This is a genomic window from Rhizobium phaseoli, assembly GCF_001664385.1.
Classification (GTDB): domain Bacteria; phylum Pseudomonadota; class Alphaproteobacteria; order Rhizobiales; family Rhizobiaceae; genus Rhizobium; species Rhizobium phaseoli.
The window spans coordinates 3,391,715-3,617,388 of sequence record NZ_CP013532.1 but is presented as its reverse complement, the minus strand read 5'-3'; the positions used below and the strand labels follow the sequence as shown (position 1 = coordinate 3,617,388).

213 protein-coding genes and 2 pseudogenes (2 of these 215 running past the window's edge) are annotated in these 225,674 nt (G+C 60.7%); 112 read left to right on the top strand and 103 right to left on the bottom strand.

The genetic code is table 11. The features are described 5' to 3' along the window. Both AMC88_RS17445 and AMC88_RS17440 read right to left on the bottom strand, forming a co-directional pair. Positions 1-822 carry the 5' portion of a carbohydrate ABC transporter permease gene (locus AMC88_RS17445; RefSeq protein ID WP_012485027.1) on the bottom strand. Its footprint begins 63 nt before the window's first position, so 822 of the gene's 885 nt are visible here — the first part of the coding sequence; its start codon is at positions 820-822; the stop codon falls past the left edge of the window. 80 nt (positions 823-902) lie between these two features. Continuing rightward, positions 903-2,141, bottom strand: coding sequence for an extracellular solute-binding protein (locus AMC88_RS17440; protein WP_012485026.1), 1,239 nt, complete (start codon positions 2,139-2,141; stop codon positions 903-905). A 227-nt stretch (positions 2,142-2,368) separates the two neighbouring features. Here AMC88_RS17440 and AMC88_RS17435 point away from each other — a divergent pair, with 227 nt between their 5' ends. The 5 genes from AMC88_RS17435 to AMC88_RS17415 all read left to right on the top strand — a co-directional run bounded on the left by AMC88_RS17435 (position 2,369) and on the right by AMC88_RS17415 (position 8,353). Then, a complete protein-coding gene (locus AMC88_RS17435) occupies positions 2,369-3,574 on the top strand; it encodes an ROK family transcriptional regulator (RefSeq protein ID WP_012485025.1) in 1,206 nt (401 codons plus the stop codon). A gap of 364 nt (positions 3,575-3,938) precedes the next feature. Further along, positions 3,939-5,294, top strand: coding sequence for an extracellular solute-binding protein (locus tag AMC88_RS17430; RefSeq protein ID WP_012485024.1), 1,356 nt, complete (start codon positions 3,939-3,941; stop codon positions 5,292-5,294). 127 nt (positions 5,295-5,421) lie between these two features. Then, positions 5,422-6,306 carry a carbohydrate ABC transporter permease gene (locus tag AMC88_RS17425; RefSeq protein WP_012485023.1) on the top strand — a complete coding sequence of 295 codons (885 nt, stop codon included), beginning with the start codon at positions 5,422-5,424 and terminating at the stop codon, positions 6,304-6,306. Between the two features lie 10 nt (positions 6,307-6,316). After that, the gene (locus AMC88_RS17420) at positions 6,317-7,231 is read left to right on the top strand and encodes an ABC transporter permease subunit (protein ID WP_064804608.1); all 915 of its coding nucleotides are present in this window, start codon (positions 6,317-6,319) and stop codon (positions 7,229-7,231) included. Between the two features lie 12 nt (positions 7,232-7,243). Beyond that, the gene (locus AMC88_RS17415; RefSeq protein WP_012485021.1) at positions 7,244-8,353 is read left to right on the top strand and encodes a sn-glycerol-3-phosphate import ATP-binding protein UgpC; all 1,110 of its coding nucleotides are present in this window, start codon (positions 7,244-7,246) and stop codon (positions 8,351-8,353) included. 16 nt (positions 8,354-8,369) lie between these two features. On the opposite strand, the gene AMC88_RS17410 is transcribed toward AMC88_RS17415, so the two are convergent. After that, on the bottom strand, positions 8,370-8,843 hold the full coding sequence (locus AMC88_RS17410) for a cupin domain-containing protein (RefSeq protein WP_012485020.1): 474 nt from the start codon (positions 8,841-8,843) through the stop codon (positions 8,370-8,372). Between the two features lie 92 nt (positions 8,844-8,935). Here AMC88_RS17410 and AMC88_RS17405 point away from each other — a divergent pair, with 92 nt between their 5' ends. Then, a complete protein-coding gene (locus tag AMC88_RS17405) occupies positions 8,936-9,472 on the top strand; it encodes a carboxymuconolactone decarboxylase family protein (protein WP_012485019.1) in 537 nt (178 codons plus the stop codon). Here AMC88_RS17405 and AMC88_RS17400 read toward each other — a convergent pair. Then, the gene (locus AMC88_RS17400; RefSeq protein WP_012485018.1) at positions 9,469-10,239 is read right to left on the bottom strand and encodes a TIM barrel protein; all 771 of its coding nucleotides are present in this window, start codon (positions 10,237-10,239) and stop codon (positions 9,469-9,471) included. The two genes, AMC88_RS17405 and AMC88_RS17400, sit on opposite strands and share 4 nt — an antisense overlap. A gap of 128 nt (positions 10,240-10,367) precedes the next feature. Between AMC88_RS17400 and AMC88_RS17395 the strand changes: the two genes are divergently transcribed. Together AMC88_RS17395 and AMC88_RS17390 are read left to right on the top strand one after the other, a co-directional pair. Next, entirely contained in the window at positions 10,368-11,156 is a 789-nt protein-coding gene (locus AMC88_RS17395; protein WP_012485017.1) for an SDR family NAD(P)-dependent oxidoreductase, read from the top strand. A gap of 196 nt (positions 11,157-11,352) precedes the next feature. Further along, a complete protein-coding gene (locus AMC88_RS17390) occupies positions 11,353-11,817 on the top strand; it encodes an RrF2 family transcriptional regulator (protein ID WP_012485016.1) in 465 nt (154 codons plus the stop codon). Positions 11,818-11,870: 53 nt separating this feature from the next. Here the strand turns inward: AMC88_RS17390 and AMC88_RS17385 are convergent, their stop codons facing one another. Further along, positions 11,871-12,995, bottom strand: coding sequence for a monooxygenase (locus AMC88_RS17385; RefSeq protein WP_012485015.1), 1,125 nt, complete (start codon positions 12,993-12,995; stop codon positions 11,871-11,873). Positions 12,996-13,161: 166 nt separating this feature from the next. On the opposite strand from AMC88_RS17385, the gene AMC88_RS17380 reads away from it, so the two are divergent. Then, positions 13,162-13,938: a metallophosphoesterase gene (locus AMC88_RS17380; RefSeq protein WP_170960041.1), complete on the top strand. Its 777-nt coding sequence runs from the start codon at positions 13,162-13,164 to the stop codon at positions 13,936-13,938. A 36-nt stretch (positions 13,939-13,974) separates the two neighbouring features. Here the strand turns inward: AMC88_RS17380 and AMC88_RS17375 are convergent, their stop codons facing one another. The 3 genes from AMC88_RS17375 to AMC88_RS17365 form a co-directional block, all read right to left on the bottom strand. Beyond that, entirely contained in the window at positions 13,975-17,160 is a 3,186-nt protein-coding gene (locus tag AMC88_RS17375; protein WP_064825561.1) for an efflux RND transporter permease subunit, read from the bottom strand. After that, positions 17,157-18,335, bottom strand: coding sequence for an efflux RND transporter periplasmic adaptor subunit (locus AMC88_RS17370; protein WP_064825560.1), 1,179 nt, complete (start codon positions 18,333-18,335; stop codon positions 17,157-17,159). Before AMC88_RS17370 ends, AMC88_RS17375 begins: the two co-directional genes overlap by 4 nt. A 257-nt stretch (positions 18,336-18,592) precedes the next feature. After that, positions 18,593-20,134, bottom strand: a complete 1,542-nt coding sequence (locus AMC88_RS17365) for a cation:proton antiporter (RefSeq protein WP_064825559.1) — start codon at positions 20,132-20,134, stop codon at positions 18,593-18,595. Positions 20,135-20,369: 235 nt separating this feature from the next. On the opposite strand from AMC88_RS17365, the gene AMC88_RS17360 reads away from it, so the two are divergent. From AMC88_RS17360 to AMC88_RS17350, 3 genes are read left to right on the top strand one after another with little or no spacing between them, the layout of a single operon-like run. Continuing rightward, positions 20,370-20,834, top strand: coding sequence for a MarR family winged helix-turn-helix transcriptional regulator (locus AMC88_RS17360; RefSeq protein WP_064822625.1), 465 nt, complete (start codon positions 20,370-20,372; stop codon positions 20,832-20,834). Continuing rightward, positions 20,827-22,047 (top strand): HlyD family secretion protein, encoded by a 1,221-nt coding sequence (locus AMC88_RS17355; RefSeq protein ID WP_064825558.1) that lies wholly within the window; start codon positions 20,827-20,829, stop codon positions 22,045-22,047. The genes AMC88_RS17360 and AMC88_RS17355 overlap by 8 nt, the downstream gene beginning before the upstream one ends. Further along, positions 22,040-23,581 (top strand): DHA2 family efflux MFS transporter permease subunit, encoded by a 1,542-nt coding sequence (locus tag AMC88_RS17350; RefSeq protein ID WP_064825557.1) that lies wholly within the window; start codon positions 22,040-22,042, stop codon positions 23,579-23,581. The genes AMC88_RS17355 and AMC88_RS17350 overlap by 8 nt, the downstream gene beginning before the upstream one ends. Positions 23,582-23,619: 38 nt before the next feature. On the opposite strand, the gene AMC88_RS17345 is transcribed toward AMC88_RS17350, so the two are convergent. Genes AMC88_RS17345 through AMC88_RS17335 form a run of 3 tightly spaced genes read right to left on the bottom strand, consistent with a single transcriptional unit; the run spans position 23,620 to position 25,551 of the window. Beyond that, entirely contained in the window at positions 23,620-24,237 is a 618-nt protein-coding gene (locus AMC88_RS17345; RefSeq protein WP_081277737.1) for a DNA-3-methyladenine glycosylase, read from the bottom strand. Positions 24,238-24,287: 50 nt separating this feature from the next. Further along, positions 24,288-24,602 carry a hypothetical protein gene (locus tag AMC88_RS17340; protein ID WP_064822621.1) on the bottom strand — a complete coding sequence of 105 codons (315 nt, stop codon included), beginning with the start codon at positions 24,600-24,602 and terminating at the stop codon, positions 24,288-24,290. A gap of 40 nt (positions 24,603-24,642) precedes the next feature. Further along, on the bottom strand, positions 24,643-25,551 hold the full coding sequence (locus tag AMC88_RS17335) for a LysR family transcriptional regulator (protein WP_064822620.1): 909 nt from the start codon (positions 25,549-25,551) through the stop codon (positions 24,643-24,645). A 118-nt stretch (positions 25,552-25,669) separates the two neighbouring features. On the opposite strand from AMC88_RS17335, the gene AMC88_RS17330 reads away from it, so the two are divergent. Further along, positions 25,670-26,413, top strand: a complete 744-nt coding sequence (locus tag AMC88_RS17330) for an SDR family oxidoreductase (RefSeq protein ID WP_012485005.1) — start codon at positions 25,670-25,672, stop codon at positions 26,411-26,413. Between the two features lie 228 nt (positions 26,414-26,641). Here the strand turns inward: AMC88_RS17330 and AMC88_RS17325 are convergent, their stop codons facing one another. After that, positions 26,642-27,553 (bottom strand): LysR family transcriptional regulator, encoded by a 912-nt coding sequence (locus AMC88_RS17325; RefSeq protein WP_037141039.1) that lies wholly within the window; start codon positions 27,551-27,553, stop codon positions 26,642-26,644. A 164-nt stretch (positions 27,554-27,717) separates the two neighbouring features. Between AMC88_RS17325 and AMC88_RS17320 the strand changes: the two genes are divergently transcribed. From AMC88_RS17320 to AMC88_RS17295, 6 genes are all read left to right on the top strand, one after another. Further along, positions 27,718-28,533, top strand: coding sequence for an alpha/beta hydrolase fold domain-containing protein (locus AMC88_RS17320; RefSeq protein ID WP_037141037.1), 816 nt, complete (start codon positions 27,718-27,720; stop codon positions 28,531-28,533). 46 nt (positions 28,534-28,579) lie between these two features. Beyond that, positions 28,580-29,770, top strand: a complete 1,191-nt coding sequence (locus AMC88_RS17315; protein WP_004675748.1) for an efflux RND transporter periplasmic adaptor subunit — start codon at positions 28,580-28,582, stop codon at positions 29,768-29,770. 134 nt (positions 29,771-29,904) lie between these two features. Continuing rightward, entirely contained in the window at positions 29,905-33,105 is a 3,201-nt protein-coding gene (locus tag AMC88_RS17310; RefSeq protein WP_064825556.1) for an efflux RND transporter permease subunit, read from the top strand. A gap of 291 nt (positions 33,106-33,396) precedes the next feature. Then, complete coding sequence (locus tag AMC88_RS17305; RefSeq protein ID WP_064825555.1) at positions 33,397-35,181, top strand: IlvD/Edd family dehydratase; 1,785 nt, start codon at positions 33,397-33,399, stop codon at positions 35,179-35,181. A 131-nt stretch (positions 35,182-35,312) separates the two neighbouring features. Then, positions 35,313-37,130 (top strand): putative bifunctional diguanylate cyclase/phosphodiesterase, encoded by a 1,818-nt coding sequence (locus AMC88_RS17300; protein ID WP_064825554.1) that lies wholly within the window; start codon positions 35,313-35,315, stop codon positions 37,128-37,130. Between the two features lie 259 nt (positions 37,131-37,389). Continuing rightward, positions 37,390-38,238 carry a GNAT family N-acetyltransferase gene (locus AMC88_RS17295; RefSeq protein WP_064825553.1) on the top strand — a complete coding sequence of 283 codons (849 nt, stop codon included), beginning with the start codon at positions 37,390-37,392 and terminating at the stop codon, positions 38,236-38,238. Between the two features lie 5 nt (positions 38,239-38,243). On the opposite strand, the gene AMC88_RS17290 is transcribed toward AMC88_RS17295, so the two are convergent. Beyond that, positions 38,244-39,161 (bottom strand): DMT family transporter, encoded by a 918-nt coding sequence (locus AMC88_RS17290; RefSeq protein ID WP_064825552.1) that lies wholly within the window; start codon positions 39,159-39,161, stop codon positions 38,244-38,246. 190 nt (positions 39,162-39,351) lie between these two features. On the opposite strand from AMC88_RS17290, the gene AMC88_RS17285 reads away from it, so the two are divergent. Beyond that, positions 39,352-40,650 (top strand): adenylosuccinate synthase, encoded by a 1,299-nt coding sequence (locus tag AMC88_RS17285; protein ID WP_012484998.1) that lies wholly within the window; start codon positions 39,352-39,354, stop codon positions 40,648-40,650. 61 nt (positions 40,651-40,711) lie between these two features. Continuing rightward, complete coding sequence (locus AMC88_RS17280) at positions 40,712-43,231, top strand: hypothetical protein (RefSeq protein ID WP_064825551.1); 2,520 nt, start codon at positions 40,712-40,714, stop codon at positions 43,229-43,231. A 145-nt stretch (positions 43,232-43,376) separates the two neighbouring features. On the opposite strand, the gene rpoH is transcribed toward AMC88_RS17280, so the two are convergent. Both rpoH and AMC88_RS17270 read right to left on the bottom strand, forming a co-directional pair. Then, entirely contained in the window at positions 43,377-44,285 is a 909-nt protein-coding gene (gene rpoH / locus AMC88_RS17275; RefSeq protein ID WP_012484996.1) for an RNA polymerase sigma factor RpoH, read from the bottom strand. Between the two features lie 191 nt (positions 44,286-44,476). Beyond that, complete coding sequence (locus AMC88_RS17270) at positions 44,477-45,502, bottom strand: RluA family pseudouridine synthase (protein ID WP_064825550.1); 1,026 nt, start codon at positions 45,500-45,502, stop codon at positions 44,477-44,479. A gap of 41 nt (positions 45,503-45,543) precedes the next feature. On the opposite strand from AMC88_RS17270, the gene AMC88_RS17265 reads away from it, so the two are divergent. Continuing rightward, complete coding sequence (locus tag AMC88_RS17265) at positions 45,544-45,927, top strand: hypothetical protein (RefSeq protein WP_004675735.1); 384 nt, start codon at positions 45,544-45,546, stop codon at positions 45,925-45,927. A 7-nt stretch (positions 45,928-45,934) separates the two neighbouring features. Next, the gene (locus AMC88_RS17260) at positions 45,935-46,759 is read left to right on the top strand and encodes a TrmH family RNA methyltransferase (RefSeq protein WP_012484994.1); all 825 of its coding nucleotides are present in this window, start codon (positions 45,935-45,937) and stop codon (positions 46,757-46,759) included. A gap of 106 nt (positions 46,760-46,865) precedes the next feature. Here AMC88_RS17260 and AMC88_RS17255 read toward each other — a convergent pair whose 3' ends face one another. Next, a complete protein-coding gene (locus AMC88_RS17255) occupies positions 46,866-48,026 on the bottom strand; it encodes a coiled-coil domain-containing protein (protein ID WP_041683931.1) in 1,161 nt (386 codons plus the stop codon). A gap of 217 nt (positions 48,027-48,243) precedes the next feature. After that, positions 48,244-48,831, bottom strand: coding sequence for a DUF1134 domain-containing protein (locus tag AMC88_RS17250; RefSeq protein ID WP_004675728.1), 588 nt, complete (start codon positions 48,829-48,831; stop codon positions 48,244-48,246). Positions 48,832-49,024: 193 nt separating this feature from the next. On the opposite strand from AMC88_RS17250, the gene chpT reads away from it, so the two are divergent. Together chpT and AMC88_RS17240 are read left to right on the top strand one after the other, a co-directional pair. Beyond that, positions 49,025-49,672 carry a histidine phosphotransferase ChpT gene (chpT, locus tag AMC88_RS17245; protein ID WP_010025174.1) on the top strand — a complete coding sequence of 216 codons (648 nt, stop codon included), beginning with the start codon at positions 49,025-49,027 and terminating at the stop codon, positions 49,670-49,672. A 118-nt stretch (positions 49,673-49,790) separates the two neighbouring features. Continuing rightward, positions 49,791-50,153: a response regulator gene (locus tag AMC88_RS17240; protein WP_010025173.1), complete on the top strand. Its 363-nt coding sequence runs from the start codon at positions 49,791-49,793 to the stop codon at positions 50,151-50,153. A gap of 221 nt (positions 50,154-50,374) precedes the next feature. Here AMC88_RS17240 and ctrA read toward each other — a convergent pair whose 3' ends face one another. Next, the gene (gene ctrA, locus AMC88_RS17235; RefSeq protein WP_007533606.1) at positions 50,375-51,076 is read right to left on the bottom strand and encodes a response regulator transcription factor CtrA; all 702 of its coding nucleotides are present in this window, start codon (positions 51,074-51,076) and stop codon (positions 50,375-50,377) included. Between the two features lie 435 nt (positions 51,077-51,511). On the opposite strand from ctrA, the gene AMC88_RS17230 reads away from it, so the two are divergent. Beyond that, positions 51,512-51,862 carry a hypothetical protein gene (locus AMC88_RS17230; RefSeq protein WP_009991379.1) on the top strand — a complete coding sequence of 117 codons (351 nt, stop codon included), beginning with the start codon at positions 51,512-51,514 and terminating at the stop codon, positions 51,860-51,862. A 215-nt stretch (positions 51,863-52,077) separates the two neighbouring features. Here the strand turns inward: AMC88_RS17230 and AMC88_RS17225 are convergent, their stop codons facing one another. Continuing rightward, complete coding sequence (locus AMC88_RS17225; protein WP_041683755.1) at positions 52,078-52,356, bottom strand: GNAT family N-acetyltransferase; 279 nt, start codon at positions 52,354-52,356, stop codon at positions 52,078-52,080. A gap of 140 nt (positions 52,357-52,496) precedes the next feature. Here AMC88_RS17225 and AMC88_RS17220 point away from each other — a divergent pair, with 140 nt between their 5' ends. Beyond that, entirely contained in the window at positions 52,497-52,964 is a 468-nt protein-coding gene (locus AMC88_RS17220; RefSeq protein WP_041683930.1) for a paraquat-inducible protein A, read from the top strand. A 19-nt stretch (positions 52,965-52,983) separates the two neighbouring features. Here AMC88_RS17220 and sciP read toward each other — a convergent pair whose 3' ends face one another. The 3 genes from sciP to cysQ form a co-directional block, all read right to left on the bottom strand. Then, entirely contained in the window at positions 52,984-53,259 is a 276-nt protein-coding gene (gene sciP / locus AMC88_RS17215; protein ID WP_007533628.1) for a CtrA inhibitor SciP, read from the bottom strand. A gap of 974 nt (positions 53,260-54,233) precedes the next feature. Next, positions 54,234-54,959, bottom strand: coding sequence for a sugar transferase (locus tag AMC88_RS17205; RefSeq protein WP_010018803.1), 726 nt, complete (start codon positions 54,957-54,959; stop codon positions 54,234-54,236). Positions 54,960-55,549: 590 nt separating this feature from the next. Continuing rightward, positions 55,550-56,347: a 3'(2'),5'-bisphosphate nucleotidase CysQ gene (gene cysQ / locus AMC88_RS17200; RefSeq protein ID WP_012484988.1), complete on the bottom strand. Its 798-nt coding sequence runs from the start codon at positions 56,345-56,347 to the stop codon at positions 55,550-55,552. Between the two features lie 535 nt (positions 56,348-56,882). On the opposite strand from cysQ, the gene AMC88_RS17195 reads away from it, so the two are divergent. From AMC88_RS17195 to AMC88_RS17170, 6 genes are all read left to right on the top strand, one after another. Next, complete coding sequence (locus tag AMC88_RS17195) at positions 56,883-57,785, top strand: branched-chain amino acid ABC transporter permease (RefSeq protein ID WP_012484986.1); 903 nt, start codon at positions 56,883-56,885, stop codon at positions 57,783-57,785. A gap of 4 nt (positions 57,786-57,789) precedes the next feature. Next, the gene (gene livM / locus AMC88_RS17190) at positions 57,790-59,181 is read left to right on the top strand and encodes a high-affinity branched-chain amino acid ABC transporter permease LivM (protein ID WP_004675681.1); all 1,392 of its coding nucleotides are present in this window, start codon (positions 57,790-57,792) and stop codon (positions 59,179-59,181) included. Then, positions 59,181-60,056 carry an ABC transporter ATP-binding protein gene (locus tag AMC88_RS17185; protein WP_012484985.1) on the top strand — a complete coding sequence of 292 codons (876 nt, stop codon included), beginning with the start codon at positions 59,181-59,183 and terminating at the stop codon, positions 60,054-60,056. Before livM ends, AMC88_RS17185 begins: the two co-directional genes overlap by 1 nt. Further along, positions 60,056-60,799, top strand: a complete 744-nt coding sequence (locus AMC88_RS17180; RefSeq protein WP_012484984.1) for an ABC transporter ATP-binding protein — start codon at positions 60,056-60,058, stop codon at positions 60,797-60,799. Before AMC88_RS17185 ends, AMC88_RS17180 begins: the two co-directional genes overlap by 1 nt. A 19-nt stretch (positions 60,800-60,818) precedes the next feature. After that, the gene (locus AMC88_RS17175; RefSeq protein WP_004675675.1) at positions 60,819-61,172 is read left to right on the top strand and encodes a DUF6867 family protein; all 354 of its coding nucleotides are present in this window, start codon (positions 60,819-60,821) and stop codon (positions 61,170-61,172) included. Between the two features lie 120 nt (positions 61,173-61,292). Then, positions 61,293-62,414, top strand: a complete 1,122-nt coding sequence (locus AMC88_RS17170; protein WP_004675671.1) for a branched-chain amino acid ABC transporter substrate-binding protein — start codon at positions 61,293-61,295, stop codon at positions 62,412-62,414. 298 nt (positions 62,415-62,712) lie between these two features. On the opposite strand, the gene AMC88_RS17165 is transcribed toward AMC88_RS17170, so the two are convergent. After that, the gene (locus AMC88_RS17165) at positions 62,713-63,630 is read right to left on the bottom strand and encodes a response regulator transcription factor (protein WP_064825548.1); all 918 of its coding nucleotides are present in this window, start codon (positions 63,628-63,630) and stop codon (positions 62,713-62,715) included. After that, positions 63,623-67,006: a hybrid sensor histidine kinase/response regulator gene (locus tag AMC88_RS17160; RefSeq protein ID WP_012484982.1), complete on the bottom strand. Its 3,384-nt coding sequence runs from the start codon at positions 67,004-67,006 to the stop codon at positions 63,623-63,625. The genes AMC88_RS17165 and AMC88_RS17160 overlap by 8 nt, the downstream gene beginning before the upstream one ends. Positions 67,007-67,184: 178 nt before the next feature. Here AMC88_RS17160 and AMC88_RS17155 point away from each other — a divergent pair, with 178 nt between their 5' ends. From AMC88_RS17155 to ureG, 19 genes are all read left to right on the top strand, one after another. Then, entirely contained in the window at positions 67,185-69,089 is a 1,905-nt protein-coding gene (locus AMC88_RS17155) for an acid phosphatase (protein WP_064825546.1), read from the top strand. 190 nt (positions 69,090-69,279) lie between these two features. Beyond that, a complete protein-coding gene (gene urtA / locus AMC88_RS17150; protein ID WP_012484980.1) occupies positions 69,280-70,572 on the top strand; it encodes an urea ABC transporter substrate-binding protein in 1,293 nt (430 codons plus the stop codon). A 109-nt stretch (positions 70,573-70,681) separates the two neighbouring features. Beyond that, positions 70,682-72,307, top strand: a complete 1,626-nt coding sequence (urtB, locus tag AMC88_RS17145) for an urea ABC transporter permease subunit UrtB (protein WP_012484979.1) — start codon at positions 70,682-70,684, stop codon at positions 72,305-72,307. After that, entirely contained in the window at positions 72,304-73,467 is a 1,164-nt protein-coding gene (urtC, locus tag AMC88_RS17140) for an urea ABC transporter permease subunit UrtC (protein ID WP_012484978.1), read from the top strand. The genes urtB and urtC overlap by 4 nt, the downstream gene beginning before the upstream one ends. A gap of 5 nt (positions 73,468-73,472) precedes the next feature. Then, complete coding sequence (gene urtD, locus AMC88_RS17135) at positions 73,473-74,228, top strand: urea ABC transporter ATP-binding protein UrtD (protein ID WP_012484977.1); 756 nt, start codon at positions 73,473-73,475, stop codon at positions 74,226-74,228. Between the two features lie 76 nt (positions 74,229-74,304). Next, the gene (locus AMC88_RS17130; protein ID WP_012484976.1) at positions 74,305-74,823 is read left to right on the top strand and encodes a hypothetical protein; all 519 of its coding nucleotides are present in this window, start codon (positions 74,305-74,307) and stop codon (positions 74,821-74,823) included. A gap of 18 nt (positions 74,824-74,841) precedes the next feature. Beyond that, complete coding sequence (gene urtE / locus AMC88_RS17125; RefSeq protein ID WP_012484975.1) at positions 74,842-75,537, top strand: urea ABC transporter ATP-binding subunit UrtE; 696 nt, start codon at positions 74,842-74,844, stop codon at positions 75,535-75,537. A gap of 150 nt (positions 75,538-75,687) precedes the next feature. Further along, positions 75,688-76,509, top strand: a complete 822-nt coding sequence (locus AMC88_RS17120; RefSeq protein ID WP_016733929.1) for an urease accessory protein UreD — start codon at positions 75,688-75,690, stop codon at positions 76,507-76,509. Positions 76,510-76,537: 28 nt separating this feature from the next. Continuing rightward, on the top strand, positions 76,538-76,840 hold the full coding sequence (locus AMC88_RS17115; protein ID WP_003561955.1) for an urease subunit gamma: 303 nt from the start codon (positions 76,538-76,540) through the stop codon (positions 76,838-76,840). Between the two features lie 9 nt (positions 76,841-76,849). Beyond that, positions 76,850-77,101, top strand: coding sequence for a DUF1272 domain-containing protein (locus AMC88_RS17110; protein WP_012484973.1), 252 nt, complete (start codon positions 76,850-76,852; stop codon positions 77,099-77,101). Positions 77,102-77,111: 10 nt separating this feature from the next. Then, positions 77,112-77,417, top strand: coding sequence for an urease subunit beta (locus AMC88_RS17105; RefSeq protein ID WP_012484972.1), 306 nt, complete (start codon positions 77,112-77,114; stop codon positions 77,415-77,417). Positions 77,418-77,428: 11 nt separating this feature from the next. Next, complete coding sequence (locus AMC88_RS17100; protein WP_012484971.1) at positions 77,429-77,836, top strand: lysozyme inhibitor LprI family protein; 408 nt, start codon at positions 77,429-77,431, stop codon at positions 77,834-77,836. A 16-nt stretch (positions 77,837-77,852) separates the two neighbouring features. After that, entirely contained in the window at positions 77,853-78,491 is a 639-nt protein-coding gene (locus AMC88_RS17095) for a Urease operon accessory protein (RefSeq protein ID WP_170960042.1), read from the top strand. A gap of 101 nt (positions 78,492-78,592) precedes the next feature. Beyond that, positions 78,593-80,305 carry an urease subunit alpha gene (gene ureC, locus AMC88_RS17090; protein WP_012484969.1) on the top strand — a complete coding sequence of 571 codons (1,713 nt, stop codon included), beginning with the start codon at positions 78,593-78,595 and terminating at the stop codon, positions 80,303-80,305. 32 nt (positions 80,306-80,337) lie between these two features. Next, positions 80,338-81,009 carry a TIGR02117 family protein gene (locus AMC88_RS17085; RefSeq protein WP_012484968.1) on the top strand — a complete coding sequence of 224 codons (672 nt, stop codon included), beginning with the start codon at positions 80,338-80,340 and terminating at the stop codon, positions 81,007-81,009. 326 nt (positions 81,010-81,335) lie between these two features. After that, on the top strand, positions 81,336-82,196 hold the full coding sequence (locus AMC88_RS17080) for a GGDEF domain-containing protein (RefSeq protein WP_041683753.1): 861 nt from the start codon (positions 81,336-81,338) through the stop codon (positions 82,194-82,196). Positions 82,197-82,279: 83 nt separating this feature from the next. Then, complete coding sequence (ureE, locus tag AMC88_RS17075) at positions 82,280-82,888, top strand: urease accessory protein UreE (protein ID WP_012484966.1); 609 nt, start codon at positions 82,280-82,282, stop codon at positions 82,886-82,888. A gap of 6 nt (positions 82,889-82,894) precedes the next feature. After that, a complete protein-coding gene (locus AMC88_RS17070) occupies positions 82,895-83,566 on the top strand; it encodes an urease accessory protein UreF (RefSeq protein WP_012484965.1) in 672 nt (223 codons plus the stop codon). Positions 83,567-83,655: 89 nt separating this feature from the next. Beyond that, positions 83,656-84,267 carry an urease accessory protein UreG gene (gene ureG, locus AMC88_RS17065; protein WP_012484964.1) on the top strand — a complete coding sequence of 204 codons (612 nt, stop codon included), beginning with the start codon at positions 83,656-83,658 and terminating at the stop codon, positions 84,265-84,267. 106 nt (positions 84,268-84,373) lie between these two features. On the opposite strand, the gene AMC88_RS17060 is transcribed toward ureG, so the two are convergent. The 6 genes from AMC88_RS17060 to AMC88_RS17035 form a co-directional block, all read right to left on the bottom strand. Further along, positions 84,374-87,703: an efflux RND transporter permease subunit gene (locus AMC88_RS17060; protein WP_012484963.1), complete on the bottom strand. Its 3,330-nt coding sequence runs from the start codon at positions 87,701-87,703 to the stop codon at positions 84,374-84,376. A gap of 12 nt (positions 87,704-87,715) precedes the next feature. Further along, entirely contained in the window at positions 87,716-88,906 is a 1,191-nt protein-coding gene (locus AMC88_RS17055) for an efflux RND transporter periplasmic adaptor subunit (RefSeq protein ID WP_012484962.1), read from the bottom strand. Between the two features lie 395 nt (positions 88,907-89,301). Continuing rightward, on the bottom strand, positions 89,302-90,273 hold the full coding sequence (locus AMC88_RS17050) for an ABC transporter substrate-binding protein (protein WP_004673998.1): 972 nt from the start codon (positions 90,271-90,273) through the stop codon (positions 89,302-89,304). 59 nt (positions 90,274-90,332) lie between these two features. After that, entirely contained in the window at positions 90,333-91,460 is a 1,128-nt protein-coding gene (locus tag AMC88_RS17045) for an ABC transporter permease (RefSeq protein ID WP_012484961.1), read from the bottom strand. Further along, positions 91,457-92,386, bottom strand: a complete 930-nt coding sequence (locus AMC88_RS17040) for an ABC transporter permease (RefSeq protein ID WP_012484960.1) — start codon at positions 92,384-92,386, stop codon at positions 91,457-91,459. Before AMC88_RS17040 ends, AMC88_RS17045 begins: the two co-directional genes overlap by 4 nt. Before the next feature lie 51 nt (positions 92,387-92,437). Further along, positions 92,438-93,223: an ABC transporter ATP-binding protein gene (locus AMC88_RS17035; RefSeq protein WP_004673032.1), complete on the bottom strand. Its 786-nt coding sequence runs from the start codon at positions 93,221-93,223 to the stop codon at positions 92,438-92,440. Between the two features lie 94 nt (positions 93,224-93,317). On the opposite strand from AMC88_RS17035, the gene AMC88_RS17030 reads away from it, so the two are divergent. Continuing rightward, complete coding sequence (locus tag AMC88_RS17030; RefSeq protein WP_010004408.1) at positions 93,318-93,731, top strand: cupin domain-containing protein; 414 nt, start codon at positions 93,318-93,320, stop codon at positions 93,729-93,731. Between the two features lie 57 nt (positions 93,732-93,788). Here AMC88_RS17030 and hydA read toward each other — a convergent pair whose 3' ends face one another. From hydA to AMC88_RS17015, 3 genes are read right to left on the bottom strand one after another with little or no spacing between them, the layout of a single operon-like run. Then, positions 93,789-95,243, bottom strand: coding sequence for a dihydropyrimidinase (hydA, locus tag AMC88_RS17025; RefSeq protein WP_012484959.1), 1,455 nt, complete (start codon positions 95,241-95,243; stop codon positions 93,789-93,791). Further along, positions 95,240-95,830 carry an endonuclease domain-containing protein gene (locus AMC88_RS17020; RefSeq protein ID WP_064825545.1) on the bottom strand — a complete coding sequence of 197 codons (591 nt, stop codon included), beginning with the start codon at positions 95,828-95,830 and terminating at the stop codon, positions 95,240-95,242. The genes hydA and AMC88_RS17020 overlap by 4 nt, the downstream gene beginning before the upstream one ends. After that, complete coding sequence (locus AMC88_RS17015; protein ID WP_041683752.1) at positions 95,830-97,083, bottom strand: Zn-dependent hydrolase; 1,254 nt, start codon at positions 97,081-97,083, stop codon at positions 95,830-95,832. Before AMC88_RS17015 ends, AMC88_RS17020 begins: the two co-directional genes overlap by 1 nt. A gap of 301 nt (positions 97,084-97,384) precedes the next feature. On the opposite strand from AMC88_RS17015, the gene AMC88_RS17010 reads away from it, so the two are divergent. After that, positions 97,385-98,035 (top strand): TetR family transcriptional regulator C-terminal domain-containing protein, encoded by a 651-nt coding sequence (locus AMC88_RS17010; protein ID WP_004673044.1) that lies wholly within the window; start codon positions 97,385-97,387, stop codon positions 98,033-98,035. 3 nt (positions 98,036-98,038) lie between these two features. Here the strand turns inward: AMC88_RS17010 and AMC88_RS17005 are convergent, their stop codons facing one another. The 3 genes from AMC88_RS17005 to AMC88_RS16995 form a co-directional block, all read right to left on the bottom strand. Further along, positions 98,039-100,603: an HWE histidine kinase domain-containing protein gene (locus AMC88_RS17005; RefSeq protein WP_064825544.1), complete on the bottom strand. Its 2,565-nt coding sequence runs from the start codon at positions 100,601-100,603 to the stop codon at positions 98,039-98,041. Further along, a complete protein-coding gene (locus tag AMC88_RS17000) occupies positions 100,600-101,136 on the bottom strand; it encodes a biliverdin-producing heme oxygenase (protein WP_049772076.1) in 537 nt (178 codons plus the stop codon). The genes AMC88_RS17005 and AMC88_RS17000 overlap by 4 nt, the downstream gene beginning before the upstream one ends. Before the next feature lie 173 nt (positions 101,137-101,309). After that, complete coding sequence (locus AMC88_RS16995) at positions 101,310-102,209, bottom strand: LysR family transcriptional regulator (RefSeq protein WP_004673049.1); 900 nt, start codon at positions 102,207-102,209, stop codon at positions 101,310-101,312. Positions 102,210-102,311: 102 nt separating this feature from the next. Here AMC88_RS16995 and AMC88_RS16990 point away from each other — a divergent pair, with 102 nt between their 5' ends. Beyond that, positions 102,312-103,334, top strand: coding sequence for a zinc-dependent alcohol dehydrogenase family protein (locus tag AMC88_RS16990; RefSeq protein WP_012484954.1), 1,023 nt, complete (start codon positions 102,312-102,314; stop codon positions 103,332-103,334). 39 nt (positions 103,335-103,373) lie between these two features. On the opposite strand, the gene AMC88_RS16985 is transcribed toward AMC88_RS16990, so the two are convergent. Further along, positions 103,374-103,784: a rhodanese-like domain-containing protein gene (locus AMC88_RS16985; protein ID WP_012484953.1), complete on the bottom strand. Its 411-nt coding sequence runs from the start codon at positions 103,782-103,784 to the stop codon at positions 103,374-103,376. Between the two features lie 71 nt (positions 103,785-103,855). Between AMC88_RS16985 and ftrA the strand changes: the two genes are divergently transcribed. After that, a complete protein-coding gene (gene ftrA, locus AMC88_RS16980) occupies positions 103,856-104,857 on the top strand; it encodes a transcriptional regulator FtrA (protein ID WP_041683751.1) in 1,002 nt (333 codons plus the stop codon). Positions 104,858-104,917: 60 nt separating this feature from the next. Here the strand turns inward: ftrA and AMC88_RS32130 are convergent, their stop codons facing one another. The 5 genes from AMC88_RS32130 to AMC88_RS16960 all read right to left on the bottom strand — a co-directional run bounded on the left by AMC88_RS32130 (position 104,918) and on the right by AMC88_RS16960 (position 110,320). Continuing rightward, a complete protein-coding gene (locus AMC88_RS32130; RefSeq protein WP_012484951.1) occupies positions 104,918-105,166 on the bottom strand; it encodes an SEC-C metal-binding domain-containing protein in 249 nt (82 codons plus the stop codon). 71 nt (positions 105,167-105,237) lie between these two features. Continuing rightward, a complete protein-coding gene (gene preA / locus AMC88_RS16975) occupies positions 105,238-106,551 on the bottom strand; it encodes an NAD-dependent dihydropyrimidine dehydrogenase subunit PreA (protein ID WP_012484950.1) in 1,314 nt (437 codons plus the stop codon). A gap of 14 nt (positions 106,552-106,565) precedes the next feature. Further along, positions 106,566-107,927: an NAD(P)-dependent oxidoreductase gene (locus AMC88_RS16970; protein ID WP_012484949.1), complete on the bottom strand. Its 1,362-nt coding sequence runs from the start codon at positions 107,925-107,927 to the stop codon at positions 106,566-106,568. A 410-nt stretch (positions 107,928-108,337) separates the two neighbouring features. Further along, positions 108,338-109,333, bottom strand: a complete 996-nt coding sequence (locus tag AMC88_RS16965; protein ID WP_041683750.1) for a sensor histidine kinase — start codon at positions 109,331-109,333, stop codon at positions 108,338-108,340. A 192-nt stretch (positions 109,334-109,525) separates the two neighbouring features. Then, positions 109,526-110,320, bottom strand: coding sequence for a response regulator (locus tag AMC88_RS16960; protein WP_004677120.1), 795 nt, complete (start codon positions 110,318-110,320; stop codon positions 109,526-109,528). 256 nt (positions 110,321-110,576) lie between these two features. Here AMC88_RS16960 and AMC88_RS16955 point away from each other — a divergent pair, with 256 nt between their 5' ends. Then, entirely contained in the window at positions 110,577-110,783 is a 207-nt protein-coding gene (locus AMC88_RS16955; protein ID WP_012484947.1) for a NepR family anti-sigma factor, read from the top strand. Positions 110,784-110,793: 10 nt separating this feature from the next. Continuing rightward, entirely contained in the window at positions 110,794-111,351 is a 558-nt protein-coding gene (locus AMC88_RS16950) for an RNA polymerase sigma factor (protein ID WP_004677121.1), read from the top strand. Between the two features lie 331 nt (positions 111,352-111,682). Here AMC88_RS16950 and AMC88_RS16945 read toward each other — a convergent pair whose 3' ends face one another. The 7 genes from AMC88_RS16945 to hemP all read right to left on the bottom strand — a co-directional run bounded on the left by AMC88_RS16945 (position 111,683) and on the right by hemP (position 116,707). Then, positions 111,683-112,081, bottom strand: a complete 399-nt coding sequence (locus AMC88_RS16945; RefSeq protein WP_012484946.1) for a hypothetical protein — start codon at positions 112,079-112,081, stop codon at positions 111,683-111,685. A 9-nt stretch (positions 112,082-112,090) separates the two neighbouring features. Then, positions 112,091-112,435 carry a DUF883 family protein gene (locus AMC88_RS16940; RefSeq protein WP_012484945.1) on the bottom strand — a complete coding sequence of 115 codons (345 nt, stop codon included), beginning with the start codon at positions 112,433-112,435 and terminating at the stop codon, positions 112,091-112,093. Positions 112,436-112,584: 149 nt separating this feature from the next. Next, complete coding sequence (locus AMC88_RS16935) at positions 112,585-113,379, bottom strand: heme ABC transporter ATP-binding protein (RefSeq protein WP_012484944.1); 795 nt, start codon at positions 113,377-113,379, stop codon at positions 112,585-112,587. 22 nt (positions 113,380-113,401) lie between these two features. Continuing rightward, entirely contained in the window at positions 113,402-114,511 is a 1,110-nt protein-coding gene (locus AMC88_RS16930) for a FecCD family ABC transporter permease (protein ID WP_012484943.1), read from the bottom strand. 2 nt (positions 114,512-114,513) lie between these two features. Further along, the gene (locus AMC88_RS16925; protein ID WP_012484942.1) at positions 114,514-115,443 is read right to left on the bottom strand and encodes a heme/hemin ABC transporter substrate-binding protein; all 930 of its coding nucleotides are present in this window, start codon (positions 115,441-115,443) and stop codon (positions 114,514-114,516) included. Between the two features lie 11 nt (positions 115,444-115,454). Continuing rightward, the gene (locus AMC88_RS16920) at positions 115,455-116,504 is read right to left on the bottom strand and encodes a hemin-degrading factor (RefSeq protein ID WP_010023265.1); all 1,050 of its coding nucleotides are present in this window, start codon (positions 116,502-116,504) and stop codon (positions 115,455-115,457) included. A gap of 20 nt (positions 116,505-116,524) precedes the next feature. Next, positions 116,525-116,707, bottom strand: a complete 183-nt coding sequence (gene hemP, locus AMC88_RS16915) for a hemin uptake protein HemP (RefSeq protein ID WP_010023267.1) — start codon at positions 116,705-116,707, stop codon at positions 116,525-116,527. 176 nt (positions 116,708-116,883) lie between these two features. Here hemP and AMC88_RS16910 point away from each other — a divergent pair, with 176 nt between their 5' ends. The 5 genes from AMC88_RS16910 to hmuQ all read left to right on the top strand — a co-directional run bounded on the left by AMC88_RS16910 (position 116,884) and on the right by hmuQ (position 119,799). Next, a complete protein-coding gene (locus AMC88_RS16910) occupies positions 116,884-117,309 on the top strand; it encodes a hypothetical protein (RefSeq protein ID WP_012484941.1) in 426 nt (141 codons plus the stop codon). A gap of 57 nt (positions 117,310-117,366) precedes the next feature. Next, entirely contained in the window at positions 117,367-118,689 is a 1,323-nt protein-coding gene (locus AMC88_RS16905) for a TonB C-terminal domain-containing protein (RefSeq protein WP_064825543.1), read from the top strand. Between the two features lie 109 nt (positions 118,690-118,798). Beyond that, complete coding sequence (locus tag AMC88_RS16900) at positions 118,799-119,206, top strand: DUF2325 domain-containing protein (protein WP_012484939.1); 408 nt, start codon at positions 118,799-118,801, stop codon at positions 119,204-119,206. Then, on the top strand, positions 119,203-119,475 hold the full coding sequence (locus tag AMC88_RS16895; RefSeq protein ID WP_012484938.1) for a hypothetical protein: 273 nt from the start codon (positions 119,203-119,205) through the stop codon (positions 119,473-119,475). The genes AMC88_RS16900 and AMC88_RS16895 overlap by 4 nt, the downstream gene beginning before the upstream one ends. A 9-nt stretch (positions 119,476-119,484) precedes the next feature. After that, positions 119,485-119,799 (top strand): heme-degrading protein HmuQ, encoded by a 315-nt coding sequence (gene hmuQ, locus AMC88_RS16890; protein WP_012484937.1) that lies wholly within the window; start codon positions 119,485-119,487, stop codon positions 119,797-119,799. A 266-nt stretch (positions 119,800-120,065) separates the two neighbouring features. Here hmuQ and AMC88_RS16885 read toward each other — a convergent pair whose 3' ends face one another. Further along, a complete protein-coding gene (locus tag AMC88_RS16885; protein ID WP_010018856.1) occupies positions 120,066-120,437 on the bottom strand; it encodes a DUF423 domain-containing protein in 372 nt (123 codons plus the stop codon). Continuing rightward, positions 120,434-120,841 (bottom strand): group II truncated hemoglobin, encoded by a 408-nt coding sequence (locus AMC88_RS16880; RefSeq protein WP_012484936.1) that lies wholly within the window; start codon positions 120,839-120,841, stop codon positions 120,434-120,436. Before AMC88_RS16880 ends, AMC88_RS16885 begins: the two co-directional genes overlap by 4 nt. Before the next feature lie 167 nt (positions 120,842-121,008). Between AMC88_RS16880 and AMC88_RS16875 the strand changes: the two genes are divergently transcribed. The 5 genes from AMC88_RS16875 to AMC88_RS16855 all read left to right on the top strand — a co-directional run bounded on the left by AMC88_RS16875 (position 121,009) and on the right by AMC88_RS16855 (position 124,542). Continuing rightward, positions 121,009-121,572 (top strand): TetR/AcrR family transcriptional regulator, encoded by a 564-nt coding sequence (locus tag AMC88_RS16875; RefSeq protein WP_041683929.1) that lies wholly within the window; start codon positions 121,009-121,011, stop codon positions 121,570-121,572. A 19-nt stretch (positions 121,573-121,591) separates the two neighbouring features. Next, the gene (locus tag AMC88_RS16870; RefSeq protein WP_012484934.1) at positions 121,592-121,933 is read left to right on the top strand and encodes a DMT family transporter; all 342 of its coding nucleotides are present in this window, start codon (positions 121,592-121,594) and stop codon (positions 121,931-121,933) included. A 194-nt stretch (positions 121,934-122,127) separates the two neighbouring features. Next, positions 122,128-122,913 (top strand): ThuA domain-containing protein, encoded by a 786-nt coding sequence (locus AMC88_RS16865; protein WP_064822578.1) that lies wholly within the window; start codon positions 122,128-122,130, stop codon positions 122,911-122,913. Between the two features lie 9 nt (positions 122,914-122,922). Then, positions 122,923-123,966, top strand: a complete 1,044-nt coding sequence (locus tag AMC88_RS16860) for a Gfo/Idh/MocA family protein (RefSeq protein ID WP_016733875.1) — start codon at positions 122,923-122,925, stop codon at positions 123,964-123,966. Between the two features lie 138 nt (positions 123,967-124,104). Further along, complete coding sequence (locus AMC88_RS16855) at positions 124,105-124,542, top strand: EamA family transporter (protein WP_010017461.1); 438 nt, start codon at positions 124,105-124,107, stop codon at positions 124,540-124,542. 119 nt (positions 124,543-124,661) lie between these two features. Here the strand turns inward: AMC88_RS16855 and AMC88_RS16850 are convergent, their stop codons facing one another. The 6 genes from AMC88_RS16850 to AMC88_RS16825 form a co-directional block, all read right to left on the bottom strand. Further along, positions 124,662-125,057, bottom strand: coding sequence for a DUF1236 domain-containing protein (locus tag AMC88_RS16850; RefSeq protein WP_012484931.1), 396 nt, complete (start codon positions 125,055-125,057; stop codon positions 124,662-124,664). A gap of 118 nt (positions 125,058-125,175) precedes the next feature. Further along, entirely contained in the window at positions 125,176-126,288 is a 1,113-nt protein-coding gene (locus AMC88_RS16845; RefSeq protein WP_012484930.1) for an ABC transporter permease, read from the bottom strand. A 1-nt stretch (position 126,289) separates the two neighbouring features. After that, complete coding sequence (locus AMC88_RS16840) at positions 126,290-127,417, bottom strand: ABC transporter permease (protein WP_012484929.1); 1,128 nt, start codon at positions 127,415-127,417, stop codon at positions 126,290-126,292. Then, positions 127,414-129,159 (bottom strand): ATP-binding cassette domain-containing protein, encoded by a 1,746-nt coding sequence (locus tag AMC88_RS16835; RefSeq protein WP_012484928.1) that lies wholly within the window; start codon positions 129,157-129,159, stop codon positions 127,414-127,416. The genes AMC88_RS16840 and AMC88_RS16835 overlap by 4 nt, the downstream gene beginning before the upstream one ends. Beyond that, positions 129,156-130,169 carry a secretion protein HlyD gene (gene hlyD / locus AMC88_RS16830; RefSeq protein WP_012484927.1) on the bottom strand — a complete coding sequence of 338 codons (1,014 nt, stop codon included), beginning with the start codon at positions 130,167-130,169 and terminating at the stop codon, positions 129,156-129,158. The genes AMC88_RS16835 and hlyD overlap by 4 nt, the downstream gene beginning before the upstream one ends. Further along, positions 130,166-130,867 carry a CerR family C-terminal domain-containing protein gene (locus AMC88_RS16825; RefSeq protein WP_012484926.1) on the bottom strand — a complete coding sequence of 234 codons (702 nt, stop codon included), beginning with the start codon at positions 130,865-130,867 and terminating at the stop codon, positions 130,166-130,168. The genes hlyD and AMC88_RS16825 overlap by 4 nt, the downstream gene beginning before the upstream one ends. Positions 130,868-131,642: 775 nt before the next feature. Here AMC88_RS16825 and AMC88_RS16820 point away from each other — a divergent pair. Beyond that, a complete protein-coding gene (locus tag AMC88_RS16820; protein WP_029531476.1) occupies positions 131,643-131,957 on the top strand; it encodes a hypothetical protein in 315 nt (104 codons plus the stop codon). A 30-nt stretch (positions 131,958-131,987) separates the two neighbouring features. Here AMC88_RS16820 and AMC88_RS16815 read toward each other — a convergent pair whose 3' ends face one another. Next, positions 131,988-133,004, bottom strand: coding sequence for an NAD-dependent epimerase/dehydratase family protein (locus tag AMC88_RS16815; RefSeq protein ID WP_012484923.1), 1,017 nt, complete (start codon positions 133,002-133,004; stop codon positions 131,988-131,990). Between the two features lie 271 nt (positions 133,005-133,275). On the opposite strand from AMC88_RS16815, the gene AMC88_RS16810 reads away from it, so the two are divergent. Continuing rightward, entirely contained in the window at positions 133,276-134,226 is a 951-nt protein-coding gene (locus AMC88_RS16810; protein WP_064825542.1) for an endonuclease/exonuclease/phosphatase family protein, read from the top strand. 12 nt (positions 134,227-134,238) lie between these two features. Here the strand turns inward: AMC88_RS16810 and AMC88_RS16805 are convergent, their stop codons facing one another. The 3 genes from AMC88_RS16805 to AMC88_RS16795 form a co-directional block, all read right to left on the bottom strand. After that, positions 134,239-134,544, bottom strand: a complete 306-nt coding sequence (locus AMC88_RS16805) for a hypothetical protein (RefSeq protein WP_012484921.1) — start codon at positions 134,542-134,544, stop codon at positions 134,239-134,241. Between the two features lie 133 nt (positions 134,545-134,677). Further along, complete coding sequence (locus tag AMC88_RS16800; protein ID WP_004676401.1) at positions 134,678-136,105, bottom strand: mannose-1-phosphate guanylyltransferase/mannose-6-phosphate isomerase; 1,428 nt, start codon at positions 136,103-136,105, stop codon at positions 134,678-134,680. A gap of 39 nt (positions 136,106-136,144) precedes the next feature. Then, positions 136,145-137,572: a phosphomannomutase gene (locus tag AMC88_RS16795; protein WP_012484920.1), complete on the bottom strand. Its 1,428-nt coding sequence runs from the start codon at positions 137,570-137,572 to the stop codon at positions 136,145-136,147. 229 nt (positions 137,573-137,801) lie between these two features. On the opposite strand from AMC88_RS16795, the gene ung reads away from it, so the two are divergent. The 3 genes from ung to AMC88_RS16780 all read left to right on the top strand — a co-directional run bounded on the left by ung (position 137,802) and on the right by AMC88_RS16780 (position 140,187). Continuing rightward, positions 137,802-138,503, top strand: a complete 702-nt coding sequence (gene ung / locus AMC88_RS16790; RefSeq protein WP_012484919.1) for a uracil-DNA glycosylase — start codon at positions 137,802-137,804, stop codon at positions 138,501-138,503. A gap of 135 nt (positions 138,504-138,638) precedes the next feature. Further along, on the top strand, positions 138,639-139,571 hold the full coding sequence (locus tag AMC88_RS16785; RefSeq protein WP_012484918.1) for a VOC family protein: 933 nt from the start codon (positions 138,639-138,641) through the stop codon (positions 139,569-139,571). A 10-nt stretch (positions 139,572-139,581) separates the two neighbouring features. Continuing rightward, the gene (locus tag AMC88_RS16780; protein ID WP_004676395.1) at positions 139,582-140,187 is read left to right on the top strand and encodes an alpha/beta hydrolase; all 606 of its coding nucleotides are present in this window, start codon (positions 139,582-139,584) and stop codon (positions 140,185-140,187) included. A gap of 318 nt (positions 140,188-140,505) precedes the next feature. Here AMC88_RS16780 and AMC88_RS16775 read toward each other — a convergent pair whose 3' ends face one another. Then, entirely contained in the window at positions 140,506-140,748 is a 243-nt protein-coding gene (locus AMC88_RS16775; protein ID WP_012484916.1) for a KTSC domain-containing protein, read from the bottom strand. 294 nt (positions 140,749-141,042) lie between these two features. Here AMC88_RS16775 and AMC88_RS16765 point away from each other — a divergent pair, with 294 nt between their 5' ends. Both AMC88_RS16765 and AMC88_RS16760 read left to right on the top strand, forming a co-directional pair. Beyond that, positions 141,043-141,408, top strand: a complete 366-nt coding sequence (locus tag AMC88_RS16765; protein WP_010012047.1) for a hypothetical protein — start codon at positions 141,043-141,045, stop codon at positions 141,406-141,408. A gap of 72 nt (positions 141,409-141,480) precedes the next feature. Next, the gene (locus AMC88_RS16760) at positions 141,481-142,272 is read left to right on the top strand and encodes a metallophosphoesterase (protein WP_012484913.1); all 792 of its coding nucleotides are present in this window, start codon (positions 141,481-141,483) and stop codon (positions 142,270-142,272) included. A 173-nt stretch (positions 142,273-142,445) separates the two neighbouring features. On the opposite strand, the gene AMC88_RS16755 is transcribed toward AMC88_RS16760, so the two are convergent. Both AMC88_RS16755 and AMC88_RS16750 read right to left on the bottom strand, forming a co-directional pair. After that, entirely contained in the window at positions 142,446-143,774 is a 1,329-nt protein-coding gene (locus tag AMC88_RS16755; protein ID WP_041683749.1) for a UDP-glucose dehydrogenase family protein, read from the bottom strand. Between the two features lie 322 nt (positions 143,775-144,096). Beyond that, positions 144,097-144,696, bottom strand: a complete 600-nt coding sequence (locus tag AMC88_RS16750) for a transglutaminase-like cysteine peptidase (RefSeq protein ID WP_010013488.1) — start codon at positions 144,694-144,696, stop codon at positions 144,097-144,099. Positions 144,697-144,999: 303 nt separating this feature from the next. Between AMC88_RS16750 and AMC88_RS16745 the strand changes: the two genes are divergently transcribed. The 5 genes from AMC88_RS16745 to AMC88_RS16725 all read left to right on the top strand — a co-directional run bounded on the left by AMC88_RS16745 (position 145,000) and on the right by AMC88_RS16725 (position 151,741). Next, entirely contained in the window at positions 145,000-146,427 is a 1,428-nt protein-coding gene (locus AMC88_RS16745) for an O-antigen ligase family protein (protein ID WP_012484910.1), read from the top strand. Between the two features lie 285 nt (positions 146,428-146,712). Beyond that, complete coding sequence (locus tag AMC88_RS16740; protein WP_012484909.1) at positions 146,713-147,924, top strand: polysaccharide biosynthesis/export family protein; 1,212 nt, start codon at positions 146,713-146,715, stop codon at positions 147,922-147,924. Between the two features lie 80 nt (positions 147,925-148,004). Further along, positions 148,005-148,712 (top strand): hypothetical protein, encoded by a 708-nt coding sequence (locus AMC88_RS16735; protein ID WP_012484908.1) that lies wholly within the window; start codon positions 148,005-148,007, stop codon positions 148,710-148,712. Positions 148,713-148,763: 51 nt separating this feature from the next. Next, a complete protein-coding gene (locus AMC88_RS16730) occupies positions 148,764-151,037 on the top strand; it encodes a polysaccharide biosynthesis tyrosine autokinase (protein ID WP_064825541.1) in 2,274 nt (757 codons plus the stop codon). After that, positions 151,037-151,741, top strand: coding sequence for a hypothetical protein (locus tag AMC88_RS16725; RefSeq protein WP_012484906.1), 705 nt, complete (start codon positions 151,037-151,039; stop codon positions 151,739-151,741). The genes AMC88_RS16730 and AMC88_RS16725 overlap by 1 nt, the downstream gene beginning before the upstream one ends. 188 nt (positions 151,742-151,929) lie before the next feature. Here AMC88_RS16725 and rapA2 read toward each other — a convergent pair whose 3' ends face one another. Next, complete coding sequence (gene rapA2, locus AMC88_RS16720) at positions 151,930-152,634, bottom strand: calcium-binding lectin RapA2 (RefSeq protein ID WP_012484905.1); 705 nt, start codon at positions 152,632-152,634, stop codon at positions 151,930-151,932. Between the two features lie 674 nt (positions 152,635-153,308). On the opposite strand from rapA2, the gene AMC88_RS16715 reads away from it, so the two are divergent. From AMC88_RS16715 to AMC88_RS16700, 4 genes are all read left to right on the top strand, one after another. Then, the gene (locus tag AMC88_RS16715; protein ID WP_012484904.1) at positions 153,309-154,865 is read left to right on the top strand and encodes a right-handed parallel beta-helix repeat-containing protein; all 1,557 of its coding nucleotides are present in this window, start codon (positions 153,309-153,311) and stop codon (positions 154,863-154,865) included. Between the two features lie 478 nt (positions 154,866-155,343). Beyond that, on the top strand, positions 155,344-157,107 hold the full coding sequence (locus AMC88_RS16710) for a type I secretion system permease/ATPase (protein ID WP_012484903.1): 1,764 nt from the start codon (positions 155,344-155,346) through the stop codon (positions 157,105-157,107). A gap of 14 nt (positions 157,108-157,121) precedes the next feature. Further along, a complete protein-coding gene (locus tag AMC88_RS16705; RefSeq protein WP_016733854.1) occupies positions 157,122-158,462 on the top strand; it encodes an HlyD family type I secretion periplasmic adaptor subunit in 1,341 nt (446 codons plus the stop codon). 133 nt (positions 158,463-158,595) lie between these two features. Continuing rightward, a complete protein-coding gene (locus AMC88_RS16700; RefSeq protein WP_064825540.1) occupies positions 158,596-159,291 on the top strand; it encodes an SGNH/GDSL hydrolase family protein in 696 nt (231 codons plus the stop codon). 19 nt (positions 159,292-159,310) lie between these two features. Here the strand turns inward: AMC88_RS16700 and AMC88_RS16695 are convergent, their stop codons facing one another. The 15 genes from AMC88_RS16695 to AMC88_RS16625 form a co-directional block, all read right to left on the bottom strand. Beyond that, a complete protein-coding gene (locus AMC88_RS16695) occupies positions 159,311-159,787 on the bottom strand; it encodes a glycosyltransferase (protein WP_064825539.1) in 477 nt (158 codons plus the stop codon). Continuing rightward, positions 159,784-160,242: a glycosyltransferase family protein gene (locus AMC88_RS16690; RefSeq protein ID WP_016733851.1), complete on the bottom strand. Its 459-nt coding sequence runs from the start codon at positions 160,240-160,242 to the stop codon at positions 159,784-159,786. The genes AMC88_RS16695 and AMC88_RS16690 overlap by 4 nt, the downstream gene beginning before the upstream one ends. A 109-nt stretch (positions 160,243-160,351) precedes the next feature. Then, on the bottom strand, positions 160,352-161,731 hold the full coding sequence (locus AMC88_RS16685) for an O-antigen ligase family protein (protein ID WP_064825538.1): 1,380 nt from the start codon (positions 161,729-161,731) through the stop codon (positions 160,352-160,354). A 24-nt stretch (positions 161,732-161,755) separates the two neighbouring features. Then, on the bottom strand, positions 161,756-162,739 hold the full coding sequence (locus AMC88_RS16680; protein WP_012484897.1) for a glycosyltransferase family A protein: 984 nt from the start codon (positions 162,737-162,739) through the stop codon (positions 161,756-161,758). Then, complete coding sequence (locus AMC88_RS16675; RefSeq protein ID WP_064825537.1) at positions 162,736-163,620, bottom strand: glycosyltransferase family 2 protein; 885 nt, start codon at positions 163,618-163,620, stop codon at positions 162,736-162,738. The genes AMC88_RS16680 and AMC88_RS16675 overlap by 4 nt, the downstream gene beginning before the upstream one ends. A 125-nt stretch (positions 163,621-163,745) precedes the next feature. Beyond that, entirely contained in the window at positions 163,746-164,690 is a 945-nt protein-coding gene (locus tag AMC88_RS16670; protein ID WP_064825536.1) for a glycosyltransferase family 2 protein, read from the bottom strand. A 38-nt stretch (positions 164,691-164,728) separates the two neighbouring features. Next, positions 164,729-166,249 (bottom strand): lipopolysaccharide biosynthesis protein, encoded by a 1,521-nt coding sequence (locus AMC88_RS16665; protein WP_016733848.1) that lies wholly within the window; start codon positions 166,247-166,249, stop codon positions 164,729-164,731. Next, positions 166,246-167,592 carry a polysaccharide pyruvyl transferase family protein gene (locus AMC88_RS16660; RefSeq protein ID WP_064825535.1) on the bottom strand — a complete coding sequence of 449 codons (1,347 nt, stop codon included), beginning with the start codon at positions 167,590-167,592 and terminating at the stop codon, positions 166,246-166,248. Before AMC88_RS16660 ends, AMC88_RS16665 begins: the two co-directional genes overlap by 4 nt. Before the next feature lie 9 nt (positions 167,593-167,601). After that, positions 167,602-168,843 (bottom strand): glycosyltransferase, encoded by a 1,242-nt coding sequence (locus tag AMC88_RS16655; RefSeq protein WP_081277751.1) that lies wholly within the window; start codon positions 168,841-168,843, stop codon positions 167,602-167,604. A gap of 99 nt (positions 168,844-168,942) precedes the next feature. After that, on the bottom strand, positions 168,943-169,896 hold the full coding sequence (locus AMC88_RS16650; RefSeq protein WP_225880683.1) for a glycosyltransferase family 2 protein: 954 nt from the start codon (positions 169,894-169,896) through the stop codon (positions 168,943-168,945). Next, on the bottom strand, positions 169,896-170,408 hold the full coding sequence (locus AMC88_RS16645; RefSeq protein ID WP_010033693.1) for an acyltransferase: 513 nt from the start codon (positions 170,406-170,408) through the stop codon (positions 169,896-169,898). The genes AMC88_RS16650 and AMC88_RS16645 overlap by 1 nt, the downstream gene beginning before the upstream one ends. Beyond that, entirely contained in the window at positions 170,408-171,559 is a 1,152-nt protein-coding gene (locus tag AMC88_RS16640) for a glycosyltransferase (protein WP_004676330.1), read from the bottom strand. Before AMC88_RS16640 ends, AMC88_RS16645 begins: the two co-directional genes overlap by 1 nt. A gap of 31 nt (positions 171,560-171,590) precedes the next feature. After that, positions 171,591-172,664, bottom strand: coding sequence for an endo-1,4-beta-xylanase (locus tag AMC88_RS16635; protein WP_064825532.1), 1,074 nt, complete (start codon positions 172,662-172,664; stop codon positions 171,591-171,593). A gap of 267 nt (positions 172,665-172,931) precedes the next feature. Further along, a complete protein-coding gene (locus tag AMC88_RS33680) occupies positions 172,932-173,114 on the bottom strand; it encodes a hypothetical protein (RefSeq protein ID WP_064825531.1) in 183 nt (60 codons plus the stop codon). Positions 173,115-173,158: 44 nt separating this feature from the next. After that, complete coding sequence (locus tag AMC88_RS16625) at positions 173,159-174,007, bottom strand: DUF6030 family protein (protein ID WP_064825530.1); 849 nt, start codon at positions 174,005-174,007, stop codon at positions 173,159-173,161. Between the two features lie 416 nt (positions 174,008-174,423). Here AMC88_RS16625 and AMC88_RS16620 point away from each other — a divergent pair, with 416 nt between their 5' ends. From AMC88_RS16620 to AMC88_RS16585, 8 genes are all read left to right on the top strand, one after another. Continuing rightward, the gene (locus AMC88_RS16620; protein WP_012484885.1) at positions 174,424-175,056 is read left to right on the top strand and encodes a class I SAM-dependent methyltransferase; all 633 of its coding nucleotides are present in this window, start codon (positions 174,424-174,426) and stop codon (positions 175,054-175,056) included. A 209-nt stretch (positions 175,057-175,265) separates the two neighbouring features. Then, complete coding sequence (locus AMC88_RS16615) at positions 175,266-175,691, top strand: helix-turn-helix domain-containing protein (RefSeq protein ID WP_010025368.1); 426 nt, start codon at positions 175,266-175,268, stop codon at positions 175,689-175,691. Positions 175,692-175,700: 9 nt separating this feature from the next. Further along, positions 175,701-177,545 carry a hypothetical protein gene (locus AMC88_RS16610; RefSeq protein WP_064829998.1) on the top strand — a complete coding sequence of 615 codons (1,845 nt, stop codon included), beginning with the start codon at positions 175,701-175,703 and terminating at the stop codon, positions 177,543-177,545. 20 nt (positions 177,546-177,565) lie between these two features. After that, entirely contained in the window at positions 177,566-177,778 is a 213-nt protein-coding gene (locus AMC88_RS16605; protein ID WP_009999342.1) for a hypothetical protein, read from the top strand. A gap of 42 nt (positions 177,779-177,820) precedes the next feature. Next, positions 177,821-178,996: a YcaO-like family protein gene (locus tag AMC88_RS16600; RefSeq protein ID WP_041683745.1), complete on the top strand. Its 1,176-nt coding sequence runs from the start codon at positions 177,821-177,823 to the stop codon at positions 178,994-178,996. Next, positions 178,993-179,700: a TfuA-like protein gene (locus tag AMC88_RS16595; protein WP_064825529.1), complete on the top strand. Its 708-nt coding sequence runs from the start codon at positions 178,993-178,995 to the stop codon at positions 179,698-179,700. The genes AMC88_RS16600 and AMC88_RS16595 overlap by 4 nt, the downstream gene beginning before the upstream one ends. Before the next feature lie 102 nt (positions 179,701-179,802). Then, on the top strand, positions 179,803-180,051 hold the full coding sequence (locus AMC88_RS16590) for a hypothetical protein (RefSeq protein WP_037116551.1): 249 nt from the start codon (positions 179,803-179,805) through the stop codon (positions 180,049-180,051). Positions 180,052-180,217: 166 nt separating this feature from the next. Further along, entirely contained in the window at positions 180,218-180,706 is a 489-nt protein-coding gene (locus AMC88_RS16585) for a hypothetical protein (RefSeq protein ID WP_041683744.1), read from the top strand. Between the two features lie 534 nt (positions 180,707-181,240). On the opposite strand, the gene AMC88_RS16580 is transcribed toward AMC88_RS16585, so the two are convergent. The 8 genes from AMC88_RS16580 to ampC all read right to left on the bottom strand — a co-directional run bounded on the left by AMC88_RS16580 (position 181,241) and on the right by ampC (position 193,311). Further along, on the bottom strand, positions 181,241-181,447 hold the full coding sequence (locus AMC88_RS16580; RefSeq protein ID WP_004676311.1) for a hypothetical protein: 207 nt from the start codon (positions 181,445-181,447) through the stop codon (positions 181,241-181,243). Positions 181,448-182,635: 1,188 nt separating this feature from the next. Next, positions 182,636-183,745, bottom strand: coding sequence for a glycosyltransferase family 2 protein (locus AMC88_RS16575; RefSeq protein WP_012484879.1), 1,110 nt, complete (start codon positions 183,743-183,745; stop codon positions 182,636-182,638). A 5-nt stretch (positions 183,746-183,750) separates the two neighbouring features. Further along, on the bottom strand, positions 183,751-185,502 hold the full coding sequence (locus tag AMC88_RS16570) for an ABC transporter ATP-binding protein (protein WP_012484878.1): 1,752 nt from the start codon (positions 185,500-185,502) through the stop codon (positions 183,751-183,753). Beyond that, positions 185,495-186,565, bottom strand: coding sequence for a glycosyltransferase family 2 protein (locus tag AMC88_RS16565; protein WP_184328497.1), 1,071 nt, complete (start codon positions 186,563-186,565; stop codon positions 185,495-185,497). Before AMC88_RS16565 ends, AMC88_RS16570 begins: the two co-directional genes overlap by 8 nt. 5 nt (positions 186,566-186,570) lie before the next feature. Then, the gene (locus tag AMC88_RS16560) at positions 186,571-189,570 is read right to left on the bottom strand and encodes a trifunctional glycosyltransferase/class I SAM-dependent methyltransferase/polysaccharide deacetylase (RefSeq protein ID WP_064825527.1); all 3,000 of its coding nucleotides are present in this window, start codon (positions 189,568-189,570) and stop codon (positions 186,571-186,573) included. Continuing rightward, positions 189,564-190,742 (bottom strand): glycosyltransferase family 2 protein, encoded by a 1,179-nt coding sequence (locus AMC88_RS16555; protein ID WP_012484875.1) that lies wholly within the window; start codon positions 190,740-190,742, stop codon positions 189,564-189,566. The genes AMC88_RS16560 and AMC88_RS16555 overlap by 7 nt, the downstream gene beginning before the upstream one ends. Before the next feature lie 84 nt (positions 190,743-190,826). Then, the gene (locus tag AMC88_RS16550; RefSeq protein WP_011426430.1) at positions 190,827-191,780 is read right to left on the bottom strand and encodes an NAD-dependent epimerase/dehydratase family protein; all 954 of its coding nucleotides are present in this window, start codon (positions 191,778-191,780) and stop codon (positions 190,827-190,829) included. A gap of 370 nt (positions 191,781-192,150) precedes the next feature. Continuing rightward, positions 192,151-193,311, bottom strand: a complete 1,161-nt coding sequence (ampC, locus tag AMC88_RS16545; protein WP_064825526.1) for a class C beta-lactamase — start codon at positions 193,309-193,311, stop codon at positions 192,151-192,153. A 123-nt stretch (positions 193,312-193,434) separates the two neighbouring features. On the opposite strand from ampC, the gene AMC88_RS16540 reads away from it, so the two are divergent. Next, entirely contained in the window at positions 193,435-194,304 is an 870-nt protein-coding gene (locus AMC88_RS16540; RefSeq protein WP_064825525.1) for a LysR family transcriptional regulator, read from the top strand. Between the two features lie 37 nt (positions 194,305-194,341). On the opposite strand, the gene AMC88_RS16535 is transcribed toward AMC88_RS16540, so the two are convergent. Continuing rightward, positions 194,342-195,334 carry a sugar-binding protein gene (locus AMC88_RS16535; protein WP_016733826.1) on the bottom strand — a complete coding sequence of 331 codons (993 nt, stop codon included), beginning with the start codon at positions 195,332-195,334 and terminating at the stop codon, positions 194,342-194,344. A 43-nt stretch (positions 195,335-195,377) separates the two neighbouring features. Further along, positions 195,378-196,358 carry an NAD-dependent epimerase/dehydratase family protein gene (locus tag AMC88_RS16530; protein WP_064825524.1) on the bottom strand — a complete coding sequence of 327 codons (981 nt, stop codon included), beginning with the start codon at positions 196,356-196,358 and terminating at the stop codon, positions 195,378-195,380. 78 nt (positions 196,359-196,436) lie between these two features. On the opposite strand from AMC88_RS16530, the gene AMC88_RS16525 reads away from it, so the two are divergent. Both AMC88_RS16525 and AMC88_RS16520 read left to right on the top strand, forming a co-directional pair. Further along, entirely contained in the window at positions 196,437-197,357 is a 921-nt protein-coding gene (locus AMC88_RS16525; protein WP_064825523.1) for an ATP-binding cassette domain-containing protein, read from the top strand. Between the two features lie 40 nt (positions 197,358-197,397). Next, on the top strand, positions 197,398-198,396 hold the full coding sequence (locus AMC88_RS16520; protein WP_064825522.1) for an ABC transporter permease: 999 nt from the start codon (positions 197,398-197,400) through the stop codon (positions 198,394-198,396). Between the two features lie 148 nt (positions 198,397-198,544). On the opposite strand, the gene AMC88_RS16515 is transcribed toward AMC88_RS16520, so the two are convergent. Beyond that, positions 198,545-198,868: a hypothetical protein gene (locus tag AMC88_RS16515; protein ID WP_064825521.1), complete on the bottom strand. Its 324-nt coding sequence runs from the start codon at positions 198,866-198,868 to the stop codon at positions 198,545-198,547. Between the two features lie 177 nt (positions 198,869-199,045). Between AMC88_RS16515 and AMC88_RS34520 the strand changes: the two genes are divergently transcribed. Continuing rightward, the gene (locus AMC88_RS34520) at positions 199,046-199,168 is read left to right on the top strand and encodes a hypothetical protein (protein ID WP_016733822.1); all 123 of its coding nucleotides are present in this window, start codon (positions 199,046-199,048) and stop codon (positions 199,166-199,168) included. Positions 199,169-199,236: 68 nt separating this feature from the next. Here AMC88_RS34520 and AMC88_RS16510 read toward each other — a convergent pair whose 3' ends face one another. After that, positions 199,237-199,563 (bottom strand): GYD domain-containing protein, encoded by a 327-nt coding sequence (locus AMC88_RS16510; RefSeq protein ID WP_010020924.1) that lies wholly within the window; start codon positions 199,561-199,563, stop codon positions 199,237-199,239. 271 nt (positions 199,564-199,834) lie between these two features. Here AMC88_RS16510 and AMC88_RS16505 point away from each other — a divergent pair, with 271 nt between their 5' ends. Beyond that, on the top strand, positions 199,835-200,323 hold the full coding sequence (locus tag AMC88_RS16505; protein ID WP_225880684.1) for a YegJ family protein: 489 nt from the start codon (positions 199,835-199,837) through the stop codon (positions 200,321-200,323). Between the two features lie 294 nt (positions 200,324-200,617). Here the strand turns inward: AMC88_RS16505 and AMC88_RS16500 are convergent, their stop codons facing one another. Next, entirely contained in the window at positions 200,618-202,027 is a 1,410-nt protein-coding gene (locus AMC88_RS16500) for a peptidoglycan L,D-endopeptidase MepK (protein WP_064825520.1), read from the bottom strand. Between the two features lie 301 nt (positions 202,028-202,328). Here AMC88_RS16500 and AMC88_RS16495 point away from each other — a divergent pair, with 301 nt between their 5' ends. Then, positions 202,329-203,231 (top strand): GNAT family N-acetyltransferase, encoded by a 903-nt coding sequence (locus AMC88_RS16495; protein WP_012484865.1) that lies wholly within the window; start codon positions 202,329-202,331, stop codon positions 203,229-203,231. A gap of 44 nt (positions 203,232-203,275) precedes the next feature. Here the strand turns inward: AMC88_RS16495 and AMC88_RS16490 are convergent, their stop codons facing one another. Further along, positions 203,276-205,258 carry an acyltransferase family protein gene (locus AMC88_RS16490; protein WP_041683738.1) on the bottom strand — a complete coding sequence of 661 codons (1,983 nt, stop codon included), beginning with the start codon at positions 205,256-205,258 and terminating at the stop codon, positions 203,276-203,278. A 631-nt stretch (positions 205,259-205,889) separates the two neighbouring features. Beyond that, entirely contained in the window at positions 205,890-206,570 is a 681-nt protein-coding gene (locus tag AMC88_RS16485; RefSeq protein ID WP_012484862.1) for an SOS response-associated peptidase, read from the bottom strand. Between the two features lie 145 nt (positions 206,571-206,715). Between AMC88_RS16485 and AMC88_RS34085 the strand changes: the two are divergent. From AMC88_RS34085 to AMC88_RS16465, 4 genes and pseudogenes are all read left to right on the top strand, one after another. Continuing rightward, positions 206,716-206,802 (top strand): annotated as a pseudogene (locus tag AMC88_RS34085) (histidine kinase); the annotation flags it as partial. 383 nt (positions 206,803-207,185) lie between these two features. After that, complete coding sequence (locus tag AMC88_RS16475) at positions 207,186-208,280, top strand: glycosyltransferase family 4 protein (protein ID WP_012484860.1); 1,095 nt, start codon at positions 207,186-207,188, stop codon at positions 208,278-208,280. 7 nt (positions 208,281-208,287) lie between these two features. Continuing rightward, a complete protein-coding gene (locus AMC88_RS16470) occupies positions 208,288-210,501 on the top strand; it encodes an amylo-alpha-1,6-glucosidase (RefSeq protein ID WP_012484859.1) in 2,214 nt (737 codons plus the stop codon). Positions 210,502-210,989: 488 nt separating this feature from the next. Then, positions 210,990-211,739: a Crp/Fnr family transcriptional regulator gene (locus AMC88_RS16465; RefSeq protein ID WP_012484857.1), complete on the top strand. Its 750-nt coding sequence runs from the start codon at positions 210,990-210,992 to the stop codon at positions 211,737-211,739. 178 nt (positions 211,740-211,917) lie between these two features. On the opposite strand, the gene AMC88_RS16460 is transcribed toward AMC88_RS16465, so the two are convergent. Further along, positions 211,918-212,985 (bottom strand): cyclic nucleotide-binding domain-containing protein, encoded by a 1,068-nt coding sequence (locus tag AMC88_RS16460; RefSeq protein ID WP_064825519.1) that lies wholly within the window; start codon positions 212,983-212,985, stop codon positions 211,918-211,920. Positions 212,986-213,672: 687 nt separating this feature from the next. Between AMC88_RS16460 and AMC88_RS33675 the strand changes: the two genes are divergently transcribed. Together AMC88_RS33675 and AMC88_RS33670 are read left to right on the top strand one after the other, a co-directional pair. Continuing rightward, positions 213,673-214,110: a hypothetical protein gene (locus tag AMC88_RS33675; RefSeq protein WP_157050089.1), complete on the top strand. Its 438-nt coding sequence runs from the start codon at positions 213,673-213,675 to the stop codon at positions 214,108-214,110. Between the two features lie 134 nt (positions 214,111-214,244). After that, on the top strand, positions 214,245-214,571 hold the full coding sequence (locus AMC88_RS33670) for a pyridoxamine 5'-phosphate oxidase family protein (RefSeq protein ID WP_012484853.1): 327 nt from the start codon (positions 214,245-214,247) through the stop codon (positions 214,569-214,571). On the opposite strand, the pseudogene AMC88_RS34080 reads toward AMC88_RS33670, so the two are convergent. The 5 genes and pseudogenes from AMC88_RS34080 to AMC88_RS16430 all read right to left on the bottom strand — a co-directional run. Beyond that, positions 214,514-214,711: pseudogene (locus AMC88_RS34080) on the bottom strand (rhodanese-like domain-containing protein); the annotation flags it as partial. The gene AMC88_RS33670 and the pseudogene AMC88_RS34080 sit on opposite strands and share 58 nt — an antisense overlap. Before the next feature lie 110 nt (positions 214,712-214,821). Then, the gene (locus tag AMC88_RS16445) at positions 214,822-215,553 is read right to left on the bottom strand and encodes a HoxN/HupN/NixA family nickel/cobalt transporter (protein ID WP_081277735.1); all 732 of its coding nucleotides are present in this window, start codon (positions 215,551-215,553) and stop codon (positions 214,822-214,824) included. After that, complete coding sequence (locus AMC88_RS16440; RefSeq protein ID WP_012484851.1) at positions 215,553-215,990, bottom strand: YqaA family protein; 438 nt, start codon at positions 215,988-215,990, stop codon at positions 215,553-215,555. The genes AMC88_RS16445 and AMC88_RS16440 overlap by 1 nt, the downstream gene beginning before the upstream one ends. 4 nt (positions 215,991-215,994) lie before the next feature. Continuing rightward, entirely contained in the window at positions 215,995-216,273 is a 279-nt protein-coding gene (locus AMC88_RS16435) for a metal-sensing transcriptional repressor (RefSeq protein ID WP_086004640.1), read from the bottom strand. A 70-nt stretch (positions 216,274-216,343) separates the two neighbouring features. Further along, complete coding sequence (locus tag AMC88_RS16430) at positions 216,344-217,690, bottom strand: cation diffusion facilitator family transporter (protein ID WP_064825518.1); 1,347 nt, start codon at positions 217,688-217,690, stop codon at positions 216,344-216,346. A gap of 127 nt (positions 217,691-217,817) precedes the next feature. On the opposite strand from AMC88_RS16430, the gene AMC88_RS33175 reads away from it, so the two are divergent. The 3 genes from AMC88_RS33175 to AMC88_RS16415 are packed head-to-tail and all read left to right on the top strand — an operon-like array spanning position 217,818 to position 219,599. Next, a complete protein-coding gene (locus AMC88_RS33175; protein ID WP_141397923.1) occupies positions 217,818-218,153 on the top strand; it encodes a hypothetical protein in 336 nt (111 codons plus the stop codon). A gap of 58 nt (positions 218,154-218,211) precedes the next feature. Beyond that, on the top strand, positions 218,212-218,940 hold the full coding sequence (locus tag AMC88_RS16420) for a HupE/UreJ family protein (RefSeq protein ID WP_012484847.1): 729 nt from the start codon (positions 218,212-218,214) through the stop codon (positions 218,938-218,940). A 17-nt stretch (positions 218,941-218,957) separates the two neighbouring features. Further along, a complete protein-coding gene (locus AMC88_RS16415) occupies positions 218,958-219,599 on the top strand; it encodes a hypothetical protein (protein WP_012484846.1) in 642 nt (213 codons plus the stop codon). Positions 219,600-219,722: 123 nt separating this feature from the next. Here AMC88_RS16415 and AMC88_RS16410 read toward each other — a convergent pair whose 3' ends face one another. Both AMC88_RS16410 and AMC88_RS16405 read right to left on the bottom strand, forming a co-directional pair. Then, positions 219,723-220,298: a peroxidase-related enzyme gene (locus AMC88_RS16410; RefSeq protein ID WP_064829997.1), complete on the bottom strand. Its 576-nt coding sequence runs from the start codon at positions 220,296-220,298 to the stop codon at positions 219,723-219,725. Beyond that, on the bottom strand, positions 220,295-220,777 hold the full coding sequence (locus AMC88_RS16405; RefSeq protein ID WP_012484844.1) for a CMD domain-containing protein: 483 nt from the start codon (positions 220,775-220,777) through the stop codon (positions 220,295-220,297). Before AMC88_RS16405 ends, AMC88_RS16410 begins: the two co-directional genes overlap by 4 nt. Before the next feature lie 167 nt (positions 220,778-220,944). On the opposite strand from AMC88_RS16405, the gene AMC88_RS16400 reads away from it, so the two are divergent. The 5 genes in view from AMC88_RS16400 to AMC88_RS16380 are tightly spaced (at most 57 nt apart) and all read left to right on the top strand, a layout consistent with a single transcriptional unit that may run on beyond the window. Then, a complete protein-coding gene (locus tag AMC88_RS16400) occupies positions 220,945-221,934 on the top strand; it encodes a LysR family transcriptional regulator (protein WP_012484843.1) in 990 nt (329 codons plus the stop codon). Further along, the gene (locus tag AMC88_RS16395) at positions 221,931-223,406 is read left to right on the top strand and encodes an NAD(P)-binding domain-containing protein (RefSeq protein ID WP_012484842.1); all 1,476 of its coding nucleotides are present in this window, start codon (positions 221,931-221,933) and stop codon (positions 223,404-223,406) included. Before AMC88_RS16400 ends, AMC88_RS16395 begins: the two co-directional genes overlap by 4 nt. 8 nt (positions 223,407-223,414) lie before the next feature. Next, complete coding sequence (locus AMC88_RS16390; protein WP_012484841.1) at positions 223,415-224,155, top strand: amino acid ABC transporter ATP-binding protein; 741 nt, start codon at positions 223,415-223,417, stop codon at positions 224,153-224,155. Between the two features lie 15 nt (positions 224,156-224,170). Next, positions 224,171-224,989 (top strand): amino acid ABC transporter substrate-binding protein, encoded by an 819-nt coding sequence (locus AMC88_RS16385; protein WP_012484840.1) that lies wholly within the window; start codon positions 224,171-224,173, stop codon positions 224,987-224,989. Positions 224,990-225,046: 57 nt separating this feature from the next. After that, a protein-coding gene (locus tag AMC88_RS16380) for an amino acid ABC transporter permease (protein ID WP_012484839.1) crosses the window boundary here: on the top strand, positions 225,047-225,674 show its 5' portion. 80 nt of this gene lie beyond the right edge of the window; 628 of the gene's 708 nt are visible here — the first part of the coding sequence; it begins with the start codon at positions 225,047-225,049; its stop codon lies beyond the right edge, outside the window.

The window sequence follows — 225,674 nt, the reverse complement described above, 5'->3', positions numbered from 1 at the left end:
CAGCAGCGTGACGATCAAGGCCAGCGACGCGCCCGAGCCCGCCCGCTGGAACGAGAAGGCTTCCTGATAGACGAGGATCGACAGCGTGCGGGTGCTGTTGGCCGGGCCGCCGCGGGTCATGACCCAGATGATGTCGAACACCTTGAAGGCTTCGATCGTGCGTAGCACGAGCGCCACCATCAGCGGGCCGGCGAGATAGGGAAGAATGACGAAGCGGAAGCGGGCGAAGGGGCCGGCGCCGTCGACCAGCGAGGCGGCGGTAATGTCGCGCGGCACGGCCTGGAGTGCGGCAAGCGCGATCAGTGCCACCAGCGGGAAGTTCTTCCAGCAGTCGGCGACGATGAGGGCGGCGAGCGCCGTGCCCGGCTCGCCGAGCCATGAGCGATAGGCATCGATGAGGCCGAGCTGCGTCAGCGCGGCGTTGAGCGCACCGTATTCCGGATTATAGATCAGCCGCCAGAGCGTGGCGTTGACGACGGTCGGCAGCGCCCAGGGCAGGATCATCAGGGCGCGCAGCGCCGTTCGGCCGCGGAATTGCTGGTTCAGCAGGAGGGCGGCAAGCACGCCGATCACCATTTCGGCGGCGACCGAGACGATCGCGAACCAGGCGGTGGTAACGAGCGTGCGCTGGAAATTCGAGCCGGAGAGCATCTTCACGTAATTGTCGATGCCGACGAAATTGCCCGCGGTGCCGACGAGCTTGGCATCTGTGAAGGAGAGGCCGACCGTATCGACCAGCGGCCAGCCGATGACCGAGATCATGACCACGAGAAGCGGCAGCATCAACAGCCACGCGCGCGTTGTCAGCCATGTGCCCGACATCGAGGCGACCCTTTTTCATTCATAGGTTATTGGAATCGAGCCGGGCGACGACAGGGCGCCGCCCGGGGTTTATGCCGGACTCAGAGGCCGCTGTTTTCGGCGGCCGACTTCAGCGCATCCTCAGGCGTCGACTGGCCAAGTAGCGATTCCTGGATCGCCTGCTGCAGCGCCGTCGAAAGCTCCTGATATTTCGGCGTCGTCGGGCGCGGATACATGGCGGCAAGGCCGACCTTGGCGGCCGAGATCAGTTCTTCCTGCCCCTTGGTAACGGCCGGGTCAGCGTAGGAGGAGGCCCAGATCGGCAGGCTGAGCTTGGCGTAGGCGTTCTGTGTCGCCTGTGAGGTCATGAAGGTGATGTACTTCCAGGCCTCGTCGGGATGCTGGCTGGCGGAAGTGATGCCGAGGCCCATCGAGCCGTTGACGGCCGAAGCCTCGCTCTTGCCGGCGACACCCGGCGCCGGCACGACGCCGACCTTGCCCGCGACCTTGCTGTCCTTCGGGTCGTTGGCCATGTTGTACATGTAGGTCCAGTTGAGCGCGAAGGCGGCATCACCGTTTTCGAAGACTTTGCGGACGTCCTCTTCCAGGAATTCCTTGGAATTCGGATTGGTCAGGCCTGACGTATAGCTCGAGACCATGTATTTCAGCGCGTCGAGGCCGCCACCGCTCTGGAAGGCAGGTTTGCCGTCCTTCAGGAAATCGCCGCCATAGGCACTGACGAGGGTGGTGTAATCGCAGATCGCCGCTTCGGCCTGCGACCAGCTCCAGGCGATCGGCGTTGCCAGCAGACCCTTGTCCTTGATCGCTTTTGCCTGCTCGGTCAGCTCGTCCCAGGTTTTCGGCGGCGCCTTGATGCCGGCCTTTTCGAGGATCTCCTTGTTGTAGAACAGGTATTTGGTGTCGAGGATCCACGGCATGCCGTAATATTTGCCGTCATATTGCACAGTGGTCCAGGCACCCGGCAGCACGCCCTTCTTCATCTCCTCGGTGATGCGGGAGGAGACGTCGACCAGCACCTTGTTGGTGGCGTATTCGGCCGGCCAGATGACGTCGAAGAGGACGACGTCATAGCCGCCGCCGGAACCCTGCGCCAGCACTGTCTTGTCGTGCAGCCCCTCATAGGGAACGAATTCGAGATTGACCTTGATGTCAGGGTTTGCCTTGGCGAAGGCGTCGGTCATGGCGCGCACATCGGCCTCGCTGTAAGCGGCCTGCGCCATGAACAGCGCGTTGAGCGTCGTTTCGGCGAAAGCATGCGGGGCAAGGGATGCGCCGATCAAGGCCGCACCCAAAAGCGTCTTGTTCAAAGATTTCAGCATTGCAGCCTCCAGTTTTTGACATTTACGCATGCCGAGGGCGGATTTTCCGCCATCGGTTTTCGAGAAGGCACGCGTGAAACAAAACGTGCCGGTTGGTCATCTCGGAGCGTCGTTGGAGGCCCTGTGCGGCTTCCTGCGTTCCCTGGAACTCTTCGGTTCCTTATTAAGTCAATTGTCTTGACTTATTACTTCTTCAACATTCTACTGGAGTCAAGAGGTAATTGCACATGAATGACACCAGGCCCATCAGGGCCAAGAGCGGCACCAATCACGAGGGCACCAGCGCGCATAACCGGCGCGTGATGATCGATGCCTTGAGGATCAACGGTGCGCTCTCGCGCGCCGATCTGGCGCGGGCGACGCGGCTGACCAAGCAGACTGTGTCGAATATCATCGAGGAACTCGAGCGCGACGGTCTGGTCAGTTCGCAGGAGGCGGTGCGAAAGGGGAGGGGCCAGCCCTCGACGCCGTATCGGCTCGTTCCCGAGGGCGCCTTTGCGATCGGCCTGCAGATCGACCGGCACGTGACGCGGGCGGTCGCCGTCGATCTCGTCGGCAGCGTTCTCGTGCGCGCCGAGGCCGTTCTGCCGCCGGGAGGCCCGTCGAGAGGAACGAAGGTCATTCTCGATCTCGTCGCCAGTGTACGGTTAAAGCTCGCCGGGATCGTTCGGCAATCCGAGAAGCGGCTGGTCGGCCTCGGCGTCGCGATGCCAGGTCCCTTCGGGATCGACGGCAGCGGCGACGATCCGTGGATGATGGAGGCTTGGCAGAAGTTTCCGCTGCTGGACACGCTGACCGCCGGCACCGGGCTCGATGTCGGTCTGCAGAACGATGCGGCAGCGGCCGCGACTGCGGAGCGTATGGTGGGGGCCGCGCATGGCCTCGACCATGCCGTCTGCCTGTTCGTCGGTTACGGCATTGGCGCCGGTCTCATCCTGAACGGCGAACTCTATCGCGGCGCCAACGGCAATGCCGGCGAGATCGGCATGGCACTGCTCTTTGCCGATGGCAAATCGACCCCGCTCGAACACCGCGCCTCGCTCGCCTCGCTCTACCAATATCTCTCGGCCGATCCCGCCGATCCCGATCTGCATGCACACATCAATGACCTCGCCTCGGGGGGCGATCCAGGCATCGACACCTGGATCGAAACGGCGGCTGCTGACCTGCGCTGGAGCATCCATCTGATCGAAACGATCTTCGATCCGCAGACGGTGATTCTCTGCGGCAGCGCGCCCGAGGCATTGGTCAACAGGTTGATTGCGGCCATTGGCCCGCTGCTGCCCTCGATCGCCGAACGCCGCGGCCGGACGCTGCCGCGGCTGCAGTCCGGCATGGCCGATCCTTGGTCGGTAGCGCTCGGGGCGGCCGCTGGACCAATCGGTCGGGCATTCGATCCGCATTTTGCTGCAATTTTGAAGGATTCCCGCTGATTTCGAGCCTGAAACCGGGCGTTGCACAGCAGTGCAGCGGCAGAAAAGTGGCGCTCTTTGTAAGTTTCAAGCGACCATTGCCAGCGAATAAAGAGGAGCGATCGAAGTATAGTAAAATATTGAAAATCATTGAAATTTATAGGAATTCTGGTATAGATATAATTATTCGGCAGTGCGCTGGGGTGGTTGGCGAGGCTTCTCTCAATATAGCCTTCAGCCGTGGCAAATAACATCCGCATGAAGGTTTCGTGACAGTACGATTTCGGTTGTTTCATGTCATGGAATATTCATTGGCCGCGGCAATTTGGACCAGCTAATAGGGCGTGCGCTGAAAGTGCGCGTCTCTTTTACGTTCGAGGTTCTCATGCAAGCCAAGCTTCTCGGCGCCGTTGGCGCCCTTCTCGCTACAGCGTTTCTTGCTGGTCCCGCTGCCGCCGCCGATAAGACCAAGATCGACTTCTGGTTCGGCAATTCCGGTGACATCGCAAAGCGGGTCCAGGAACAGTGCGATCGCTTCAACCAGTCGCAGGGCGACTATGAAGTCGTCTGCACCAGCCAGGGCAGCTACGATGCTTCCCTGCAGAATACGATTGCCGCTTTCCGCGCCGGCAAGCAGCCTACCATCGCTCAGGTCTCCGACGCCGGAACCCTCGACATCATGCTCTCCGGCGCCTTCTATCCGGCTAACCAGCTGATGACCGACATGGGCTACACGGTCGACTGGAAAGATTACTTCTCCGGCATCGCAAACTATTATGCGACGTCCAAGGGCGAGATGTATTCCTTCCCCTTCAACTCGTCGACCGCGCTGCTCTATTGGAACAAGGATGCCTTCGCCAAGATCGGCAAGGACCATGCTCCCGCCACCTGGCAGGAAGCCGGTGAAGATTTCAAGGCTCTGAAGGACGCCGGCTACGCCTGCCCGCTCGCCTTCGATATCTCCAACAATGAAGTCTGGCAGTACGTCGAGCAGTTCGAAGCCGTCAACGGCGAAGCGATCGCGACGAAGAAGAACGGCTTTGAAGGCCTCGATGCCGAGCTGGTGTTCAACAAGAACCCGCTCCTCGTCAGCTACATCAAGGACCTCAAGTCCTGGTACGACAACAAGCTCGCCGTCATCAAGAACAAGGCCGTCGGCCAGACCTTCGTGGAAGCCTTCGCTGCCGGCGATTGCCAGGTCATCCTGACGTCGGTTGGCGACCACGGCAATATCGGCCGCACCGCCAAGCAGGGCATGAACTGGGGCGTTTCGATGCTTCCGACTTACGGCAATGCAACCCGTCACAGCTCCTTTGTCGGCGGCGCTTCGCTCTGGGTTCTGAAGGGCCACACCGACGCCGAATACAAGGCTGCTGCCGCCTTCTTCAACTTTATCGCCAAGCCGGAGGAAGCTCTGACCTGGTCGACCGTCACCGGCTACATCCCGGTTCGTAACTCCGGCTTCGAATATCTGAAGAAGCAGGGCTTCTACGACAAGGCTCCCTATGCCGGCCGCGAACTCGCCATCCAGAGCCTGACCGCATCGCCGGCGGGCGACACAGCTCCGCACGGCATCCGCCTCGGCGGCCTGCTGCAGGTTCGCACCGAAATCGCCAACGGCCTGCAGGCGATCTTCGTCAACAATGCCGACGTTCAGGCTTCGCTCGACGGTGCTGCCGATCGCGGCAACCAGCTGCTGCGCCGCTTCCAGCAGACTTACAAGAACGTTCAGCTTCCCTGACCGTCCGATATGAGCCGCACCCGGCCGCCTTGCGCGCGCCGGGTGCGTCTTTGTAAGCTCTCTTAATCGGTCGCGGATGCAAAGCTGCTGCCCGCGCCTAAACAAACTCGGGCGAAAACGACCACTCATGGAAAAGCGCGTCACTTTCTCCTCCACGACGATCGGACTGCTCTTCGCCTTTCCGATGCTGCTGCTGATTTTCGTCTTCTTCTATTGGCCGAGTGCGCAGGCGCTCTATTGGGCGTTCACGCTCGAGCAGCCATGGGGCGGCGGCAATGCCTGGGTCGGTTTCGACAATTTCAAGCAACTGCTCAGCGATCCCATCTATTGGGAGTCGATCACCCGCAGCATGATCTTCGGCTTCAGCTCGACGGCTATCGCCATGGGGATGGCGCTCATCCTGGCGCTGTTGACGGACCGTGAACTGCGCGGCCACAAAATCTACCGGTCGGTCTTTATCTGGCCTTACGCGATTGCCGCGCCCGCTCTCGGTCTCGCCTTCCGCTTCATCCTGGCGCCGGAAGCCGGTCTTCTCTCCGTCATCAATCATGTCTGGCCCGGCCTCTGGAACCCGGCACTCGACGGCAAGGACGCGATGATCGCCGTTATCATCGCCTTTTCCTGGAAATATATCGGCTATAATTTCATCTTCTTCCTTTCGGCCCTTCAGGGCATTCCCCGCTCGCTGATCGAGGCCGCGGCCATGGACGGTTCCGGGCCGCTGCGTCGCATGTGGGACCTGCAATTGCCGCTGTTGACGCCGACATTGTTCTTCCTGCTCGTCATCAACATCACCGAAAGCTTCCAGGATTCCTTCGGCATCGTCGACGTCATGACCCAGGGCGGACCGGCGCGGGCGACCGAGCTCATGGTCTACAAGATCTATTTCGACGGTTTCAGGGGGCTCGATTATTCGGGTGCGGCCGCCCAGTCGATCATCCTGATGGCGCTCGTCGTCCTTCTCACCATCTTCCAGTTCCGCTTCATCGAGCGGCGCGTGCACTACAAGTGAGGTCGCGGACATGATCGAACGCACGCCGATATTCAACTTCATCTGCTACACGATACTCGCGCTCGGCATGGTGATCGCGCTTCTGCCTTTTGTCATTGTCATCATCGCATCGACGCTCGATCTGGAGACGGTCAACCGGGTGCCGCTGCCGCTGACCCCGGGTTCGCATTTCTGGGAAAATGCACAGGCTGCCTGGATCCGCGCCGATCTCGGCAACAAGCTGATCCACAGTATCATCTTCGCGACCGCAGTCGGCGCCGGCAAGGTCATCCTTTCGGCCATGGCCGCCTTTTCGATCGTCTACTTCCGCTTCCGCGGCCGGCATCTGATCTTCTGGATCATCTTCATCACGCTGATGCTGCCGCTGGAAGTCCGCATCGTGCCGACCTATTCGATCGCGGCGAATGCATTGCAGCCGTTTCAGACGATCCTCGACCTTACTGGAATCACCGCGCTCGTCGCCTGGGTCTCCGGCATCCAGATCAAGCTCGAATGGGGGCTGTTGAATTCCTATACCGGCCTCGTGGCGCCGCTCGTCGCGACCGCGACCGGCACTTTCCTTTACCGCCAGTTCTATCTGACCGTTCCGGACGAGCTTGCCGAGGCGACGAAGATGGATGGCGCCGGCGCCGTCCGCTTCTTCATCGACATACTGCTGCCGCTGTCGCGCTCGAACATGATCGCGCTGTTCACGATCATGTTCGTCTGGGCCTGGAACCAGTATCTCTGGCCGCTGCTGGTCACCACCGATCCGAATTTCGGCATCGCGGTGACGCAGTTGAAGACCCTTATTCCGTCCGAATTCGGCCTGCCCGACTGGAACGTCGCCATGGCCGGGACACTTATCATCATGTCGCCGCCTCTGTTGCTCGTCATCCTGATGCAGCGCTGGTTCGTGCGCGGCCTTATCTCCACCGAGAAGTGAAGGAGCAGTCCTGTGGCACCGATCTCAATCCGTGATGTGAAGAAGAGCTACGGCAAGCATCCCGTCGTTCACGGCGTCGACCTGGAGATCCAATCCGGCGAATTCATCGTCATCCTCGGCCCATCCGGCTGCGGCAAGTCCACGCTCCTGCGCATGATCGCCGGCCTCGAGGAAATCACCGGCGGCGAAATCGCCATTGACGGACGCGTCGTCAACCAGATGGAGCCGCGCGAGCGTGGCTGCGCCATGGTGTTCCAGAACTACGCGCTCTATCCGCATATGACCGTCGCCGAGAATATCGGCTATGCCTTGAAGGTTGCGGGCGTTGCGAAGGCGGAGCGCAATCGGCGCATCGCCGAGGTCGCCAAGGCGCTCAGCCTCGAACCTTTCCTCGACCGCCGCCCGGCCGCGCTTTCCGGCGGCCAGCGCCAGCGCGTCGCCATGGGGCGTGCGATGATCCGCGAGCCGAAGGTGTTCCTCTTCGACGAACCCTTGTCGAACCTGGACGCGAAGCTGCGCATCGCCATGCGCGCGGAAATCCGCCGCCTGCACCGCCGCCTCGGCGCAACCTCGATCTTCGTCACGCATGACCAGACCGAGGCGATGACGCTGGCCGACCGGCTGGTGGTGATGAACGGCGGCAGGGTGGAGCAGGTCGGTACACCGGAAGAGGTCTATCATCATCCGGTCTCGCGTTTCGTCGCGGGCTTCGTCGGCACGCCGGCGATGAACCTGCTCGAAGGCACGATCAACGACGAGGGCGTCTTCGTCTACGACCAGAGCCGCAAGATCGCGCTGCCGCGCGAACGCGCCGCGAGCCTGAAAGGCAAACGCGTCGTGCTCGGCATTCGCGCCGAGGCCGCCCGGCTGGTGGCGCCGGATGCGCCCGGCGCATTGGTCGCAACGGCCGATTTCATCGAAGAACTTGGCGCAAGCCGCGTCGTTCATGCCGATTTCGACGGACTGCCGTTCGCCGTAGCGCTGACCGAGGCCGTAACGGTGAAATCGGGCGATCCGATCGGCATCGCGATCGATCACAATGCGATCCACCTCTATGCCGCCGATACCGGGCGGCTCATCGAGAACCCCGCCATGAGCGGCGCCGGCGCGGTTCACGCCTGACCGGCGTATGGCGGCATCAGCGATGGATCGGGTCGATCCAGGGAACGTCTTCCGGCTTTTCGACCGGCTCGATATCGAGATTGACGACGACGGGCTCCTGGCCTGAGCGGACGAGCACGCATTCCAGCGTCTCGTCGCGGCTGGCATTGATCTCCTGGTGCGGCACGTAGGGCGGGACATAGATGAAATCGCCGGGGCCGGCCTCGGCGATATATTCCAGATGCTCGCCCCAGCGCATGCGGGCCTTGCCCTTGACGACGTAGATGATGCTTTCGAGATCGCCGTGATGATGGGTGCCGGTCTTGGCGTTGGCATGGATCGTCACGGTGCCCGCCCAGATCTTCTCGGCGCCCGCGCGCGCATTGTTGATCGCCGTCGCGCGATTCATGCCCGGCGTCTGCGCAGTGTTGGGATCGAGCGAATTGCCGGGGATGACCTTGACGCCATGTTCCCGCCAGTCGATGTGGTGATGCTCGTGATCGTCGCTCATGCCTTGCCTCCACCTTCGATGCAGACAATCTAGGCAGGCGCGGCGCGACGGCCAAGCGGATTTATCTTCGCGCATCAGAAAGAGGGCACCCGATGAGCCACCTGCCACAGATCGATTACGATACGGCCTCGGAAGAGATTCGGGCAGCGCATGACGAAGAAGTCAGGCTGCGCGGGCGGATGACCAACATGAAGCGGACGCTCCTGCATTCGCCGGTCGCCCATCGCATCTATGCCGAATGGTTCACGCTGCGGGCCGAGCTCGATCCAATCATCAGCGATCGCGAGATCTGGATCTTCTCGCATGCGATCTCGAAGGCGGCGAAATCGAAGATCGCCATCACCTTCTTTCGCCGGGCGCTGATCAACAAGGGATTCGATCCCGACGCGCTGGAGCTTTCCCAGACGGAGGCGCTGCTCGACGCCTTCGGCAGGGCGATTGTCGCCGATTCTAACGCCGTTCCGGGCGAGCTCTGGGCGCAGCTGAAGACGCGCTATGAGACAAAGGTGCTCGTCGATCTCGTCGCCTTCGCCGGCATCATGCTGGCGACCGCCGTCTTCAACAATGTCGTCGAAGTCGATTTCGACCCCGAGCTTGAAGCCTTTGCCGAAGGCGCAAACTTGAGCTAGCCGTCCAGCGAAGCAATCGCCGCCCTGACCGCGTCGGCGCCTGGTCTGATCGGACGGTATTCGAGGCCGACGGCGCCGTCGTAACCGTTGGCGAAGATCCAGTTGAGGCGGTGCGAGAGATCGATGCCGCCGGAGCCCGGCTCGTTGCGGCCGGGATGATCGGCGACATGGACGTGGAAGACACGGTCGAGACGGTCCTTCAGCACGTCTTCGGTGCGTTCGCCCATCACGGCGGAATGATAGATGTCGTAGACGATGCCGATCTCCGGGCGGGCGACGTCATCGACGATATCGAGGCCCTCGCGGGTGGAATCAAGGAAATAGCCGATATGGTCGATGCGGGTGTTGAGCGGCTCGACGCCTAGGCGCACGCCACTGCCTTTGAGGATATCGGCGCCGACTTTCAGCGTTTCGGTGAGCGCCCGGCGCTGTTCTTCGCGGCTGAAGCCCGCGAGGTCGTCACCCGCCTGAGCGATCAGCACCGGTGCGCCGAGGCGTCTGGCGACAGCGACGGATTCGGCAAGACCGGCCAGCCAAGCCTGCCGGTTCGCGGCGTCGGTCAGCGCAATCATCGGCTCGGCGACGAGGCTGGTGACCTCAAGGTCGGTTTCATCAAGCGCGGCCTCGACTGCGTCGAGATCCTTGTCGGTCCAGCGCCAGAATTCGACCGCCGTCAGGCCGCCGGTATGGGTACGGCGGATGCGATCCGGGATACTGTCGCCTTCTTCGGCAAACAGCCATTCTATGCAGGCTGAATAACGTCGCATGAAATTTCCTCCAATGTGCGGGCGCAGGCTGCGACAGATCGGAGCCTGCCGCAAGGCTTGACGCCCGAAATCATTGGCGAAACACTCGGCACATCGTGCCGGACCGCCGGCGGTTTCAGGAGGAAGATATGGATTTAGGATTGAAGGGAAAGATCGGCGTCATAACCGGCGCGTCGGTCGGCATCGGGCTGGCGATCGCAGAGGGGCTGGCGGCCGAGGGCACCAACCTGGTGCTTGCGGCGCGCGGCGGTGAGCGATTGGAGGCCGAGGCTGCCCGCATCGGCGAGAAATACGGCGTCAGCGCCACCGCCGTCGCCGCCGACGTGGCGACGGTTGCGGGAACGGAGGCGATCATTGCTGCGGCTGCGGAGAAGGGCGGCGCCGATATTCTCATCAACAATGCCGGCACCGGCTCGAACGAGACGGTGATGGAGGCCCCTGACGAGAAGTGGCAGGCCTATTGGGATCTGCATGTAATGGCCGCCGTGCGGCTGGCGCGCGGGATCGCGCCGCAGATGAAGCGACGCGGCGGCGGTGTCATCCTGCACAATGCCTCGATCTGCGCCATCCAGCCGCTCTGGTACGAGCCGATCTACAATGTCAGCAAATCGGCGCTGATGATGTTTTCGAAGACGCTCTCGACCGAGCTCATCCCGGACAATATTCGCGTCAACTGCGTCAATGCCGGCCTGATCCTGACGCCGGACTGGATCAAGACCGCCAAGCAGCTGACCGCGGAAAACGGCGGGAACTGGGAAGGCTATCTGCAGAGCGTCGCCAATGAGCATGCTGCTTCCAAACGGTTCGGCACGCCGGAAGAATTGGCGAACGTCTTCGTCTTCCTGAGTTCGGAACGGGCGAGCTACTGCATCGGATCGACTTATTTCGTCGATGGCGGTATGCTCAAGACAATCTGACGGCACAGCGCGGGCGATCGCGAGCGAGCGGCGCAATCGAGGAATGTCTCGATTGCCGCCACCGCTGCCGGCAGGACTGCAGATGTTGCCAATATAAGCTATAAATAATAGCTATTTTGTTGTATCTTCACGCTTTCGACGCTATTTGCCTGCTATTGGCGGGATAAATGTTGCGTTTTCGACAGGGCAATAGACAATGCTGACGAAAAAGGGAAAATACGGCCTGAAGGCGCTGGTCGATCTGGCGCGGCTGCCGCCGGGCGAGACTGCCTTCATCAACGACGTTGCCGCCCGCAACAATATTCCGAAAAAATTCCTCGATACGATCCTCTTGGAATTGCGCAATGTCGGCATTCTGCGTTCGAAAAAAGGACCCGGCGGCGGTTATTCCCTCTCGCGGCCGGCCTCCGAAATCCGCATCGGCCATGTCATCCGCACGCTCGACGGGCCGCTGGCGCCGATCCGCTGCGCCAGCCGCACGGCCTATGAGGCCTGCGACGACTGCGCCGATCCGGAAACCTGTCAGGTGCGGCGTTCGATGACCGATGTTCGGGACGCGATCGCCGCCATTCTCGACAATATGACCCTCGAACAATTCGTCGCAGCCGGCGGCCATGTCGAGGGCGCGACGGAAGATTTTCCGATCTCTGCTGCCAGCTGACATCGCTTCGTTCCATATCGTTCCGCATGACGGCGGCGCGCTGCCGCAATCTGTCAGTTTTCGGTTTTCTGCGAGATATACTCGCCCACGCTGCGCAGCAGTCCCTCTCGCGGCAGCGACAGCGCGTGAACGCGGGCATTGCGCCAATGGCGGTCGAGATTGAGCCCGATACCGGCTGATGCCTGCCCCGCGAGTTCGAATAGGGCGCTGGCGATGTTGAGCGCGGTTTCGCCGGCAATGGTCGCGGCCGCCGAAGCGGAAAATTGCGCGTCCGCTATTGCGGCTTCAACCGGGTTGACCTGGGCAAAGTCGAGTTTTCGGCCAGCCCGTTCCAAGGCCGCCGCCGTCGCTTCGATGCCGATGGCATGGCCGCCGAGGGCAGAGAGCACGGCGGCGTGATCGCCGATCGCTGCCATCAGGTCGGCCCACGCTGCGCGCGCTATACCGAGGCTTACGCCGGCCTTGAGCAGCAGGCGGAGCGACATGCCGGTCGAATATCCAAGCGAAGACGCCGGCGCGATTACATCGGCGTTGACACGGAGTGTGTCGGCAATGATCGTTGCCGATCCATTGGTGCGCTGGCCGAAGCCGTCCCAATCATCGACCACCTTCAGGTCTTCATCGCTGCCGGTGAGGTAGATCGTTACCGTGCGGTTGGGCGGAAGTGTTAGGGTAGCGGCAATCCAGTCGGCATAGAGGATGCCGGCCGCCTGCCGAGTGCGACCGCTGAGGCGATAGCCCAGGCCTTCCTCCGTTAGCTCGCAGCCTTCGGCGAAAGTGGCGAGCGCGAAGCGGTCGCCGAGCAGCACCCGGGCAAACAGCGAGGCCTTCAGATCCTCGCCGGCCTGAATGCGGAGCGTTTCCAGTGCGGAAAAATGATTTTCCAGAGTCTCGCCGATCGAGGCATCGGTCTCGGCAATGATCGCAACGATTTCGGCCAGCAGGGCATTCGGCACGTCGAGCCCTTCATGCTCGGGCGGAACGGTGATGGCCGTCAGTCCCGATATCGACAGCGCGTCGAGCTCGGCAAACGGCAGAATGCGGTTGATATCGCGTTCGCTCGCCTCGCGCCGGAATGCGGCGGCGAGGTTACGGGCTGTCGATATTGCCGCCTCCTCGCTTTCGATGCGATGCGCTGGTGGTCTCAGGCGGTCACGAAATTGCGATACGGTTCCCATCGATCACCCTTTCCTCGACGGACACCAGCAGTGAGGGATTTCGCTCCGGATGATAAGAACGGTTTTTCTAGAAAAAACCGATGCCTCGAATTTTCTCACCAACTTGATCGCCTCGGCCTTCACGCTACTTATGGTTAACCGGGGGCTTCCTTGATTGGGAAACATGATGAGCGACTCTCTTGCTCGCCGCAGCGAGGTTTCGAAAATGGCGCGCCAGCCGAGACCGCGTCTGACAATGGATATTGCCGATATCCCAACCTATGCCATCGGCGATATTCACGGCCGGTGCGATCTGCTCGTGCAGGCCGAGCAGGCGATCCTGCGGGATGCGGCACGGCTTCCAGGGCGCAAGCTGATCGTGATGCTCGGCGACTATATCGACCGCGGCCCGGAATCGGCGCAGGTCATCAACCACCTGATGGAGCCGCCGCCGGAAGGATTCGATCGGATCTGCCTTACCGGCAACCACGAGATGGCCATGCTCGATTATATCGACGGCTGGCTTTCCTTTGACGACTGGATGCGGATCGGGGCGGCGCAATCGTTGAAATCCTATGGGCTGGATCCGGAGCATCTGCCGCTGGTTTTCCCCTCGGGCGCGCAGCTCGACGCCTTCCTCCGTCATTCGCTGCCGCACACGCATATCGATTTCATGCGGGCGATGCCGATCATGCTGGACACGCCGAACGTCTTGTTCGTCCATGCCGGCATCGATCCGGTGCGGCCGCTTGCAGCACAGACGGACGAGGATCTGGTGCTCATTCGCCACCGTTTTCTCGACAGCCGGGTGCCGCTGCCGAAACTCATCGTGCATGGTCATACCCCGAACGACGAACCGGACATCCGGCCGCGGCGGCTCAATCTCGACACGCGCGCCTTTCGCAGCGGCAAACTCACCGTCGCTCGCCTGTGGCGGGGGCAGGTGCATCTGTTTTCCACCTAACAACCCGTCACCGGGAAGGTTGCGCCATCGCGTTAATCAGACCGTCTCCCTTTCGGTCGGGACGGCCTCGACCGGCCTTTCAACTGAGCGGTTGCGACGCCAGCCGCGCAGCACGACGTAGAAAACCGGCGTCAGGAACAGACCGAAGAATGTAACGCCCAGCATGCCCGAGAAGACCGCGGTGCCGAGCGATTGCCGCATTTCGGCGCCGGGGCCGGTGGCGATGGCAAGCGGCAGAACACCGAAGATGAAGGCAAAAGCCGTCATCAGGATCGGGCGAAGGCGAAGGTGGCTGGCCTCGATGGCGGCGTCGACCGGCGACTTGCCTTCGTCTTCCGCTTGTCTCGCGAACTCGACGATCAGGATGGCGTTCTTGGCCGCCAGACCGATCAGGACGATCAGGCCGATCTGCGTCAGGACATTGTTGTCCATGCCGCGGAGCGAAACGCCGATCAGCGCCGCCAGCACCGCCAGCGGAACGATGAGGATGATCGCGAGCGGCAGCATCCAGCTTTCATATTGGGCCGCCAGCGCCAGGAAGACGAAGATCACCGAAAGCGCGAAGATATAGACGGCCGTATTGCCGGTGTGAGTTTCCTGATAGGCGAGTTCGGTCCATTCGAAGGTTGTGCCCGGCGGCAGGATCTTGGCCGCCAGTTCTTCCATCTTCTTGATGGCGTCGCCCGTCGACGTGCCCGGCGTCGGATTGCCTTGGAGCGGCACCGACACATACATGTTGTAGCGCTGGACGAGCGCCGGGCCGCTGGAGTCCTGAATGTCCATCAGGGTTCCGAGAGGCACCAGCGCCCCCGTCGCCGAGCGCACCTTCAAGGAGAGAATATCTTCCTTGTCCATGCGGTACTGCCGGTCGGCCTGGGCGCGAACCTGGTAGACGCGACCAAACGCATTGAAATCATTGACATAGGCGACGCCGAGATTGATCGAAAGCGCATTGAAGATGTTGGGGATCGGCACATTGAGGAAGCGCGCCTTGTCGCGGTCGATTGACAGGAAGTATTGCGGGCTTGCATCGGAGAATGTCGTAAAGACCCCGGTCAGCCCTTCCGTCGTGGCCGCCGCCCCCATCATCTGGCGGGCAAGGCCGAGCACGCGTGTCATGTCTGCGTTCTCAAGATCGGAAATCTGCATCTTGAAGCCGCCGGAATTGCCGACGCCGCGCACGGAAGGCGGCGGAATGGCAATGATGAAGGCCTCCTGAATGCTTTGCAGCTTCATATAAAGCTCGCCGATGATCTTGTTGGCGTTCTCACCGCCTTCCTCGCGTTCGGCGAAGGATTTGAACGGCACGAATACGACGCCGGCATTGGAGGCATTGGTAAACGTCGCGCCGCTGAATCCGGCGAACTGCACGGCATTGCCGACGCCAGGCACGGTGCGGGCGACGTCGCCGACCTGTTTGACAACGGCGTCGGTGCGGGCGAGAGAAGCGCCGTCGGGAAGCTGCACGACAACGATGGCATAACCCTGGTCCATGGTCGGGATGAAGCCCGAGGGAACGCGCGTGCCGATGTACCAGGTTGCACCGAGCAGGCCGGCGAAGGCGAGCATCGAGCAGGTCAACCCTATCCAGCTGCTGACCAGATGCCTGACGACCCATGAATAGCCGGAGCTCATCCTATCGAAGCCGCGGTTGAAACCGTCAGCGAGACCCCTTCCGAGCCGGGTTGCGATATTCGGGCGTTTGGTATCGTGGTCGTGAGGTTTCAGCAATATGCCGGCAAGGGCGGGCGAGAGGGTCAGGGAATTCAAGGCCGATATCGCCGTGGTGACGGAGATCGTCACCGCGAACTGCCGGTAGAATTGGCCGGATATGCCGGGAATGAAGGCCGTCGGCACGAAGACGGCGATCAGCACGAGCGAGATCGCCACAACGGCGGTGCCGACTTCGTCCATCGTGACGTGAGAGGCCTGCTTGGCCGTCATGCCGCGCGCCAGGTTGCGTTCGACGTTTTCGACCACCACGATCGCATCGTCGACGACGATACCGATTGCCAGCACGAGGCCGAAGAGGGTCAGCATGTTGAGCGAAAAGCCGAAGGCCAGCAGAATTGCGAAGGTGCCGATCAGCGACACGGGAATGGCGACGATCGGGATGATCGCCGTTCGCCAGGATTGCAGGAAGACGAGCACCACGATTGCCACGAGAATGGCTGCCTCTGCGATGGTTCTATAGACCTCATTGATCGAATCCGAGATGAATTCGGTCGTGTCGTAGACAATGCGATATTCCAATCCCGGCGGGAAATTCTGCGAAATGTCCTTCATCAAGGTCTGGACCTGATGCGCCGTGTCGAGAGCATTGGTTCCCGGTCTGGCGAAAATGCCGAGCGCAACCGCGGGGTCGTTGTTGAGATAGCTGTTGGTGACGTAATCCTGTGCGCCGAGTTCGATACGGGCGACATCCTGCAACTGCACCAGCCGGCCCGCTCCCGTGGATTTGACGATGACATAGCGGAATTCGCGCACGTCGGAGAAGCGTCCGTCGGTTCGCACCGTATATTCGAAGGCGTTCTTGCCCGTCACCGGCGGCGCGCCGATCTTGCCGCCGGAGACCTGGACGTTTTGATCTCTCAATGCGGAAACGACGTCGTCCGATGTCATGCCGTAGGCGGAGAGCTTTTCCGGATCGAGCCAGATGCGCATCGAATACTGCCGTTCGCCGAAAATCTGAACATCGCCGACGCCATCAAGGCGCACGAGCACATCACGGATGCGGTTGCGGGCGTAGTTCGAGACGTAGAGCTGGTCGTAGCGGTGCGACGGCGACAGCAGGTGCACCACCATCATCAGGTCGGGCGAACTCTTGTCGGTGGTGACGCCGAGCCGCTGGACTTCCTCGGGAAGGCGGGGGAGCGCGATGGAAACACGATTTTGAACGAGCACCTGCACCTTGTCGAGATCGGTGCCGAGCTTGAAGGTGATCGTCAGCGACATGGCGCCGTCGGCGCTGGAATAGGAAGACATGTAAAGCATGTCTTCGACGCCGTTGATCTGCTGTTCGAGCGGCGTCGAAACCGTGTCGGCGATGGTCTGCGGGTCGGCGCCCGGATAGGAGGTGCGCACGACGATGGTCGGCGGCGCGATCTCCGGATATTGGGAGACCGGCAATTGCGTATAGGCAATGCCGCCGACGACGAGAAAAAGTATCGAGATGACGGCCGCAAAGATCGGCCGGTCCACGAAGAAGTGCGCAAATCTCATTGTCCGTTCTCCGCGCTGGCGGCTTCCGGCGCAGTGTCCTGCCGCTCCTGCGGCAGTTCGCTCATCTGAGGCGTGATCTTCGAACCCGGCCGGGCGCGCATCAGGCCGTTGACGATAATCGTCTCCGTGCCGTCGAGGCCCTCACGGATCACACGGTAGCCGTAGAGCCGCGGTCCGGGCCGCACGGGCTTTGTCGAAACCTTGCCATCGTCGGCGACGACATAGACGACGCGCTCATTCTGGTCCGAACCGATCGCTTCGTCGGGGACGAGAATGGCCTTGTAGGTGTTGGAGGCTGCGACCTGCACCCGCCCGAACAGGCCCGGCTGCAGGACGAGATCGGGATTTGCAAGGCGGGCGCGGATGCGAATGGTGCCGCTTTCATTATCGACACGGTTCTCGGCGAAATCGAGTTTTCCCTTGAAGGGTTTGGCAGTGGGATCAGAGATCGTGACGGAGACATCCACGCCGCCGCCGCCCAGTTGGAGGTCCGTGCCCATCTTGCGCGCGGTGTCGGCGAAATTCAGCAGGCGGCGCTCGTCGACGTCGAAATAGAAATCGATCGGATCGAGGGAAACGATGGTGGTGAGCACCGTCTGGTCAGCCTGCACGAGATTGCCGGTCGAGATCAGGCGGCGGTCGATACGGCCGCTGAGCGGTGCCTTGATCTCGGTATATTCGAGGTCGAGCGCTGCGCGATCGGCGGCGGCCTGAGCGCCGCGGACATTGGCCTGGGCGGAATCAAATTCGCGGCGGCGATCGTCCAGCGTCTGTGCGGACTGGCTGCCGCTCGAAGCAAGCGACTGGGCGCGCTTGTACTGAGCGTCGGCGAAGACCAGGGTGGACTGCGAAGCCTCCAGCGCGGCCTTTGCTTGGTTGAGCGCGGTTATGAACGGCCGCTGGTCGATGACGAAGAGCAGGTCGCCCTGCTTGACCAGGGCGCCATCCTCAAAATGGACTTCCTGCAGATAGCCGCCGACACGTGAGCGCACGGAGACTTCGTCGACCGGCTGGAAACGTCCGATGAACTCGTCGCTGTCGATGACGTCGCGGACAACAGGTTTTGCGACGGTGACGGGAGGAGGGGCGGCCGGAGCGCCCTGCGCCATCGCGGCCAGGGGCATCAACACTGCGATGGAGCCAAACGCCAATATCCGTCGAAGCACGTCCGTCATAACGGTCCCTCCAAGCTCGGCGGCCGATCGACTGCCGCCCAATCCAAAATGAAGTGATGCTATTCGTGTCTTGTTTTGGAACGAAGGCTGCTGCCCTCGTGATTTCTCCCGGCGTCCAATCCCTGGGAAGGAAAGCCGGCATGCGATGCACGTCGGAAAAATCGTCACTGCGGAACTGGATATAAACGGCAGCGGCGAAAAATAGCAAACGCCAATTATCCCCTTTCTCGCAACCACGAAGACTTCACGAGACCCTGTCAACTCTCGACGATCTCGTCGCGACCGGGCGGCAGAACGGCAAGCTCGGCCCAGTCGAGCTCCTGCTCGAGAATGTGGAAGACATCGTCGTCGATCTCGTCGCTGCGGCGCATCGCGGCCAGTTTGCGGCGTTTCGCAACGATGACGCGGCGGCGCTGCTTATCAAGCTTGCTGACTTCGCGCGGGTGTTTGCCGTCCGCGGCGATCTCGCGCTCGGAGGTATAGACGTCGCGCAAGATGCGAGTGGATTTGTCCAGGCCGTGAAGCTCGGCGAGCGCCGCATCGATCAGTGCGATGCGTGTTCGGGTGAGGTCGCGGTCCAGCGACGTATCCGGATCGAAATTCAGGAAGCGGATCAGCGGCCCGAGCGTCAGCCCCTGGACGACGAGGGTGCCGAGGACGACGGCAAGCGCGCTAAGCAGGATGATGTCGCGATCGGGGAAGTCGATCGGCAAGGCGAGCGCCGTCGCCAATGTGACGAGACCGCGCATGCCGCACCAGCCGGCAATGAGACTTGTGGCGAAAGAGGGGGCGGCCTGTCTCGTAGAGCCGCGTGCAGCCAGGACGGTGACCACGCGGTTGTAGAGGAGCACCCAGGCCAGGCGGACGGCGATGACGGTGACGAAGACCGCGGTGGCCAGGATGATTGCGAAATTCAGGCGGCCCGGTTCGAGATCGAGAACGATCTGGCGGACCTGCAGACCCATCAGCAGGAAGGCGAGCACGTTGAGCAGGAAGACGGCGGCTTCCCAGACAGAATAGGAATGAATGCGGTGGCGGGCCGTCTGGCGCTCGGGCATGTAGCGGGCAATCACCATCGCATAGGCGACAATCGCCAGGATGGCCGATAGATGCAGCCGTTCGGCGATGACCCATGTGCCGAAGGTGGCGACGAATTCGAGCAGGGTGCCGCCGAGCGTGCCGGCGAGCTTCAGGCCGACGACCATGTAGAGACGGCCGAGGAGATAGCCGAGGATAATGCCGCCCGGTACCGCCAGCGTGAGTTCGGCCAGGACGCCGGTGAAGAAGGCGGGATTTGCGACGGCGGCAACGGCGGCGCTGAAAATCAACAGCGCCACGGCATCGTTCAGCAAGCTCTCGCCTTTCAGGATCACATAGGTCTGGCGCGGTAGGTCGAAGCGGTCGAGCATGGCGGTCGCGGCGGCCGCGTCCGGCGGCGCGACGATAGCGCCAAGTGCTATGGCTGCGGCAAGCGGCAGGCCGGCGATCGTCACGCCGACGGCGGCGACGGCTGCGGCCGTCAGGATTACGGCGATGCCGGCGAGCGAGACGAGCGGCAGCCAGTTGCGCTTTAATGTCCGCGGCGGCAGATCATAGGCGGCGTCAAAAAGCACGGGCGCGATCAACAGCGCCAAGGCGAGTTGCGGATCGATTGCGACATTGGGAGCCCAGGGAACAGCGGCGACGATGATGCCGGCGATCGCCAGCATGGTCGGATAGGGGATGCGGAATTTCCTGGAGAATTGCAGGAAGACGATCGCCACCAGCAGCAGCGTCAACATGCTTTCGAAGAACGCCATTCGAGCTCTCCTGTGCACCTCCTGTAGAGGCAATCCTTCCGCGAAATTAGGGCTGAGGCGTGCCATGGCCACTGTCCGGTGCGTGACGGACCGCAAGAGGGTTCAGGCTCCAACGCGGGCTGCGGCATTTTGGCCGCGATTGCGGAATTTACCTTTCCCGCTCTTGTGCGCTGCACATGCTCAATATATCTACCCACATCATAAGTATGCTTATAAATAGCCGGCATAGGTTTTCATGAACGCCACGCCCACACTCGGTTTCCTTCTCCACGACGTCGCACGGCTGCTGCGCAAGCGGTTCGAGCAGCGCGCGAAGTGCCTTGGACTGACGCGGTCGCAATGGCAGACGCTTGCCTACCTCTCGAACAATGAGGGTATCCATCAGAGCGGCCTGGCCGAAATCCTCGAAATCGAGCCGATCACGCTGGTGCGCATCCTCGACAAGCTTGCCGAGCGCGGGCTGATCGAGCGCCGGCAGCACCCGACCGACCGGCGCATCTGGCTGCTGTACATGCGCGAGGAGGCGCATCCGTTGCTCGCCGAAATGCGCGAGCTCGGCGATGTGACCCGCGGGGAGGCACTAGAAGGCGTTTCGGCGGAGCAGCGCGAGCAGCTCTACCAGATCCTGTCCGCAATGAAGACGAACCTGGTGCAGGCTTGCCGGACACCAGTTGAACAAAATGAGATGAACGATGGCTGATCAACCCACCCTCCGCGTCGTTGCCGACGCCAATGCCAAGACATCCGAAGAAAACAAGGTCAAACAGCAGAAAACGGTAGCCGAAGCGCCTTCATCCAATTCAGCGCCGGCTGCCGCCGTGGCTGCGCCTGGCGGCAACAAGGTCCGCCGCCGGCGCAGTCTTACGCGCCCGGTCCTCTTCGCCCTGCTGCCGGTGGCGCTCGGCGTCGGCGGTTACTATTACGTCAATGGCGGCCAGGTGATGTCGACCGACAACGCCTATATCCAGGCCGATATGGTCGGGGTCACCACCGATGTCTCGGGCATCGTCGATCAGATCAATGTGCATGAGAATGAAGCTGTCAAGGCGGGGCAGGTGCTCTTCAGCTTGAGGGCAGATTCCTTCAAGATCGCGCTCGATGGGGCCAAGGCGCAGCTCGGCGTGCAACGCAACCAGATCATGAATCTCAAAGCCAGCTACCAGCAGTCGCTCGCCGAGATCACCCAAGCACAGGCCGATCTGCCCTATTATCAGGATCAGTTCGACCGGCAGCAGAGCCTCGTCAACAACGGCAGCGCCACGCAGTCGGCCTATGACGAGGCCAAACACAATCTGGAGGCTGCCCGGCAGAAGGTGACCGTTGCCAAGGCGGAAGCCGCAACGACGCTTGCTCAGCTCGGCGGCTCGGCCGACCAGCCGATCGAGGAGAACCCGCTTTACCTGCAGGCCAAATCGAATGTCGACAACGCCCAGCGCGAGCTCGACCACAGCGTCGTCAAGGCGCCATTCGACGGCATCGTCACCAATGTCAACGCGCTGCAGGTGGGCTCCTATCTGCAGGCCTCGCAGCAGGCCTTCTCGCTTGTCGCCACGGATCACCTGTGGATCGCCGCCAGCCCGAAGGAAACCGAGCTCACCTACGTCAAATCAGGGCAGATGGCCGAGATCTACGTCGACACCTATCCCGGGGTGACGTGGAAGGGCAAGGTCGAGAGCATCAGCCCGGCTTCCGGCTCCAGCTTCGCGCTGCTGCCGGCGCAGAACACCACCGGCAACTGGGTGAAGGTCGTCCAACGCATACCGATGCGGGTCACCATCGAGGATGTGCAAGGCAAGCCGCCGCTTCGCGTCGGCATGAGCACGGTGGTCGATGTCGATACCGGCCACGCCCGTGGCCTGCCTGACTTCGTCAACAAGCTTCTGGGGCGGACTCAGGGCAAGGATCATGAGTAACGCCTCCGCATCCTCGACGAGCCCGGTCGCCAATCGTGGCGCGATCACCGCCTGCGTCGTCCTCGCGGTCATCATGCAAGCGTTGGACACAACAATCGCCAATGTGGCGCTGCCCTATATCCAGGGGAGCGTGTCGGCCTCCGCCGACCAGATCAACTGGGTGCTGACCTCATACATCGTCGCAGCAGCGATCATGACGCCGCCCTCGGGCTTCCTCGCGGCCAAGTTCGGCCGCAAGCGCGTGCTGCTTGTCGCGATTGCCGGTTTCGTCGGCGCTTCCGTACTTTGCGGCCTGGCGCAGTCGCTGAACCAGATCGTCGCCTTCCGCCTGTTGCAGGGGCTGTTCGGCGCATCGCTGGTGCCACTTTCCCAGGGCATTCTCCTCGATATTTATACGGTCGAGGAGCGCGGCTCGGCCATGGCCCTCTTTGGCGTCTCGGTCATGGTCGGGCCGGTTCTCGGGCCTGTTATCGGCGGCTGGCTGACCGACAATATCAGCTGGCGCTGGGTGTTCTACATCAACGTGCCGATCGGCGCGCTCGCCTTTGCCGGCATCGTCGTCTTCGTTTCGGAAACGAAGAGAGATGCGCTCGCCAAGCTCGACTGGTTCGGCTTCGGGATGATGAGCCTGTTCATCGCCTCACTGCAACTTTTCCTCGACCGCGGCGAGCAGCTCGACTGGTTCTCCTCCGGCGAGATCGTGCTTGAATCGATCATCTGCGCCGCTGCCTTCTATCTGCTTCTGGTGCACACACTGACGGCGGAGAAATCCTTCGTCAATCCGAAGCTGTTCCTGGATCAGAACTTCACAATCAGCATGATCTTCATCTTTGTGATCGGCATCACCTATCTCGCCTCGCTGGCACTGATGACGCCCTATCTGCAGACACTGATGGGCTATCCCGTGATCACCGCCGGCATCGTCATGGGGCCGCGCGGGCTCGGCACCATGCTCTGCATGTTCATCGTCGGGCGGCTAATCGGCAAGATCGATACGCGCTGGCTGCTGGTGCTGGGGCTCGGCCTCACCGCCTGGGCGATGTATGACATGACCGGCTGGACGCCTGACGTCTCACAGTGGACGATCGTCTCCGTCGGTTTCATCCAGGGTGCCGGACTCGGCTTCCTGTTCGTGCCGCTAACGACGATCGCCTTCGCCACGCTGCCCGCCCATATGCGCGGCGACGGCACCGGCCTCTACAATCTGTCGCGCAACATCGGTTCTTCCGTGGGCATCTCGATCGTCTCGGCGCTGATCGTCGAGAACACGCAGAGCAATCACGAATCGATCGCAGCCTATGTAACGCCGTTCAACCACGCCTTCAACGCGGTGGCGGCGCAGGGGCTCAGCCCGCTGACGGCAGCCGGGCGTGCCTCACTCAACGAGATCATCACGCTGCAATCGACGATCATCGCCTATATGGACGATTTCAAGCTGTTGATGCTGATGTCGCTCGCGGTCGTTCCGCTTGTGTTGCTGCTGCGCAAGCCAAAGGCGGCGCCCGCCGTCGATCATAGCGCGGTGATGGAATAGGCTCTCGAAAACCGCTGCAAAGGGTTACCGGTAATTGCTCAGCGAAACGGCTTGCTGAGATAACGCGATCCCTGGATGCCGAAGCGCCATGGCACCTCGGCATTTTTGGTGATGCCGATTCGCTTTCCCGAAACGATCGGAACCGGCGCGGAGGGCGTCAGCGCATAGGGCGGGCGGTCGAGCAGCCTGTCGTTGATCTCGATGTCGATGCCGAGCGCCTGGCAGAGTTTACCGGGGCCGCTGCAGAGCGCCGTCAGCGCATCGGTGCCGCGCCGCTCCATCATCAAAGGGATTTCGGTCTCCGGCTCGAGCGCCCGGATCAGCACGGCCGATCCCGGATGGCAAACGAAGTTCAAGCACCAGTACATACCGTAAATGCGGTAGATATAGACAGTACCGGGCCGGCCGAACATGGCGCCGTTGCGCTTGGTCGGCCCACGGAAGCTGTGCGAAGCCTCGTCATCGGGGAAATAGGCTTCCGTCTCGGTGATACGGCCGCCGGCGCCATTGACGGTTAGGTGGCAGCCGAGCAGAGCGCGGGCAACAGTGATCGCGTCGCGCTCGAAAAACGCCTTGAGGCTTTCGCCGGCGAGCGCATCGGCGCCGATCGCGCCGGCTTTCGTTCCACCATCGGTCATGGCCGACGCAGATAACATTCGACGTGGCTGCCGTCATCCCAAAACCGCTCGCAGTGGAGGGGCGGGCATCAGTGACCGGCATTCGGATCGCGCATCGGGATCGAGGAGACCGTCACCGACACCGGATCGCTAGCCGGGAAGGAATCTTCCAGGCCCTCTTCCAGTTCTTCTTCAAGCAGGGCGGGATCCTTGCTGCGCGCGCCGTCGCCATGGGCGGGTTCGATCGCTGTCGCAAGCAGGGCTCTGGCGCGGGAGACCGCATTTTCCGAGGTCAATTCGGGCGTGCTGCGCAGCGTTACGGCAATGCTGTTTTCGCCGTCGCCGCCGAATTCGACGACGAAGCCGTCTTCCGTCTGGTAGACAGTGATGTCGCTGAGTGCCATAGCCTTCCCCCCAAACGCGCTTACATTAGCAAGGCGCGTTTTAATGATGCCCGCTTTCCGGATTTTGTCGAGCGAAGACCTTCACCAGCCAGTCGATGAAGACGCGCACGCGCGGTGAAAGCTGGCGGTTGCGGGGATAGAGCAGGGATACCGGCGTCGGGGTCAGGGGGAAATTCTCGAGCACGTGAACCAGCCTTCCCTCGGCGAGATCGTTTTCCGCGTGATAACGCGGGATCTGGATCAGGCCGAGGCCCATCCTTGCTGCGGAAATATAGCTTTCGGCGGCGTTGACGGCGACGGCCGCGGGAAGGGTGATATTGCGCACCGCGCCGTCGACGATGAATTCGAGCGGCAGCAGAGTCCCTGTGCTGCTGGAGCGGAAGCCGACCATGCGGTGGCCGGTCAGCCGGTCCGGATGCTGCGGCAGGCCGTGGGCGGCGATGTAGGCGGGGGAGGCGAGGGTGATCTCGTCGAGCATGGCGAGACGGCGGGCGACCATGTCGCTATCCCCAGGCGTACCGACGCGCACCACGCAGTCGATGCCTTCGCGCACCAGATCGACCAGCCGATCGCCTTCGCTCATATGAAATTCGATCTCCGGATAGGCATCGAGAAAGGACGGCAGGCTCGGCAGCACGAAGTGACGCGCGAGCGTGCCATGCACATCGACGCGCAGCAGCCCCTTCGGTCTGACTCCGGCAAAAGCCCCTTCGGCATCCTCGATGTCGGCGAGGATCGACAGGCAGCGCTGGTAATAGGCCTCGCCGTCGAGCGTCGGGCTGACATGGCGCGTGGTGCGCTGGAGCAGGCGTACGCCGAGGCGGGCCTCGAGCTGCTTGACCGCATCGGTGACGGTCGAGCGCGGCAGGCCGGTATCTTCGGCGGCGAGGGTGAAACTGCGACGCTCGATGACGCGGCAGAACACACGCATGGCATCGAACCGGTCCATCTGTTTGTTCGCTCTTCCCGGATAATGATGCCGAAGAATGCACGATTATCCGCTCCAACAAAAGGCGCATCTTCTTTCCATCGAAAACGCGCTGCGGCGCAGATGAAGGAGAAGAACAATGACTTCCAACCAAAGCAGCAAGGTCGCACTGGTTACCGGCGCTTCCCGCGGTATCGGCGCGGCGGTTGCCAAGCGCCTCGCAAGAGACGGTTTTACCGTCGTCATCAACTATTCCGGCAATGCCGCGCCGGCCGAGGACCTCGCCCGGGAGATCGAGCAGGCCGGTGGCGAGGCGCTGACCGCGAAAGCCGATGTCAGCGATGCGGACGCCGTGCGCCGCATGTTCGATGCCGCGGAAGCCGCCTTCGGCGGCGTCGACGTGCTCGTCAACAATGCCGGTATCATGATGCTCTCCTCGCTCGCCGAGGCCGACGACGAAACCTTCGACCGCCAGATCCGCGTCAACCTCAAGGGCACCTTCAACACGCTGAGGGAGGCCGCCAGGCGTTTGCGCGACGGCGGCCGGGTCATCAACTTCTCGACCTCGATCGTCGGGCTGAAGCTTGAGACCTATGGCGTCTACGCCGCGACCAAGGCGGCCGTCGAAACGCTGACGGCGATCATGGCCAAGGAAATGCGCGGCCGCAACATCACTGTCAATGCGATTGCGCCCGGTCCTGTCGCCACCGATCTTTTCCTCAACGGCAAATCGGAGGAACTCGTCGCCCGCATGGCGAAGATGAACCCGCTGGAGCGCCTCGGCACGCCCGAGGACATCGCGTCGGCGGTCGCCTTCCTCGCCGGCCCGGACGGCGGCTGGGTCAATGGCCAAACGCTGCGCGCCAATGGCGGTATGGTCTGACGACGGCGACGTCATCGCGATTATGTGAACAGTGCTTGTGGGTTTTCCCTCTTACAATCTTATGGAGAGTGCTTATAACTGCTTTATCGCGAGAGAGTGGAGTTCCCTGACGCTCTCTTCCGAACCTCCAGAGCCTGCCGCGTCGTTCTGCGGCGCGACAGGCCCGATGTTCAAATATTGCGGCCCGTCGAAGGTTCCCCTCCTTCCGGGCCGTATCTGTTTTGCCGGTCAATAGTCGTTCAGCCTGGCCTCGACCAGAAGCTTCACGAGCCAGTCGACGAAGACGCGGACCTTGTTGCTGAGGTGGCGGTTCGGCGGATAGACGACATAGAGCGGGATGGGATCGCGGCGCCATTCCGGCAGCACGCGGACGAGTTCGCCCCGCCGCATCGGTTCGCGCGCCATGAAGGTCGGCACCTGCGCGACGCCGAGCCCCGTCAGTGCCGCGGTCAGATAGGTGCGGCTGTCGTTGACGGAGGCGATGTAGCGCGGGTTGGTCTCGATCGTCTCGTTGTCCCTGCGGAATTCGAAGGGTAGCGTGCGGTTGTTCTGAGCGCGGAAATAATTGACCGAGTAGTGTGCGGCCTCCAGATCCTCAGGGCGTTCGGGCATGCCGAATTTCTGGATGTAGCTCGGCGAAGCACAGGTGACGAGTTCCATTTCCGAAACGCGCCGGGCGATCAGCGACTGGTCGGCGGGCGTGCCGGCCCGCAGCGCGCAATCGACATTTTCGACCAGATAATCAACCGTGCGGTCGCTGACGCCGAGGTCCAGACGGATATCGGGATAACGCTGATAAAAGTCGCACAGCGCCGGGACGACGATCGCGTCAGCAAAGGCGCCGCTCATCTCGACGCGCAGCCGCCCGCTCGGCAGGCTCTGCGAATTGGACAGGCTGCCGTCGAGTTCCTCCAGTTCGGAGATAAGCTGGGCGGCGCGTTCGTAATAAAGCGCGCCATCCGTGGTCACCATCACCCGGCGCGTGGTACGGTTCAGAAGCTTGGTGCGCAGATGCGCCTCCAGGCCCTGGATAAGATTGGTCACCGTCGCCTTGGGCATGGCGAGCATGTCGGCGGCGCGGGTGAAATTGCCCGTCTCCACCACGCGGATGAAGACACGCATTGCCGAAAGCTGATCCATCGGTTTCAAGTCCGCAGTTTGCGTTGCACCATTATTCGAGAATCGGAACAGTGTAATCGCGATATCGCTCCTTATTCCCTCTTCTGAATAACAATATCTTTTTTAGACAAAATGCAAGCGACAGGCGTTGTCTGTTTGTCGCAACGCGCACAGAGGCCGCAGCCATGACGGTGGAATGGAAAGATATGATGCTGGACAAGGTGGCAATCGGCCCCGTTTCCGCACGCATCTACCAGGGCGCCGATTACGGCAAGGGGCCGCCGATCGTGCTTTATCTGCATGGCGGCGCGTTTCAAGATCAGGAGACAAATGTCGATCGGCCGGTGGCGATCAGCCTCGCCAAGGCTGGCGCCATCGTCGCCGCCGTCGATTACAGCAGTCTGTCCGGCAATCTGTTTCCGAAAGTGCTGGAAGTTTCCTTTTCCGTTTTCACCTATCTCGCCAACAAGCGCGCAGCCGGTCTTGGTGACCGCAAGTCGCTGCTGTTCGTTGCCGGTGAGGAGGCAGGCGGCAACGTCGCTGCCGGAGTGGCGCTGAAGGCGCGTGACCAGCTGCCCGACGCGCTCGACGGTCAGGTGCTGATCTCGCCGCTGCTCGATCCCTTCATGGGCACCTCTTCGATCCGCAAGGCGGAAGCCATCGGCATGCGCCAGCGCTGGACAGAAGGCTGGAGTCACTACTTAAGCGGTGGCGGCTGCCACCCTTACGCAGCACCTTGCCTCTGTTCGCGTCTTTCAGGCGTCGCCCCGGCGCTGATCTTTACCGCCGAGGACGATCCTCTGCACGACGAAACAATTGGTTACGGCGCCCGCCTGAAAAAGGCAGGTGTCGGTGTGCGCCAGCATGTCCTTCCCGCCGGGACGGGCTGGCCCTCGATTTATGGTGGGAAATCCGGGGAAACGCCCGATTGGCAGGAACACGTCAGCCGCCATTTCGGAAGTTTCCTTCAGGACGTGAGCGTCCAACCGCAATTGCATTGAAGAAGATCTGATATTTCGGCGGCTTGAGGCCGCAAGGAGAGTACTGATGACGTCCAGAAGCAAGCGCTGGGCCCTGGTGGGCGCCGGCATAGGCCTTATTGCGTCGGTTTCCGGCGCTGCATTGTTTTTCGAATTGCCGATGAGCACGACCGCCACGGCCGCGTCCGCGCCGGCGCAGCCTCCCGCCGTGCCGGTGACAGTTGCCGTCGTCGCGGCGCGCGACGTGACGGCCTGGGAGAGTTTCTCCGGCCGCCTCGAAGCCGTCGACCGCGTCCAGGTTCGCTCCCGCGTCGCCGGTGCTATCCTGTCTGTGGCGTTCCGCGAAGGGGCGCTGGTCAAGCAGGGCGATCTGCTCTTCACCATCGATCCCGCTCCCTATCAGGCGAGCGTGGCGCAGGCGCAGGGCCAGGTCGCTTCGGCCGAAGCCAAGGTCAGCCTGGCGCAGACCGAACTCGATCGCGGCCGCAGGCTTTCCGACAACCGCACCATCTCCCAGAGCGATCTCGATCAGCGCCAAAGCGCGCTGGCCGAGGCGCAGGCAGGATTGCGTTCGGCGCAGGCGGCATTGCAGTCGGCCCAGCTCGATCTCGACTATACCGAGGTGCGGGCGCCGGTGTCCGGCCGTATCGGCAAGATCGAGGTGACCGCTGGCAATCTGGTTGCGGCCGGCTCGGCTTCGCCGGCGCTGACGACGCTCGTTTCGGTCGATCCGATCTATGCGAGCTTCAATGCCAGCGAAGAGATGGTGACGCGCGCCCTTGCCCAGCTGCCGCAGACCGACAGCGCTCTGCCGCCGGTCGAACAGATCCCGGTCGAGGTCGGCACGCTGGCCGACAGCGGCACACCGATCAAGGGCAAGCTGCAACTGATCGACAATGAGGTCGACGCATCAAGCGGCACGATCGGCGTGCGCGCCGTCTTCGACAATCCGGGCGGGCGTCTGATCCCCGGGCAGTTCGTGCGGGTGCGCATGGGCCAGCCGAAGGCCGAGAACAAGATCGTCATCAGTGACCGTGCCGTCGGCACCGACCAGGACAAGAAGTTCGTCTTCGTCGTCGACGGCGAGAACAAGGTGGCCTACCGGCAGGTACAGCTCGGCACGCTGTCAGACGGTCAGCGGGTGGTCGAAAGCGGCCTGAATGCCGGCGAGAAGATCGTCGTCAACGGTCTGCAGCGTATCCGTCCGGGCGCCGTCGTCATCCCGCAGATGGAAGAGAAGGTCGCGACCGCTCAGTAAGACTGCGCCCTCCCCGGGGCAAGCGATGCCTCGCCCGGGGAGGGTCTATGCCCGAAATGATATGACCTGCCGGTGGCTCCCAAGCTGCCGGACAGGGATTTTGCATCCATGTTCACCCCGGAGAGGGCTTTGATATGAACATCTCCAGATTCTTTGTCGACCGCCCGGTTTTTGCCGGCGTTCTTTCGGTCCTCATTGTTGTTGCCGGCCTGATCGGCCTCAGGGCGCTGCCGATTTCCGAATATCCTGAAGTCGTGCCGCCATCGGTTGTCGTGCGCGCCACCTATCCCGGCGCCAACCCGAGCGTCATCGCCGAAACGGTGGCGACACCGCTCGAAGAGCAGATCAACGGCGTCGAGGGCATGCTCTACATGTCGAGCCAGGCGACGTCGGACGGCGTGCTCAACGTCACCGTCACCTTCAAGCTCGGCACTGATCCCGACAAGGCGCAGCAGCTCGTGCAGAACCGCGTCAGCCAGGCCGAACCGCGCCTGCCGGCGGAAGTGCGCGCACTGGGCATTACGACGGTCAAAAGCTCGCCCGACTTCATCATGGTCGTCAATCTCGTCTCGGACGGCGATAGTCACGACATCACTTATCTGCGCAACTACGCGACCCTCAACGTCAAGGATCGGCTCGCCCGCATTCCGGGCGTTGGCCAGGTGCAGGTTTTCGGCGCCGGCGACTATTCGATGCGCGTCTGGATCGATCCGCAGAAGGCGGCCGAGCACGATCTCGCCGCCAGCGATATCAGCAATGCCATCAGTTCGCAGAACGTCCAGGCCGCCGCCGGCATCATCGGCGCGTCGCCCAGCCAGCCGGGCGTCGATCTGCAGCTCAACGTGAATGCGCAAGGGCGCCTGCGCACGCCCGAAGAGTTCGGCAACATCATCGTGAAGACGGGCGCCAGCGGCGAGATCACCCGCCTTCGCGATGTCGCCCGCATCGAGCTCGGGGCGGCCGACTATACGCTGCGCTCGCTGCTCGACGGCAAGCCGGCCGTTGCCGTCGCCGTTCTTCAGGCGCCCGGTTCGAACGCCATCGAGATCGCCGACAATGTGCGCGCGACCATGGACCAGCTGCAGCTCGCCATGCCCGAGGGCGTCAAATACGAGATCGTCTACGATACGACGAAGTTCGTGCGCGCCTCGATCGAGAAGGTCATCGATACCCTGCTCGAAGCCATCGCGCTCGTTGTCCTCGTCGTCATCCTGTTCCTGCAGACATGGCGCGCGTCGATCATTCCGCTGATCGCGGTTCCGGTCTCGATCATCGGCACCTTTGCGGTCATGTATGTCTTCGGCTTCTCGATCAACGCGCTCAGCCTGTTCGGACTGGTGTTGGCGATCGGTATCGTCGTCGACGACGCGATCGTCGTGGTCGAAAATGTCGAGCGCAATATCGAGCACGGCCTGTCGCCGCGGGCGGCGACCTACAAGGCGATGAAGGAGGTCTCCGGTCCGATCGTCGCGATCGCCCTGGTTCTCGTCGCGGTCTTCGTGCCGCTCGCCTTCATCTCCGGCCTGTCCGGTCAGTTCTATCGCCAGTTCGCGCTGACGATCGCGATCTCGACCGTCATCTCGGCCTTCAACTCGCTCACCCTGTCCCCAGCGCTCGCTGCCCTTCTCCTGAAGGGTCACCACGCGCCGAAGGACTGGCTGACGCGGTTCATGGATGCCATCTTCGGCTGGTTCTTCCGCGGCTTCAACCGTGTCTTCGGCGCCGGCTCGAATGCCTATGGCAAGGGCGTCGGCGGCCTGGTGTCGCGCAAGAGCATCGTCATGGTGGTCTACCTGGCGCTGGTCGGCGCGACCTACAGCATGTTCACCACCGTTCCGGGTGGCTTCGTGCCCTCGCAGGACAAGCAGTATCTGATCGGCTTTGCCCAGCTGCCGGATGCCGCAAGCCTCGACCGTACAGAAGACGTCATCAAACGGATGACCGATATTGCGCTCGCCCAGCCGGGCGTTGCCAATGCCATCGCCTTCCCGGGCCTGTCGATCAACGGCTTCACCAATTCCTCGAACGCGGGCATTGTCTTCGTGACGCTGAAGGACTTCGAGGAGCGCAAGACGCCGGATCTCTCGGGCGGCGCCATCGCCATGGCGCTGAACCAGAAATTCGGCGCCATCCAGGACGCCTTCATCGCCATGTTCCCGCCGCCGCCGGTCAACGGTCTCGGCACGACGGGCGGTTTCAAGCTGCAGATCGAGGATCGCGCCGGTCTCGGCAACCAGGCGCTCGACGAGGCGACCAAGGCCGTGCTTGCCAAGGCCTATCAGACGCCTGAACTTGCCGGGCTGTTCTCCAGCTTCCAGATCAACGTGCCGCAGCTCTATGCCGATCTGGACCGTGCGAAGGCCGAGCAGCTCGGAGTTTCCGTCACCGATGTCTTCCAGACGCTGCAGATCTATCTCGGTTCCCTCTATGTGAACGACTTCAACGCCTTCGGCCGCACCTACAGCGTCCGTGTGCAGGCCGATGCCAAATTCCGCGCCCAGCCGGAAGATATCGGCCAGTTGAAGGTCCGTTCGGCATCGGGCGAGATGATCCCGCTTTCGGCCCTGTTGAAGGTCGAACCGAGCACCGGTCCGGAGCGCGCCAACCGTTACAACGGCTTCCTCGCCGCCGATATCAACGGCGGTCCGGCGCCGGGCTTCTCGTCCGGCCAGGCGCAAGCGGCAATCGAGAAGATCCTTCGCGAGACCCTGCCCTCGGGCATCGACTTCGAGTGGACGGATCTGACCTACCAGCAGATCCTCGCCGGCAATTCGAGCGTGGTCGTTTTCCCGCTGGCGCTGCTGCTCGTCTTCCTGGTGCTGGCCGCCCAGTATGAGAGCCTGACGCTCCCGCTTGCAATCATCATGATCGTGCCGATGGGTGTGCTGGCGGCGTTGACGGGCGTCTGGCTCACCGGTGGGGACAACAACATCTTCACCCAGATCGGTCTCGTGGTGCTTGTCGGACTTTCGGCGAAGAATGCGATCCTCATCGTCGAATTCGCCCGCGAACTGGAGTTCGAAGGCAGGACGCCGCGGGAAGCGGCGGTCGAGGCCAGCCGCCTTCGTCTTCGGCCGATCCTCATGACCTCCATGGCCTTCATCATGGGCGTCGTGCCGCTCGTCGTCTCCACCGGCGCCGGCTCGGAAATGCGCGCCGCCATGGGTGTCGCGGTCTTCTCGGGCATGATCGGCGTGACCTTCTTCGGCATCTTCATGACGCCGGTGTTCTACGTGCTGCTGCGCCGAATGACGGGCAACCGCCCGCTGGTCCAGCACAAGCCGGACGAGCACAAGGAGGAAGAGGCCGAGGTCATCCGGCTCGCGGCCGAATAAACGGAATTCAACCTTCCTTTGTCGAGTAAATCGGGCGGGAACTTCGGTTCTCGCCCGTATCGCTTTTCGGCCATCCGACAAAAATGCGTTACGTGCATCAAAACGGTTGCAACCATGGACGAGGGGACTATCAAAGACGGATAACAGCTGGGAGGATCGGCGCGAGCCTTACCTCTGCCATCTGGATAGGCAACGCCGGCAAGGCCGGAGCGCTTGCGGGAGATGGTGGGACGGGCTGAAGCCTTCGCTTCTCGACTTCGAGGAGAAGTATGGCCGATCGGGAGGATGGTAATGACGGACAGCCGCACTAGGAAACGCCGCCTACGTTCGCAGGATTGGTTCGACAATCCCGACCATATCGATATGGCAGCGCTCTACCTCGAGCGTTTCATGAATTACGGCATCACGCCGGAAGAATTGCGCTCCGGCAAGCCGATCATCGGGATTGCCCAGAGCGGCAGCGATCTTACACCCTGCAATCGGGTGCATATCGAACTCGCCAAGCGGGTGCGCGACGGCATTCGCGATGCCGGCGGCATTCCGATCGAATTTCCGACACATCCGATCTTTGAGAACTGCAAGCGCCCGACGGCTGCGCTCGACCGCAATCTCGCCTATCTCGGTCTCGTCGAGATCCTCTACGGCTACCCGCTTGATGGCGTGGTGCTGACCACCGGCTGCGACAAGACCACGCCTTCGGCGATCATGGCGGCGTCGACGGTCGATATTCCGGCCATCGTGCTCTCCGGCGGGCCGATGCTCGACGGCTGGCACGAGGGGGAACTGGCGGGCTCCGGCACGGTGATCTGGCGGATGCGGCGGAAATATGCAGCAGGCGAGATCGATCGCGAGGAATTCCTGCAGGCGGCCCTCGATTCGGCTCCATCCGTCGGCCATTGCAATACCATGGGCACTGCTTCGACGATGAATGCGCTCGCCGAAGCGCTCGGTCTGTCGCTCACCGGATGCGGCGCTATTCCGGCTGCTTATCGCGAGCGCGGCCAGATGGCCTACCGCACCGGACGGCGCGCCGTCGAGATCGTGTTCGAGGACCTGAAGCCGTCGGATATCCTGACACGCGCGGCTTTCCTCAATGCCATCCGTACCAATTCGGCGATCGGCGGCTCGACCAATGCCCAGCCGCATCTAGCGGCGATGGCCAAACATGCCGGCGTCGAGCTCTATCCCGATGACTGGCAGGTGCATGGCTTCGATATCCCGCTGCTGGCCAATGTCCAACCGGCCGGCGCCTTTCTCGGCGAGCGTTATCACCGCGCCGGCGGCACGCCGGCGATCATGTGGGAGCTGCTGCAGGCCGGAAAACTCGACGGCGACTGTCGCACGGTGACGGGCAGGACGATGGCCGAGAACCTAAATGGCCGGGAGGCGAGCGACCGCGAGGTCATCCGCCCATTCGATGCGCCGCTGAAGGAGCGGGCGGGTTTCCTCGTTCTCAAGGGCAATCTCTTCGACTTCGCCATCATGAAGATGAGCGTGGTGTCAGAGGATTTTCGCCAGCGCTATCTCCAGGAGCCGGGGCGAGAAGGCGTCTTTGAGGGCAAGGCGGTCGTCTTCGACGGGTCGGAAGATTATCATCGTCGCATCAATGATCCCGCACTCGGCATCGACGAGAATACCATCCTGGTGATCCGCGGTGCCGGGCCGCTCGGCTGGCCAGGCTCGGCCGAGGTCGTCAATATGCAACCGCCGGACCATCTTCTGAAACGTGGCATCCGCAGCCTGCCGACGATCGGCGACGGCCGTCAATCGGGTACGGCGGACAGCCCCTCGATCCTCAACGCTTCGCCGGAGAGCGCTGCCGGCGGCGGCCTTGCCTGGCTTCGTAGCGGCGACACGATCCGCATCGACTTCAACCACGGGCGCTGCGACATGCTGGTGGATGGCGCCGAGATCGAGCGGCGCAAAGACGAGGGCATTCCGCCCGTGCCGGCAGATGCGACGCCGTGGCAACAAATCTACCGTCGTTCCGTCACGCAACTGGCGGACGGCGCCGTTCTGGAAGGGGCGGCGGAATTCCGCCAGATCGCGAAAAAACCACTGAGACATAATCATTGATCCCGAAGCCGCAGCAGATCGCAAGTCCGTTGATCCAAAAGGGGAAAGCCGTAACGAAGATTTCACCTCGTCATTTGTTCGTTCTATAAGACAAGGCTTCCTTAATGTCGGCTGAAGACCATATTGCAATTATGCAAGCTTCTAAGGCTGAGGCCGTGTTGCCAGAAAATAAAGCCACACGATCCGAACAAGAGTTTCAGGATCTTCTGCGCCGGCTCGAACTCGCTCTCGACGCATCCCGGATCGGTGTCTGGGAGCACAGCATCGCCAAGGACGGGATCTTGTGGGACGCACAGATGCACCGCCTCTACGCGACCGGCGAAACATGTCGGCAAGTGCCGGCATGGTTCTGGTCGGATGCGATCCATCCCGACGATCGCGAACGGGCTGAACGTGATTTCGAGCAGGCCATCGCCGCGCGCGGCGCCTATGACTCGCAATTCCGGATCGTGTTGCCGAGCGGCGAAATCCGGCATCTTCGTTCGCGGGCGCATTTTTATGTGGATGCGGAGGGGGCGCCCTCCTTCATCGGCGCCGAGTGGGATGTGACGGCCGACGTGCAGCTCAACGCCGAGCTTGCACGACAGAAGATGATGGCAGAGGCGAGGGCGCTGGCGCTTGAGGAAAGCAATGCGCGTATCGAGCAGGTCGCCGATCACGATTATCTCACCGGCTTGCCGAACCGGCGCCTTCTCGACAAGCGGCTGGCGGAGCTGCCGGCGGACAGGAGCGTCGCGACGCTTGGCGTGCTGCATCTCGATATCGACCAGTTCAAACAGATCAACGACAGCCACGGCCATGCGGCCGGCGACGCCGTGCTCAAGGCCGCAGCCCTTCGCATCGCCGCCGCCATTCCCGCAAACGGCATGGTCGCCCGCGTCGGCGGTGACGAGTTCGTCGTCGTGCTGGTCAATTTCACCGATCTCGCCGAGCTGAAACGGATCACGGAGGATGTTCAGCGGCGGCTGAGGAAAAAGATCCGCTTCGGCCACGAGATGCTGCAATCCGGGGCTTCGATTGGCGTATCGTGGAGCGGTGATCGGCGGGCGCGCAACCTGCTGGCCGAATCCGACCTGGCGCTCTACCAAGCCAAGCAGCTTGGGCGAAACCGCATCGAATTCTTCACGCGGCAACTGCAGGAGGATCTGCGAGCCAAGCGTCGACTGGTCGAAGAGCTGAAGCTCGGGCTGGAGCGCGGCGAGATCATTCCCTATTATCAAGTGCAACTCTGCGCCACAACGCGTCAGGTTATAGGTTTCGAAGCTTTGGCGCGCTGGAAACATCCGGACAAGGGTGTGCTCGCCCCCGGCGTATTTCTGAAGATTGCCGACGAACACGGGCTTGCGGCGGAGATCGATGCAGCGGTCTTGAAACGTGTTCTCGAGGACCGGCAGATCTGGCAGTTGCGTGGCCTTGCGGTTCCGCGCATCGCCGTCAACATTTCGGCGTCGCGGCTTGCCGATCCGGCGCTGCTCGGCAAGCTGAAAAAACTCGACATTCCGCCCGGCGCAATTGTCTTCGAGCTAGTCGAGACGATTTTCCTCGACGACAGCGACGAGACCCTGCTCGATCATATTGATGATATCAAACAACTGGGCATCGACATCGAAATCGACGATTTCGGGTCGGGTCACGCCTCGCTCATCGGTCTCGTCAAGCTGCGGCCGAAGCGGCTGAAAATCGACCGGCAACTCGTTGCCGAGGTTGTCAGCTCGGATGAGCAGCGGCGCGTGGTCGGTTCGATCGTCGAAATTGCCAAGGCGCTCGATGTCGAGGTGATCGCCGAGGGCATTGAGACCGAGGCGCATGCCACGGTGCTGGCGCAACTCGGCTGCGATGGCCTGCAGGGCTATGCGTTTGGCTATCCCGTGCCGGCAATAGAGACGGACCGGCTGTTCTCGTCGGCGGCGGGCGGGGCCGGAAAACACAAGGCAGCGATAGGCGGCTAATGTCAGTGGAATTGCGTGCTGTTTACCGGCTGGACGACAATTGAGCGTCAAGTAATTTTCTTGAGCTTGCAACGGCATTGTTTCATGGTAATGCGGAAATGAAGCTTTCTGCATTGCAACGAAAATGATTATACGCGTCGTCAAGACCATCAGTGCGGCTTCTCCATCATTCGCGGCTGCGATCGGGGGAGCGGTGACCTGACAATTGCTTCGCCGTTGGCGGGATGGACTTGCGGAACATTCAATCTGGGAAGATCGCATGAATTCGGAATTTGCCGTTCGTTCGATGCGGCCCGGCGAATTGGAGCTCGTGCTCGAATGGGCGCGTCAGGAGGGATGGAATCCCGGCCTCGACGATTCGCTGGCATTCCTCGAAGCGGATCCGTCGGGATTCTTCGTCGGCGCCATCGGCGAAGTCCCCGTCGGCTCGATTTCGGTCGTCAAATATGGCGACAGCTTTGCCTTTCTCGGTCTCTACATCGTCCACCCCGATTTCCGCGGCAAAGGGTACGGCAAGGCGATCTGGGAAGCGGGGATTGCCACCGCGGAAGGCCGGACGATCGGTCTCGACGGCGTCGCCGCGCAGCAGCAGAACTACCGCAGGGCCGGCTTCGAACCCGCTTACCTCACCATTCGCTATGGCGGCGTCGCCAGCGGGCTGCCGGCCTCGGCGCTCGTTGCGCATCCGGTGCTGGATTCGCGCCTGGAAGGGCTGCTGCGCTATGATTCGGCGATCTTTCCGCAGCCTCGGGAAGCCTTCCTTGCCGCCTGGTGCACCGGCCGCAAGGGACGGCGCACTGCTGTCGTACGCAAGAGCCACAAAATCCGCGGCTACGGCACGATCCGCCGCTGCTACGAGGGCTACAAGATCGGCCCGCTCTTTGCCAATGATGCCGATAGCGCCGCCGCGCTGCTTGCCGAACTGGTTCCGGAGGCGAAAGGCGCAACGGTCTTCATCGATATTCCCGCAGAAAACCGCGAGGCGCTGGCACTTGCCGAAGGCATGGGTCTTCAGCCGGTGTTCGAGACCATGCGGATGTATCGCGGGGCGGCCCCGGCGATCCCACTGAAACATGTCTTCGGCGTGACGACGCTGGAGCTTGGATAGATCGTCTAATCCACCGGCGAGGCGGGCACCGTTGGAGCCGACGCTTTCGGACGGCCTATTTCGGCGATGGCGATGCCGCCGAGCGTCAGGGCCAGCGAGACCATGTGGAAGGACTGCAGCGTCTCGCCGACCAAGGCGACGGAGAGCAGGGTTCCGAATACCGGCACGAGATTGATGAACAGGCCGGCCCGGTTGGCGCCGATTGCCTCGACGCCCTTGATGTAGAGAATCTGCGCCAGCAGCGAGGGGAAGATTGCCGTGTAGAGAGTGATGCTCCAGCCGGCCTGATCGGGCCATTGCGCCGCGTCCCGGCCTGCCTCCCAGAGGAGGAGCGGTAGCGATGTCAGCATGGCGGCAAAGGCCGGGAAGGCCATCAGCGTTCGCCAGTCGACCCGCGGTTTCCAACGCAGGAAGATCGTGTAGAGCGAATAGGCGACGATGGCGATCAGCATCAGCCCGTCGCCCCGGTTGAGCTGCAGCTGCAGCAGCGTGGCGAGGTCGCCATGGGCGGCGGTCAGCGCCACGCCCACCAGCGTGATTGCAAAGCCGAAGCATTGCGCCAACGAAATGCCGGTGCGGAAAAAGACGAAATTGAGCAGGAAGATCAGCATGGGAATGCCGGCCTGCTCGATGGCGACATTGATCGCCGTCGTATACTGCACCGCCGAGTAAAGCATGGCGTTGAAGAGGGTGTAGCCGATCGCCCCGTAGCAAAGCAGCAGCGGCAGATTTTTCCTGGCGATCGGCCAGTCCTTCTTGAGTTGCGGCACCGAGATCAGGGCGATCAGCGCAACGGCAAGAAACCAGCGCAGGAAGGTGAGCATCATCGGGCTGATATGGCCGACCGCGAGTTTGCCGGCGACGGAGTTGCCGCCCCAACAGAGGGTGGCGATGACGAGGCAAATATAGGCCGTGGCTTGCAAGAGCGTTTGTTCCTCGTCTTTTGATCAACAAGCGGCGTTTTCCCAGGGGAAATAGCCTGCCGACTGCTGATTTGTCACGTAAAAAGCCCAATCGTCTGTGACAACAGGGTCGCTTTCCCAAAAACAAAGCTTTATAGATGCGCGGGTTTGAGCAGGTGCGCGGTTCCGCGCCGGTAACAGGAAGAGTTGGATGACGAACGTAGTCGTGGTCGGTTCGCAATGGGGTGACGAAGGCAAGGGCAAGATTGTCGACTGGCTTTCGGAGCGCGCGGATATCGTCGTGCGCTATCAGGGCGGCCACAATGCCGGTCATACGCTCGTCATCGACGGCACGAGCTACAAGCTTTCGCTGCTGCCGTCCGGCGTCGTGCGCCCCGGCAAGATGGCGGTGATCGGCAACGGCGTCGTCGTCGATCCGCACGCGCTGATCGCCGAGATCGAAAAGCTCGCCGGCCAGGGTGTGACGATCACCCCCGACAATCTGCGCGTGGCCGACAACGCGACGCTCATCCTGTCGCTGCACCGCGAGCTGGACGCGATGCGCGAGGACGCGGCATCCAACAGCGGCACCAAGATCGGAACGACGCGCCGCGGCATCGGTCCGGCCTACGAAGACAAGGTCGGCCGCCGCGCGATCCGTGTGATGGATCTGGCCGATCTCGACAGCCTCCCCGGCAAAGTCGATCGGATCCTCACGCATCACAATGCACTTCGCCGCGGCCTCGGCGTCGCCGAAGTCAGCCACCAGACCATCATGGACGAACTGACCTCGGTCGCCGAACGGGTGCTGCCGTTCCGCGATACGGTCTGGCTTTTCCTCGACAAGGAGCGCCGCAGGGGTGCCCGCATCCTCTTCGAAGGTGCACAGGGCAGCCTGCTCGATATCGATCACGGCACCTATCCTTTCGTCACCTCCTCGAACACTGTGGCTGGTCAGGCGGCGGCCGGTTCCGGCATGGGGCCGGGTTCACTGGGTTATATCCTCGGCATCACCAAGGCCTATACGACCCGTGTCGGCGAAGGCCCGTTCCCGACGGAACTGAAGGATGAGATCGGAGAGTTTCTCGGCCAAAAGGGTCATGAGTTCGGCGTCGTGACGGGGCGCAAACGCCGCTGCGGCTGGTTCGACGCCGCGCTGGTTCGCCAGTCGGTCGCCACCAACGGCATCACCGGCATCGCGCTCACCAAGCTCGATGTGCTCGACGGCCTCGAGGAACTGAAGATCTGCGTCGGCTATATGCTCGACGGCGAACAGATTGATCATCTTCCCGCAAGCCAGGGAGCGCAAGCTAGGGTCGAACCGATCTATATCACGCTCGAGGGCTGGAAGGAATCGACCGTCGGCGCCCGCAGTTGGGCAGATCTTCCGGCGCAGGCGATCAAATATGTTCGCCAGGTCGAAGAGCTGATCGGGGCGCCTGTCGCGCTCCTGTCCACCAGCCCGGAGCGGGACGACACGATACTTGTGACCGATCCGTTTGAGGATTAAGGTCACCGGTCACTGCGGAGGATAGGTTCGGGAGAGTACCGGACTTCTTGAGAAAGTACTGATGGCGGATTTTATTGCAGTTATTCGGCGAGCCGTCGATGGCCTGGCCGAAAATACCCCCGAGATGCGGGTAAAGGTCTACGAACGTGCTCGCGGCGCAGTGCAGCGGCAGCTCGAGAACATGAAGCCGCGTCCGCCGGAAGCCATGCTGCAACGCCAGCTCGAAAAGCTCGAGGCCGCCATCCGCGAAGTGGAGGGGGAACACTCAGAGGCGCTGTCGGTCGATGAGGCGGCTGTGGCCATCGCCGCGCCCGAGCCCGTCGAGGAACACGCGGCACACGGTGAAAGCGAACCGGCGCCCGGGCCGCAGCCGGCCGTCGACGAGCCGGTCGATCAAGCCGATGCGAAACCGCCGGCGGCCGAGGTCGTCGATGAGCCCGATCGCGTCGAACCCGCCGCACCGCAGGGAGCTGCGGAAGAGGTCGTGGCCGAGGATGTCGAGCCTGCCGAACCGCAGCCTGCAGAGCCCGCGCTCGTTGAAATACCAGTTTCCACCGAGACGGAAGCGCCTCCTGAGCCATACTGGCACCCCTCCCATGAGGAGGAGGCGCCGGCCGAGGAGTGGCATGCCGGCGAGGTGCGTGAGGTCGCTGCCGAAGAGGTGGTGTCTGAACATGGCGGCTTCGAACCGTCGCCTGCCGGGCATGGCTACGAGCAAGCCGACGAAGAACGCGCCGACGACCAGCATCCGGCGGAAGCCGAGGAGGTCGCGGCCGAACCGGCGACCGTTGAAAGCCACGAACCGGAGGACGAGGCGGCCTATGAGCCCATCGAATCGTTTCAGCCGGTCACGCGGGGCATAGAGCATGCGTCGAACCGGCTGGTCGAGCCGGTCGCCGATTTCAATCGCGCGCAGGAATTCGTCGAACACAGCCAGGAGGCGCCGCTGCAGGCGGATGCGGCTGCGCATTTCGATCCGGTCTGGACAGAGCCGGCTGCCGAAGCACCGGCTCCGGCGCCGAAGGATGCCGAGACCGAATGGGCGGAGGAGGAACTCCGGCAATATTCGGAAACTGCTCCGGTCGCCGCCGACACCTCGGCGCGCGCCTTCGAAGAGGTGATATCGAGCCTCGAGAAGATTGCACCGGCGGCCGTCATGCCGGCTGCCAAGGAAAGTTTCTCCTGGGAGACGGCCGCCTTCGACGATCTGCCGCCGATCGAGGCCGGCAGCAACAAGAAGACACCGGTTTCCTCGCATTTCGACGACGTCGACATCTTTGCTGAAGTGCATGATGGCAAGGCTGCCCCCGCCGCCGCGCCGGGCGAGGCATGGCGCGAAGCCAAGGCACTGCGTGGTTATGACCGCCGCGGTTCGGTCGCCGCTGACGATGACGACGCCAATCCGGCGATGGATATCGACCAGATTGTCGCCGCCAAGCTGCAGGGCAAGAATTTCCGCATGGAACCGAAGCGGCGGCGTTTCGGCATCGGCACGATAATCACCCTCATCTTCGCGCTCATCCTGATCGGCGGCGGCGCCTATGCCGGCTGGATGAACAGAGAGGCGCTGGTTGCAATGGTCGACGGGCTTGTCAGCTCTGCGCCGTCGCAGGCCACGAAGAACGAGGCGGCCATGACGCCGGCGAACTCCGAAACGCCAGCTTCGCCGAGCACGCCGCCGCCAGCCCAGCCAGCTACGCCTGAAGCGCAGAATACGCCAGCGGCACCAGCACCAGCACCGGCACCGGCACAGCCGAACCAGCAAGTGGCATCATTGAACAATGACGGCGCGGCGGCCAATTCCAAATTCACCCAGCGACTGCTTTCCGATGGGACCGAAGTCGACAGCGGCCCGGCGGCCGTGCCGGGAACGCCGACGGCCGAAGGGAAATCAGTGGCCGAGCAGAATGTCGCGGCTGCGGATACGCCGGCTCCCAGCGCGCAAGGCGATGCGGCCCGGCCGGAAACGCTGACGCCGAACGGTCCTGCGGCATCGCCGCAGCAGACCGCCCCGGTTGGCTCGTCGGAAAAGATGTTCCTTTACGAGGAGCGTATCGGTCAGAGCTCGCCGACAGCGATCGAGGGGACGGTCGTCTGGAGCGTCCAGCACGAGGCCGGCCAGGGTGGCCGGCAGGAGGCGACAGTCCAGGGCAATATCACCGTTCCCGAGCGCAATCTCTCGGCTCTCGTCACCTTCAAGCGCAACTCCGATCCGTCGCTGCCCGCAAGCCATCTTGTCGAGATCGTCTTCTCGGTGCCGCCCAATTTTGAAGGCGGCAGCATCGACAGCGTCCAGCGCATTTCGATGAAGCGCACGGAGCAAGATCGCGGCGACGCGCTGATTGCGGTTCCGGCCAAGATCACCGACGATTTCCACATGATCGCGCTTAATGATTATCCCGATGCGCGCAAGGCCAATCTCGACCTGATGTCGACCCGCAACTGGATCGATATCCCGATCACCTACCGCAACGGCCGCCGCGCGCTGCTGACGATGGACAAGGGCGGCACGGGAACGGATGCCTTCAATACCGCGATCAAGGAATGGACCGCGCTTGGGGATATCTCGACCAGCCAGTGAGGTGGTTATGGGCAAGGGAGTTCCTTGCCCTCGCTCGCGCTCCCCTTCATCCGGTCACCCGCTTCCTTTCTGTGCATCCACCTCAGACACAAAAACGCCATCTCCCGCGTAAGGAGATGGCGTTCCAATTCTTAGATTGACCTTATCAGGCCGTGGCTTCGACGACGCGGACGGCTTTGGCGCGTTCCAGGGCTTCCTTGCGGACAGCGTCCTGCACCTTCTCGAAGGCGCGAACTTCGATCTGGCGGACGCGTTCGCGGCTGATGTCGAACTCGGCCGAAAGGTCTTCCAGGGTCACCGGCTCCTCGGCGAGGCGGCGGGCCTCGAAGATGCGGCGCTCGCGTTCGTTCAGCACGCTCATCGCTTTGCTCAGCATGCGCCGCCGGGTTTCGAGCTCGTCCTGCTCGATCAGCACGTCTTCCTGGCTGTCGTGATCATCCACAAGCCAGTCCTGCCACTGACCGCTGTCGCCTTCGGCCGCCTTGATCGGCGCGTTCAGCGAGGCGTCGCCGGAGAGGCGGCGGTTCATCGAAATGACTTCCTCCTCCGAGACGTTCAGCTTGGTGGCGATTTCCGATACGTGTTCCGGCTTCAGGTCGCCATCGTCGATCGCCTGAATGCGGCCTTTCAGCCGACGCAGGTTGAAGAACAGACGCTTCTGGTTTGCGGTCGTACCCATCTTCACCAGCGACCACGACCGCAGGATATATTCCTGAATCGAGGCCTTGATCCACCACATGGCATAGGTGGCGAGGCGGAAGCCGCGCTCCGGATCGAATTTCTTGACAGCCTGCATCAGGCCGACATTGCCTTCGGAGACGACTTCGCCGATCGGCAGGCCGTAGCCGCGATAACCCATGGCGATCTTCGCGACGAGGCGCAGATGGCTGGTGACGAGCTTATGGGCGGCGTCGCGGTCGCCGTGTTCGGCATAACGCTTGGCCAGCATATATTCCTGCTGCGGCTCGAGCATCGGAAATTTGCGGATTTCGTCGAGATAACGATTGAGGCCGGCTTCGCCGGCGGTAATGGACGGCAAGGTATTTCGGGCCATAGTGCACCCTCCTAAAGTGAATTCCGGTTCCCGATGAAAACGCGTCCCCGCGTCGAAAAGGCAAACCGGGACGTGCGGCTTTCTACCCGAGCCCGCACTAAGTCCATATACACATAAGTATGGCGAAACGGCGGTTCAAGGCGCCGCTCACGCAGGTGTGAGACGGGGGAGGCGGAGTTCCGCGGTCCCCCCTAACTCCGCAATGCCTCGACAAGTTCCATCATGTCGTCCGGCAGCGGTACCTCGAAATGCATGAGTTCGCCGCTGCGTGGATGCTCGAACTGCAGCATGAAGGCATGCAGCGCCTGGCGGTCGAACCTGTTGACCACCTTACGGATATCTTCAGGCAACAGATTGGCCTTGGTCCTGAAGCCGGCTCCATAGACCGTGTCGCCGAGCAGCGGGTGGCCGATATGGGCCATGTGCACACGGATCTGATGGGTGCGGCCGGTTTCGAGGCGGCACTCGACCAGCGAGGCGAGCGCCGTCGCGTCCGGGGTTTCGTGAAAGCGCTCGATCACCTCATAGTGGGTGATGGCCTCGTCGGCGTCTTGGCTGTCGGGGCGCTTGACGGCGCGGCGGGTGCGATCGCCGGTGGCGCGGCCGAGCGGCGCGTCGACCGTGCCTGTCAGCGACCGGGGCCGGCCCCAGACGATTGCCCGATAGGCCCGCTCCAGCGGCATGGTGCGGCCATGGTCGGCAAACTGGAGTGAGAGGTGGCGATGGGCAACGTCGTTCTTGGCGACGACCATGACGCCTGTCGTGTCCTTGTCGAGACGGTGGACGATGCCGGGGCGGCGCACGCCACCGATGCCGGAGAGTGTTGCGCCACAATGATGGATCAGCGCATTGACCAGCGTTCCCGTCCAGTTGCCGGAGCCGGGGTGGACGACCAGGCCGGCCGGTTTCGATATGACGATAAGGTCATCGTCCTCATAGAGGATATCGAGCGGAATATCCTCGCCCTGCGGCGTCGGGTCTTCCGGCTCGGGCAGGGTGATCTCGAAACTGTCGCCGGCGCGCACCTTGCGCTGTGGATCGGTGATGAGCTGGCCGCGCATAGAAACCTGGCCGTCCTTGATGAGGACCTTGATCCGGCTGCGGGAAAACTCCTCGCCGAGCTGCGCCGTCAGCCAGGCGTCGAGCCGGCCTTCGGCGGTTTCATCGGCTGTCAGGACTTTTCTAATGCCGGCTGCTTGTTTAAAGGGGTCGCTCAAGACGCTTCTTCTCCGACGTATTTTTAGAACGGGACGCACAGATGACAGCAATCGAGCCAGACGACCAGGAAGAGAAGCCCCTTGATCCGGCGATGGAAAGTGTCCGGCGCAAGATGGTCCGCCTGCAGATCGTTTCCGGCGCCATCATGTTCGTGAGCCTTATGGCGGTCTTCGGCGCGGTTGTCTACAAGACGATGCGCGAGCCGAAGGAGACGGCTCCCACTGCCGCCGCCTCCGGTGTGCCCGCGGATGCGCCGCTTGCGGCGACCGTTTCCCTGCCGCTGGGTTTCAAGGTGCAGTCGACCTCATTCTCGGCGGGACAGATCCTGTTTTACGGCGAGACCGTCGAGGGCAAGGGCAAGGCGCTGATCTTCGATCTCCGGACCGGCCGCACGGTCGCTGACCTGACCGTCACGGGCAATTGAGGCCGGCATGGCCGCTCCCCCGATCGCCATCGCGAATGCCGACGATCCGCGCGTCGCGGAATTCCGCGACATCCGAGAGCGCGATCTGACCGGGCGGGAAAAGCGCTTCATCGCCGAGGGGACCGTCGTGCTTAGAATGCTCGCCGAGGCGCATGCGGAAGGCCGTGGCTTTCGTGCCGAAAAGATCCTGCTGCTGCGCAACCGCGTCGCGGGCATCCAGCCGATCCTGGACCGCTTTCCGGCCGACGTGCCGGTCTATGTCGCCGAGGCTGACGCACTCGCCGGCATCGTCGGTTTTCACCTGCATCGCGGCGTACTCGCGCTTGGCCGGCGGGAGGAGCGTGACGGGGCAGCACTCGTTGACGCCCTGCCGGAGAGGGCGCTGGTCCTCGTCGGCTGCGGCATTTCCAATCACGACAATGCCGGCTCGATGTTCCGCAACGCCGCCGCCTTCCGGGCAGACGCCGTCCTGCTCGACGAAACTTCCTGTGACCCTCTTTATCGCAAAGCCCTGCGTGTCTCCGTCGGATCGGTGCTGCGCGTTCCACACCGGCGTGGCGGCAAGGCACTGGATCTGCTCCTGGCGCTTGCCGAACGGGGCTTTGCCATCTGGACGCTTTCACCGCATGGGAAAACGGACATTCGCGCCATTCCGGCTGCCGCACGCATGGCACTCGTCGTCGGCACGGAGGGGGAGGGCTTGCCGGAGGCGCTGCTTGCCCGCTTTCATAGCGCGCGCATCCCGCAATCGGACGAGCTCGATAGCCTTAACGCGGCGACGGCGACGGGAATCGCCTTGTTTTCGATGGCCTCGGCCATGGGACGGATCTGACCCTAAAGCACGTCGCGATCTTTCAGATTCGTTCCCTGCGCTTTAGGTCTTTATTCTCTCGCATGAAGTTATCGCAAAGCCGCCGCCCGCTTTTGCGCGACATACTTTAACGCACCGGATTGGCGATGATGGCGGCCGCCCTGTCGGCAAGGCTGACGCGGTCGTTCGGGTTCTTGGTCCCGGCATCCGGCAGCAGCGTGCGGATCGGCGAGGAGGGGCCTTCGTTGAGTGCGGTCAGCGCCACCATATTGGCGGCGATCGAGGCGATCTCTTCGCGGATCGCACCATCACGTCCGGGGACGGACTTTGCCTTCTGCAGACGCTCGGCAAGGGCGGCGCTGCGCTTGCGGGCATCCTCGCCCATCTCAGCCGTCAGCGCGGCGGTATCGAGCATGGGCGCGATTGTGTCTTCAGCTGTCAGTTCCGCCGGCAGGTCCGCCGCCATTTTGGCCAGGCCGGCCTCGCGCAGCACCCGGTTGATCTTGCGGATCTCGGCATTGGCGGCTTTCAACTGGTCCTTCAGCTTGGCGACTTCCTGCTGACGGCGGGCGAGCAGGGTTTCCTTCTCTGCGGCGGAAGCGCTCTCACGCGCGGCCTTATCTTCCAGACGGATTACCATATGCTGCTGCTGCGTCAGTTTCTGCTCGGCATCCTTGGCCCGCTTCTGCAGCAGGGCGACATCCTGGCGTAATGTGTCGCGTTCGTCACGCAGCGCGTTGGCGCGGAATTTCAGGCTTTCCGCCTCCGTGTCGCGCGCGGCCAGGTCGATCCTCAGGCTATCGGTTTGTTCGCTGAGCTTGCTCAGCCGCGTCCGCATTGCCGCCAGTTCGCTCTCCTTGTTGGCAGCGGATTGTTCGGCAATATGCAGATTGGTCTTCAACTGACTGATATAGTTCTCGTCCTTACGCAGGCGCGAGCGCTGCTCGGCCGCCTCGACATGCATCTCGCCGATCTGGGCCTGCAAGTCAGCGATATCGGCGGCAAGCCTGCCGGCATCGATGGCAAGGGCATCGTGGCGCAGCTGAAGCGAGAGGGATTTTTCGCGTTCACGCAGAAGATCCTGGGTGGTGCGCGCGTTTTCGGCGGCATACAGGGCACGCACCATGTCTTTCTGGGCGCGGACCTCTTGCGGGCTGAGCGGCATCGTCGCTTTCAGCCGGTTTTCGGTATACCAGACGATGCGGCGGTGTACGGCCGGCGAAATCAGAAAGACGAGGAAGGACGCGGTCAGGAAGCCCAGTCCGAACAAGAGAGCGTATTCGATCACGGCGGGGCCATCGATTCGACGTTGATACTAAAACAGGATTTCAGCCCAGTCGGCCTAAGATCTAAATCCCGTTCTCCGTTGGCCGGAACGTGACATCCGAAAACCGATTGCGCGTTCGGCGTCCTATTCCGGGTCATCCCTGAAGATTAAGCATGCATGGCGCATCGGGACAAGGCCGCCGATGCGGGTGGCGGCAGTTTCCCACGGTCCTGCGGCTTCAGAATGGGTTCCAGGTCGGTGCCTGGGTGATCTTGAGATAACCGACATTGACGCCAAGTCGGGCGCCGACGCCGGTGCGGATCGGCACGACCAGCACGTCGTTGTTCTTCAGCACCGTCATGCCGAAGCCGGCAATCACATAGGCCGAGCCGCTGACGCCGCCGAAACGGGCATAGATGCCATCGATGGAGGGCAGATCGTAGACCAGCATCATGACGCGCGAGCCCTGCCCGCCGTAGTCGATGCCGAGCGAGGGGCCCTGCCAGTAGAGCGGATGCTCGCCGGCATTCTTGGTGTTCAGCTGGCCTTCGCCATAGGTGAGACCGGCGATGAAGGCGCCGCCGCCTTCCTGTCCGAGAATATAACCGTTCGGCAGGCCGTATTTCTGGAAGGCGCTTTCCACCACCTTGGCAAGACCGCCGCTGGCGGAGCCGAAGAAGGAGTGGCCGGTATCGATGATTTCCTGCATCGTATACTGACCGTTGTTCTGAGCGGCGGCCGGCCCGGCGACCATCATCGAGGAGAAGACGAGGGCCGAGAGCAACCTGCAGAAGCCGATGAATCTGTGCGGAAATCGAGGGCGCATGGTGTCATCCGTTCGTCGTTGGTCGGGAGCGGACAACCGCTCGCGTCAATTGCTGCATTTTGCGCCGATGATCTTAACAATCGGTTTACCAAATATGGTGTCATTATGGCACCGAATACGATCGCAAACTTCGCGCAATTTAGATGACGCATATTACGGGCGCGATGAGATTGCCGCCCTTCAGGAGACGATGATGTCCAAGAACCCGAACCTTACTCTGTCCGGCCCGGATCTGGCCGCGCTCCTCTGCAGCCGCGTTTGCCACGACGTCATCTCGCCCGTCGGTGCGATCAACAACGGTCTGGAACTTCTCGATGAAGGCGGCGCCGATTCCGATGCGATGGACCTGATCCGCACCAGCGCGCTCAATGCTTCCGTCCGGCTGAAATTCGCGCGCCTCGCCTTTGGCGCCTCCGGTTCGGTCGGTGCCTCGATCGATACCGGCGAGGCCGAGCGCGCCGCCAAGGATTTTGCGCTGGCAGAGAAGAAAACCGAGGTGATCTGGAACGGACCGCGCGCCATCGTTGCCAAGAACCGGGTCAAGCTGCTGCTCAATCTCTTCCTCGTCGCCTATTCCTCGATTCCACGCGGCGGCGTGCTCGAGGTGACGCTCGAAAATCCCGAATTCGACGCCAAGTTCACGCTGACGGCCAAGGGCAAGATGATGCGCTTGCCGCCGAAATTCGTCGAGATATCGACCGGCACGATCGAAGAGGCAATCGACGCCCACTCGATACAGCCTTACTACACCGTGCTGCTGGCTGAAGAGTGCGGAATGACGCTCGATCACAGCGCAAGCCCGGACGAATTGGTGTTCAAGGCGGTGGTTGCCGCTGACTGAATTCGCTCCGCGAGAGGCGTGTTCAGCCATCCGGTAACGATTCCTTAGCCTGATGGACCTATTCTCTAAGGTTGTAAGAGGCCCACCGTTGCGACGAATGCGGGGAAAAGGAGCGACCATGCAAAGGTTCATGATCACCGATAATTCGGACATCGTCCGCAAGGTCGGCAAGCGCATTCTCTCCGAACTCGACTTTCTCGTCAGCGAGGCTTCCACTGCCAGCGAGGCGCTGCAGCGCTGCCAGGCGGAACTGCCCGAATATCTAATCGTCGATTCCGGCATGGAAGGCGCGCTCGACCTCATTGCCGCCATCCGCGCCATGGACGGGGGCAAGGACGTCAAAATCTATTACTGCGTCATCGAAGCGGATCTGAAGAAACTGATGGCCGGCAAACGGGCCGGCGCCACGGATTTCCTGCTCAAACCCTTCGATCGCAAGATACTGACCGCCGTTTTCGGGAACCGCGCGATCGCTGCCTGACGGCAGGCGCATTCCGCCGACATCACCCAATCCCGGAGCGTTCCGCCAAAAAGTGCGGACGCCGGTTGACGCTGCGATTTCGCTTCCCTCACCGAGAGGACGAACTTCAGGTCGAGCAAGGTCTCAGGCCCTTTCATTCACGTTGCCAGCCCAAAACGAAAAATCCCGCCGAAAGGGCGGGATTTCGTCATCCGATAAGGGGGATCGGAAGATTCGGAAGCTCAGGCGGTTTCCGCATATTCGGTGCCGTCCGGCTCGCGGAGAACGTAACCACGGCCCCAGACGGTCTCGATGTAGTTGGCGCCGCCGGCGGCGTTGGCGAGTTTCTTGCGCAGCTTGCAGATGAAGACGTCGATGATCTTCAGTTCCGGCTCGTCCATGCCACCGTAAAGATGGTTGAGGAACATTTCCTTGGTCAGCGTGGTGCCCTTGCGCAGCGAAAGCAACTCCAGCATCTGATATTCCTTGCCCGTCAAGTGGACACGCTGGCCGCCGACTTCGACGGTCTTGGCATCGAGATTGACGATCAGTTCGCCGGTCATGATCACCGACTGGGCATGGCCCTTGGAGCGGCGGACGATGGCGTGGATGCGGGCGACGAGCTCGTCCTTGTGGAACGGCTTGGTCATGTAGTCGTCGGCGCCGAAGCCAAGGCCGCGAACCTTGTCTTCGATACCGGCCATACCCGACAGAATGAGAATTGGTGTCTTGACCTTCGACAGCCGGAGAGTGCGGAGCACTTCATATCCGGACATGTCGGGCAGGTTCAGATCGAGAAGGATGATATCATAATCATACAGCTTGCCCAGATCGACGCCTTCTTCACCGAGATCGGTGGTATAAACATTAAAACTCTCTGATTTCAGCATCAACTCGATGCTCTGCGCCGTAGCGCTGTCGTCCTCGATGAGAAGTACCCGCATAATTATCCCCTTTACCGCCGCCGAAAGGTGGTCTGGCCCCTACACGCTACCGAACAAGCTACGTGATTTGGAAGCTGCCACGAAATGGTTAACAAATTCTGATTCACTCTGGCAAGGAGTATCGAATTTATTAAATAATTTTTCCATTTCTCTGTTTTCCAATAGGAATCTCAAAAAGGCTTTCCTCAATTTTAACATTAGGAAACAGCGCTAAGTGATTCATCCGACTCGCCAATGAAAAGGTTCGAACTTCATGCCGCGGCATTTACCGACCCTTAAATCATCGGGCCTATCATTAACGATGCCCGTAAACGAAAGGTTACCAGCGGTAGGTTTTTGTTAATATCGCAGGAAATTTTTCAGCAAACCGTGTCAAAGCGGCGCGCAGGGCGGTTTCAAGTTGAGCCGGGGTCTCGCATCACGGGAGTAATGCGTATGAAGTCGCGAGAAAGTCTCGTTCGCCTGAAAGAGTTTCAGGTGAACGAAAAACGACGTCAATTGCAGCAGTTGCAGATGATGATGTCCGAATTCGAACGGATGACGAAGGATCTGGAGAGCCAGATCGTCGTCGAGGAAAAGAAGTCCGGTATATCAGACCCGAATCACTTTGCTTATCCGACCTTCGCCAAGGCCGCGCGTCAGCGGGCCGACAACCTGCAGGTTTCGATCAAGGAATTGAAAATGCAGGAAGAGGCGCTGGAATTGGCGCTTGAGGAGATGCAGGCGGAATATGCAAGGGCGTCGGCGCTGGAAGAACGTGACAGCGGCGCACGAGCCAGGGCGTAAGAGAAAACGTTGGGCGCCGGGTTCGGCGCCCCGGGGATCGCCACAGAGAAGCCATGTATGACGGGCGCGCTGGTCCGTCATACATGGCTTTTGGTGTTTGCCGTTTTCCATCTCCCTATCGCCCGACTGGCGCGTCGGCGCCAAGATGCGCGGAAGCGTGGCATCCTCCGCGCGTTTGAAAAGACGCGCGGCGCCAGCCAAGAAAGCAATAGCAATCAGTTCACGACGTCGCGCCATTCCGGGTGGTGCTGCGCCTGCGCCTTGAAAAAGGGGCAGAGCGGAATAATCTTCCAGCCGCCGGTGCGGGCGGCCTCCACGGCGTGCAGCGCCAATGCCTGGCCGACGCCTTTGCCGCGCAGGGCATCGGGAACGGCGGTGTGATCGATGATCACGAGCTTCGGCGATGTGCGCGAATAGGTCATCTCCGCCTCATGCCCCTCTACCCCGGCCGCATAACGGCCGCCGGAGGCGTTTTCCTCGTTTCGAATGTCCATTGTCTTTCCTCGCAAGGGATGGGGATATTGTCGCCGGCGACGGTGACACGGCGTGGCGATCATGCCAAGCCGGCGAGACAATTCCCGGAGGAGACGGAGTGTTCATGAAAAAGGGTCGGATTGGTGCGAGGTTCGCGTGGATCAAGGCGCTTCCGATGATCAGCCCCGTTCTTCTTGTGGCGGCGCCGTTCCTCCTGGCGCTCGGCCTGCTCTTGCCGCTGGTCCATTTCGAGACATTGTATTTCTTCGATCGGGCCCCGTCGCTTATCGACATCGTCGTCTCGCTCTGGCTGGGCGGGGATGGGCTGCTGGCGGCGATCGTCGCACTGGTCTCGATCGTGCTGCCGATTCTGAAGATGGTTGGGATCGCTGCGGAAGCGACAGGTGCCGGCGGCGGGGCCGGCAGTTTCTTTTATCATCGCGTCGTGCCGCATCTGTCCAAGTGGTCAATGATGGACGTGCTGCTGGTCGCGATCGTCATTGCGGCGGCGAAGACGACGGGGCTGGCGAATGCTTTCACACAGCCTGGCCTGTGGTGCTATGCGGCCTCGTCAATGATTTCGGGCCTTCTGCACTCCCTGACGGGAGATGCGTCCGGCCCGAAATAATCGTCGATGCTGGGTGCGATCAGTGGCGATACTGCTGAATGCGCGTGGTGCGCAGGCCGGCGAGGCCATGGCTGTTGATCGATGACTGCCAGGACAGGAACTCTTCGACCGTGAGCGTGTAACGCTCGCAGGCCTCTTCCAAGCTCAACAGGCCACCGCGAACAGCCGCGACAACCTCTGCCTTCCGGCGGATCACCCAGCGCCGCGTATTCGGCGGCGGAAGGTCCGCGATAGTCAGGGGGCTGCCATCGGGGCCGATGACATATTTCACTCGGGGACGTATCATTTCGGTCATTGGACTCTCTACACAACGCAAGACCACGAGCGCCACTCTAGCCTGCCACATTTAAAAATTGCCTAAGCCCACCGTAAGACTTTGATAACAAATTTAGACGCCCGGGAGTGGCGGAGAATGAGTGTCTGCCCCGCAAGTCTTCATCGCCGATCTTGCTGCATCGGTCCAATTCGTATGATTTTGACGCTTCCTGTCCCTGCCTGTGAGCCAAGCTGCCTCCAGCGACATCTCGGCACGAGCTTCTCGTCACCGGCAGCGAGGCCGAACCGTAAGCGGTCAGGCGAGGTCAGAAAGATGAAGCGCGCTTTGACGACGGCGGGGCTTACAGGCTTCGATTTCCAATGCGCGTCGCAGCAAATTTGATTCATGCGACGCACACGAGCCACCGCAAAACCTCGCCAGCTTACGAGATCGCCGACCGCTTTTATTGCTGCAGGTCGGGGATGGTAATGAAGCGGACGATCCTGCCGATCTGCCGTACGGAGGGGGCGTTTACGAGGAGGGCGGCCAATCAGGAAATCGCCATCTCGACCTGTTCTTCCAGGATGCGGTGACGAATGCGGTCGCCTTCGCATCGTATGATGCTGACCTGAAACAATACATTTTCACCGTTGTCGGGCAGCGGTCCACGCGGTAGCGCAGCCGGTAATGGCGACGCGCTATGGCCCCAGGCGCTTCTCGGCCATTATCGCGCAACAGCAATTCGGAAAGGATTAGCAGCCGGCAAATCGGATGCGTAGGTTACCCAAAGTGCCGCAGCGTTCTTCGCGCCGCAGAGGAGACGCGCGGCGCTGAGTTGGCTGACGGCAAGAGAGGGGGTGCGACGCGATTCTTCTCGATCTGTTGTCGAACGGATCGCAGGGATATCCGGGAGGAGCGCATGGTAAGCTCGATTCGCTCGAACACCTGCAGGCGGCGGCCCGAGCATTCCGGTACCGGCTGCTCCGAGCAGCCGGTCCTTTCTCACAAAAAGCTTAGAAGCCTTTTCCGCCGGCCAGTTCCGACAGCACGGTTCCGACAATGATGCGCATATCCATCCAAATCGAGAAATTTCCGACGTAATAGAGGTCGCTGGCAATGCGGGCGCGGGCTTTGGCCGGACGATCGGTCGGGCCGCGCAGGCCGCGCATCTGGGCCAGGCCCGTCATGCCCGGACGCATTGCGTGGCGCTGGTGGTATTCCGGCACAAGCTCTTCGTACAGCATGCCACCCGCGCGCATGCCGATCGCGTGGCAGCGCGGACCGACGACCGACATGTCGCCCAACAGCACGTTCAACAGCTGCGGCAATTCGTCGATGTTCGTGCGGCGCAGGATGGCGCCGATGCGGGTAACGCGCGGGTCGTTCTTCACCGTCTGAGCAACGCCCGAGACATCGCAGAGATCGGTCCGCATGGAGCGGAACTTGTAGACTTTGATGGCCTTGCAGTTCCTACCCCAACGGGTCTGCTTGAACAGCACCGGTCCAGGGCTGTCCAGCTTGATCAAGAGGGCGACGAGGAGAAGCAAAGGCGCAAGGACGAGGAGGGCGCTCAACGACGAAACAATGTCGAACGCCCGCTTCAGGACAAGATCCACCCACGGCGCCTGCGGCGCATCGCTGTGGATTACAGGGGTCTGGATCTTCAGGCTCGGCTGCTGGCGGCGGCTCGGCCGGAAGGACTCTGTCGAAATGGTGTTGTTTAGTTCCGTGATGCTCAAGGATCGTACTCTGTTGTCTTCGAGGGGCGCGGCGGCAATAGGCGATCAATGGTTTACCCTGTCACCAGGGCTGCACTCAGGTGTTGGTAACCCTACTAAAACGGAAAAATGCGACAATTGTGTAATGGTGTCCAGAGAAATATCGCATCGCAATAAATCTTTCGCACTTGCGTTAAGTTGAGGCAAACTCATGATATTTCGTTAAGAATTGGAATTTCATCAAGGTTTTTAGGCCTTTGACAGGGGCTTCCGGGGTGCTCCGGACGTGCCTTTTCGGCACGTGCCGCATCGCCCAAAAGCGCCAATTCTTAACAGAAACCGGGGCGAAATTTTTCCGCGAGAACGGTCGGCTGGTTATCTAACAGTGCCAAAATGTGACAAAACCAAGGCGGGATCGACGAGGTTTTGCAGGTAGAAGGTGTGGGGACGCGGGCGATTCCCACAGAATCACCTCTGTCACCCGGCCACGCGAATCAGTAGATGGCCGGCGGGGCTGAGATAGTCGACACGGGGGAGGGGCCCGAGAAAGCGCCAACCTTGTCGCGGTGAAGAAATCTGCCTGCGGCGCTTTCAGCGGTCCTTGCGGGCGGTCACGCGGGTTCGAGGACGCGTTTCCTGCCGCCCCAGGAAATGAAGTTCGGGTTGGCGAAATCGAAATCAGCCGCCGTTCCGGTCTTGCCGTAGGTCAGCGGCGCTCCGTCGAGCGTCACGGTCGAACCGCCGGCGGCGCGAAGCACTGCATCGCCGGCCGCCGTGTCCCATTCCATCGTGCGGGTGAAACGGGGATAGACGTCGGCCTTGCCTTCAGCCAGCAGGCAAAATTTCAGCGACGAACCGATGTTGGTGCACTTGGAAATCGCATGATCGGCGAGAAAGGTTCCGGTCTCCGGGCTGTTGTGGCGAAGGCTCGCGAGCGCCAGCCGGTCGGCCGGCTGTTCGCGCACGGTGATTGCACTGCGTGCGCCGACGGTGAAATCCTCCGTCACCACGAGCCTTTCGGCGTGGCCGCGTTCTCCCGAGAAGGCAAGCCCGAGCGCCGGCGCGTAGACGATCCCGGCCATCGGAGCGCTGTTCTCGATATATGCGATGTTGACGGTGAATTCCTGCCGCCCGTCGACGAATTCCCGCGTGCCGTCGAGAGGGTCGACCAGGAAAAAGCCCCGACCGCTGATGTCAGGCACCCGGCCGGCGGCGACCGACTCTTCCGCCACAACGGGTATTTCGGGAAAGTCTCGGGCAAGATGCGCAAGGATGATGCGTTCGGCCTCCTCGTCGGCGACCGTGACCGGACTTGCGTCCGCCTTCATGGCGACGGGAAAGCCTTCGCGCAAGACCGCTATGATGGCCTTGCCGGCTTCGAGCGCCGCCCTTTCGAATGTCCTCAGCATTGTCCTTTGCCGTTCGCCGCGCGGCGAGCATCCCTTGTCGCTCGTCCGCAAACCATCCCTCTCACCATACTGAATCTAATATGGTGTTTCGCCCTGCGCTCCGCACCCCGATAACGCAGTCTGCGATGCTACCATAAGCTTTCGGTCTTGTCAGACGAAGTTGGCAGCCGTTCACTGGAATGGGATTCGCCAAAGCGGCGCGCTTCGGGTCCGAATTTGCTCCATCTTCCAATTCTGTGGAATAGCTTACGCCGCAAGGTCTTCACGAAATTTGAAGACGAAATCATCGGATGGTTAATTCGACGCCGGTTTTTGGCTAAAAACAGGACGTGCTTCGCCGATTTTCTGTGGATTTTGGTGCAAAATGCGCCATCTAGCCCTGTTCGAACAAGAATCTGCCGGAGAAAATCCTTTTTGTCTTCACATTTGCAGCGAAACCGCTATGCATTGCGGTCATGAGGTTGCCTGAAACGGGCGACCGAAGAACCAAAAAGAGATGCAGCATATTCGGCTCGCATCCAGGGGAAAACGACATATGGAGTATTTCGTCCAGCAGCTCTTCAACGGGCTGACGCTCGGATCCATCTATGGCCTTGTGGCTATCGGCTATACGATGGTTTATGGCATTATCGGCATGATCAACTTCGCCCATGGCGACATCTTCATGCTCGGTGGTTTCGCCGCTCTTATCGTCTTCCTCGTCCTCACGTCCATCTTCGCAGGTCTCCCGGTGGCAATTCTGCTGCTGGCGATGCTTGTCGTCGCGATGTTGATGACGAGTTTGTGGAATTGGACGATCGAGCGCGTCGCATATCGGCCTTTGCGCGGTTCATTCCGCCTGGCGCCGTTGATTACCGCGATCGGCATGTCGATCGTGCTGTCCAACTTCATCCAGGTGACGCAAGGTCCGCGCAACAAGCCGATCCCGCCGATGGTCAGTTCGGTCTACCAGTTCGGCAACATCTCGGTATCGCTGAAGCAGATCATCATCATCGTGATCACCGCGGTGCTGCTAACGATCTTCTGGTATATCGTCAACCATACCGCTCTCGGCCGCGCCCAGCGCGCCACCGAGCAGGATCGCAAGATGGCGGCGCTTCTCGGCGTCAACGTCGACCAGACGATCTCGATCACCTTCGTCATGGGTGCGGCGCTGGCTGCCGTCGCCGGCACGATGTATCTGATGTATTATGGTGTTGCGTCGTTCGCCGACGGGTTCACGCCGGGCGTGAAGGCATTCACTGCGGCCGTTCTCGGCGGCATCGGCTCGCTGCCGGGCGCCGTTCTCGGCGGGCTGATGATCGGCCTGATCGAATCGCTGTGGTCGGCCTATTTCACCATCGCGTACAAGGATGTGGCGACCTTCGCCATCCTCGCTTTCGTGCTGATATTCAAGCCGACGGGTATCCTCGGACGGCCGGAAGTCGAGAAGGTATAACGTCATGGCAAACATCGAGAATTCTGCAGGCAAGCCCGACGCCGGACTTGTCCGCAAAGGCCTTACCGAAGCCCTTTTTGCCGCCGTCCTGTCGCTCGGCATGTTCGTCCTCTATGTCGGTCTGAAGACCGACCAGAACATCAACAACGAGCTGATCATCGTGCAGCGCTGGGGATTGCTTGCAATCTTCGTCGCTGTCGCCGCGATCGGCCGTTTCCTCATGGTCGTTTTCATCAAGCCGAACATCGACCGCCGCAAGCTTAGGAAGGCACGGGAAGGTGATCTCGACATCTCGACCGAGAAGAACTTCTTCCACCGCCATTTCCTGAAGTTCGCGCTGCTCGCGCTGGTGCTCTATCCTGTCGTGATCGTGGCGCTCGTCGGTGCTCAGGGCTCGCTGAAATGGGTCGACAATTTCGGCATCCAGATCCTGATCTACGTGATGCTCGCCTGGGGGCTGAACATCGTCGTCGGTCTCGCCGGCCTGCTCGATCTCGGTTACGTCGCCTTCTATGCGGTCGGCGCCTATTCCTACGCGCTGCTGTCGAGCTATTTCGGCCTGTCCTTCTGGGTGCTGCTGCCGCTTTCCGGCACCTTGGCGGCGCTCTGGGGTGTCATCCTCGGCTTTCCGGTGCTGCGCCTGCGCGGTGACTACCTCGCAATCGTCACGCTTGCCTTCGGCGAGATCATCCGTCTCGTCCTCATCAACTGGACCGACGTGACCAAGGGGACGTTCGGTATCTCGAGCATTCCGAAGGCGACGCTGTTCGGCATCCCGTTCGACGCGACAGCCGGCGGCTTTGCCAAGCTTTTCCACCTGCCGATGTCGTCCGCCTATTACAAGATCTTCCTCTTCTATCTCATCCTGGCACTCTGCATGCTGACGGCCTACGTCACCATCCGGCTGCGCCGCATGCCGATCGGGCGTGCCTGGGAAGCGCTGCGCGAAGACGAGATCGCCTGCCGTTCGCTCGGCATCAACACGGTGACGACCAAGCTCACGGCATTCGCGACGGGCGCCATGTTCGGCGGCTTCGCAGGCTCGTTCTTCGCAGCGCGCCAAGGTTTCGTTTCGCCGGAATCCTTCATCTTCCTGGAATCGGCGGTTGTTCTCGCCATCGTCGTTCTCGGCGGCATGGGCTCGCTGACCGGCATCGCGATCGCCGCGATCGTCATGGTCGGCGGTACCGAAGCGCTGCGCGAAATGGACTTCCTGAAGGCGGTCTTCGGACCCGACTTCACGCCGGAACTCTACCGCATGTTGCTGTTCGGCCTGGCGATGGTCGTCGTCATGCTGTTCAAGCCGCGCGGTTTCGTCGGCTCGCGTGAACCGACCGCCTTCCTCAAGGAGCGCAAGGCCATATCCGGAAGCTTTACCAAGGAGGGCCATGGTTGATGAGCCCGGTTACCAACACCATGTCGAGCGATACGCTGCTCAAGGTCGAGCACCTGTCGATGAAGTTCGGCGGCCTGATGGCCATCAACGACTTCTCCTTCGAAGCCAAGCGCGGGGATATCACCGCGCTGATCGGGCCGAACGGTGCCGGCAAGACCACTGTCTTCAACTGCATCACCGGCTTCTATAAGCCGACGATGGGGATGATCACGCTCAATCAGAAGAACGGTAAACAGTATCTTCTGGAGCGTCTGCCGGACTTTCGCATCACCAAGGAAGCCAAGGTGGCGCGCACCTTCCAGAACATCCGGCTGTTTTCCGGCCTGACCGTTCTCGAAAACCTGCTGGTCGCCCAGCACAACAAACTGATGCAGGCATCGGGTTATACGATCCTCGGCCTCATCGGCATCGGTCCTTATCGGCGAGAGGCCTCCGCCGCCATTGAGCTCGCGCGCCATTGGCTTGAAAAGGCCAACCTGATCGATCGCGCCGACGATCCGGCCGGCGATTTGCCCTATGGCGCCCAGCGGCGCCTGGAGATCGCGCGCGCCATGTGCACGGGCCCGGAACTGCTTTGCCTGGACGAGCCGGCGGCAGGTCTCAACCCAAGGGAATCGGCAACTCTGAATGCGCTGTTGCAGAACATCCGCGCCGAAACCGGAACCTCCATTCTGCTCATCGAGCACGACATGTCGGTTGTCATGGAAATCTCCGACCACGTCGTCGTCCTCGAATACGGCCAGAAGATTTCCGATGGCACGCCGGATCACGTAAAGCACGATCCGAAGGTCATCGCGGCCTATCTCGGTGTCGAGGATGAGGAAGTGGAAGAGGTGATCGCAACCGTCGAGCAGCTCGAAGGAGGCGCAAACTGATGGGCGACGAAGTAATGACGGGTCAACCGCTCCTTCAGGTGAACGGCGTCGAAACCTATTATGGTAATATCCGTGCGCTGGCCGGCATCGATGTCCAAGTCAACAAGGGCGAGATCGTCAGCCTGATCGGCGCCAACGGCGCCGGCAAGTCGACGCTGATGATGACGATCTGCGGCAGCCCACAGGCTCGCAAGGGCGCGGTCGTCTTCGAGGGCCGCGATATCACCAAGATGCCGACACACGAGATTGCGCGCCTGCGCATCGCGCAGTCGCCTGAGGGACGCCGCATCTTCCCGCGCATGACGGTGCTGGAAAACCTTCAGATGGGCGCCGGCCTCGACAATCTCAAATACTTCGCCGAGGACGTCGAGAAGATCTTCACGCTCTTCCCGCGTCTCAAGGAACGTCACGCCCAGCGCGGCGGCACGCTTTCGGGCGGCGAACAGCAGATGCTGTCGATCGGCCGCGCCCTGATGGCGCGTCCGAAGCTCTTGCTGCTCGACGAACCTTCGCTTGGCCTCGCGCCGCTGATCGTCAAGGGCATTTTCGAGGCGATCCGCAAGCTCAATGAGCAGGAAGGCCTCACCGTGTTCCTGGTCGAGCAGAATGCCTTCGCGGCACTCAGGCTTTCGCATCGCGCCTACGTGATGGTGAACGGCAAGGTGACGATGAGCGGCTCCGGCAAGGAACTGCTCGCCAATCCCGAGGTCCGCGCCGCCTATCTCGAAGGCGGAAGACACTAGCTCGAAGGGAGAGTTTGAGATGCAGGGACTTTTCTTCGAAAGCGATGACAGCGTCCGTCTCGTCATTCGCGCCCTTGTCGTGCTGATCGGCTTCTGGACGGCCTGGCGGGCCGGCAAGGCGGTCGCAGACGGCTGGAATAATTATCCGCTGGCGGTCGTCTACACCTTCCTGCTCGCCTGGGCGATGCAGTTTCTCCACCATGCCCTGTTCAACGGGCCGATGCTCAGCGCCCTCTTTTACGGCATCGATTTCGTGACGCTGCTGGTCTTCTCGACCGCCGGCTTCCGCTTTCGCCGCACCAATCAGATGGTCAACAACTATTACTGGCTGTACGAAAAAACTTCCGCGTTTTCGTGGAAGGACAAACATTGACAGTCCGTTGAAACTAGGCATGAATTGCCTCCAGAGTGGAACCTCTTTCCTGGCGCAGTCAATGGTGGGTAATGCGCCGGGCCTTGGACCGGAACCCGCCCAAAAATTGGGAGTAACAATATGAAGAAGTCTCTTCTGTCGGCGGTGGCCCTGACGGCGATGGTCGCCTTCAGCGGCGTCGCACGGGCCGACGTTCTCATCGCTGTCGCTGGTCCGCTGACCGGCCCGAACGCCGCTTTCGGCGCTCAGCTTCAGAAGGGTGCCGAGCAGGCAGCTGCCGACATCAACGCAGCCGGCGGCATCAACGGCGAGCAGATCAAGATCGAACTCGGCGACGACGTTTCCGATCCGAAGCAGGGCATCTCGGTCGCCAACAAGTTCGTTGCCGACGGCGTCAAGTTCGTCATCGGTCACTTCAACTCGGGCGTTTCCATCCCGGCTTCGGAAGTGTATGCCGAAAACGGCATTCTCGAAATCACCCCGGCTGCTACCAACCCGAAGTTCACTGAGCGCGGTCTCTGGAACACGTTCCGCACCTGCGGCCGTGACGACCAGCAGGGCGCCATCGCCGGCAAGTATCTTGCCGACCACTTCAAGGATGCCAAGATCGCCGTCGTTCACGACAAGACCCCGTACGGTCAGGGCCTTGCCGACGAAACCAAGAAGGCCATGAACGCTGCCGGCCTGACCGAAGTCATGTACGAAGGCATCAACGTCGGCGACAAGGACTTCTCGGCCCTCATCGCCAAGATGAAGGAAGCCGGCGTCTCGATCATCTATTGGGGCGGCCTGCACACCGAAGCCGGTCTCATCATCCGTCAGGCTGCCGACCAGGGCCTGAAGGCAACGCTGGTTTCGGGCGACGGTATCGTTTCGAACGAACTGGCCTCGATCGCTGGTGACGCCGTTGCCGGTACGCTCAACACCTTCGGTCCCGACCCGACGCTGAACCCGGCCAACAAGGAACTCGTCGAGAAGTTCAAGACCGCCGGCTTCAACCCGGAAGCCTACACGCTCTACTCCTACGCTGCGATGCAGGCGATCGCCGGTGCTGCCAAGGCTGCCGGTTCGGTCGATCCTGAAGCCGTTGCCACGGCCATGAAGGAAAAGGGTCCGTTCCCGACGGTTCTCGGCGACATTTCGTTCGACGAAAAGGGCGACCCGAAGATTCCTGGCTACATCATGTACGAATGGAAGAAGGGCGCGGACGGCAAGTACACCTACGTTCCGCAGGGCATGTAAGCCTGACTTCCCTTTTCGGGGAGATGAGATCGAAGCCCGGTTCCGACCGGGCTTCTTTGTTTATGGAAGTTCAATGTCCGTCTCCGGCGGTGCCGCTGATCTGTTGCCGAAGGGTCTGTCCGATCCAGGCCGTCGCGGAAATCCTCGGCAATTTCGGCAGCGGCTATCCGATGCCGCCGACTAGAACAGGATGATTTTAGGGTCCGGTCGGGCTAAAATCTGAATCCTGTTCCAATTAAAGAGTTAGAGCATGATGTCGTCCGAAAACCGCTCACCCTTTTCGGCATCATGCTCTCGCTCACATTTCGTGCAGCACATGCGTCGCTTTCACGGCGGCCGAGGCGCGGTTTTCGACACCGAGTTTCACGTAGATCTGTTCGAGATGCTTGTTCACAGTGCGCGCCGATAGCCCCAGTATTTCGCCGATGTCGCGGTTGGGCTTGCCTTTGGCGATCCAGAGCAGCACTTCGGATTCGCGCTGGGTGAGCGAGAAGCGCTGGCGCAGCACCTCGTCGTCACTGCGCTGATTGGCAGCGGTGAGGCGGAAGAGATATTCGTCGGGGCCGATCGCGCCGAGGAAGGCGAGCTGCAACGCCGCCTGGCCGGCATGGGCGATCGAAATGATGCCGTCGCGCGCTGCAGCAACGCGGTCGCGCATCCAGCCGGCGATATGGTGGACGACGGTTTCCATGCCGTCGTCGCTGCCCATGGCGGCGTTGACAAGGCGCGTTGCGTGCGGCGTCGACCAATGGATCGCGCCGTCGCTCTTGACCGCCAGCAGATGGCGTCCGGCGGCATCGAGGGCGACACGGGCGCTCTGGGTCGAGCGGGCATTTCTGAGATGGACGCGAATGCGGGCGCGCAGTTCGTCGATATTGATCGGTTTGCTGAGATAATCGACGCCGCCCGATTCCAGCGCATGCACGACATGTTCGGTTTCGGTCAGGCCGGTCATGAAGATGACAGGCACCTGCGCCACTGCGGCATTGGCCTTCAACCTGCGGCAGGTCTCGAAGCCGTCCATGGCGGGCATGACGGCGTCGAGCAGGATGAGATCGGGCGTGATGCGCTCGACGATGCCGAGTGCTGCCGTGCCCGATGTGGCGATCAGCACGGCAAAGCCGGAGTGCTCGAGCGCATCGGTCAGGAAGCCGAGCGCTTCGGGCGAGTCATCGACAAGCAGAACGATGTCGCGGGGCAGGGCCGGCTCAGCCAATGGATTCCACCTTTTCGTCGAAGTCGTGCAGGAAGGTCATGAAGCCGGCCAGATCGAAGGCGGCGACATAAGGTCGAAGAGCTTCGGTGAATGGCCGATTTGCCTCCGCCTTGGCAAGGTCCGAAAGCTTGGCTTCTATGCCCCTGATGTAACCGATCTCGCCCAGCCGCAGCAATTCCTGCACATGGGCAGCGCCAGGGCTCAACAACGGTGCTTCAATCCTGGCAGGAACGGCGGGCGTGGCGTCGGCATAGATCCATTTCAGGCCGAGATGCAAAGCGAGCTTGTCGCGCAGCTGACGGATGTCGACCGGTTTGCCTATTGCATCATTGTGGCTGTCGTCGCTGTCGCTCAAGACCGCTGCGTCGCCGATATTGGCCGAAAGCATCACGATCGGCGCCGTCTGGCCGGCCTCGCGCAGGCGTGAGACGAGTTGCCAGCCGTTCATGCCGGGCATCAGGATATCGACGAGAAAGAGATCCGGCATGATGCCGTCGATCAGCGTCAGGCATTCGGCGCCGCCGGCCGCCGTCAGCACGATGAAATCGAGCGGCGCCAGGATTTCGCGCATCATCTCGCGGTGATCCTCATTGTCGTCGACCACGACGATCGTGCGGCGCGGGCCGTCATACCCGACGATACGTTTTTCCTGTGGCGGGGCGGCAGCGCGCATGACGGCCGACAGCATCAGCCGCACGCGAAAGGTCGAGCCCTCGTCCCTCACGCTCGAGACCGAAATCTCGCCGCCGAGCGTGTTGGTCAACAGCCGGGTGATGGTGAGACCGAGCCCGAGACCCGGCATCGGCCGTACGCTTTCGGCCTCGCCGCGCTGGAAGGGTTCGTAGATGCGGGGCAGGTCTTTCTCGGTGATGCCGCGGCCGGTATCGGCAACGGTGAAGGTCGCCACCTGGCTGCGATAGCCGACATCGAAGGTGACGCTCCCTTGATCGGTAAACTTGATGGCATTGGAGAGCAGGTTGACGAGGATCTGGCGCAGCCGTTTTTCATCGGTGCGGACGAATTGCGGCAGGGCCGGTGAGCGTTGATGGACGAAGGCGAGCCCCTTCGCCTGCGCCTGCGGGCGGAACATCTCGACGATCTGATCGAGGAAATCCTGGATGTTGATCTCGTTGGAATAGACCTGCAGGCGGCCGGCCTCGATCTTGGAGATGTCGAGCAGTCCGTCGATCAGGCCGGAAAGATGCTCGGCGCTGCGGCGGATGACCTTGATCGAGGACTGGCGCGGCGCAGGGATGGTGTCGTCGCGCTCGAGGATCTGGGCATAACCCAGGACGGCGTTCAGTGGCGTGCGCAGCTCATGGCTGAGGCCGACGACATAGCGGCTCTTGGCGCGGTTGGCAGCTTCGGCCGTCTCCTTGGCGTTCTGCAAGGCGGCGTCAGTCTTCTTATGGGCGGCGATTTCCTTGAGCAGCAGCGTATTCTGGCGCGACGATTCCTCCTCGGCGACGACACGGCTGTCATGGGCGAGCACGTAGAACCAGCAGACGACGCCCGATATCACCGAAAAGACGAAGAAGACGACCAGGATGGTGCGGTTGACCACCTCGGCCGTCTCGGGGGAGGCGGCGGCGACCTGATGGGCGATCATCGCCAGGATTGCACCGATGGCGGCCAAGGCCAGAACGACGGCGATGCCGTAGCGGCCGAGGCGCGTCGTCAATTTGCCCAGAATGGTTTCCGGCAGCAGGACCTTGGCGACGGTGCCGACCTGCGCATTGAAACGGGCGGCAGGCTTGCACATGTCGTGGCAGCGGCTGTCGAGCGAGCAGCAGAGCGAACAGATCGGCGCGGCATAGGCCGGGCACCACGCCATATCTTCCGGCTCGAAAGGGTGCTCGCAAACGGAGCAGGTGATGTTCGTCAGGTTCTTCCAGCTCTGGCGCGGCTTGCGGGCGAGATAGAACTTGCCTTTCGTCACAAAGGCGAGTGCCGGCGAAGCGATGAGCGCGACAACAAGGGTGATATAGGGGGCAAGCGAGGCGGCGAGCGGGCCGAAGGCGCCGAAATGCGCGATCAGCGACACCGTTGCCGACAGCGCCATGGCGCCGAGGCCGACCGGATTGATGTCGTAGAGATGGGCGCGCTTGAATTCGATGCCGGAAGGTGCGAGCCCCAGCGGCTTGTTGATGAAGAGATCGGCGAAGATCGTGCACAGCCAGGCCATGGCGATGATCGAAAAGATGCCGAGCGTCTCCTCCAGCAGCCGGTAGATGCCGAGCTCCATCAAGAGCAGGGCGATCGCGACGTTGAAGACCAACCAGATGACGCGGCCGGGATGGCTGTGGGTCAACCGCGAGAAGAAGTTCGACCAGGCAAGCGAGCCGGCATAGGCATTCATCACGTTGATCTTCAACTGCGAGACAACGACGAAGGCGGCCATCAGCAGCAGCGCGGCATTGTGCCAGGGGACCATGTAGCCGAAGGCGGTCAGATACATCTGCGCCGGGTCGGCGGCGCGATCGACGGGCACGCCCGAGGCCAGGGTCAGCACGACCAGGAAGGAGCCGGCAAGCAGCTTCGGCGCGCCAATGACGACCCAGCCGGGTCCGGCGAGGAAGACGGCCAGGCGATGGCGCCACTTGCGCCGCGGTTCCGGCGGCAGGAAGCGGAGGAAATCGGCCTGTTCGCCGATCTGCGACATCAGCGCCAGGATGACGGCCGAGGCTGCCCCGAATTGCACCAGATCGAACGCGGCAACAGTGCCTGGAGAGCCCGACGGTTGGCGGATGCCGGCAAAGGCACGCCAGAGATCGAATTTTTCCCAGTCCATGAAGGCGATGAAGAGGAACGGCAGGATATTCAGCACGATCCAGAAGGGCTGGGTCATCAGCTGGAACTTGCTGATCAGCCGCACGCCGTGCGTCACCAGCGGGATCACCATGACGGCGCTGACGATATAGCCGATCCAGAGTGGAATGCCGAGCGTCAGCTCCAATGCGCCGGACATGATCGAGGCCTCGATCGCAAACAGCATGAAGGTGAAGCTCGCATAGATCAGCGAGGTGATGGTCGAGCCGATGTAGCCGAAACCGGCGCCGCGCGTCAGCAGATCGATATCGACGCCGTGGCGAATGGCGTAGCGGCTGATCGGCAGGCCGATCGCCAGCATGGCGATGCTTGCGACGATAATGGCATAAAAGGCGTTTGTGGTGCCGTAGGAGAGGGTGATGGCGCCGCCGATCGCCTCGAGCGCCAGGAAGGAGATCGCACCGATCGCCGTCTGCGCGATGCGCTGGGAGGAGAAGTGGCGGGCGCTCTTTGCGGTAAAACGCAGCGCATAATCTTCCAGCGTCTGGTTGGCGACCCAGCGATTATATTCGCGTCTTACCGGAATGATGCGTTGGCGCGCTGCCATGTCTTCCTTCCGGCATTCCGGTTGGCCTATCGTCTCGGAACAGTTTTGGCGGGATGGGTCAGAAAGGCAAGGGGCGGAGCACTGGCAGATTCATTGAACTGCCATATTTTTGAAGCCGCTCTGTCACACGAGCCCTCTAACTCTCCCGCCGTTCCTCCAACCATTTCAGGTATCATCCATGTCTGTTTCAAGCCTTTTTCGCCTGAGCACCGCTCTCGTCTGCCTCGTTTCGATCGTGCCGTCGCTCGCCGGCGCCGAGCAGGCCACGGCGGCGAAAGCGCCTTATGTCGAGGCCGGAAACACCAACAAGCGCGGTGACGCCTGCTTCTCGACGGTGGACACTAATGCCGCCGTTCACCTTCTCTCCGGCTTCCTGGAAGTCTGGACCCCGCGCACACCGTTTGTCGACGCCGGCGTTGAAGCACCGACCAAGGACAATTGCCCAGCGGTCGCCAAGACGGATTGGGACGGCATTCCCTTCAGCAAGACTGACGGCCAGATCGTCAACAAGCTCGTCCATGATGCGAACATCGCCTATGTCGTCAAGGCGACCAAGGCGCGGACAGCCGAGCAGGCTGTTGCCGCCTATCTCGACGACCGGCGCGGCAAGAATGCCAGCATCGTCGACGGCCTCGGCCCGCTGACCGATGCCTGGAAGGCCGGCTCCAAGCAGACCACCACCATCACCGAGGTGGCGGCCGACGCGACGACGGTCAAATATGACGACAAGGGCAATAATCGCGGCGCCGGTAGCAAGCCGGACACCGAAAACAGGACCGATGCCAACCCGGATATGGGCCTCGCCATCGACTTCATCAATGCCGCAAGCGGCGACGGTTCGACGGAACCTGCCAAGCGCTATTTCAAATATGGCCGTCCCTACCGCTGGAGTCAGGACGTATCCGTTGTCCCGACGCTGGAGCCTGCCAAGAGCGGCAAGCCCGTCGAGGATGGCGGGTTCCCGAGCGGTCATACGGCGGAAGCCTGGCGGGATGCGCTTGCCATGGCCTATCTCGTACCGCAGCGTTTTCAGGAAATGATCACGCGCGCCAGCGAAATGGGTGAAGACCGCATCCTTGCCGGCATGCATTCTCCGCTCGACGTGATGGGCGGCCGGATGCTCGGCACCGCCACCGTCGTCTATAACCTGAACAAGACCGACAATGCCGCGCTGAAGCGCGACGCTTACGCCCAGGCGCAATCGTGGCTGATCGCCAAATCGGGTGTCCAGGATGCAGGCGCGCTCGAAGTTGCCGCCCATGCAGCGCCGCTTGCCGCAGACCGTTTCGCCGATCATGACGCCAACCGCGCCTATGTACTGCAGCGCCTGAGCTACGGCATGCCGACGATTCATGCGACCGATCGGCCGGCCCGCGTGCCGCAGGGCGCCGAAGCGCTTCTCGAAACGCGTCTTCCCTATCTCGACGGCGAACAGCGCCGTGAGGTGCTTGGCACAACGGAGATCGCTTCCGGCTATCCGCTCCTCGACGACGCGGAGGGTTACGGCCGCCTCAACCTGTTTGCTGCCGCCGACGGATATGGCGCCTTCGATCAGGACGTGACCGTGACGATGGATGCGGCAAAGGGCGGCTTCAATGCGATCGATACCTGGCGCAACGACATCGGCGGCAAGGGCAAGCTGGTGAAGCGCGGCAGCGGCATTCTCGGCCTTTCCGGCGCCAACAGCTATGCCGGCGGCACCGTGCTGGAAGAGGGGGCGCTGGTTGCCGGCTCGCCCTCGGCCTTCGGCACTGGCGGGCTGACGGTCAATGGCGGCTCGTTCGTCGTGGCGGCCGATAAGCCGGTGGCCGTGGGCGGCGATTATCAGCAGTTCGCCAATGCAACGGCAAAGCTGGCGCTCGGCGTGAACGGCGCCGGCACGCTTGTCGTCGCCGGTAAAGCGGCGCTCGCCGGCGACATTGACGTCACGCTTGCCCATGGCTTTGTCCCGGCGCCCGGGACGAAGATCGAGATCCTGAAGGCTGGCAGCATCACCGGCAGCTTCGGCAAGTTCACGATCTCCGGCCACAGGGCGAGCCTCTCCTACGGCGCGACCGCGGTTACTCTGACGATCGACGGCTGATTTTTCGCCGCGAAGCGAGAGGGCATCCCCGGCTGCGGGGATGCCCTTTGCTTTTTCGGCCTGCGCATTTGACCCCCTGGCCTACGTCATTTTGCGTATGTGTTTTCGCGCTGCAGCACCCGATAGTCCCCTCGGCAACAGTTCACTTCCGTTTCAGGCCTGTTGCGGAACAAGAGAGGGGATCAACCAAATGAATCTCAAATCCATTCTTACCGGCGCTGCGCTCGGCGCCGTCATGGCGGCGTCGGCCGCCTTCCATGGTGCAGTTGCTGCCGACGATACGATCAAGGTCGGCGTGCTGCATTCGCTCTCCGGCACGATGGCAATTTCCGAAACCACGCTCAAAGACGCCATGCTGATGCTCATCGACGAGCAGAACAAGAAGGGCGGCCTTCTCGGCAAGAAGCTCGAAGCCGTCGTCGTCGATCCGGCCTCCGACTGGCCGCTCTTTGCCGAAAAGGCGCGCGAGCTGATCGAAAAGGACAAGGTCGCCGCCGTGTTCGGCTGCTGGACGTCGTCCTCGCGCAAATCCGTCCTGCCGGTTTTCGAAGAACTGAACTCGCTGCTTTTCTACCCCGTGCAGTATGAAGGCGAGGAATCCTCGCGCAACATCTTCTATACCGGTGCTGCGCCGAACCAGCAGGCGATCCCGGCTGTCGATTACCTGATGAAGACCGAGGGCGTGAAGCGCTTCGTGCTCGAAGGCACCGACTACGTCTATCCCCGTACGACCAACAAGATCCTTGCAGCCTATCTCGAATCCAAGGGCATTCCGAAGGAAGACATTCTCGTCAATTACACGCCCTTCGGCTTCTCCGACTGGCAGACGGAAGTCGCCAAGATCAAGGAATTCGGCTCGGCCGGCAAGAAGACCGCCGTCGTCTCCACCATCAACGGCGATGCCAACGTGCCCTTCTACAAGGAACTCGGCAATCAGGGCATCAAGGCAACAGACATCCCGGTCGTCGCCTTCTCGGTCGGCGAAGAAGAGCTGGCCGGTCTGGACACCAAGCCGCTCGTCGGCCATCTCGCCGCCTGGAACTACTTCGAGTCGGTCGAAAGCCCGGCCAACAAGAAGTTCATCAAGGAATGGCATGCGTTCACCAAGAACGACAAGCGCGTGACCAATGACCCGATGGAAGCTGCCTATATCGGTTTCAACGCCTGGGTGAAGGCCGTTGAGGCCGCCGGCACCACCAATACGGATGCCGTTCTCGACAACATCATCGGCGTCACCGTGCCGAACCTCTCCGGCGGTTATGCGACCGTCATGCCGAACCATCACATCACCAAGCCGGTGCTGATCGGCGAAATCCAGGCCGACGGCCAGTTCGAAATCGTCCAGCAGACGCCTGCCGTCGTCGGCGACGAATGGTCGGATTATCTGCCGGACTCGAAGGACCTGATCTCCGACTGGCGCAAGCCCCTCAACTGCGGCAACTTCAACGTCGCAACCGGCAAGTGCGGCGGCAAGGGTTCCTGACACACTTGTTCCGTCGACAGACTGAAGACTTCCGTCCGGACCTGATCCGGGCGGAAGCTCGTCCTTACCGCTGCGCCGAAAGGCCGATGACCATCGAGGCGAGAGAGCGATGTTTCGCGCCATCAAGATTTTTCTTCTGACATTGTGCCTGATGTTTTCGGGGCTGACGCTTCCGATGGCCGGCCTTCGCGCGCAGGACGATGTGCATGCCCTTGTCGATGCGCTCGGCGTCGGCGGCTTTCCCGAACGCGAGGCGGCCATCCGGGCGCTTGTCGCTTCCGGGGATTCGCATGTCAGCCGCATTCTGCAGCAACTGAGCGACGGCCAGCTCTACGTCAATTCGGAAGGCGGTCCTGTGCTCGTGCACGGCGGCACGGAGGACGAGCCGACCTATTCCGACCCGATCAGCGGCGAGGCGATCGCCGACCTCGATCCCGACATGATGTCGAAGGTCAAGATCAACAATGCGCTGCGCACGACCATCACGACGATGATGAGCCAGCTGACGCTGCTGAGCCCGGACCGTTCCGCGCGGCTCGCTGCTGCCGAGGGCATGCTCAAGGATGCTGATCCCACCAATCTCGATCTGCTGAATTCGGCTCTGTCAGCCGAGAAGGACGGCGAGATCAGGAATACGATGGAAGCGGCGCGCGCCGTGATGACGCTGAAGAGCGACGCCGGCATCGAAGACAAGAAGGCTGCGATCGACACGATCGCCGCCCGCGGCGGCCGCGATGCGCTGACGATCCTGACAACGGCGATGACGACCGCGCCTGACGATCTGAAACCGGCGATCCAGGCCGAGATCGATACGATCAACCGCGATCTCGCACTCTGGGATATCGTCCAGAACGTCTGGTACGGCCTGTCGCTCGGCTCGGTGCTGCTGCTTGCGGCCATCGGCCTAGCCATCACCTTCGGCGTCATGGGCGTCATCAACATGGCGCATGGCGAAATGGTGATGATTGGCGCCTATACGACTTATATGGTGCAGGAAACGATTGCCTCGGCCTTTCCTTCGCTTGCCGATTATTCGCTGGCCTTCGCGGTGCCGGCCGCCTTCCTCTTCACCGGCCTCGTCGGTCTCGTCATCGAACGTTCGGTGATCCGCTATCTCTACGGCCGGCCGCTGGAAACGCTTCTCGCCACCTGGGGCGTGTCGCTGATCCTGCAGCAGGCGATCCGCAGCTATTTCGGCCCGACCAATCGCGAGGTCCGCAATCCGAGCTGGATGTCCGGCGCCTTCGATTTCGGCGGGTTGGTCATCACCTGGAACCGGCTCTGGATCATCGTCTTTTCGCTGGTCGTCTTCCTGGCACTGCTGATGCTGCTCAAGCGCTCCGCCTTCGGACTTCAGATGCGGGCGGTGACGCAGAACCGGCGCATGGCCTCGTCAATGGGCATTCGCACCGGCTGGGTCGACGCCTTCACCTTTGCGCTCGGCTCGGGCATTGCCGGCATGGCTGGGGTGGCGCTCTCGCAGATCGACAACGTCTCGCCGAACCTCGGCCAGAACTACATCATCGACAGCTTCATGGTCGTCGTCTTCGGCGGTGTCGGCAATCTCTGGGGCACGCTGGTCGGCGCCTTGTCGCTCGGCGTCGCCAACAAGTTCCTCGAGCCCTTCGCCGGGGCCGTGCTCGGCAAGATCCTGGTGCTCGTCCTCATCATTCTGTTCATCCAGAAGCGTCCGCGCGGGCTCTTCGCACTCAAAGGAAGGGCGGTGGAAGCATGATAACGGCCTTCCTTCTCCGGGCTCTCGATCGCAGGATTTCCGTCGCCGCCGCGCTGCTGCTGGCGGTCGCCATTCTGGTGCCCGTCTTGAACCTTGCGACCGGCCCGACCCATCCGCTGCACATTCCGACCTATATCATGGCGCTGTTCGGCAAATATCTGACCTATGCGCTGCTGGCGCTGGCGCTCGATCTGGTCTGGGGCTTCTGCGGCATCCTCTCGCTCGGCCACGGCGCCTTCTTCGCGCTCGGCGGTTATGCGATGGGCATGTATCTGATGCGCCAGATCGGCTCGCGCGGCGTTTACGGCGACCCTGTTCTGCCCGACTTCATGGTGTTCCTGAACTGGAAGGAACTGCCCTGGTTCTGGTACGGCTTCGACCAGTTCTGGTTCGCGGCGCTGATGGTGCTTGCAGTGCCGGGCCTGCTCGCCTTCGTCTTCGGCTGGTTTGCCTTCCGCTCGCGCGTCAACGGCGTCTACCTCTCGATCATCACCCAGGCGATGACCTATGCACTGCTGCTGGCCTTCTTCCGCAACGACATGGGCTTCGGCGGCAATAACGGCATGACCGACTTCAAGGATATCCTCGGCTTCAACATTCAGGCCGACGGCACGCGCGCCAGCCTCTTTGCCGCGACTGCGATTTTCCTGGCGTCGTCGCTCGTCATCGCTTCGGCGATCGTGCGCTCGAAATTCGGCAAGGTGCTGGTCGGCGTGCGCGATGCCGAAAGCCGTACGCGCTTCCTTGGCTACCGCGTCGAGCATTTCAAACTCTTCACCTTCGTCGTCTCGGCGATGATGGCGGGCATTGCAGGTGCGCTCTACGTTCCGCAGGTCGGCATCATCAATCCGGGCGAATTCGCGCCCGCCAACTCGATCGAAGTCGTCATCTGGACGGCAGTCGGCGGGCGAGGCACGCTGATCGGACCGATCGTCGGCGCGATCCTCGTCAATGGCGGCAAGACAATTTTCACCGGCCTCTTCCCGGAGTTTTGGCTGTTTGCGTTGGGCGGCCTCTTCGTCGCCGTCACGCTGTTCCTGCCGAAGGGGGTGGTCGGCACGATAGCGCACTATGTCGCCCGGCGGAAACCCGTTGCCGAAGCTGCCCAGCCGGCAGCTGAGGAAGACGACATCGAGCCGAAAATCCAGGCAGCGGAGTGAAGGCTATGATCCCAGACGTCAAACCCAACAGCGTGCTCTATCTCAGCGGCGTCTCCGTTTCCTTCGACGGCTTCAAGGCGCTGAATTCGCTCTCGATCGTCATCGAGCCCGGCGAGCTTCGCGCCATCATCGGCCCGAACGGCGCCGGCAAGACGACGATGATGGATATCATCACTGGCAAGACACGGCCCAATGAGGGCGAAGTGTTCTTCAACGGCTCGATCGACCTGACGAAGAAGGACGAGGCCGATATCGCCCAGCTCGGCATCGGCCGAAAATTCCAGAAGCCGACGGTCTTCGAAAGCCATACGGTCTGGGACAATCTGGAATTGGCGCTCAACCGCCGCCGCTCGGTGTTTTCGACGCTGTTCTATCGGCTGTCAGGTGAGGACAAGGCACGCATCGATGAGATCCTCGAGACGGTGCGGCTGACGCACCGGCGGGACGAATTGGCCGCCAACCTCTCGCACGGGCAGAAGCAGTGGCTGGAGATCGGCATGCTGCTGGCGCAGGAGCCGAAGCTGCTGCTCGTCGACGAGCCGGTGGCCGGTATGACCGACGCGGAAACGGCGGAGACGGCGATCCTGCTGAAGGACATTGCCAAGACCCGCTCGGTCGTCGTCGTCGAGCACGATATGGGCTTCATCCGCGATCTCGGCGTCAAGGTGACCTGCCTTGCGGAAGGCTCAGTGCTGGCCGAGGGATCGATCGATTTCGTCAGCTCCGATCCCAAGGTAATCGAGAACTATCTGGGGCGGTGATCAATGCAACTTAGAGGCTTGAACCCGACAAGAGAAAACGCTCTAAAACGGGTGGGGTTTTTTGTGGGAATTCATCATGGCTTTTCTCGGCATTCTGGTCGTAGCGATCAGCGGCGCGGCCGTTTGGTATTGGCGTTTGAAAATGATGCGTGAGGCGGGAAGCGAGATCATCGATTCCGTCGAGCGCATGCGGGGCGTCTATAAGCGCGGGAAATTACGAAAGCAGGCAGCGGCAGCGCCGCTGGCGTCAATCGCCGATCCGGCGATTGCGGCGGTGGCCTTCTTCTTCTGCCTCGCCAAGGAAAAGCCAATCCATCTCGACGCTGCGAGAGACGTCGTCCGCAATCGCATGAAAGGCATCATCCGGCCGGGCGACATGGAAGAGGTTCTGGTTTTCGGTGAGTGGGCGTCGAAGAACGTCACCAGTCCCGAAGATCCGATCCGCCGGTTCCGGGATCTTTGGCTAAAGGCGCTCGACATGCAGGAGCGCCAGCAACTGATCGGCATTGCCGAGGACGTGGCCGCGGCCGGCGGCGAAAGAACAAACGAACAGGAGCACGCCTTGCAGACGCTGAGGCGCACACTGATGAACTGATGGGGAATGGGTGAAGGGATGCTGACAGTCGAAAACGCAAATCTGCATTATGGCGCTGCGCAGGCGCTGCGCGGCATCTCGATCAAAGCGGAGATGGGCAAGATTACCTGCGTGCTCGGGCGCAACGGCGTCGGCAAGAGTTCGCTTCTGCGCGCCGTGACCGGCCAGCATCCGCTGTCGGCCGGCACCGTCACCTTCAACGATACCAGGCTGAATGGCCTGCCGCCCTTTGCCCGGGCCAAGCAGGGCATCGGCTACGTGCCGCAGGGACGCGAAATCTTTCCGCTGCTGACGGTAAAAGAAAATCTCGAAACCGGCTTTGCACCGCTCGGCCGCCGCGACCGCAACATCCCCGATGACATCTTCAGCCTCTTCCCGGTGCTGAAGTCGATGCTCTCGCGTCGGGGCGGCGATCTTTCCGGCGGGCAGCAGCAACAGCTGGCGATCGGACGCGCCATGGTGACGCGGCCGAGGATTCTCGTACTCGACGAGCCGACCGAGGGCATCCAGCCGTCGATCATCAAGGATATCGGCCGGGCGATCCGCTACCTGCGTGATTCCACCGGCATGGCGATCCTGCTCGTCGAGCAATATCTCGATTTCTGCCGGGAGCTTGCCGATTACGTCTATATCATGGACCGCGGCGAAATCGTGCATGAAGGACTTGCCGAGAGCCTCGATACGCCGGAGGCTCGTCGTCACCTGACCGTTTGACCGGCAGATGCCGTTTTTTACGGCAGGGGTTGCAACGCTTCGCCGGTCTCCCCTGCGGGCCGCGGGCATTCCTCGGACGGCATGGGAATTGCTTGCTTTCCATCATCCGCGCGATTGATAAAAGCCGATGGCGCGACTGAAGAGGACGACATGACGATTGCGGCGGCGAGCACGAGACCGCAAAGAGCGGAAGGACGCGGACATCTGGCGGCAAAGCTGCTCGACGGCCGCACGCGTCTCCGCGAGCTCTATCAGGAGGGGGCGGCGAAGATCCGCCTCCCGGATACGTTCGATGCCTCGATGGAAGCCGTCATCATCAACACCGCTGGCGGGCTGACCGGCGGCGACCGGATGGACTGGAGCGTCGTTGCCGGCGCCGGCACCAATATCGACGTCACCACCCAGGCCTGCGAGAAGATCTACAAGGCATCGGCCGGTACCGCAGAAGTGACGACCCGCATCGAAGTGGGGGTGGGGGCGCGGGTCGACTGGCTGCCGCAGGAAACGATCCTGTTCGATCGGGCAGCGCTCTTCCGCCGGCTCGATGTCGATCTCGACGAGAGCGCCGAATTCCTGGCCGTCGAAGCCGTGCTGCTCGGCCGCAAGGCCATGGGGGAGACGGTAGACACGGGTCTCTTTCGCGACCGCTGGCGCATCCGCCGCTCCGGCCGGCTAATCCATGCCGAGGAGCTCAGGCTTTCCGAGGGTGTCGCGGCGCTTTCAGCGCGCCAAGCGGTGCTCGGCGGGCAGGTCGCCTTCGCGACGCTGCTTTATGCCGGGCCGCTGGCGGAAGCCTATCTCGGCAGAGTCCGGCCCCTCCTTGAGGGCGCGATGGGCGGCGCAAGCGCCTGGAGCGACAAGCTGGTCGTGCGCCTTGCGGCGGCCGACGGCTTCACGCTGAGAAAAATCCTGATCCCTGTTATTTCCGTCTTGCGCAATGATGCGCCTGTGCCGAAAGTCTGGAATCTCTAAAGCTAAGCATGAAGCAGATGGGCAAGCAATGAACCTCACTCCGAGAGAAAAAGACAAGCTGCTGATATCAATGGCGGCGATGGTGGCGCGGCGGCGGCTCGAGCGCGGCGTCAAGCTGAACTATCCCGAAGCGATCGCGCTGATCAGCGACTTCGTCGTCGAAGGCGCCCGCGACGGCCGCCCTGTCGCCGAACTGATGGAGGCCGGCGCCCATGTGATCGGCCGCGATCAGGTGATGGAAGGCATTGCCGAGATGATCCACGACGTGCAGGTCGAGGCGACATTCCCCGATGGCACCAAGCTCGTCACCGTGCACGAACCGATCAGGTGAGGAAATAGAATGCTGGAACTCAGACCCAATTGCGAGTGCTGCGACAAGGATTTGCCGCCGGAGAGCATGGAGGCGCGGATCTGCACCTATGAATGCACCTTCTGCGCCGATTGCGTGGACAATGTGCTGAAGGGCGCCTGCCCGAATTGCGGCGGCAATCTCGTCGCGAGGCCCATCCGGCCAGCGGCCATGCTCGCCAAACATCCGGCATCGACGAAACGCGTGCTGAAGGCCGAGGGCTGCGCGCCCAGGGCAGCTTGAGGAGAACGAGATGATTCCGGGCGAAATCATTGCCGCAAGCGGCGACATCGAACTCAATGCCGGCGCGCCGACGGTGACGCTGGAGGTTTCCAATACCGGCGATCGGCCGGTGCAGGTCGGCAGCCACTATCATTTCGCCGAGACCAATGCCGGCCTCTCCTTCGACCGCGCGGCCGCGCACGGCAAGCGGCTCGATATTCCCTCGGGAACGGCCGTGCGTTTCGAACCGGGGCAGACGCGCTCGGTGACGCTGATCCCGCTTGCCGGCAAGCGGGAGGTCTATGGTTTCCGTCAGCTGGTGATGGGCAAGCTTTAACGGGGGGATGCATGCGTTTGAACATCTGCCTCATCGGAGCGGCGATGCTGCTGGCAGCGGGTAGTGCTTTTGCTCAGGACATCGATTGCCAGAATCCCAAGACCCAATCGGATATGACCTCCTGCGAAGCGGCGCGTCACGAGACCGCGGACAAAGCCCTGAATGCGCAATATAAGAAGACCCGCGCGGCTCTTGCGGCGATCGACAAGGATCTCGACGGCGACATGAAGGGTGCCGAGCAGGCGCTGGTCAAGGCGCAGCGCGCCTGGATCGATTATCGCGACGCCGAGTGCGACGCCTTCGGCTTCCAGGCTCGTGGCGGCACGATGGAGCCGATGCTGGTCGCCGGATGTCTCGCCAACATCACCGACAGACGCACGAAAGAGCTGAAAGAGCTCGAAGACACGATGGGCAACTAAGGTGATCGGGAAGATCGTGATCGTCGGCAATGGCGAGGTCGGTGAGGGAGAGGCAGGCATCATCGATGCCGCAGATTTTGTCGTCCGCTTCAACGATTGCCGTTCCTATGGCGCCGGCGGCAGCCGGACGGACGCCATCGCGGTCTGCAATACCGGTCGGCCGGCAAAGGCGATGCTCGGTTCACCGGAATGGCGCGCCCATCCCGGCGTCGTCTCGGCCCGCGAAATCTGGAGCGTGCGCGACCCGGAGAAATTCGCCGCGATGCGGGTGCCGCTGGACGTCTCGCATCCCGATCTCGACGATTTCTGCGACGACTATACCGAGGCATTCGGTGCTTTCTGCGCCGAGACCGGCAAGGCGCATGTCGTCATCGACAAATCGATCCACGAGGCCGTCGATGCGTCGCTCTCGGCTTTTGCGCCTGCGCCCTATGTCGTGCCGAGCAGCGGCATGATCGTCATTGCCGAAGTGCTGAGCAAATTTCCCGGAGCCGAGGTGATGTTGGCCGGCTTCGGTCACGTCGGCTGGGAATGGCACCCGTTTGCCGCCGAACGACAGCTTGTCGATGGTTATATTGCCGCCGGCCGCCTCAGGCGGCTCGGCGGAAAAACGCTAGAACAGGATGATTTTAGGCCCGGTTGGCCTAAAATCTGAATCCTGTTCTAAATTAAAGAGTTAGAGCATGATGTCGTCCGAAAACCGCACACACTTTTCGGCATCATGCTCTTGTCTCTTCCTCCTACGGAGCCTGATGGATGCCCTATAAGATCTCGCGCGCCGCCTATGCCGGCATGTTCGGACCGACCACCGGCGACAAGGTGCGCCTTGCCGATACGGAGCTCTTCATCGAGATCGAGAAGGATTTCACCACCTATGGCGAGGAGGTGAAGTTCGGCGGCGGCAAGGTGATCCGCGATGGCATGGGCCAGAGCCAGGTGACGCGGGCGGACGGCGCGGTCGATACCGTCATCACCAATGCGGTGATCGTCGATCATTCCGGTATCTACAAGGCCGATATCGGCCTCAAGAACGGGCGCATCGCTGCGATCGGCAAGGCAGGCAATCCCGATATGCAGCCAGGCGTCAACATAATCGTCGGCCCGGGCACAGAGGCGATCGCCGGCGAGGGGAAGATTGTGACCGCTGGCGGCATGGACAGCCATATCCACTTCATCGCGCCGCAGCAGATCGAGGAAGCGCTGATGTCGGGCATGACCTGCATGCTCGGCGGCGGCACGGGTCCTGCGCACGGCACGCTTGCCACCACCTGCACGCCCGGCCCCTGGCATATCGCCCGCATGATCGAGGCGGCCGATGCTTTCCCGATGAACCTCGCTTTTGCCGGCAAGGGCAATGCCTCGCTGCCGGGGGCTTTGACCGAAATGGTGCTTGCCGGCGCCACCTCGCTCAAGCTGCATGAGGACTGGGGCACGACGCCCGGCGCCATCGACTGCTGCCTGTCGGTCGCCGACGACTATGACGTGCAGGTGATGATCCACACCGATACGTTGAACGAAAGCGGCTTCGTCGAGGATACAATCGGCGCCATCAAGGGCCGCACCATCCATGCCTTCCACACCGAAGGGGCGGGTGGCGGGCACGCACCCGACATCATCAAGATCTGCGGCCAGCCGAACGTCATACCGTCGTCGACCAATCCGACGCGGCCCTATACGGTCAATACGATTGCCGAGCATCTCGACATGCTGATGGTCTGCCATCATTTGTCACCGTCGATCCCCGAGGATATCGCCTTTGCGGAAAGCCGCATCCGCAAGGAGACGATCGCCGCTGAAGATATCCTGCACGATATCGGCGCCTTCTCGATCATCTCGTCCGACAGCCAGGCCATGGGCCGCGTCGGCGAGGTGGCGATCCGCACCTGGCAGACGGCCGACAAGATGAAGCGCCAACGCGGCCGGCTGAAAGAAGAAAAGGGCGACAACGACAACTTCCGCGTTCGCCGCTACATCGCAAAATACACGATCAATCCGGCGATCGCCCATGGCCTCAGCCATGAGATCGGCTCGGTCGAGATCGGCAAGCGCGCCGACCTCGTGCTGTGGAATCCGGCCTTCTTCGGCGTGAAGCCCGACATGGTGCTGCTCGGCGGCTCGATCGCGGCAGCGCCGATGGGCGATCCGAACGCCTCGATCCCGACACCGCAGCCGGTGCACTACCGGCCAATGTTTGCCTCCTACGGCAAGAGCCTCACCAATTCCTCCGTCACCTTCGTCAGCCAGGCTTCGCTCGATGCCGGCCTGAAGGGCCGGCTCGGCGTCGCCAAGGAACTGGTGGCGGTGAAGAATACGCGCGGCGGCATCTCCAAGGCATCGATGATCCATAACGACCTGACGCCGGAGATCGAAGTCGATCCGGAGACCTATGAAGTCAGGGCGAATGGTGAACTGCTGACCTGCGAGCCGGCGACGGTGCTGCCGATGGCGCAGCGCTATTTCCTGTTTTAGGCCTGATCATCCATGCGCTCTGGACGGTTCCGATGAAATCAGGCATCCGCTGGCTGTTGCGGATCACGGTCCTGCTCATTGCTCTGGCAGCGGGCGGAACCTTCATTCCCCGGCCGCTGATCGCCCCGGTCAAGGCGTCGTCCTCGGCGGCGACCCATCGGATTCTGCTTCTGTCGGGACCGATCCATACCGATATCGCCATTCCGCTCGACGAGGAAACGCGGGCCGCCTTTTCCTTCCTCGACGATCCCGGCTTTCCGCTCGGCCATCCGAACGCGGAATGGCTCGTCGTCGGCTGGGGCGGCCGCGCCTTCTATCTGGAAACGCCCACTTGGGCGGACCTGAAGCCGCTGCCGGTACTACGGGCTCTGACGATCGACCGTTCGGTGCTGCATGTGGATCTCGCCGGCCATATCACCGAGCCGCAGTCGGCCGTGACGGCATTCGATATCAATGACGAACAACTGGCGCGGCTGCGTCGCTTCATCTCGGACAGCTTTGTCCGCGAAGCGAGCGAAGTGAAGGTGATCTCAAACGCAGGGTACGGCAAGATTGACCGGTTCTTCGAGGCCAAGGGCTATTTCAATGCTCTCTTCGGCTGCAACACCTGGACTGCCGCAGCACTCCGCTCGGCCGGGCTTCGAACCGGCTTATGGAATCCGCTCCCACAATCACTGCGATTATCTGCTGGTGTCTACAATTGATGCAGCTGCCGACCAGTGCGCATGTAAACGGAATTGTGAACGCTACTCTCCATCTGGTTGTAGAAATCTATTGTAGAGCCCAGGTTTTCCACAGGTAGGCCATTCTGGAGCAGATGCTTATTTTTCCCAGATAAAGTTGTTCTGCAATAGCATGGTTGTTCAGCAATCCTGTCCAATTCAGGGATCAATGTTTGCATCCCCTGCTAGAAAAAATCATTCCGACAAATCGTCAAAAGCCGCTCGAATTTTAACGAGTTGATTAAGACACCCGCAGCAATTGGGCTCTTATCAATGCCGTGCAACGCCGGGCAGGAAGGTCGATTCTCATGAGAAGCTGGATGTCGCTGCAGGCCGGTTTCGGCGATTTTCAATATCGCAGGAACGTCTATCTCTTTGCGCTGAGGATGAGCTTTGTTGCTGTCATTCTCTCGGGCGTCATCCTCGCGCTGACGATACCGCCGCTCGGTTTTTTCGGGCTGCTGCCGATGACCCTTTCGCATGCGATCGGCTTCGGCGCCGTTTTTTCCTGGCTTGTCGGCGGCACAGTTTGCGGCATGCTGTCGCTGGCCGCTGGGTTTACCATGCATGAGCTGACGCTTTCGCGGGCGGAGTTCGAAAAGCTCAGCCGCACGGATACGCTCTCCGGGCTGTTGAACCGCCGCGCCTTCACGGAGGCGCTCGACAAAGCCGAGGATAATGCCTCGCTTGTCATTTTCGACGTCGACCGGTTCAAAGCGATCAACGACCGTTTCGGCCACGCCTGCGGCGATGCCGTCATCACCGCGGTCTCGGCCGTGCTCAGATCCGCTTTCGACGAAATGTCCGTCGTTGCACGGTTGGGTGGGGAGGAGTTTGGCGTCATCGTCTCCGGCGAGCTGGAGGCGCGGCTGAAGCGCATCGAAGGGGTGCGAGCCCGGATCGCAAGCGGCGCTATCGCGGCCGACGGGCACGATATCCGCATCACCGTTTCCGGCGGCGTTGCTGATCTCGCTGCCGGGCGCAGCAAGCAGGCGGTGTATGCCTCGGCGGACCGGGCACTCTATCTCGCCAAGGCGCTCGGGCGCAATCGCGTCGTGCACGAAAGGGAAGGCCTGCATCACGCCTGGCACGGGCTCGCCGATAACGGCTTCGATGCCAAGGGCAGGGGCGCTGAGAGCGACAACGTGATGCAGGCTTACGGGATATAAAAGTCCTGACCTGAGCAAAAGGCCATTGGTGCTTGCGCCGGGAAAGGCTATTTTGCGTGCTCGTCTCAGCAAACGGACCTATCATGCAGCGCGTCACTTCCTATCTTCCCGCCGGTACCCCGTCCTCCCATCCGACCGCCCAGGTCAAGCTGCCGCACGATCTGCGCCATCTGCGCCGCAAGCTGCTGCATCTGGAAAATGGCGAGATGGTCATGCTCGATCTCAAGGACCCGGTGCTCTTCGCCAATGGCGACCTGCTGGTGCGCGAAGATGGGGAACTGATCGAGATTCTGGCTGCCGACGAGAAGCTCTTCGAAATTCGCGGACGCGACCGCACGCATCTCGTTGAGCTCGCCTGGCATCTCGGCAACCGTCATCTTGCCGCCCAGATCGAGGAGGACCGCATCGTCATCCTGCGCGATCATGTCATCCGCAACATGCTGCAGGGGCTCGGCGCCACGGTTCTTGAGATCAATGAGCCCTTCCAGCCTGCGCGCGGCGCCTATCATTCCCATGGCGGGCATTCGCATGATCACGGTCATGCCGCCCATGATCATGGTCATGCCGCTCATGACCACGGTCACAACCATGATCATGATCACGGTCACGCACACGGCCATGACCACCAGCATGATCATAACTGCGACCACGATCATGACCACGGGCATCATCACGGCCACAAGCACGATTGAAGCACAATGACCGGGGATCGCGAGTTGCAGGCCTTGCTGCGCCTGACGGCGTGGCTCTCGCCGGCCTTTCCGATTGGTGGTTTTGCCTATTCGGGCGGGCTGGAACGGGCGACGGCCGATGGGCTCGTCATCGATGCCGCCTCGCTTGCCGCCTGGATCGCCACATTGATCAGCCATGGTTCGGTCTGGAACGACGCGGTGCTGCTGGCTGAGAGCCACAGGCAACAGCCGAGCCCCGCGTTCCTTGCCGAGATCACCGCTCTCGCCGAGGCCCTTGCCGGGTCGCGTGAGCGCCACCAGGAAACCATGCTGCTCGGTGATGCCTTTGTCGCGGCCGCGCGGGCCTGGCCGGATGAAGTGTTCGAGAGGCTTCCCGGCAAGACCGCTTATCCTGTCGCCGTCGGAGCGGTTGCGGGCGCGCACGGCATAGGGCTTGAGAAAGTGCTCGTGGCCTTCTTGCACGCCTATGCCTCGCAAGCGGTTTCGTCAGGCATCCGTCTTGGCGTCGCCGGGCAGCGGGACGGCGTTGCCGTGCTGGCCGGCCTTGAAGAGCATATCGTGGAGGTTGCCCGGCGGGCGGCAGCGTCGACACTCGACGAGCTCGGCTCGGCCACCGTGCAGGCCGATATCGCCAGCCTGCGCCACGAGACTCAGACGACGCGGTTGTTTCGCTCGTGAGGACGTCAATTAACCGCAAAAACTGCGTCATTTGACGGTGGCGCGCGCCGCCGCCATCGCTATCATCCGGTTCGATTGGAGTGAAATACATGAAATCAAGAAACGGACCCCTGCGTGTCGGCATTGGCGGGCCGGTCGGCTCGGGCAAAACGGCGCTGACGGAAAAGCTCTGCAAGGCGATGCGCGACGATTATTCGGTCGCCGTCGTCACCAACGACATCTATACGACCGAGGATGCCGAGGCGCTGGTACGGATGCAGGCTTTGCCGTCCGACCGCATCGTCGGCGTGGAGACCGGCGGCTGCCCGCACACTGCCATTCGAGAGGATGCGACGATCAATCTTCAGGCAATCGCCGGCCTGAACGAACGCTTTCCCGATCTCGACGTCGTCTTCATCGAGTCCGGCGGTGACAATCTGGCGGCGACCTTTTCGCCCGATCTCGCCGACATCACCATCTATGTCATCTCCGTCTGCCAGGGCGAGGAAATCCCGCGCAAGGGCGGGCCCGGCATCACCCGCTCGGACCTGCTCGTCATCAACAAGAAGGACCTGGCGCCTCATGTCGGCGCCGATCTCGAGGTGATGGACCGGGACGCGACGCGCATGCGCGCCTCACGCCCCTTCGTCTTTTCCGACATGAAGCGCGGCGACGGCATCAATTCGATCGTCAGTTTCCTCAGAGAGCAGGGCGGGCTCTGACTGGTTGAATCTGCCGCGGCAGATCGATCTCACTGACGGCGGCAAGAACGACAAAACGAACGGGCCGGGAGTAATCTCCCGGCCCGTTTCATTGTCTGGATTTGGCTTATTCCGCTGCGAAGGGCGGCAGCCGCAGAACGTTGGTGTCGTTGCCTTTGGCGTTTTTGCGCTTGCCTTCCGGCTTTTCGATCGCGGTCAGGCGCTCGTCCAGCGCATCGATGTCGCTGCGGTTCTCGCGGGCAACGCGAGTGAGATCCTCGCGCGACAGCGGCAGGTCCTCCTCGTCCTTCCGGCCGACCAGGCGGCCGAACATCCAGCCGAGCAGGCGGGACAGGTCGTCCATGATCAGGAAGAAGGACGGCACGACGACGAGAGAGAGCACCGTCGAGACGATGATGCCGCCGATCACGGCGATTGCCATCGGCGCGCGGAACGAGCCACCTTCGCCGACACCGAGCGCCGACGGCAGCATGCCCGCCGACATGGCGATCGAAGTCATGATGATCGGCCGGGCACGCTTGCGGCCGGCTTCGACCATGGCCTCGACACGGGCCATGCCCTGATGGCGCATCTCGATCGCAAAATCGACGAGCAGGATGGCGTTCTTGGTGACGATCCCCATCAGCATCAGAATGCCGATCATGACCGGCATCGACAGCGGATTGCTGGTGATGATCAGAGCCGCCGCGACGCCACCGATGGCAAGCGGCAGCGAGAACAGGATGGTGAAGGGCTGGATCACGTCCTTGAAGAGCAGGATCAGCACCGTCAGCACCAGCAGAAGACCCATCAACATGGCGTTGACGAAGCTCTGCTGCATCTCGGTCTGAACCTTGGTATCGCCGCTTTCGGCAAGGTGGACGGAGGCCGGAATGTTGGCGGCCTTGACGATCTCGCGGAAGCGGGCCGAGGCCGTGTCGAGCGCCACGCCCTGCGGCAGGTCGGAGCCGATCGCGACGACGCGGTTGCGGTTGTTGCGCTTGATCGAGCTTACGCCTTCCGAATAGTCGATATTGGCGACGCTTGCGAGCGGAACGGTGCCGCCGCTGGCGGTCTGGATCTTCAACGCCCGGATGGCCGCGAGGTCGCGGCGCATGTCGAGTGCTGCCTGCACCCGGATCGGGATCTGGCGATCGTCGAGCGAGATCTTGGCAAGGGCCGCATCGACATCGCCGATGGTGGCGACGCGGATCGTTTCGGAAATCTGTTGCGGCGTGATGCCGAGGCGGGCGGCCTCGTCCTTGCGCGGGTAGACCTGCAGTTCCGGACGGGGCAGGGCGCCGTCGGCGCTGACGTTTGCCAGCAACGGATCGGCGCGAAGCTTGGATTCCAGGATGCCGACAGCGTCGTTCAGGTCCTTCTCGTTCTTGGAAAGGAAGTTGAAGGAGAGGTCGCGTTCGCCGCGGTCGTTGAGCTTGAGGATATGGACGTCGGGAATATCGCGCAGCTTGGCGAAGACCTCCTTTTCAATGTCCCATTGCGGACGTTCACGGCCGTGAACTTCGACCTTCGGCAGCATCGGGCCGATGACCGGGATGTGGCCAAGCACGTCGTTGACCACCTTCTTGACCAACGACTGGTCGAGCTTGTCGAGCGCGAGCGTGATAGTCGCGCGGCGCAGTTCGAGTTCGCCCTTCGGCGATGCGCCGCCGAGGACGAAGACGCTTTCGACGCCGTTGATGTCCTTGACCCTGTCATAGATCGCATCGGTCGTCTTCTCGGTGTCGTCAAGCCGCGCATTCGGCGGCAGTTCGACGGAGAGAACGATACGCGAGGCGTCTTCCGGCGGCAGGAAGCTGCCTGGCACGAACATGAATAGCGATATGACCGAACCAACCGTGAAGAGGAGGGCCACAATCAACGTCGTATAACGCCAATACCACTTGCGAGTCGTGCCGGTGACAAGGCGCGTATAGCCCTTCATCAGCAGGCCGTCATTGTCATGATGGTCGTCAACGCCATCCTCGGCGCGCATGAGATAGGCGGCCATCATCGGCGTGATCAGGCGCGCCACCATCAGCGAGAAGAAGACGGAGAAAGCGACCGTCAGGCCAAACTGGATAAAATACTGGCCGGGAATGCCCGGCATGAAGGAAACCGGCACGAAGACGGCGATGATCGTGAAGGTGGTGGCGATGACGGCGAGGCCGATTTCATCAGCCGCCTCGATCGCCGCCCGATAGGGCGTCTTGCCCATCTTGATGTGGCGGGCGATGTTTTCGATTTCGACGATCGCATCGTCGACGAGGATGCCGGTTGCCAGCGTTAAGGCAAGGAAGCTGACGAGGTTCAGCGAGAAGCCCATCATGTCCATGACCCAGAAGGTCGGGATCGCCGACAGCGGCAGGGCGATCGCCGAGATCAGCGTCGCACGCCAGTTCCGGAGGAAGAGCAGGACGACGATGACGGCGAGCAGCGCGCCTTCGAGCAGCGTATGGATGGCGGCTTCGTAATTGCCGTAGGTGAAATAAACCGAATCGTCGATCATCTCGATCTTCACATTCGGGTTATCGGCTCTGACCTTGTCGAGGCTCTGCGCCACGGTTTCGGCGACGCTGACCTCGCTGGCGCCCTTCGAACGGAAGACACCGAAGGTGACAACAGGCGTGTCGTTGAAGCGCGAGAAGGATTTCGGCTCCTCATAGGTGTCCTTGATGACGCCGAGGTCGGACAGCTTGACGAAGCGGCCGTTTGGCAGCGCGATCGTCGTGTCGGCGAGTTCTGCGACATTGCGGGCGTCGCCGAGAACGCGGATCGCCTGTTCGCTGCCCGCCACCTGGCCGCGGCCGGAGCCGAGGTCGACGTTGGTGCCGCGCAGCTGCTGGTTGACGCTTGCGGCGGTGATGCCATGGGCATCGAGCTTGGCGGGGGTGAGTTCGATGCGCACTTCACGCTCGGCGCCGCCGTAGCGATCGACGCGGCCGATGCCGGCCTGGCCCTGCAGCGCGCGCTTGATCGTATCGTCGACGAACCAGGAGAGTTCTTCCAGCGACATGTCGGGCGACGACACCGCGAAGGTCTGGATTGCCTGACCTTCGACATCGACTTTGGTGACGATCGGCGTTTCGGCTGTCGCCGGCAGATCGCTGCGGATGCGATCGATCGCATCTTTGACGTCCTGCACGGCCTGTTCCGTCGGCACTTCCATGCGGAACATGACGTTGGTCTGCGAGCTGCCGTCGGTCACCGTCGACTGGATTTCGTCGATGCCGGTGATCGAGGCGATCGCGTCTTCGATCTCCTTCGTCACCTGCATTTCCAGTTCGGCCGGCGAAGCGCCGCTCTGCGTCACGCTGATCGAAACCAACGGCACGTCGATGTTCGGGAAGCGGGTGATCGGCAGCGTGTTGAAGGACTGGATGCCGATGAATATCAACAGGCAGAAGGCCAGCAGCGGCGCGATCGGGTTTCGAATGGACCAGGCTGAAAAATTCATCGAATGGTCTCTTTAGTTGGAAGCCGCGGGCTGTTCACGCACCGGCGTAATGTGGTCGCCGTCGCGGACATAAGCACCCGCTTTGGCCACGACCTCATCGCCGCTCTTCAATCCCTGAACGATCTCGACATAGGCGCCGTCCTGGATGCCGGTCTCGATCTTGGCGAATTTTACCACACCATCCTCGACCTTGCGGGCCGATGAGCCTTCATTGCCCGTCAGGACCGCGGTCAGGGGAAGCGATACGCCTTGTGTCTCGCGCACGACGATTTCAGCGCTGCCATACATGCCGGAGCGCGCCTTGCTGTCATCGTCGATGGAGATATGGACGAGGCCAAGGCGGGTGGTGGGATCGACGGTCGGCGACACCAGGCGCACGGCGCCGGAAAGCTTCTCGCGGCTGCCGGACAGCGAAATCGTCGCCTTCTGGCCGGCCATGATCCTGACGATGTCACTTTCGGCGACTTCGGCAACAAGCTCGATATCGCCGTCCCGGATGAGAGTGAACAGCGGATCGCCGTTGCCGGCGGCAATGGCGCCGACCTTGGCGTTCTTGGCCGCGATCGTGCCGGCGACCGGCGTCTTCACGTCAGTGCGGGCAAGCTTCAGATCCGCATCGGCGATCTGGCTGTCGAAGACCTTGAGATCGGCTTCGGCGACTTCGATCGCCTGTTCGGCGGAAACGACGCGGGCATTGGCGGCGGCGGCGGTCGCATCGGCCTGTTCGACCTGGGCGGTGGAAACGGTGCCCTTCTTGCCCATTTCCTGAGCGCGGGCCTGTTGCTGCCTGGCCTGTTCGGCGTTGGCCTGGGCTTCGATGAGTTGGGCGCGCAGCTGAGCAAGGCTTGCCTCGCCTTTGGCCTTCGTCGCCATCATCTGGCTTTTCTCTAATACCAGCGCATCATCGTTCAGGGTCGCCAGCGTGCTATCGGCCTGAACCTTGTCGCCAACATCGGCTTTCAGCGTGCGGATCGACAGTCCCTCGACCTGCGGTTGGATATAGACCTCCTCGACGGGCTTGACCGTTCCGGTGCCGATGACACGGTCGACGAGAGTGCGGTTTGTCGCCGTGGTAACGACGATCGCCGGCAGGTTCTGCTGCGGTTTTGCGACCGGCGCTTCCTGCGAAAATGCGGTGGATGCAGCCAATGCCGCTGCAAGAAGGGTGGATGCGCCTAAAAATCGGTTCGGCCTGCGTGCCATGCGTCGTCGTCCAATCTTGTAAGGTTGGCCGAACTCGCGCGTCTGTCCTTCAGCTCGCGACCAGGCCACTGCCTTTCCTGCATTCTCAAGGGTATCCGCACATCATTGCCGTCTTCATCCCTCGCCGGCAAATCGGCTTCTAATTGGTATCGATTTGCTCGATATGCAAGCCCGGCAGAAAACAATTCCCCATGAGCCGATAATAATTGCCATCAGAACCTGAATCAATCACCGAAGGGTTATGCGACCATGACGATGATTGATCCTGGCTCTACCCTAATGACGTTTGACGCCCGACAAATGCGACAGCTGCCCGGTGCTTTTTTATGAAAGCAGGAAAAATATGAAACGCGCGGAGACCTTCTCCGCGCGTTCGCCCTGCAATGTTGCCGCGATTACTTGGAAGCAGCGTCGGTAATGTCGTGCGTCCAGGCGCCCGAAGGCTCCTTGCTGATAATCTTCTGGTCGAGCAGCGCCTTTGCTGTGCGGGCATAGAGCGCTTCGTCCAGCTTGCCGGAGCCGTCGCCGACGAGCTTGGCGACTTCGCCCATCATGCGCTTCTGGTGGTTCTCGTCCTGGCCGCCGTTGTCCATGACGATCTCGGCAGCTTCATCAGGGTTTTCGGTCGCGTATTTCCAGCCCTTCATCGAGGCGCGGACGAACTTGACCATTTTCTCCTTGAAGGCCGGATCCTTCAGCTTGTCTTCCATCGCGTAGAGGCCGTCTTCCAAGAGGTCGTTGCCCATCGCGGTATAGTTGAAGACCGTCAGTTCCTCCGGCTTGAAGCCAGCATCGATCGCCTGCCAGTATTCATTATAGGTCATGACGGAGATGCAGTCGGCCTGCTTCTGGACGAGCGGCTGCACGTCGAAGCTCTGCTTCAGCACGGTGACGCCGTTCGGGCCGCCTTCGGTGGAGAGGCCAAGCTTGTTCATCCAGGCGAAGAAGGGATACTCGTTGCCGAAGAACCAAACGCCGAGCGTGTGGCCCTTGAAGTCGGCTTCGGTTTTTACAGGGCCGTCCTTGCGGCAGATCATTTCCAGGCCCGACTTCTGGTAGGGCTGGGCGATGTTGACGAGCGGAACACCCTTTTCGCGGGCAACGAGAGCGCCGCCCATCCAGTCGACGATCACATCGGCGCCTCCGCCGGCGATCACCTGCTCGGGGGCGATATCGGGACCGCCCGGCTTAATGTCGACGTCCAGGCCCTCTTCCTTGTAGAAGCCCTTGTCCTTAGCGACGTAGTAACCGCCGAACTGGCCCTGCGTCACCCATTTCAACTGCAGCACGACCTTGTCGGCGGCCATCGCGTGCGCGGCGGCCAGCGTCATGGCGCTCGCCATCATTGCAACCATCAACTTTTTCATTTTCTTTTCCTTACCCTCTGAAGTTATGCCCGAACCCCATTTGCGAGGCCCGTGCGCGCCTAGCCACCACGGATAGACGGATGCCAGAATGTCACCGCCCGTTCCGTCAGGGCGATGATGCCATAGAAAATCGAGCCGGCCATCGCCGCAACGGCGATTTCCGCCCAAACCATGTCGACATTCATGCGGCCGATCTCGGTGGAGATGCGGAAGCCCATGCCGACGATCGGCGTCCCGAAGAATTCGGCAACGATGGCACCAATCAGCGCCAGCGTCGAGTTGATCTTCAGTGCGTTGAAAATGAATGGCATGGCAGCCGGAAGCTTGAGCTTCAGCAGCGTCTGCCAGTCGCTCGAGGCATAGGTGCGCATCAGGTCGCGTTCCATGCTGCCGGAGGCGGCAAGGCCGGCGACGGTGTTCACCAGCATCGGGAAGAAGGTCATGATGATGACGACTGCGGCCTTCGACGGCCAGTCGAAGCCGAACCACATGACCATGACGGGGGCGATGCCGATGATCGGCAGGGCTGAGACCATATTGCCGATCGGCAGCAGGCCGCGGCGCAGGAAGGCGACGCGATCGGCCAGCACCGCGACGATGAAGCCGCTAAGGCAGCCGATGATATAGCCGATCAATACCGCCTTGAAGATGGTCTGTCTGACGTCGTCGCCGAGGATCGGCAGGGAAGCCATGATACGGGCGCCGATGGCGCTCGGTGGCGGTAGGATGATGAAGGGAATGCCGGCGCCGCGCGTTGCCGCCTCCCAGAGGATGAGGATCCAGGCGCCGAAGATTGCCGGGATCAGCAGTTGCAGCGCCGATTTGCCGAAGGCGGTGACGGGCTGCTGTTTCGATAGCTCGGTGACGCATCGCCAAGCCAGCAGCCAGCAGGCGAAGAGCAGCAGGAAGAAAGCCCGCGTCGCCATGCCCTCGTTGCCGGAGAGAGCGGACAGCAGCATCCAGGCGGCGCCATGGGCGCCGATGAACAGCACGGTGGCGCGGTAGGCCAGCGGCTGTGGCGCGAAGGACAGCAGTGCGGCGGCGGCGACGATGATGAAGACGAGGCTCGCCGTGCCGTCGGTGAAGGGCCGTGCCGCCCCCTCGGCCAGCAGCGGCAGGGTGATCAGCGCTGCAAGGCAGAGGAGGAGGGCGGTCACGCCCTGCCAGGAGAAGGTCAGGTGTCTCATGCCGGCCTCCCACCCATCGCGCGGTCGACGATCTTGGCGGCAAGGCCGACGATTGCAACCAGGATACCCGCCAGCAGCGATCCGGCGACCAAGGCCGCCCAGATATCGATAGTCTGGCTGTAATAGGAGCCGGCAAGCAGCTTCGAACCGATGCCGGCGGTGGCCCCGGTCGGCAGCTCGCCGACGATAGCGCCGACCAGGCTTGCGGCAATCGCGACCTTCATCGAGGTGAAGAGGAAGGGGATCGAGGCAGGGACACGCAATTTCCAGAAAGTCTGTATTGGGCTCGCATAATAGGTGCGCATCAGATCGAGATGCATGATCTCGGGCGACCGCAACCCCTTCACCATGCCGACGGCGACAGGGAAGAAGGAGAGGTAGGTGGAGATCAGCGCCTTGGAGACCAGACGGGAGGCGTCGGAATCGAGGTTGAGGAGGTGGGCCAGCGCATTGTCGCCGGTCAGCACATTATAGGAGATGATGACGATCATCGGCGCGATGGCAAGGATCGGAATGGTCTGGCTCGCCACAAGCCAGGGCATCAACGATCGGTCCATAGCGCGATTGTGAACGATCAGCACCGCAAGAAGGATGCCGAGCAGCATACCGAATCCGAAACCGAGCAGGGTGGAGGAGAGTGTCACCCAGCTGTGGTAGACGAGGCTGCGATTGCTCGAAAGGCTGCGCAGCACGGTATTCTCGTAGACGTTCTGCGCCACCTGGTGCGGCGCCGGCAGGATCGGCTTCGGCTGCGCCAGCGTCTTGCCGATGAATTCGAGCGTCGTCGGTGCGACCCCGGCGCGGCTGTCCATGTCGCGCTGGAACGGCGCGTTCATCAGGACCGCGGCGACATACCAGATGGCGATGAGGACGAGCAGGATGGTGGTGACGGGAACGATCTTGTTTTTGAAGGTGTCGGGTTTCATAGCGACTGCCCCCATTTGAGGTCGAATGCGTAGCCCCTCGAACTCAACCGCCTAAACCTCATGGCTATGCCCCGTCCTCAGCCCTTCGCGAACGCGATGGGCGATCTCCAGGAATTCCGGGGTGTCGCGGATATCGAGCGGGCGTTCGGCCGGCAGCGTCGAGTCGATCACATCGGTGACGCGGCCCGGGCGCGGCGACATCACCACGATCTTGGTGGAGAGATAGACGGCCTCGGGGATGGAATGGGTGACGAAGCAGATCGTCTTGTTGGTACGCGCCCAGAGTTTCAGCAGCTCTTCGTTCAAATGGTCGCGGACGATCTCGTCCAATGCGCCGAAGGGTTCGTCCATCAACAGCAGGTCAGCGTCGAAGGCAAGCGCGCGGGCGATCGAGGCGCGCTGTTGCATGCCGCCGGAAAGCTGCCAAGGGAACTTCTTCTCGAAGCCGGAGAGGCCGACAAGATCGAGCGCTTCGGCGATCCGCCGCGTGCGATCAGCGCCACGATAACCCATAATCTCCAGCGGCAGGGCGATATTGTCTTCGATGACCCGCCAGGGCAGGAGCGCCGGCGCCTGGAAGACATAGCCGTAGGCACGGGCCTTGCGGGCTTCTTCCGGCGTCATGCCGTTGATCGAGATTTCGCCGGAGGTGCTCTTTTCGAGATCGGCGATGACGCGCAGGAAAGTCGTCTTGCCGCAGCCGGACGGGCCGATGAAAGAGACGAAGTCGCCCTTGCGGACATCGAGATTGACATCGCTCAGCGCATTCACCGGGCCGTCATTCGCCTGGTAGGTGAGACAGAGATCCTTGGCGGATACGACGGAGGGTGCTTGCATCAATGCGACCGTTCTTGTTTTCGCCGCGGGGAGGCGGTTTGCGTGTTACCATCGCCACAGGCCTTGCCGGCGGCACATTTCATGGAGGAAGAGAATGGACGCGACATCACAACCCACCTGCCACATCGTTCGCCCCAAACATGCCTATGACGGCAAGCAGGGACTGAGCTATTTCGAAGGGATCGCCGCCGAGACGGTCGGCGCCAAAGGGATTTGCATGCATCTGCTGACGATCCCGCCCGGCGTGCGCGCCAAAGCGCATCTGCATGAGGCGCACGAGACGGCGATCTACATGCTCTCCGGCGAGGCCCATACCTGGTACGGCGACCGGCTCGAGCATCACATCGTTGTCCATGCCGGCGAACTTTTCTATATACCGGCCGGCGTGCCGCACATGCCGGCAAACCTCAGCAGCACGCCGTGCACAGCGGTCATCGCGCGCACCGACCCGAACGAGCAGGAAAGCGTCGTGCTTCTGCCGGAACTGGACGCGCTGGTGCCGGCGTGAAGTCATCCGCATATAGGCGCCGTTCCCCGGTTGATGGCCATATCGTCGCGCGCCATGTCACACGCCTGTTGCCGGGATGCCTGTGCGTTCCACCTTGCGGGGCGAGGTGATCTCCTTCCAGGTGGAGAGCGCCTTGCTGACGGCTGTTACCGGCTCGCGGCGGACGAATTCGCCATGACCTTCCTGGGTCTTGATGGTGCTTTCCTCGATGGCGACAACGCCGCGTGTCAGGGTGTAGCGCGGCAGGCCGGTCACTTCCTTGCCCTCGAAGACGTTGTAGTCGATCGCCGACTGCTGGTTCTTGGACGAGATGGTCTTGGACCGCTTCGGGTCCCAGACGACGATATCGGCATCGGCGCCGACGAGGATTGCGCCCTTTTTCGGATAGATGTTGAGGATCTTGGCGATGTTGGTCGAGGTGACGGCGACGAATTCGTTCATCGTCAGCCGGCCGGTGTTGACGCCGTGCGTCCAGAGCATCGGCATGCGGTCTTCGAGGCCGCCGGTGCCGTTCGGGATCTTGGTGAAGTCGCCGACGCCGAAACGCTTCTGCGCGGTGGTGAAGGCGCAATGGTCGGTGGCGACCACCTGCAGCGAGCCGGAGGCCAGCCCGGCCCAGAGGCTATCCTGATGCTGCTTGCTGCGGAAGGGCGGCGACATCACCCGGCGGGCGGCGTGATCCCAGTCGGGATTGGAATATTCGCTCTCGTCGAGCGTCAGGTGCTGGATCAGCGGCTCGCCATAGACGCGTATGCCCTTTGCGCGGGCGCGCCTGATCGCCTCGTGCGCCTGTTCGCAGGAGGTATGGACGATATAAACAGGGCAGCCGGCCATGTCGGCAATCATGATGGCGCGGTTGGTGGCCTCGCCCTCGACTTCGGCGGGGCGGGAATAGGCATGCGCCTCGGGGCCGTTATTGCCCTCGGCGAGCAGCTTTGCCGACATCGACGCGACGACGTCGCCGTTTTCGGCGTGCACCAGCGGCAGGGCGCCGAGTTCGGCGCAGCGCTGGAAGGAGGCGAACATCTCGTCGTCATCAACCATCAGCGCGCCTTTGTAGGCCATGAAATGCTTGAAGGTGTTGATGCCCTTGTCGCGAACGATGGTCTCCATCTCCTTGAAGACCTGCTCGCTCCACCAGGTGACGGCCATGTGGAAGGAATAGTCGCAATTGGCGCGGGTCGATTTGTTATCCCACATGGTCAGCGCTTCGAGCAGCGACTGGCCCGGGGCGGGAAGGGCGAAATCGACCACCATCGTCGTGCCGCCGGAAAGGGCCGCGCGCGTACCGCTCTCGAAATCGTCGGAGGAATAGGTGCCCATGAAGGGCATTTCGAGATGGGTGTGCGGATCGATGCCGCCGGGCATGACATAACAGCCGGAAGCATCCAGCGTCTCGTCGCCGGAGAGGTTCGGGCCAATTTCGACGATCTTGCCGCCGTCGATCTTGATGTCAGCCTTGTAGGTGAGGTCGGCGGTGACGATGGTGCCGTTCTTGATGACTGTGGTCATGATCGTTGCCTATCCTTATTTGTGAATGCGGCTGGCGAATAGAAGCCGGGCAGTTCGGGACTGAATTCAAGCCGGCCCTGCAAGGCCGCAAGCATCGTTTCGAGTACGGAGCGCCGCTCGCGCGAGATTTCCTGACTCCAGAGGCGCAGTACCGAATAGCCATTGGCATTGAGCCATTCGGTACGGCGTTGGTCAGTCGCGCTCTCTGCGTGCTGGAAGCCGTCGACTTCGACAATCAGTCGTTCTTCGCGACAGAGGAAATCGACAATGAATGGGCCGAGCGGGACCTGTCGCGCGAATTTGTAGCCGTTCAGGCGTCGTGCGCGTAAGTCGCTCCAGAGGTAGTATTCCTCTTCGGTTCCGTTCCGGCGAAGCCGGCGGGCTTGCCCGGTTTTCGCCGGACGATGTTTACGGATATCCTGTTTGATAATTTTCGTCGCGCCCGGAGCCCCCTCATCCGCCCTTCGGGCACCTTCTCCCCGAGGGGAGAAGGGGGAAGCCGCAATGTCAGCCGATCCCTTCTCCCCGGCGGGGAGACGGTGGCCCGAGGGGTCGGATGAGGGGGCTCCGGGCGCGACGTTAGACATCACGCCACGATCTCCGCCGTCTCCACCACCGCATGGAACAGCACATCGGCGCCCGCCGTCGCCCATTCTTTGGAAATCTCTTCCGCTTCGTTGTGCGAGAGGCCGCCGACGCAGGGGCACATGACCATCGTGGCGGGCGCGACCTTGGCGGCCCAGCAGGCGTCGTGGCCGGCGCCGGAGATGAGGTTCATGTGGCTGTAGCCGAGGCGTTCGGCAGCGGAGCGGACCGCGGTGACAAGCTTTTCGTCGAAGGTGACGGGGGCGAAATGGCCGATCGCCTCGATGGAACAGCCGACGCCGAGGGCATCGCAGATGCCAGGCGCTTCCGCCTCTATTTTTGCCCGCATGCGGTCGAGCTTGGCCTTGTCGGGCGAGCGGATGTCGACGGTGAAGACGACCTTGCCCGGCAGCACGTTGCGGGAGTTCGGCGAGAAGAAGACCTGGCCGACGCCGCCGACGGCGCCCGGCTGTTCGGCCATCGCGACACCCTGCACCATTTCCAGGATGCGCGACATCGCCAGACCGGCATTGACGCGCATGTTCATTGGCGTCGAGCCGGTATGGGCTTCCTTGCCGGTCAGGGTGAATTCGAGCCACCACAGACCCTGACAGTGGGTGACGACGCCGATCTGCTTGTCCTCGGCCTCGAGGATCGGGCCTTGTTCGATGTGATATTCGAAATAGGCATGCATCTTGCGGGCGCCGACCTCTTCGTCGCCGACCCAGCCGATGCGCTTCAGTTCGTCGCCGAACAGATTGCCTTCGGGATCTTTTCGATTATAGGCAAAGTCGAGGCTGTGAACGCCGGCGAAGACGCCCGAGGCCAGCATGGCCGGGGCAAAACGGGCGCCTTCTTCGTTCGTCCAGTTGGTCACAACGATCGGATGTTTGGTTTTGATGCCGAGGTCGTTCATGGTGCGCACGACTTCGAGAGCCGCAAGCACGCCGAGAACGCCGTCATATTTGCCGCCGGTCGGTTGGGTGTCGAGATGCGAGCCGACATAGACGGGCAGGGCATCGGGATCGGTGCCGGGGCGGGTGGCGAACATCGTGCCCATCTGGTCGACGCCCATGGTAAGGTCGGCCTCGTCGCACCATGTCTTGAAGAGGCTGCGTCCCTCGGCATCCGAATCGGTCAGCGTCTGGCGATTGTTGCCGCCCGCGATACCGGGTCCGATCTTCGCCATGTCCATGAGACTGTCCCAGAGACGGTCGCCATTGACGCGCATGTTCTCGCCTGGTGCTGCCACCATTTTTCAAGCCCTCACCTGTTTGCGGCAGTCATGCAAGGGGCATGCCTGCCTGTTCCCATGGTCTCTTCCGGCACCTCTTATTGGTTTTGTCGAGCGCCGGAAAATCGCTAGTTGCCTTTGTTTTTCATCTGGCAGATAATTTGACCGATTGGTAAACATTACAACTTCCACCGCCGGGCTCAAGACGAAAATCACGAAAATTGCCGATAAAAATGCGGGCAGTTGCTCAAGAAAGCGGCAGTAGGCTTGTCCTGCTCAAACTTGAGCGAAGAAGTTGAATTTCAAGGGGAAACAATAGCCGATGGCTATTCCGAGAGCAGCGAAGACCCTGAGGCGGACGCGAATCCAGGAGGAGAAGGAAGAGCAGATTCTGGAGGCGGCGCTCGACGTGTTTTCGGCGCGCGGCTTTCGCGGCTCGACCATCGACCAGATCGCGGAAGTGGCCGGCATGTCAAAACCCAATCTGCTCTATTACTTTCGTACCAAGGAAGCCATGCACCGGGCGCTGATCGACCGGGTGCTTTACACCTGGCTGGAGCCGTTGCGCGCCTTCGACGCCGAAGGCAATCCGGAAGAGGAAATCCGCAGCTATATCAGACGCAAGCTGGAGATGGCCCGCGACTTTCCGCGTGAAAGCCGGCTCTTCGCCAATGAGGTGCTGCAGGGCGCGCCGCATATCGAGGACGAGCTGAAGGGGCCGCTGAAGGAACTGGTCGACGAGAAGGCCGAGGTCATCCGCGCCTGGGCGAAATCGGGCAAGATCATCAAATGCGACCCCTATCATCTGATCTTCTCAATCTGGTCAACGACCCAGCATTATGCTGACTTCGACGTCCAGGTGCGCGCGGTACTGGGACAGGAACATGCCGGCGAAGGCCGCTTCGAGGATGCTGCGCGGTTTCTGGAACAGCTCTTCATCGGCGGGCTGCGGCCGGATCACTCCGAGAGCTGACGTCTACTTAGGAAGCGGCAGACGGGCGAGGGCGTCCGTCACACCTTCCATCGTGTAGGGTTTCTGTAAGACGGGCGCATCCGAATGGCTGTGCGCCTGGGCGATGCCCTCCCCATAGCCTGTGGCAAAAATGAATGGCACACCATCGGCTGCCAGTCGGTCGGCAATCCCGAAGCTGGTCTCGTCACCGAGATTGACATCGAGAAGCGCCAGATCGAAGGACCGGTGGGCGAGGATTTCCATTGCCTCGGCAACACTCGGTGCGGTTGCGATTTCGGCGCCCAGCCGGCGCAGAATATCTTCGCCGTCCATGGCTATGATCAGGTTGTTTTCCACCAGCAGCACGCTCAGGCCGGAAAGCGGCTGTCGATCGCCTGCTATCGGCTTGGGCGCCGTTGCTCCGAATGGCACTGAATCTGATCGCTCGCTGGTTGGGCGGACAACATATCGCCCGGGAATGAAGAAATCCGCTTCGAGCCCGTCCTTGTTGTAGCGCACCTCGGCCTTGCCGCCGAGATCATAAGGAATCGAGCGCCGAATGATCGTCGAGCCGAAGCCGTGGCGCGTGGGTTCGGTGACGAGCGGGCCATCCTTTTCGCGCCAGCCAATGTGCAGATTGCCTTCATCATCGCGGGACCAGCCGAGTTCGACCATGCCGCTGCCGGCGCCGGAAAGGCTGCCGTATTTGGCGCTGTTGGTCATCAGCTCGTGAAAAACAAGGGCAGCGGTGGAAAAGGCCTGCAGCTCCAGCAGCACGTCCTCGCCGCGCATCTGAATGCGCTGGGCATTTTTGCCAAGATAGGCGGCGGTCTCGGCCAGCAGCAATTGCCGAAGCGAAGCAGGTGCCCAGTGATCCCTCGTAATCTGGTCATGGGCACGGGCGAGTGACTGGACGCGGCCCTCGATCTGGCGGATGTAGTCGCCGAGGCTGACCGATGTTGCCTGCGACTGGCGGATGATGCCGGTGATCAGGCTCAATATGTTGCGGACGCGGTGGTTGAGCTCGGCGATCAGCAGTTCCTGCCGCTCGTTCGCCATCTGGCGCGCCATACTCGCTTCGTCGGTCAGGCGGAGAACCACTTCGATCAACGTGACGCGGATCGTTTCTGCAACGCGCTGCTCCGCCTCGGTGAAGGGGAGGGAGCGGCCTCGCACCAATTCCGACCACTCTTCGAAGCTCTTGCGCGGCGTCAATCGCGGCCCGTTGGGTCCATATTCCACCGGCTTGTGCGGATCGCCACCCCAGCGGACGGTGCGTACCAATTCCTGACGGAAGAGCACGACATAATCGCGCGGCGAACGCGAGATCGGAATGGCGAGCATGCCCGCTACGACCGCGTCGATTTCGAGATCCGGATAGGTCTGCGAAAGCCTGTCGACAGCATAGATCCGCCCGCCGGCGTTGCGGTTGAGATGGCGTACGAGGCTCGCAAAATTTTTCTTATCTGGTCCGATACCGGCAAGCGCCAGCCGTCCGTTGATCCACACACCGATGCCGTCGGCAGGAATGGCGTCGGCGAGCGCCTCGATCAGCCAGGCCGGATCGTCGAGCAGGCTGGCATTATCGGCGACGGAGGTGAGAAGCCGGTCGGCGATGCGGCGCGCCTTGGTCTCATAGTCGAGCGCCAGCCGTCTCTCGCGGCTTTCGAGACGCGACGCGAACATCTGACCGAAGAGTTCTGCGGTGGAGCGGCTTTGAGCCGACGGCAGGCGCGGCTCGTAATGGTGGCAGGCAAAGAGGCCCCAGAGTTTGCCATCCACGACGATCGATATGGAGAGCGAAGCGCCGACGCCCATATTCTTCAGATATTCGATGTGGATCGGCGAAACCGAGCGCAAAACCGACATGGAGAGATCGAGCGGCTGGCCGTGCTCGTCGCGTTCCGGAAGGATCGGCACGGGCACGGCATCGACATCGGCAATGATGCGGAACAGATTGCGCAGATAAAGGGCGCGGGCCTGCACCGGGATGTCGGAAGCGGGATAATGCAGTCCCAGGAATGAGCCGATGCCGCTGCGGGCGGCTTCGGCTACAACTTCGCCGGAACCGCCTTCGTCGAAACGATAGACCATGACCCGATCGAAGCCGGTCAGGGCGCGCGCCTGTCTTGCCCCTTCACGGAAGAAAGCTTCCAGCGTTTCCGCCTGGTCGAGGCGGGACATCATGCTGCGCATGGAGAGCGAAGGGGCATTGCGCCTGTCTTCCTGGCAGCGCTCGCCTTCGATGATGACCTGGCTTTCGTTGAAGTGCACGGCAACATCGAACTTGGACTGATCGGGCGTCAGGGCGATCGCGAAAACGCGCTCGACGACGTCGGCGCCGCGCAAGGTGGTCAGCTTGTTGCGGATCGTGTGAAGCGCTTCGGGCATGATCAGCGTGGAAGCGGGACGGCCGAGCGCATCGGCCTGGGTCACGCCCAGAAACTCGGCAAGGTTGACGGAGGCGCGCGTGACGATCCAATCCGAAGATACTTGCAGCAAAAATCCGAAGGGCTGGATTGCGCCGAGCTGATGGATCGGCTCGCGGTCGCAATTGGTGAGATCCACGGGTTCGCGTGTGCCGCTCATGGGACGGCTTCCAGTTCGAGCTGCGCGGCTTTGAGGAAGAGCTCGAAGACATTGCGGGCCGCTGCGACTGCTATCGCGGGATCGCCGACATCGCTCGCGTCGAGGCGCTCCATGAAGGCGCGCATGGCGCCCTTTGGCCCTTGCGGCGCGAGATAGCTGCGCGGCAGGTGATCCGGCACGGACTTGGCAAGCAAAGCGCCGCCGAGCTTGGAGCCTTCGAGCACGTAGAGCGCTCCCCAGAGTGCCGCTTCGCAACCCAGTGCCGGCGGCGGAAGCAGCGCCGGCATTTGATCGCCGAGCGCCCGGATATCGGCAAAGAGCAGCGGCGCACGTCTGCGGTCCGGCCAGTCGGGCAGCAGGCGGCGGATGCCGGCATGCTCGATCGCATTTTCGGCGGCCGGCACGATGCGGGCATGCGTGCGCAGAAATGTCCGATACTGCTCTCTATTGGAAAGATCGAACGTGCCGAAAAGCTTGTCGACCTCGGCGTGGCAATCTGCTGTTTGTGCGCGAAGCACGCTGCGAAGTGACATGCGGACCGTATTCTGGGTGAGATGGCAGATGATGCCGTTTATAAGAGAACGCGAACTAGCGATATATTGCAGCATCTCTGTATTTCCAGAGAAACCCATAGAAAAACGGAGGATTCCTTTGCCCCGCGGTCCACTGCCCGGCCTCGCAAGCGCCACTGGCAGCGCTAGCCCATTCAATCCATCAGGCGAGGCAGATTTGCCGCCAATATATCGATGGCAAGACGCACCTTCGGCAGCATCACCGGCGATCTCGGCCACACGGCATAGGCTTGGAAGATGTTGGACGGCATATCGGTCAGAACCCGCACGAGCTCACCTGACAGGACCCTGTCCCGCACCAGCCAGCAGGTCAGCCAGGCAAGGCCCCGGCCTTCCACGGCGGCGTCTGCTATCGAGGCGAGATCGTCGAGCCGCAGCCGCGATTTCGGCAGAATTTCGCGCGGCGGACCGGCTGCAGCCGGAAAGATCCAGGGTCTGTCGTTGTCACCCCTGCGATAGACGATAGCCTGATGGTGGGCGAGATCCTCGAGCGTTTGCGGCGCGCCATATTTCTCCAGATAGGCAGGCGAGGCGCAGACCGTCATGGACTGCCCGGCGATCGCCCGCGCCATCAGGTCGGGATTGTCCTTCAGCGGGCCGTTGCGGACGGCAAGATCGAAGCCGTCCTCCAGGAGATCGACGATGCGATCGCTGAAGGAGAAGTCGAGTTCGAGATCCGGGTGATCGTCGAGCAGGCGGGTCAGGATCGGAGCGGCGCATTGACGTCCGAACAGCACCGGCATCGATACCCGCAGCCTGCCGCGGACCTCGCGCCTGCCAGATTCGAGCTGGGCCTCGCCGATGCGGATTTCCTCAATGGCTCTCAGGCAGCGCTCATAGAAGAACCGGCCTTCGTCGGTCAGGCTTTGGGTCCGGGTCGTGCGGTTGAAGAGTCGCACGCCGAGCCGCTGTTCGAGCCTTGCGATCGTTTTGCTGACTGCCGAGCGGGTAAGGTGAAGCCGTTCGGCGGCGGCTGAGAAGCCGCCGGCTTCTGCCGTCTGGACGAAGATCGAAATCCCCTTCAGTTGCTCCATATTTGTTTCCACGTCGGCACCATTCTGTCGATTTAATATCGCAACAGCGGACAGATTTTCAACGATATATCTGCGGCTCCTTAATCGAGAAGGAGCAGAAAGATGCAGATGACAAGGCAGTGGCAGACCGAGACGATCGGACCGTGCGCCGATCTGAAGATCGGTGAAGCCCGAATTCCCGAGGTGTCAGGTACGATGGTCCGGGTGCGGACGCAGGCGGTTTCTCTCAACTTCCGCGATAGGCTGGTGCTGGAGAGCGGCATGGGACTGCCGTTGAAGTTTCCCTTCGTGCCGGCCTCGGACATGGCGGGGGTGGTCGAGGCCGTCGGGCCTGACGTGACGCGCTTCAAACCTGGAGACCGGGTGATCTCCACCTTTTCGCCGGACTGGATCGAGGGCCGGGGGCCGGGCACGGCCCGCACTCCACATTACCGGACACGCGGCGGCTTCTATCCGGGCGTGCTGTCCGAACATACCGTACTTTCCGAGCAGTGGTTCACGCGTGCGCCTGATACACTCGATGCCGCCGAAGCAAGCACGCTGCCCTGCGCCGGCCTGACCGCGTGGTTCGCCCTCATTGAATGCGGCAGGCTGAAAGCCGGCGACAAGGTGTTGGTGCAGGGAACCGGCGGCGTCGCGCTCTTCGGCCTGCAGATCGCCAAGGCGCATGGCGCCGAGGTCTTCATTACATCAGGCAGTGCCGAAAAGCTCGAGCGGGCGTCGGCGCTCGGCGCCGATCATCTGATCAACAGGCGCGACGGCGACTGGGTGGAGCGGCTCTATCACCTGACGGGGGACTACGGCGCCGACCATGTGCTTGAGATCGTCGGCGGGCCGCATCTCGGCCAAGCGCTGAAGGCCGTGGCGGTCAACGGCCGCATCTCGGTGATCGGCGTGTTCGAGGGGTTCGACGTCTCGGGGCCGGCGGCGCCATTCCTTCTGAAGGCGCCCATCGTACAGGGAATTTCGGTTGGTCACCGTCGGGCGCTGGAAGATCTGGTGCGCGCCGTCGACCGGACCGGGCTGAAGCCTGTCATCGACAAGCGTTATGCCTTCGAGGAATTGCCGCAGGCGCTCGATCATCTCTATCGCGGCCCGTTCGGCAAGGTCGTCATCGAGTTTTGAAACATGCGCTCCCCTCGCGTCGTAGAGGGGAGCTTGCGGCTATTCGGCAGCGACGGCCTCGCTTTCGAAGCCGAAACCCTCGTCGGCCCAACCGGTCATGCCGCCGATCATCAGCTTCGCCCTCAGGCCGAGCCTGGCGAGGCGGAGAGCGGCCTTATCCGCGCCGTTGCAGTGGGGTCCGGCGCAATAAACGACGAACAGTGTGTCTCTTGCCCATTCCGACATGCGGTGCGCGGTCATCTTGCCATGCGGCAGGTTGATCGCGCCCGGCACGTGTGATTGCGCAAACAGCGCCGGCGAGCGCACGTCGAGGAGAACGAAATCGACCTTGGCGCCGGCAAAGGCGGCATGGACATCGGAGCAATCGGTCTCGAAGGCGAGCTTGGCGGCATAGTGAGCGGCGGCGAGATCGGGCGCGGCGGCTGGTATTTCGGAGACGGGGCCTGGCATTTGTCTTTCCTTCGCGTGTTGGAATTGCAGCCTGGTATCGGCGATGGTAGAGCTTTGCGAAATTGGCCATCATGACCGACAGCGTAAAGATCATGCCAAACACATCGCCGCATCAGACGAAAGCACCGCTGGTCGCAGTCCTTGCCTATGACGGACTTTGCACCTTCGAATTCGGCATCGCCTACGAGGTCTTCGGCCTGCCGCGTCCGGAGATGGGCGAGGGCTGGTATCGCTTCTCGGTCTGCGGCATCGAACCGGGGCCGCTTCGCGCCGCCGGCGGGTTGACGGTTGCCGTCGACAAGGGGCTGGAGGTGCTCGAGGAGGCGGACCTGATCGTCGTGCCGGGCTGGCGGGCGATCGACGCGCCGGTGCCTGCGCCGCTGATCGCTGCCTTGCGGGCTGCACACGGACGGGGTGCGCGGGTGATGTCGCTCTGCTCCGGCGTTGCCGTGCTTGCTGCGGCCGGTCTGCTGGCCGGACGGCGGGCGACCACGCATTGGCGCTACGTCGCCTCGATCGCCGCGCGTTATCCCGACATCAGCCTCGATGCCGACGTTCTCTACATCGACGAGGGCAGCCTGCTGACGGCGGCGGGCAGTGCCGCCGGCATCGATCTCTGCCTGCATGTGGTGCGCGGCGATTTCGGCGCGGATGCCGCCAACAGCGTGGCGCGACGGCTCGTCGTTCCGCCGCATCGTGAGGGCGGGCAGGCGCAGTTCATCGCGGCTCCCGTGCCGGAAGAGCGCGAGGGCATCCGTCTCGGGCCGCTGATCGAGTGGATGCGGGAAAGCCTGTCCGAGGAGCAGCCGATCAATCTGCTCGCCAAAAGAGCCGGCATGAGCATGCGCACCTTTCAGCGCCGCTTCGAAGCCACAACCGGTGAGAGTGTCGGCGAATGGCTGCTGAAGGAGCGGCTGCGGCACGCGCGCGATCTCCTCGAGAAAGAGCTTGCCGTGTCGCTCGACGACATCGCGATATCAAGCGGCTTCGGCACGCTGGCGACGATGCGGCATCATTTCCGTAGGCGGCTCGGGACGAGCCCGAGCGCCTACCGGAAATCATTTGGCGACTAGTGGGCCTTCCTGGGCATCTTCAGTCACGGTCTCTAAAAATAGTAATGCCGCTCGATGCCGTCATAGCGGCCGGATTGCAGGCAGCAATTCTTGAAACCGCCTCCTGGAGCCGCAGGGGCAGGGATCGTTGCGGCCGAGTTTTTCGATCCGTTCGACATCGCCATGAACGATCTGCGAACCGGTCTTGACCCGGGCTTCGGATGGGAAGGATTTACGCCGTTTCGACGTGACCTCAAAAGCTGAAGTCGGTGAGGTGTTTGCGAGCCATGGCTGCCTCCTCTTCGGTTGCACGCTGCGATGGTGCAGCATGATCCCCTAGATCCATTGCGGGCTCGGTGCAACGCCGCGGATTTAAACTTCTCCGCGGCGTTGCAGGCCGATCACTCCGCGGCCTGGCGGGCCATCGGGTTGTTCGGGTGCGTCGTCCAGTTGGCGTAGTTCGGGTCGACCACCTTGCCGGTGCGCTTGTCGAGGCTGCCGGCGGGGAGCTGCTCCATGGTGATGCAGTTCTCGACCGGGCAGACGCTGACGCAGAGATTGCAGCCGACGCATTCCTCGTCCATCACTTCGAAGTGGCGCAGGCCATTGACGACGTTGGTGATCGCCTGATGCGAGGTGTCCTCACAGGCGATGTAGCAGCGACCGCATTTGATGCAAGCGTCCTGGTCGATCTTCGCCTTGGCGATGTAGTTGAGGTTGAGATACTGCCAGTCGGTGACGTTCTGCACGGCGCGGCCGGTGATGTCGTCGAGGGTCTTGTGACCCTTTTCGTCCATCCAGTCGCTGAGGCCCGTGATCATTTCCTGCACGATCTTGAAGCCGTATGTCATGGCGGCGGTGCAGACCTGCACGTTGCCGGCGCCGAGCGCGAGGAATTCGGCCGCGTCGCGCCAGGTGGTGATGCCGCCGATGCCCGAGATCGGCAGGCCGTAGGTCTCAGGATCGCGGGCGATCTCGGCCACCATATTGAGGGCGATCGGCTTGACTGCCGGGCCGCAATAGCCGCCATGGCTGCCCTTGCCGCCGACCGTCGGGTTGGGGGCGAAATTGTCGAGATCGACGGAGACGATCGAATTGATCGTGTTGATCAGCGAGACGGCGTCGGTGCCGCCGGCCTTAGCGGCACGCGCAGGGCGGCGGATATCGGTGATGTTGGGCGTGAGCTTGGTGATGACGGGCATGCGGGTGTACTGCTTGCACCAGCGCACGACCATTTCGATATATTCCGGCACCTGGCCGACGGCCGAGCCCATGCCGCGTTCCGACATGCCGTGCGGACAGCCGAAATTGAGTTCGATGCCATCGGCGCCGGTCTCTTCGACGAGCGGCAGGATGGCCTTCCAGGCCTGTTCCTCGCAGGGCACCATGATCGAGGCGATCAGCGCCCGGTCCGGCCAGTTCATCTTGACCTGCTTCATTTCCCGCAGGTTGGTGTAGAGGTCGCGGTCGGTGATGAGCTCGATATTGTTGAGGCCGAGCAGGCGGCGGTCGGCGCCCCAGATCGCGCCGTAGCGGGGGCCGTTGACGTTGACGACGGGCGGGCCTTCCTCGCCGAGCGTTTTCCAGACCACGCCGCCCCAGCCGGCCTTGAAGGCGCGCTCGACGTTATAGGCCTTGTCGGTCGGCGGCGCGGACGCCAGCCAGAACGGGTTCGGGGATTTGATGCCGACAAAATTATTGCGGAGATCAGCCATGTTTCTCTCTCCCCTCAAGCAACCGCGACAGCCGGAGCGGCTGCTGCGGAAAGGGTGCGATGGATGGATTCGGCCGCGTCGCGGCCGTGGGCAACGGCGGAAACCGTGAGATCCTCGCCGCCGAAGACGCAGTCGCCGCCGGCCCAGACGCCGTCGAGCGACGTGCGACCTTCGACGTCGACGGCGATGCGGCCGGATTCCATGCGCAGCGAACCGAGGCCGGAGGCTTCAAAGGTCTGGCCGATCGCCTTGAAGATCTGGTCGGCGGCAATCACGCCGGTCTCGCCGGTGCCAACAAGGCGGCCTTCGACGAGCTTGGTGTATTCCACTTCGATCGCGGCGACCTTGCCGTCCTGCGCCAGGATCGATTTCGGCGCCAGCCAATGGCGGATGATCACGCCTTTGGAGCTTGCCAGATCCTGCTCATACTCGGAGGCGTTCATGTGCTCCTTGCCGCGGCGGTAACAGATCGTCACCTCTTCTGCGCCGAGCAGCTTTGCCTGCACGGCAGCGTCGATCGCCGTCATGCCGCCGCCGAGAACGACGACGCGGCGGCCGATGGCGATGTCGCTCTTGTCCTCGGCCTGGCGGAGTGCGGCGATGAAATCGACGGCATCGTCGACGCCCGCAAGGCTCTCGCCCTCGATGCGCAGCGCGTTGACGCCGGCAAGGCCGATACCGAGGAAGACGGCATCATATTGCGCCTGCAGGTCGGCAAGCGAAAAATCGCGGCCGAGAAGATCGCCGTGGCGGACATCGATGCCGCCGACCGAAAGCACATAATCGACTTCCGCCTGCGCAAAATCGTCGACCGTCTTATAGGTGGCGATGCCATATTCGTTGAGGCCGCCGGATTTTTCCCTGGCGTCGTAGATGGTGACGGAATGGCCTTTCACCGCCAGGCGGTGGGCCGCGGCAAGACCTGCCGGCCCGGCGCCGACGACGGCGATCCTCTTTCCTGATGCTTCGGCTCTGACATAGAACTGTTTACCGACCTGCATGGCAGCATCGGTCGCGTAACGCTGCAGGCGGCCGATCTCGACGGGCCGCTCTTCGGCGGTGTTGCGCACGCAGGCCTGTTCGCAGAGCTCTTCGGTGGGACAGACGCGGGCACACATGCCGCCGAGAATATTCTGGTCGAAGATCGTCTTTGCCGAGCCGAGCGGATTGCCAGTCGAAATCTGCCGGATGAACAGCGGAATGTCGATCGAGGTAGGACAGGCCGTCATGCACGGCGCGTCATAACAGAAGTAGCAGCGGTCGGCAGCGACCAGCGCCTCGTGATTGTCGAGGCGCGGATGAAGATCGGAAAAATTAGCTTCATACTCAGCGGGCGAAAGCCGACCAGCATGAATCCCAGTTTCCAGTCGTTCCATTGAAGTTCCCTCATTATTGGTAAACGGCCTGTGAGGGAAAGCGTAACTCAGGTTTAAAAATTTATCAAACGGTAAAATTTTGACAGGCCGCTCTTTTGTGAGCCCGCGCAAATCACTGTTTTCGCATGATAAATTTCCCCACCTTGGGTCTGCGAAATATTCGCGCGTTCGCTCCAGAAAGCGCCTCCGCAAAAAGATTCAAAAAAGTGGAATTTTTTTACGATCGCAGGGAACCAAACTTGGATGTCGTCGTTATTGCGATATCCGGATGGTGATCGCATCGACCCAACATGCGCGCCCCCAACCCACCATCCGGACGTACTCACGGTCCCCTCCCGGTGAGTGAAGACAGCCGGTGCGCCGCCCTCGCACCGGCTGTTTTTCATTTTACGATTTGTCGCTAGGGCTGTTCACACACGCTTGAAGATTTCGAATTCGGTTTCCGGAATGGTCAGTCGATATTCGATGCGGCCGGGCACAAGGTTTAGTTCCGCTTTGCCGTTGACCGACGAGGGCACGACACGCTCCAGCACGGTGCGGCCGAAGCTGTTGTCGCTGAATTCATGGACCTCCGACTGATCCTGCAGCACTTCCGCCCAGGCGATTTCGATCGCCCTTCGGTCGCCAATCGCAGCTTCCCGGCAGTTGAGCGTGATGGAGGCAGCGCCGCCGGCAATTGCGCCATAGGAGGCGGAGTTCACGATGAGTTCGTGGAGGGCGAGCCCCAGATGTACGGCGGCATTCGGCGTCAGATGCGCGTTGATGCCGTAGATTGGCATGGAGCCCGATGTCTCCGGCCAGTAGGGGGCGAACTGCTTTTCGGCGAGTTCGAAGAGATAGGCGCCGCGCCAGCTCGAATCCGTGATCAGGTCCTGGGAATTGGAAAGCGATTGCAGCCGCCCGCGGAATTTCAGGAGGAAGCTGTCGAGAGACAGCGTGTTGCGCGCCGTCTGCGTGGCAATGCCCTGAATGATGGCGAGAAGGTTCTTCGAGCGGTGCGAGAGTTCGCGCAGCAGCGATTTCAGCACTTTTTCACGATGCCGGCTTTCGGTGACCTCAGTCATGACGGACAGAAGCCCGTGCGTGCCACGGTCGCCGGTGCGCTGGATTTTCAGTTCATAAGTGCGCATTTCGCCGTCGATGTCGATCTCGATTTCGGCATTGTTGGGGATACCGGTCTCCAGCACCTTGTGTTTCAGCGCGGTCAGATACTGCCCATGGGTGTCGCCGAAAAGGCCGGCATCAGTGCCGCCGGGCACGAAAAGCGCCGCGAAATAAGGCGGCAGATTTTCGGCGTAGAAAATCGAAAGTCGGGAGTCCTGGCAGAGAATTGAAATACCGGCGCTGCCGAGCGCCCGTTCCATCATTGCGGCTTTGCCTTCGAAGGTGAAAGGCGTGCCCGACAATGGTTCAGTCGTATTCACTCGGCCGCCTTTCCTTGTGACATTGTGAACGTCGCTGAAGGGAACGCCCTTCCAGAAACTGCCTGCCAACTCTAGAACAAAGCGCTGCAAAAACCGTTAAGGCCATCGACGCGTCCCGGCAGCACCGGAACGCCTGTTTCGATGGTTTGGTTCCGAAGGCCGGAAAATTGCGTCTCAGGCGGCTACTTTGGTCGATTCATTGAAGAAAAGCGCTTGGCTGATCAGTGCCTTGACCATGTCGGGGTTGAAAGGTTTGGTGACAAGGAAAGTGGGTTCTGGACGCTCGCCCGTCAGAAGCCGTTCCGGGAAAGCGGTGATGAAAATCACCGGCACGCTCGACGTCTTGAGAATGTCGTTGACCGCGTCGATGCCGGAACTGCCGTCGGCAAGCTGGATATCGGCGAGCACCATGCTTGGCTTCGTCTTGTTATAGAGCGCGACGGCTTCGGCATGGGTGCGGGCGATGCCGGTAACGCGGTGGCCGAGGCTTTCGACCATCTGCTCGATATCCATGGCGATCAACGGCTCGTCCTCGATGATCATGATATCGGTTGCCACCTGACGGGAAATCTCCTGCGAAGCCTTGTCGAGCAGCTGCATGACATCCTGTTCATCGAGCTCAAGAATGTCTGCGATTTCGGCGACGCGGAAATTCTCCACGGAAGCAAGCAGAAAAGCCTGGCGGGCGCCGGGCGAGACCTTGGACAGGTTGAGGGTGGCGCGCTGTTCCCACGCATATGGCGAGGTCGGTTCCGGAATCTGGACGGCAGTGGAACCAAATAGTTGCGTAAACAGTTTGTAGAGGGCGACCCGGTCATTCGCCGTATCCGGAAAAATCGATAGATCGGCAATGATGGCTTCAAGAACGGCGGCGACGTAGGCGTCACCTGAAGTCTGGGTACCGGTCAGCGCGCGGGAATAGCGACGCAGATAAGGCAGGTGCGGCGCAATTCGAGTAGAAAGTGTCATAAATGGCTCCTGTATACAGGCCGGCATTGGCTTCAATGAGCAATTAACGTCATCTTGATAAAAAAGTTCCGGAACGGCAGGAACTTTTTTCGTCGGTCCGCATTATTCCAGCCGACAAAGAAAGGGCGAGCATCTTGACCCACGCCGCGGCAAACATTGGCAACATCGATAATCGAAAACCTCGGTGTCGCTCGTTGAAGTCGTGATTATGCTGTGCACGCCTCTGCAACAAGACAACCGGCGAGAAGACGAATTGATGACCACACGCAAGAAGGAAGCAGCCGATCAGCGAAAGCTGGAGCTGCGGGCAAGCGATATCCTGGACCCGAACAATCAGATCGGCGTCAAATTGCGGTCGCTTTATGCGGCCGCACAGGGTGAAGCAATCCCCGATCGTTTTCTCGATCTTCTCGAAAAGCTCGACCATGCCGAGATGATGGCTTCCGCCAAGATGGCCGAATAGGACCGCCCGCATGGAAGATAAAGTGCAACCCAGCTTCAAGCGGGAACTGCTGGCGGCCCTCCCAAGCCTTCGCGCATTTGCTATTTCTCTGATCGGACGGCATGATCGTGCCGACGATCTCGTTCAAGACACCATCATGAAGGCCTGGGCCAAACAGGATCATTTCGAGATGGGCACCAACATGAAGGCCTGGCTCTTTACGATCCTGCGCAACGAACTCTACAGCCAGATGCGTAAGAGCGGCCGCGAGGTGCAGGATAGCGACGGCCTGTTTACCGAATCGATGGCGATGCACCCCTCGCAATATGGCGCGCTCGATCTGCAGGATTTCAAGAAGGCGCTAGACCAGCTGCCGCCGGACCAGCGCGAAGCGATCATCCTCGTCGGCGCCTCGGGCTTTTCCTACGAGGAGGCCGCCGAAATCTGCGGCTGCGCCGTCGGCACCATCAAGAGCCGCGTCAACCGCGCCCGCCAACGGCTGCAGGAATTGCTGCAGATCTCGGGCGAAGCCGATTTCGGCCCCGACGCCACCTCGGCGCCGCTGACGTCGAAGGCGTTTGCGTTCTGACGAGCGATCGAGAAGCCGGCTGCCTGTCGCGGCGCGACCCCTGTCTCGTGCGCGGGGAGGGACGTGCTCCAGGTGTAACCAGTATTTTGAGCACACCTCCCCACCCTCATTCCGGTGCTCGTCACGGGAATCCAGCGCGCCCAAGTCCTTGGGCGCAATAGACTCTTTCCGTTGAAGTATCAGTTCAGTCACGGCGCGGGCGCGCCGTGGCTGGATTCCTGTGACAGGCACAGGAATGAGGGTGGTGGGGCGGGCGACCTACCCTGCACCCGGACGGCCCCAATCCGCGTCCATCACTCCGCGGCAGAACGAGCAGAAGGTCGACTGGGCCTCAATCCTCGCGCTTCGACCCCACCAGATTGGCCGCGACGATTGCCGCCAGCACGCCGGCGGTCAGGAGCGGCTGGGCGCGCACGAGCCCGAGCCCGACTGCCGCCACCGATTCCAGGGCTGCGCGGCGCTCGCGGGCGCGGCGTTTCTCCTGGGCGTTGATGATCGCCATCACCACCACCAGGAGGATCGCGATCAGTAGCGCGCAAGCGGCCAGGAAGAGGGCGGCGCCGACCGCGCCGTAGATGCCGGCGAGCCAGATCGCGCCGGCGGCGACTGCAAGCGCATAGGCGGTGAGGAGGAAGAGCAGGGCGAGCACAATGAAAATGCTGGTGCGTTTGGCGCGCGCGACGGTCCGGTGTACGCTTGCGCCCGTCAGCAGGCTGAGGATCGACAGCATCGCGCTTCCTCAGCGCCGGGCGAGGAAGGCGATGGCCAGGCCGAAGGCGGCTGCGGCGCCGATCGTTGCCAGCGGATGTTTGCGCACGGTCTCGCGCATCTCGGTCGCGCCGCGCTCGTAGCCGTGCTGCAATTCGCGTAAGAGATCCTCGCTGCGGGCGAGCAGTTCCTCATAACCGGCGCTTGCCTGGCCGCGGATTTTATCGCCCTGATGGCGGGAACTCTTGCCGACGAGGCGCGTCAGTTCCGCCAACTCGTCGCGCAGCGCCTCGATCTGTTCCTCGATGCCGGATTCGAAACTGTGGAAGGTGCCGTTGCGGCGGCTGCGGCCGGAGTGAAAAATGGAATAGGTCATGGCTGTCTCCATTGGCTGGGGCGCGCGCAAGCCCGCCTGTTTTGCACGGGGGTCATGACCGTACGTTGCATAGATGAGACCGCCCGGCATTGACTCAAATCACTGCCGAAAACGTGCCGGGCGGTCAAAAGTTCCGCCGCGCAGGCGAGCTAGCGCCGGGGAACGGCGCTGTGAGCGAGCACGAAGGGCGTGTCGTCGGGCGGCACCTGGTTGATGCGCAGGGCGCAGCCGAAGACCGAGAACATGATGCCGTCGGTCAACACGTCGCGGATGCTTCCGGCGGCAGCGAGGCGCCCCGACTTCATCAGCACGACGCGGTCAGCAAAGAGGGCCGTCAGGTTGAGGTCGTGCATGACGGCGATGACGCCGCCGCCGCGTTCGCAGAAATTGCGGGCGAGCGTCATGATGGTCAGCTGGTGGCTGATGTCGAGGCTTGAGACCGGCTCGTCGAGCAGCAGCCAGCAGGATTTGCCGTCGACGACGGGCTCGGCGATCTGGCAGAGCACGCGGGCAAGCTGCACGCGCTGCTGCTCGCCGCCCGAGAGCTCCTGGTAGAAGCGGCCTTCGAAGCCGGTGAGGTCGACGGAGGCAAGTGCCGCCGCCGCCGTCTGATCGGCCTTGTCGGGATTGAGATTAAGGCCCGAGGTCAGGCCCATGCGGACGATCTCGCGCACGGTGAAGGGAAAGGAGATGGTGCTGGCCTGCGGCAGCACGCCGCGAATGGCGGCAAGCTGCCAGGGTTTCAGCCCCTTCACCTCGTCGCCGCCGATGCGCACCGAGCCGCCATAGGCAAGCTCGCCTGATATCGCTTTCATCGTCGTCGTCTTGCCGGAGCCGTTCGGCCCGGCGATCGCCGTCAGCTCGCCGGCCTTTGCGGTGAAGGCGACGTCGCTGATGATAGCCTTGCCGGAAAGGCGCACGGAGAGGCCGGACACTTCGATCATCTGCACGTCACTCACAAGTCACTCACAGGGCAAGGCGCGAACGCTGCTTCAGCAGGATCCACAGGAAGAAGGGACCACCGACCGCTGCGGTGATGATGCCGATCGGCAGTTCGGCCGGGGCGACCAGGGTGCGCGCCAGCACGTCGGCGAAGATCAGCAGCGAGCCGCCGAGAAGGGCTGCGGCCAGCAGCAGGAAGCGGTGATCCGGCCCGATCGCCATGCGCAGGATATGCGGCACGACGATGCCCACGAAGCCGATGCCGCCGCTGACGGCGACGGAAGCGCCGGTCGCCGCCGCGACGCCGACGATCGCGACGTTCTTCAGCCGCTGGACGGGAACGCCCATGTGAAAGGCCGCGGCCTCGCCGAGCGTGATGGCATTGAGGCCGCGGGCCATGAAGGGGAGGGCGGTGAAGGACAGAAGCACGATCGGGCCGGCGGCGGCGATCTTCGTCCATGTGGCGCCGGCAAGCGAGCCCATGCTCCAGAAGGTCAGGTCGCGCAGCTGCTGGTCGTTCGCCATGTAGATCAGCAGGCCGGTAAGCGCGAGCGCAAGCGCGCCGAGCGCGATGCCGGCAAGCAGCATCGTCGCGACCGAGGTCTGGCCGTGGCGGGTGGCGATCCTGTAGAGCAGCAGCGTCGTGGCGAGGCCGCCGCCGAAGGCAGCCGCGGGCAGCGCGTAGATGCCGAGAAGCGCTTCGAGCGGAGCTGCAAGACCGCCGCCGAGCACGATCATGGCGACCGCGCCGAAGCTTGCGCCGGAGGAGACGCCGACGAGGCCGGGATCGGCCAGCGGATTGCGGAACAGGCCCTGCATTACCGTGCCCGAAACGGCGAGCGAGGCGCCGATCAGGAAGCCGAGAATGGTGCGGGGCAGGCGGATATCGAAGATGATGATGCGATCACGGGCGCTGAGCGCCGCCTCGGAGCCGGCCATGTTGGCGATGACGTCGACGATCGAGGCATCCGAAGCGCCCGTCGTCACCGAAAACAGCATCGAGAAGATCGAGCCGGCAACGAGCAGGGCGATCGTCAGCAGGGCGAGGCGCGTCCTGTCGCCCGCCTGCTTGACGTCGCGCATCTCCATCGGAACCAGTCGCCTTCGTTCCGTCATGGCTTGCGGCAGGGCCATGATCAGCCCCCATAGATCGCCGCGTTGAGGTCCCGCACGGCGGCCGCCGTGCGCGGGCCGAAGCCGAGCAGGTAGACGCCGTCCATCCGGATGATCGCTTTCTTCTCGCCGGCCGGCGTCAGCGCGATCGCCGGCTGGGCCAGCAGGTCCTCGTTCTTGGTGCCGGCGCCATCGCCCCGATTCATCATCAAGATGATGTCGGGCTTGGCTTCGATGATCGCCTCGTCCGTCAACGGTTTGTAGCCCGGGAATGCGCCGACGGCGTTGACGGCGCCGGCAAGCTTGATGACGCCATCGGCCGCCGTGCCGGTGCCCGATGCCATGATCCGGCCGTTCTGGGCGCTGAGGATGAAGAGAACGCGCTTGCGTTCGGTCTCCGGGCGCTTCCCGGCATCGGTGACGGCCGCGTCGAGATCGGCCGCGACCTTTTCTTCGAGCGCCTTCGCCTTGTCGGGCACGCCGAGCAGGGCGCCGACCCGACCGATCTTGGCGATGATGCCGTCCCGGGTGAAGGTGTTCGGCACGCTCTCAAAGGGCACGCTGGAATTTTTCAGCACGGTCAGCGCCTCCGGCGGACCGGAGCCTTCGACGGCGATAATCGCCGTCGGGTTCATGGCAAGGATGCCTTCCGGCGAGAGGGCGCGCATGTAGCCGACATTGGGCAATTTCAGCGCGGCCTCCGGATAGAGGCTCGTCGTGTCGCGGGCGATCAGCCGGCCTTCCTCGCCGAGCGCATAGACGATCTCGGTGACGTCGCCGCCGACCGAAACCAGGCGCGACGTATCGAGCTTCTTGTCCTCGGCATGGGCGGCGCGGATGAAGGCGAAGCTTTGGCCGGCCGGCGCGTTCGGGATCAGCGGCAGCGCCAAGACGGCCGCCGTCAGGGCCAGTTCCCAGGGACGGATCCGGCGCAGATTTTTACGCATCGTCATCGCTATGATCCTTAAGCGGCCACGCTTGCTGCCCGCGGCAGGTTTTCCATGATCTCGCGCCATTCGGCGCGTTCGTCGAAACCTTCCTTCCGCTTGCCGAAGAACTGGATGATCATCTCGCCCTCGGCATTGTAGGCCTCCAGCGAGGTCACGTGGCCATCCTTGGTCGGCTTGCGCACCGCCCAGGTCTCGGCGATGTGATCCTGGCGCAGATGCAGGTGGAAGGTCGGATCCATGATGTTGATCCACGGACCCATGGCCTGCACGTTGAAGATCGGGCCGGAATGGATCTGGACGATGCCGTTATTGGCGACGAAGCACATGATCGGCAGGCCCGACTTTACCGAAGCATGCATCATCTCAGCCGTCGCGGTGTTGTCGAGTTTCCAGGCATAGTCGTCGCCGACGCTGCGGATGGCAGCCTGGCGGCCGATCTTCAGGCGCTTCAGCATGCCGAAGAACTCATGGGTATCGGTAAGCTTGCTCCAGTTGTCGCGCAGCTCGTCGCGGCTGACGTCGGCGGCGTCATCGGCGGCATTCGAGATCTCGGCCTCGACGAATTCCTGCGACTGCACTTCGAGCTTCAGCTCGGCGACGATCGCATGATAGGCTTCGACATTCGAATTCGGGCGCAGATGCACCTTGTGCACGGCGTTGCCCGCCTTGTCGAAATATTGCAGGCTGAGGCGCTCCTGATCGCCATCCTTCTTGGAGACGGCGAAGCCATGCTCCCAGCGGCTCGGGAAGATGCGCAGGTCGATATTCTCGCCAAGCACGATGGCGCTCTGCATGCCCATCTTGATGTTTTCGAAGACGCCGATCTTCTCGTGCACTGCGCTTTCGTTGCGCGACAGCGCCATCACTTCGCCGAGGCCGGCGACGCGTTCCAGAAGCTTCAGCGCGCTGCCATCGATGCGGGTCACGCTGATGCCGGTTTCGGCGGCGACGAGGGCGGCCTCGGAAATCTTCAGCCGGGCGGCGATATCGCGCTCGCGCATCTTTGGATTTTCGGCGCGAAACGCACGGATTTCGGCCGGCGCCGGTCTTTTCTGTTCAGTCATGTCTTACCTACTTATTGGCCCTATTTATTAAGAATGAGCTTGCCCTGGCGGGTGATCTTCAGGCGGTAGACCAGCCCGTCGTGTCTGATCACGATCTCGTTCGTGCCGCGGAAAAGATCCGCGCTATCGACGATCCGCTGTTGCGCCGCCGGCTCGCTGGGCAGCGGCGCATGCTTAAAGCTATCTGGCTTTTCAACCATCATGTCGGTTGGCAATTCCGTGAAGCCGGGGATCGGTGGTCCCCGGTGTGGTGACAATTAACTTGACTTTCTTACTCATAGTTTTTTAAAGACGCAATAGGAGACTAACGTAGTCAAGTTTTTGAGATTGCTGATTTGCGGCCGCCTGCCGGCGGCCGGCGACAATGGCGGAGAAGATTATGACGGGTAGGTTTGCGGCCGTTGCGGCCGGCTGGGTAATGGGGGTTGCGAGCGTATGCCAGGCACAGGAGACGGCGCCGGCAGCCTCTCTCAATGTCGAGCTCAACGCGCTGGCGCCCTCGCAGAAGGGCTGCATGATGACCTTCGTCGCGCTCAACCAGCTGCCCGCCGCCATCAACAAGGTCTCCTTCGAACTCGCCTTCTTCAACGACAAGAACGCCGTCGACCGCATCACCGTTCTCGATTTCCGGGATCTGCCGCGGGGCAAGAAGCGCGTGCGCCAGTTCGACATGCCGAATGTCAAATGCGAGAGCGTAACCCGCATCCTGATCAACGACACGCCTGTCTGCGACGGGCCGGCTGCCGGCGAATGCATGAAGGGTCTCGTCACCCGTTCGCAGATTTCCGTTCCTTTCGAGGGCTAAGATAACGCCGGGGATGAACCCCGGCGGACATGTTTCAGGCTGTCCGAGGCGTAGACAATGGCGATTTCAGCGAAAACCAGATCGAGACAGGTGCTCATCGGGGAGGCGGACGCCGGCGGCAGCCTGAACGACAACACGCCCGGCATGCATCCCGGCCATGAGCTTTCCGAACTGCGCAACGCGCCGCGGCAGCCGGCCGGTGAAACGGTGATCCACTACACGCGTTTCGCGCAGATATCCTCCTTTCCCGACCATCCGGAAACCGTGCCTGCAGCTCCGGTTCCTGCACCGCCGATGGATGCGGCGGTGGAAAAGCAGGAGGACGAGCAGAAGCCGGTGCGGCGGCGGGTGGCGCTGAGTTGCGCCGGCTCGTTCTTCTTTCATGCTGCGTTGGCCGCCACGCTGTTTGCCGTGATGCCTGCGCCCTCGGATGAGACGCTGATGGAGGCGGGCGAGGCGATCAGCGTGGTCATGCTCGGCAGCTCCGACGCCGATCAGAGCGCAGCCGGCGAGACTGAAGTGACGATACAGGAAGAAGTGGTCCCCGAGGCTGTTGAACCCGATACGGTTAAGCCAGTCGAAACAGCGGAAGTACAGCCGGAGGTCGTCCAGCCGGAAACCGTGCAGCCGGCTAACGCAGAGCCGGTCGAGATCGTCCAGCCTTTACAGGACGTTACGCGTCAGTCAGCCGAGACGGTTGCGACTGCAGAACCGGAAGTTCTCGTATCGGAAACCTCTGCCGAAACGTCCGTCGCACAGCCAATGTCGACGGTGGTGCCGGAACAGCTGGTGATTTCAAGCGAACCGCCAACGGCAGCCGCAATTCAATCCGAATCCGAAGAGATCAAGCCTGTCGAGGCGGCTCCTGTTTCTCCCGAGCCGGAACCGCCGACAGAAGTGGTCATTCCGCAAAAGAAGCCGAAGCTGGAGAAGCCTGTAGAAAAGAAGGTGGTGGACAGAAAACAGCCGCCGAAGAAAACACAGGGTTCGGAAGGCGATGCCAAGCAGGAATCTCGCAGAGGAGCTGCCGACGGTCAAGCCGACGCCAACTCCGATAACAATTCGCGGACATCCGGGGGCAAGGAAGGCGCTGGCGGTGCTTCTCAGGCAAATTACATGGGTAAGGTTTTTTCGCGCCTATCTCGTTGTATCGACCGGCTGAAGTCGCAATATCGGGATACTGCGGTATCCCTAAGAGTTCGCGTTATGGTCAATAGCGACGGAAATGTCACCTTATCGCGCATCACTAGCGGCTCTGGTATGGCCGACGTGGATAACGCGGTTCTAGGCAGCCTGAATTCCTGCAATCTTCCCGCTTTGCCTGATGGATGGGGGGCTTCGCACACATTCGACTTTCCGGTTCAAGTCACAGCCCGATAAAATATGATAATATTAATCAACTTTATACTTTACTCCAAAAATCAAGTTTAATAAGGTCCACCCGCACACGCAGGAATCGTGTGACGATCAACTAGCGAACGGGTGGTATATGGCTCGCAAGGGCAAGAAGGGGTCGAACCGGGAGGACCGCGACAGCGCGGGCGAGGCCGCAAGTCAGGCATCCCCCGGACGGTCCAAACTGGATGGCCGCAGCTTCCTCTATGTCGGCGGGCGTGACTGCCAGGTGGCGCATCTTCGCCAGATCTGCAGCAATTTCGGCGCCGAGCTCATTCATCACGACGGCGGGTTGCGTGAAGCGGTGTCCCGCATCGATACCGTGCTGCCTTCGGTCGACTGCGTCTTCTGCCCGATCGACTGTATCAGCCACGATGCCTGTTTGCGGGTGAAGACCGGTTGCAAGAAATTCGGCAAGGCCTTCATCCCGCTGCGCAACGGCAGCAAGTCCAGCCTGGAGCGTGCGCTGCAGACGATGAACGAACGAGACAATTCCCGATGAACGACCAGCATCCCGACGGCTTCACCATGATCGGCCTGCACAAGCTCGCCGCGCAGAGCGGCGACGGCCTCGTGCCGGAACTCTACGAACTTTTTCAGCAGCATGCCGAACGCCAGCGGATCTATCAGAATGTGACGCTGTTCCCGACCTGGGAGGCGCGTATGCCTGGAGAAGCGACGACGAGAGCACTTGGCCCGGCGGCGGCAAACGGCAATAATATTCTCGCCTTTCCCGCGCTTGCGGCAAGGGCGGACAAGCGGAAGGCGTAGGGAGATTTCATGTATATCGCAATGAACCGCTTCAAGGTCGCAGCCGGGAGCGAGAGTGATTTCGAGACCGTCTGGCGCAATCGCGATTCCAGCCTGGCCGAGGTGCCCGGTTTCGTCGAATTCCGCCTATTGCGCGGCAAGGCCAACGAAGAGGAGGGCTATACGCTCTATTCCTCGCACACGGTCTGGAAGAGCGAAGCGGATTTTCAGAACTGGACGAAGTCCGAGAATTTTCGCGCCGCGCACCGAAATGCCGGCGACCGCAAGGCGATGTATAAGGGACCGCCGGTGTTTGAGGGCTTCAATGTGGTCGATGGGATATAGGTTGATGGGCGGTTTTCGCCTGGCGTTCTCCACCCTCATTCCTGTGCTTGTCACAGGAATCCAGCCACGGCGCGTCCGCGCCGTGAATGACTCGTCAGGCCTGAAGAGAGTCTCACGCGCCCAAGGACTTGGGCGCGCTGGATCCCTGTGACGAGCACAGGGATGAGGGAAGAGAGGGCGGCGGACTTCCGTCAGCCGCTCAATTTGCGGATGGATACTCTGATGTAACGTATCCTCAGAGACAAGAAGTTGAGTTTCCCCAGCCCTTAAGAGCGAACCCTGAAGACGGCGCCTGCCGCGACGGCCAGCCAGCCAAGCATCATCGTCCAGCCGCCGGTCGGTGCGGCATAGGGGAAGAGGCCGGTGCCGGTAAAGCGCAGGGTGACGAGGTCGCCCGCAAAGAGCAACGTTCCGACAATCATGAGAAAACCGGCCAGCCAGGCGGTTTTGAGCCTTGCGGTGCCGAGAGCCAATGCCAGCAGGGCAGGGGCGTGGGCGAGGCACATGGCGGATGCGTATGCGGCGAGATTGGCCTCGCCGCCGCCATGGGCGGCAAGGGCGGCGAGTGCCACGCCTGATACACCGAACAGGCCGGCAAAGAGATAGAGCACCGGCTCCAGACGCGCGTTCAGGCTCATGGCTGTTCCTCGGTGTCAGGGGCCTTGTTCTGCATGTGATAGGCAAGGCGCTCGACCGGCGCCCAGATCAGGTCGCGCAACGCCTGGCTCGCGATCGTCTCGTCGAGCGCGCGGCGGAAGCAGAGCAACCATTCGTCGCGCTCGACCGGGCCGATCTCGGCGACGAAATGGCGGCTGCGCAGGCGCGGATGGCCGCGCTTGTCGGTATAGAGCGGCGGGCCGCCGAGATAGCCGCTCATATATTCGTAGAATTTCTCTTCGCTGCCCTCAAGGCTCGACGGATGAACGGCGCGCACGTTGCTCGCCTCCGGCAGCGTATCCATCAGCACGTAGAAGCGATGCGTCAGCGCCCGCACGGCGGGATCGCCGCCGATCGCTTCATATAGAGTGGTGTTTTCCGTCACGAAACCATCCCCGATATCATTGCCATCGCCCGACCCTTCATGCACGGGGCGGAAAGCGATCGCAACTGTCATCAAAGTGCCGCGGCATTTCGCCCATAATGCTTGCGGCTCAAGCCGTTCAGCCGTTTCTCCTTGACAAAACCGTCCGGACGGTATCTTTATATTTCATGTCGAACGCTCATCGTCGCAAGAAACAACCAGCTCTCGTGCGCCAGCAGTTGCTGGAGGTCGCCGCGCGGCTTGCTGCCAGCGACGGAATGGCAGCCGTCACGCTCGATGCAGTCTCTGCCGCCTCCAGCGTTAGCAAGGGCGGGCTGCTGCACCATTTCCCGACGAAGAATGCGCTGCTCGACGCGCTGTTCGAGAGCCTGCTCGAAAAGTTCGACGCCGATATCGAGGAACTGATGCGCGGCGATCCGCAGCCGCAAGGCCGCTTCACCCGCGCCTATCTCAGGGCGGTGTCCGGTCTCAAGGATCGTCCCGATGATTCCCGAAGCTGGACGCAGGTGACGATCGCGCTTCTTGCCGAACCGCGGCTGCGCCTACGCTGGCGCCAATGGGTGCAGGCGCGGGCCGAGGAGTATGTCGGCACAGATTCCTCGCTCGATGCGCAGATCGTGCGCTTTGCGGCCGACGGCCTGTGGTTTGCCGATACGTTGGAGAGTCATGAGATCAGCGATGCTCTGAGGCGGGATCTTATCGGCCGCCTTGTCGAGCTGACCGGAAAGTAATCCGAAAAGGAATGCCGCCATGAGCCAAGCCGCCATTTACGGGCTGCTCTTTGCAGCCGTCGTGCTCGAAGTCATCGGCACGACCGCGCTGCAATTGTCGCAGCAGTTCACCCGCATCGGGCCCACGGCACTCGTCGTCGCCTGCTATGCGGCCGCCTTCTATTGCCTGTCGCTGACGCTGAAAAGCATTCCCGTCGGCATCGCCTATGCGATTTGGAGCGCTTTGGGAATCGTGCTGATTTCCTCGGTCGGCCTCGTCTTCTTCAAGCAGCGCCTCGACTTGCCGGCGATCATCGGCCTCGGGCTGATCATATCGGGCGTCGTCGTCGTCAACCTGTTCTCGGAGTCCGTTTCGCATTGATTTCACTGCGATATTTCAGAATCCTACTTCGAGGCCCGCGCGACAAATTTTCCCCTTTGTCAAATTCCTGACAAAGGGCTATGTGTTGCTTGGACGTGGAGGAGATCGAGGCGCACGCAGCGCCTTTTTCCAAAGCGCTTTGAATTCTGCTTTTCCCGCCTGCTCGATACTTCCAGCTTCCAGAGGAGCACATCATGGCCATACGCACCGTCGTCTGGGGAGAGAATATTCACGAGACCACCAATGAAATCGTCCGCGGCATCTATCCCGAGGGCATGCATACGACGATCGCCAATGCGCTGAATGCCGATCCCGCCATCTCGGCGACGACGGCAACGCTGCAGGAGCCGGAGCATGGGTTGAGCGAAGCCCGCCTTGCCGAGACCGACGTCTTGACCTGGTGGGGCCACAAGGATCACGGCGCGGTCTCCGACGTCGTCGTCGAGCGTGTCGCCAAGCGCGTCTGGGAGGGCATGGGCCTGCTGGTGCTGCATTCCGGCCATTTCTCGAAAATCTTCAAACGGCTGATGGGCACGCCCTGCGCTCTGAAATGGCGTGAGGCGGGTGAGCGTGAGCGGCTGTGGACGATCAATCCGCGCCATCCGATCGCCGCCGGCATCGGCGAGCATTTCGAGCTCGAAAACGAGGAAATGTACGGCGAGCAGTTCTCGGTGCCGGAGCCGCTGGAAACGGTGTTCATCTCCTGGTTCCAGGGCGGTGAAGTGTTCCGCTCGGGCCTGACCTGGCGGCGCGGCGCCGGCAACATCTTCTATTTCCGCCCCGGCCACGAGACCTATCCGACCTATCACGACGCCACCGTCCAGAAGGTGCTGATCAATGGCGTCAAATGGGCCTATAACCCTGAGGGCGCGTTGACTGCCATTACCGACGCTCCAAATGTGCCGGTAGAAAAGGCGCTGGAGCCGATCGTCGAACGCGGCCCGAGACTGCACCAGGCCGGCGAAGCCGGTTACCGCTGAGGAGCATTCATGCGACTACTCGTTCTTGGCACGGGCGTGATGGCGAAAAACCAGCTCACCCACTTCAGCAAAATTGACGGCGTGACCGTGGTCGGCGCCGTCGATACCGATCCGGACCGGCTTTCCGCCTTCGCCGACAAGTTCGGCATCGAACAGCGCTTTCTTTCGTTGGATCAGGCGATCGCCTGGGGCGAATTCGATGCGGCGACCAACATCACGCCGGACCGCGTTCACCACCCGACAACGATGGCGCTGATCGCCGCCGGCAAACATGTGCTGTGCGAGAAGCCGCTGGCGGAAAACTATCCGAAGGCGCTGGAGATGACCGAAGCAGCGGAAAAGGCAGGCGTCATCAACATGGTGAACCTTACTTATCGCAACGTCGCGCCGCTGCAGCGCGCCCGCGAGATGGTGCTATCGGGCGAACTCGGCACGATCAAGCATGTGGAGGCCTCCTACCTCCAGAGCTGGCTGGTCTCGCGCGCCTGGGGCGACTGGCGCACGGAATCGACCTGGCTGTGGCGTCTTTCCACCGGCCACGGCTCAAATGGCGTGCTCGGCGATGTCGGCATCCACATTCTCGATTTCGCCGCCTATGGTGCGGCGACCGACATTGACCATGTCTTTGCGCGGCTGAAGACCTTCAACAAGGCGCCGGGCGGCCAGATCGGCGAGTATATGCTCGACGCCAATGACAGCTTCACCATGTCGGTCGATTTCGCTAACGGCGCGCTCGGCGTCATCCATGCCAGCCGCTGGGCGACGGGCCATCTGAACGAGCTGAAGCTGCGCATCTATGGCGAAAGGGGTAGCCTCGAGGTCATCCATCGTCCGGCCGGATCCGAATTGCGCGGCTGCCTCGGCGACGATGTCGAGACGGCGACGTGGAAGGAGATCGAGGTGCCGCCAGTGCCGACAAACTATCAGCGTTTTGCCGAGGCGGTGGCAAGCGGCATCCAGCCCGACCCGAATTTCCGCCACGCCGCCAACCTGCAGAAGGTGCTCGACCTTGCCATGGAGACCGAGCGCGAGCGGCGCGAGCTGAAGGTCTGATCCAGATAGGGAACCGCTTGCGATGCGAGCGTCGTCAGCGGTTCCCTGCCTGAGATCTTCGTAAGCTATTCTGCCGTCTGGTTTTTCCAGCCTATGGTAGGTTTAACACCGACAGGTGTAACGGGCGAGGGCAGCCGCATGAAAAGCCTTCTCACGAGCTGGCCGCTTTGGGCGCTTCTTTCCGCCGGCTTCGCAGCACTCACGGCGATTTTCGCCAAGGTCGGCGTCGAGAACGTGAATTCCGATTTCGCGACCTTCATTCGCACCATCGTCATCCTGCTGGCGGCGGGAATGATGATCTATGTGACCGGCAATTGGCAGGAGCCATCTTCGGTGTCGGGCAGGACCTGGCTCTTCCTTGTGCTCTCCGGCCTTGCCACTGGCGCCTCCTGGATCTGCTATTTCCGGGCTTTGAAGCTCGGCGACGCCGCGCGTGTGGCGCCGATCGACAAACTATCCGTCGTCTTCGTGGCCGTCTTTGCGGTGCTTTTCCTCGGAGAACGCCTGACGCTGCCGAATTGGCTCGGCATCGTCATGATTGCGGGAGGCGCGGTGCTCATCGCCTACAGGGCTTGAAGCATCGATAATGATACGCAGAGGAAGCTTCGGCGATGACGTGCAAGCGCCCGAAAAGCGGCCCCGCCGAAGCGGGGCCGAAGGTTGCCGAGCCGCAACAGGCGGCACCGGCTGCTTGATTATTCGATGACCTGCACGACGCGGTGCGTGCGGGGTTCGACGATCACATGCTGATTGTTGATGACCGTGTAGGCGTATTTCGGGTTATCGGGCACCGGGGTGACGACGACATCGGCCGGGAGCGGCTTGCCGACCACGATCGGTTCCTGAACCACCACGCTGGCAGTCGGGGCGGGCTGCTGCTGGACATAGGTGACGACCTCGCGCGGCGGCGGATCGACGACGGCGCCGGCGACACCGCCGGCAATGCCGCCAACGGCAGCACCCACGGGGCCGCCGACGATGGCGCCCGTGATGGCGCCGCCGGCGGCACCGGTGACAGCGCCATCAGCAAGCGCATTGGTGGCGAAAGACGAAAGCGCAAGGGCGCCGGAGACAAGTAGAATCTTGTACATTTTGCTTCTCCTTTGCTGGGGTTGCGTCTGGGTAACGACGCCGCCCCGGCCGATGTTCCGGCAGGAGATTCACGCTTTGGAAGCCCGGTTCACATTCTGTGAGGCGGCTCAAATCGCCTCATTCCAGGCGACGGCGGAAGAGCCAGGCGGCGGCGCTGAGGGTGACGACGGCGATCAGCGCCAGCGGGATCGTCTGGTTTATCACCTCGCTCAAGGGGATGTCCTTGAGGAAGACGCCTTTGACGATTACCAGGAAATAGCGCAGCGGGTTGATGAAGGTTATCGGCTGCAGCCAGCCCGGCATGTTCTCGATCGGCGTTGCGAAGCCCGAAAGCAGCATGGCCGGCACCATGAACAGGAACGCGCCGAGGATCGCCTGCTGTTGCGTCATCGACAGCGCCGAGATGAAGAGGCCGAGGCCGGCGACCGAGCCGAGATAGAAGACCGCACTGCCGTAAAGCAGGAAGAGCGAGCCGCGCAGCGGCACTTCGAAGAGAAAGACGGCGGCCAGAATATAGACGGTGATATGGAAGAGGCCGATCATCATCGGCGGGATCAGCTTGCCGATCAGGATCTCGTGCATTCGCAGCGGCGAGACCATCAGCTGGTCGAAAGTGCCGAGTTCACGCTCGCGGGCAATGGAGAGAGCGGTCACGATCAGGCCGATCAGAAGCGCGATGCTGGCGATGAGGTTCGGCACCATGAACCATTGGTAGGTCAGGTTCGGGTTGAACCAGTTGCGCGCCACCGATGACACCATGCCGGCGCCGGCGCGCTTGCCTGCCGGCGTTTCGGCGGCAAGGGTGCCGCTGATCTGCGAGAGGTAGCCTGCGACGATCTGCGAGGCGTTGGAGCGGCGGCCGTCGAGCACCATCTGCAGGTCGGCCGGGGCTCCCGCCTCGATATTGCGCGAGAAATCCGGGCCGATCTCGACGGCCGCGATCACCGTCTGGTTATCGATCGCCACGCGGACTTCGCTCTGGTTGGCGGCGATCTCGATATGGCGGAAGGTCGGCGCGCCATCGATGCGCTCGATCAGTTCTTGGCCCCAATGGCCGCTGTCGCGGTTGAGGATCATGACGTCGACGTTACGCACCTCGAGTGTGGCGGCATAGGAAAAGACCAGAAGCTGGACGATCGGCGGGCCGATCAGGATGGCGCGGCCCTTGGGGTCGCGCAGCACGGCGAGCAGTTCCTTGACGATGAGCGCGTAGAGCCTCGTCCATCCCATCTCAGCCGATCCTCTTTCTGGTGCTGCGCGCCGCCAGCACGAACATGATGGCGCCGATCGCCAGCATGACGGCGATCGCCTTTGCGAACATCGGCCAGATGTCGCCGGCGAGGAACACCGTCTGCAGGCTGGGGATCAGATAACGCGCCGGCACGATGAAGGTGATCCACTGGATCACTTGGGGCATGGAGTTGATCTCGAACAGGAAGCCCGACAGCAGGAAGGCCGGCAGGAAGGCGGAGATCAGCGCCAGCTGCGAGGCGAGGAACTGGTTCTTGGTCGCCGTCGAGATTAAAAGACCCTGGCCGAGCGCCGGGATCAGGAAAGCGGCCGAAAGCGCGTAGAGCGCGGCGACGGAGCCGCGGAACGGCACGCCGAAGAGAAAGACCGCAAGCAGTACGCAGAGTGTCATCGAGGTGAGGCCGAGCAGGAAATAGGGGAGGATCTTGCCGGCGAGCAGTTCGACCGCCGTTACCGGCGTCGCCATCATCGCCTCCATCGTGCCGCGCTCCCATTCGCGGGCGACGACGAGCGAGGTCAGAAGCGTACCGACCAGCGTCATGACGATGGCGATCGAACCGGGCACGAGGAAATTGCGGCTGGTGAGCTCGGGATTGAACCAGAAACGCTGCTCGACCGAGATCGCAGGACTATGGGAGGCGACGTCCGCCTGCCGCTGCTGCTCCCAGTTGGCGACGGCGCCCTGCGCATAATTCTGGACGAAGTTTGCCGTGTTCGGGTCGGAGCCGTCGACGGTCACCTGGATGGCGGGATGATTGCCGGCGGTGTAATCCGTCGTGAAATCGGCCGGGATGACGACGATGCCGCGCACCTTGCCGAGCACGAGATCTTCTTCGAAGAGGCGCCGGTCGCGGCCGACAGCCACATCGAAATAGCGTGACGCCTGGAAGCTCGCCGAGAGATCCTGCGTCAGCGGCGTCATCTCCTCGATCACGAGGCCGATGCGGGTGCGGGTGGTATCGAGCGAGACGCCGTAGCCGAAGAGGAAGAGCAGGATCAGCGGCAGCACGAAGGCGATGAGGATGCTGCTCGGATCACGGATCGCCTGAAAGCTCTCCTTGCGTACCAGGGCAAAAAGACGCCGAAGCCGGCCGGAGGAGGCGCTCATGCCGCATCCTCCGCTTCCGATTGCTGGACGAGCGCAATGAAGGCGTCTTCCATCGTCGGGTCCGGCTGCTCCTTGGTCGCGACGCGGGCCTTCAATTCATCGGGGGAGCCGAGTGCGATCGAGCGGCCGCGGTAGATCAGCGAAATGCGGTCGCAATATTCCGCCTCGTCCATGAAATGGGTGGTGACGAGCACGGTAACGCCCTTTTCCACCAATCCGTTGATGTGCGTCCAGAACTCGCGCCGGGTGATCGGATCGACGCCGGAGGTCGGTTCGTCCAGGAAGAGGGCGCGCGGCTCGTGCATGACGGCGCAGGCGAGCGCCAGGCGCTGCTTCAGGCCGAGCGGCAGGTCCTTGGCGGGCTCGCGAGCGTGGCGGTCGAAATCGAAGATATCGGCCATCAGTTGGATGCGTTCGCGCCGGCGCTGGCCGCGAAGGCCATAGACGCCGGCGAAGAATTCGAGGTTCTGCATGACCGTCAGATCGCCATAGAGCGAGAATTTCTGCGCCATGTAGCCGAGCTGGTTGCGGGCTTTTCCGGCATCGCGACGAAGATCGAAACCGGCGACGCGGCCTTCGCCGCCAGTCGGCTTCAACAGGCCGCAGAGCATTTTGAAGGTGGTGGATTTGCCGGCACCGTTCGGGCCGAGCAGGCCGAAGATCTCGCCGCGGCGGATATCGAAGCTGATATCGTCGGCGGCGGTGAAATCGCCGAAGCGCTTGGTCAGGCCCCTGGCCTCGATCACCGGCCTGTCGCCCTCGGCCGTGAGCGGCGCCTGCGCCTCGGCGAGCCGGGAGCGGCCACCGGGGCCGCCGCCCAGCATATCGACGAAAGCGTCCTCGAAGCGGGGCGGGGCAGGAGCAAGCGATGCGCCGTCGCCGGCCTTGTCGATATCGGGCTTCTTGTCCCTGGCCGCCACCAGGCGGATCGCCTCACCCTGGATCACGCCGTCAACGACGCCATCGGCCTGCAGCAATTCGGCAAGCACCTGCCGCCGGCGTCCCGTGACGCCCGAGACCCGGAAGACCCGGTTGTCGACGCGTTCGGTCATCTCCATCGGTTTTCCCGAAAAGAGCAGCTTGCCCTGGTTCAAGAGCAGAACATGGTCGCAGGCTTCCGCTTCGTCGAGATAAGCGGTCGACCAGAGAACGCCGATGCCCTCTTTCGTCAGGTTCTCGACCATCTTCCAGAGGTCGCGGCGCGAAATCGGATCGACGCCGACGCCCGGCTCGTCGAGCAGCAGCAGGCGCGGCTTTTTCAGAAGCGCGCAGGCAAGGCCGAGCTTCTGCTTCATGCCGCCGGAGAGTTTGCCGGCCAGCCGGCCGGTGAAGCGTTTGAGGTCGGTGAAGGTCAGCAACTCGTCGAAGGCGCCCGCCCGCTCGCTCTTCGGCAGGCCGCGCAAATCGGCATAGAGATCCAAATTCTCCTGCACCGAGAGGTCTTCATAGAGGCCGAAGCGCTGCGGCATGTAGCCGATCGCCGCCTGGATGCCGGCGGCATTCTTCCTGGTATCGAAGCCGAGAACCTCCACCGTGCCCGCATCCGGCAGCATCAGGCCTGTCATCAGGCGGATCAGCGTCGTCTTGCCGGCGCCGTCAGGGCCGACCAGGCCGGTGATCGCGCCGCCGACGATTGTGCCGGAAACGGCATCGAGCGCAGGGGGAGCGTCGCCGAAGCATTTGGTGACGGCGTCGATCCGGACGAGCGGCTTGTCGTCCCAACCTGTCTGGGGGGCGGTCATCGCCCGCCTGCCGCAGGCGTGGAAAGGCGGACGGTGACCGGCATGCCCTGGCGCAGATCCGGGCCGGGCTTGTCGATGACGATCCTCAGGCGGTAGACGAGATCGGTCCTGAGTTCCGGCGTCTCCACCGATTTCGGGGTGAACTCGGCGACCGGCGAGATGAAGCCGATCGTGCCTTCATAAGGTTTGTCGGGCGCCGTATCGGAGGCAACGGAAACCTTCATGCCGGGATGGAGGCGGCCGAGATCGGGCTCGGCGACGTAGCTGCGCACCCAGACCGGCTCGGTCAGGGAGAGGACGAAGACGGTATCGGCCGGTGAGACGATCGCGCCATTTTCCCGCACACGCGAGAGGATGACGCCGTCGTTCGGGGCGCGAAGCTCGGTATCGGCAAGCGAGGTGCGGGCCGAAGCCAGTGTCGCCTCCGCTGCCTTCAGCTGCGCGTCGGCGGCGGCGATATCCTCGTTGCGCGAGCCTTCCTGCAACAGCTTCAGAGCTTCCCTGGCCGACTGTGAGCGGGCGGCGGCCATCGCCTTTGCGGCGGTCGCCTGATCGAGGCTCGCCTCGGAAATGGTGCCTTGCGGGCGAAGCTGGCGGGCGCGGTCATAGGCGAGGTTGGCATTCTGCAGATCGGCGAGGCTTTCATCATAGGCGGCGCGCGCCTGGGCAATCTCGGTCGGCCGCGGGCCTGCCTTCAGCTTGTCGAGCGTGGCCCGAAGTGCGGCCGCATTGGCCTCCGCCGAACGGACGGCAAGTTCATTGGGCGTGGCGTCGAGCTTGGCCAGAACCGCCCCGCTCTTGACGACGTCGCCCTCGTCGACGCGGAGTTCGGAGAGACGTCCGCTGACACGGAAGCCGAGCGATACTTGGCGGATGTCGACATTGCCATAGAGCACGAATTCGCGGCGGGTCTCGGGGAGCCAGCCGAACTTTTCCGGCAGACCGTACCACCAGGCGGCGGCGCCTGCTGCGATGAGGAGAATGATGGCCAGCGGAAGAATGCGCTTCATGCCGCACCTCCTTTCGACGGGCCGATGGCGTCGACCAGCTCGGCGGCGAGCCCGCGCAAGATTTGCACCTGCTCCGGGCCGACCACCTCCCATCCCATCTGGGCAAGCACGGCAGCATGAGTGACGCGAAAGACGAGGATGCTGCCGAGAAGGCTGAAGGTGCGCAGGCGCACATGTTCCGATCCGGGGTCCTCTCCAAGGATGGCGGCGATCAGCCGCCGGCCGATCTCGATCATCGGCCGCATGATGCCTTGGTAGACCCTCGTGAAGGCTTCTGTCGGTTCCATCTGCTCGCGGATCAGAAAGCGTGCCCAGGATTCGGATTCCTTGCCGACGAAAAGCGTCACCATGGTCTGGAGAACGTCCGTCAGAAAGCGCCGGGCTTCGGCTTCGCCAAGCGCCTTGCCTGCGGCATCCAGGGCCAGCAGATGCGCGCCGATGCGCGCCCTCATCTCGCCGACATGGGTGTCGATGCGGGACATCAGATACTCGGCGGTGGCGATGTAGAGGCCTTCCTTGCTGCCGAAATAATAAGGGATGGCTTGCAGGTTGACGCCGGCCGCCTCGGTCAGCTGACGGGTCGATGCGCCGTCGAAGCCATAGCGGCCAAAGACGTCGAGGGCGGCGGAAAGCATCTTCTGGCGCGCTACATCGGCACGTGCCGAGGCTGGTGGTGGGTTGGCCTTTTCCTTGCTCATGAAGATTGTGTAACATGGAAAAAGAAATAAGTCAATCGATTGATTATTTTTCGCATGCAGGCCGTAGAGTCGCGTCCTGTGACGGGCCGATCTCGATCGATTTCCATATTCGGGCATAAGCAAAGGCAAAGAGGCTGCGGGGACGGACCTCTCAGGGTTCTCGGGGTGAGAAGGGAAACCAAGCCTCGGTCCGGCTGCCAACAGGGAAGCGTACTATCGCTAATTTTCGCGATGCTGATATGTCTGGCGTCGGACGGTTGCAAAACAGGCGGCCACGGCTTTCCGTTGCTTGACCGGCCATGTTTTGACACAAAACCGCCTTGCTCTGTCCGTATCGCCGGTTCGATGCGTATTCAGATCTATATTATCGCGCTCCTGCTGAGCGCCATTATGTGGTCGATCTCGTTCGATGCGGCGCGAGAGTCCTATCATGCTGCCCAGAGTGCGGGATTGATGCCCAATTTGCACATCAACAAGAAGCTGGATCGCATTCTCTAGACTGCGGGCCAGCGTCCACATCAATTGGCACTGCGCGCTCGGTCGAGGCGTAGCGGCCGGCGGAGGCATTTGCCATTGTGCCCGGGCGCTTCTCGGTCCTCAAATCCGAGAAAGCCGGAGAAAATCAAATTTCGTAAAATTTGACTAATCCGCTTAAAAGCCCTGCAAATCCTGGCGTGTAGAGTGGTCTCATGAAAGCGACCGAGGCGTGGACAGACGCGTCGATCGTTTGGAGCCGAGCGGAGAAAGCCCGCCGATCCGCAAATGGGGACCAGACATGCACAGAACACTTGCCGCCATCGCCTTGACTTTGACCGTCACTGCCGCCGCCGGGCCGGCCTTCGCCATCGGCCCCGCCAGCCTTGCACGCGACCTGATGTACACCTCCGCCATCGGCCATTCGCCTGAGGTTCCGCTGACGACACGCGCCGGGTTCGTACGGCCGGGTGTTCCCTTCGTTCTGCGCAGTCCGGCAGCGGCCGAAGCCGAGGGCTACCAACTCAGGACCTATGCACAGAACCTGACCGCCGTCCTCGATTATATGTTTTCGACGACCGTCGAGGCGGTGCAGGCGGCTGCGCTTCTCCGTTGAAGCGTATCGCGACTTCAGATCGACCTGCGGTCAGCCGTCCAGTTCGCCGCGCGCGTCGAGATACCAGTCGACGAACGCTTTGACACCGACGTCCAAGGTCGTATCCGGCTTGTATCCGGTTAGCGCGATGAGCAGGTCGGGGGCTGCGAACGTGCGCGGCACGTCGCCCTTCTGCATCGCCAGCATCAGCCGAATTGCAGGCCGCCCGAGTGTCTTTTCCACCGTCTCGACGAAATCCATCAGACTGACCGGCTGGCCACCGCCGATATTGACGACGCGGAAGGGCGCCTGGCGCGAAAGCGTTTCGACCGCCGCGTCGTCGAGGCGATTTTCCTCGCTGGGCGCAATTGCCGACAATCTGACGATCGCTTCGACGAGGTCATCGATATAGGTGAAATCGCGGCTCATATTGCCTTCGCCGTAGATTTCGATCGGCTGGCCCTCGAGCATGTTCTTGGCGAATTTGAACAGCGCCATATCGGGACGGCCCCATGGGCCGTACACGGTGAAGAAGCGGAAGGCCGTGGTCGGAATCTTGTGGAGATGGGCATAGCTGTGCGCCATCAGTTCCATCGATTTCTTCGTCGCTGCGTAAATGGTCAGCGGCTCGTCGGCGCGATCGGTCTCGCGGAAGGGGACGGTCGCGTTGGCGCCATAGATCGATGATGTCGAGGCCAGCATAAGATGACGGACTTCGACCCGCCGGGCGATTTCCATGATGTTCCACGAGCCTTCGACGTTCGAGTGGATATAGGCTTCGGGATTTTCCAGGCTGTAGCGGACGCCGGCCTGGGCGGCAAGGTGGATCAGGATGTCGGGCGTGGCCGTAAGGACAGCCGCCTCCAGCGCCGGCCGGTCCTCGAGCATGGCGATGACCGGTTTGAAGGCCGGAAACTGGGAGAGGGCCGCATGGCGCATCTCCTTGAGCTTGACGTTGTAATAGGGCGTGAGGCCGTCGAAGCCCGTTACCTCATGCCCCTCCTGCAGCAGGCGCCTGGCCAGATGAAAACCGATGAAACCGGCCGTCCCTGTAATGAAGTAGCGCATTCCCACCTTTTCTTGGCCCCAGCCGACGGCGGAGAGCCGATTCCGTATCACGTGCCCCCCCTTACAAGATAAGAAGAGGCCGAGTCGATAGGCGTTTGAGGGAGAAGACTGCAGCATACATGCGGGTTTTACGGGCGTCGGCGCGTTCTGCTTGGCGGATGCCATCGATACTGCTCATCTGCCAAGACGAGGGCCGATCGCCATGCTGCATTGCAACATAGCGGACTGCATGTTATGCCCGCCCAGACTTCGGCAAGCGGAATCAGGATCGATGCGAGATATAATCTATTGGATTCTCTGCGCATTTCTGACCCTTGCCGTTGCGATCGTGTCGCTGCGCTATGTCACGAACTTCTGGCTGTTGTCCTTTGTCTACAGCTTTCAGATTCATCTCGGGGTCATTTTTGTTGCCGCCGGTCTCGTCATTCTGGCAGTCAAAAGGCAGATCTACGGCCTGGTTCTTCTGCTCGCCTCGCTTTTTCTCACCGCTCACGGTTTCGTCATGCTGCGCGAATTTGCACAGGATGAGCAGCGGACGGGTGCCGCGCCGCTTTTCCGTCTGATGTCGTTCAACATCGCCATCGACAACTGGAAATACTCGACGGCCCTTGCCGACATGGTGATCTCTTCGAACGCCGATGTCGTCAATTTGCTTGAAGCCAAGCCGCTGACATTTCATCTGCAGCGATTGTTCCAGGCCTATCCCTACCATATCGGCTGCGACAACGGCAAAGATAGCTGTGATACGCTGGTCCTGTCCAAACGGCCGTTCGTGATGCGGCAGGTCGCAACCATCGGCAGTCTCAGGAAAGACAGGCTGGTCGTATCAAGTGTCGACTTCGGCGGCCAGGCCATCAATATCGTGTCGGCGCATCTGTCGAAACCCTATTACGACGACTACCAGATGGGCGAACTCGATGATCTCGGCAAGGCGCTCGGTTCGATTTCCGGCCCTCTGGTGCTGTCCGGCGACTTCAATTCGTCGGCGATCGCGCCCAGCATCCAGGGTCTTCTGCGCGACCAGAAACTGAAGACGCTTGCACCGGAACCGGCGACATGGCCGATCGCTGCCGGCGCCTTCGGGATCGCCATCGACCACATATTCGCGCGCGCGCCGCTTCGCCTGATCTCACTCAAACGTCTCGATGACAATCTCGGCTCGAACCATTCCGGTCTGATCGCCGAATTCGCTCTCGATGAGGAAACTTCACCGGCGAGGTGACGCCGGCGGCATTCAGAATCTCGTCCGGCCGCCTTTCCGGTCGATCATCTGGAAGGTCTTGCCGTCGGTCTTTACGCTGACGCAGTCCTTCGACTTGTTGGGAAACAGAACGCAGACCTGGCCGTTTTCTATCTTGTAGCCATTCTTGTTGCCCTCGCGATATTCGTAGCCGTTGCTGCTTTCCTTCAGATCCGAAGTGCCAGGCAGGTGCTGACGAATTTCCGTCTCGCTTGCAGCGCGCATATTCGCCGTCTGGGAGAACGCCATGGCCGGCAGCATCAGTGAAAGAAATCCGGCGAGGGCGGGCAGGATACGCATCAGGGGATAACTCCGGTCATGTCTGTCGGCGCCCTCATTCTACGAGAACCCCGAGAGGAAATTCAACAGCAATGCTGATCGGGACGGAACTGGCGGCGCGTTGCCTTGGGCCGCCAGCCGTTCCAAGCCAGCCTTACGTTCTTCCGAACTCGTCGACAATGCGGATGATGTCGTCCTCGCCGAGATAGGAGCCCGTCTGTACCTCGATGAGTTCGAGGACGATTTTGCCGGGGTTGGCGAGACGATGGACTTCGCCGAGCGGGATGTAGACGCTTTCGTTCTCGCGCAGCATGCGCACATTCTCACCAACCGTCACTTCGGCCGTTCCCTTGACGACGACCCAGTGTTCGGAGCGGTGGTGGTGTTTTTGCAGCGAAAGCTTCTTGCCCGGCGTGACGAAGATGCGCTTCACCTGGAAGCGATCGCCGTTGAAGATCGAGGTATAGCCGCCCCAGGGGCGGTAGGACGTCGGATGCGTTTCGGTGAACTTCGCCGTCGCCGACGAGGAGGCCAGCATCTTGACCAATTGTCCGACGTTCTGGCTGTCCTTGAGCGGGCCGACGTAGACCGCGTCCTCGCTGGCGATAACGGCGACATCCTCCATGCCCTGGACGGCAAGATGCACGCCATGGGTCATGACCAGCGAATTGCGGGTGTTGACTACGGTCGTGTTCGCGGCAGCGACATTGCCGTTGTCGTCGCGTTTTCCTGATTTCCAGACGGCATCCCAGCTGCCCATGTCAGACCAGCGGAAGGGCGAGGGGACGACAGCGGCCTTCGAGGTCTTTTCCATGATCGCATAGTCGATCGAGATATCCGGGCTCTTGGCGAAATGATCGGCATCGAGGCGGGTGAAATCGAGGTCGCGGCTTGCCTTGGAAACGGCCTTGCTCGCGGCTTTGAGCACCTCCGGCGCATATTCCTGCAGTTCGGCAAGAAGTTCCGTTACTGGGAACATGAAGATGCCCGAATTCCAGTAGAAGCCGCCGTCGGCGAGCATCCGCTGGGCTTCTTCCAGCGCCGGTTTCTCGACGAAGCGGCTCACCTTGTGGGCGCCGTTCTCCAGCGCGTCGCCGATCTCGATATAGCCGTAGCCCGTCGCCGGTTCGGTCGGGTTGATCCCGAAGGTGACAAGCCTGCCGTCGGCAGCCGCCTCGCGGGCGATGCGGATACAGTCGAAATAGCTCTTATCGGCGAGAATCTCGTGATCCGAAGCGAGCATCTGGATGATGGCATTCTTGCCGAAAAGGTCGGCAGCCAGCGTCGCTGCGGCAGCGACCGCCGCGGCAGTATTACGGGCGACCGGTTCGAGCAGAACGGCGGCAAGCGGACGGGCGAGCTCGCGCGCCTGCTCGGCGACCAGAAAGCGGAACTCTTCATTTGTGACGATGATCGGGGCTTCATAGAGCTCGGGATCGGAAACGCGTTCGAGCGTGTCCTGAAACAGCGTCTTGTCGCCCACGAACTGGATGAATTGTTTCGGCGCGGTGGCACGGGAAAGCGGCCAGAGCCGCGTGCCTTTGCCGCCGGCCATGATCACGGGAACGATTTTCTGCGTCATAGGCGGGTTCCTTGAAATAAAAGGCTTATTCGTTGCATTTTAGCGGCCGGCTGCCCAGCCTCTTATTCTGTCAAGCCCGCTGTGCAGCAGGTCGTGGGCTTCGGATTCGCTCGCTGCTTCCACGTAGCAGCGCATTTCCGGAGCATTGCCGGATGGGCGGAAATGGATGATCCGGCCATCCGTCAGTGTCACCCGCAGCCCATCGATATCGGATTTTGTCGCTACCGCGCCGATCGGCTGCAGGAAAGAGGCAAGATTTTCATCCGCGGCGCGCAGATGTTCCATCAATGCCGCGCTCGTCTCGACCGGGAAATTCTCCAGACGATCGGCGGCGGCAAAGGGCAGCTTATAAGAGGCGGCAACCGCAGAAAGCGGTTGCCTGCGAGCGGCCGCGACCATTAGGACTGCCAGCATCGGAATACAACAATCACGCGTCGGAAGGGCGCGCAGGTTCCGGCCATTGACATCGAAGGTGGTTGCCGTCAGCAAGCCGCCATTGGCTTCAAAGCCCATGACGTTATCCTCGCCGGCTGCCACTGCCTCATCCATGCCTGAAATGACGAAGGGCGAACCGACACGCGTGCGCCTGACGGCGAAAGTGCCGGCGGCCTCGATGCCGGAATTGGAGGTCACAGGCGTCACCACCGTGCGGGCCCGCAGGAAGTTGGCGGCGATGAGGCCGAGAAGGTCGCCGCGCAAGGGTGTGCCGGTTTCATCCGCGACCAGGGGGCGGTCGCCGTCGCCGTCGGTCGAAACGATTGCATCGAGTTTGTGCTCGACGACCCAGCGCCTCATCAGCGCGATCGTCTCATCGGAAACGGCTTCGGTGTCGACCGGGATGAAACTTTCCGAACGCCCGAGCGCGATGAGCTCGGCACCGTAGTGGGCGAGGACGTCGATCAGGAGATCGCGAGCGACCGTGCTGTGCTGGTAGACGCCGATCTTCAGCCCGGACAGCGCACCTTTCGGAAGCAGGGCCGTATTGCGTTCGAAAAACAGCTGCCGGCAGATCGCCTCACGGTCTTCGATCTTTGCCGGCGGCGCCTCGATCAGCGCTTGGCCGCTTCGTTCGATCTTGGCTGCCTGTGCGGTGATCGCCACCTCGTCCGATTTGTCGATCTCGCCATCCGGGCGATAGAATTTGATGCCGTTGCGGTCTGCCGGGATATGCGAGCCCGTGACCATCAGGCAGGCGGCCTTGCTTTCGAGGCCATAAAGGGCCAGCGCCGGAGTCGGCACATTGCCGCAGTCGAAGACACGGAAGCCGAGTGCCGTCAGCGCACCGGCACAGTTCGCCGAGATTTCAGGGCTTGAATCGCGAAAGTCGCGTCCGATCAGAATGACGTCGCCGGCCCGTGCTTTGCCGGTCTCCAGCAGATATTTGCCGAACGCGGTGGCGTAGAGGGCGGAGGCGCGTCCCTTGAGGTCGACGGAAAGTCCGCGAAGGCCGCTCGTGCCAAATTTCATGTGAAGACAAGCTCCGATTGTCATGACCAAAGTTCTACTCAGCCCGCCAGCCGGCGTAAATACCGATGCGGGCTTATAGTTAAACACGGAAGGTGAAGTCACCAACAAGGTTGCGCCCACTCGCCAGGTTTCGAGGGGCTGCCGCGAGACCGACAGCCGTTGCGGCATCAGCCTATTTTGTTAGAACCGTATATATCCATTGTTTTGTTCCCATATCGAAGGTTTTCCGATGAGCGATACATCCGTCAGTCTCGAGGAGAGCTGGAAGTCCGCCCTTGAGGGCGAGTTCTCAAGCCCCTACATGCAGCAGCTCAAATCCTTTCTGGTCGCGCAGAAGCAGGTCGGAAAACAGATATTTCCAAAAGGCAGTGAATATTTCCGTGCTCTTGACCTGACACCGATCGCCAACGTCAAGGCCGTCATCCTCGGTCAGGATCCCTATCACGGGCTAGGGCAGGCGCATGGATTATGTTTCAGCGTCCGGCCCGGCGTGCGCATACCGCCGTCGCTCGTCAATATCTACAAGGAGATGGAGGCGGATCTTGGTATAGTCCCGGCGCGTCACGGTTTTCTCGAGCATTGGGCGCGGCAGGGCGTGCTGCTGCTGAACAGCGTGCTGACAGTCGAGGAAGGGCAGGCGGCGGCCCATCAGGGCAAGGGTTGGGAACGCTTCACCGATGCCGTCATTCGCAAGGTCAACGACGAATGCGAATCCGTTGTCTTCATGCTCTGGGGTTCTTATGCCCAACGCAAGGCCGCTTTTGTCGATACGGCGCGGCATATGGTGCTTAAAGCGCCGCATCCGTCGCCGCTTTCAGCCCATAATGGTTTTTTTGGCTGCAAGCATTTTTCCAAGGCGAATGCCTTCCTGCAGTCCCGCGGGCGGGCGCCGATCGACTGGCAGTTGCCGGTCGATCCTCACGGCTCTTAAATTGAACGCAAGTGGATCAGCGTTCACAAAAAGGAGACAATGCGTTTTGGTCTGCACGTCTATTCCGGCGACCTGACCGAGCGCATTTATGATCCATCGAAAGCCCGCAAGCGGCGGGCGAGAAAGGGGTCTCACATGCTCGATCAGATCAAGGGTCTGCACCACGTCACGTCGATGGCGGAGGACGCCCGCACCAACAATCAGTTCTTTACCCATGCGCTTGGCCTTCGCCGGGTCAAGAAGACTGTGAATTTCGACGCCCCGGATGTCTATCATCTCTATTATGGTGACGAGACGGGTGCGCCAGGCACGATCATGACCTATTTCCCGTTTCCGAAGATGGCGCAGGGCCGGCCTGGCACCGGCGAGGTCGGTACGACGGTGTTTTCCGTTCCGCAAGGCTCGCTCGGCTTCTGGAACGATCGCTTTGCCGCACTCGGCATCGGAGGCTTGAAGACCGATGAAAGCTTCGGCGAAAAGCGCCTGAACTTCGCCGGCCCCGACGGTGACGGCTTCGCGCTCGTCGAAGTCAAGGACGATGGCCGCCAGCCGTGGACGCATGGCGGCATCAGCGAGGATCATGCCATTCGCGGCTTCCACTCCGTCGCGATGCGGCTGAGGGATGAGGGCGCTACGGCCGAACTGCTGAAGTTCATGGGCTATGAAGTCGCCGAGGAAAAGGATGGGGTCAAACGGCTGATCAAGCCTGACGGCAACGGCGCGCATCTCATCGACCTTGAGACCATGCCGAGCATTGCCCGCGCGCTTCCCGGCGCCGGCTCCGTCCACCATGTCGCGTTCGCGGTTGAAAACCGTGAAAAGCAGCTCGAAGTGCGCAAGGCGCTGATGGACACCGGCTATCAGGTGACTCCGGTGATCGACCGAGATTATTTCTGGGCGATCTATTTCCGTACGCCAGGTGGCGTTCTGTTCGAGGTCGCGACCAATGAACCCGGCTTCAACCGCGACGAGGATACGGCCCATCTCGGTGAGGCCTTGAAGCTGCCGCAGCAGCACGCCCATCTTCGGGCGCTGCTCGAGCAGCATCTGCAGCCGCTCGAGGCGTAAGGAGAGGGGCATGACCGAAACTGGATATGTGCACCGGCTGCATGCCGGCGCACCTGGCAAACCAATTCTGATCGTGTTGCACGGCACAGGCGGCGACGAAAATCAGCTCTTTGATTTCGGCCGCCAGCTGCTGCCGGAAGCAACGGTTCTTGCTCCGCGCGGCGATGTTTCCGAACATGGCGCTGCGCGGTTCTTCCGGCGCAGCGGTGAGGGGGTCTACGACATGGCCGACCTTTCACGGGCGACGGAGAAGATGGCGGCCTATGTCAAGGCAGCCGCTGACGAGCATCAGTCTTCCCGAATTCTCGGCCTGGGCTTTTCGAATGGTGCCAATATTCTTGCCAATGTGCTGATCGAGAAGGGTATCTTCGACTTGGCGGTTCTGATGCACCCACTCATTCCGTTTCAACCGGAAGCCAGCTCGACACTGGCGGGAAGGAAGGTGCTGGTGACGGCCGGGCGGCGGGATCCGATCGCTCCGGTGGCCTTAACCGAAGCATTGTCGCAACACCTCAAAGGCCGCGGCGCCGAGATCGGCACGGTCTGGCATCCCGGTGGCCATGAGATCGCGCCGCTCGAGATCGATGCAGTTCGCGATTTCTTCAGCGGTTATTGATCGATTGCGCCGTTAATCGGAAACAGCCGAATTGCGGGGCCGGCGAAAACCGGTCCCGCATCCTGGCTCAATCGACGATTTGGCGTCGCCAATCGAGATGCCACCAAAAGTGCTCTATCTCTTTGGGATTCGCGGAAAGGACGCTGCAGCACTTTCAATGCCCGCAGCGTGCCCTCCGAAATGCGCTTCCGATTTTCGGGGCGATGCTGGAGCATAATGCCAAAAAGTGTGAGCGGTCTTCCCACGACATCATGCTCTCACTCTTTAATTTAGAACAGGATTCAGATTTAGGCCGACTGGGCCTAAATCGTCCATGTTCTAGGGACGAGGAGGATATTTGCCCCTGATTGCCTTCATATAAAAATTCCCCGGTGACTCCGCCATCGTCAAGCCGACGACGACACCTTTGGGAACGCCTTCATATTCTCGCCTCTGACCGTTGGTCAGATAGACCCGTAGATGCCGGCTGTCTTCGTCGTAGGTAATCGCCTCGATAAGTTTCGAATCAACCGCAGTTTCCACTTTGCACCCCGCAGTTTTGGACCTGAGATTCTTGATCAAGAATGTTATTCGCGCTCGCAACGCGCCATCTTTATGCTGTGTCGCAAGGTCGTCAAGCATGATCTGCTTTAACGTTCATTTTTTCCTGGAGGCTCTCGTTTTGGTTGATTTATACAGCTTTTTCGAAGACCTTGCCTGTGGAAAATTGACAGTCCCCCAGTTCTTCCAAGCGCAGAAATATTGAGCGATGCAGCTAAATTTTGAAGGATAGGATAGATAAGGACAAGCTTAACCAAGCGTTAACTGACATATATTAAGTCACTGAGAAATATTAATCGAAACATCTTCTTGATTATGGATCAATACGGAGCGCTGTTGTTCGCGGCAGCCATTCTGCCATGCCCGGCAAGCGGCCTGGGGACGCCTGACCACGTGCCGCCGGCAGCCGATCGGCAGATGCGATTCCTTACATTCTCGTCGGTCCATCGCGGCGCGAAAATCGTTCGAGCGCTTGGCGCCCAGATGGTGAACATCCCGGAGACGCTTGCGCTTTCGAGCGGGTGCGACAAGGATGAACGGTTTCCGGCCGCGCCCAGCCGTGCGAAGCTGGCGTGGGCGGTTCAGCACGATGGCGATAGGTCCGTCGTTTTGAATGTGGCAATAGGTTCAGGCTACAATGTCGACGCGGTCGTGATCAGGCCAACTTCTTATGAACACTAAGCTTCGTGCCGTTGCGCGATGGGTGAGAACTGGATCAGTTCCGACAGCCCGTCACACGGCCGGGTCTCACAAATGGGTTACATGTTCAACTATCTCGTCCCGTGGCGACAACAGATACCGATATTGACTGGCAGCCATCAGAAGCGCGCTCGGCTGACATTTGCCGAGGGCGATTTCGCCGCGGTCTATGCGATGAGCGACGTCCACGGATGTTATAGCGAGCTCGTCGATGCGCATCGCCGCATCGAAGCGGATGCCGAGCGCATTCAGGGACCGAAACTCATTCTCCTGCTCGGCGATTATGTCGATCGCGGACCGGATTCGAGCGCAGTGCTGGAGTTCCTGAGCAAGCCGCCGCCGCCGGGATTTCAGCGTCTCGCTCTGTGTGGCAATCACGATGCCGAGCTGGTGAAGCTCTATCGCAAACCGACTCGCATTCTTGAATGGCTTGGTTTTGCCGGGACGGAGACGCTGAATTCATACGGCATCGACATCGAGCATCTGCTGCAATCGGCGGCTGGAAGCGATATGATCTCCCGCGTCATCCACAACATGATACCGGAGCGGCATATCCAATTCCTGGAATCGCTGCCGATCATGCTGCGGATGGGAAGGGTCGTCTTTGTCCATGCGGGCATCAGACCCGGCATCGATCTCAAGAAACAGAAGGACAGCGACCTTATGTGGATCCGCCAGCCCTTTCTGGACGAAGGACCGCAGCTTCCTGTCCTTGTGATTCATGGGCACACCCCGGCGCGAATCCCGACCTTCGGTCCGCAACGTATCGGTATCGATACCGCGGTTTCGGCAACGGGCCGCCTGACCGTGCTAACGATCAAAGGGACGCGCGTCGGAATCCTGTAGACATGAGAGCATGGTGTCGTGCGATACGTGCTTGCGGTGTTTGACGACGCGCTGTTGCTGCTTTTTCACCCATGTCGTTCGGAGCTACGGCAAGCCTCCGCACGGCATGCATTAAAAAACGCCGCGGGATTTAAATTCCGCGGCGTCAGGATGTTGCACCTCAGCAGACTTTATCAGGAGTTGGTCGTTTCCTGGAAGAGATTGGTGCCGATACCGGTATAGGTAAAGCCGTGTTTGCGGATTTCGTCGCTGCGGTAGATATTGCGCAGGTCGACCAGGACCGGAGCCCGCATCGACTGCTTCAGGCGATTGAAATCGAGTGCACGGAACTGGTTCCATTCGGTGACGATGACCAGCGCGTCCGCGCCAGCGGCTGCTTCATAGGGACCGCTCGCATATTCGATATTCTCGATGACCTTGCGGGCGTTCTCCATGCCTTCGGGATCGTAGCCGACCACCTGGGCTCCATTGTCCTGCAGGGTCTGGATGATGGCTATGGCCGGGCTGTCGCGCATGTCGTCGGTGTTCGGCTTGAAGGTCAGGCCGAGAATCGCGATCTTCTTGCCGCGAATGTCGCCGCCGACCGCCGAAATCACCTTGCGTCCCATCGCCCGCTTGCGGTTGTCGTTGATCGAGATCGTCGTTTCGATAAGACGGACCGGTGCGTCGAAATCCTGGGCGGTCTTGGCGAGGGCCAGCGTGTCCTTGGGGAAGCACGAGCCGCCGTAACCGGGGCCGGCGTGCAGGAACTTGCCGCCGATACGGCCGTCGAGACCGATGCCGCGCGAAACGTCCTGGACATTCGCATCAACCCGCTCGCAGAGATCGGCGATCTCGTTGATGAAGGTGATCTTCATCGCCAGGAAGGCGTTGGCAGCATACTTGATCAGTTCGGAGGTGCGGCGGGACGTGAAGACCAGCGGCGCCTGGTTGAGATAAAGCGGCCGATAGACTTCGGTCATCGCTTCGCGCGCCCGGTCGTCGTTCAGGCCGACGACGATGCGGTCGGGACGCTTGAAATCTTCGATCGCCGCGCCCTCGCGGAGAAACTCGGGATTGGAAACGACAGCGACATCGGCTGTGGGATTGGTTTCGCGGATGATGCGCTCAACCTCATCCCCGGTGCCAACCGGCACCGTCGACTTGGTGACGACGACGGTGAAGCCTTCCACGTAGGTTGCGATCTCGCGTGCAGCCGCATAAACATAGGAGAGATCGGCATGGCCGTCGCCGCGCCGGGAGGGCGTACCGACCGCGATGAACACGACGTCGGCGCCGCGGACGCTTTCGCCGACATCCGTCGAAAAGGACAGGCGGCCGGTGCTGGTGTTTTCGGCGACCAATTGATCGAGACCTGGCTCGTAAATCGGAATGCGGCCTTCGCGAAGGGCCTCGATCTTACTCAGATCCTTGTCGACGCAGATGACGTCGTGGCCGAAATCCGCAAAGCAAACGCCTGAAACGAGGCCGACATAGCCTGATCCAATCATCGTGATGCGCATATTTCCCTCAAATCATTAGAGTAGAACGTCATGCTGCGTCGCAGCATGGGCCCCGTCATACTTAATCTGGCCGAAAAGACAACATCGAAGATCGCCTTTGTGGCCCATATCGGAATTCCAACTCGGGGCACAGCGACCCGCGTCAGCTGCCCTGTCGACAGCAAAAACATAGGTTTGTGTGGGGGATATGACAAGTCGAGCCGGCATCGGAGCTGGCTCGACCTCAACCCGGGGACGGGTGAAATTAATTATTTAGACGGGGGCGTTGCGGCGGCTCAGGCTCGTCACGGCCTTGCCGGAATTGCCCCAGCCGCGCCGGTTTTCACAGGCGATACCAGACATAAGGGTCGGTATCCGATTGAATTTTGTCCCAGCGCAGATCGGTATCGCGCCAGTTCTTGATGCTGCTTTTCCTATTGTCGAGCACCAGGTCGCCCTTGTCGGTTCTGACCACGAGGACCGCATGTCCTTCGCCGGAGGGCGTATAAGCCGTTGCAATCCGCAAAGCGCGCGACGACCAGCCCATTGCCATCAGCCGACTGCGCTTGGTCAGCGCAAAATCCTCACAGTCGCCACTGCGGACATTCACCTTCCAGACATCGCCGTTCAGTTCGTTGCGGGAGTCGTTTCTGCCGATCATCGTACGATTGACGGTGTTGTTCACATCCTTCAACTGCTGCATTTCCCTGTCCGTCAGCGCGATGACCGACAAACCATTGTTGTCGCGGCATTCGGCAGGGTTCTGGGCGCAGAACAGCACCTGGGCGAAAGGCGGAATGATCGTTCCTTTTTCAGAGATATAGCTCACTGCCGAACCGCTGGTCAGGCCGCGGGCGAATCCTGCGGGGCCGGCGGCAAATGCAGAGTAGGCATTCGTTGCTGTAAAAGCCAGTGTCAGAAGTGTAACGAACGTCTTCTTCATCTCTTAACCCCCGTTCAGTGCAACCGATTGAGATCAGGCTTGCCTTTTTCCTCAGTCAATGGCATGGCGGATCAGTGATCTGCCAAGTATTGGGCGCAGAACGTCTGTCCCGTTTCTGCTGCTTGAAGGGAGCATAATCGGGGCCGGTCTCGATTGGCTTAAGCCTTTCGCGACAATTTTAAACGATGTGGAATTCTGTTGCACTTTAGCACGCAAGTGCTTGATATGCAACTTATGTTAGTGCGAGTATATTAACCGTGATGGTTGTATATCTCTCATTGCCGCGGCTGGTGAGCGAATCGAATGTTATCCAACCTCATCAACGGGCAGGTCCTGCGGGAGACAATCCTCTTTGCCTTCATTGGTCTTGTAGTATTGACGCTCATTCCGTTCGGAAGCGTCACGCCGTTTCCTTTCGCCTTTGCTGCGATCGGGATGTTTGCTCTGGCCATGATTGCGGGGCTGCTGTTTGGAGAGCCGAGGCAGGCCGGATGGGTGTTCAGCGTGGCTCTGTTTCTGCTGGTCGTGCTGACGGGGTGGACGTTCGTCCAGACAGTTGAATTGCCAGCTAATTGGCTGGCAAACCCCGCCTGGAGCGCTGCGCGTGAACTGGCGGGCGTTCAATACGCGGCGATCTCCGTCGAGCCGGCCGACACGCTTGCCTCGATTCTCTGGGTGGCTCTGCCTTTCGTGACTTTCCTGACCGGACTGGTGTTATGCGATACCGATCAACGGGCGCGGAAGGTGCTGGCCAGCCTAGGGCTCACAGCGGGCGTGATTGCGGTTTTCAGTCTGATACAATTTTCGATGTTTCCCAACGTCCTGATCGTCATCGAAAAACACGCCTACCTCGACAGCCTGACGGCCGTGTTCGTCAACCGCAATACCGCCGCGACGTTCCTCGGGGTAGGGACGCTGCTCATGATGACCCTGGTCAGAGACATTGCCCGTTCCTATTCCAATCATCCGCCCGGCGAGCCGGGCCGAAACGTTCTTCTCTTGAGAGTGTGGATCTACATTCTGCTGTTGTGCGCGTGTTTCACCGCGCTGATGCTGAGCCGATCACGCGCTGGGATATTCGCGACCTTTGTTGCCGCTCTCATCTATTTTCCATGGCTCGTCATCTCCTGGAACAGCTCCAGGCGCCAGATGAGGCGAACGCCAAGATGGCGGTCGATAGTGAAGCTTCTTTCGGCGATGACTTTCGTCGTCCTGTTGTTGAGCATGTTTGCCGGCCAGGCGATTTTGCGCGCGCAACAGCGGCGTCTTGAGGATGACGATCGTTTCTGCATCCTGCCCGGAATCTGGCGTGCCATTTCGGATCATTGGGTGACGGGGACGGGTCTCGGCACCTTCCGCACCGTATTTTCCGCCTATCGCGATCCGGCCTGTGGCATTTTCGGGATCTTCGATCGCGCTCATAATTTCTATCTCGAAGGATTTCTGGGCCTCGGAATCATATTTCCAATCGCGGCGATCATTGCCTTCTCGGTGCTTGTCAGAGTGTTTTGGCGGGGGCTCGCTCAAAGGCGCCGCCTGAGACATTATGTTCTTCTTGGTCTGGCGGCGACGGTATTGGTCGCCCTTCATGCCGCGGTTGATTTTTCGCTGCAAATACCAGGCTTTGCAGTATTTTTCGCCGCTTTCCTCAGCGCCGTTGTCGCCATCAGCCTTGGACGCAATGGCAGCGAAGCGGAACGGCAATATGTGCGGCCGGTCGATGGTCGATGATTGAACAGATGGTTTCATGAAGGTTTTTCGAAAATACCGATTGTGGGGTAACGCGCTGTTGACTCTGAAACGCAAGAGATTTTATAGCGGGGGCAGCCTTCAGGCCGTTGCCGGCAACAGAGAAGCCGGATTGCAGCGTATTCGCTTGGTGAAGGGCTTGGCGTTGCCAGCCCGCCACAGTTAGAGGATTGTTAATCCGCCTACAGTGATTATTGGTCAGGGATTGTCTTGTATTTTGTAAGATTGCGAGGCAGTAGCTTCAGGGGCGTCAACACAGGTTATTCTATGGGTTGTTTTCCTATCGGTAGTACACGCGTCGCCATTGTTGTAGCGCTAACGAGTATATTGGCAAGCTGCACGTCCTTGCCAAGATCCGGTCCCGATCACAAAGACGTTGATCGAGATGCGGCAGTGAAAGTCACAACGAAGGAGCGTCGCGTCGGTATCGACTACGCCCTGGTTGATCTCAGCAAGAACGTCCTGCCATATTTTACCACTCCGCAGCCGACCTCCTTCAAAGGGTTTGGCGGTGGTCGCGGCGGGGCACCTGAAATTCCGCTTGGTTATGGCGACGTCGTCCAGGTTGCCATCTTCGAAGCTCAGTCCGGGGGGTTGTTCATTCCGTCGGATGCCGGCAGCCGACCCGGCAATTATATCAATCTGCCGGAGCAGACCATCGATCGAAACGGAACGATCACGATCCCCTATGCCGGTCGCGTTCCGGCCGCCGGTCGCCTGAAGGAGACCGTGGAGCAGGACGTCGAAGATCGGCTGGCCAGCCGGGCGATCGAGCCGCAGGTGGTTATTACGACAACGACCAGCCGCTCCAGCCAGGTGGCCGTGCTCGGTGATGTCAACAATCCTCAGCGCATCACGATCAGCCCGGCCGGTGAGCGCGTTCTCGATGTCATTTCCGCCGCAGGCGGCTTGACGACCAACAATATCGAAACGAATGTGACGCTGCAGCGCCGCGGCAAGACGGCAACCGTCGCCTACAATACGCTGCTGAAGAATCCGGCGGAGAATATCTATGTGGCGCCGAATGATACGGTCTCGGTCGATCACGAGCGCCGCACTTATCTTGCACTCGGCGCCGCCGGCGTCAGCGGCCGTTTCGATTTCGAAGAATCCGACCTGACCCTCGGAGAGGCGATTGCCAAGGCCGGCGGCCTGCGCGACGACCGTGCGGATCCGGCTCAGGTTCTGCTCTATCGCCTTGTGGCTAAGAAGACGCTTGCGGCGATGCATGTGGATACGACAAGATTTGCGGGTGAGACAGTTCCGGTGATCGTCCGCGCCAACATGCGTGACCCGGCAACTTTGTTTGCCGCTCAACAATTCAAGATGGAAGACAAGGATATTATCTATATTTCCAATTCGGACTCTGTTGAATTGGTCAAGTTCCTTGACATCGTAAACTCGGTATCGTCCTCTGTTGCCGGAGTGACGGACGATGCCCGAGATACCCGTAACGCGGTACAGGATCTTGGCAATTGATTGAAATAGGCGGCGTCGGTCGAAGCGATCGACGCCGCACTCTGTTTCTGTTAGCGGATTTGATGAAGGAAACCGTTGATATGGCAAGGTCTGGTGTTTATCGTAAGCTTGCATATGGCGGGATTGCCCTTGCAATGTTTGCCGGCATGAATTCAAGCGCTTTCGCGGCGGCCTGCCTGGGTCCGGCAAGTCTCACTCCCGTCGACGTCAGCGGCTTTACGGCCAATCCGTCTGTTCTGATCGAGATGTCCGATCCTCTGGTCCTGTCGTCACGTGTTCGCGCGCTGGTCGGCAGCAGCAACGACGCCCTGTCGCCGGTGATCGAGCAGGCCAAGAAGGCCAGCGCGCTGCAGATGGCGGCGATCGGCTCTGGTCTCGGGCGGGCTGCAAACAGCTGCCAGGTGACCGACCCGCAATTCAAGCTGGCGATCGAAAAGGCTGTTGCCGAAGCGGCTAGTGCCGATCCTAACCTGGCGCCGTTGCTGGCCGCCTTTGCCAAGGTTCTCGCCGAAGGCGGCACTGCGGCGCTCGGCCCGGCCGGTGCAAGCGCGGCTGCCGCAACCGGTATCGGCAATGACGGGTCAATTGGGCGGACGGGTCCGGGTTCGGATGACGGCACGCCTTTCGACGGCGCCGCGACGACCGCCGGTACGCTGCGGGCTTCGAATGCCGGCGCCAGCGATGACTCGTCTTCGACCACGACAACAATAGTCAGCACAAACGGGGCGGGGCAGTCGTCAACCGACCCGACGCAATCGACGAGTCAGAGCGTGCCCGTCACACAATAGCTGGATTTGCCTGTAGATCTTAGCGCTTGACGCCTTTGTTGGAGATCGAAATTGCTGTCGCCAGATAAACTTACGCCGCGTATCGACCCCTCCCGCGATACGGGAAACGAAGCTGATTTCATCGATTTCGACAAGCTGATTGCCATTGCTCGCCGGCAATGGCGGATCGTTGCGGCTTGTGCTTTCGCCTTTGCCATTCTCGGCGTCGTCTATGTCCTGACAGCTGTGCCGGTTTATACTGCCGACACGAGCGTGTTGATCGACCGCAGCGACAATCAGGTCATCAATCAGCTCGCCGCTTTCGGCCAACTGGACGATGACGAAGGCACGGTTCTCAGCCAGGTCGAGCTGTTGAAGTCCGATACGATCGCCTATGCGGTTGTCGACAAGCTGAAACTGGTCGACAACCCGGTATTCAACGCACCGAAAAACTCGCTCTTTTCTGTCGCGACGCTGAAGTCTCTGGTGAACTTTCGTTCCTGGTTTGCCGATGATGCGGCTGTCGCACCGGATCCGCAAGCGAAACGGAGAGCGGCCGCAGAAACGGTCGCGGGCAATATCGACGTCGAACGCGTGGGCAAATCCTACGTTCTCGATGTCAGCTACACCTCGCAGTCGCCGGACCTGGCGCGAGACATCGCCGCCGCCATTGCCGACGTTTACATGGTCGACAAGCTCAATTCCAAATATGAGGCGACACGCCGGGCCGGCGAGTGGCTGCAGGAGCGCATAGAAGAGCTGCGGCAACAGGCACTGGACACCGACCTCGCGGTGCAGAAATTCCGCAGCGAGCATGGGCTTGTCGAGTCAGGATCCGGCACGCTGCTCAGCGAACAGCAGCTCTCCGAGCTCAACAGTCAGTTGATCACTGCCCAGGCCGCGACGGCGCAGGCCGAGGCGAAATATGCCCGCATCAAGTCGATCATCCAGGCCAAGCAGACCGATGCGATCGTGACCGACGTGCTCGACAGCTCGATTTCGAACGATCTTCGCAAGAAATATCTGGAAGCGTCGAAGCTCGAGGCCGAAATCGAGGCACGGCTTGGACCGGACCACGTCCAGGCGGTGCGGCTGCGTGCCGAAATGGCCGAATATGAACGGCTGATGTTCGACGAACTCAATCGTATCGCCGAAAGCTATCAGAGCGAGCTGCAGGTTGCGCAATCCCGCGAGAAATCGCTGCGCGACAGCGTTGACCAGGCAACGGGCGTAGCCGCAACGGCAGGCGAGACCCAGGTTCAGCTTCGTGAGCTTGAGCGGACCCGCGATACCTACAAGAATCTCTATCAGAACTTCCTGACGCGTTATCAGGAGGCGATCCAGCAGCAGAGCTTCCCGATCACCGCCGCGCGTATCATCACGATCGCGGAGACGCCGACGAAGCCGAGCGCGCCGAAGAGAAGCCTCGTTGTTGCTTTTGCCATGTTCCTGGGATGTGCATTCGGCAGCGGCATCGGCGCTTTCCGCGAATTCCGCGATCGCTTCTTCCGCACCGGTGACGATGTCAAGGATATGCTCGACGTCGAGTCTCTCGGTGTCATGCCGCTGATTGAGAACAACGTCGAGGATCCGACCCTTGTCGATCCGGGCAATCCACGCAGCATCGCCAGGGGCGGCAAGACGACGACCTATGTCGAGGAGCATCCGCTATCGGCATTCGCCGAGACGCTTCGAAGCGCGAAGATCGCCATCGATATCAGCGCGGCGGATCAGCGGTGCAGGGTCATCGGCGTCGTGTCGAGCCTGCCGGGCGAGGGCAAGTCGACGACAGCCATCAACTTTGCCAAGCTTTTGGCAATGCAGGGCGCACGTTGCCTGCTGATCGACGGCGATATGCGAAACCCCGGAGCGACCCGGGCGATCGGCCGCCATGCCGAAGCCGGCTTGCTTGAAGCAATCGTCGATAACCGCCCGCTCAAGGATCTCATCCTGCTCGATCCCAAAACGAAGCTTGCATTCCTGCCGACGGTGGCGCGATACCGCGTTCCGCACTCTTCGGAGCTGCTGGCTTCGCGCGGCATGGATCAGCTTCTTGAAATGGCGCGCCAGAGCTTCGATTACATTATCGTCGACTTGCCGCCGCTCGCCCCTGTGGTCGACGCCCGCGCCATTAACCCGAAGCTCGATGCCGTCGTATTCGTGATCGAGTGGGGCAAGACCTCGCGCAAGGTGGTTCAGTCGACCCTGTTGTCCGAGCCGGACCTCTACACCAAATGCGTCGGCGCGATATTGACCAAGGTCGATCCGTCGCAGATGAAGCTCTACCGGACATTCGGTTCCAGCGAATACTACTATAAGCGCTATTCGCGATACTACACCGAGTGATGCGCGGCGGTCGGCTGGTTTCGCCTGCAAGGGTCGTTTTCCTTATCGTCACCGCGGTCTTCGCGGTGCTGGCCAGCCGAGATCTCTATGCGTCGATAAGAACGGCCAGCATCTCGATCGTTGCAGAAAGGATCGAGCGCGGCGACACTGTCACGAATGACATCGCGGCTAGATATGCGGCGCGCGCCATCGACGTGGTTGACGGACATTATTGCCGATCGGACATTGTCGCTGCCGGCGTCACGCTGGTTCTGGCGCAGCTCGATCGGCAGAACGTCAATATCAACTACGACGCCTGGGTCGTTGCGGCCTCGAATGCCCGCCGCTATCTCCAATATGCGCTCTCCTGCATGCCGACCAACAGCAATTTCTGGCTTCGTCTCGCCGCTGTTCAGTCGACAATTGCCGAAGAGCCGCTTGCGATTGCAGAAATGATGAAACGTTCGGTCGTCCTCGCGCCCTATGACGAGTCCATTGTGTTGACCCGGTTTTATTTCTGGAACGATTTCACCGGTGCAACACTTTCGGCGGCCAGCAGCGCCGTTGACGGCGATCTGACAACGATGTTGAAACTCGGCGACCGCTGCAGGGTCAATGCCACCATGAAAGCCATCAGCCCGCAGCTCCGTTCGGCCTTCGATCGGATCTGGGCAAGTGTCGGGGAAGGGGCAACGGCACGGTTTCGACAGCGCTGCAGCCGGTGATTACGGTTGCAAAGCTTCGACGATGGAAGCTGGCGCCCTGAATCGGTTGTGCCTATGACCGAAGGAGCTGGGTGACGCAGCTTCGGTCGCCATCGAAGCGGCGAATGGTTCGGAACATTTTCGCCTTCATACGACGACAACGCCCGCTGCTTGTGCGGCGGGCGTTGTTTCTTGATGGTTGTCGATGATCAGACGCTCGCGCCGGAAACGACGTCGGTGCCGGTGATGTTGAGCGTCAGCACGCCGACGTCCGTGTGGCCTTGGCCATCAGAGATCTTGTAGTACTGGACGGTTTCGGTGACGTGATCGCCGGGCGCAATATCCTGCGTCAGCTCATAGGTGAAGTCGCCATTCGCCTTGACGTGGAACGTGCCATAGGTACCGGCAATATCGGTGATAGCGCCGCTATTGCCGTTGACACTCGTGCCGTCGAACTGGCGGAGGAAGAGGTGACCATTGTCGCCCGGAATGTCGTTGGCCAGCGCGTTGCCGCTGATCAGATCGCCTTCGTTGAAGCTGTAATGGTCGTCGACCGCGACCGGCTTGACCTGGGTTACGCCCTGAATGTTGAGGGTGAACATGCCCATATCGGTGTGGCCGGCGCCGTCGGAGATCTTGTAGGAAACCTTCTCCTGAATCAGTTCGCCGTTGGTGAAGCCGATCTTGGCGGCATCGCTCAGTACATAGGTGTAGCTGCCGTCGGCCTTGACGTAGAAGGTGCCGTAATCGCCCTGGATCGTGGTGACTTGGCCGGGTTGTTTGGCGCCGACGCTCTGCTGGTCGAAGGCGCGCAGGAAAAGGTTGCCGCTGGATGTATCGTTGCTGAGCAGGTTTCCGGAAATAATGTCGGTTTCCAGAAAAGTTGCAGTATCGTCGGTTGCGTGAATAGCCATATGCCTCTCTCCTTGAAATTGATCTTCGCCGGTCATTTTTGACTTCAGCGAGCCGGCCGATTAGTGATGTCTTAATAATGGGAGTCAAGCGGATGGTTAACGACGGCTTGGTATCTGAGAGTGTATTTTATTAATAATGACGCGCGTACAATCTGCATAAGGCGATGAAAGGCATGAATAATATTGCTTTAATAATAAGTGATTGTCTCATGTTGTCATATTGTCGCGGATCTTTCTTCTCGCTGAATGAATCTTTATTCATAGGCAAATTTAATGAGTTTGGATAATCCTGTATTGGCTTGCTAAGCGCTGTTTAATCACTTTGGATTTAGGGCTGTTTCTGCAAGTCCTGGCGGAGAATTGGGGAGAGCAGTGCCAGTTGTATTACTATCAGATGGGGTTTGTTTTCAGTCAGCGATGCCCTAATGCGGCGATGGGCAGCCCAAATCCTGCTCGCTCGGGGTCGGAGCTTGGTAACTGCGTCCGGCCGAGTAAACCGGCATGCAGTCGCGGCGTTGCAACCTTGTCGCGACGAAGTATACTGAGTACACCAAGATATTTATATTGAGGACGCAAGAATTATTGCGAGATATCACGCATTTTAGTGTTTCATTTTAGCAGCCGGAGAGAGGTCGGCGGTTAGAAGGTTTTCCATTACCTTGGGAGACCGCAGCATGACCGTCTATTACGTGAATTCAGTGACAGGGTCCGACAATAACAAGGGAACCAGTGAGAGTTCAGCCTTCGCGACATTGTCTGCTGTTGAAGCCTTGAAGCTTAATCCGGGCGATAGCGTGCTGCTTGCCGCCGGAAGCGTGTTTAACGAACAGTTCGACCTGAAATATTCCGGCAGCGTCAGCGCTCCGATCACCATCGGCAGCTATGGCATTGGTGACGTGCCGGTCATTCACAGCAGCAATGACGGGATCCACGGTTCCAAGGCGTCGAATATCGTCATCGAGAACATCAAGATCGCCGATACAGGCGCCAACGCGATTTATGCGGGCAGTGTCTCGAACTGGACTGTGCGCAATGTCGAAGTGTCGAATACCGGCCTCTCGGGAAAGCCGGGATCGGTCAGCTTCCAGAGCAGCCAGAACATCACGATCGAGAACAGCACATTGACCGGCGTGCATTCCGACGGCATCTGGATGGACAAGGTCAAGGGCATCACTCTCGTCAACAATACGGTCACCAACAGCCAGGGCAGTGCTGCCGACGCCATCCAGCTCAACGACAGCAGCAATATCCTCGTCAAGGACAATCATCTGGAGCAGACCGAAACCAACAGCGCCAAGGGTGTGCTGGTGCTGATCCGGGCGCAGGACGCCGTGGTCGAGGGCAATACGCTGGTGGGCGGCGGCTTTGGGCTGAGCGCGCAGGCGGGCACGAATATCGCCATCCATGACAACGACATCTCGGGATATGGCGGCTACAGCTGGTCCTACGGCATCGGCCTCGGCGATCAGGGCAACGCGACAAACTACGATATCAGCGGCAATTATCTGCACGGGGGCGTATACGGCGTGCTGATCAGTGCCATCGGCAACCCCGCCTATGTCCGCGAGAATATCATTATTCATGACAATGTTTTCGACGATCTGTCGTCGTCGGCGCTGAAGGTCGACAAGCCCGCCTCGGGCTCCTTCTATGACAATATCGTCGACAGTGCGGTGTCGACGCTGACGATGCCCGCCACAATCGCTGCCCTGAACACGTTCTCCATCGGCGAAAGTAAGACGCTCGAGCAAGCGCAGGCCGAAATCGACAGCGCCGCCAGCAGCAGCACGACCGGCGATACGCAGGTCAGCTCTCCTGCGCCTGTCGCGGAACCGCTGATCGCCCCCGCGCCTGCCGCCACCGCAAAGATTGTCGCCGTGCATGACAGCCTGAAGATTGCGGAAGATACCGGCGGCGCCTATCACGGCAACCTGCTTGAGAACGACAATGCGAGCAACGGCACCATCCTCCTTCGCAGGTTCGGCGACAGCGCGGTCGACAAGCACGGCCTGACGCTGACCGGGAAATACGGCGTCATTCACGTGGAAAGCGATGGCGACTACAGTTACACGGTCGATGCCGCCAAACTCGCCGGCCTGAGCGGCAAGGTCAGCGAATCCTTCCAATACAAGATCTCCGATGGCGCCTCCCATATCGACGCCGACAGCTTGACCGTCTCCATCAATGTCGACACATTCCACAGCAGCCACGTCTCACACTTGCTTTCCTGACGATGACGCGGCTCCGGCATGTTCGCCGCCGGAAGCGCTCGATTCCGTTCCTTGCCCGGCGAGTCCGGTGTGACGGACCGAGATGCGCCGGACGAACGGCGGCAAATGTTTCGCCATCACCAGATAAATCGAACTATAGATTGCATTTATAGTTAATGCGCCAGTAGATAACGAAAGCTGAACCTGCCACGCTTTCGCCGCTTTGGACCATTATTGGGCGACTTACGCTTTTCACTTGCTTGCGTCGGTATGATTATCGTACCGTTAAGTTAGAACCTCTGAAATTGTTCGTGATAAATTTGTATTTTTGGTCACGTTTCGGTGGGATTCATGTAATAGTGTAGGAGCGTGCCAACGGAGTCGGCGAGGGTGCCGGGTCCGAGGGTAGCCATGTTAATGATCGGGCCTGAGGGGCCTGCAACTGCAGTGCGGACCGGCGTATTCGCTGCGTCTGCGTGCGGCAGGAGAGGATTGCTTCGTGTTTCAGAGTTCAACAGCTGACGTCAATGAACCGTCTAAGGCCTTGCGGAAATGCAAAAGCGGATTGATCTTCATTGGCATAGCCAGCGCGCTTATCAATATCCTCTATCTCACAAGTTCATTCTTTATGCTTGAGGTGTATGACAGGGTTATTCCCAGCAAAAGCATACCGACGCTGGCCGCTCTGGCAATTCTTGCGCTAACTCTTTACGCCTTCCAGGGAGCCTTCGAAGTTCTCAGGAGCAGAATGCTCGTTCGCGTCGCCGGCGCGCTCGACGAGATGATGAACGGGCGGGTGTTTCGGGCGCTCATCAGGGCGCCGCTGAAGGTCAAGATCGGCGGCGACGGGCTGCAGCCCTTGCGGGATTTCGATCAGATCAGAACCTTTCTATCCGGCATGGGGCCGACGGCGATGTTCGATCTGCCGTGGCTTCCCTTCTATATCGTCATCTGTTTCCTGTTTCATCCGGCGATCGGATATATCGCTATCGGTGGGTCGCTGGTCCTCGCCATCCTGACGTTCCTGACCAACCAAGGCACGCGTACGCTCTCCAAACGGCAGTCGGAGGCCGGCAATATGCGCAACGCTTTTGCGCAGAGCTCGATCCGTAACTCCGAGGTCATTCACGCCATGGGCATGGCGGGCACCATGAGCGAGATCTGGGATCGCAAGAACGGCGAATACCGGCAAATCACCCGGCAGGCATCGGATGTCGGCAACGGATATGCGACGCTTTCGAAGATTTTCCGTATCGCTCTGCAATCGGGAACGCTGGCGACGGGCGCCATCCTCGTCATTCAGGGACAGGCCTCTTCGGGCATCATCATCGCCGGCTCCATCCTGACATCGCGCGCTCTGGCGCCGGTGGAAGCGGCAATCGGAAATTGGCGCGGTTTCGTGTCCGCCCAGCAGAGCTGGGGTCGGCTGTCGAACCTGCTGAAGACAATTCCGGAGATCCCGGCTCCGCTAACGCTTGCGGCGCCCAGCAAGCAGGTGACGGTCGAGGGTGTGGCCAGCGGACCGCCGGCCGGCCAGCGGCTGGTCATTTCCGATGTGAGCTTCGGTCTGCGCGCAGGCAGCGCGCTCGGCGTTATCGGCTACAGCGCCTCGGGAAAGTCGTCGCTGGCGCGAGCAATGATGGGTATCTGGCCGACGGCCAGGGGATCCATTCGCCTGGACGGCGCGGCACTCGATCAGTGGGACGGCGACGCGCTTGGCCGCCATATCGGTTACCTCCCGCAGGACGTAGAGCTTTTCTCGGGCACCGTCGCGCAGAATATCTGCCGCTTCGCCAAGGACATGTCGCCGGAGGCCGTGGTTGCGGCAGCGCGCGCGGCCCGCGTTCACGATCTCATTCTGCGCCTGCCGAACGGTTACGAGACCGAAATCGGCGAGGGTGGTGCGTCGCTTTCGGCCGGTCAGAGACAGCGTATCGCCCTTGCGAGAGCGCTTTACGGTGAACCGTTCCTGGTCGTGCTCGACGAGCCGAATTCCAACCTCGATGAGGAAGGCGAGCGGGCGCTGAGCGCTGCGATCATGAGCGTGCGGGCACGCGGCGGCATTGTCGTCGTCATCGCGCATCGCTCCGGCGTTCTGGCCGTGTGCGACTTCGTGCTGATGATGCAGGAGGGCAGAATGATCGCATTCGGCCCTAAGGAAGAAGTTCTGGCGCGGGTCAGCCGGCCGGAAGCGGCGCGCACTTCGATTGCCGAGCGCGTCGCTCAGCTCAAAGTCGTGGTCGATGGAAATGCGGCCGAATAGGCCGGAAGGACGACATGAACAAAATTACCAATGAATCGAAACGGTCCCTCAACCGTCACGTCGCCGTAGTCGGCGCACTGTCCATCGCGCTGGTGTGCGGCATCGGCGGTTGGGCGGCGACGACCGAGCTTTCCAGTGCCGTCATCGGCGAAGGCGTGGTCGTCGTCGACGGCGACGTCAAGAAGATCCAGCACCCGACCGGTGGCATCGTGTCGAAACTCCTGGTCGCCGAAAACGACCATGTGTCGGCTGGACAGGTGTTGATACGGCTCGATGGAACGTCGACGAGAGCGCAGCTCTCGATCGTCGAAAGCACGCTGGCGCAGCTTTATGCACGGCGTGCCCGTCTCAAGGCTGAACGGATCGGCGCCGACTCGTTCGAGGTCGAAGAAAACATCAGCGATTTGATGACATCCAGCGCTGCCGCATCCAACACGACGGCGTCCAGAAATGCCGCACAGGATCTTCTCGACGGCGAACAGAAATTGTTTGACAGCCGCAAGTCGGCGCTCGTCGGAATGAAGAGCCAGTTGGCGTCGCGCAAGGATCAGCTGGGCGAACAGATCAAGGGTCTGGTCGTTCAGATCAACGCCACCAATGATTCCCTCGGCCTGATCGAACAGGAACTGGAGGGCGTCGATGCGCTCTACAAGAAGGGACTGGTGACACTTCAGCGCTTGAACGCGCTCAAGCGTGCACGCGCCGAGCTTCAAGGCAATAGCGGCCAGGAAATCGCCGCAAAGGCGGAGGCCGAGGGCAAGGCGATCGAAATCGATCGCCAGTCGATCCAGCTGGACGAAGATCGTCGCTCGGAGATTGCGAAAGAACTGACCGATGTCGAGGCGAAGATAGCCGAAAATGAGGAGCGCCGTGAAACCGCGCTCGATCAGCTCCGCCGTCTCGATATCACCGCTCCGTTGAGCGGCAGGGTCCACGAACTTGCCGTTCATACGGTGAACGGCGTCATTGAGCCGGGCCAGACGCTGATGCTCGTCGTTCCCGAAAACGACGATCTGACCGTCCAGGCCAAGGTTTCCACCCGGGATATCGACCAGCTCCATGTCGGCCAATCCGTCGATGTGCGGTTCAGCGCCTTTGATCAGCGCACGACGCCCGACGTACGGGCTGAAATCACCTCGATTGCGCCTGATATCGTCAAGGATGAGCGAACCGGGATCAGCTACTATCCGCTGCGCGTCAAGCCGGAGTCCGAAAGCCTCGCGAAGCTGAAGTCGATCAAGCTCTATCCCGGTATGCCCGCCGAAGTCTTCATCAAGATTGGCGACCGGACCGTCATCTCCTATCTGACGAAACCGCTGACGGACCAGATGCAGCACGTCTTTCGTGAGGAGTGATCGGCGGCTTCGGCGCGCCGCTGCTGCATATTATCGCCACCTCAGGCAAGCTTTACCTTCTGGCTGAAGGCAAAGCTTGCCTTGCGCCATACTGGCGGGTGACGGACAGCTCCTGCCGCGATATGGTCTCTTCATGATATGTTTGCGGCTTTGGCGAGCGGTGCCGACGGAGAGGCGACCGGCATGGACGCTGGTTCTGTTTTTGGCCTGCCTCGTCGTGGTTTCAACGACGGGCAAGAGTGATGCCGAGAACCTTCCGCCAGTGAAAATAGTGGCTTTCGGAACATCGCTGACAGCGCGCGGGGGATGGCAGGCCGGACTTGAGGCAAAGCTTGCCGCCTGCCTGCAGAGACCCGTCAGGGTCGACAGCGTTGCAAAGAGCGGCGAGACCTCGGCCTGGGCTTTGACCCAGCTGGACCGCGTCGTTGCCGAAGATCCGGATATCATTCTGATCGAGCTCTACGCCAATGACGCAACCGTGCACCGGTTCGTGTCGCTGGCGCAAAGCCGAAGGAATATCGGCGAGATCCTCGATCAGTTGCATCGGCGCCTGCCGCGGGCTCGGATCATTCTCATGGCGATGAATCCGTTTTCGGGACTGCGGGGGCTGATCCGTCCCTTCGTCGGCAGTTATATCTCGGCTCATCAGGCGGAGGCACAGAAGCGCGGTCTGGAGTTCGTCGATCACCGGCCCGGCTGGGAGCGCCTGAACCCGGATGAACTGGCCGCCGCGATCCCCGACGGAGCGCATCCGCGGCCAGACGTTGCTGCCAGGATCATCGTGCCCGAACTTGTCGGACACATCGCCGGCCGCGACTGCGGAGAATAGTCTGCGGCCGGTCGCGGGCTCAGCCTGCCGCGAGATAACTCTTCAGATAGTTGACCAGCGATGTCCGGCCGACATCGGACGGATCTTCACGGGAGGGGCTGCTGAGGTCCTGAAGGAGATAGTCTTTGAGTTCGCTATCGTCATGCGCGACATAGATTCCCGGCCGGTCGATGAGCTGGCTGACGGTCGCAAGCTGATGATCGTTTCTGTGTTCGCCAAGGGCTGCCTTGCGGGGCACGAGAATGATCGGTTTGCCGAAACGTTTCGCCGTGAGGACGGTGCCGATGCCCGCGTGAGAGACGATCACGCTCGCTTCGCGAAAGATCCGGTCGAAGTCGGCAGGGTCGATATTCTTGATCCATTTCATATTCTCGGGCGTGTAGGTGCCCTTGCCGATCTGCGCGAGAACCGGCTTGGTCAATTCTTTGGCGAAGGCGTCGACAGCCTTGACGAGGCGATCGAACGGCAGCTGCGTTCCGACGGTGACCAGGATCAAAGGACGGCTCCTGCGTAATGCGGGCCGTCCGGCCGCGACAGATGTTGCCATTGCGTGAGCCAGAGCGTCGCAATGTGGCCGGCCAATTTTCCCGACAGAGACAGCTTTTCGACATTGGCGACGCTATCGATCCAGATCGTGCGTTTGCCCGTCAATTTGCCGGCGAGCAGGCAAAAAAGCCCGGGCGCGGCACCGGTGGAGATGATGACGTCGGGCCTGTGCTTGATGACGATGGCGAAAGCGCTGAAAAAACACCGGATCGACATGGTGATCGAGTCGCGGCTGCAATCGGGAAGAACCAGTCCGTCCCGAATGTCGTATTTGGAAAGCAGCCCCGGGATGGTGGTCGCAAAGATGATGTCGCAGCCCTCGAAGGCGCTGCGCATGGTCATCAGCTGTTCCCAATGGCCGCCCCCTGACGACGCAGCGAGAACCTTCAATTTTTTCTCAGCCATAGACAGGACCTCATATTCTGAATTGCGTTAAATGTGATCCGGATTGAAACGGACGTCAATTTGCTGTTCGGATAGCGTACATATCTGGTCGCTTGCCAGGACGCGAATGTTAACTCTGTACCGCCGCTCTTCGACCAGAATTCGGCAAGACTGCTTTCCTTCGCCTCATTTTAAAGGAACTAGGCAAGGGATCTTTCGGCAGACACACCACCATCAGTGGCCAGAGCACGACGGGCGCCAACATCAGTCCAGCCTCCATCATAGCGCCGATCATGATCATCAAGATAATTGCGACTTCTTTGGCCTGAACTTCGTTCAAGGCGGCCCCTGCCGAGACCATGGTAATACGTTGACCGAGGCGTTTGAACAAGAACAAGACCCAAGCGATCGTTCCGGGCACTCCGATGTTGAGGGCAAGTTCCAGGTAGGTGTTGTGCGTCGATCTCGCGTCGAATGTTACCCGGACGAACTGTTCCATGATGTCGGGTTGTCGAAACAATGCGAAACCGTAGCCAAAAATCGGTTTGTCGTAGACAAGCGGTATCAACTGCTCCCAGATGTTCGTTCGTCCGGAGAACGTCAGGTCCTTGCCGAACGCATCTGCAATCATCTGCGCAGCGCCGAGATAGGCAGAGGCGCCGATGAAACCGAGGATAAGGCAGAGAAAAAACAGGAAGAAGGATCGTACGCCGGAATTGCCGATCTTGAACATCCCTTTCAGGCCGGCGAGCGTCGCGAGGCCCATGGCCAGCATGACGACGGCCGTCGACGAGCGCGAGACGGCAATCAACAACAGCATCAGCAACAATGCCGCCCAACGAAGCAGCATCCGATATCGAAGCCTGGAGGATGGCAGACCGATTGAAACCACCACAATGAACGCGACGGCAAAGAACTGGCCCATCGTATTCTTGTGGTAAAACAGTCCCTTGACCATGCCGGCATAGGAACCGCCCATGATGGCGAAGCGCGGAAAAGCGGCCAGATACAGCACGTTGGCAAAAGCTGCGAAGATGGCGAAGTTCTGAAGCAGCCTGAATGTTTCCACGTTGCCGTAGCGGCGCCTATAGAGCAGCGGAGCAATCGTCAAGGTGACGACGGCGGCGATGCCGCGCGCCGAGGCGCCAAAGCTGATCGATAAAACAAGGGAAGCAAGCGAGAAGGCGGCGACAACGATGACGAGGATCGGGATCCTGCGAAAATAGGAGAGAAAACGGTTCGGCTCCAAAACAAAATAGAGGCCGATCATGGGGATCAGGGAGTAGAGCATGAGCTTCTGCGGAAGCGGGTCCACAGATATCCCGTCGTCGAAATTTGAGGGATAGCCATACCACATCCCGGTTGCGCGCAGGAGTGAGAGATAAAGCATGACCGTGAGAAGCCCGCGGACCAGCGTCTCCTTCTTGATGCCGTGACGTGGCTGCGACCGCGAGGAGTGCCGCATCGGGCCGATCTCCTCGGCCGGAAGATAGGAAGGGCCGTAACTCATCCGAGCTCACTCCCGCAAACACGATCAATTGACGGCATTGGGTCTATATTCCTGGTATGCATGTCCGAGGATCCCATTGACCATGCCGGCGCCGCGCAGCACATGGGTGAGCGCCCGCATGCCCCAATAGGGTGAAATCACGATCGCCGGCAGCATGGCCAGCCCGAGTATCACTCTTGAGGCGCCATAAGTCGCCCGATAGAGCCTGCGCTTGAGATTGCCGTGCAGGACCTCGCTGACCGCGAAAGTGTTGCCGAGCCGGTATTGCCGCTGCAGTATCCACTTCCACGTCATGCGGCTGGCAGGAACGATATCATAGACGAGCGCCTTGTCAGCCCAGAAAATCTGCATGCCGCGGCGACTGGCCTGATTGAAGAAGAGATAATCGGTGCCCCCAGTGAAGCGCATCTTCTCTTCGAAGCGCAGATTCCATGAGCGGATCAGCGGATAATCGAACATGACATTGTTCGAGGCCGCATAAGAAATACGTTGACCGTCCTTGTTCTTCTTGCGCTCGAAAACCTTCGCTTTGATGAAATATTCCGGCGGGTTGTCGGGATAGACCGGCTGGACGGGACCGTAGACGCAATCGGCGCGGTTTTTCTCCCGGGTCTCCAGCATGGCATCAAGCCAGCCATCGACCGGCCATTCGTCATCGTCGAGAAAACAGAAGAGGTCGGTGCCGGCAGGGGCTGAATCCATGGCGCGGTTACGCGCAAAAGGTATGCCCTGGTTCGGCTCGACGACATAGATCAGATCATAGGCGCCGGTCTGGCCAAAGCCCTCGACGGTGGTTCTGGCGCTGCCGGCCGCATCATTGTCGACGATTACCATGGTCAGATGATAGGGGCGAGCCGGATGCCTGGTTTGGCGCGTCATCACGTCAAGCAGCTTGGCGATCCCGTCCAGCCGCCGATAGGTCAGCACACCGACGGCGATGTTCAACGGCGACAAGCCTGGCTGATCGGCTTTGGCCGACGAATGCGGGAAGGGGTCTTGCTGGTTCATGACTGTCCTCCGCGCAAGATATTTCCCAGACGCTTGCGCGCGGCCATCAAGGCCACTTCGATTGCGGCATCCTGGCCGAACGGACCGCCGGCGACGGTATTGCGGGCCTCGCTGCGAAGTTTGAGCAGCGATGTCGTTTGCGCGATACCACCGGCTACCAGGCTCTTGCCGAGTGCCTGCAGCCCATCATAGCGGCGCGCCAGTTCCAGCCCGGTGGCGATCATGATCCGCGGGCGAAGCGTCTTTGCGCGGCTCGTGCCGGTGTAGCGGTTCGACGCATGAATGCGTTGGAATGTCAGCGGCGTCTCGATGATGGCGCCGCGGCCGAGATAGGCCGCCGCGAACTTGATATAATTGTCGCTGAGAACGACATCCGTCGCCACGGACATCGGCAATATCTGGGACAGCAGGGCGCGGCGGAAACTCAAGCCGGATGTCGGCACCGGAAGCGAGGGGAAACCCCCTTTGCGCAACGTGTCCCGCTTGTCGAACAGCGTCACCTGCAACTCCCCGGGAGGCTGGTCGTCTTCTTTGGTCGTCACGCGGTCGAAGCACCAGTCGATCTCGTTGTGGTCATAGATTTCGGCGATCCGCGCCAGTTTACCGGGCAGGAACGCATCGTCGGCGTCGAGGAGAAAGAGGATATCCCCGCTCGCCGCGTCAAAACCGGCATTGAAGCTCGAGGCTTGGCCGCCGTTTTCCTTCAGCACGGACCGAATGCGGGTCCCGTACGAAGCGAGGATCTCCCTCGAATCATCCGTGGAGCCGTCGTCGACCACGACGACCTCGAAGTCCGGATAGTTCTGAGACAGAACGCTGTCGATGCATGGGCGCAGGAACTGCCCATAATTGAAATTGTTGATCAGCACCGAGAGTTTCAAATTACCGTCTCCTACAGCGCGGCGCGTCATTTCATATGCGCAAAGGACGCTGTATGTTCTGAGTTGCTGCATAATTTGCCCTTAAATTGCTTCCGATTTAAGGAATTAGGCAGCAGACCAATCGATTACCGCGCCAGGGTCCCCGGCGCGTATCGGCGAATTCCGGCGCGATAGCCGCGCATGTAGTAATATTTCCAGATCGCCCAGAAACGCGTCTTCGATTGCGGCAGGAGATAAAGCATCGCTGCCCGGAAAGCCCATTGCGCGCTCTCGATCCAGGTCGGAAGCGGAACTCCGCTTAATCTCACCCCTTCAGGCACCTCGTCCGGAAAGAGGGCCGGCATGCCGTAGCCAAGCCGCTCGCCCCTTTTCTGTACCCAGTCCTCCGTGACGCTGGATGCCGGTATCCAGTGATGAACCACGGCCTCGGCGCATCGATAGGATTTGACGCCATTTGCCGCGAGGCGAATGATGATTTCCGCATCCTCTCCCATGGCGAAAATCTTTCCCGGAAGAGGACCGATGTCTTCGCGATAACGTATGCTTGTTCCAAGCAGTTCTCGCCGGATGATGGTATTCGGACCCCAGACTTTTGTCGGGTCACATGGCCCGCTTTGCGTTTCATCGACGATCGCAAAGGTGGATCCCATCGGAATCCACTCGATGAAAGGGTCTCTTGGCTCTTTTTCCCAATCGGGGACGATTCTGCCGCCGAAGACGCCATAACCCGGATGGGCAACGGCGCAATCGACAATCGCCTGCAGCCAGTTGGGTTCGGCGCGAACATCGTCATCCGTAAAGACGATGAGATCACCCTTCACGCGATCCAGAGCCAGGTTCAGCGCCCCCGATTTACCCGGCGTGTGGTGCTGCAGGATGGTGATGGGCAGCTTGTCGCTATAGGATTTCAAAAGATCAAACGTGCCGTCATTGCTATTGTTGTCAACGGCAATCAATTCCCATTGATCATGAGAAAGCTCCTGGCACAACAAGGAATCCAAAGTGTGGCGCAGCCGGCGGCTGGCGCCATTATAGGATGAGAACACCACGCTCAGTTTGGGATTCGTCATGACTTCGGGCCTCGTTTTCGAATAATGTGGCGTGTGATTTATACGGATCTTTCATGTGGCTTTCTGAAGCGTCCGAAAATGGCGGAAATTACCTTCATCAGCTCAGCTTCGACGCCTACTTGAGATCGGCCGCTTGTTATCCACAGGACAGCATGGACAAAGCAATAAACGGCGCCGCCCAGCAGCACAGTCTCAACAAGCGCTTCACCGGCGGCGAAATTATTGGTGATCGGACCTGTAAGCTCGCGCAAGGCCAGCAATGCGAGGACCATCGCACCGCCGCTGACCCATGATCGCCACGTCACGAAAAGCTGCCGCCAAGGGCTGAGCCCGGTTAAGGATCTGACGATGTAGAAATTGACAACCGACACCACTATGCCACCGGATATCACTCTAGCAACGAGCAAGCCGATTAGCCCGAAAAAATAAAGGCCGGCGAGCACGATCGGAACTCTAAAAATGAGAAGCACGATACCCCGGGTAAACAGAGTTCGAGTGGCACCCAAAGCATAGGCAAGGGCGTTTGAGGGGCCAAAAACGATCTGCATCCCAAGCACCGGTGCGATGAATTGAATGACGGTGACGGCGATACCCCACTTCGGACCGAGTGTCAGGTAGACGAAAGGTTCGGCAACCATCGCAAGCCCGACACCCATTGGAAAACCGATCGCAAACAGGGAGGCCTGACTTTTCTGGAAGGCTTCATTTAACCTTGCCTTATCGCCAGTCAATTTCGCAAAACTGGGGAACAGGACCCGCTCCAGCGGCTGGAATGCAGACTGCGTGATCATCGCAGCGACGTTGTTGCCGACATTATATGCGCCAAAGCTGGCGATCCCGAGCAGGCCACCGGCAAGGAAATTATCGAAGCGATTTCCGATGATCGTGACGAATTGATTGAGGGTAAGCCACACCGAAAAATTCGTGAGCTTCCGCCATGAAGTCAATGTGAAGTGGGGAACATAGGGCGCTCTTATGTAGGTCGCGACGATCCCGGTGATGGACGCGGCCACCGCCCCCGCAACGATTGCCCAATAGCTCTTGGTGAGCCAAGCAACACCGACGGCGACCACCAGCTGCGCCGTATAATTCAACGCCTCGTTCTTTGCGACTGTACCGAAGTCGAGTTCCTTCGAGAACGTGACGTAGTAAGGACTTCCGAGCCCGCTTAAGAGGGGCCGCGACGCAAGTCCTGCACAAACACCGATAAGTCTCGGGTCGTTATAGAGGTGGGCCATGACAAACCCGCTGATCACCATGGCGATCGCCAGCAAAACGCCGCGAATTGCGCTGAGCGTAAACGCGGTATGGTAATCCGCGTCCTTCACGTCCTGATGATGAATGAGCGCATTTGCGAGCGACAAGTCGGTCACGGATGTCAGGATAATCAGCAATGTCGTACCCAATGCGACCAGACCAAAGTCTGCCGGTACGAGAATGCGTGCGAGAATGATCGTCATCGCGAGATTTGCGAGCCGACCGTAGAAGACGCCCGACATCAACCAAAAGGATGCCTGGAGTGTCTTTGCCCCTATTTGCTTGGGTGCAGTTGTCATCATGATGCCTGCTTTATTGGTTTCGCACCAACGGTGACGTGGGTTGGTTGCGATGATAAGGACGCCTGGATAAGGGGGCCTGCCGACCAAGCCGATGCAGATTGTTCGCGAATTCTCGGCGCGGCGGCTTGATAGAACTCGTCCAAATGTTCCGTGAAATCGAGAACACGTTGGGTGAAGCTTACCGGTTCAATATGCGATATGTCCGTTACCCATTGGCTCTGAGACAAGCCTTGATAAAGTTCCGTCGTCTTGAATTCGTAGGAAATCGGCAGCACGGGCACGCCGGCACACAATGATAAGATGGCCATGTGCATGCGTGTTGAGATGACGAAATCAAAATCAGTCACTTTCTTTAGCAGGGCATCGGGGCCATAAAATCCTGAATCGACAGAGACCGACTTTCGCGTTTCTGCATCCAATCCATCGGCGATCGCCTGGGCGACGATGGAGTCGTCATAGTGGTACTCAGGAATACCCTGACATGTCGACAGAAACGTGACTTCGGCATTCCTCGTCTTCACGAGCTCGGAGATCGCTTGAGAGACTGCACTCTTATATCGAGCCATGCCTTCCTGCGGCGAAAGCCCGTCAAAGTGCGCCCAATCACGGACGGAGACGGCGACCCTGAGTTTTTCCGATCGCTCCGATCGTTGCCGCTTGGACAGGCGTTCCATATCCGCAAATGCAAAAACGCTATCGGAAATCACCTTCAGGCGATCGTGCTCGACGCCGATAGCGCGCAGATTGTTCTCGGATTTTTCATCTCTCAGAAGCGCCACTCGAACCTGATCGACGATGGATTTAACTCTTCGTTGGTTTTCCGGTTTATTGAAGGGGCCGAGCGACTGTGTGAACAACACTAGCGGCTTGTCGAGCGTCAGATCCTTCTCAAATTCTTCAAACCGAGTTGAAAGGTCGTAGTGCTCAACCAGGTACGTCCCGCCTGTGGAGACAACCAGGTCCGCTTTGGCGTAAAGGGCAATATTTTCTCGCGTTTGCTTCGTTAAAAGCGGGCTCCAGCCGACGCTTCCATTGTTGTTTTTCGCGGAGGTCAGCAATCTCAGGAACTCTCGCTTTTTCAACCCGCCAATCTTTCGACGGATACGCCTCGCCATGCGCTTCCCGATCAGCGGAAGCGACATCGACGGTGCTGCCGTGAGCGGTGTGGTCAGCGGGCGGAACTTGATATCGGGGTAGTAACGCGCGGCGACTTCCGGATTGCTGTCAAAAACAACAAACTCACTCTGCTCGCCGAAAGTGCGACGCAAAATCCGGATTATCGCCAGCATGATGGCTGCATCACCCGCATTCAAACAGACAGTGTTCTCTATCAATATCAACATGGCGAGCTGTCAGATCCTTTTTGTTTGAAGCTGCTGGAGTGCTTGCTTCAGCGAACGAGCTTGGCTCTGTTCATTGTAGCCCTGTTCGATGATCATCCGTCCTTTCGATCCCATTGTGCCAACGAGGTCGGGGCTACTGGCCAATTCCTCCATCGCACTTGATAGAGCAGGAACATCTTTTTCTTCGACCAGACGCCCGGAGCTCCCATCGGCCACCAATTCGGGGATTCCGCTGTGACGTGTGCTGATGACCGGAAGTCCCATCGCCATGGCTTCCATGATCGAGACCGGGATGCCTTCCATGTCTCCGTCCGCGGCGGTTACGCTGGGGAGCACAAAGATATGTGCCTCGTCCAGCAGACGTTTGATCTCCTGATGCGGTAGGCCTCCGTGGAACCGGATTCTGTCCGAGTGCCCCGAAGCTTCTGCAAGGCTTCGCATATCGTCAAACAATGGCCCGTTGCCGACGATATCGAGGGAAAGATCGAGATCCGGGCGCCGGGAAACAAGCTGAGAAAACGCTTGAATGGTAAAGCGATGCCCCTTTTTCTCCGTCATTCGTCCGATCGTGATGAAGCGCGTGCGTTGACCGGCGGGAATGGTCCTCAGCTTATAATCGAAAGCGTTGCAATCGACCCCCAAGCGTATCGTCGTTATCTTCTCAGGGGGCGCACCCAGATCGATCAGACGCCGGCGCCAGAGGTCGCTGATGGGAAGAAGCAAATCCGCCTGCTCAAAGAGCTCGCGGTAAATTTCCGGACGGCCATCCGTATATTGGGTGATATCGTAGCCGTGGAAAACAGTCGTCATCGGAACTTTTATAAGTCCGAGTTTTTTCAAATGCGCGACAACGCGGCCAGCCGGACCGAAGTGACAATGAATGACATTCGCGGGAGAGCGGCCGGGCTGCAGACTGGCCGCCATGCGCAATTTCTGAGAGATCGGCAACCTTATCTCGCTGTCGCGCATGGTGGCGAGGCGCCAGAGGGTGCGGAAATCTGCGCGGGCGAGAAGCGCGATCCCTCCGCGAATTAACGCGGCGATACGGGAGAGGCGACGCTTATCGGCCTGCACATACTGGATACGATCGGAAAATCCGTACTGTTCCGGCAGGCTCGACACATTGCTGGCGGGCCGGCGTAACGCGACGACATCAACATCGACAGCGAGGTTTTTGAGACCCCGCATCTCGTTGTAAACGAACGTCTGCGTCAACTCGGGAAAGTTGAGAGAAAAATAGGTAACGTTCAACAGCAAGCCCTCGTCTGACGGCGAATGGTCTATTTGCGTTTCAGGTTGATATCTCGAGGCAAGTATCGCCGCGATCTGGCGATACCGCGTCAGCCTGGGTTATCCGAGATATTCGATGTCAAGCTCCTTGGGCAGGCCGGCGGTTTCGGCACTCGAAATGCCTGTTTTACGGCACCAGCGAATATAAAGACGCAAAGGTTCACGGAATAGATCGATGTTCGTGGCTTGCCCAGCCAGTCGTTTTGCAAGCGTAATGGGAAGGTGGAGAAACGCCCACGAAACGCCCTTGCGGATAAAATATTGCGTTCTCGGCTCCGGCTGGATTTCTGTTCCATACAGGCGGTTGAGGTAAACCGAGGACCGGCCGTAGCGGGAGAATTGTTCATTTAATCCGGCGAGCGTCGTGCGGTGTCGATGAAGGACCTTTGCTTCAGCGCAGTAGCGAAGCTCGAAGTCGGTGCTCTTCTGTACCCGCCAGCACATGTCCGCATCGCCGCCAGTCTTAAGACGCGAGCGAAACAGACCGGCTTTCTGAAACGCTTCACGACGATAGGCGACGTTTGCCGTTTGAAAAAATGGGAGATAGGGATTCTTGAGGCTATGTTCCTGGGACAGCACGTTGGCTTCGGAGCTGAATCTTTCGACCAGAGAATCGCCGTGACTTGCTTGAATCGCACCGCCAACGATGCCGATCTCCGGCCTATCGAAGGCGTCCAGCATCCGGGCAGCCCACTCAGGTTCGGGAACGCAATCCGAGTCAGTGAACAGGAGAATATTGCCTTTTGCCGCTCGAATTCCGGCGTTGCGGGCGGCGTAGGAACTCTGAATGTTGTTTTCGTCAACGCACCTTACGGTAATAGGCAGGTTCTTGGCGTATTCGTTGACGACACCTTTCGTGTTGTCTTTGCTGTTGTTGTTGACAATTATGTATTCAACTTGATCGGCATCAAGCGTCTGCTTCGAAAATGCGTCCAGGATGATCGATATATCGTTTTCGTTATTGTATGCTGGCACAATAACACTTAAAAGAATCATATCTATTTTCCCTGCCATCAGAATGGTTGCCTGGTTTCGGAAAACTCGGACGTCTGAACCGAACCATCGCGCTCGTCATTCGTCGCCATGCGGCCGTAACGCGAAATGATTTTGATGTCGCTGCGGATTATCTTTGCCGGGTTGCCGGCGACGAGCGAGCGCGGCGGCACGCTCTTGGTCACCACCGAGCCCGAACCGATGACGCATTCGTCGCCGATTTCGACGCCGGGCAGAATGATGCTGCGGGCGCCGATGAAGCAGCGCTTGCCGATCCTGGTGTGCAGATAGAGGCCGCGCGTCAGGTCGTGGGTCAGGATCGCGGCTTCGAAGGCGACATAGGTCTCCGCGCCGATATGCAATCCTTTCGGGTTGGTCTTATCGAACCGCACGCTCAACGAAAAGCTTGCCGTCGGATCGATGTCCATTCCCCAGAATTTCGTATAGTAGAGCCACTTGGCCCTTACGATTCCGTTCCGCAGCGGCCGAAATACGTTCAGTCCCCACTTCGGCTTCTTTCCTGTCTGCACCATCAAGTCCGACCCCGGCTGGAAAATTCGTCTAGCACGGAACTGTAATAGTCCTCGAGCATCCCCGTTTGGCGACGTATGTCGAAGCGCTCGGCCACCAGAAGCGGTGCCCGCGCGCTGAAGCTTGTCCACAGGGCCTGGTCGTTCAGCAGCCTTCCGACCGCTTCCGCCATTCCCGCGACGTCCCGCTCCTCCACGAGATAGCCAGTTTTCCCCTCCTCGATCGCTTCGCCTACGCCTCCCGAGCGAAATGCGACGACCGGAGTGCCGACGGCCTCGGCCTCGAGATTGGCGAGGCCGAACGCTTCTGCGTGACCATTGTCGAGGGTCACGCTGCCGTGGAGATAAAGCTCTGCACTGGCCAGCAGGTCCCTTATCTCAGTCTGCGACAGATTTTCATGGATCGTGACGCTTGGCAAGGAACGACGCGCCAGCGCCTCGATTTCCTCTTTCAGCGGTCCCTGACCCACCATGACGAATTCGACCGGCGTGCCGGTCGCCGCCACACGCGACAGCGCGTCGATCATGAAGCGGTGGCCCTTATAGTCGACGAAACGGGCGATGGAAACCACCAGTCCCTTTTTTCGGGGACGAGGCTCCATTTTGAAGAGATCGAGATCGATGCCGATGTGGTGGCGATAGACGCGGTCGGCACGGAAGCCGAGCGCCAGCAGCCGGTCGCGGATGAAGTCGGAAACGGCGATGTTCCAGCTGTTCCAGCCGGCCATCTCGCTCCGGCCCTTGGCGAAAAAGCGCACCTGATTGAAGCCGCCCGGCTTTTTCGGATCGCCGCGATAGGTGGCGTCGAAGCCGTGAAACGTCGTGACGAGCGGCTTGCCGGCGGCTCGCGCTAAGGGCCCGATGACGTAGCCGTTCTTGCCGAAATGTGCGTGAACGAGATCGGCTTGATCGATCGCGGGAAAGAGGAAAGGCAGGCCGATCTGTGGAATTTTCAACAGCAGCTCGCCGGCACGTGCGATTGGCGACCGGCGGATGTCGTGAACCGGAACGGTGGATTTTTTCGTGTGGGCCGATGAAATGCGCGTGCCGGCAAGAATTTCGGCCTCGAACGAACGAAACGCTACCGCTTGATTGAGAACAAATGCCTGGCTGGCAGGCAGAAATTTCTCCACATAAATAACTGCCTTTTTCATGAATCTGTCGACGTCTCCGTTGTGTTGCGCATCACATCGCCTCTATTGCCTGCCTGACGCCATCAGCTGAACTGCGCGGCGCGTTGTTGTCATCGTAGAGATTAATGCGCTTCGTGCAGGCTCCATCGGCATCGGTCTCCGTTTCATCGGGCTCGCCGTATTTCTCCGACATGCCCCATACGGTGACGCCTTTCAAGTCGCCGTGTTCGGCCGCCACGGTGATCACGTCGCGGAAAATATCGGCGTAGGCGGCCGGCGTGAAGCCTTGGTCATGCTTCAGGAAGTGGCAGGATGCATCGAGTTCGGTGATATAGACACCAATTCCCATGTCCTTCAGAGCCGCGCAGAATCGCCTCATTCCTTCCGGATCTATCCGGTCGAGACCCGGGCGGAAATGCGCCTGCAGCCCGACCGCGTTGATCGGGGTCTGCCTGGCGACGAGATCCTCGACGATCTTGAGAATGTGCCCGCGCTTTTGTTCGAAGGTGGCGGATTTTTTCTCAAGATGCGTTTCGTTGAGAACCAGCGTCGCAGCCGGATTGGTCTCGTGCGCCATATCGAAACTCATGCGAATATAATCGTCGCCAAGAAGGCGTCGGAAAACACAATTCCGCAGGTCGGGCGCATCATACTCCAACGGCTCGTTCACCACATCCCAGGCATCGATCGACCCCTTATAGCGAGCGACAACCTGTTTTATATGACGGTTCATGACCGTCCGAAGGGCTCGCGCGTCGGTGATCTCTGACACCCAATCCGGGACGCGATACCAGATCAGTGTATGCCCATAAACCCTCATGTTGTTTTTTCGCGCGAATGCAACCATCCTGTCGGCGCCCCCGAAGGAAAAAACGCCGGGACTCTTTTCCGTCGCTTTCCACTTCAATTCATTGCGCGGCGTTATCGAATTGACGTTGTCGACATAGAGCTCGCAGGCGGCCGGGTCGCTGATATTCTGCAGGTCGATTGCCGATCCGAACCGGAACGATTTGCTGTCGGCAAGGGCGCGCAGCCCTGGTTGCGCCGGAACCCTGGCCAGCACCGCGCCCGCGTGGAGACACGACAGCGCGAGCGGAACCGAAGCGAGGAAACGTCTTCTGTTCATTCTATCCCTCACCGCGGGCTTTTTTCATGTCCGCGATGGAACTTGCGGCAGCCGGGACGGTTGGCCGCGGTTCCGTCCTGATCCGCGTTTGCTTTGTCGGAGTAATGCAACCTCAAATATACTTTCCTAGGAACGAATACTGGCGGATCCGCTAGACTTTTCAGCCTGCGCCAAGATATAGATCTTCCCGGAGGACGCTCGTGATGGAAGACTGGTTCAGCTACGTGATGAGCTTTTTTCATATTGCATTGCAAAATGCCGCTTTTTTTATGGCGACCCTTCCAAACGCTCTCTCGTCTCGATGACCTGCAGTTCGCAGCCGTTGTTTTCAGCGACTTCGGCGGCGACGACGGCAGCGAACGACCAAGCGGCGACAGTTTGAAAGAGCTTTACAAAATTCTGGCCCGGCATCACGACGATGCAGTCGCATGGCCTGATAGACTGGTTCATGGCGTGCGGCCTCGGCCAGCGTCCGCCGCTTTTTATTTCCGATTTTATTGCGCTGATGGCGGCGCCGGTTGCGCGGGGTCGGTCTCGACCGTCGGCTCCGGCGATGGAAGCCAGGTTCTGTCGGAAAAATAATTTCTCGTTCTCGTTTGAGGTCCCGGGGCTGCATCCAGCGAGAGCGTGAAATTGTAGCGGTCCGGATTGAGCACCTCGCGGCTGAAGGTGATGCTGGCGCCGAAGCCGTCTTCCTTGATGTCCCTCAGATTCTTGATTGCGTTCAGCGCCTCATGAAAATCGAGCCATTGCGGTTGGTTCAGCATGATCTCGAAAATCCGCAGGATGTTGGGGTCGAGCTGGCCATTCTGGTCGGTCTGCGGATTGACGATTTTCACGCGCATATTGCTGATCGTGCCTGCGGCGTCGCCGCGAACGATGACGAAGATGGAACTGGGAAGCTGATCCTTTTCACGTTTGCCGCTGTGTTCGAAATAGCATTCGAAGGTATTGGCGTTGAAGCTCGCTGCCGCCCATTCGCTGGTCTGGATACCGGCGTCGCGCAGGGCCGCGCACATGGCCGCTCCTGATACGCGCCACGTCCGCAGAAAGGCCGATGCGGTCTGCGCCGTGGGCGGTTCGGTGGCATGCAAGGGAAGCCTGACGGAGGCCGAGGGCGTCGGGCGGGGAAGCGCCTTCGGTGGCGGCGGCTTGACCTCATAGGAAAAGAGACCGAAGCGGAAATAGCGATCGATCGTCCTCAGGTGCTTCATATCGTTGGAAAGAAGCACGGTTCCGATGACAAGCGAGACGGAAATCGTCAGCAGCAGCCAGAAGACCACGGGAATCCGCGGTTTTCCCACTGGCTGTTTCGCATATGCGGGCGACGAGTTCTCGGGCAAGCTTATCTTCTCCGGATATGCGAGAAGGTTTCGATCAGGTTGTCTCGATCCAGCAGTATACATCCATCCGTTAAATATCTTTGGCTTGCGGTTCGTCATTCTGCCGCGTCGGGATGGTCATCGGCAAGAAGCGGGTTTTTCATATTTGGCGGAGTGCCATGAGGTCCCCTCTCCAATGCACGACCCCTGTGGCACAGCGAAGATCGCGGACGATCCGCGGCCGTGACTTGCGGGCAGGTCACTGCAGTCATTTTGTCTATACTGCCGAATTTACCTTGTATTCGCGCAAAGGTTAAAATTTTTATTGCAAAACCACAGGTTATATTCTTAGCCGGCATTCGGTTTTGCCGGGTTTTACCCAATTTTCGACGCATTTTTCTATAGGGTCTGCCGTGCCATTGCAGAAGGGGACGGATATGTCCGTCGAGCTGGACGCGACCACCTATATCCATGCCAAACCGGCAACTGCGCATTCCTACATCCTGCCAGCTGTGCTTGGGGTGCTGGAGCGCCATTTCGCCGGCTCTGCGAAGGGCGCTGTCTTCGATCTCGGATGTGGCGCGGGCGGGGCGGCCGCAACGCTTGCGGAAAAGGGATATTGTGTCGTCGGCGTCGATCCCTCGAGCGATGGCATCGCCAAGGCCAATGTCAATTACCCCGGGCTGCGGCTGAATGTCGGTTCAGGCTATGATCAGCTTTCCGGAGAATACGGCACCTTCGATGCCGTGATCAGCCTGGAAGTGGTCGAGCATGTCTATGATCCCAAGGCCTTCACCTCGACAATGTATGATCTGGTCAAGCCTGGCGGCATCGCCGTGGTATCGACGCCCTATCACGGCTATCTGAAGAACCTCGCTTTGGCGGCGCTTGGGAAAATGGATGATCACTTCATGCCGCTGAAGGATCATGGACATATCAAGTTCTGGTCGAGAAACACCCTGGGCACGCTGCTGCGTGATGCCGGTTTCGGCAGTATTCGTTTTGAATATGTCGGAAGGATACCCGCTTTTGCCAAGTCGATGATCGCCGTGGCCGAAAAGCCTCTTTAGGGAGGCGGGGCTGCGGAGCCTGGTCTGGCTTGCTCGATTAGATAAACCTTATATTTAGGTCATGGCACGAGCCTGTGGTATTCCACAGGTTGTTTCTATTGTGCGCTGCGCTGAAAAAAATTCTTACAAAATATTTACTTTTAGTTGCATTCTTGCTCAAATTCTCCATTATACAGCGGGCGTGCAGATAAAGCGGGAGACCTATTCACATGAAGGCCAAATCGCCGAATTCGATCGACGTCTATGTTGGCAACCGCGTGAGAGTTCGGCGGAAGACGCTCGGGATGACCCAGCATGGTTTGGCTGAACTTCTGGGCATTACCTTTCAGCAGATTCAAAAATACGAAAAAGGAACGAATCGCATCGGCGCCAGCCGTCTTCAGCGCATTTCCGAGATCCTTCGCGTGCCCGTCGGCTTTTTCTTCGAGAACGGCGGCTCCGGACCGATCGAAGGTGAGACGAGCGAGTTGAACAAATTCCTGTCGTCGAAGGAAGGACTGGCGCTCAACAAAGCGTTTATCGCCATCGAGGATCCGAATATCAGGCAAAAACTGGTGGCACTGGCCAAAAGCCTGGCTGTTACGGGCTTGCCCGACATCGACAGCGAACTGCAGGATCCGGTGGTGCACAACTGAGGATGGATCGTGTTTCATCTGCAGACATTCGGCGATCTGCGGTTGACCGAGACGAGTGGCGAACCAGTTCGCTATCCGATCAAAGGTCTGTTGATGATGGCCCATATCTATGCCGGGGCGAGCCATGAGCTCAGCCGCTATGAACTGGCACAGTTTCTATGGAGCGACGTCGAGCCGGAATTGGCGCGGCTCAATCTGCGCAAAATGTTGTCTCGCATCCGCGAGATGGACGGCGGACGCGCCGAACTAGCCTTCGATTTCACCGCCACGACGGTTCGTCTTAACACGCAGGTGGTTTCCAGCGACCTGGATGTCTTTCGAGCCGGTGGTGCGCCGCTGGACCGGCTGCACGCGATCGCCGAACTGACCCAGCGCGGTTTCATCGGAAATATCAAGCCGGCGACAAAGCCGATCAGCGCGTGGGTCAGGGCGCAGCGGGACGTCCAGGCGCTGCAAATGCGTCAAGCCTTGCTGGAGGCCTTGCCCGAGGTGCAGAAACCCGGCGCGGTGCGCATCATTTCGAGCGCTGCCCTGCAACTCCTCGAGCGGGATCAGAATGACGAGCAGGTGAGGGCGCTGCTGCACCAGCTCTCCGGCGGCTCGTCGTTCGGCGAGAGACTGGCAAATGGCGACGTCCACCCAAAGGTGGAGGTGAAGCGTTCCGAGCTTGCCAGTCAGTCGACCGAGGTCGAAAACATATCGGCGGGGCCGCTGATCCTGCCCCGTCTGGTGTTGCTTCCCCCGACAGCCAAGCATGCCGATGCCGGACTTGCCCTTGCCAACGCCCTGATCGAAGACGTCACCATAGAATTGTGCGCGCTTCGAAACATTTCCATTGTCGCGCCGCATACGGCCGGCCAGATCCGCCGTGACTCCGAGAAGGCGGCCGTGGTCGCCAGGCACTCGATCGCCTATCTTCTGGACACCCGATTTTCCGAAGAGGGGCTGTTCGCGCAGCTGATCTATTTCCCCACGGACGAGATTATCTGGGCCAACCGCTTTGCGATGGACCCCGATATATTGCCGCGGCAGAGGCGGGTGATCGCCCAGCAGTTGACCGTGTCCGTGGCCCGCGAGCTAGCCGAGAACGAGGAAGAACGGTTACGCTTCGAAGCCAATCCCGGGGCCTATCACGCCTATCTCGTCGGCTCGAGCCTGATGAGCAAGCTGACATTGCCGCATATCCGCCGGGCAAGGAAGGCGTTCAAACAGTCGCTGTCGTATAAGGCGGATTTCTCCGCCTCGTTTACCGGACTGGCAAGAACCTTCACCAGCGAATGGCTCGTCCGGGCGCAGGGAAATAACGAGCTGCTGCAGCTGGCGGAGCAGCATGCGCTTCGCGCAATCGAGCGGGATCCGCAATCGGCGGCAGGCCATCGTGAGCTTGGGGTCACCAAGCTTTACCTCGGCGATGTCGATGCGAGCGTCGCGGCCCTTCATCTGGCTGAAGAGCTCAGCCCGCATTTTGCCGATGTCATCTATAGCCATGCTGACACGCTCGTGCACGCGTCCCGCCCCGGCGACGCGCTCGCCAAGATCAGAAAAGCAATTTCGCTCAATCCGATCGCGCCTGACGCCTATCTCTGGTGTGCCGCGGGGGCCAGTTTCTTTCTGGAACAGTATGAGGAGGCCATCGCCTATGTCGAGGCGATGAAAGACAAAGCGCCGGCCCATCGCATCGCCGCGGCCAGTTGCGCAATGATCGGCGATCGGAAACGGGCACTCTTCCATCGGCAACGCGCCGAAAGCATCAACCCGGTGTTCGACGTCGAGAAGTGGCTCGCCATCGTTCCATTCAAAGAGCATTGGCAAAAAGAGCTATATCGGGAGGGCCTGTTGAAGGCCGGGTTTTAACAATAGCTGAGGGGCATTACATGGCGAAAGCTGTCATCATAGGAATACCGGGCGAGGCGGGTCTCTGGCTCGCCGATCTCAATGCGGGCACGGTTACGCAGCTCAGCCCGACGGGGGATCTGGCGACTGCGAGCAGCCTACGCAAAGCTGGTGGTACGTTCGTGAAGAGCGTCGATTTTGCTGTCGCCGTCTCGTCGGCACAGGTCGCTCTTTCCGGCCACGTCGACGGCTGATCCGGCATTCTGACGGACCAGTCCATATATTCCGACAGGATCATATCGCCGCGGGAAACCCTTTCCCGCGTCGAGCCCTTGTTGGCCAGGTTCGGCATAACCCGGGTTGCGCGTCACACCGGGCTGGACGACGTCGGAATCCCCGTCTGGTGCGCTTATACCCCGAATTCGCGATCGATCGTGATTGCCCAGGGGAAAGGCCTGACCGATATCGATGCCAAAGTGTCCACGGTCATGGAAGCCCTGGAGCGGGCCGTTGCGGGCGAACCTTTCGTCGATCGGTTCCGCGGCAGCGCGTCCGGCCTGCGGGCGATGGGATACGAGATCGATAGGCTGGACTGCCTGATCGCCATCCATAAACCCGAGCTCGGCCCAGACGAGGAGACGGATTGGGTGGCCGGCATCGATTTGCTCACCGGCGAGCAGATTTATATCCCTTTTGAAGCGGTGGTTCTCGACCGTACGCGCGATGCCCGATACTGGATGTCATCGGACGGCCTGGCCTCGGGAAACAACCTCGAGGAAGCGATTTTTCACGGTGTGCTCGAGCGGATCGAGCGGGACGCCCATGTGCTGTGGCAAGTCGGCGCGGAAGCGGATCGTTATGCCGGCTGCGTCGATCCCTGCGGTTTCCAGGATCGCGCCCTGAACGAGTTGGTCGGCAAGATCGAAGCGTCGGGATTGGCGCTCAGGCTCTTCGATATCACCAGCGACATTGCCATTCCCTGCTTCACCGCCATGCTGGGCCCCGGAGATTCTGTTCTAGACCCGCGGCATCGCCACGGCGGCAGGGACATCCGCCTCGTCGAGGTGACCGGCGGCACCGGGGCCCATCCCTCTCCCGTGCGCGCAGCCATTCGGGCGGTAACGGAAGCCGCGCAATCGCGGCTCACCTATATCAGCGGAGCCAGGGACGATATTTCACCGGCCACCTTTACACGATCCTTGCCGCCGCTGCTGCGGCGAGCCTTCAAGGCAGTCCCCGGATCGCCGCGCCCAGCGCCAGAACATCGGCCAGGGGATCTGGCGCAGATGCTGCAGCATGTACTGGAGGCCTTGCGAACAAAAGGGATCGGTTCGGTCATCGCCGTACGCCTCAGCGAGGACACGCTTCCCTTCAGCGTCGTTAAGGTGGTTATTCCCGCGCTTGAAAATCCGGAAGGGGAGCGTGCTCGGCAGTTGGGAACAAGGGCGCTGGCGAGGGCGATCGGCTTTTGAAGATCATCTTCGCAGGACCAAGTCTTCCAGACGCAGCCGCGCTTGCCGGCGAGGCGATATGCGTCCTGCCGCCTGCGACGCAGGGGGATGTTCTGGCTGCGGCGGAGCAGGGTGCCAATGTCATCGGTCTGATCGACGGCGGCTTCGAATATGCCGCACCGGTCTGGCATAAGGAAATTCTCCGCGCCCTCTCACTTGGCGTGACGGTTCTGGGGGCGGCAAGCATGGGTGCGCTGCGGGCTGCAGAATGCCATTCGTTCGGCATGATCGGGATCGGCCGCATCTTCGAAGATTACCGCTCGGGCCGGCTGGTCGATGATGCCGCCGTCGCGCTCGTGCATGCGCCGCACGGACTCGGCAGCAAACCGTTGACGATACCGCTCGTCAATGTCAGCGCCACGCTCGATGTCATGGAAAGGAATGAACTGCTCCCGGAAGGGGTGCGCCGGGAGCTTGAAAATGCCGCGAGCGCCGTCTTCTTCAAGAGGCGGACGTGGCGGGCGATCGTCGAGCAATGCGCCGGCATAGCGCCGCCGGATCGCGCCAAACTATTGACGGCCCTTGCCGCGCATTCCGTCGATCAAAAACGCATCGATGCGCTGGAGCTATTAAAAGCGGTGCAGGCAGCCGCCGATCTCCGCGTGAATGCTGATTTGTCCTGGAAATTGCACGAGACCGCATTTCCTACACGGCCCGCTTTGTGAATCAAAAGCGGCAATCGTCACCGAGAGTTGTGTCACGCTTTTTTCACGGGCTCGGCCACGCCAGCCCGCGTAATATTCCTTCAATTCGTTGGAGAAATGGGCATGGGCGTGACATCGGTTGCTAACGTAAATGCGGACCTCGGGGCGGAAGAAGGTCTGGACGAACTGCTCGCATTGGCGCGAATGATCGCCTATGCGCGACAGGTCGCTCAGGATGTCAAACTGCAATTCGCGACGAATTGCCTCGATCTTGCTCTTGAGGCGGTGAAGCAGGAAGTCGGCCAGGGGCTGACGAGGGATCTGGCGGAATTGAGTTCCTCTGTTCCGCAAGTAAGCGTAAAGAGACATTAGTCTGGCTTTCGGAGCTCTCGAAGGACGAGGTCGGCCACCAACCACCGCGGCCGAAGTCGCGCAAATCGCAGGGGATTGACTCACCTCGGAGCAAGGCTACGGTCTTCTCTTCCAGGTTGAGGGGTGGCGTATGAAATTCAGCTGCTTTGTGCGAGGCGGGAAAAACATGTCACGCTCTCTTCCCGCGGTCGCCGCTCTTCTCGCCCTGATCCCGGCCGCCGGCCATGCCAGCGAAGCGCGGGGAAAATTGGCGCCTCCGGCTGCGAATGGCTGTGTGGAAGTTAGCGGAACGGCCTTGACCGGAATGGCCGGAGGCCCGGCCTATTCGGCAGCCGAGCTCAAATGCGGCACAAAGCTCTTGCTGGTGCTGCAGCGCCAGACCGGCAGGAATGGAAACCTTCCCGTCTGGAGCGCGATCGATCAAGTGACGATTGCCAAGCCCAGTCCCCGCCACGAACTTCTGCAGCCGGGCTATTGCTCGTCGACCCGGTTTCCTGAGGACTCCGTCTTTGCGCTCGGCAGGATGGTGGAACAGCCGGATGGCTCCTATCGATCGGAGAACGTGGTCAAAGCCTGGAGGGTCGATATCAAGCGCGAAAGAATGGCCGCGATACCCGTCGACGGCCTGCTTTGCGCGCTGGACCCGGCCGATTGACTGGGGGCGGCAACATACTTGGCGAAAAAGGCCGCGCCCCGCTCTCCGACCTCAATCTGAGGCATCCCGCAGGGGCAAGGCGGTCACTGGTGGCGGGATGGATGCAAGAAGCAAGGCTGCGCGTGTCCTTCGAGGCTCCGGCCCTTGGCCTGCGCCCCTCAGGATGAGGGAGGTTGGAGGATGCCGCGCTGACAATTATTACGCCTGGCGGAGAAATGCCGCAGCCTCTCCGCCCTCATCCTGAGGTGCCCCGCACGGGCCTCGAAAGGCGAGGGCGGCCACTGGCCGTGCGGCAATGGATAGGCGCTGCCCGGATGGAGGCGGCCCGCAATCGACTAGGTTATAGCTTGGAGAAATCCGGGTTGGGTCCTGGGCCGCTGCCGCATATTCGGGCGGTATTCGATACCCGGCGCAAATAGACCTTCAGAACGAATGGTAAGCGGTTTCGTTGACGTTGTCTCCGGGCGAGGAGACGGCGGCGAGTTTGGTTTCAGCGCTCGTCTGATGATCGGCCGAGCCGGCCGATCGCTGCTCTCAATGGGTCAAATTGCGCTTCTGGGCCAGCAGTAAAATGTAATCGTCGGCAATGTCCGCAATGGCCATTGCGACTTCCGCCGGATCGCACCCCTCGACCTTCGTGTTTGCAATGAACTGATAAACCGCCTTCTCGATCTGTTTGCGGCAGATCATCACGCGTTCATCATAGCCAAATTCCGGGATCTGCGATGCCATATCACTCATCAGGTCAGCTCCTCACTACTTGCAGTGAACATGACACAAATTATAAGTTGAGCAAGCAAATGCTTTATCAAAGGTTAATTCAGCGACGAGGTGCGACCATTTCGACACAGATTTGGTCAGTCAAAAGCCATTTCGGCGTGTTGAATTGAGTGAAGTCTTTCACGCAGGCGGATTGACTGTTCATGCCGGGAGCCGATCGATGAGAGGGGGTGTCTCTGAGCCTGCGGCTCTTTGGTCTCGGACCTCCTGGCGGATTTGAAGTGACCGGTCGAAGGCTTGCCAGTGCCGGTCTGTCCGCTGCGGGGTGATCTGCTATTATCCTTTGATATGTCAAGATGTTAAACCTCCGTTCGCCTTCATGATCGTCATTCTTCGAAGTTGAATTCTGTTGCCCACTTTCGAGGCCGGCTCATGCTGGGATCGTCGAATTTAGTCCTGGCTGTTTCTTCCCAAGTGTTGCCTTGCCGCGTCGCTACGACGAAAGAAGAGAGGGAAAGAATGTGAGGATCTCTTATGTTTTTCGACCGGAATGTAAGGCGGTTGCCGTCGAGCGGCATGTGCAATAACTTTGGATATAAATTAAGATAAAATTAAAATTTTATCAAAAGGTAAATATATATATTTCAGATGCTGGTTGTACTTAAGTTTCTGTTTTGTGATGACTGGCTGTCTTATGGTTAATAACGGCAAGATGTGCTTATTTCAATAATAAAGATGATCTCGTCTATCACTTTATAATAATGACATTATCTCTATGGGGGGCGCATTGCTGTCGCGTAATGTCAGCGCCAAGCGGAAGCACTTGGCGTTGAGCGCGTGCCCGATCATTGCTTGCGGATATACAGGTTTTGCGCAAGGCCATCGCAACAGGGGATATCGCTGTCGGCGCAGCACTTCTTTTCCGATGCAGCGATCATAACGGTCGCCCTGCGGCAACCCATCCCTCAAAAAGCTGAGGACCCGCCGGGGTGGATGACGGGTCCTCTGGTAGGATTGCTTGCACAGTGCGTAGCTATGATTGCGCTTAATCTTGATATTGTCACAGCTTATTAGCGGAGGATTATAGTTTCCCACAGTTTTGTCATTTTTGCGACGGAAAATATTTTACGTGGCGTTCGATTTGTACTGAATATTTAATGAATAGTTGACAACGGAGCGGAGGTGCCGGCCTTCAGAACCGGGAATAATCTATCTCCTGGACATCGCAGCGCAATCTCCGCCGCAACGGTCGATTTCCGACAAGCGCCGGAACAAGGCTTTCGTTCGAAAACGCGACCATCCGCCCACCAGCGGTATAACAGGATCCATTTCCTCGAATTTCTTGAAATTTGTCTGCTTTTGCCGCCCGAACGGCGGGGCTTTCGACAACACCCTGTTTGCGGCTCTGGCGGCTTTTGAAAAGATCAGTTTGGTTATGACACTGGCAGCAAGCAATGGACTATGATGATAGACGTACTTGAGCGAGATTGCGGCGCTGTGCCAATCTTTCAAAGCCGCAAATTTTGAGAATGCATAGAGGTGGGCCGAGGCGCGGGCGCAGCTGACGACGAAAGCAGGAAGCTGCGGATTGCGCGCGACGCATCGCTCGTAGACGGCCAGAAGCGATTGCGCCATTCGGGATCTGTCGGCAGACATGGCCGCAGCATGAACGCGATAGCCCACCAGCCCGAGTGGCACTGCCTCGATCTTGAAATGCTCGGCGGTGCGGAGTTCGAAATCGAAGTCTTCGCATCCTCCGATTCCCTGATTGGCATAGCTCGGATCGTAGCCGCCGATCTTGTCGATGACGGCACGGCGCACCATGAAGCCGCTGCCATTGCCGACGAAGCGGAAGACGAGATGGCGGATCAGAATGGAATCGCGAGCGCTGAGCGACGAGCCGGACCGCGTACAATATCCCTCGGAATCGACGAAACGGTGAAGGGCATAAACGGCACCCCAGGCCTCGGGCAGCGGATGGAGCGCCGACAACATCCTTTCGACATACGTCGGATGCCAGAGGTCGTCTGCATCAAGGAAGGCGAGATAGCCGGCCTTCGATGCGGCGATCCCGGTATTGCGCGCCGCGGCGACGCCGCGGTTTTCCGTCGAAAGAAGCTTGATTCTCGGATCGGCAGCGGCGAAGCGGCGGCAGATGGAGGCTGTCTCATCGGTCGAGCCATCGTCGACGACAATGATCTCCAGCGCCTTGTGGGTCTGATCGATGACGGACCGAAGCGTCTGGTCAATATAGTCGCTGGCATTATAGGCGGGGATCACCACCGCGACCAAAATTTCTGACGTGCTCGACATCTCCATCGCCGTCACCCGAGTTTGGTTGCGAGTGTTGGCGGGCGAAGATCTATCTGGTTCCTCATCATCCTGGCGACCGCAGGGCGGTGGCTGACGACGATCAGCGTTCGGCCGGGATCTTCCTTGATTGCCGAAAACACCCGCATCTCGGTATTTTCATCGAGCGCGCTCGTGGCTTCGTCCAGGAGCAGGATCTGCGGCCGGCCGGCCAGCGCACGCGCCAGGCCGATGCGCTGGCGCTGTCCGCCTGAAAGCCGCACCGCCTCGTCACCCAGCCATTCGTCGAAGCCTTCCGGCAGGTTTTCGATGAATTCCGTGGCGCAGGCGACATCGGCGGCCCACCTGACGTCCTCATCGGAAATATCGCGACGGAAGCGGATGTTGTCGAAGACCGTGCCCTCCATCAGTTCGACATCCTGGCCCGAGACCGAGAGCAGGTGCAGCCAGCTCGCGCGGTCGACATCGGCGAGGTCCCTGCCGTCGATGGTGATTCTGCCGCGCGTCGGACGGGTAAGATCGAGGATCATGTTCAGGATTGTCGTTTTGCCGGAGCCGCTTGGCCCGGTCAGAGCCGTCGTTTCGCCTGCCTTGATCGAGAAGTTGAGGTTTTGAACGGCCGGCGCGTTCGCCTGCTCATAGGTGAAGGAGACGTCGTGGAAGACGATGGCTTCCGCCAGGCGGGGGACCGGAACGCCTTGCGCCGCCTGCTTGGTGTCGTCCCTTTCGGAAAGCAGCGCCAGGACGTTCTGCAGCGACGCTTCCATCTCGTAAAGACGCAGGATCTGGGAGTCGAATCCCTTGATATGAGGCTGAAGCCTGTAGAGAAGGATGGTGGCCGAAAGCGCTGCCTTGAAATCCACCGGCAGGAATTCCGAGGACAGGATGATCGTCAGGATGATCCCGAAGGTCAGGATTTCGCTCAACAGCGAGGTCGCCGCCCCCATCCAGTCCGAGTGGCGCCAGGTTCGGCCGACTTCCCTGGAAAGTGCTGCGAAGAGCTGCTGGTGGCGCTGCTCGAGGCCAAAGCTTTTGACCGCCTTCAAGGTCTGCAGCGTCGTCCAGCTCAGCTGCGTCAAGGCTTCGACGGCGGCCAGCGCCGAGGCGCCAAGGCGCCGGTAGGCGCCGGCAAAGAACCCCAAGGCGAAGTTATGGACGAAGCCGAAGGCAAGCCCGAGCAAGGCAATCGGCCAAGCCATCACAAGCATGCCGATGCCGAAGATGACGATCGTGCCGAAATTGACACCGAGACGCACCAAGCTCGCATGTGCCGAGGATACCGCATAGGCTTCGGTGGCGATCACATTGATCAGATCGCTGCGCTCATAGTGCTGAAAGCGCTGGAACGGGATGGTCAGGATCTTGGCGTAGAGGCGGTCGCGCATGCGATCGCTGATCTTGTGGTTGATCGTGCTTGTGATCAGCGAATTGACGAATCCGAGAAGAATGCGCAGCAGGATGGAGGCGATGAGGATGCCGATCAGCACGGGTTTGGAAAGACTGAGGTCGACGCCGCCGAAAAACGCCGGAAGCCCGGCAACGGCGGAGCCGGAAGCTGCGCCCTGCTGGCCGAGAACAAAGACGAGGCTCACCAGAAAGGTGATGCCGACCATCTCCGAAAATCCGGTGAGAATGCCGAGGACGATCATCACCGTCATTTTCAGCCGCAGCGCCGGCACGAGCTGTTGAAGCTCGCGGTAGCGGGCCGCGATGACCATGTTGTAGGCGCCGGCCGTGCGGGGGGTGGATTTCCGAAACCTATTCATTGTCAGCCATCCGCGACGATGTCGGGCTGAGCACGCCGCAGAGCGGCAGGAAACGATCGCTGTATCGCGTGCCGGCCTGCGGAACGGCGGCACCCGCCAGGCGGGTCTTCGATCGTGTAGGCTTTCGCAGGATCTGTCTTGCAATCCGCACGCCCTGGCGTTTTGCCAGACGAAAGCTCTGCTGCAGGCCATGGACGATCAGCTGCGGGCCGTATTGCATCGCCAGCATCGGCGCCAGCTTCTTGGCCTGGGCAAAATCGCGGTTTGCAAGGGCCTTGTTGAAATACCAGTGCGTCGTGTTGAATTTGGCAGTCTGGATATCGCGCCTCAGATGCGGGTAGCGCTCGATGAGGGGCGCCATCACCAGGGCGTGGGATTGCAGCATCCGATAGGCGTTGCTCGACATGTTTCCCCGGGTGAAGCGATAACCGGTGAGGAAATCGGGAACCAGTGCGAATGGCAGGCTCTCAGCCAAGGCGAGATAGAGCTTGAGATCCTCGCAGCCTTCGGCGCCGCTGTCGCGTAGGCCGGCGTCGTAGCCGCCGCAGCGCAGAACCTCGGCGCGCGGCATCAGCGGCGTGCTGCCATTGCCGATGAAGTTCTCCCGCAGCAACGGTTCGAAGATGTTGCCTTCATGCAGGACCGGGCGTGAATGGCCGAAAATGACGCCGTTTTCGTCGATCGCCGCATACCAGTTGTAGGCGACGCCACGGCCGCCGGGATATTTTCGCAGCGACTGCAGCTGGCGCTCGATCTTCTCGGGATGCCATATGTCGTCGGCGTCGACAGGCGCCACATAGGCGCCCCGCGCCTCGGCGATGCCGTGATTGCGGGCCCGGGCAACGCCGCCATTGACCTGACGGAGGACCCGGACACGGCGGTCGGTGAGGCCATAGTCGCTGGCAAGCGCAAAGGTGCCGTCCCGCGATCCGTCATCGACCACAAGGATCTCGAGCTTGTCGTAGGTTTGGTTCGAGACGCTTTGCAACGTTTCGAGAAGCATCTTTTCGGCGTTGTAGGCCGGGATGACGGCGGTGATCAAAGGGGTCGCTGCGGTGCTCATGATTGTCATCCGATAAAGGCTCCGGGCAGGCCCATCAGTGCGGGGAAGGCTTCAAGCGGCCGGTCGCCACGAACTTCGAGGCGCGGCAGGCCGAAGACATTGTCGGAAAAGGCGGCTGTCGCGGCGCGTGTGGTGAAGCCGATCGTATAGCCTGCAAGGGAAAGAATGCCTGGCACCCTGAAGTCGGTGGCACCGTAGGGCAGCGCGATCGAAACCACGGAGCTGCCCAGTCGGGTTTCCAACGCATGGCGCGACCGCCGGGCTTCGGCGAGCAAGGCATCGTTTTCCATCGCGCTCGCCGGCGTGTGGGAGGCGAGATGGGAGCCGAAGCTAATGCCTTTCTGCTGCAGGTCCTGCATATCCGGCCACTCCATCAGCGCCGCCGGCTCGCCATAGGCGCAATCCCAGTCCGAGCGGCCGCCGACCTTGTCGGTGACGACGAAGACGTCGGCGCTGAAATCATTCTCGGCCAGGATCGGGAAGGCGTTGGTACGGAAATCGAGATAGGCGTCGTCGAAGCTCAGCATGACCGGCCGGCCCTGGATCGGCTTGCCGCTGCGCAAAAGATTGGCGAGCGTCGGCGCGGTCACGGCGTAATAGCCGTGCCGGCGCAGGAATTGCATCTGCTTGCGGAACATATCCGGCGGCGTGCGGAAGCGCCGCAGCGCGGCGGGGCCGTCCTCGGCGATCCGGTGATACATCAGGATGGGGACGGAGGTCGTCACCTCGGTTGCCCATGCCGCCTCGCGCGCGATGCCCGCCGGTCCTGAGATGATGTGCTTTGCCACATCGACGTCCAGCGGCGTTCCATGCGTCTCGGCCCGCAGGACGGGATCGGCCACCGTGGCTTTGCGGAAGCGGTGGATGGCGTAAAGCGCGGTATCGATCGTCTCTTCGAGGGCAAGTCCCGCCTGTTCGGCCAGAACCCGTCTGATCGTCTCGACCCCGAAAGGATGGTCCCAATCGAAACCGGTTCGGCCGGGTTCGTCGCGACGCAGATGCGGATGGGCGGTGATCAGACATCCCCCCGGCTTCAGCGCCGCCGCCATCTTGCGGCAGATATCCGCAAGCATCTCCTCATCCTTCATGTAATAGAGCACTTCCGAGCAAAGGATGAGATCCTGATCGGGGGGAAGCTGTTGTCTGACGAAGTCGAGAACCCGGAGCTCGACATTGGAGAGATCGCGGCAGCGCTTGGCAGCCCTGTCGATCGCCCGCTGCGAAATATCGGTGGCCGTCACCCGGCCGACCGCGCGCGCCAGCTTCTCGGTAAAGATCCCCTCGGCGCAGGCAAGTTCCAGAGCCGTTTCGGTCCCCTGCGGGACAAGGCTCAATGTCTGCGCATATTTGACCTGCTCGTAGACGGAGAGGTAATTCCACGGATCCGGCCGCTCGAAAACCTGCTCCCAATAGTCTTCCGCCGACTGCGCCTGCGGAGCCGGCTTTTCATTCTGCGGCGCCGCGGCGGCTGCACGCCGCATCGGCGGCAAGCCGCGTTCGAGATCGCGCAGGATGTCGGATAGGCGGGCGTCATTATCCTGCCTGTCGCCCGGCGCTTGGGCCAGGACGGCATTGCGGCCGGTCCGCACCAGAAGCTTTTCGAGGCGAGCCCGCCGCCGGCCGCCGCGGAGGATGAGGCCGCCGTAGCTTCGGTAGCCGCGTAGCGCCTCCCTTGCCCAGGCAGCCGCATAGGCGAGCGTGGGCTGTTGCTCGAGATGATCTCCCGCCTGCATCTCCTGCAGGATCGGCCGGATCTGCGCCCGGATCGACAGGTCGCCCCAGAGCGGCCCGACAAAGGTGCCGATATGCGCGTCGCCGGAAAAACCGTGCATGATCAGGGTATCGGCCTGCTCGGCCCTAGCGATCCTGGACAGGGCGCCGAGTGTGACGCTCTCCACCTGGACAGTGCCGAGCGTGAAGGATCGCCGAAGGTTGCCGGCGGATAGCTGCCAGGCGGCGGCTTCGAGGATCTTGCGGCCGGTGCCGGGCAGGGAATGACGCTGGATCAGCCGGACGAGCCGGCTGAAAGTCGGCCACCATTGTTCGGGTGCATCGACGAGATCGTTGGCCCGGTCGGGAAGGAGGCCGGTCTGCAGGCCGTGCAGGATCACGCCGGCAAAAAAGCTCTCATAGCCTGCAACATCCGGCATGTCCGGCAGCAGGGCGGCAAGAGCTGCTATATCGAGGGTCGGATCGTGCTTGGCCGCGACGACCCAGACGAGCATGCGCAATCGGCTGACGGCGGGCGTGATCCAGCCGGTCTCCGGCCCCTCGGCCGGCAAGCCGTGCTGCCGGCGCAGTGCCTCGGCCTTCGCAGTCACGGAAATGGCGTCACGCACCAGCTTCGTCGGATCGCCGGAAAGCGAGCCCGGCTTCATGCGATAGAAAGCCAGGCAAGCGTCGACACGGCGAAATTCTGCCCCCGCAAAGGCCATGCGCAGCCAGAGATCCCACTCCTCGCAGGTCTGCAGGTCCTCATCCATGCCGCCGACCCGTTCGAAAAGGCTTTTGGGAAAGACCACCGTATGAATGGCGAGCGCGCAGAAGGACGAGAATTCGCGCTTGGCGGCATCGCCGGCAAGGAGCGGCGCCTGTTCCACCGGCATCGGCCGGCCGTCCGGGGCAACCCGACGATAGGAGCAATAGGCGATGGCGGGCGGCGATCCATCCGCCGCCATCGGCAGCATGGTTTCGATGAAGGCCGGATCCAGCCAGTCGTCGGCGTCGAGCATGCAGAGCAGGGGGGCGGCGGCTAGGCGGGCAGCATGGTTTCTGGCCGCCGCAGCACCTGTATTGGCCTGGCGGGCGGCGACGATGCGGCTGTCGGCGGCGGCAAGCGCCTCGAGCAGCTCCCAGGTGCGGTCGCTCGAACCGTCGTCGACCACCACCGCCTGCCAGTTCGCTTTCGTCTGCCGCTGCAGGCTGGCGAGCGCTTCGGCAAGCGTGTCCTGTGCATTGTATGCAGGAATAAGGAAGGAAATTTCCGGCGCCATAGCTGTCACCATGCGCGCATCTTCCAGCGGCGCAGGACGTAGAGCGCGCCGTTGACACTGCCGAGCATCTCCTGCTTCAGGAAGAAATCGTGCGAAGTAGCGCCCCTGCGCAGGCGTTTGCGCAGCCTGCCGGCGAAATATTTCGGGAAGGAGATGAGGATGCGGCGGAGGTTGCCGCCGTTGCCGGTGTTCTGATACTGCACCAGCAGCGCGGCGATATGGCCGCTCATATATTGCTGGATCTGCCTGGCGAGCCCCTTCATATCCTTGCGATGAAAGTGCCAGGAGACGGCGGTCGGCTCGTAGCGGCAGACATGGCCGTGATGCAGCAGGCGGTTCCAATATTCGGAGTCGCCCGAGCAGCCGGCCGCACCCATATCGAGGCGGACGTCGAACAGGCCGATCTCGTCGAATACCTTGCGGCGGAAGGCTTGGCTTGCGCCGGCGCCGATCGTCCAGACCGGCGCGCCGTAGCGCCTGTGGCTTTCGTAGAAATCCCGGCCGAAATCCTGCCTGATGTAACCGCGGCCGAAACCCCAGTGCTTTTCGAAGATGAACTGCGCTGGCGTTGCCAGTTCTCCGGGCAGGATCAGGCCGGTGACGCAGCCGATCTCCGGCCGGTCGAACGCCTTCATCAGGTTCTCCAGCCATCGCTGGTGGAGAACGACGTCGTCGTCGGTAAAGGCGACGAATTCGGTTTTTGCCGCGCGGATTGCGGCATTGCGGGCAAAATCCAGCCCGACCCGGTTTTCGCGGACATAGGTGGCGCCTGCGTCCTCGACCACACGGCGGGTCGCATCGCCTGAAGACGCATTGTCGACCACGATAATCTCGGCCGGCTTCAGCGATTGTTCGGGGATCGAAGCGAGGCACCGGCGCAGCTCTTCCGGCCGGTCCTTGGTGCAGATCAGAATGCTGACATCGCGATTTTGAAGAGATTGCTGGGCGACCTCACGCGCATGCGCAAGCGTATCCGGCCGCACGGCACGTCCGGCAAGCTCGGCCGCAGCTTCGGGCCGGTCGACATAGGCCTGTCCGACGGGGAGGCCGTCGGCGAGAAAGACCACCAGCCCGGCCGATATCGGCGCGGTGACGGCATCCGGCTGATGCGATGCGAGATCGAGATAGTGAATCGGTACGGGAAAATTGACAGTCGCCAGGTCGGACGGAATGATTTCCTGCATCGTTACTCTCTCAACGCGCCACGAGCACAGGCTGGCACAAGGCCCTGCCCGGAATGCGGGAAGGCCTTAAAACCCCGGCGGTTATCAGGCCGCCCCCACCTTTATCTTTTCTCTGAACCAGTCGAGCGTCATCGCCACGCCCTGTTCGTAGCTGACCTTGCACGACCACTCGGGCATGACGGCGTAGGCGCGCGTCAGGTCCGGCCGCCTGTTGGTCGGATCCTGCGGCGGCGATGGCTCGAAGACGATCGGCACGCCGCCGACCAACTTGGAAACATATTTTGCGACTTCGAGAACGGTAATCTCGCGGTCGTTGCCGATATTCAAAGGCCCCTTGTAGTCGGTCTCGTTGATCCAGAAATAGCGCGCGAAACCATCGACGATGTCGTCGACATAGCCCCAGCTGCGCGACTGCTTGCCGTCGCCGAATACGGTGATCGGGCGGCCCGAAAGCGCCTGGGTGACGAAGTTGGAGACGGCGCGGCCGTCGTCGGGCCGGGTGCGCGGACCGTAAATATTGAAGGGGCGGATAACCTTGACGTTCAGCCCCTTGGTGCGCTGCATCTCGAACAGCAGCGCTTCGGTGCATCTCTTGCTCTCGTCGTAGGACGAGCGAGGGCCGGTACAGTCGACCTGCCCCTTGTAGGATTCCGGCTGCGGCGACACCAGAGGATCGCCGTAGATTTCGGAGGAGGAGGTGTAACCGAAGCGTCCGCCCTTCTTCAACAGATCGAGAAGCCGGAACGCGCCAAGGAGGTTCGCCGAAATCGTCCGCTTCGGTTCCTTCATGTACCAGGGCGGCGATGCCGGGGAGGCGAGATGGTAGATCTCGTCGAATTTTTCCGAAGTCTGCAAGGTCTCCACGTCCGATTTCACGAAGTGAAAGCGGGGATCCCTGATGTGCGAAATATTCTCGAATAGTCCCGTCCAGAGATTATCAACAACGACGAGCTTCTGAACGTCATTCCTAAGCAAAAGCCGATCGCAAAGATGCGAGCCGATAAACCCTGCTCCGCCAGATATCAATACGCTTTTCACTGGATTGCGCCTCTTGACTTGAAGAAAGGTGATTATCCATTAGCATCACCTGTAAGAACTGGCAATTACCTCGAACAATTCTAAAAAATACTCGCTTATTAATCTTAATTATTAATCCATGTTACCCTGAGTAGTATTTCCCTCTTCGAAGAGCAGCGAAGATGCACGTGTACATGCCGCCGCTCGATTTTCGCAGTATTTCGCAAGATTGTGGCCCTGTTGCGTCGCAGCATTTCCGCAAGGCAATTTCTCTATCACACGGGCGAAGGCGCGCATCGGGCTAAAGTCCGACTCTCAAGGACAGCGCATCGTTCGGATCGAGGCAGGCCGCGACAGGCAGTCGGCCCCGCATCCGTGGCGCTGTTTTCGATCAATCGGCCGCAAGCGCGGTCAATACCCGATAGGCCGCGGCAACCCGGTCCTCGTTGGGGTAATTTTTATTGGCGAGGATGACGATGCCGACGCGCTTGCTGGGAATGAAGGCGACATAGGCGCCGAAGCCATTGGTCGAGCCGGTCTTGTTGATCCACACTTCGCCGCGCGGTTTCATCGGCGGCTGCAGCGCGGCGACCGGGGTGGTCTTCAGCATCGCCGGCGAATTGCCCTCAAGCAGGCTCTGCAGGGGGACGGGATAGGCATATTGCTCCCAGATCAGATCCTGGACCATCGCCCCGACGCTGTAATAACCGGTGTGGGTCTTGTCGATCGCCTGCTGCAGTTTTCCGTCGAGCTTCGCCATGCCCATATGGGCGCCGACGAAGCGGATCATGTCGCCGGCAGTGGACCTTACGCCATAGGCCTCGGCGGAAAGCATGGCCGGCGTCAGCCTTGCCGGCTCGCCGCTGCGCTTATAACCCTGGGCGTAATCGCCCTGCCGCGACTTCGGCACGCTGAGATAGGTGCTGCTCAAGCCGAGCGCGGAAAACAGCCTGCCTTCCATCAGATCCGCGAAATCGCCGCGCATGGCTTTCGCCGTGATGAAGCCGAGCATGCCGATGCTCGGATTGGCATAGCTGCGCCGAGTCCCGGCCGCGTAGGAGGGGCGCCATGCCGCAAGATATGCCATCAGCTGGCCTTCGCTTTTGAGGTCTTCGGGCACCTGCAGCGGAAAACCGCCAGCCGTATGGGTGCCGAGGTTAATCAGCGCGACATCACCGAACGGTCTTCCCTTCATCGCAGGAAGATGTTTGGCCACCGGATCGGACAAAGAGAGCTCTCCCGTCGCCTCGGCATAGGAGGCGAGCGTCGCGGTGAAGGTCTTGCTGATCGAGCCAAGTTCGAAGAGCGTGGTCGACGCAACCGGTCTGCCCGTCTCCTTTGATTCGACGCCGTAGGTGAAGATATGATCGCGGCCGTCGACGGTGATGCCGACGGCCACCCCGGGAATGGCGTATTTTTCCATGATCGGCTTGATCGCCGCATCCGCGATCGCTCGCACCTCCGCCTCATCGGCGGCAAAGCCGCTTGCTGCAGCGCATGCCGAGATCAAAGCGGCCGACAAAAATTTTATGCCAAGGTTTCTCACAATCATCCTCCACATCGCCAGGGCGGTCGCCACGAGCGCAAAATGCGCCCACGGAGGCGTTTAGCGGCCCTGTTTTCCAGGGGCAAACGATGATATCTCGCAGCAGCTGCAAGAAATTCTAGGGCTTCGATGGTTCGCCAATTCCTCCCCTTGAACGGCCTCAGAGCCTTCGAAGCCTCGGCACGGCATCTGAGCTTTACCCGCGCCGCAATCGAGCTCTGCGTCACTCAGGCGGCCGTCAGTCAGCAGGTCAAGGGGCTGGAAAAGCGGCTCGGCGTCGCGCTGTTCCAGCGTCTGCCGCGCGGGCTGAAAATCACCGCGGAAGGCGAGGCGCTGCTGCCGACAGTGACCGCCTCCTTCGACCAAATGGCGACGACGCTCGACCGGATCGAGGCCGGAGAGGTGCGCGAATTGCTGTTCCTCGGCGTCATCGGCACCTTCGCGGTCGGCTGGCTCCTGCCGAGGCTTGCCGATTTCCAGCGCCGCCATCCCTTCATCGACATACGGGTTTCCACCAACAATAACCGCGTCGATCCCGCCGCCGAGGGGCTCGACTTTGCCATCCGCTTCGGCAGCGGCTTATGGCACGGCACCGAGGCGCAGCACCTGTTCGAGGCGCCGCTCTCGGCCCTCTGCATCCCCGAACTGGCCGACGATCTGCGGACGCCGGCAGATCTTGCCGGGGCAACGCTGCTGCGCAGCTACCGCGCGGATGAATGGAGCACCTGGTTTGCCGCCGCCGGGGTGCCGCCGGCGGCACAGGTCAATGCCGGCATCGTCTTCGATTCCTCCGTCGCCATGATGGAGGCCGCCCTGCAGGGGCTCGGCGTCGCGCTGGCGCCGCCCTCGATGTTCTCCAGGCACCTCTCGTCAGGTGCGATCGTTCAGCCCTTTACCACGACCATATCGCTCGGAAGCTACTGGCTGACGCGCCTGCAGTCACGGCCGGTCACCCCGGCCATGCGTGCCTTTTCCGATTGGATATTTGCGCAAGCGTGATATCCGGCGGCCCGCTGAGCGGGCGCGCCGGGCTGCATCACTTCTGAATGCAGGTATCCACCGTATCCTTGGTGCACTCATCAAGCCCGGTGAAGACAGGATCGTCGACCTTCTTGCCGGCGATCAGGTCCATCATCACGGTCGGCGCCTTGTAGCCCATTTCGAACGGCCGCTGGCCGACCAGTGCGGTCACCAGGCCCTCCTTGGCGATCGCCACTTCGTCGCCAATCGTGTCGGCGGCGCCGATGACGAAGTCGTTCTTGGCGATCTTGTCGGCCATCGGCTTGAACAGGTCGCGATAGGGCTGCGGGGCGCCGAACAGCGGCCAGCCGCCCATGATGCCGAAGGCGTCGAGATCGGGATTGGCGGCGAGGATGTCGGTCATCGCCTGCACGCCCTTGGCGCCGTCGTCATTGGTAAAGACCGGGCAGCCGGCCACCTCGGTCCAGCCGCCTTCGCCCTTCAGGGCATCGAGCCCCTTCTTGCCGCTCAGCGTATCGCGCATGCCCTGGGCGCGGCGCAGAATATTGTCAGCGCCGGGATTGCCTTCGATGGTGCAGATCTTGCCGCCCTTCGGCTTGGCCTTCTTGATATATTCGCCGATCTTGGCGCCCATCAGATAGTTGTCGGTGCCGAGATAGGTCTTGCGCAAAGCGGAATCCTCGGCCGCCAGATCGGCGTCGAGCGTCATGACGGGAACGCTCGGATTGGCGGTCTTCAGCGTCTGGGCGATCAGCTTGGCGTTCGACGGCGAGATGGCAATCGCCGCCGTATCCGCCTTGCCAAGCATATCCTGGACAATCTGCGCCTCGCCGGCTTCATCGGAGGTCGATGCCGGGCCGGTGTAGAAGCATTCATATTCGGCGGATGCGTTTTCCTTGTTCCACTTCTGGCAACCCTGGTTGATCGCCTCGAAGAACGGGTTGTCGAGGCCCTTGACGACGATGACGAGCTGCTTCTTGGCGGCCATGGCCTCGCCGGCCGTGAACGCCAGGACTGCGGCAGCTGTCAGCAATAATGCCTTCCTCATAGCTTCCTCCCTTTGAAAGCGGGCACAATTGCCCGCCGCGTAATCAACCGGGATACCAGACGATGCGAGGCTCCTCCCCTGAACGACGGTATTCCCAGGCTGAATCGATGAGCTTTTCCAGATCGTAGACGGGGCGCCAGTCCAGCAGGTATTTCGCCTTGCTGTTGTCCATCCAGTTGGAGTGGAACTGGCTTGCAATGTCGACCGAGCCCAGCCCGCGCGTGCGGGCGAGATAGGCGGCGACTTCCCCATAATCGACGGGACGATCCATCGCGATATTGAAGAGCTCTCCCTTGGCGCGCGGATTGTCGATCGCCGCCAATATCGCCGAAACCAGATCGTCGACATGCACGAAATTGCGCTTCAGCGGCCGCCCGTCGGCATCGCGCAGCAGCGGCACCGTGCCCGCGCGGGCGTATCGTTCGGCCTCGGCCGGGGAGACGAACGTCTTCCAGTCCGGCCCGCCGAACAGATCGTCGCCGAAAGAGAGGGTGAATTTGAAATCATCCTTCTCCATGATCCAGGGCGCGCGCAGGCAGCAGGTATTGATGCCGTACTGGATGGCGAACTGCTCCAGCATCACCTCTTCCAGCACCTTGGAAAGCGCGTAACAGCCGGGATAGGCGCGATGCGGCGTGGCCTCGGTCACCGGCCCGTCGTGGCGATAGAAGAAATGGCCGATGCCGGCGTCGCCGCCGATCAGAATGAATTGCTCGGCCGTCGGGCTGGTGCGGAAGGCTTCGAGCAGCCAGAACAGCCCTTTGACCGTCACATCCATGACGGTGTCGGGCGTCTCCTTGCAGGTGGCGAGATGCAGCACATGGGTGACGCCCTCCATCGCCGCGGCCACGACAGCGCTGTCGGCGATCGAACCCTTGACCACATCGATGCGGTCGGTCTCTTCAAGCGCGCGATTATGACAAAGCGCGCGAATGCGTGCATTGGAAAATCTCGGCTCGTCAAGCAGCCCAGTTATGAAGCGCCGCCCGACCTTGCCCGTAGCCCCGGTGACAAGGATCAGCATACCTCTCTCCCAGTAACAGCTAATATCCGCGCGTTTCCGGCGTCAATCTGTATTTATCGTACAAAATAGATTTTTGTGATGAGGGGCCGTTTTAGCGGACATTTGATTGACGATTCCTGGTGCTTTTGCATTAATGAACATAATCGCTTTTCCGGGAGGAGATCGGCCGAGCGAGATCGCAGGCGTCCAACCGGCGGCCGGGTATCGGCAGCCGGCGGCGAAGGCAGGCCTGCAGGTTCCTGGGAGGGTGGTCGGCTGACAGCGGTTCTCGAACTCACCAATATCTCGAAACATTTCGGCGCCATCCAGGCGGTCAACGACGTGTCGTTCACGCTCGAGGCCGGCCAGGTCGTCGGCCTGATGGGCGATAACGGCGCGGGAAAGAGCACGCTGGTCAAGATGATCGCCGGCAATTTCCGCCCGAGCGAAGGCACGATGCGCCTCGAGGGCAAGGAGATCGTCATGCATCGCCCGGTCGAGGCGCGCCAGCACGGCATCGAGATCGTCCATCAGGATCTGGCGCTCTGCAACAATCTGACGGCGGCCGCCAACGTCTTCCTCGGCCGCGAGCTCAGGCGCGGCATCGGCCCCCTGAAGGTCCTCGACTACAAGACGATGTATCGGCGCGCCGGCGAGATCTTCAAGGAGCTGAAATCGGAAACCCGCCCGCGTGATCTCGTCAAGCAAATGTCGGGCGGCCAGCGGCAGGCGGTGGCGATCGCCCGCACCATGCTGTCGGAGGCGAAGATCGTGCTAATGGACGAGCCGACCGCAGCCATTTCGGTCCGCCAGGTGGCTGAAGTCCTCAACCTGATCCGCGAACTGCGCGACCGCGGCATCGCGGTCGTCCTGATCAGCCACCGTATGCCCGACGTTTTCACCGTCGCCGATCGGGTGATCGTCATGCGCCGCGGCCGGAAAGTCGCCGACAAGGCGATCGCGGCGAGTTCGCCGGAGGAAGTGACGGGTCTTATCACGGGCGCCATCGAACAGGTCTGATCGGCGCAGCTTGGTTCACGGGCAGAAAAGAAGGTCAATAATGGCAGTCACCCTCGACCAGACAATTGCACAGAGAGAGCGAAGCCGGCTGTCGGAGTTCGTCGGCAGCCAGACCTTCTGGGTGCTGATCGCCGTCATTCTCGCGTGCCTCTTCCTCTCCGTCGCCACCGATTCCTTCGCGACGGCGAAGAACCTCTACAATATCACCCGCAACGTCACTTTCGTCGCCATCATCGCGCTCGGCATGACGCTCGTCATCATCACAGGCGGCATCGATCTGTCGGTCGGCTCGGTGCTCTGCCTCTGCAGCATGGTGCTCGCGGTCACCATGCATGCCGGTTACGGCATCGAGATCGGCATAGCGGCGGCGATCGGCACCGCCCTTCTCGTTGGCGCCTTCAACGGCGTGATGATCGCCTATCTCGATTTTCCGCCCTTCGTCGTCACGCTCGGCATGCTGTCGGTGGCCCGCAGCCTCGCGATGGTCGCCTCCAACAACACCGTCGTCTTCCAGTTCGGCCCCGACCACGACAAGCTGCTGGCACTCGGCGGCGGCGCCTGGTTTCTCGGCATCGCCAACCCGGTCCTCTACATGGTCATCCTGGCGCTCTTGACCGGCTTCGTGCTGCGCTGGACGCGCTTCGGCCGCTATATCTTCGCCATCGGCGGCAATGAGCATGCCGCCACGCTCACCGGCGTTCCCGTGCGCAGCATCAAGGTCGCCGTCTATATGATCTCGGCACTCTCGGCCGGCATTGCCGGCATCGTCCAGACCGGCTGGCTCGGCGCCGTCACCACCAATATCGGCGCCGGCATGGAGCTGCAGGTCATTGCCGCCGCTGTCATCGGCGGCGCCAACTTGGCCGGCGGCGTCGGCACCGCCTTCGGCGCCCTGGTCGGCGCAGCGCTGATCGAGGTCATCCGCAACAGCCTCGGCCTGCTCGGCATCAATGCCTTCTGGCAGGGGACGTTTATCGGCGGGGCGATCGTGCTGGCGGTGCTGTTCGACCGGATTCGCAATCTCAGGCAGAGCGAGTAGGGCCGACGACGCCATTGCTGACATCCCGAACGTCTTTGCTCTCTGCGAGCATGTCACGGAGATATCGGGCGCAAGCTGGCCTACCATGGCCGGGTGGCCTGCAGCATTTCCAGTCGCAGCGTTCGGCGATCAAACCCCGACCGTGCCCTCAGGGGCGCGTATCCTCATAACCGTCCAACTCGGGGCATCCCCTGATGTTGGCGAAGCCGATCACTCGCCGGTCGCCCGATTGATCCAGACCCCTGAGCACGATGACATTCTCATCCTGCTGTATGATCTCGCTGCGATAGATGCCGGCGCGAAGCGCCAGGTTTCTTGCCTGGCTTATGTTGCATTGCCCGGGCGGTGGCGTGACGTGCCAGTATCTCGTGCCTTGGCCATCCGACTGCCATCCGCCAGGGGCGGCGAATCCGGGCGCCCCGGACAGCAGCATGGCACACGACAATATCAAGCTGCCTGGAACCAGTTTCATGTAACCTCCGTCTGTCGACGTTTCAGGGCTCGTCGCCACTCCGCTTGCCCCGGTTGCGCGTCGTCACAGTAGATGGATCGCGCTAACACGATGCTAACGCGGGTCAGCGGCAACGAGATGGTGTCGCCCCGTATGCTGCCATGCTACTCCGGGAGTGTTGCGCCTGATGAATGGCCAATGGATTGCGCCGTTTCCACCAATATCGTCAGCCGCCAACTCGCCGACGATATTGGTACCGTCTTCGGCACACTGGTCGGAGCGGCGCTGATCGAAGTGATCCGCGACAGCCTCGGCGAATAGGCGACGACGCCTTTAGTCGTCAGCTCGCATAGCAGCAGCGAAACCGGCTTTCGGGAAGGGCGGTCGGCCTACGCCGCCGGTGGACGATAGCGGATCGTCTTCGCCTTTTCCAAGGCCTGGATCGTATCCTCGACGTCGAGAAGGACAGTGGTCTCGATAGAGCGGAGAGCCCCTCCAGCGCCGATCGCAAGCGTGACAGCCGCCATCGAGACGTTGTCGGGCGCTTCCCACAAATTCCAGCCGTCATGCTCGCCGAACGCGTACCAGAACCCATGGAGCTTTCCGCCCACGGATTCGATGTAGCTGCGGGCTGCCTCCCGGCGATCCTCGGGGTTTTCGATCATGCGCGCCCAGGTCTCGGGCGTGTAGCTGAAGCGCGTGAGATACATGGCCATGGTTTGCCTCCTCCGCCAGAGCAATCCAGTAAACGCTCAAGCCGAAGGGAACGCCAGTCATTCGATGTGGGTACGAGGCTTTCCCGCGCTTCGACCGCAGAGAGGCAAAGATCTCCCAGCATCGGAACGCTAGCAGCGGCGCCGCCGGTGCATCAAGCCGGTATTGAAGATCAACCGGAGATAGCTATGTTGCGCCGTATAGTCACAACAATTTAAGGCCCATCGAATGTTGCGCAGTGTCATTTCACTCCTCTCAATGCTTGTGCTCTCCATGTCGGCCATTCCCGCCGAGCGCGCGCTCGCCCAGGACAATCCCAATGTCCGGAAGATCGCGCCCGGCAATCCGGCCATGGCCAAGGCCCATGAGAAATCGATGGGGGAGCTGGACGGCTTCTTCGAGAAACTGCAAAACCCACAGGCGGGAACCGATAATTACAGCCTCAAGCTCGGTTTCAAGGACAAGGATAAGGGCGTGGTGCTGACTACCGACCAGATGGCGTCAGAGGTAGAATTCATGTGGGTCTACCAGATCGAGGCGTCGGGTGATCATTTCACCGCACTTCTTGGCGATAGGCCGGAATACATCCACAACATAAAGCAAGGGGATCGCGTCGAGTTCGCGAAGTCGGATATCTTCGACTGGCTCTATGTCGAGAATGGGAAAATCAAGGGCAACTATACCGCCTGCCCGCTGCTCTTGGCCGGACCGAAAGAACAGTTGGATCAATATCGCGAAATCTACGGCATCGTCTGCGACTGACCGCAGGCCGCTGGACGAGGCAAAAGAAAGCCCCGCCGAAACGGGGCAATGAGGGGAAAGGACGGGATCGCCAGGAAGGAAGAGCGGACGGACCCAAAATGGGGCCACCTGTGCGATCCCGCGGTTATAACGGGGAGCTATCCCCTGGGTTCCGGTACGCTTTCGGACCAAGCGAGCGGGTCAAAACTGGCCGCCCGCCGCCATCCCCCTCGAAGCCTCCTGCCTCCGGTTGGCGCGAGGAAGCCATTCGAACGTTGTTGCCACGGGCGCAGCGCATCAGCCTGACGACTGAGGTCAACCCTCCGGAGGCGATGTAAACCGGCTGGCATCGAACGGGCCTCCGGCGGCGATCGGGGTCACCTGTTTCGCTGACGTCGCGACAGGCTCTCGATGGACCGTGCGGGGCGAGACACGCGGCGCGCTCAATCCTGCCGCTTCGCCTTGAGAATGCAGCGCCCATTTCATCAGCGCCGCCTCGGAGGTCGAGCTCAGGAAATTCGCTTCTTCCCAGGAGGCGGTCATCGGCAGCGAGGCGATCAGAGCCGCACCCGGGCTGGCGGCCCCCGGGGCAAGAATGCGGGGATGGAAGCGGGCGTGAACAGGCAATGCCGAGGTCTGGTTTTCCGCAAGTGCGGCAATCGGGCCGATCGAGGCCGTCTTGAGTTCTGTATCGGGGCTCGTCTCATGCGCAAGGGAAGGCGGGCGCATCGCCGGTATTGGAATCGGCAAGGGTGAAACATCCGGAGCGGCGCCATTGTCATCCCGCTCGCCCGCGCCGGTCTGCAGCGCGAGCGCGTTCAACGCCCGGCTTTTCGGTGTCGGCAGAAGCGCCGTCACGAGCTTGCCGTCGGTGGTGTCTCCGCCCCGCATGGTCGAAGCTCCCGCGTCATCGTCTTCTCCGGCGGTGCTGGCGATCTCGATCGCGGTGGGGCTGACGCGCTTTCGGTAGTTCGCAACCGCCTGATTATATCCCGGCAGCGGCCGGCCATCGGCCGGAAGATGCATCGTCTTCCCATTCGGGAAGATCCGGGCGAGTTCCTGCCGCGACATGCGCGGCCAGGCCCTGACATTGCCGACGTCGAGATGGACGAAGGGCGATCCCGAGGTCGGATAATATCCGACGCCGCCGACCTGCATCTGCATGGCAATCGCCCGCAGCGTCGAAAGCTTCACACCGGGAACGTAGAAATCCATCGCCTTGCCCAGCATGTGCTGGCTCTTCTTGGCGACGCCGGTGATGCGCGAGCGGTTGCGCAGCATGTTGTTGGTTGCAGGCGAGCGATAGGCGGAAACGACATGGATATAATCCTTGCCGCCGCTGCGCTTGTACACCTCCCAGACCAGGTCGAGCAGCCGGGGATCCATCCGGGTCGGCTCGTTCCTCCGCCAGTCGCGCAGGAACCGATTGATCTGTGCGAGCCCTTTGGGATCGAATTTTCCATCCCGCTTATAGGTAATCGTCGCCTTCTCGCCCGTGTGGGTAAAGAACAGCTTCAGGGCGCGGTCTTCGGCTGAGGCGAAGGATGCGGTACCGACGAGCGCGGGAAACGCAAACAGAGCCGGCAGAATGGTCTGTGTTGCAACGCGTTTTGCACGCGACAGAAGCGCGGCAATTCCGCCCGACAATCCTTGTATTGAATACGTCAACACCACCAACCGTCCTACACCAAACACGCGACGACGGGCGGGAAACGCCGCATCCATCAGGCTCAATAAAGCCAGCTTATGGTCAACAAATTACTAACGAATGGATGTGGAAGTTCGGTCAACGTCAATGTTGGATTTTGGAGATCGGCCGCCCGAAGGAAATTGACGCAGCCGATAGGACGAAACTGACAACTCCTGTGTTATCGTCACAATCTCAGCGTTGGAAGATCGTGCCGGTGGCTGAAGCATCGAGCCTGCGTTCTCCCTGCGCGGCCAAAGCGCCAGACGCGAAGAGGCTTACGTGGAGACGACCATCCGTCCCCTCGCGGCCAATCGCGAAAGATTATGGGGTTATCCGATGCCGCCTGTCTACAGGCCTGCCCGGCCGGAAGATTTGGCCGCCAGCGATGCGCTGGTGGTCGCCAGCATCAACGAGCTGACTGTCCGCCATGGCTTCGGACCGATGGCGATGCCAAGCCCTCCCAGCTTTCAGCTGTTTTCGCTCAAGGATGATCCGGACGGCCTGTGGCTCGCCGAAGAAGGCGGCGAAATTGTCGGCTTTGCCTGGAGCTGGGTTTGCGGCGATGTCTGGTTCCTCGCCCAGCTGTTCGTCGATCCCGGCCGACAAGGGCAGGGTATCGGCAATGCGCTGTTGGAACGAACCCTCGCGCACGCCCGAAAATCGGGCGCAGCGCATAAGGCTCTGATCACCTTCACCTTCAATCGCGTCTCGCAGGGGCTTTATATCAGGCATGGCCTCTTTCCGAAGATGCCGGTCTACTTCTTTTCTGCCGAGCGCGAGCGGCTGAGACGGACATTGCCGCAAGTGCCGTTGCGCGCCGTCGCGATCGATAACAGTGCTGGCACCATGGCGAACCTTGGCGCGATCGATTGCCGTGCCATCGGCGTCTCGCGCGAGAAACATCACCGCTATTTGTTCGATGATCCGGCGATCACGGGGCTCTTGCTCCATGCCGGTAATGATCTGGTCGGCTACTGCTATGTTGGCGTCAACGGACATATTGGTCCGCTCGCCGTGAAGCGAGCCGACGTTCTTCACGATGCCTTTGCGGCGGCCTTGACGCTGGCGGCAGATGGCTCTGCCGAGAAGATTTCGGCGTTCCTGCCGGGGACATGCGACAGCGCCTTGAGCCTTGCCGTCGATCAAGGCATGCGGATCAGCTTTCCGATGCTGTTGATGGCATCGCCCGGCTATGGCGACTGGACGCAGTATCTGCCGCGAAATCCGGGTTTCATGTGATCAAAAGGGCTCTTGTCTCACCGTCGTTCCCGGCGTCAGGCCGCCTACTCTGATGGAGACGCGGAAGACGCGGGGCCGGCGTGCGGCTGAGAACTTGCCGTTCGTTCGGCTTGCCGATCGTGCGGCTGTACGAGGAAATCGAGAAGGCCGGTGCCCCTGAGGTCGGCGGCTCTCTTTTCCAGAATGTCGCCAAGCAAGGTCGTCAGAAATTCGGCTGTCAGATGGCCCCAGTCCGTCATGAACGGAACACCCCCGCTGCTGGTGAGGCACTTCTCCTTGTCGTAATCGCAGTGAAGCTTGATGATATCGATGTAATTGAATGCAAGATCCGACGGGTAAAAGGGCAACTTCGTTATCGTCTGGTTGGCCGGCGGATAGGTCGCCAACCGCAGGCACGTGGAGGCATCGGATTTTGTCTGAAACATCAGCCCCAGGCACGAGTGCAATCGATCCAGCTGGAAATAATTTCCGAAAACAAAAATTTTCGCGTCGTCCGAATGGCTTTTCATCCAGGAAATAAGCTCAAACCGGAACGGGTTCACGGTGTACTCAAAAGGCTGATTACTCGCGAGGAAAATCGCTTTCGTTCGGCTCAGCAATGACTTGTCGTTGATGTATTTTTCAAAGGGAATGCAGTACTTGTCATAGATGCTGGCGCGAGAGGGAGCCTTAACCTTATCGTTCTTGATTTCCACCATGCAGTTCAAGTAGCTGATCGCCACGACCTGGTATCGGTCGGCGTCGATGTAATTTTTGAGCGCGACTGACCAGTTCCTGGCGAACGAGTCCCCGATGATGAAGATGATCGGCTTTTCTGGCTGAATGTTGTCGTTCAAGCTCAGAAAAGTCCTCTCGAGTCGTGCTTCGTTCGCCTGCGCGACAGGGGAATAGACCTGATCCAGCCGGTGCGGAAAACCGGCCATGGTGATTGCCGACACGACAGCAGCCGTGATGGTTGCAACTGATGCGCCCAGGGAGATCCAGAAGGCGCGGTTTCTTCTGGTGTAGCGGAAGGGCCTTTCGATGACGACGAAGCCGACGACCGCGACCAGGGCAGTCGCTGCAACGGCAAGAAACTTGTCGCCGTTGGTAAAATCAACGCTTGTCAGCCGCGCGAAGGCGAAGACTGGATAATGCCACAGGTAAAGGGAGTAGGAGACGATCCCGGTGAGCGCTGCGGGCCGAGACGCCAACAGGCGCCCGACCGTATTCTTGTGACTGGCGAACGCCAGCACCAGGCAGGTCCCGATGACGGGAATGACGGTGAGCCGGCCAGGATGAACCGTGTCCTTGCCGAACAAGATCAGGGAACCGAGCACGAGCGCAAGCCCGGCCGCCGCAAGCAACGGCCGAGGGCGCGCGCGTCCGCGCCTCACCTCGTAAAAGGCAAGAAGCGTTCCGGCCAGAAGCTCCCAGGCCCGGGTGAGCGGCGAGTAAAAGGCCTGTTGCTGATCATACCGTACCGTGAGGACACAGAACGCAAAGCTTAAGGCTGCGATGAGCAACACGCAGGCCAAAAACCTTGATTTCAAATATCGGCGCGTGATCAGCAATAAGAGCGGAAAGCCGATATAAAATTGCTCTTCGACGCTCAACGACCAGGTGTGCAGAAAGGGCTTGAGAAGGGTATCCGGCTCCCCGTACTGGGCCGCAGTAAAATAGAAATAGATGTTCGATCCAAACAGGAGCGAGGAACCGATGGAATTAGCGAAATCCAGCAGTTCCGATGGCAATAAGAGGTAATAGGCGAAGGGCATTGTCGCGAAGATGACCGCGAACAAGGCCGGCAGAATTCTCCGCGCACGCCGTGTATAGAATCTAAGGAAATCGATCCGTCCCGTTGCTTCGATTTCCGTCAGCAGAATCTGGGAAATCAGGAAGCCGCTGATCACGAAGAACACATCGACGCCAATGTACCCGCCCCGCAGCATGGTGTGGCCGGCAATCGTGAACTCGGCGTGATAAAGAATAACCGCGATCACCGATATGGCCCTTAAGCCATCGATCTCTGGTCGATAAACCTTCAATGCCAGCGCCTGCCTTCGATATCGAGAGCGTAAGGTTGTCGCGCCCAAGAGTGGCGCTTTTGGGCTGCCTAACACAGAGATGTTGGCGGAGAAACAGCATCGCCTGATAAAAAATTGGCGGGTGGGGCCAATTTCAGTGTTTATTTTCTGCGCCGATGTAAATCGGCGTTGCGCGGTGTCCAGCAAAATCCAGGAGGTTCTGACCTGAGCTACCTCCGCGAGAGTGGCCCCCAGGAGCGCCTGCGGCTGCTATCTCAGACCTCGACTAAGCTTAGCCCGGCCCGTTCCAAGCCGAACAAAAATAGCCCCGCGGAGGGCGGGGCAAATTGGAAAGGTCGGGATCGCAAAGCAAGGAAAGGGATGCGGACCGGCCCTGGGTACAGGGCCTCTTTGCGATCCCACTGCACTAACCAAAGCCGACCGCCGTGGTTCCTGTACGGTATTGGACCGAAGGTCCCGCAGTATCGGAGCCCAATCAGCGAAACGCCCCGCCAGGACGGGGCATTTCGTATTACCCAATGCCGCCTCGGTCAGAGATGTTAACGGAGGGATGCGGCAGGTTGAAAGGATGACATAGTTTGAAAGAACGTCAATTTGCCTAAAATTGTTAATCAGAATGCCGAGTTAATCTTTAGTTTATATCAATTCTACTTAGGATTTCTGGGCCGGCCTTCCTGGCGTTGCCTACGCGGCGCGCGACCGGCCACATCGTCATCGCTTTGGCGTCGAATGGCTTCATCAGGTCATGTGGATCTGGATCTGCAGATAGCCAACGCTCATAATCCTCGGGACGAAGCACGACCGGCATGCGATTGTGGATCGCCGCAATCGTGTCGTTTGGTGCACAGGTTGCGACGGCAAATGTGCGGATGTCGATGCCGACCGGATGGCGCCAAACTTCCCAAATGCCCGCCAGGGCGAAAGTCGATCGATCCTTCAAGGCGACAGCGTACGGTTGATTGCTCTCGCTCCATTCGATGAAGCCACTGACCGGAACCAGGCAGCGGCGCGACCGGTAAGCATCCCGGAACATGTGATGAGTGGCCATCGTGTCGCCGCGCACGATTGCCGGTGCCTGGCGGCGTGGGTCCATCCCCGTCGGCATGAAGCCCCAGCGGGCGATAGCAAAGGCAGGCCTCGACCTATCTCCCTGCCGCGCATTGTCCTGGATGATGATGTGGTAAACTTCGGCCGGAGCGCCATTGTAACGAGGGAGCCGATCACCGAGGTCATCCACCTTGCCCTGCTCAGCAAAGCTAAAGCTTTCTGCCAGCTCTTGAAAAGACTGACTAACATAGATGCGGCGGCACATGCGTTAATCCGTATGCATTATCACGTACTCCAAAATGGGCCATCGCTGAAAGACGTCAATACAGAAGTGGTATCTACTGGATCTTGATCGGCGGCGCAAAGTTGTTAGGCAACCTTGCGGTTGTACTGGACCGGTTCGGATCTAATTCGAAGTGAAGCACGACTTTCCAGCTATTGGGCAGCGTACCTTCCTCGTCGACGCTCGACGCATCGTGCATCCCGACGACAACAGCCCCAAGTTTACATAGAGATTGCCGGTCGAGATATTCTTCAATCATGACGACAATCGAACGAGGCAACAACTTGCGGGAATTGCTATTCTTGGCTGACTTCACCCTTTTCTTCGAGGATAGCGGGCCATCGTTCCTACAATGATCTAGATGTAATCGAACCTTGTCCGCGTTGCGCCGTTATCCAGTCATGAAGTGTACAATGTCCTGTAACGAAACTCTGGAAGCATGAGGCTACACAGTAACGACGTCGATGTCTTCACGCCGCAACATCGAATTGCTCTGTCAATCTCTTCAAAGCTTGCCGCCCCGCTCGGTTTCAGCAGCTTGCCTGCTGGCGTGTCGGTCTGCGGTCATGGTTCGTTGCTCTTTTGAGGAGAATTGCCATGAAGATCGCTCAAATTGCGCCGCTTGCAGAAAGCGTTCCGCCTAGGCTTTATGGCGGAACTGAACGTATTGTGTCCTTTCTCTGTGAAGAACTCGTCGCGAAGGGCCACGACGTGACCCTCTTTGCCAGCGGCGATTCCGTCACCGGCGCGAAGCTGATACCATGTTCGGATGCTGCACTGAGGCTCAACCCGGCGATCAAGGATCACCTGCCGTATCACATCCTCATGCTTGAGCAGGTTCGCCGCCGGGCCAGTGAGTTCGATGTCCTGCATTTTCACATTGATATGCTGCACTTCCCGTTGGTTCACAATTTCGCCAATCGAGCGGTTACTACCCTGCACGGGCGCCTGGATCTGCCCGACCTGCGTTCTTTCTACCAGGTTTTCGCAGAGGTTCCGCTGGTGTCAGTCTCGAACGACCAGCGCCGACCGATGCCACCAGTTAATTGGTCCGGAACGGTCTATCATGGTTTGCCGCCAAACCTGTTGCCGTTCACCGAAATGCCGAATGGCAATTACCTCGCCTTTCTCGGCCGCATCGCGCCGGAGAAACGCCCCGACCGCGCAATCGAGATCGCCAACCGAACCGGAATGCCCTTGAAGATTGCGGCAAAAATCGACGCGGCTGACAAAACCTACTGGGAGACGGTGATCGAACCAATGGTCAAAAGTCATCAGAATGTCGAATTCATCGGCGAGATCAACGACGACCAGAAGGCAGATTTTCTCGGCAACGCCCGTGCGCTGCTCTTTCCGATAGACTGGCCGGAACCCTTCGGGTTGGTCATGATCGAGGCGATGGCCTGCGGCACCCCCGTCATCGCCTTCCGACGAGGTTCGGCGCCCGAGTTGATTGACAACGATGTCTCCGGCATTCTTGTGGATAATGTCGCCGAAGCCGCCGAGAATATCGAATGGGCGCTGAAGCTTGATCGCAGCGGAGTGCGGAGAGCTTTCGAGAAACGCTTCACCGCTGAACGAATGGCTACGGATTACCTGGACATATATCGGCAATTGCCTGGTGTTCACCCAAAGATCCCTCGACTGCGCCATTCCAAGAGCTATGCCGTTGGTACGGAGCTCATCAATTGATCAGAGGATGGGAAAAATGCCGATCGATCCCTCCGACAGTCTCCCAGCGCCGGCGGCCTCAGGTACGCCGATCGCTCAGTTTATGATTCCGGCAACCGCTTCCCTCCAGGAGCGACAGCCACTGATCCTGAAACACGGCGATACATTCGGCGTTTTCGATCACAATGGTGACATCCTTTCTGGACCGGACAGTCCGGAGGGGATTTTCCATCGCGACACGCGCTATCTCTCTCACCTCACCTTGGCGATAAATGGCCAGAGGCCGATGCTGCTGTCTTCGACATTGCGCGACGACAATGCCACGCTCACATGCGACCTGACCAATCCCGATCTTTTCGACACAGCCGGAAAACTCATTATCGGCCACGATCAGGTGCATCTGCGACGCACCCGTTTCCTGTGGAACTCGCGTTGTCACGAACGGCTGACGGTGCGCAACTACCACGAAGCTCCGCAGGACGTCCGCATCGAGATTGCATTTGCAGCAGACTTCGCCGACCTCTTCGAGGTACGCGGAACTGCGAGAGCCAAGCGGGGCCAACATCTGAAGCCGATCGTCAAGGGTGAGGCAATCCTTCTTTCCTATGAAGGTCTCGACCATCGTCGGCGGTCGACGAGAGTCTCTTTCGATCCTCCCCCAGACGAATCCGACGATGGGCTCGTCCGATATGACCTGCGGCTTGCGCCGCACGAAACCCGCTCATTGTTCATCGAAATCGCATGCGATCCGGGAGAAGACGAAAAATCGCGCCACTGGTCCTTCTTCTTCGCCTTGCGTGACGCCCGGCGTGCCCTTCGAACCTTGTCGTCGAAAACGGCTTCGATCCTTACTTCCAACGAGATCTTCAACGAGGCAGCACGACGATGCGCGGCGGATCTGCATATGTTGATGACCGACATGCCGGAGGGACCCTATCCCTACGCAGGCATTCCGTGGTTTAGCACCGTCTTCGGGCGGGACGCACTCATAACCGCCATGCAGACACTTTGGCTCGAACCGGAGATCGCCGGTGGCGTTCTAGGTTATCTGGCCGCAAACCAGGCGAAGGAATTAGATCCGGCCCGCGACGCGGAGCCTGGGAAAATTCTGCACGAGGTCCGTTGCGGAGAAATGGCCGAGTTGGGCGAGGTTCCGTTTCGTCGCTACTACGGCAGCATCGATTCCACACCGCTGTTCGTCATGCTGGCCGGCGACTATGTTAAACGGACCGGCGACCTTGAGACCATCAAACATATTCTGCCTCAGATCGAGGCGGCATTATCATGGATTGAGGATTACGGCGACCGTGACGGCGATGGCTTCGTCGAGTATGGCCGACTGACTGAGGAAGGCTTGATCAATCAGGCCTGGAAAGACAGTCATGATTCCGTTTTCCATGCCGACGGACGTCTGGCCAAGGGGCCGATCGCAATTGCCGAAGTCCAAGCCTATGTTTACGGTGCCTGGAAGGCTGCGGCAGAAATATTCCAGCGCTGCGGGAAATCAGGCCGCGCATCGGCTCTGCTTGCGAGGGCAGACCAACTACGCCTCGCCTTCGACGAACACTTTTTCGACGAGGAGCTTGGTACCTATGTCCTGGCACTCGACGGCGATAAGCGACCTTGCAGAGTTCGATCGTCAAATGCGGGCCATGCGCTATTTACCGGTATCGCCTATCAGGAGCGAGCCGAACAGGTTGCGCGCACCTTGATGAGCGCGTCATCGTTCTGCGGTTGGGGCATTCGAACCGTCGCCTCAACCGAGGCGCGCTATAACCCGATGAGTTATCACAACGGCTCGATTTGGCCGCACGACAACGCCTTGATCGCCAAGGGTCTCGCGGTCTATGGCTATCGAACCGCAGCGGCGAGAATATTCGATGGCCTCTTTGCGGCGTCTACTTATATCGATCTGCGGCGGCTTCCCGAACTTTTCTGCGGGTTGTCGCGTCAGCGAGCGCAGGGCCCGACTTTTTATCCAGTGGCCTGCTCCCCTCAAGCCTGGGCGGCGGCAGCACCGCTCTTCCTCTTACAATCATGCCTTGGCCTCGATTTCGATCCGAGGACGTTACAGATCAGCTTTCATGAGCCGCAGCTTCCCGCGTTTCTTGACGAAGTCGTGTTGCGGCGCCTGCGCATCGGCGCCGGCTCCGCGGATATCGCATTGCGCCGCTCCGGCCGCCAGGTCGTGGTCGATGTCATTGATCGCAAAGGCGATATCCGGATCGTCACGACTGTATAACATCATGACTGCGCCCATCTTTACTGAAAAACGGCGATAATGCTGCTCTCAACAGCATGTCCGTGAACTTCTGCACTGTCACCCAGCACAGCGGTATCGCAACCGATGCTGATCTCCTGGTCGAATAACGATGCTTTTCGTTTCAGATGAAGGACGTTCGTCCGTATTTGACGCGTCGTGCCCACACGCGGAAGCATCTCCGCTCACGTGACTGCTCCCACGGTAGCGCCCTGAAAACGGGTGAAAGGCGACAGCGTGATGACGACGGCGCCACGGTTCAGAACACGAACATGCCGCGACCGCGGGGTGCGAGCCGGCGCATCGCCGGCTCAGCAAATTCAAAGCCTTCGACTTGGAATTGTCGGAGAGCGCACAGAGCCTGCGATCTACTGTATCGATTTCTTCCCTTGTGCGTTTATTGAGAAAGTTGGAAGCTGTTTGCGCGAAGGAATGATGAAGCAAGCCGTGAGCATCGGGGAGGCGAGGCTGTGGCAGGAATCATCAAAGATAGGACAACCAACAGGTTGATACGCGGCCTTCCTGATGAGGCATTCACGCTTATTGCCCCTTATTTGAAGCGCGTCGATTTACCGGTGGGCACTCCGCTCGTCGAAGCCAACAAACCGATTGAGCATGTTTATTTTATTGAGAGCGGCTTGGCCTCGATGGTGGCCACAAGCGCGGATGGCAACAGTCTCGAAGTTGGCCATATCGGGTATGAGGGTATCAGCGGATATCCTGTTCTGCTTGGTATCGATCGAACGCCGAACCGTACGTTCATGCAGGTCGCAGGGTCGGGGCTTGCGTTGTCCGCAAACCGATTTCTCTCGCTCCAGGCCAACCCGGAAGCCCACCTCATTTTTCTGCGCTACATCCACACTCGGGAGCTGCAACTTGCTCACTCCGCGTTGGCGGCTGCACGATACTACATGCACCAGCGATTAGCCCGCTGGCTGCTGATGTGTCATGATCGCCTTAACGTGGACGACATGCCGCTTACCCACGACTTCCTTGCGTTGATGCTGGGAGTTAGGCGTGCGGGCGTCACGCTTCAATTGCACATCCTCGAAGGTATGCACGCGATCAAGTCAACGAGAGGCAACGTTCGTATTGTGAACCGTGGAATCCTCCTTGAAGTTGCCGGCTCCTCCTACGGCGTCCCGGAGGCAGAATATGAACGGCTGATTGGATCGGAGCTGAGTCAGGAGAGACCACTAAAATTGAGGGAAGCCGGCTGATCACGCTAATTGCCAACGCCCGCCCGCGGGCGGCTATTTGTTGCTGGTGCGCGAGGGGACAGGGGACTGGGTTGGTCTCATCTACACCAATCATTCGCGGCTCTCTGCGAAATCGATCGCTGTCGTCATAGGCAACAGGGGGAATTGCTGTTCCTTATTTCACTGCCATGCCGGAGTGTTATGGCAACCCGGGCGCCCCGCCCCGCCGCTCCAGCGCCGTCTTGCGGATGGTCTCCGCGATCTCCGGACTACTGCTCGACAACATCTGGAAATCCACGGCGTAGAGCGACAGCAGCGATACCTCGGTTGCCGCGCTGACCGTCGCTGAGCGGGGATCGCCACTGATCAGCGCCATCTCGCCAAAGAAGTTTCCGGCACCGAGTTCCACTGGATGGTCGGGTGTCGCCACGGTGACCCGCCCCTCGACAATGAAGAACATCTGATCGCCAACCTCACCTTTGCGGCAGATCACGGAACCTGCGGGGACAATGCGCGGTCGCAACGCCCGAACGATCTCGATCAGTGCCGCGGAACCAAGCTTCTGGAACAGGGGTACGGCAGCGACCAATTGCCAGTTGCGAACGAAGTCTTGGCGGCGAACCTCTTCGTAGAAGCCGGTGGCGAGGATGCCTGCCCAAAGAGCAAAAATACCGATCCCGCTCATCATCACCAATCCGGCCAGAACTCGACCTGCAAGGCTCTGCGGGATCTCGTCACCGTAACCGGTCGTCGACAGCGTCACGACCGCCCACCACATCGCCTGCGGAATGCTGCCGAACTTGTCGGGCTGGACGTCTCGCTCGATGATATAACCGGCCAACGCAGCGCCAAAAAGAACGATGCCGAACACCGATGTCACGCCAAGCAGATTGCGCGATTCATTCGCGACCACCTTTGCCAGCAGCCTGAAGAAGGTCGAGTCGCGCAACGGCTTGAGAAGCCAAATGGCGCAATAGAGGTCTCGATCACGGGACCCAACGAACAAGAATGCAGCAGCCGGAACCAGAACCGCGAGCAAATCGATCACGAGGGCCGCCATCCCGCCCGACAAGTGGCGTCGTGAAAGCAATGTGCCGCTCAGTTGGAAAACATAGGCCAGCCAAATTGCCGCAAGTAGCAGCTCTAAGACAAGCCTCTCCTGTCCAGTAAGGCCCTGCGTCGTCAGTGCGGCAACAACCAGGAGACCGATTGTAGCGAACAGCGCGTTGAGCGGCGTCGAAATCTTTGAGAAAGGCACTGCCGCCATTACATACTCCCAACGCCCGGCATTCGTGGACAATAGATACCTTCAGGTCACACACAAGGGAACGGGGACTGATGCAATGTGTCTTCGCACCAAAGAATTTGGCAGCCGGAATCGCGTTACAACATTTCACGGAGCCGCCCACCCGTGAAACTCGACAAGTTGGACTTTTCGGAAAAGGGCCCTACATCCGCTCTATCGTCGGCAACCGAATTCGTAGGCGCTGACGGCTGAGGGTTACTCTGTGCTCCCGCCTGCAAATTGCGGTGTGCACCTATGGGCAAGCCCCCGTTCGACCCGTTGAAATCCTCCCGCGCTCTCATCCAACGATCATACGAGTTGCTGGCGTCAACCAGTCGGCTCGTCTCATCGGAACGGCGGTTCCAGGAGTTGGCCGAAAACGACCGCCCAGACCCAGCGTCTAGTCAACGCGAGGCCGTGTCCCCGGAAAGTTGAAAGCTTATGCTGGCGGTGTGGAGCGCACTTCGGTGGGCGCTCGAATGGTCAAGGTACACCTGATCCGGGGGATAGCGCTCTTGCGAGGCCTTGGTTCGAATGTCCCCCAGGTTCAATCCCTCGTTTATGAGCTCGAACCTCGTTCTCCACTCTGTTTCCGTTGATGAAGTTGTCCAAATGCGGTGACGCGGCTGAAGGATTCAGAGGGGAATCCAGGTCATCCAAGCGCACATAGTGCGACATCATGATCTTCCCGCCGTGGGTGGTCGGGTGACTTGCCAGCAGAAAGGAGGCGCCGGCCCACCGCTGCAGGCCGTCCTGAATGTGCAAACGATGATTAAGTGTGCGGAAAAGCGGGTGATTGCGGTGATGGATCGCATTCCTGACTGCAATCAAAAGCCAAGCATCGGCATGATCCAAGTACGGAAAGATTTCCTTGGAAACATCGTAGAGCGTGTGGATGGCGTGGAGCTTCATCTCAAACGTGCGATCAACATTATCGATTGCTTCCTCCCGATCGACTCTGAAATCGCGGCGAAATCCATATTCCGTTCGCCGAATATGCGCATGGCATTTGCGAGGTTGCTGATTGCTCCCTCAATGACACTGTTGTCGCTCAAAGTTCCCCCATCAGTCGATAGGTTCGCCCATTGGCATTTAATGCCCAAATAGCAAAAACACCCGAGTCTTTGCCCCGAGATACTCGTATGTCACCGTGACCGACGCAAATCCAGTTACGGCATCTTGTGTCGAAATCTTGTTCCGAGGTTGCCTAGCTCCAGGCTCTCCCGGGTTGCGGACAGTCATTGTACGAGGGGGCCAGCTTCGACGGGGCCACGGTCTCCTTCATCACGGACATCCGGTCGACGAAGATCAAGGATATCGGCCGAGACCCTCGAGTTTCTGGGATTGCCTACGATCTCGATAGCCGCGTTCAGATCAAGCTCGTAGGCACCGCAATGATCGTGGAGGATGAGGATACCCGGCGGGCAATTTGGCAGCGACTGAAACCGCCTACCCGCAAACAGTTTGAGACGGACCTGCCTCCCGGTATCGTCCTATACTCCGGCGACGGGCAGATAATGACGACTGGGCCGACCATCGACGACTCCCATTCCTCCACCGTTCGGTAGTCTCGACGTTGGGATCCGGGAACAAGGCGCGGATCTGCATTGAAATCCTCGTCGATCCGGACATCAATGAGCGCCGGGGCGCCGGGCGTCCCTACGATGCGGCTGAGTTTGTCTGATGTGATTTCAAGAAATGACGGCATGGCAGCGCGTCCTCCGTTCTAACGGTTTCACAGGACGCGATTCTTCGGCCGTGGCCTCGTGGGGCGATCGCTGCCCCTTGACGCGAAATTTTCAAAGCATGACCGCTGTGTCAAGCAGTCGTTATCCAGTTCGAGATTTCAACGGCGGCGACACCCACCAGCGCGGCGCCTGCAAGTCCTCCGGTAAGGCGGGAGACAGCAGCAAGGAGTCGCGGACGGGTGCGCATGAGGTGGGAAATACGTTCCCGGAAGAAGACGGCGAGCAGGGCGACGAGCGACAGGGTCAGCGCGACGCCTATCATCATCGTGAGCGCGAACAACAGCCCTGTGACGACGACTTGGTGGATCATTGCAAAGGTCATGACGAAAAGCGTCAATGGGCATGGCACGAGTCCCGCCACGAACCCAACTAGGAGACCTTCGCCTTCGGGATGGACGTGCGCTTGCCTGAAGACTGCGGAAAGCAGCATCCATATGCCGATAAGCCCAAGCAGCCCGCGGCTAACGACTTCGAGAACTGGGGATGATCCAGCATCGACGAATGAATTCGATACCAGCGGAAGGGCGAGCAGCGCGATGAGGACGGCCATCGCCACATGCGTAACGGATAGCGCCAGCGACACAAAAAGCGCGCGATGCGCCTTGGTGGAGGAACCCGCGAGATAGGTGGCAAGCACCGACTTGCTGTGGCCGGGAGTCATTGCATGCACTGCCCCGAAGACGATTCCCATGGGTAGGAATGCGAGGAAGGCGGCCCAGCCGCCTCCCGCCGCGAACGCCTTGATGTGTCCGGCGAAGGCAAGATAGATTTCCCGCTGGACGTCGACGATCTGCTGGAACATCAGGTCAGTCCCGTCGTCGCCACTGCAAGCCCGAGGTAGCGGCCGACCTTCGCAATGGTCACGAGAGCCAAAAAGGTCGGCAGCGGTTCCCGCAGGACGCCCGCCACCAACGTGATAGGATCGCCCACGACAGGCAGCCAGCTCCCAAGCAGCGACCATTTTCCGAAGCGCTGGTACCACGCTTGCGCCCGTTCGAGCGCGGCGGGCTTGATCGGAAACCACGGCCGATCACGGAAGCGCTCGATTCCGCGGCCGAGAAGCCAGTTCGCGAAAGCGCCGAGAACGTTTCCCAGGCTGGCAACGAGGATCAGCCCGAACGTCGAGAACTTCGCCGATACAACGAGGCCGACGAGGACTGCTTCCGACTGCATCGGCATGATCGTCGCAGCGCCGAGGGCCGAAGCGAACAGTCCGAGATAGGCAAGCAGGTCGGCCATGCCGTCAGAGGTACTTGGTGATTGTCTTGAATTCGTCGATAGACTGCCGCTTGTCGCGCGGAAGGGCGCCGACGGTCTCCTCGAGGCAGTGATCGAGATGATCCTGGATCAGCGTTCGCTTGGCATTGACGATGGCCTTCTCGACGGCCGACAGCTGCTGGGCGATGTCGAGGCAGGGTTTGCCGCTCTCAATCATGGTGATGACACTCTTCAGGTGACCCTCGGCCCGCTTCAGGCGCTTGACGATCTCCGGATGGGTGGCGTGGGTGTGCGGTTCGGTCATCGTGTCCATGTTCTCGATCCCTCTAAGGGAGGCGGCCCGACCTTACGCCGTTGGCCGCCCGTCCGGCAAGTCAGTGGTGGTGGCCTTCCGGCTCTTCCATCCGGAAAGCAAGGTCATCGATCTCGACACCCGCCATCAGCTTGAGCACGGCGTCGAACTCATGAGGTTCCGCCGGAGCGATGGTGCTGACCAGAGCATGATGATCCGTCGCCGAAGGAAGAAGTGGCAGCCGTTCGACGCCGGCGTCTCGTGCGATCTCCACCACGGCTTCGATGCCCTTGGCATGCTTCGAGATCGAGAGACGCATGCGTTCGCCGTCGGGCGTGTCGATAATCTCCAGCAATCCGGTCGCCAATCGAGAATTCACCGTGAACGGCGCTGGGGCGTGATGGTGGGCGTGGGCTGCTGCAACTGGCGGCGCGCCGCCTTGATCGTGGAACTGAATGGTGGTGGCGTTTCCAAGGGAAGGCAAGTGTCCCTGCAGCTCTCGGCGAAGGGTGGCCGCGACCACGTTCGCTTCCGACAGCGTCTTTGAGGGATCCACTTCAATGACCACATCGGCGTAGAGTTTGTGGCCGAGCCAGCGGGCCTTCACATCGACGACGTTGTCGATTCCTTGAACGTGTTCGGCAGCATGACGAATCTCGTCCGTAATGCTTGGCTCGACGCCGTCCAGGCTCCGGGTGACGACGGCCCTCGCAGACTGCCAGACGATTCCAAATATCGCGAGCGTGATCAGCAGGCCGATGATGGGATCTGCCAGCGGGAAGCCCATCCAGACGCCCAGCGCGCCGAGGACGACGGCGAGGCTCGTCAACCCGTCTGTGCGGGCATGATAGCCATCGGCGATCAGCGCGGCGCTGTTCATTTCACGGCCAACACGGATACGGAACACTGCGACAGCCTCATTGCCAATGAAGCCGACGACGCCGGCGATCGCCACCGCTAGAAGCTGGGTGATCGGCTGCGGGTTGATCAGGCGGTCGATCGCCTCATAGCCGGCGACAAGCGCGCTGAAGAGAATGATAAGAACAATGATGAGGCCTGCGTAGTCCTCGACCCGGCCGAGGCCGTAGTTGAAAGTCTTCGTCGCGGCACGGCGGACGAGTGAGAAAGCGATCCACAAGGGAATCGCCGTAGCGGCGTCGCCGACGTTATGGATGGTGTCGGCGAGAAGTGCGACGCTGCCCGAGTAGAAAACGACAACGAGCTGCAGCACTGCGGTGATCGCCAGGATCACAAAAGACCACTTGATGGCCCAGATGCCACGCTCGGAGGAGGCGATGCTCGGGTCGACCACGCCGTGAGTATGGCCGTGGCCGCCTTCTCCATGTGAGTGAGCGTGGGCGCCGTGGCCGTGGCCACTTGATTGACCGGCAGGGCCAAAGCCGAGCGATTCCTTGATGCTGGCAAACATTGCGAACCTCTGATGAAAGTTACCTTTACCTATCCCCCTGGAGAGGATGCGTCAAGTTGCTCTCTTGTGTGCGTGTGCGAACAGCGTTATCGATGTCGGCATGAATCGAAGGGTAGCGAGAATAAACATGGCAGCCGCCCTCATGGCTGCGATTGCCACGCTGCTCTATTCGTTAGTGGCACAGTCTACGCATTCTCCCCGTCTTCATCAGTTTTCGACCGTCATCTCCAGTGATCTTCACTCTCACGAAGATGGCGGACATTCGCATGACGATGCCGATATCGGCGGCGAGAGTTCGGAAGTCTCCGATCATCATCATGCCGATCACACGCATGACAAGGCCGGACTCGTCGCGTTGCCGACCGCGAACCTCCGCCTTCTGCTCGCGGTCACCTACTCGGACCGGGAGTCGGCACTCCACGCCGGGCCCCGCTTTGGCATAGAGCGTCCGCCTCGCGCCTGAAGTCGTTCCGATCGATGCCGCTCCGGCGGCCGTTTCCAACGATTTCACGGAGCTTCCTATGAAGCAGTTTTTCTCCGGGGGCGGAGGCAGCGCAGTTGCGCGCGTCTTCGTCGCCCCCATGATGCTCGCCCCGCTATCGATCCTCGCGATGGCCGGCGCGGCAGCAGCCCATGCAGTCGCGGAAGGCGACAAGGGCTACATACAGGAAATATCTGGCATCAACCTGATGCCGTTCGTCTACCTGGGCGCAAAGCATATGGTGACGGGATACGACCACCTTCTGTTCCTGTTTGGCGTGATCTTCTTTCTCTACAGGCTGAAGCACATCGGCATCTATGTCAGCCTGTTTGCGATCGGCCATTCCACCACGATGCTGCTTGGCGTCTACTATGGTTGGAACGTCAGCTCGTTCTTGGTCGACGCCATTATCGGTCTGTCGGTCGTCTATAAGGCGCTGGACAACCTCGGGGCATTCCAGCGGTGGTTCGGCTTTCAACCGAACACCAAGGCCGCGACCCTCGTCTTCGGCTTCTTTCATGGTCTCGGCCTCGCAACGAAGATTCTCGAATACGACATCGCCGAAGACGGCCTCGTGCCGAATCTTCTCGCCTTCAATGTCGGCGTCGAAATCGGGCAATTGATCGCGCTAACAATCATTCTCATCGGCATGAGCTACTGGAGGAAAACGTCAAGCTTCCTGCGCCATGCCTACACCGCCAACGTCCTCATGATGACCGCCGGATTCGTGCTGATCGGATATCAGCTCACCGGCTACTTCGTCGCCTAAATCGAAAGGTATCAACAATGTTCAATTCACGAATGCCCGCTCCGGAAGACTTGCCGTCATCCAAGCAGCTCGTCAGGTCGACGATCATTGCAGCCGCCGCAGCCGCAGCCATCCTCGTCACGGTCGTTCTTCCATCGGAATACGCGATCGATCCGACGGGGGTCGGCTCCGCTCTCGGACTGACTGCGATGGGCGAGATCAAGACGCAACTCGCCGAGGAAGCCGAGATGGATCGTGTCAATGCGACCGTTCCGGCCCGACCGGCGACCGGACAGGAGGATTCCAGCCTAACGGACTGGATCGTCCGCCAGTTCGGAATTGCTTCCGCCCACGCTCAGGAAGCTGAACGCCAGGACGAGATGTCGGTCACGCTGCAGCCTGGAGAGGGAGCGGAGATCAAGCTCACGATGACCAAGGGCGCGAAGGCGAACTACGCTTGGACTGCAAACGGAGGCAAGGTCAACTTCGACACCCATGGTGACGGCGGTGGCGAAAACATCAGCTACGAGAAAGGTCGCGGCGTCGCCGAGGACAGCGGTGTCATTGAAGCAGCCTTTGATGGAAACCACGGCTGGTTCTGGCGCAACCGCACGAGCGCACCGGTCACCTTGACGCTCAAGACCGGCGGCGCCTACACCGACATCAAGCAGATGATGTAATCGCCGGGGCCGCGCCTTCGGGCGCGGCCCTCTCCTCCGCGGATACTCTTTTCAGCCTACCGCAGTCTTATCCAGCTCAAGACCCGCAACCGTGGCAGGACGCGGTCTTTCGCTTTCGGAAACCTAGTCCTTGATGGGTTCGCCGAGCGTATGCATCAGGCGGTTCGCCCAGCCGAAGATGGCGGACGACAGAACAAGATCCAGGGATTCAAGCTCGGAGAGGCCGACGTCGGCCAGCGCCTGCGCGTCCGCTTGCGTCGCTTGCGGAGGCGTTGTCGACAGATGTGCCGAGAAGTCGAAGATCGACTGAAGGTGCTCGTCGAGTTCGGCGTCGAGCCCATCGGTGAAGATCGTGTTAATCACATCCTCGCGCTTGGTATGGCTGATGAACCGAGACGCATGGACCGCGGCGCAATAGACGCAGTGGTTGACGACCGACGCGGCCGTGGCGCCCAGTTCGCGTTCGCCCGGTGAAAGCCCATCCTTCCCATACATGATCAGGTTGAGCAGGGGAGAACGCACTGCAAGCGATTCCGGATCGTGTGCGAGGGTTAGGACGTAGGTCGAGATGCCCTTGTTGGAGGGCGTGACCTGCATCGCCTCTCGCTGCTCCTGCGTCGCGGTCGCGAGATCGACGGGAACGACGTAGGGCTGCCAGCGCGGAACCAGGGTGGTGAAGCGATGCACGACTTCGCTCATGGTCTTGCTCCAATCAGTGCCAATCCTGCGATGACACGCACCTGGTAGTTTACAAAGGCGGCAAGCTCCGAGAGCCGGACAATGTCGGCATCGTTGATGCCGAGGCTGCGCAATTCCTCGATATGGCCGCGGGTCGCCTCGCGCGGCGCGATCGTCAACCGGTCGGCGTGTTTGACGATCGCGGCGATCCGCTCATCTCTGACGTTCGCACCCGGTTGCGCAAGCTTCGCCGTGAATGCTTCGGCCGCGCGTTCCACTAGGCCATCGTAATGGCTCGCAAGCGCCTCGTTGCGATTGTGCCGGGCCATGCGGGCGGCGAGAGCTGCCCGAAGCCCATACGACAGGCCGCCGGGATCGCGCGGCAGGAGCACCGCATCATGAGCGGCCTCGCTCAAGCGCAGGATCTCCGCGCGCTTTTCCATTGCCTCGGCGAGCGCCGAGCCCGGCCTCACGGAGGCGAGAGTTTCGATGAGTGTCAAAAGAGGCTCCTTTGCATCTCGCTGGAGAGCACTAGGTAGGTCTCATAATCCATTATGTCAAAGTAGCATGAAGAGCTAAATTGGATGCGAAATAATTATCTATTCCCCACTGATTTTATGGAAAACTCATGCTTTCATGGCATGAAAAACAATGGATGATATGAGTTATGCATAATAGCCCGATCGATATTCGACAACTGGAGGCCTTTGCGGCGGTGATGTCGGCTGGCAGCGTGACCGGGGCGGCCCGTCTGCTCGGACGCTCGCAGCCTGCCGTGACAAGGCAAATCCAGGATCTGGAAGCAGATCTTGGCTATCCGCTCCTTCACAGAAGCGGTCCGCGCATTCAGCCGACATCACGAGGCCTGCGCTTCCACGCAGAAGTCGAGCGTCACCTTGCAAGCCTGACCCATATCCGCGAACGGGCGGAGGCGATCGGCCTCGACGAGCCGGCGACGTTGACAGTCGCTGCGACGCCGTCGCTTGCTGCCGGAATCCTGCCGCAGGCGCTGGCGGCCGTCTCGTCGGATCTGATCCCGCGTCATCTCCACGTGCAGGCGCTCGCAGCCGAGAACGTCGTGCAGGCGGTGCTGGCCCGTTCCGCGGATCTCGGAATATCGAGCCTTCCACTCGAACATCCGGGCCTCGAAATCCACTGGATTGCGGAAGCTCCCTGTGTCGTCGCCATCGGCATCGACGATCCCCTGGCCGCGAACGAGGTAGTGCGCCTGGCGGATCTCGCTGATCGCCCTATCATCACGCTCGCAAATCCGTACCGTCTTCGTCACCGCATCGACGAGGCGTTGGGGCGAGTGGGGGTTGCTCCCGAGCGTATCATCGACGTGAATGCTTCGCTGACGGCGCTCTCGCTCGTTCGCGCCGGATTGGGTGTTGCCATCGTCGAGCCCGCCACTGTCTGCGGAGTGCCGTTGGATGGCATCGTCATGCGGGTGGTCGATCAGACCATTCCCTTCCTGTTTGGTGCGATCTCCGCTGCGGCGTTGCCCCTCACGCCGACGGTCTCCGCCGTGATCGACGCGGCACGCGCAGAGGCTTTGGCGATGCCAGGCTGCCGTCTGCTGGAAGCGAACGGCACGGATGTGCTGGCAGACACCGTCTACGGGCAGACTATCATTTCCGAAGGAGCGCCCGTATGAGCGACCTTTCCACATTTCCGAGCGGCCTGGATGCCCTTGAGGCGCGACTGCGTCAGGATCTCGCCTGGCTTGAGTTGCCCGCGAAGGCGTGGGTGCCTGCCCGGACAGTGAAGGGCCAGCCCGTCGTCGATGTCGTCATCATCGGTGGCGGCATGGCAGGCCTCGTCGCCTCCGGGATGCTGAAGCGCCTGGGTGTCGCAAACCATGTCGTCCTCGACAAGGCTCCTGCGGGTCAGGAGGGGCCATGGGTCACGTTTGCCCGGATGCGAACGCTTCGCTCTCCAAAGCAGCTCACCGGTCCGGCCATGGGACTGCCTGCTCTCACGTTCCGGGCCTATTACGAAGCACGCTTCGGCCGCGAGGAATGGGCGGCGCTAGACCGCGCGCCACGCGAGATCTGGATGGAATACCTGATCTGGTACCGACGGATCCTCGAGCTTCCCGTGCGCAACGGCGTGTCCGTCGATGTGGTGCTCCCGCGCGAGGATGGCCTGCTCGACCTCGTTTGCAGCGAGGGTGGCCGCGTGGAGACGATCATCGCGCGTCACGTGGTTTTGGCGACTGGGCGCGACGGGCTTGGGGGTCCGTTCGTGCCTGCGATCGCCAAAAACATTGACCGCGGACACTGGGCGCACACCGCCGACGAGGTCGACTTTTCGGCGCTCCGCGGCAAGCGGGTGGGTGTGATCGGTGCGGGCGCGTCGGCAATGGACAATGCCGCGACTGCTCTCGAAGCAGGAGCGGCACGACTGGACATGTTTGTTCGCCGCAAGGAACTGCCACGCATCAACAAGTTCACGGGCATCGGCAGTCAGGGCGTCGTGCATGGGTTTGCGGGCCTGCCTGACGAATGGAAGTGGCGCTTCCTGAACTATGCCATGGGCGAGCAGACGCCGCCGCCGCGGCCGAGCGTCCTGCGCGTCAGCTCCTTCGACCAGGCTCATCTTCACCTGGAAAGCCCGATCAACGGGCTGGAGCAGGAAGGCGACCACATCGTCGTGACGACGCCGAAGGGCCGTTATCCCGTCGATTTCCTCATTTTCGGAACGGGCTTCAAGATCGACCTGGCCAATCGGCCGGAACTTGCAGCCTTCGAACCGCATATCCGCCTCTGGCGCGACCGCTTCCCGACGCCCGCGGGGATGCACAACGCCGAACTCGAAGCTTCGCCTGATCTTGGGGAAGCGTTCGAGTTCCTTGAAAGGGAGCGGGGTTCGTGCCCGACGCTGGCGAAGATCCATTGCTTCAATTTCCCGGCGACGCTGAGCCACGGCAAGCTTACGGGCGACATCCCGGCGATCAGCGAGGGCGCGGACCGGCTGGCACGAGGAATCGTGAGGTCGCTCTTCGTCGCCGACCGCGAGAAGCACTTCGAAAATCTACAGGCCTTCGATACGCCGGAACTCCTCGGAGACGAGTGGACCGACGCCGAGACCGAAGTGCCTGCCGAACTATCCTCCGAAAGGACCTGAGACCAGAAATGCTTGAGATCAAGAACCTAAAGCTGTCCTACGGAAGCACGCAGATCCTGAACGGGGTCGACCTGTCGGTGAAACGCGGCGACGTGGTCTCGATCATCGGCCCGAGCGGAACCGGCAAGACGACTTTGCTGAAGTGCATCAACCACCTGGTCAAGCCGTCGTCGGGAACGATCGCGTTCGACGACATCCGGATGGACTTCGGCCGTCCCGACAAGAACGCGGTGCAGGCGATCCGTCTCCGGACGGCGATGGTGTTCCAGCAGTTCAACGTCTTCAAGAACATGACGGTCATCCAGAACGTCATGGATCCTCTCGTGGTCGTGCAGCGGAAATCCAGGGACGAAGCCCGCGAGACCGCCCTTCAGGAACTCGAGCGGGTCGGCCTTTCGGATAAGCTCGATAGCTATCCTTCGCAGCTCTCCGGCGGCCAGCTCCAGCGAACGGGCATCGCCCGCGCGTTGGCGGTCAAGCCGGACGTGATGCTCTTCGACGAGCCGACCTCATCGCTCGATCCCGAGCTCGTCAACGAAGTCCTGAAGGTCATCAAGGACGTAACGTCCTCGGGCATCACCTCGCTTCTCGTCACCCACGAGATGCAGTTCGCGAAGAACATCTCGAACCGCATCGTCTTCATGGACCGGGGTGTCGTCGCAGCCGACGGCAGTCCGACCGAGATTTTCGACAACCCCTCCAACCCGCGCCTCGCTCAGTTTCTCAATTCCGAACGCGCGATCCAGTAAGAAAGGATGCCTGAAATGACTTCTATAAGCTCAATCTCGCGCCGTGGTCTCGGTCTCGCCGTAGCAGGCGTCGCGATCGCCTTCGCAACGGCCTCGTTTGCGGAGGATGTCCGCACGATCAAGATCGCCACGGCGGCGGAATCGAAGCCGCTCTCCTGGGGTGCCATCGGCGTGGAGCCGCAGGGCTACGAGCCCGATGTCCTGAAGGCGATCAACGCGAAGCTTCCGCAGTACAAATTCGTGATGGAAGGTGCGGCCGACATCGCGCAGGAGACGGGTCTTGCAACTGGCAAGTACGACATCGCGACCGGCGGCTACTACCGTGCGCCCGCACGCGAGAAGCAGTTCCTTATTCCCGAAGCGCCGATCGGCGCCAGCCTGATTAAGATCTACAGCCGCAAGGACAGCGGCATCAAGGAGATGAAGGACCTCGTCGGCAAGAAGATCGTGCCCGTGACGGCAGGTGGCGGTATCTACAAATTCGCCACGGCCTGGCAGGAAAAGAACCCCGACTACAAGATCGAGGTCACAGCTTCGAGCGCCGGCATCCCGTATCCGGATCGTCTGAAGGAAGTCGAGAACGGCAAGTACGATGCATTGGTTCTCCCGTCCAATCTCGGCGAGCAGACCGTGATCGACCAGCAGAAGCTGAACGTGCAGGCCAGCGAGCCAGTCGCGATCAACAACACCTTCGTGCTGATCCACCGTTCCGAAGAGAACCAGGCGCTGGCCGACGGTATCGACAAGGCGCTGAAGGAACTCAAGGCCGACGGCACGCTCGCCAAGCTTTCGCAGAAGTGGTTCGGCGAGGACATCACCACGTACATGAAGTAACGCTGGGCTTCGAAGCCCGGCGACCAGGCACGAGACTGAAAGAAGGAGTGTTCCGACGTGGACCTATCCATCATGATCCCCGAGCTGCTCTCGGCATTGCCGCTGACGCTGGCGATCACGTTCACGGCCATGGCCGCCGGCTTCGTGCTGGCCTTGATTGCGACGACGTTCCGGGTGCGTAGGATCCCCGTGATCAGCCAGTTGGCTGACCTGTACGTTTCCTACGCCCGGAGTGTGCCCGTCGTGCTCCAGTTGTTCGTCGCCTTCTACGGACTTCCGGTGCTTGTTGGCATGTTCGGCGTCGAGGACTTCGTGTCGCCGAACATCGCCGCAATGCTGGGCTTGAGTCTCTACCACGGCGGCTATCTGTCGGAAGTCATGCGCCCTGCCTATCTGGCTGTCGAACGCGGGCAGCATGATGCGGCCGACAGTCTCGGCTATACGTTCCGCCAGAAGCTGCTGCGTGTCCTCGCCCCGCAGGCGGTGCACATCGCTCTGCCGGGCTACGGAAACTCCATCATCTACCTCATCCACAACGTGGCTCTGGTCATGTACATAGGCGCGGCCGACGTGATGGCGACCGCCCACCTTGTGATGGAGCGCGACTACAACCAGTATCAGTTCGAGACCTACCTTGTGCTGGCGGTCCTCTACTCGGTTCTGTGCCTGGTCGCATGGCTGGTCG

What these genes read in the sequence shown, in the direction of transcription:
- AMC88_RS16905 (WP_064825543.1), top strand. Translation starts at nt 117,367, where the DNA reads ATGGCGATTTCAGCGAAAACCAGATCGAGACAGGTGCTCATCGGGGAG.
- ung (WP_012484919.1), top strand. Translation starts at nt 137,802, where the DNA reads ATGAGCGATACATCCGTCAGTCTCGAGGAGAGCTGGAAGTCCGCCCTT.
- AMC88_RS17390 (WP_012485016.1), top strand. Translation starts at nt 11,353, where the DNA reads ATGCTGACGAAAAAGGGAAAATACGGCCTGAAGGCGCTGGTCGATCTG.
- AMC88_RS16640 (WP_004676330.1), bottom strand. Translation starts at nt 171,559, where the DNA reads ATGAAAAAGGCAGTTATTTATGTGGAGAAATTTCTGCCTGCCAGCCAG.
- AMC88_RS17315 (WP_004675748.1), top strand. Translation starts at nt 28,580, where the DNA reads ATGACGTCCAGAAGCAAGCGCTGGGCCCTGGTGGGCGCCGGCATAGGC.
- AMC88_RS17425 (WP_012485023.1), top strand. Translation starts at nt 5,422, where the DNA reads ATGGAAAAGCGCGTCACTTTCTCCTCCACGACGATCGGACTGCTCTTC.
- AMC88_RS17370 (WP_064825560.1), bottom strand. Translation starts at nt 18,335, where the DNA reads ATGACGGACGTGCTTCGACGGATATTGGCGTTTGGCTCCATCGCAGTG.
- AMC88_RS16385 (WP_012484840.1), top strand. Translation starts at nt 224,171, where the DNA reads ATGACTTCTATAAGCTCAATCTCGCGCCGTGGTCTCGGTCTCGCCGTA.
- AMC88_RS16620 (WP_012484885.1), top strand. Translation starts at nt 174,424, where the DNA reads ATGTCCGTCGAGCTGGACGCGACCACCTATATCCATGCCAAACCGGCA.
- AMC88_RS16460 (WP_064825519.1), bottom strand. Translation starts at nt 212,985, where the DNA reads ATGGCGGCAGTGCCTTTCTCAAAGATTTCGACGCCGCTCAACGCGCTG.
- AMC88_RS16515 (WP_064825521.1), bottom strand. Translation starts at nt 198,868, where the DNA reads ATGAAACTGGTTCCAGGCAGCTTGATATTGTCGTGTGCCATGCTGCTG.
- AMC88_RS17295 (WP_064825553.1), top strand. Translation starts at nt 37,390, where the DNA reads ATGAATTCGGAATTTGCCGTTCGTTCGATGCGGCCCGGCGAATTGGAG.
- AMC88_RS16810 (WP_064825542.1), top strand. Translation starts at nt 133,276, where the DNA reads ATGCGAGATATAATCTATTGGATTCTCTGCGCATTTCTGACCCTTGCC.
- AMC88_RS17355 (WP_064825558.1), top strand. Translation starts at nt 20,827, where the DNA reads ATGGCTGATCAACCCACCCTCCGCGTCGTTGCCGACGCCAATGCCAAG.
- AMC88_RS16795 (WP_012484920.1), bottom strand. Translation starts at nt 137,572, where the DNA reads ATGAAATTTGGCACGAGCGGCCTTCGCGGACTTTCCGTCGACCTCAAG.
- AMC88_RS17325 (WP_037141039.1), bottom strand. Translation starts at nt 27,553, where the DNA reads ATGGATCAGCTTTCGGCAATGCGTGTCTTCATCCGCGTGGTGGAGACG.
- hlyD (WP_012484927.1), bottom strand. Translation starts at nt 130,169, where the DNA reads ATGAAGCGCATTCTTCCGCTGGCCATCATTCTCCTCATCGCAGCAGGC.
- AMC88_RS16900 (WP_012484939.1), top strand. Translation starts at nt 118,799, where the DNA reads ATGGCTCGCAAGGGCAAGAAGGGGTCGAACCGGGAGGACCGCGACAGC.
- AMC88_RS16825 (WP_012484926.1), bottom strand. Translation starts at nt 130,867, where the DNA reads ATGAGCAAGGAAAAGGCCAACCCACCACCAGCCTCGGCACGTGCCGAT.
- AMC88_RS17110 (WP_012484973.1), top strand. Translation starts at nt 76,850, where the DNA reads ATGCTGGAACTCAGACCCAATTGCGAGTGCTGCGACAAGGATTTGCCG.
- AMC88_RS17320 (WP_037141037.1), top strand. Translation starts at nt 27,718, where the DNA reads ATGACGGTGGAATGGAAAGATATGATGCTGGACAAGGTGGCAATCGGC.
- AMC88_RS16990 (WP_012484954.1), top strand. Translation starts at nt 102,312, where the DNA reads ATGCAGATGACAAGGCAGTGGCAGACCGAGACGATCGGACCGTGCGCC.
- AMC88_RS17265 (WP_004675735.1), top strand. Translation starts at nt 45,544, where the DNA reads ATGACAGCAATCGAGCCAGACGACCAGGAAGAGAAGCCCCTTGATCCG.
- AMC88_RS16735 (WP_012484908.1), top strand. Translation starts at nt 148,005, where the DNA reads ATGGCAAGGTCTGGTGTTTATCGTAAGCTTGCATATGGCGGGATTGCC.
- AMC88_RS17100 (WP_012484971.1), top strand. Translation starts at nt 77,429, where the DNA reads ATGCGTTTGAACATCTGCCTCATCGGAGCGGCGATGCTGCTGGCAGCG.
- AMC88_RS17300 (WP_064825554.1), top strand. Translation starts at nt 35,313, where the DNA reads ATGCAAGCTTCTAAGGCTGAGGCCGTGTTGCCAGAAAATAAAGCCACA.
- AMC88_RS16875 (WP_041683929.1), top strand. Translation starts at nt 121,009, where the DNA reads ATGTCGAACGCTCATCGTCGCAAGAAACAACCAGCTCTCGTGCGCCAG.
- AMC88_RS17080 (WP_041683753.1), top strand. Translation starts at nt 81,336, where the DNA reads ATGAGAAGCTGGATGTCGCTGCAGGCCGGTTTCGGCGATTTTCAATAT.
- AMC88_RS17160 (WP_012484982.1), bottom strand. Translation starts at nt 67,006, where the DNA reads ATGGCAGCGCGCCAACGCATCATTCCGGTAAGACGCGAATATAATCGC.
- AMC88_RS16930 (WP_012484943.1), bottom strand. Translation starts at nt 114,511, where the DNA reads ATGGCCCTGCCGCAAGCCATGACGGAACGAAGGCGACTGGTTCCGATG.
- AMC88_RS17360 (WP_064822625.1), top strand. Translation starts at nt 20,370, where the DNA reads ATGAACGCCACGCCCACACTCGGTTTCCTTCTCCACGACGTCGCACGG.
- AMC88_RS17405 (WP_012485019.1), top strand. Translation starts at nt 8,936, where the DNA reads ATGAGCCACCTGCCACAGATCGATTACGATACGGCCTCGGAAGAGATT.
- AMC88_RS16650 (WP_225880683.1), bottom strand. Translation starts at nt 169,896, where the DNA reads ATGGCAGGGAAAATAGATATGATTCTTTTAAGTGTTATTGTGCCAGCA.
- AMC88_RS16565 (WP_184328497.1), bottom strand. Translation starts at nt 186,565, where the DNA reads ATGAGCACCGCAGCGACCCCTTTGATCACCGCCGTCATCCCGGCCTAC.
- AMC88_RS16520 (WP_064825522.1), top strand. Translation starts at nt 197,398, where the DNA reads ATGGCAGTCACCCTCGACCAGACAATTGCACAGAGAGAGCGAAGCCGG.
- AMC88_RS16400 (WP_012484843.1), top strand. Translation starts at nt 220,945, where the DNA reads ATGCATAATAGCCCGATCGATATTCGACAACTGGAGGCCTTTGCGGCG.
- AMC88_RS16865 (WP_064822578.1), top strand. Translation starts at nt 122,128, where the DNA reads ATGGCCATACGCACCGTCGTCTGGGGAGAGAATATTCACGAGACCACC.
- AMC88_RS16510 (WP_010020924.1), bottom strand. Translation starts at nt 199,563, where the DNA reads ATGGCCATGTATCTCACGCGCTTCAGCTACACGCCCGAGACCTGGGCG.
- AMC88_RS16525 (WP_064825523.1), top strand. Translation starts at nt 196,437, where the DNA reads ATGAGGGGCCGTTTTAGCGGACATTTGATTGACGATTCCTGGTGCTTT.
- AMC88_RS17020 (WP_064825545.1), bottom strand. Translation starts at nt 95,830, where the DNA reads ATGTCTAACGTCGCGCCCGGAGCCCCCTCATCCGACCCCTCGGGCCAC.
- AMC88_RS17130 (WP_012484976.1), top strand. Translation starts at nt 74,305, where the DNA reads ATGGCTTTTCTCGGCATTCTGGTCGTAGCGATCAGCGGCGCGGCCGTT.
- AMC88_RS16440 (WP_012484851.1), bottom strand. Translation starts at nt 215,990, where the DNA reads ATGGCCGACCTGCTTGCCTATCTCGGACTGTTCGCTTCGGCCCTCGGC.
- AMC88_RS16715 (WP_012484904.1), top strand. Translation starts at nt 153,309, where the DNA reads ATGACCGTCTATTACGTGAATTCAGTGACAGGGTCCGACAATAACAAG.
- AMC88_RS32130 (WP_012484951.1), bottom strand. Translation starts at nt 105,166, where the DNA reads ATGCTGCACCATCGCAGCGTGCAACCGAAGAGGAGGCAGCCATGGCTC.
- AMC88_RS17250 (WP_004675728.1), bottom strand. Translation starts at nt 48,831, where the DNA reads ATGCGCCCTCGATTTCCGCACAGATTCATCGGCTTCTGCAGGTTGCTC.
- AMC88_RS16555 (WP_012484875.1), bottom strand. Translation starts at nt 190,742, where the DNA reads ATGCAGGAAATCATTCCGTCCGACCTGGCGACTGTCAATTTTCCCGTA.
- AMC88_RS17400 (WP_012485018.1), bottom strand. Translation starts at nt 10,239, where the DNA reads ATGCGACGTTATTCAGCCTGCATAGAATGGCTGTTTGCCGAAGAAGGC.
- AMC88_RS33680 (WP_064825531.1), bottom strand. Translation starts at nt 173,114, where the DNA reads ATGAACCAGTCTATCAGGCCATGCGACTGCATCGTCGTGATGCCGGGC.
- sciP (WP_007533628.1), bottom strand. Translation starts at nt 53,259, where the DNA reads ATGACCGAAATGATACGTCCCCGAGTGAAATATGTCATCGGCCCCGAT.
- AMC88_RS16785 (WP_012484918.1), top strand. Translation starts at nt 138,639, where the DNA reads ATGCTCGATCAGATCAAGGGTCTGCACCACGTCACGTCGATGGCGGAG.
- rapA2 (WP_012484905.1), bottom strand. Translation starts at nt 152,634, where the DNA reads ATGGCTATTCACGCAACCGACGATACTGCAACTTTTCTGGAAACCGAC.
- ftrA (WP_041683751.1), top strand. Translation starts at nt 103,856, where the DNA reads ATGACCGACAGCGTAAAGATCATGCCAAACACATCGCCGCATCAGACG.
- AMC88_RS17345 (WP_081277737.1), bottom strand. Translation starts at nt 24,237, where the DNA reads ATGTTATCTGCGTCGGCCATGACCGATGGTGGAACGAAAGCCGGCGCG.
- hemP (WP_010023267.1), bottom strand. Translation starts at nt 116,707, where the DNA reads ATGATGGTTGAAAAGCCAGATAGCTTTAAGCATGCGCCGCTGCCCAGC.
- AMC88_RS16670 (WP_064825536.1), bottom strand. Translation starts at nt 164,690, where the DNA reads ATGACGAATCCCAAACTGAGCGTGGTGTTCTCATCCTATAATGGCGCC.
- rpoH (WP_012484996.1), bottom strand. Translation starts at nt 44,285, where the DNA reads ATGGCCCGAAATACCTTGCCGTCCATTACCGCCGGCGAAGCCGGCCTC.
- AMC88_RS17330 (WP_012485005.1), top strand. Translation starts at nt 25,670, where the DNA reads ATGACTTCCAACCAAAGCAGCAAGGTCGCACTGGTTACCGGCGCTTCC.
- AMC88_RS16705 (WP_016733854.1), top strand. Translation starts at nt 157,122, where the DNA reads ATGAACAAAATTACCAATGAATCGAAACGGTCCCTCAACCGTCACGTC.
- AMC88_RS17225 (WP_041683755.1), bottom strand. Translation starts at nt 52,356, where the DNA reads ATGGACATTCGAAACGAGGAAAACGCCTCCGGCGGCCGTTATGCGGCC.
- AMC88_RS16750 (WP_010013488.1), bottom strand. Translation starts at nt 144,696, where the DNA reads ATGAAGAAGACGTTCGTTACACTTCTGACACTGGCTTTTACAGCAACG.
- AMC88_RS17305 (WP_064825555.1), top strand. Translation starts at nt 33,397, where the DNA reads ATGACGGACAGCCGCACTAGGAAACGCCGCCTACGTTCGCAGGATTGG.
- AMC88_RS16835 (WP_012484928.1), bottom strand. Translation starts at nt 129,159, where the DNA reads ATGACCGCCCCCCAGACAGGTTGGGACGACAAGCCGCTCGTCCGGATC.
- AMC88_RS17085 (WP_012484968.1), top strand. Translation starts at nt 80,338, where the DNA reads ATGAAATCAGGCATCCGCTGGCTGTTGCGGATCACGGTCCTGCTCATT.
- AMC88_RS16840 (WP_012484929.1), bottom strand. Translation starts at nt 127,417, where the DNA reads ATGAGCGCCTCCTCCGGCCGGCTTCGGCGTCTTTTTGCCCTGGTACGC.
- AMC88_RS16955 (WP_012484947.1), top strand. Translation starts at nt 110,577, where the DNA reads ATGACCACACGCAAGAAGGAAGCAGCCGATCAGCGAAAGCTGGAGCTG.
- AMC88_RS17310 (WP_064825556.1), top strand. Translation starts at nt 29,905, where the DNA reads ATGAACATCTCCAGATTCTTTGTCGACCGCCCGGTTTTTGCCGGCGTT.
- AMC88_RS17060 (WP_012484963.1), bottom strand. Translation starts at nt 87,703, where the DNA reads ATGAATTTTTCAGCCTGGTCCATTCGAAACCCGATCGCGCCGCTGCTG.
- AMC88_RS16495 (WP_012484865.1), top strand. Translation starts at nt 202,329, where the DNA reads ATGCCGCCTGTCTACAGGCCTGCCCGGCCGGAAGATTTGGCCGCCAGC.
- AMC88_RS17115 (WP_003561955.1), top strand. Translation starts at nt 76,538, where the DNA reads ATGAACCTCACTCCGAGAGAAAAAGACAAGCTGCTGATATCAATGGCG.
- preA (WP_012484950.1), bottom strand. Translation starts at nt 106,551, where the DNA reads ATGGCTGATCTCCGCAATAATTTTGTCGGCATCAAATCCCCGAACCCG.
- ureE (WP_012484966.1), top strand. Translation starts at nt 82,280, where the DNA reads ATGCAGCGCGTCACTTCCTATCTTCCCGCCGGTACCCCGTCCTCCCAT.
- AMC88_RS17335 (WP_064822620.1), bottom strand. Translation starts at nt 25,551, where the DNA reads ATGGACCGGTTCGATGCCATGCGTGTGTTCTGCCGCGTCATCGAGCGT.
- AMC88_RS16885 (WP_010018856.1), bottom strand. Translation starts at nt 120,437, where the DNA reads ATGAGCCTGAACGCGCGTCTGGAGCCGGTGCTCTATCTCTTTGCCGGC.
- AMC88_RS17385 (WP_012485015.1), bottom strand. Translation starts at nt 12,995, where the DNA reads ATGGGAACCGTATCGCAATTTCGTGACCGCCTGAGACCACCAGCGCAT.
- AMC88_RS16820 (WP_029531476.1), top strand. Translation starts at nt 131,643, where the DNA reads ATGCACAGAACACTTGCCGCCATCGCCTTGACTTTGACCGTCACTGCC.
- AMC88_RS16680 (WP_012484897.1), bottom strand. Translation starts at nt 162,739, where the DNA reads ATGAACCAGCAAGACCCCTTCCCGCATTCGTCGGCCAAAGCCGATCAG.
- AMC88_RS16805 (WP_012484921.1), bottom strand. Translation starts at nt 134,544, where the DNA reads ATGCGTATCCTGCCCGCCCTCGCCGGATTTCTTTCACTGATGCTGCCG.
- AMC88_RS17260 (WP_012484994.1), top strand. Translation starts at nt 45,935, where the DNA reads ATGGCCGCTCCCCCGATCGCCATCGCGAATGCCGACGATCCGCGCGTC.
- urtC (WP_012484978.1), top strand. Translation starts at nt 72,304, where the DNA reads ATGATAACGGCCTTCCTTCTCCGGGCTCTCGATCGCAGGATTTCCGTC.
- AMC88_RS16910 (WP_012484941.1), top strand. Translation starts at nt 116,884, where the DNA reads ATGACGGGTAGGTTTGCGGCCGTTGCGGCCGGCTGGGTAATGGGGGTT.
- AMC88_RS16585 (WP_041683744.1), top strand. Translation starts at nt 180,218, where the DNA reads ATGTCACGCTCTCTTCCCGCGGTCGCCGCTCTTCTCGCCCTGATCCCG.
- AMC88_RS16540 (WP_064825525.1), top strand. Translation starts at nt 193,435, where the DNA reads ATGGTTCGCCAATTCCTCCCCTTGAACGGCCTCAGAGCCTTCGAAGCC.
- AMC88_RS17230 (WP_009991379.1), top strand. Translation starts at nt 51,512, where the DNA reads ATGAAGTCGCGAGAAAGTCTCGTTCGCCTGAAAGAGTTTCAGGTGAAC.
- AMC88_RS17055 (WP_012484962.1), bottom strand. Translation starts at nt 88,906, where the DNA reads ATGGCACGCAGGCCGAACCGATTTTTAGGCGCATCCACCCTTCTTGCA.
- AMC88_RS16745 (WP_012484910.1), top strand. Translation starts at nt 145,000, where the DNA reads ATGTTATCCAACCTCATCAACGGGCAGGTCCTGCGGGAGACAATCCTC.
- AMC88_RS16530 (WP_064825524.1), bottom strand. Translation starts at nt 196,358, where the DNA reads ATGCTGATCCTTGTCACCGGGGCTACGGGCAAGGTCGGGCGGCGCTTC.
- livM (WP_004675681.1), top strand. Translation starts at nt 57,790, where the DNA reads ATGGCAAACATCGAGAATTCTGCAGGCAAGCCCGACGCCGGACTTGTC.
- AMC88_RS17435 (WP_012485025.1), top strand. Translation starts at nt 2,369, where the DNA reads ATGAATGACACCAGGCCCATCAGGGCCAAGAGCGGCACCAATCACGAG.
- AMC88_RS16995 (WP_004673049.1), bottom strand. Translation starts at nt 102,209, where the DNA reads ATGGAGCAACTGAAGGGGATTTCGATCTTCGTCCAGACGGCAGAAGCC.
- AMC88_RS16740 (WP_012484909.1), top strand. Translation starts at nt 146,713, where the DNA reads ATGGGTTGTTTTCCTATCGGTAGTACACGCGTCGCCATTGTTGTAGCG.
- chpT (WP_010025174.1), top strand. Translation starts at nt 49,025, where the DNA reads ATGTCCAAGAACCCGAACCTTACTCTGTCCGGCCCGGATCTGGCCGCG.
- ctrA (WP_007533606.1), bottom strand. Translation starts at nt 51,076, where the DNA reads ATGCGGGTACTTCTCATCGAGGACGACAGCGCTACGGCGCAGAGCATC.
- AMC88_RS16855 (WP_010017461.1), top strand. Translation starts at nt 124,105, where the DNA reads ATGAAAAGCCTTCTCACGAGCTGGCCGCTTTGGGCGCTTCTTTCCGCC.
- AMC88_RS16430 (WP_064825518.1), bottom strand. Translation starts at nt 217,690, where the DNA reads ATGTTTGCCAGCATCAAGGAATCGCTCGGCTTTGGCCCTGCCGGTCAA.
- AMC88_RS17365 (WP_064825559.1), bottom strand. Translation starts at nt 20,134, where the DNA reads ATGGCGTTCTTCGAAAGCATGTTGACGCTGCTGCTGGTGGCGATCGTC.
- AMC88_RS16485 (WP_012484862.1), bottom strand. Translation starts at nt 206,570, where the DNA reads ATGTGCCGCCGCATCTATGTTAGTCAGTCTTTTCAAGAGCTGGCAGAA.
- AMC88_RS16755 (WP_041683749.1), bottom strand. Translation starts at nt 143,774, where the DNA reads ATGCGCATCACGATGATTGGATCAGGCTATGTCGGCCTCGTTTCAGGC.
- AMC88_RS17430 (WP_012485024.1), top strand. Translation starts at nt 3,939, where the DNA reads ATGCAAGCCAAGCTTCTCGGCGCCGTTGGCGCCCTTCTCGCTACAGCG.
- AMC88_RS16895 (WP_012484938.1), top strand. Translation starts at nt 119,203, where the DNA reads ATGAACGACCAGCATCCCGACGGCTTCACCATGATCGGCCTGCACAAG.
- AMC88_RS17380 (WP_170960041.1), top strand. Translation starts at nt 13,162, where the DNA reads ATGAGCGACTCTCTTGCTCGCCGCAGCGAGGTTTCGAAAATGGCGCGC.
- AMC88_RS17280 (WP_064825551.1), top strand. Translation starts at nt 40,712, where the DNA reads ATGGCGGATTTTATTGCAGTTATTCGGCGAGCCGTCGATGGCCTGGCC.
- AMC88_RS16700 (WP_064825540.1), top strand. Translation starts at nt 158,596, where the DNA reads ATGATATGTTTGCGGCTTTGGCGAGCGGTGCCGACGGAGAGGCGACCG.
- AMC88_RS17395 (WP_012485017.1), top strand. Translation starts at nt 10,368, where the DNA reads ATGGATTTAGGATTGAAGGGAAAGATCGGCGTCATAACCGGCGCGTCG.
- ampC (WP_064825526.1), bottom strand. Translation starts at nt 193,311, where the DNA reads ATGATTGTGAGAAACCTTGGCATAAAATTTTTGTCGGCCGCTTTGATC.
- AMC88_RS16920 (WP_010023265.1), bottom strand. Translation starts at nt 116,504, where the DNA reads ATGACTGAACAGAAAAGACCGGCGCCGGCCGAAATCCGTGCGTTTCGC.
- AMC88_RS16420 (WP_012484847.1), top strand. Translation starts at nt 218,212, where the DNA reads ATGAAGCAGTTTTTCTCCGGGGGCGGAGGCAGCGCAGTTGCGCGCGTC.
- AMC88_RS17420 (WP_064804608.1), top strand. Translation starts at nt 6,317, where the DNA reads ATGATCGAACGCACGCCGATATTCAACTTCATCTGCTACACGATACTC.
- AMC88_RS16765 (WP_010012047.1), top strand. Translation starts at nt 141,043, where the DNA reads ATGGATCAATACGGAGCGCTGTTGTTCGCGGCAGCCATTCTGCCATGC.
- AMC88_RS17120 (WP_016733929.1), top strand. Translation starts at nt 75,688, where the DNA reads ATGACGATTGCGGCGGCGAGCACGAGACCGCAAAGAGCGGAAGGACGC.
- AMC88_RS16415 (WP_012484846.1), top strand. Translation starts at nt 218,958, where the DNA reads ATGTTCAATTCACGAATGCCCGCTCCGGAAGACTTGCCGTCATCCAAG.
- AMC88_RS17015 (WP_041683752.1), bottom strand. Translation starts at nt 97,083, where the DNA reads ATGGTGGCAGCACCAGGCGAGAACATGCGCGTCAATGGCGACCGTCTC.
- AMC88_RS17285 (WP_012484998.1), top strand. Translation starts at nt 39,352, where the DNA reads ATGACGAACGTAGTCGTGGTCGGTTCGCAATGGGGTGACGAAGGCAAG.
- AMC88_RS16800 (WP_004676401.1), bottom strand. Translation starts at nt 136,105, where the DNA reads ATGACGCAGAAAATCGTTCCCGTGATCATGGCCGGCGGCAAAGGCACG.
- AMC88_RS16690 (WP_016733851.1), bottom strand. Translation starts at nt 160,242, where the DNA reads ATGGCTGAGAAAAAATTGAAGGTTCTCGCTGCGTCGTCAGGGGGCGGC.
- AMC88_RS17105 (WP_012484972.1), top strand. Translation starts at nt 77,112, where the DNA reads ATGATTCCGGGCGAAATCATTGCCGCAAGCGGCGACATCGAACTCAAT.
- AMC88_RS17350 (WP_064825557.1), top strand. Translation starts at nt 22,040, where the DNA reads ATGAGTAACGCCTCCGCATCCTCGACGAGCCCGGTCGCCAATCGTGGC.
- AMC88_RS16845 (WP_012484930.1), bottom strand. Translation starts at nt 126,288, where the DNA reads ATGGGATGGACGAGGCTCTACGCGCTCATCGTCAAGGAACTGCTCGCC.
- AMC88_RS17440 (WP_012485026.1), bottom strand. Translation starts at nt 2,141, where the DNA reads ATGCTGAAATCTTTGAACAAGACGCTTTTGGGTGCGGCCTTGATCGGC.
- AMC88_RS16390 (WP_012484841.1), top strand. Translation starts at nt 223,415, where the DNA reads ATGCTTGAGATCAAGAACCTAAAGCTGTCCTACGGAAGCACGCAGATC.
- AMC88_RS17170 (WP_004675671.1), top strand. Translation starts at nt 61,293, where the DNA reads ATGAAGAAGTCTCTTCTGTCGGCGGTGGCCCTGACGGCGATGGTCGCC.
- AMC88_RS16410 (WP_064829997.1), bottom strand. Translation starts at nt 220,298, where the DNA reads ATGAGCGAAGTCGTGCATCGCTTCACCACCCTGGTTCCGCGCTGGCAG.
- AMC88_RS16850 (WP_012484931.1), bottom strand. Translation starts at nt 125,057, where the DNA reads ATGTACAAGATTCTACTTGTCTCCGGCGCCCTTGCGCTTTCGTCTTTC.
- AMC88_RS16760 (WP_012484913.1), top strand. Translation starts at nt 141,481, where the DNA reads ATGGGTTACATGTTCAACTATCTCGTCCCGTGGCGACAACAGATACCG.
- AMC88_RS17240 (WP_010025173.1), top strand. Translation starts at nt 49,791, where the DNA reads ATGCAAAGGTTCATGATCACCGATAATTCGGACATCGTCCGCAAGGTC.
- AMC88_RS17050 (WP_004673998.1), bottom strand. Translation starts at nt 90,273, where the DNA reads ATGAAAAAGTTGATGGTTGCAATGATGGCGAGCGCCATGACGCTGGCC.
- AMC88_RS16445 (WP_081277735.1), bottom strand. Translation starts at nt 215,553, where the DNA reads ATGTTCCAGCAGATCGTCGACGTCCAGCGGGAAATCTATCTTGCCTTC.
- cysQ (WP_012484988.1), bottom strand. Translation starts at nt 56,347, where the DNA reads ATGCTGAGGACATTCGAAAGGGCGGCGCTCGAAGCCGGCAAGGCCATC.
- hydA (WP_012484959.1), bottom strand. Translation starts at nt 95,243, where the DNA reads ATGACCACAGTCATCAAGAACGGCACCATCGTCACCGCCGACCTCACC.
- AMC88_RS16925 (WP_012484942.1), bottom strand. Translation starts at nt 115,443, where the DNA reads ATGACGATGCGTAAAAATCTGCGCCGGATCCGTCCCTGGGAACTGGCC.
- AMC88_RS16500 (WP_064825520.1), bottom strand. Translation starts at nt 202,027, where the DNA reads ATGGATGCGGCGTTTCCCGCCCGTCGTCGCGTGTTTGGTGTAGGACGG.
- AMC88_RS17000 (WP_049772076.1), bottom strand. Translation starts at nt 101,136, where the DNA reads ATGTCACTTCGCAGCGTGCTTCGCGCACAAACAGCAGATTGCCACGCC.
- AMC88_RS16860 (WP_016733875.1), top strand. Translation starts at nt 122,923, where the DNA reads ATGCGACTACTCGTTCTTGGCACGGGCGTGATGGCGAAAAACCAGCTC.
- AMC88_RS16665 (WP_016733848.1), bottom strand. Translation starts at nt 166,249, where the DNA reads ATGATGACAACTGCACCCAAGCAAATAGGGGCAAAGACACTCCAGGCA.
- AMC88_RS16945 (WP_012484946.1), bottom strand. Translation starts at nt 112,081, where the DNA reads ATGCTGTCGATCCTCAGCCTGCTGACGGGCGCAAGCGTACACCGGACC.
- AMC88_RS16815 (WP_012484923.1), bottom strand. Translation starts at nt 133,004, where the DNA reads ATGCGCTACTTCATTACAGGGACGGCCGGTTTCATCGGTTTTCATCTG.
- AMC88_RS16780 (WP_004676395.1), top strand. Translation starts at nt 139,582, where the DNA reads ATGACCGAAACTGGATATGTGCACCGGCTGCATGCCGGCGCACCTGGC.
- AMC88_RS16660 (WP_064825535.1), bottom strand. Translation starts at nt 167,592, where the DNA reads ATGTTGATATTGATAGAGAACACTGTCTGTTTGAATGCGGGTGATGCA.
- AMC88_RS16395 (WP_012484842.1), top strand. Translation starts at nt 221,931, where the DNA reads ATGAGCGACCTTTCCACATTTCCGAGCGGCCTGGATGCCCTTGAGGCG.
- AMC88_RS16935 (WP_012484944.1), bottom strand. Translation starts at nt 113,379, where the DNA reads ATGATCGAAGTGTCCGGCCTCTCCGTGCGCCTTTCCGGCAAGGCTATC.
- urtE (WP_012484975.1), top strand. Translation starts at nt 74,842, where the DNA reads ATGCTGACAGTCGAAAACGCAAATCTGCATTATGGCGCTGCGCAGGCG.
- AMC88_RS16575 (WP_012484879.1), bottom strand. Translation starts at nt 183,745, where the DNA reads ATGGAGATGTCGAGCACGTCAGAAATTTTGGTCGCGGTGGTGATCCCC.
- AMC88_RS16960 (WP_004677120.1), bottom strand. Translation starts at nt 110,320, where the DNA reads ATGACACTTTCTACTCGAATTGCGCCGCACCTGCCTTATCTGCGTCGC.
- AMC88_RS16590 (WP_037116551.1), top strand. Translation starts at nt 179,803, where the DNA reads ATGGGCGTGACATCGGTTGCTAACGTAAATGCGGACCTCGGGGCGGAA.
- AMC88_RS17340 (WP_064822621.1), bottom strand. Translation starts at nt 24,602, where the DNA reads ATGGCACTCAGCGACATCACTGTCTACCAGACGGAAGACGGCTTCGTC.
- AMC88_RS16535 (WP_016733826.1), bottom strand. Translation starts at nt 195,334, where the DNA reads ATGAGGAAGGCATTATTGCTGACAGCTGCCGCAGTCCTGGCGTTCACG.
- AMC88_RS16970 (WP_012484949.1), bottom strand. Translation starts at nt 107,927, where the DNA reads ATGGAACGACTGGAAACTGGGATTCATGCTGGTCGGCTTTCGCCCGCT.
- urtB (WP_012484979.1), top strand. Translation starts at nt 70,682, where the DNA reads ATGTTTCGCGCCATCAAGATTTTTCTTCTGACATTGTGCCTGATGTTT.
- AMC88_RS17045 (WP_012484961.1), bottom strand. Translation starts at nt 91,460, where the DNA reads ATGAGACACCTGACCTTCTCCTGGCAGGGCGTGACCGCCCTCCTCCTC.
- AMC88_RS16635 (WP_064825532.1), bottom strand. Translation starts at nt 172,664, where the DNA reads ATGAACAGAAGACGTTTCCTCGCTTCGGTTCCGCTCGCGCTGTCGTGT.
- AMC88_RS16580 (WP_004676311.1), bottom strand. Translation starts at nt 181,447, where the DNA reads ATGAGTGATATGGCATCGCAGATCCCGGAATTTGGCTATGATGAACGC.
- AMC88_RS16570 (WP_012484878.1), bottom strand. Translation starts at nt 185,502, where the DNA reads ATGAATAGGTTTCGGAAATCCACCCCCCGCACGGCCGGCGCCTACAAC.
- AMC88_RS16950 (WP_004677121.1), top strand. Translation starts at nt 110,794, where the DNA reads ATGGAAGATAAAGTGCAACCCAGCTTCAAGCGGGAACTGCTGGCGGCC.
- AMC88_RS17070 (WP_012484965.1), top strand. Translation starts at nt 82,895, where the DNA reads ATGACCGGGGATCGCGAGTTGCAGGCCTTGCTGCGCCTGACGGCGTGG.
- AMC88_RS16685 (WP_064825538.1), bottom strand. Translation starts at nt 161,731, where the DNA reads ATGAGTTACGGCCCTTCCTATCTTCCGGCCGAGGAGATCGGCCCGATG.
- AMC88_RS16615 (WP_010025368.1), top strand. Translation starts at nt 175,266, where the DNA reads ATGAAGGCCAAATCGCCGAATTCGATCGACGTCTATGTTGGCAACCGC.
- AMC88_RS33175 (WP_141397923.1), top strand. Translation starts at nt 217,818, where the DNA reads ATGGCAGCCGCCCTCATGGCTGCGATTGCCACGCTGCTCTATTCGTTA.
- AMC88_RS16985 (WP_012484953.1), bottom strand. Translation starts at nt 103,784, where the DNA reads ATGCCAGGCCCCGTCTCCGAAATACCAGCCGCCGCGCCCGATCTCGCC.
- hmuQ (WP_012484937.1), top strand. Translation starts at nt 119,485, where the DNA reads ATGTATATCGCAATGAACCGCTTCAAGGTCGCAGCCGGGAGCGAGAGT.
- AMC88_RS17155 (WP_064825546.1), top strand. Translation starts at nt 67,185, where the DNA reads ATGTCTGTTTCAAGCCTTTTTCGCCTGAGCACCGCTCTCGTCTGCCTC.
- AMC88_RS17030 (WP_010004408.1), top strand. Translation starts at nt 93,318, where the DNA reads ATGGACGCGACATCACAACCCACCTGCCACATCGTTCGCCCCAAACAT.
- AMC88_RS16940 (WP_012484945.1), bottom strand. Translation starts at nt 112,435, where the DNA reads ATGACCTATTCCATTTTTCACTCCGGCCGCAGCCGCCGCAACGGCACC.
- AMC88_RS17040 (WP_012484960.1), bottom strand. Translation starts at nt 92,386, where the DNA reads ATGAAACCCGACACCTTCAAAAACAAGATCGTTCCCGTCACCACCATC.
- AMC88_RS16475 (WP_012484860.1), top strand. Translation starts at nt 207,186, where the DNA reads ATGAAGATCGCTCAAATTGCGCCGCTTGCAGAAAGCGTTCCGCCTAGG.
- urtA (WP_012484980.1), top strand. Translation starts at nt 69,280, where the DNA reads ATGAATCTCAAATCCATTCTTACCGGCGCTGCGCTCGGCGCCGTCATG.
- AMC88_RS17035 (WP_004673032.1), bottom strand. Translation starts at nt 93,223, where the DNA reads ATGCAAGCACCCTCCGTCGTATCCGCCAAGGATCTCTGTCTCACCTAC.
- ureG (WP_012484964.1), top strand. Translation starts at nt 83,656, where the DNA reads ATGAAATCAAGAAACGGACCCCTGCGTGTCGGCATTGGCGGGCCGGTC.
- AMC88_RS17180 (WP_012484984.1), top strand. Translation starts at nt 60,056, where the DNA reads ATGGGCGACGAAGTAATGACGGGTCAACCGCTCCTTCAGGTGAACGGC.
- AMC88_RS34520 (WP_016733822.1), top strand. Translation starts at nt 199,046, where the DNA reads ATGGATTGCGCCGTTTCCACCAATATCGTCAGCCGCCAACTCGCCGAC.
- AMC88_RS17410 (WP_012485020.1), bottom strand. Translation starts at nt 8,843, where the DNA reads ATGAGCGACGATCACGAGCATCACCACATCGACTGGCGGGAACATGGC.
- AMC88_RS16560 (WP_064825527.1), bottom strand. Translation starts at nt 189,570, where the DNA reads ATGGTGACAGCTATGGCGCCGGAAATTTCCTTCCTTATTCCTGCATAC.
- AMC88_RS17010 (WP_004673044.1), top strand. Translation starts at nt 97,385, where the DNA reads ATGGCTATTCCGAGAGCAGCGAAGACCCTGAGGCGGACGCGAATCCAG.
- AMC88_RS16645 (WP_010033693.1), bottom strand. Translation starts at nt 170,408, where the DNA reads ATGGTGCAGACAGGAAAGAAGCCGAAGTGGGGACTGAACGTATTTCGG.
- ureC (WP_012484969.1), top strand. Translation starts at nt 78,593, where the DNA reads ATGCCCTATAAGATCTCGCGCGCCGCCTATGCCGGCATGTTCGGACCG.
- AMC88_RS16605 (WP_009999342.1), top strand. Translation starts at nt 177,566, where the DNA reads ATGGCGAAAGCTGTCATCATAGGAATACCGGGCGAGGCGGGTCTCTGG.
- urtD (WP_012484977.1), top strand. Translation starts at nt 73,473, where the DNA reads ATGATCCCAGACGTCAAACCCAACAGCGTGCTCTATCTCAGCGGCGTC.
- AMC88_RS16870 (WP_012484934.1), top strand. Translation starts at nt 121,592, where the DNA reads ATGAGCCAAGCCGCCATTTACGGGCTGCTCTTTGCAGCCGTCGTGCTC.
- AMC88_RS16470 (WP_012484859.1), top strand. Translation starts at nt 208,288, where the DNA reads ATGGGAAAAATGCCGATCGATCCCTCCGACAGTCTCCCAGCGCCGGCG.
- AMC88_RS17175 (WP_004675675.1), top strand. Translation starts at nt 60,819, where the DNA reads ATGCAGGGACTTTTCTTCGAAAGCGATGACAGCGTCCGTCTCGTCATT.
- AMC88_RS17185 (WP_012484985.1), top strand. Translation starts at nt 59,181, where the DNA reads ATGAGCCCGGTTACCAACACCATGTCGAGCGATACGCTGCTCAAGGTC.
- AMC88_RS16725 (WP_012484906.1), top strand. Translation starts at nt 151,037, where the DNA reads ATGCGCGGCGGTCGGCTGGTTTCGCCTGCAAGGGTCGTTTTCCTTATC.
- AMC88_RS17005 (WP_064825544.1), bottom strand. Translation starts at nt 100,603, where the DNA reads ATGAGCGGCACACGCGAACCCGTGGATCTCACCAATTGCGACCGCGAG.
- AMC88_RS17375 (WP_064825561.1), bottom strand. Translation starts at nt 17,160, where the DNA reads ATGAGATTTGCGCACTTCTTCGTGGACCGGCCGATCTTTGCGGCCGTC.
- AMC88_RS16505 (WP_225880684.1), top strand. Translation starts at nt 199,835, where the DNA reads ATGTCGGCCATTCCCGCCGAGCGCGCGCTCGCCCAGGACAATCCCAAT.
- AMC88_RS17195 (WP_012484986.1), top strand. Translation starts at nt 56,883, where the DNA reads ATGGAGTATTTCGTCCAGCAGCTCTTCAACGGGCTGACGCTCGGATCC.
- AMC88_RS16435 (WP_086004640.1), bottom strand. Translation starts at nt 216,273, where the DNA reads ATGACCGAACCGCACACCCACGCCACCCATCCGGAGATCGTCAAGCGC.